Annotated in this window: 233 protein-coding genes, 1 other RNA gene, 7 pseudogenes and 5 riboswitches (1 of these 246 only partly in view); of the genes and pseudogenes, 72 read left to right on the top strand and 169 right to left on the bottom strand. The window is 47.7% G+C overall.

All coding sequences use genetic code 11. The features are described from left to right. Nucleotides 1-613: 613 nt before the first annotated feature. The 4 genes from NST20_RS07235 to NST20_RS07250 all read left to right on the top strand — a co-directional run bounded on the left by NST20_RS07235 (nt 614) and on the right by NST20_RS07250 (nt 2,879). The gene (locus NST20_RS07235) at nt 614-1,075 is read left to right on the top strand and encodes a GNAT family N-acetyltransferase (protein ID WP_013859342.1); all 462 of its coding nucleotides are present in this window, start codon (nt 614-616) and stop codon (nt 1,073-1,075) included. A 41-nt stretch (nt 1,076-1,116) separates the two neighbouring features. After that, nucleotides 1,117-1,368, top strand: coding sequence for a hypothetical protein (locus tag NST20_RS07240; RefSeq protein ID WP_013859343.1), 252 nt, complete (start codon nt 1,117-1,119; stop codon nt 1,366-1,368). Nucleotides 1,369-1,387: 19 nt separating this feature from the next. Next, nucleotides 1,388-1,855 (top strand): DUF6688 family protein, encoded by a 468-nt coding sequence (locus NST20_RS07245; protein ID WP_041819053.1) that lies wholly within the window; start codon nt 1,388-1,390, stop codon nt 1,853-1,855. A gap of 199 nt (nt 1,856-2,054) precedes the next feature. After that, complete coding sequence (locus NST20_RS07250; RefSeq protein ID WP_013859344.1) at nt 2,055-2,879, top strand: DUF6688 family protein; 825 nt, start codon at nt 2,055-2,057, stop codon at nt 2,877-2,879. A 36-nt stretch (nt 2,880-2,915) separates the two neighbouring features. On the opposite strand, the gene NST20_RS07255 is transcribed toward NST20_RS07250, so the two are convergent. From NST20_RS07255 to NST20_RS07270, 4 genes are all read right to left on the bottom strand, one after another. Then, nucleotides 2,916-3,563 (bottom strand): TetR/AcrR family transcriptional regulator, encoded by a 648-nt coding sequence (locus NST20_RS07255; protein WP_013859345.1) that lies wholly within the window; start codon nt 3,561-3,563, stop codon nt 2,916-2,918. Continuing rightward, nucleotides 3,532-3,987, bottom strand: a complete 456-nt coding sequence (locus NST20_RS07260) for a hypothetical protein (protein WP_342400332.1) — start codon at nt 3,985-3,987, stop codon at nt 3,532-3,534. Before NST20_RS07260 ends, NST20_RS07255 begins: the two co-directional genes overlap by 32 nt. Before the next feature lie 292 nt (nt 3,988-4,279). After that, a complete protein-coding gene (locus NST20_RS07265; RefSeq protein ID WP_342400333.1) occupies nt 4,280-4,699 on the bottom strand; it encodes an MFS transporter in 420 nt (139 codons plus the stop codon). Further along, nucleotides 4,597-5,019 (bottom strand): MFS transporter, encoded by a 423-nt coding sequence (locus NST20_RS07270; RefSeq protein WP_265115317.1) that lies wholly within the window; start codon nt 5,017-5,019, stop codon nt 4,597-4,599. The genes NST20_RS07265 and NST20_RS07270 overlap by 103 nt, the downstream gene beginning before the upstream one ends. A 409-nt stretch (nt 5,020-5,428) precedes the next feature. Next, a riboswitch (TPP riboswitch) is annotated at nt 5,429-5,540 on the top strand. Between the two features lie 246 nt (nt 5,541-5,786). On the opposite strand from NST20_RS07270, the gene NST20_RS07275 reads away from it, so the two are divergent. Both NST20_RS07275 and NST20_RS07280 read left to right on the top strand, forming a co-directional pair. Further along, a complete protein-coding gene (locus NST20_RS07275; protein ID WP_013859347.1) occupies nt 5,787-6,551 on the top strand; it encodes an ABC transporter permease in 765 nt (254 codons plus the stop codon). An 11-nt stretch (nt 6,552-6,562) separates the two neighbouring features. Beyond that, nucleotides 6,563-7,552 carry an ABC transporter substrate-binding protein gene (locus NST20_RS07280; RefSeq protein WP_342400334.1) on the top strand — a complete coding sequence of 330 codons (990 nt, stop codon included), beginning with the start codon at nt 6,563-6,565 and terminating at the stop codon, nt 7,550-7,552. Between the two features lie 322 nt (nt 7,553-7,874). Here the strand turns inward: NST20_RS07280 and NST20_RS07285 are convergent, their stop codons facing one another. From NST20_RS07285 to NST20_RS07295, 3 genes and pseudogenes are all read right to left on the bottom strand, one after another. Then, nucleotides 7,875-8,273 (bottom strand): VOC family protein, encoded by a 399-nt coding sequence (locus tag NST20_RS07285; protein WP_013859349.1) that lies wholly within the window; start codon nt 8,271-8,273, stop codon nt 7,875-7,877. Then, nucleotides 8,257-9,040 (bottom strand): annotated as a pseudogene (locus NST20_RS07290) (phosphosulfolactate synthase). Before NST20_RS07290 ends, NST20_RS07285 begins: the two are co-directional and overlap by 17 nt. Continuing rightward, a complete protein-coding gene (locus NST20_RS07295; protein WP_013859351.1) occupies nt 9,033-9,728 on the bottom strand; it encodes a 2-phosphosulfolactate phosphatase in 696 nt (231 codons plus the stop codon). Before NST20_RS07295 ends, NST20_RS07290 begins: the two are co-directional and overlap by 8 nt. Nucleotides 9,729-9,901: 173 nt before the next feature. Next, nucleotides 9,902-10,002, top strand: a riboswitch (SAM riboswitch). Between the two features lie 120 nt (nt 10,003-10,122). On the opposite strand from NST20_RS07295, the gene NST20_RS07300 reads away from it, so the two are divergent. The 13 genes and pseudogenes from NST20_RS07300 to NST20_RS07360 all read left to right on the top strand — a co-directional run bounded on the left by NST20_RS07300 (nt 10,123) and on the right by NST20_RS07360 (nt 26,806). Beyond that, nucleotides 10,123-11,979: an assimilatory sulfite reductase (NADPH) flavoprotein subunit gene (locus NST20_RS07300; RefSeq protein WP_342400335.1), complete on the top strand. Its 1,857-nt coding sequence runs from the start codon at nt 10,123-10,125 to the stop codon at nt 11,977-11,979. 17 nt (nt 11,980-11,996) lie between these two features. Continuing rightward, on the top strand, nt 11,997-13,709 hold the full coding sequence (gene cysI / locus NST20_RS07305) for an assimilatory sulfite reductase (NADPH) hemoprotein subunit (RefSeq protein WP_342400336.1): 1,713 nt from the start codon (nt 11,997-11,999) through the stop codon (nt 13,707-13,709). A 197-nt stretch (nt 13,710-13,906) separates the two neighbouring features. Then, entirely contained in the window at nt 13,907-14,425 is a 519-nt protein-coding gene (locus NST20_RS07310) for a hypothetical protein (protein WP_342400337.1), read from the top strand. A 50-nt stretch (nt 14,426-14,475) separates the two neighbouring features. Next, nucleotides 14,476-15,219 carry a MerR family transcriptional regulator gene (locus NST20_RS07315; protein WP_342400338.1) on the top strand — a complete coding sequence of 248 codons (744 nt, stop codon included), beginning with the start codon at nt 14,476-14,478 and terminating at the stop codon, nt 15,217-15,219. 127 nt (nt 15,220-15,346) lie between these two features. Further along, a complete protein-coding gene (locus NST20_RS07320; protein WP_342400339.1) occupies nt 15,347-16,726 on the top strand; it encodes a dipeptidase in 1,380 nt (459 codons plus the stop codon). A 63-nt stretch (nt 16,727-16,789) separates the two neighbouring features. Continuing rightward, nucleotides 16,790-17,776 (top strand): multidrug resistance efflux transporter family protein, encoded by a 987-nt coding sequence (locus NST20_RS07325; RefSeq protein WP_017550379.1) that lies wholly within the window; start codon nt 16,790-16,792, stop codon nt 17,774-17,776. Between the two features lie 159 nt (nt 17,777-17,935). Beyond that, nucleotides 17,936-18,928, top strand: coding sequence for a thiamine pyrophosphate-dependent dehydrogenase E1 component subunit alpha (locus tag NST20_RS07330; protein WP_014098305.1), 993 nt, complete (start codon nt 17,936-17,938; stop codon nt 18,926-18,928). A gap of 25 nt (nt 18,929-18,953) precedes the next feature. Next, nucleotides 18,954-19,982, top strand: a complete 1,029-nt coding sequence (locus tag NST20_RS07335; protein ID WP_342400340.1) for an alpha-ketoacid dehydrogenase subunit beta — start codon at nt 18,954-18,956, stop codon at nt 19,980-19,982. A gap of 26 nt (nt 19,983-20,008) precedes the next feature. Next, nucleotides 20,009-21,220 carry a dihydrolipoamide acetyltransferase family protein gene (locus NST20_RS07340; RefSeq protein ID WP_014098303.1) on the top strand — a complete coding sequence of 404 codons (1,212 nt, stop codon included), beginning with the start codon at nt 20,009-20,011 and terminating at the stop codon, nt 21,218-21,220. Between the two features lie 16 nt (nt 21,221-21,236). Next, nucleotides 21,237-22,616, top strand: a complete 1,380-nt coding sequence (gene lpdA / locus NST20_RS07345; protein WP_342400341.1) for a dihydrolipoyl dehydrogenase — start codon at nt 21,237-21,239, stop codon at nt 22,614-22,616. A 138-nt stretch (nt 22,617-22,754) separates the two neighbouring features. Then, nucleotides 22,755-24,586: pseudogene (locus tag NST20_RS07350) on the top strand (sigma-54-dependent Fis family transcriptional regulator). 60 nt (nt 24,587-24,646) lie between these two features. Beyond that, nucleotides 24,647-25,702: a mechanosensitive ion channel domain-containing protein gene (locus NST20_RS07355; RefSeq protein WP_133537208.1), complete on the top strand. Its 1,056-nt coding sequence runs from the start codon at nt 24,647-24,649 to the stop codon at nt 25,700-25,702. Nucleotides 25,703-25,828: 126 nt separating this feature from the next. Then, nucleotides 25,829-26,806: an MBL fold metallo-hydrolase gene (locus tag NST20_RS07360; RefSeq protein ID WP_235962321.1), complete on the top strand. Its 978-nt coding sequence runs from the start codon at nt 25,829-25,831 to the stop codon at nt 26,804-26,806. 390 nt (nt 26,807-27,196) lie between these two features. Here NST20_RS07360 and NST20_RS07365 read toward each other — a convergent pair whose 3' ends face one another. Next, a complete protein-coding gene (locus NST20_RS07365; protein WP_237349286.1) occupies nt 27,197-28,420 on the bottom strand; it encodes an IS110 family transposase in 1,224 nt (407 codons plus the stop codon). Between the two features lie 232 nt (nt 28,421-28,652). Here NST20_RS07365 and NST20_RS07370 point away from each other — a divergent pair, with 232 nt between their 5' ends. Beyond that, nucleotides 28,653-28,844, top strand: a complete 192-nt coding sequence (locus tag NST20_RS07370) for a hypothetical protein (protein ID WP_340703571.1) — start codon at nt 28,653-28,655, stop codon at nt 28,842-28,844. After that, nucleotides 28,831-29,169 (top strand): SCP2 sterol-binding domain-containing protein, encoded by a 339-nt coding sequence (locus tag NST20_RS07375; protein ID WP_013859365.1) that lies wholly within the window; start codon nt 28,831-28,833, stop codon nt 29,167-29,169. Before NST20_RS07370 ends, NST20_RS07375 begins: the two co-directional genes overlap by 14 nt. 153 nt (nt 29,170-29,322) lie before the next feature. Here the strand turns inward: NST20_RS07375 and NST20_RS07380 are convergent, their stop codons facing one another. Both NST20_RS07380 and NST20_RS07385 read right to left on the bottom strand, forming a co-directional pair. Next, nucleotides 29,323-29,889, bottom strand: a complete 567-nt coding sequence (locus tag NST20_RS07380; protein WP_029142635.1) for an O-acetyl-ADP-ribose deacetylase — start codon at nt 29,887-29,889, stop codon at nt 29,323-29,325. A 373-nt stretch (nt 29,890-30,262) separates the two neighbouring features. Beyond that, entirely contained in the window at nt 30,263-31,678 is a 1,416-nt protein-coding gene (locus tag NST20_RS07385; RefSeq protein ID WP_342399659.1) for an ISLre2 family transposase, read from the bottom strand. A 168-nt stretch (nt 31,679-31,846) separates the two neighbouring features. Here NST20_RS07385 and NST20_RS07390 point away from each other — a divergent pair, with 168 nt between their 5' ends. The 5 genes from NST20_RS07390 (at nt 31,847) to NST20_RS07410 (ending at nt 36,670) form a co-directional block, all read left to right on the top strand. Then, a complete protein-coding gene (locus NST20_RS07390) occupies nt 31,847-32,026 on the top strand; it encodes an H-type small acid-soluble spore protein (RefSeq protein ID WP_013859367.1) in 180 nt (59 codons plus the stop codon). A 97-nt stretch (nt 32,027-32,123) separates the two neighbouring features. After that, nucleotides 32,124-32,879, top strand: a complete 756-nt coding sequence (locus NST20_RS07395) for a 3-hydroxyacyl-CoA dehydrogenase (protein WP_017550389.1) — start codon at nt 32,124-32,126, stop codon at nt 32,877-32,879. Nucleotides 32,880-33,132: 253 nt separating this feature from the next. After that, nucleotides 33,133-34,284, top strand: coding sequence for a thiolase family protein (locus NST20_RS07400; RefSeq protein ID WP_342400342.1), 1,152 nt, complete (start codon nt 33,133-33,135; stop codon nt 34,282-34,284). Nucleotides 34,285-34,384: 100 nt separating this feature from the next. Next, a complete protein-coding gene (locus tag NST20_RS07405; RefSeq protein WP_328014322.1) occupies nt 34,385-35,893 on the top strand; it encodes a long-chain-fatty-acid--CoA ligase in 1,509 nt (502 codons plus the stop codon). A gap of 399 nt (nt 35,894-36,292) precedes the next feature. Beyond that, entirely contained in the window at nt 36,293-36,670 is a 378-nt protein-coding gene (locus NST20_RS07410; RefSeq protein WP_017550391.1) for a helix-turn-helix transcriptional regulator, read from the top strand. Between the two features lie 51 nt (nt 36,671-36,721). Here the strand turns inward: NST20_RS07410 and NST20_RS07415 are convergent. After that, nucleotides 36,722-37,515, bottom strand: a pseudogene (locus NST20_RS07415) (HAD family hydrolase). 156 nt (nt 37,516-37,671) lie between these two features. Here NST20_RS07415 and NST20_RS07420 point away from each other — a divergent pair. From NST20_RS07420 to NST20_RS07435, 4 genes are all read left to right on the top strand, one after another. Continuing rightward, nucleotides 37,672-38,232 (top strand): DUF420 domain-containing protein, encoded by a 561-nt coding sequence (locus NST20_RS07420; RefSeq protein ID WP_026104506.1) that lies wholly within the window; start codon nt 37,672-37,674, stop codon nt 38,230-38,232. A gap of 147 nt (nt 38,233-38,379) precedes the next feature. After that, the gene (locus NST20_RS07425; protein ID WP_013859374.1) at nt 38,380-38,763 is read left to right on the top strand and encodes a hypothetical protein; all 384 of its coding nucleotides are present in this window, start codon (nt 38,380-38,382) and stop codon (nt 38,761-38,763) included. After that, complete coding sequence (locus tag NST20_RS07430) at nt 38,756-39,223, top strand: aminodeoxychorismate lyase (RefSeq protein ID WP_342400343.1); 468 nt, start codon at nt 38,756-38,758, stop codon at nt 39,221-39,223. Before NST20_RS07425 ends, NST20_RS07430 begins: the two co-directional genes overlap by 8 nt. Nucleotides 39,224-39,358: 135 nt before the next feature. Beyond that, nucleotides 39,359-40,342: an L-lactate dehydrogenase gene (locus NST20_RS07435; protein WP_342400344.1), complete on the top strand. Its 984-nt coding sequence runs from the start codon at nt 39,359-39,361 to the stop codon at nt 40,340-40,342. Nucleotides 40,343-41,032: 690 nt separating this feature from the next. On the opposite strand, the gene NST20_RS07440 is transcribed toward NST20_RS07435, so the two are convergent. After that, the gene (locus NST20_RS07440) at nt 41,033-42,256 is read right to left on the bottom strand and encodes an IS110 family transposase (RefSeq protein ID WP_237349286.1); all 1,224 of its coding nucleotides are present in this window, start codon (nt 42,254-42,256) and stop codon (nt 41,033-41,035) included. Between the two features lie 232 nt (nt 42,257-42,488). Between NST20_RS07440 and NST20_RS07445 the strand changes: the two genes are divergently transcribed. Next, nucleotides 42,489-42,665, top strand: a complete 177-nt coding sequence (locus NST20_RS07445) for a hypothetical protein (RefSeq protein WP_342400345.1) — start codon at nt 42,489-42,491, stop codon at nt 42,663-42,665. Nucleotides 42,666-42,667: 2 nt separating this feature from the next. Continuing rightward, the gene (locus NST20_RS07450) at nt 42,668-43,018 is read left to right on the top strand and encodes a zinc ribbon domain-containing protein (RefSeq protein ID WP_025726851.1); all 351 of its coding nucleotides are present in this window, start codon (nt 42,668-42,670) and stop codon (nt 43,016-43,018) included. Between the two features lie 214 nt (nt 43,019-43,232). Here the strand turns inward: NST20_RS07450 and NST20_RS07455 are convergent, their stop codons facing one another. The 4 genes from NST20_RS07455 to NST20_RS07470 all read right to left on the bottom strand — a co-directional run bounded on the left by NST20_RS07455 (nt 43,233) and on the right by NST20_RS07470 (nt 46,619). Beyond that, entirely contained in the window at nt 43,233-44,204 is a 972-nt protein-coding gene (locus tag NST20_RS07455; protein ID WP_025726852.1) for an FTR1 family protein, read from the bottom strand. 206 nt (nt 44,205-44,410) lie between these two features. Further along, entirely contained in the window at nt 44,411-44,740 is a 330-nt protein-coding gene (locus tag NST20_RS07460) for a metalloregulator ArsR/SmtB family transcription factor (RefSeq protein ID WP_342400417.1), read from the bottom strand. A 174-nt stretch (nt 44,741-44,914) separates the two neighbouring features. After that, nucleotides 44,915-45,175 (bottom strand): transposase, encoded by a 261-nt coding sequence (locus tag NST20_RS07465; RefSeq protein ID WP_342400346.1) that lies wholly within the window; start codon nt 45,173-45,175, stop codon nt 44,915-44,917. 175 nt (nt 45,176-45,350) lie between these two features. After that, nucleotides 45,351-46,619: a transposase gene (locus tag NST20_RS07470; RefSeq protein ID WP_342400347.1), complete on the bottom strand. Its 1,269-nt coding sequence runs from the start codon at nt 46,617-46,619 to the stop codon at nt 45,351-45,353. Between the two features lie 591 nt (nt 46,620-47,210). Between NST20_RS07470 and NST20_RS07475 the strand changes: the two genes are divergently transcribed. After that, complete coding sequence (locus NST20_RS07475; RefSeq protein WP_342400418.1) at nt 47,211-47,819, top strand: DUF6431 domain-containing protein; 609 nt, start codon at nt 47,211-47,213, stop codon at nt 47,817-47,819. On the opposite strand, the gene NST20_RS07480 is transcribed toward NST20_RS07475, so the two are convergent. Next, nucleotides 47,714-49,267 (bottom strand): IS5 family transposase, encoded by a 1,554-nt coding sequence (locus NST20_RS07480; protein ID WP_342399807.1) that lies wholly within the window; start codon nt 49,265-49,267, stop codon nt 47,714-47,716. The two genes, NST20_RS07475 and NST20_RS07480, sit on opposite strands and share 106 nt — an antisense overlap. Nucleotides 49,268-49,478: 211 nt before the next feature. On the opposite strand from NST20_RS07480, the gene NST20_RS07485 reads away from it, so the two are divergent. The 6 genes and pseudogenes from NST20_RS07485 (at nt 49,479) to NST20_RS07510 (ending at nt 57,886) form a co-directional block, all read left to right on the top strand. Next, the gene (locus NST20_RS07485; protein ID WP_014096191.1) at nt 49,479-50,831 is read left to right on the top strand and encodes a DDE-type integrase/transposase/recombinase; all 1,353 of its coding nucleotides are present in this window, start codon (nt 49,479-49,481) and stop codon (nt 50,829-50,831) included. Next, complete coding sequence (locus tag NST20_RS07490; RefSeq protein WP_342400348.1) at nt 50,824-51,624, top strand: AAA family ATPase; 801 nt, start codon at nt 50,824-50,826, stop codon at nt 51,622-51,624. The genes NST20_RS07485 and NST20_RS07490 overlap by 8 nt, the downstream gene beginning before the upstream one ends. A 770-nt stretch (nt 51,625-52,394) precedes the next feature. Beyond that, nucleotides 52,395-53,282: a cation diffusion facilitator family transporter gene (locus NST20_RS07495; RefSeq protein ID WP_342400349.1), complete on the top strand. Its 888-nt coding sequence runs from the start codon at nt 52,395-52,397 to the stop codon at nt 53,280-53,282. Between the two features lie 559 nt (nt 53,283-53,841). Continuing rightward, on the top strand, nt 53,842-54,234 hold the full coding sequence (locus NST20_RS07500) for a metalloregulator ArsR/SmtB family transcription factor (RefSeq protein WP_025726855.1): 393 nt from the start codon (nt 53,842-53,844) through the stop codon (nt 54,232-54,234). Nucleotides 54,235-54,257: 23 nt separating this feature from the next. Further along, the gene (locus tag NST20_RS07505; protein ID WP_342400350.1) at nt 54,258-56,639 is read left to right on the top strand and encodes a heavy metal translocating P-type ATPase; all 2,382 of its coding nucleotides are present in this window, start codon (nt 54,258-54,260) and stop codon (nt 56,637-56,639) included. A 133-nt stretch (nt 56,640-56,772) separates the two neighbouring features. After that, nucleotides 56,773-57,886, top strand: a pseudogene (locus tag NST20_RS07510) (IS3 family transposase). A gap of 226 nt (nt 57,887-58,112) precedes the next feature. On the opposite strand, the gene NST20_RS07515 reads toward NST20_RS07510, so the two are convergent. Beyond that, complete coding sequence (locus NST20_RS07515; protein WP_342400351.1) at nt 58,113-58,280, bottom strand: site-specific integrase; 168 nt, start codon at nt 58,278-58,280, stop codon at nt 58,113-58,115. Nucleotides 58,281-59,052: 772 nt separating this feature from the next. Here NST20_RS07515 and NST20_RS07520 point away from each other — a divergent pair. Beyond that, nucleotides 59,053-59,799 (top strand): annotated as a pseudogene (locus NST20_RS07520) (SDR family oxidoreductase). Nucleotides 59,800-60,111: 312 nt separating this feature from the next. Beyond that, nucleotides 60,112-61,302 (top strand): MFS transporter, encoded by a 1,191-nt coding sequence (locus NST20_RS07525; protein ID WP_019721323.1) that lies wholly within the window; start codon nt 60,112-60,114, stop codon nt 61,300-61,302. Here NST20_RS07525 and NST20_RS07530 read toward each other — a convergent pair. The 8 genes from NST20_RS07530 to NST20_RS07565 form a co-directional block, all read right to left on the bottom strand. Continuing rightward, nucleotides 61,299-61,727 (bottom strand): cell wall hydrolase, encoded by a 429-nt coding sequence (locus NST20_RS07530; RefSeq protein WP_237349297.1) that lies wholly within the window; start codon nt 61,725-61,727, stop codon nt 61,299-61,301. The genes NST20_RS07525 and NST20_RS07530 overlap by 4 nt on opposite strands. Nucleotides 61,728-61,942: 215 nt before the next feature. After that, entirely contained in the window at nt 61,943-62,698 is a 756-nt protein-coding gene (locus NST20_RS07535) for an exodeoxyribonuclease III (RefSeq protein ID WP_019721325.1), read from the bottom strand. Between the two features lie 23 nt (nt 62,699-62,721). Beyond that, nucleotides 62,722-62,937, bottom strand: a complete 216-nt coding sequence (locus NST20_RS07540) for an NAD(P)-binding domain-containing protein (RefSeq protein ID WP_019721326.1) — start codon at nt 62,935-62,937, stop codon at nt 62,722-62,724. Between the two features lie 362 nt (nt 62,938-63,299). After that, nucleotides 63,300-64,727: a glycogen synthase GlgA gene (gene glgA / locus NST20_RS07545; protein ID WP_342400352.1), complete on the bottom strand. Its 1,428-nt coding sequence runs from the start codon at nt 64,725-64,727 to the stop codon at nt 63,300-63,302. Between the two features lie 13 nt (nt 64,728-64,740). Next, complete coding sequence (glgD, locus tag NST20_RS07550) at nt 64,741-65,850, bottom strand: glucose-1-phosphate adenylyltransferase subunit GlgD (protein WP_340702628.1); 1,110 nt, start codon at nt 65,848-65,850, stop codon at nt 64,741-64,743. A gap of 16 nt (nt 65,851-65,866) precedes the next feature. Further along, nucleotides 65,867-67,024 carry a glucose-1-phosphate adenylyltransferase gene (locus NST20_RS07555; RefSeq protein ID WP_342400353.1) on the bottom strand — a complete coding sequence of 386 codons (1,158 nt, stop codon included), beginning with the start codon at nt 67,022-67,024 and terminating at the stop codon, nt 65,867-65,869. Then, complete coding sequence (gene glgB / locus NST20_RS07560) at nt 67,024-68,964, bottom strand: 1,4-alpha-glucan branching protein GlgB (protein ID WP_342400354.1); 1,941 nt, start codon at nt 68,962-68,964, stop codon at nt 67,024-67,026. Before glgB ends, NST20_RS07555 begins: the two co-directional genes overlap by 1 nt. A gap of 233 nt (nt 68,965-69,197) precedes the next feature. Beyond that, complete coding sequence (locus tag NST20_RS07565) at nt 69,198-70,193, bottom strand: glycoside hydrolase family 15 protein (protein ID WP_328014265.1); 996 nt, start codon at nt 70,191-70,193, stop codon at nt 69,198-69,200. Nucleotides 70,194-70,919: 726 nt separating this feature from the next. Here NST20_RS07565 and NST20_RS07570 point away from each other — a divergent pair. Next, nucleotides 70,920-71,072 (top strand): YpzG family protein, encoded by a 153-nt coding sequence (locus NST20_RS07570; protein ID WP_017554300.1) that lies wholly within the window; start codon nt 70,920-70,922, stop codon nt 71,070-71,072. Between the two features lie 233 nt (nt 71,073-71,305). On the opposite strand, the gene NST20_RS07575 is transcribed toward NST20_RS07570, so the two are convergent. From NST20_RS07575 to NST20_RS07585, 3 genes are all read right to left on the bottom strand, one after another. Next, nucleotides 71,306-71,812, bottom strand: coding sequence for a DsbA family protein (locus tag NST20_RS07575; protein ID WP_265115297.1), 507 nt, complete (start codon nt 71,810-71,812; stop codon nt 71,306-71,308). Between the two features lie 33 nt (nt 71,813-71,845). After that, nucleotides 71,846-72,346 carry a GNAT family N-acetyltransferase gene (locus NST20_RS07580; protein ID WP_081110485.1) on the bottom strand — a complete coding sequence of 167 codons (501 nt, stop codon included), beginning with the start codon at nt 72,344-72,346 and terminating at the stop codon, nt 71,846-71,848. Between the two features lie 220 nt (nt 72,347-72,566). After that, the gene (locus tag NST20_RS07585; protein WP_061575454.1) at nt 72,567-73,193 is read right to left on the bottom strand and encodes a CoA pyrophosphatase; all 627 of its coding nucleotides are present in this window, start codon (nt 73,191-73,193) and stop codon (nt 72,567-72,569) included. A 314-nt stretch (nt 73,194-73,507) separates the two neighbouring features. On the opposite strand from NST20_RS07585, the gene NST20_RS07590 reads away from it, so the two are divergent. Beyond that, the gene (locus tag NST20_RS07590; RefSeq protein ID WP_342400355.1) at nt 73,508-74,800 is read left to right on the top strand and encodes an Nramp family divalent metal transporter; all 1,293 of its coding nucleotides are present in this window, start codon (nt 73,508-73,510) and stop codon (nt 74,798-74,800) included. A gap of 79 nt (nt 74,801-74,879) precedes the next feature. On the opposite strand, the pseudogene NST20_RS07595 reads toward NST20_RS07590, so the two are convergent. From NST20_RS07595 to NST20_RS07610, 4 genes and pseudogenes are all read right to left on the bottom strand, one after another. Beyond that, nucleotides 74,880-75,330: pseudogene (locus tag NST20_RS07595) on the bottom strand (DNA starvation/stationary phase protection protein). A gap of 83 nt (nt 75,331-75,413) precedes the next feature. Then, on the bottom strand, nt 75,414-75,878 hold the full coding sequence (locus tag NST20_RS07600; protein ID WP_013859392.1) for a VanZ family protein: 465 nt from the start codon (nt 75,876-75,878) through the stop codon (nt 75,414-75,416). Between the two features lie 183 nt (nt 75,879-76,061). Then, entirely contained in the window at nt 76,062-77,009 is a 948-nt protein-coding gene (locus NST20_RS07605; protein ID WP_195850262.1) for an ABC transporter permease subunit, read from the bottom strand. Beyond that, nucleotides 77,006-77,944 (bottom strand): ABC transporter ATP-binding protein, encoded by a 939-nt coding sequence (locus NST20_RS07610; RefSeq protein WP_342400356.1) that lies wholly within the window; start codon nt 77,942-77,944, stop codon nt 77,006-77,008. The genes NST20_RS07605 and NST20_RS07610 overlap by 4 nt, the downstream gene beginning before the upstream one ends. Nucleotides 77,945-78,112: 168 nt before the next feature. On the opposite strand from NST20_RS07610, the gene NST20_RS07615 reads away from it, so the two are divergent. Then, nucleotides 78,113-78,451 (top strand): hypothetical protein, encoded by a 339-nt coding sequence (locus NST20_RS07615; RefSeq protein ID WP_013859395.1) that lies wholly within the window; start codon nt 78,113-78,115, stop codon nt 78,449-78,451. 44 nt (nt 78,452-78,495) lie between these two features. On the opposite strand, the gene murB is transcribed toward NST20_RS07615, so the two are convergent. The 3 genes from murB to NST20_RS07630 all read right to left on the bottom strand — a co-directional run bounded on the left by murB (nt 78,496) and on the right by NST20_RS07630 (nt 80,233). Continuing rightward, nucleotides 78,496-79,407, bottom strand: a complete 912-nt coding sequence (gene murB / locus NST20_RS07620; protein ID WP_342400357.1) for a UDP-N-acetylmuramate dehydrogenase — start codon at nt 79,405-79,407, stop codon at nt 78,496-78,498. After that, the gene (locus NST20_RS07625) at nt 79,400-79,915 is read right to left on the bottom strand and encodes a DUF1189 family protein (RefSeq protein WP_017554293.1); all 516 of its coding nucleotides are present in this window, start codon (nt 79,913-79,915) and stop codon (nt 79,400-79,402) included. The genes murB and NST20_RS07625 overlap by 8 nt, the downstream gene beginning before the upstream one ends. Nucleotides 79,916-79,987: 72 nt before the next feature. Next, nucleotides 79,988-80,233, bottom strand: a complete 246-nt coding sequence (locus NST20_RS07630; protein WP_013859398.1) for a DUF1450 domain-containing protein — start codon at nt 80,231-80,233, stop codon at nt 79,988-79,990. 288 nt (nt 80,234-80,521) lie between these two features. On the opposite strand from NST20_RS07630, the gene gndA reads away from it, so the two are divergent. Next, complete coding sequence (gene gndA / locus NST20_RS07635; protein ID WP_342400358.1) at nt 80,522-81,934, top strand: NADP-dependent phosphogluconate dehydrogenase; 1,413 nt, start codon at nt 80,522-80,524, stop codon at nt 81,932-81,934. Nucleotides 81,935-81,969: 35 nt separating this feature from the next. Here the strand turns inward: gndA and NST20_RS07640 are convergent, their stop codons facing one another. After that, nucleotides 81,970-82,326, bottom strand: coding sequence for a MaoC/PaaZ C-terminal domain-containing protein (locus NST20_RS07640; RefSeq protein ID WP_342400359.1), 357 nt, complete (start codon nt 82,324-82,326; stop codon nt 81,970-81,972). Between NST20_RS07640 and NST20_RS07645 the strand changes: the two are divergent. Further along, a pseudogene (locus NST20_RS07645) lies at nt 82,319-82,593 on the top strand (FAD-linked oxidase C-terminal domain-containing protein); the annotation flags it as partial. The gene NST20_RS07640 and the pseudogene NST20_RS07645 overlap by 8 nt on opposite strands. Nucleotides 82,594-82,695: 102 nt before the next feature. Beyond that, on the top strand, nt 82,696-83,106 hold the full coding sequence (locus NST20_RS07650) for a hypothetical protein (RefSeq protein ID WP_342400360.1): 411 nt from the start codon (nt 82,696-82,698) through the stop codon (nt 83,104-83,106). 83 nt (nt 83,107-83,189) lie between these two features. Here NST20_RS07650 and mnmH read toward each other — a convergent pair whose 3' ends face one another. Together mnmH and selD are read right to left on the bottom strand one after the other, a co-directional pair. Next, the gene (gene mnmH / locus NST20_RS07655; protein WP_342400361.1) at nt 83,190-84,236 is read right to left on the bottom strand and encodes a tRNA 2-selenouridine(34) synthase MnmH; all 1,047 of its coding nucleotides are present in this window, start codon (nt 84,234-84,236) and stop codon (nt 83,190-83,192) included. A gap of 34 nt (nt 84,237-84,270) precedes the next feature. Continuing rightward, nucleotides 84,271-85,320, bottom strand: coding sequence for a selenide, water dikinase SelD (gene selD, locus NST20_RS07660; RefSeq protein WP_342400362.1), 1,050 nt, complete (start codon nt 85,318-85,320; stop codon nt 84,271-84,273). A gap of 202 nt (nt 85,321-85,522) precedes the next feature. Between selD and NST20_RS07665 the strand changes: the two genes are divergently transcribed. The 3 genes from NST20_RS07665 to NST20_RS07675 are packed head-to-tail and all read left to right on the top strand — an operon-like array spanning nt 85,523 to nt 87,511. After that, nucleotides 85,523-86,242, top strand: coding sequence for a YfcE family phosphodiesterase (locus NST20_RS07665; RefSeq protein ID WP_342400363.1), 720 nt, complete (start codon nt 85,523-85,525; stop codon nt 86,240-86,242). Next, complete coding sequence (locus tag NST20_RS07670) at nt 86,235-86,459, top strand: hypothetical protein (RefSeq protein WP_265115288.1); 225 nt, start codon at nt 86,235-86,237, stop codon at nt 86,457-86,459. Before NST20_RS07665 ends, NST20_RS07670 begins: the two co-directional genes overlap by 8 nt. Continuing rightward, nucleotides 86,447-87,511 carry a permease gene (locus tag NST20_RS07675; RefSeq protein ID WP_017550431.1) on the top strand — a complete coding sequence of 355 codons (1,065 nt, stop codon included), beginning with the start codon at nt 86,447-86,449 and terminating at the stop codon, nt 87,509-87,511. Before NST20_RS07670 ends, NST20_RS07675 begins: the two co-directional genes overlap by 13 nt. Nucleotides 87,512-87,574: 63 nt before the next feature. Here the strand turns inward: NST20_RS07675 and NST20_RS07680 are convergent, their stop codons facing one another. Both NST20_RS07680 and proB read right to left on the bottom strand, forming a co-directional pair. After that, complete coding sequence (locus tag NST20_RS07680; RefSeq protein WP_342400364.1) at nt 87,575-88,822, bottom strand: glutamate-5-semialdehyde dehydrogenase; 1,248 nt, start codon at nt 88,820-88,822, stop codon at nt 87,575-87,577. Then, nucleotides 88,823-89,917, bottom strand: a complete 1,095-nt coding sequence (gene proB, locus NST20_RS07685) for a glutamate 5-kinase (protein ID WP_029142589.1) — start codon at nt 89,915-89,917, stop codon at nt 88,823-88,825. A 578-nt stretch (nt 89,918-90,495) separates the two neighbouring features. Between proB and NST20_RS07690 the strand changes: the two genes are divergently transcribed. After that, nucleotides 90,496-90,945 carry a DUF1641 domain-containing protein gene (locus NST20_RS07690; protein WP_013859411.1) on the top strand — a complete coding sequence of 150 codons (450 nt, stop codon included), beginning with the start codon at nt 90,496-90,498 and terminating at the stop codon, nt 90,943-90,945. A gap of 34 nt (nt 90,946-90,979) precedes the next feature. Continuing rightward, nucleotides 90,980-92,161 carry an NAD(P)/FAD-dependent oxidoreductase gene (locus NST20_RS07695; protein WP_237349313.1) on the top strand — a complete coding sequence of 394 codons (1,182 nt, stop codon included), beginning with the start codon at nt 90,980-90,982 and terminating at the stop codon, nt 92,159-92,161. 157 nt (nt 92,162-92,318) lie between these two features. Here NST20_RS07695 and NST20_RS07700 read toward each other — a convergent pair whose 3' ends face one another. The 3 genes from NST20_RS07700 to NST20_RS07710 all read right to left on the bottom strand — a co-directional run bounded on the left by NST20_RS07700 (nt 92,319) and on the right by NST20_RS07710 (nt 95,201). Further along, nucleotides 92,319-93,506 carry a DHHA1 domain-containing protein gene (locus NST20_RS07700; RefSeq protein ID WP_340702638.1) on the bottom strand — a complete coding sequence of 396 codons (1,188 nt, stop codon included), beginning with the start codon at nt 93,504-93,506 and terminating at the stop codon, nt 92,319-92,321. 52 nt (nt 93,507-93,558) lie between these two features. After that, complete coding sequence (gene rpiA / locus NST20_RS07705; protein ID WP_019721356.1) at nt 93,559-94,245, bottom strand: ribose-5-phosphate isomerase RpiA; 687 nt, start codon at nt 94,243-94,245, stop codon at nt 93,559-93,561. A 260-nt stretch (nt 94,246-94,505) separates the two neighbouring features. Continuing rightward, on the bottom strand, nt 94,506-95,201 hold the full coding sequence (locus NST20_RS07710) for a C39 family peptidase (protein ID WP_342400365.1): 696 nt from the start codon (nt 95,199-95,201) through the stop codon (nt 94,506-94,508). Between the two features lie 362 nt (nt 95,202-95,563). On the opposite strand from NST20_RS07710, the gene NST20_RS07715 reads away from it, so the two are divergent. Then, a complete protein-coding gene (locus tag NST20_RS07715) occupies nt 95,564-95,884 on the top strand; it encodes a MerR family transcriptional regulator (protein WP_019721358.1) in 321 nt (106 codons plus the stop codon). Nucleotides 95,885-95,928: 44 nt separating this feature from the next. Here the strand turns inward: NST20_RS07715 and def are convergent, their stop codons facing one another. The 16 genes from def to NST20_RS07795 form a co-directional block, all read right to left on the bottom strand. After that, entirely contained in the window at nt 95,929-96,510 is a 582-nt protein-coding gene (gene def, locus NST20_RS07720; protein ID WP_013859417.1) for a peptide deformylase, read from the bottom strand. A gap of 218 nt (nt 96,511-96,728) precedes the next feature. Then, complete coding sequence (locus NST20_RS07725) at nt 96,729-96,908, bottom strand: FeoB-associated Cys-rich membrane protein (RefSeq protein WP_013859419.1); 180 nt, start codon at nt 96,906-96,908, stop codon at nt 96,729-96,731. A 17-nt stretch (nt 96,909-96,925) separates the two neighbouring features. Continuing rightward, nucleotides 96,926-98,920 carry a ferrous iron transport protein B gene (gene feoB, locus NST20_RS07730; protein ID WP_061566791.1) on the bottom strand — a complete coding sequence of 665 codons (1,995 nt, stop codon included), beginning with the start codon at nt 98,918-98,920 and terminating at the stop codon, nt 96,926-96,928. Then, nucleotides 98,920-99,147, bottom strand: coding sequence for a FeoA family protein (locus tag NST20_RS07735; protein WP_026104754.1), 228 nt, complete (start codon nt 99,145-99,147; stop codon nt 98,920-98,922). Before NST20_RS07735 ends, feoB begins: the two co-directional genes overlap by 1 nt. 207 nt (nt 99,148-99,354) lie before the next feature. Continuing rightward, the gene (locus NST20_RS07740; RefSeq protein WP_342400366.1) at nt 99,355-100,539 is read right to left on the bottom strand and encodes an LL-diaminopimelate aminotransferase; all 1,185 of its coding nucleotides are present in this window, start codon (nt 100,537-100,539) and stop codon (nt 99,355-99,357) included. 248 nt (nt 100,540-100,787) lie between these two features. Continuing rightward, entirely contained in the window at nt 100,788-102,170 is a 1,383-nt protein-coding gene (gene argH / locus NST20_RS07745) for an argininosuccinate lyase (RefSeq protein WP_342400367.1), read from the bottom strand. A 186-nt stretch (nt 102,171-102,356) separates the two neighbouring features. Next, a complete protein-coding gene (locus NST20_RS07750; protein WP_342400368.1) occupies nt 102,357-103,571 on the bottom strand; it encodes an argininosuccinate synthase in 1,215 nt (404 codons plus the stop codon). 73 nt (nt 103,572-103,644) lie between these two features. Further along, on the bottom strand, nt 103,645-104,595 hold the full coding sequence (gene argF / locus NST20_RS07755; protein ID WP_342400369.1) for an ornithine carbamoyltransferase: 951 nt from the start codon (nt 104,593-104,595) through the stop codon (nt 103,645-103,647). A 17-nt stretch (nt 104,596-104,612) separates the two neighbouring features. Beyond that, on the bottom strand, nt 104,613-107,816 hold the full coding sequence (gene carB / locus NST20_RS07760; protein ID WP_342400370.1) for a carbamoyl-phosphate synthase (glutamine-hydrolyzing) large subunit: 3,204 nt from the start codon (nt 107,814-107,816) through the stop codon (nt 104,613-104,615). Further along, the gene (locus tag NST20_RS07765; protein ID WP_029141474.1) at nt 107,803-108,879 is read right to left on the bottom strand and encodes a carbamoyl phosphate synthase small subunit; all 1,077 of its coding nucleotides are present in this window, start codon (nt 108,877-108,879) and stop codon (nt 107,803-107,805) included. Before NST20_RS07765 ends, carB begins: the two co-directional genes overlap by 14 nt. Before the next feature lie 30 nt (nt 108,880-108,909). Then, the gene (locus NST20_RS07770; RefSeq protein ID WP_237349319.1) at nt 108,910-110,106 is read right to left on the bottom strand and encodes an acetylornithine transaminase; all 1,197 of its coding nucleotides are present in this window, start codon (nt 110,104-110,106) and stop codon (nt 108,910-108,912) included. Then, nucleotides 110,099-110,887, bottom strand: coding sequence for an acetylglutamate kinase (gene argB / locus NST20_RS07775; RefSeq protein WP_285958143.1), 789 nt, complete (start codon nt 110,885-110,887; stop codon nt 110,099-110,101). Before argB ends, NST20_RS07770 begins: the two co-directional genes overlap by 8 nt. 64 nt (nt 110,888-110,951) lie before the next feature. Further along, the gene (gene argJ / locus NST20_RS07780; RefSeq protein WP_328014345.1) at nt 110,952-112,193 is read right to left on the bottom strand and encodes a bifunctional glutamate N-acetyltransferase/amino-acid acetyltransferase ArgJ; all 1,242 of its coding nucleotides are present in this window, start codon (nt 112,191-112,193) and stop codon (nt 110,952-110,954) included. A 39-nt stretch (nt 112,194-112,232) separates the two neighbouring features. After that, the gene (gene argC, locus NST20_RS07785; protein ID WP_342400371.1) at nt 112,233-113,270 is read right to left on the bottom strand and encodes an N-acetyl-gamma-glutamyl-phosphate reductase; all 1,038 of its coding nucleotides are present in this window, start codon (nt 113,268-113,270) and stop codon (nt 112,233-112,235) included. A 390-nt stretch (nt 113,271-113,660) separates the two neighbouring features. Further along, complete coding sequence (locus tag NST20_RS07790; protein ID WP_019721368.1) at nt 113,661-113,987, bottom strand: hypothetical protein; 327 nt, start codon at nt 113,985-113,987, stop codon at nt 113,661-113,663. 15 nt (nt 113,988-114,002) lie between these two features. After that, on the bottom strand, nt 114,003-114,464 hold the full coding sequence (locus NST20_RS07795) for a hypothetical protein (RefSeq protein WP_133536348.1): 462 nt from the start codon (nt 114,462-114,464) through the stop codon (nt 114,003-114,005). Between the two features lie 145 nt (nt 114,465-114,609). On the opposite strand from NST20_RS07795, the gene NST20_RS07800 reads away from it, so the two are divergent. Further along, on the top strand, nt 114,610-114,867 hold the full coding sequence (locus NST20_RS07800; protein ID WP_019721370.1) for a manganese catalase family protein: 258 nt from the start codon (nt 114,610-114,612) through the stop codon (nt 114,865-114,867). Nucleotides 114,868-114,956: 89 nt separating this feature from the next. Here NST20_RS07800 and NST20_RS07805 read toward each other — a convergent pair whose 3' ends face one another. From NST20_RS07805 to NST20_RS07815, 3 genes are all read right to left on the bottom strand, one after another. Continuing rightward, nucleotides 114,957-116,075: an RNA-guided endonuclease TnpB family protein gene (locus NST20_RS07805; protein WP_071452103.1), complete on the bottom strand. Its 1,119-nt coding sequence runs from the start codon at nt 116,073-116,075 to the stop codon at nt 114,957-114,959. Between the two features lie 11 nt (nt 116,076-116,086). After that, nucleotides 116,087-116,485, bottom strand: a complete 399-nt coding sequence (gene tnpA / locus NST20_RS07810) for an IS200/IS605 family transposase (protein ID WP_041818598.1) — start codon at nt 116,483-116,485, stop codon at nt 116,087-116,089. Between the two features lie 202 nt (nt 116,486-116,687). Further along, nucleotides 116,688-117,074 carry a hypothetical protein gene (locus NST20_RS07815; RefSeq protein WP_342400372.1) on the bottom strand — a complete coding sequence of 129 codons (387 nt, stop codon included), beginning with the start codon at nt 117,072-117,074 and terminating at the stop codon, nt 116,688-116,690. Nucleotides 117,075-117,249: 175 nt separating this feature from the next. On the opposite strand from NST20_RS07815, the gene NST20_RS07820 reads away from it, so the two are divergent. Continuing rightward, entirely contained in the window at nt 117,250-118,665 is a 1,416-nt protein-coding gene (locus NST20_RS07820; protein ID WP_342400373.1) for an ISLre2 family transposase, read from the top strand. A gap of 491 nt (nt 118,666-119,156) precedes the next feature. Here the strand turns inward: NST20_RS07820 and NST20_RS07825 are convergent, their stop codons facing one another. From NST20_RS07825 to dacB, 4 genes are all read right to left on the bottom strand, one after another. Continuing rightward, a complete protein-coding gene (locus NST20_RS07825) occupies nt 119,157-119,357 on the bottom strand; it encodes a cold-shock protein (RefSeq protein ID WP_013859436.1) in 201 nt (66 codons plus the stop codon). A 313-nt stretch (nt 119,358-119,670) separates the two neighbouring features. Then, complete coding sequence (locus tag NST20_RS07830; RefSeq protein ID WP_328014104.1) at nt 119,671-119,877, bottom strand: hypothetical protein; 207 nt, start codon at nt 119,875-119,877, stop codon at nt 119,671-119,673. A 207-nt stretch (nt 119,878-120,084) separates the two neighbouring features. Continuing rightward, a complete protein-coding gene (locus NST20_RS07835) occupies nt 120,085-120,999 on the bottom strand; it encodes an LD-carboxypeptidase (protein WP_328014105.1) in 915 nt (304 codons plus the stop codon). Beyond that, complete coding sequence (gene dacB / locus NST20_RS07840) at nt 120,996-122,483, bottom strand: D-alanyl-D-alanine carboxypeptidase/D-alanyl-D-alanine-endopeptidase (RefSeq protein ID WP_328014106.1); 1,488 nt, start codon at nt 122,481-122,483, stop codon at nt 120,996-120,998. Before dacB ends, NST20_RS07835 begins: the two co-directional genes overlap by 4 nt. A gap of 190 nt (nt 122,484-122,673) precedes the next feature. Between dacB and NST20_RS07845 the strand changes: the two genes are divergently transcribed. Further along, nucleotides 122,674-123,258, top strand: a complete 585-nt coding sequence (locus NST20_RS07845; protein WP_013859441.1) for a lysophospholipid acyltransferase family protein — start codon at nt 122,674-122,676, stop codon at nt 123,256-123,258. A 234-nt stretch (nt 123,259-123,492) separates the two neighbouring features. Further along, entirely contained in the window at nt 123,493-123,945 is a 453-nt protein-coding gene (locus NST20_RS07850; protein WP_061575229.1) for a DUF2621 domain-containing protein, read from the top strand. Between the two features lie 38 nt (nt 123,946-123,983). Here NST20_RS07850 and NST20_RS07855 read toward each other — a convergent pair whose 3' ends face one another. From NST20_RS07855 to NST20_RS07905, 11 genes are all read right to left on the bottom strand, one after another. Next, the gene (locus NST20_RS07855; protein WP_013859443.1) at nt 123,984-124,463 is read right to left on the bottom strand and encodes a cytochrome c biogenesis protein CcdC; all 480 of its coding nucleotides are present in this window, start codon (nt 124,461-124,463) and stop codon (nt 123,984-123,986) included. Nucleotides 124,464-124,604: 141 nt separating this feature from the next. Next, nucleotides 124,605-124,964 carry a response regulator gene (locus tag NST20_RS07860; protein ID WP_013859444.1) on the bottom strand — a complete coding sequence of 120 codons (360 nt, stop codon included), beginning with the start codon at nt 124,962-124,964 and terminating at the stop codon, nt 124,605-124,607. Between the two features lie 46 nt (nt 124,965-125,010). Next, nucleotides 125,011-125,718, bottom strand: a complete 708-nt coding sequence (locus tag NST20_RS07865; RefSeq protein ID WP_017553010.1) for a cytochrome c biogenesis protein CcdA — start codon at nt 125,716-125,718, stop codon at nt 125,011-125,013. 199 nt (nt 125,719-125,917) lie between these two features. After that, nucleotides 125,918-126,139 carry a YneF family protein gene (locus NST20_RS07870; RefSeq protein ID WP_161655518.1) on the bottom strand — a complete coding sequence of 74 codons (222 nt, stop codon included), beginning with the start codon at nt 126,137-126,139 and terminating at the stop codon, nt 125,918-125,920. Nucleotides 126,140-126,203: 64 nt separating this feature from the next. Then, nucleotides 126,204-126,641 (bottom strand): sporulation inhibitor of replication protein SirA, encoded by a 438-nt coding sequence (gene sirA, locus NST20_RS07875; RefSeq protein ID WP_195850205.1) that lies wholly within the window; start codon nt 126,639-126,641, stop codon nt 126,204-126,206. A 285-nt stretch (nt 126,642-126,926) separates the two neighbouring features. Then, entirely contained in the window at nt 126,927-128,933 is a 2,007-nt protein-coding gene (gene tkt / locus NST20_RS07880) for a transketolase (protein ID WP_342400374.1), read from the bottom strand. 375 nt (nt 128,934-129,308) lie between these two features. Continuing rightward, nucleotides 129,309-130,724 carry an ISLre2 family transposase gene (locus NST20_RS07885; protein WP_342400375.1) on the bottom strand — a complete coding sequence of 472 codons (1,416 nt, stop codon included), beginning with the start codon at nt 130,722-130,724 and terminating at the stop codon, nt 129,309-129,311. A gap of 156 nt (nt 130,725-130,880) precedes the next feature. Continuing rightward, a complete protein-coding gene (locus tag NST20_RS07890; RefSeq protein WP_342400376.1) occupies nt 130,881-131,114 on the bottom strand; it encodes a DUF896 domain-containing protein in 234 nt (77 codons plus the stop codon). A gap of 91 nt (nt 131,115-131,205) precedes the next feature. Further along, a complete protein-coding gene (locus NST20_RS07895; RefSeq protein WP_328192327.1) occupies nt 131,206-131,859 on the bottom strand; it encodes a recombinase family protein in 654 nt (217 codons plus the stop codon). Further along, nucleotides 131,856-132,194: a LysM peptidoglycan-binding domain-containing protein gene (locus NST20_RS07900; RefSeq protein WP_017553014.1), complete on the bottom strand. Its 339-nt coding sequence runs from the start codon at nt 132,192-132,194 to the stop codon at nt 131,856-131,858. Before NST20_RS07900 ends, NST20_RS07895 begins: the two co-directional genes overlap by 4 nt. Continuing rightward, nucleotides 132,169-132,327, bottom strand: coding sequence for a hypothetical protein (locus tag NST20_RS07905; protein WP_328004619.1), 159 nt, complete (start codon nt 132,325-132,327; stop codon nt 132,169-132,171). The genes NST20_RS07900 and NST20_RS07905 overlap by 26 nt, the downstream gene beginning before the upstream one ends. 74 nt (nt 132,328-132,401) lie before the next feature. Here NST20_RS07905 and lexA point away from each other — a divergent pair, with 74 nt between their 5' ends. After that, a complete protein-coding gene (gene lexA, locus NST20_RS07910) occupies nt 132,402-133,022 on the top strand; it encodes a transcriptional repressor LexA (RefSeq protein ID WP_017553015.1) in 621 nt (206 codons plus the stop codon). Nucleotides 133,023-133,240: 218 nt separating this feature from the next. Here lexA and glnA read toward each other — a convergent pair whose 3' ends face one another. The 3 genes from glnA to NST20_RS07925 all read right to left on the bottom strand — a co-directional run bounded on the left by glnA (nt 133,241) and on the right by NST20_RS07925 (nt 138,731). Beyond that, nucleotides 133,241-134,578 carry a type I glutamate--ammonia ligase gene (gene glnA, locus NST20_RS07915; RefSeq protein WP_013859453.1) on the bottom strand — a complete coding sequence of 446 codons (1,338 nt, stop codon included), beginning with the start codon at nt 134,576-134,578 and terminating at the stop codon, nt 133,241-133,243. A gap of 69 nt (nt 134,579-134,647) precedes the next feature. Beyond that, a complete protein-coding gene (locus NST20_RS07920; RefSeq protein WP_258921527.1) occupies nt 134,648-135,037 on the bottom strand; it encodes a MerR family transcriptional regulator in 390 nt (129 codons plus the stop codon). A 94-nt stretch (nt 135,038-135,131) separates the two neighbouring features. Beyond that, nucleotides 135,132-138,731, bottom strand: a complete 3,600-nt coding sequence (locus NST20_RS07925; protein ID WP_342400377.1) for a dynamin family protein — start codon at nt 138,729-138,731, stop codon at nt 135,132-135,134. 165 nt (nt 138,732-138,896) lie between these two features. On the opposite strand from NST20_RS07925, the gene NST20_RS07930 reads away from it, so the two are divergent. Together NST20_RS07930 and NST20_RS07935 are read left to right on the top strand one after the other, a co-directional pair. After that, entirely contained in the window at nt 138,897-139,100 is a 204-nt protein-coding gene (locus NST20_RS07930; RefSeq protein WP_029141487.1) for a hypothetical protein, read from the top strand. Between the two features lie 121 nt (nt 139,101-139,221). Further along, entirely contained in the window at nt 139,222-140,061 is an 840-nt protein-coding gene (locus NST20_RS07935; protein WP_342400378.1) for an SPFH domain-containing protein, read from the top strand. Nucleotides 140,062-140,107: 46 nt separating this feature from the next. Here the strand turns inward: NST20_RS07935 and NST20_RS07940 are convergent, their stop codons facing one another. The 10 genes from NST20_RS07940 to NST20_RS07985 form a co-directional block, all read right to left on the bottom strand. Further along, nucleotides 140,108-141,421 carry a solute carrier family 23 protein gene (locus tag NST20_RS07940; RefSeq protein WP_013859458.1) on the bottom strand — a complete coding sequence of 438 codons (1,314 nt, stop codon included), beginning with the start codon at nt 141,419-141,421 and terminating at the stop codon, nt 140,108-140,110. Next, entirely contained in the window at nt 141,418-142,005 is a 588-nt protein-coding gene (locus NST20_RS07945; RefSeq protein WP_013859459.1) for a xanthine phosphoribosyltransferase, read from the bottom strand. Before NST20_RS07945 ends, NST20_RS07940 begins: the two co-directional genes overlap by 4 nt. Nucleotides 142,006-142,158: 153 nt before the next feature. Beyond that, nucleotides 142,159-142,260, bottom strand: a riboswitch (purine riboswitch). A gap of 296 nt (nt 142,261-142,556) precedes the next feature. Next, the gene (locus NST20_RS07950; protein ID WP_342400379.1) at nt 142,557-144,077 is read right to left on the bottom strand and encodes a carboxypeptidase M32; all 1,521 of its coding nucleotides are present in this window, start codon (nt 144,075-144,077) and stop codon (nt 142,557-142,559) included. An 81-nt stretch (nt 144,078-144,158) separates the two neighbouring features. Further along, a complete protein-coding gene (locus NST20_RS07955) occupies nt 144,159-145,304 on the bottom strand; it encodes a class I SAM-dependent RNA methyltransferase (RefSeq protein WP_013859461.1) in 1,146 nt (381 codons plus the stop codon). Between the two features lie 155 nt (nt 145,305-145,459). Then, nucleotides 145,460-145,850, bottom strand: an RNA gene (gene rnpB / locus NST20_RS07960) — RNase P RNA component class B. A gap of 183 nt (nt 145,851-146,033) precedes the next feature. Beyond that, on the bottom strand, nt 146,034-146,336 hold the full coding sequence (gene gpsB, locus NST20_RS07965; RefSeq protein ID WP_013859462.1) for a cell division regulator GpsB: 303 nt from the start codon (nt 146,334-146,336) through the stop codon (nt 146,034-146,036). Nucleotides 146,337-146,415: 79 nt separating this feature from the next. Continuing rightward, on the bottom strand, nt 146,416-146,967 hold the full coding sequence (locus NST20_RS07970; RefSeq protein ID WP_013859463.1) for a DUF1273 domain-containing protein: 552 nt from the start codon (nt 146,965-146,967) through the stop codon (nt 146,416-146,418). Between the two features lie 64 nt (nt 146,968-147,031). After that, nucleotides 147,032-147,283 (bottom strand): CotD family spore coat protein, encoded by a 252-nt coding sequence (locus NST20_RS07975; protein ID WP_017553027.1) that lies wholly within the window; start codon nt 147,281-147,283, stop codon nt 147,032-147,034. Nucleotides 147,284-147,631: 348 nt separating this feature from the next. After that, a complete protein-coding gene (locus tag NST20_RS07980) occupies nt 147,632-148,930 on the bottom strand; it encodes a ribonuclease H-like domain-containing protein (RefSeq protein ID WP_342400380.1) in 1,299 nt (432 codons plus the stop codon). Next, a complete protein-coding gene (locus tag NST20_RS07985; RefSeq protein WP_342400381.1) occupies nt 148,911-151,211 on the bottom strand; it encodes a DEAD/DEAH box helicase in 2,301 nt (766 codons plus the stop codon). The genes NST20_RS07980 and NST20_RS07985 overlap by 20 nt, the downstream gene beginning before the upstream one ends. Before the next feature lie 150 nt (nt 151,212-151,361). On the opposite strand from NST20_RS07985, the gene NST20_RS07990 reads away from it, so the two are divergent. Next, on the top strand, nt 151,362-151,805 hold the full coding sequence (locus tag NST20_RS07990; RefSeq protein ID WP_315958403.1) for an Hsp20/alpha crystallin family protein: 444 nt from the start codon (nt 151,362-151,364) through the stop codon (nt 151,803-151,805). Nucleotides 151,806-151,868: 63 nt separating this feature from the next. Here NST20_RS07990 and NST20_RS07995 read toward each other — a convergent pair whose 3' ends face one another. From NST20_RS07995 to NST20_RS08005, 3 genes are all read right to left on the bottom strand, one after another. Next, nucleotides 151,869-152,363, bottom strand: a complete 495-nt coding sequence (locus NST20_RS07995; RefSeq protein WP_342400382.1) for a YppG family protein — start codon at nt 152,361-152,363, stop codon at nt 151,869-151,871. Nucleotides 152,364-152,434: 71 nt separating this feature from the next. Then, nucleotides 152,435-152,797: a YppE family protein gene (locus NST20_RS08000; RefSeq protein WP_013859469.1), complete on the bottom strand. Its 363-nt coding sequence runs from the start codon at nt 152,795-152,797 to the stop codon at nt 152,435-152,437. Between the two features lie 66 nt (nt 152,798-152,863). Continuing rightward, nucleotides 152,864-153,103 (bottom strand): hypothetical protein, encoded by a 240-nt coding sequence (locus tag NST20_RS08005; RefSeq protein ID WP_019720925.1) that lies wholly within the window; start codon nt 153,101-153,103, stop codon nt 152,864-152,866. A gap of 263 nt (nt 153,104-153,366) precedes the next feature. On the opposite strand from NST20_RS08005, the gene NST20_RS08010 reads away from it, so the two are divergent. From NST20_RS08010 to NST20_RS08020, 3 genes are all read left to right on the top strand, one after another. Then, a complete protein-coding gene (locus NST20_RS08010) occupies nt 153,367-153,477 on the top strand; it encodes a hypothetical protein (protein WP_017553035.1) in 111 nt (36 codons plus the stop codon). 181 nt (nt 153,478-153,658) lie between these two features. After that, the gene (gene recU, locus NST20_RS08015; protein WP_342400383.1) at nt 153,659-154,264 is read left to right on the top strand and encodes a Holliday junction resolvase RecU; all 606 of its coding nucleotides are present in this window, start codon (nt 153,659-153,661) and stop codon (nt 154,262-154,264) included. A gap of 92 nt (nt 154,265-154,356) precedes the next feature. Continuing rightward, complete coding sequence (locus NST20_RS08020; RefSeq protein ID WP_342400384.1) at nt 154,357-157,122, top strand: PBP1A family penicillin-binding protein; 2,766 nt, start codon at nt 154,357-154,359, stop codon at nt 157,120-157,122. A gap of 88 nt (nt 157,123-157,210) precedes the next feature. Here the strand turns inward: NST20_RS08020 and nth are convergent, their stop codons facing one another. The 15 genes from nth to NST20_RS08095 form a co-directional block, all read right to left on the bottom strand. Continuing rightward, entirely contained in the window at nt 157,211-157,870 is a 660-nt protein-coding gene (nth, locus tag NST20_RS08025; RefSeq protein WP_340702661.1) for an endonuclease III, read from the bottom strand. Nucleotides 157,871-157,918: 48 nt separating this feature from the next. Next, a complete protein-coding gene (locus NST20_RS08030) occupies nt 157,919-158,614 on the bottom strand; it encodes a DnaD domain-containing protein (protein WP_013859475.1) in 696 nt (231 codons plus the stop codon). Between the two features lie 107 nt (nt 158,615-158,721). Next, nucleotides 158,722-160,014, bottom strand: coding sequence for an asparagine--tRNA ligase (gene asnS / locus NST20_RS08035; RefSeq protein ID WP_342400385.1), 1,293 nt, complete (start codon nt 160,012-160,014; stop codon nt 158,722-158,724). Nucleotides 160,015-160,109: 95 nt separating this feature from the next. Further along, nucleotides 160,110-161,297 (bottom strand): pyridoxal phosphate-dependent aminotransferase, encoded by a 1,188-nt coding sequence (locus NST20_RS08040; RefSeq protein WP_342400386.1) that lies wholly within the window; start codon nt 161,295-161,297, stop codon nt 160,110-160,112. Between the two features lie 22 nt (nt 161,298-161,319). Then, entirely contained in the window at nt 161,320-161,772 is a 453-nt protein-coding gene (locus NST20_RS08045; RefSeq protein ID WP_342400387.1) for a DUF5590 domain-containing protein, read from the bottom strand. A gap of 192 nt (nt 161,773-161,964) precedes the next feature. Next, entirely contained in the window at nt 161,965-164,757 is a 2,793-nt protein-coding gene (gene dinG, locus NST20_RS08050; protein WP_342400388.1) for an ATP-dependent DNA helicase DinG, read from the bottom strand. A 136-nt stretch (nt 164,758-164,893) separates the two neighbouring features. Continuing rightward, on the bottom strand, nt 164,894-165,277 hold the full coding sequence (panD, locus tag NST20_RS08055) for an aspartate 1-decarboxylase (protein ID WP_041819100.1): 384 nt from the start codon (nt 165,275-165,277) through the stop codon (nt 164,894-164,896). Nucleotides 165,278-165,304: 27 nt separating this feature from the next. Continuing rightward, the gene (gene panC / locus NST20_RS08060) at nt 165,305-166,150 is read right to left on the bottom strand and encodes a pantoate--beta-alanine ligase (RefSeq protein ID WP_237349379.1); all 846 of its coding nucleotides are present in this window, start codon (nt 166,148-166,150) and stop codon (nt 165,305-165,307) included. A 14-nt stretch (nt 166,151-166,164) separates the two neighbouring features. Continuing rightward, on the bottom strand, nt 166,165-167,004 hold the full coding sequence (gene panB, locus NST20_RS08065) for a 3-methyl-2-oxobutanoate hydroxymethyltransferase (protein ID WP_017553045.1): 840 nt from the start codon (nt 167,002-167,004) through the stop codon (nt 166,165-166,167). Nucleotides 167,005-167,269: 265 nt separating this feature from the next. Further along, nucleotides 167,270-168,247, bottom strand: a complete 978-nt coding sequence (locus NST20_RS08070) for a biotin--[acetyl-CoA-carboxylase] ligase (protein ID WP_041819103.1) — start codon at nt 168,245-168,247, stop codon at nt 167,270-167,272. Next, the gene (locus NST20_RS08075) at nt 168,220-169,422 is read right to left on the bottom strand and encodes a CCA tRNA nucleotidyltransferase (protein WP_342399260.1); all 1,203 of its coding nucleotides are present in this window, start codon (nt 169,420-169,422) and stop codon (nt 168,220-168,222) included. The genes NST20_RS08070 and NST20_RS08075 overlap by 28 nt, the downstream gene beginning before the upstream one ends. Then, nucleotides 169,376-170,560 (bottom strand): N-acetyl-alpha-D-glucosaminyl L-malate synthase BshA, encoded by a 1,185-nt coding sequence (gene bshA / locus NST20_RS08080; RefSeq protein ID WP_342399261.1) that lies wholly within the window; start codon nt 170,558-170,560, stop codon nt 169,376-169,378. Before bshA ends, NST20_RS08075 begins: the two co-directional genes overlap by 47 nt. Next, nucleotides 170,557-171,264 carry a bacillithiol biosynthesis deacetylase BshB1 gene (bshB1, locus tag NST20_RS08085; protein ID WP_013859486.1) on the bottom strand — a complete coding sequence of 236 codons (708 nt, stop codon included), beginning with the start codon at nt 171,262-171,264 and terminating at the stop codon, nt 170,557-170,559. The genes bshA and bshB1 overlap by 4 nt, the downstream gene beginning before the upstream one ends. An 18-nt stretch (nt 171,265-171,282) precedes the next feature. After that, nucleotides 171,283-172,083: a 4-hydroxy-tetrahydrodipicolinate reductase gene (gene dapB / locus NST20_RS08090; protein ID WP_342399262.1), complete on the bottom strand. Its 801-nt coding sequence runs from the start codon at nt 172,081-172,083 to the stop codon at nt 171,283-171,285. Nucleotides 172,084-172,089: 6 nt separating this feature from the next. Continuing rightward, complete coding sequence (locus NST20_RS08095) at nt 172,090-172,434, bottom strand: nucleotide pyrophosphohydrolase (protein WP_017553048.1); 345 nt, start codon at nt 172,432-172,434, stop codon at nt 172,090-172,092. A 151-nt stretch (nt 172,435-172,585) separates the two neighbouring features. Between NST20_RS08095 and NST20_RS08100 the strand changes: the two genes are divergently transcribed. Next, entirely contained in the window at nt 172,586-173,449 is an 864-nt protein-coding gene (locus tag NST20_RS08100) for a YitT family protein (RefSeq protein WP_013859489.1), read from the top strand. A gap of 26 nt (nt 173,450-173,475) precedes the next feature. Here the strand turns inward: NST20_RS08100 and NST20_RS08105 are convergent, their stop codons facing one another. The 30 genes from NST20_RS08105 to NST20_RS08250 all read right to left on the bottom strand — a co-directional run bounded on the left by NST20_RS08105 (nt 173,476) and on the right by NST20_RS08250 (nt 199,127). Beyond that, the gene (locus NST20_RS08105; protein WP_342399263.1) at nt 173,476-173,958 is read right to left on the bottom strand and encodes a QueT transporter family protein; all 483 of its coding nucleotides are present in this window, start codon (nt 173,956-173,958) and stop codon (nt 173,476-173,478) included. A 6-nt stretch (nt 173,959-173,964) separates the two neighbouring features. Beyond that, nucleotides 173,965-174,009: riboswitch (PreQ1 riboswitch) on the bottom strand. Between the two features lie 102 nt (nt 174,010-174,111). After that, nucleotides 174,112-174,798: a zinc metallopeptidase gene (locus NST20_RS08110; RefSeq protein ID WP_013859491.1), complete on the bottom strand. Its 687-nt coding sequence runs from the start codon at nt 174,796-174,798 to the stop codon at nt 174,112-174,114. A gap of 63 nt (nt 174,799-174,861) precedes the next feature. Next, nucleotides 174,862-175,653: a sporulation protein YpjB gene (gene ypjB, locus NST20_RS08115; RefSeq protein ID WP_342399264.1), complete on the bottom strand. Its 792-nt coding sequence runs from the start codon at nt 175,651-175,653 to the stop codon at nt 174,862-174,864. Nucleotides 175,654-175,768: 115 nt separating this feature from the next. Next, entirely contained in the window at nt 175,769-176,365 is a 597-nt protein-coding gene (locus NST20_RS08120; protein ID WP_017553052.1) for a DUF1405 domain-containing protein, read from the bottom strand. 87 nt (nt 176,366-176,452) lie between these two features. Then, on the bottom strand, nt 176,453-177,217 hold the full coding sequence (locus NST20_RS08125; protein ID WP_013859494.1) for a menaquinol-cytochrome c reductase cytochrome b/c subunit: 765 nt from the start codon (nt 177,215-177,217) through the stop codon (nt 176,453-176,455). Between the two features lie 38 nt (nt 177,218-177,255). Next, nucleotides 177,256-177,930, bottom strand: a complete 675-nt coding sequence (locus NST20_RS08130) for a cytochrome b6 (RefSeq protein WP_342399265.1) — start codon at nt 177,928-177,930, stop codon at nt 177,256-177,258. A 10-nt stretch (nt 177,931-177,940) separates the two neighbouring features. Next, nucleotides 177,941-178,453, bottom strand: coding sequence for a ubiquinol-cytochrome c reductase iron-sulfur subunit (locus tag NST20_RS08135; RefSeq protein WP_013859496.1), 513 nt, complete (start codon nt 178,451-178,453; stop codon nt 177,941-177,943). A gap of 162 nt (nt 178,454-178,615) precedes the next feature. After that, nucleotides 178,616-179,077, bottom strand: a complete 462-nt coding sequence (locus NST20_RS08140; protein WP_041819108.1) for a YpiF family protein — start codon at nt 179,075-179,077, stop codon at nt 178,616-178,618. Nucleotides 179,078-179,122: 45 nt separating this feature from the next. Continuing rightward, nucleotides 179,123-179,668: a ReoY family proteolytic degradation factor gene (locus NST20_RS08145; RefSeq protein ID WP_019720942.1), complete on the bottom strand. Its 546-nt coding sequence runs from the start codon at nt 179,666-179,668 to the stop codon at nt 179,123-179,125. 135 nt (nt 179,669-179,803) lie between these two features. Then, complete coding sequence (locus NST20_RS08150) at nt 179,804-181,069, bottom strand: tetratricopeptide repeat protein (RefSeq protein WP_013859499.1); 1,266 nt, start codon at nt 181,067-181,069, stop codon at nt 179,804-179,806. Between the two features lie 433 nt (nt 181,070-181,502). After that, complete coding sequence (gene aroA, locus NST20_RS08155; RefSeq protein ID WP_211062114.1) at nt 181,503-182,786, bottom strand: 3-phosphoshikimate 1-carboxyvinyltransferase; 1,284 nt, start codon at nt 182,784-182,786, stop codon at nt 181,503-181,505. 15 nt (nt 182,787-182,801) lie between these two features. Continuing rightward, nucleotides 182,802-183,902 carry a prephenate dehydrogenase gene (locus tag NST20_RS08160; protein ID WP_013859502.1) on the bottom strand — a complete coding sequence of 367 codons (1,101 nt, stop codon included), beginning with the start codon at nt 183,900-183,902 and terminating at the stop codon, nt 182,802-182,804. Nucleotides 183,903-183,966: 64 nt separating this feature from the next. Further along, nucleotides 183,967-185,061 (bottom strand): histidinol-phosphate transaminase, encoded by a 1,095-nt coding sequence (gene hisC / locus NST20_RS08165; RefSeq protein ID WP_133536075.1) that lies wholly within the window; start codon nt 185,059-185,061, stop codon nt 183,967-183,969. A gap of 93 nt (nt 185,062-185,154) precedes the next feature. Further along, entirely contained in the window at nt 185,155-185,517 is a 363-nt protein-coding gene (aroH, locus tag NST20_RS08170; protein ID WP_061566822.1) for a chorismate mutase, read from the bottom strand. Beyond that, the gene (gene aroB, locus NST20_RS08175; protein ID WP_342399266.1) at nt 185,514-186,596 is read right to left on the bottom strand and encodes a 3-dehydroquinate synthase; all 1,083 of its coding nucleotides are present in this window, start codon (nt 186,594-186,596) and stop codon (nt 185,514-185,516) included. The genes aroH and aroB overlap by 4 nt, the downstream gene beginning before the upstream one ends. Next, nucleotides 186,597-187,766, bottom strand: coding sequence for a chorismate synthase (gene aroC, locus NST20_RS08180; protein WP_061566824.1), 1,170 nt, complete (start codon nt 187,764-187,766; stop codon nt 186,597-186,599). A 29-nt stretch (nt 187,767-187,795) separates the two neighbouring features. Further along, the gene (locus NST20_RS08185) at nt 187,796-188,638 is read right to left on the bottom strand and encodes a protein-glutamate O-methyltransferase CheR (protein ID WP_342399267.1); all 843 of its coding nucleotides are present in this window, start codon (nt 188,636-188,638) and stop codon (nt 187,796-187,798) included. 104 nt (nt 188,639-188,742) lie between these two features. Further along, nucleotides 188,743-189,189, bottom strand: a complete 447-nt coding sequence (ndk, locus tag NST20_RS08190) for a nucleoside-diphosphate kinase (protein ID WP_342399268.1) — start codon at nt 189,187-189,189, stop codon at nt 188,743-188,745. Between the two features lie 151 nt (nt 189,190-189,340). After that, nucleotides 189,341-190,303 carry a heptaprenyl diphosphate synthase component II gene (gene hepT, locus NST20_RS08195; protein WP_340702673.1) on the bottom strand — a complete coding sequence of 321 codons (963 nt, stop codon included), beginning with the start codon at nt 190,301-190,303 and terminating at the stop codon, nt 189,341-189,343. Between the two features lie 18 nt (nt 190,304-190,321). Continuing rightward, the gene (locus NST20_RS08200) at nt 190,322-191,026 is read right to left on the bottom strand and encodes a demethylmenaquinone methyltransferase (protein WP_013859510.1); all 705 of its coding nucleotides are present in this window, start codon (nt 191,024-191,026) and stop codon (nt 190,322-190,324) included. 2 nt (nt 191,027-191,028) lie between these two features. After that, nucleotides 191,029-191,838, bottom strand: coding sequence for a heptaprenyl diphosphate synthase component 1 (locus tag NST20_RS08205; protein WP_342399269.1), 810 nt, complete (start codon nt 191,836-191,838; stop codon nt 191,029-191,031). A gap of 96 nt (nt 191,839-191,934) precedes the next feature. Further along, nucleotides 191,935-192,165, bottom strand: a complete 231-nt coding sequence (gene mtrB / locus NST20_RS08210; protein WP_013859512.1) for a trp RNA-binding attenuation protein MtrB — start codon at nt 192,163-192,165, stop codon at nt 191,935-191,937. A gap of 255 nt (nt 192,166-192,420) precedes the next feature. Continuing rightward, a complete protein-coding gene (locus NST20_RS08215) occupies nt 192,421-192,693 on the bottom strand; it encodes an HU family DNA-binding protein (protein WP_013859513.1) in 273 nt (90 codons plus the stop codon). A gap of 293 nt (nt 192,694-192,986) precedes the next feature. Beyond that, nucleotides 192,987-194,465: a stage IV sporulation protein A gene (gene spoIVA / locus NST20_RS08220; protein WP_026683325.1), complete on the bottom strand. Its 1,479-nt coding sequence runs from the start codon at nt 194,463-194,465 to the stop codon at nt 192,987-192,989. A gap of 243 nt (nt 194,466-194,708) precedes the next feature. Then, entirely contained in the window at nt 194,709-195,425 is a 717-nt protein-coding gene (locus tag NST20_RS08225) for a hypothetical protein (RefSeq protein WP_342399270.1), read from the bottom strand. A gap of 18 nt (nt 195,426-195,443) precedes the next feature. Next, nucleotides 195,444-195,632 carry a DUF2768 domain-containing protein gene (locus NST20_RS08230; RefSeq protein WP_235920050.1) on the bottom strand — a complete coding sequence of 63 codons (189 nt, stop codon included), beginning with the start codon at nt 195,630-195,632 and terminating at the stop codon, nt 195,444-195,446. A 259-nt stretch (nt 195,633-195,891) separates the two neighbouring features. Beyond that, nucleotides 195,892-196,932: an NAD(P)H-dependent glycerol-3-phosphate dehydrogenase gene (locus NST20_RS08235; protein WP_013859517.1), complete on the bottom strand. Its 1,041-nt coding sequence runs from the start codon at nt 196,930-196,932 to the stop codon at nt 195,892-195,894. Between the two features lie 20 nt (nt 196,933-196,952). Then, on the bottom strand, nt 196,953-198,263 hold the full coding sequence (gene der, locus NST20_RS08240; RefSeq protein WP_013859518.1) for a ribosome biogenesis GTPase Der: 1,311 nt from the start codon (nt 198,261-198,263) through the stop codon (nt 196,953-196,955). Nucleotides 198,264-198,351: 88 nt separating this feature from the next. Then, a complete protein-coding gene (locus NST20_RS08245; RefSeq protein WP_342399271.1) occupies nt 198,352-198,948 on the bottom strand; it encodes a hypothetical protein in 597 nt (198 codons plus the stop codon). Beyond that, a complete protein-coding gene (locus NST20_RS08250) occupies nt 198,921-199,127 on the bottom strand; it encodes a hypothetical protein (RefSeq protein WP_342399272.1) in 207 nt (68 codons plus the stop codon). Before NST20_RS08250 ends, NST20_RS08245 begins: the two co-directional genes overlap by 28 nt. A gap of 232 nt (nt 199,128-199,359) precedes the next feature. On the opposite strand from NST20_RS08250, the gene NST20_RS08255 reads away from it, so the two are divergent. Together NST20_RS08255 and NST20_RS08260 are read left to right on the top strand one after the other, a co-directional pair. Then, nucleotides 199,360-200,583 carry an IS110 family transposase gene (locus tag NST20_RS08255; RefSeq protein WP_237349286.1) on the top strand — a complete coding sequence of 408 codons (1,224 nt, stop codon included), beginning with the start codon at nt 199,360-199,362 and terminating at the stop codon, nt 200,581-200,583. A 244-nt stretch (nt 200,584-200,827) separates the two neighbouring features. Beyond that, nucleotides 200,828-200,956, top strand: a complete 129-nt coding sequence (locus tag NST20_RS08260) for a YpzI family protein (protein WP_013859520.1) — start codon at nt 200,828-200,830, stop codon at nt 200,954-200,956. Nucleotides 200,957-201,054: 98 nt separating this feature from the next. Here the strand turns inward: NST20_RS08260 and rpsA are convergent, their stop codons facing one another. The 10 genes from rpsA to NST20_RS08310 all read right to left on the bottom strand — a co-directional run bounded on the left by rpsA (nt 201,055) and on the right by NST20_RS08310 (nt 210,856). Then, nucleotides 201,055-202,191 (bottom strand): 30S ribosomal protein S1, encoded by a 1,137-nt coding sequence (gene rpsA / locus NST20_RS08265; protein ID WP_328013284.1) that lies wholly within the window; start codon nt 202,189-202,191, stop codon nt 201,055-201,057. Between the two features lie 112 nt (nt 202,192-202,303). Continuing rightward, nucleotides 202,304-203,008, bottom strand: coding sequence for a (d)CMP kinase (gene cmk / locus NST20_RS08270; protein ID WP_342399273.1), 705 nt, complete (start codon nt 203,006-203,008; stop codon nt 202,304-202,306). A gap of 121 nt (nt 203,009-203,129) precedes the next feature. Next, on the bottom strand, nt 203,130-203,774 hold the full coding sequence (locus NST20_RS08275) for a flagellar brake domain-containing protein (protein WP_342399274.1): 645 nt from the start codon (nt 203,772-203,774) through the stop codon (nt 203,130-203,132). A 122-nt stretch (nt 203,775-203,896) separates the two neighbouring features. Continuing rightward, the gene (ypeB, locus tag NST20_RS08280) at nt 203,897-205,246 is read right to left on the bottom strand and encodes a germination protein YpeB (RefSeq protein ID WP_342399275.1); all 1,350 of its coding nucleotides are present in this window, start codon (nt 205,244-205,246) and stop codon (nt 203,897-203,899) included. Between the two features lie 15 nt (nt 205,247-205,261). Further along, the gene (gene sleB, locus NST20_RS08285) at nt 205,262-206,056 is read right to left on the bottom strand and encodes a spore cortex-lytic enzyme (protein ID WP_014098143.1); all 795 of its coding nucleotides are present in this window, start codon (nt 206,054-206,056) and stop codon (nt 205,262-205,264) included. A gap of 111 nt (nt 206,057-206,167) precedes the next feature. Continuing rightward, complete coding sequence (gene prsW / locus NST20_RS08290) at nt 206,168-206,848, bottom strand: glutamic-type intramembrane protease PrsW (protein WP_061566830.1); 681 nt, start codon at nt 206,846-206,848, stop codon at nt 206,168-206,170. A 107-nt stretch (nt 206,849-206,955) separates the two neighbouring features. Next, a complete protein-coding gene (locus NST20_RS08295; protein WP_061566835.1) occupies nt 206,956-207,939 on the bottom strand; it encodes a YpdA family putative bacillithiol disulfide reductase in 984 nt (327 codons plus the stop codon). Nucleotides 207,940-208,096: 157 nt separating this feature from the next. Then, complete coding sequence (locus NST20_RS08300) at nt 208,097-209,374, bottom strand: Glu/Leu/Phe/Val dehydrogenase (RefSeq protein WP_035184678.1); 1,278 nt, start codon at nt 209,372-209,374, stop codon at nt 208,097-208,099. Nucleotides 209,375-209,471: 97 nt separating this feature from the next. Then, on the bottom strand, nt 209,472-210,017 hold the full coding sequence (locus tag NST20_RS08305) for an adaptor protein MecA (protein WP_342399276.1): 546 nt from the start codon (nt 210,015-210,017) through the stop codon (nt 209,472-209,474). 59 nt (nt 210,018-210,076) lie between these two features. Beyond that, nucleotides 210,077-210,856 carry a metallophosphoesterase gene (locus NST20_RS08310; protein WP_013859530.1) on the bottom strand — a complete coding sequence of 260 codons (780 nt, stop codon included), beginning with the start codon at nt 210,854-210,856 and terminating at the stop codon, nt 210,077-210,079. Between the two features lie 176 nt (nt 210,857-211,032). Here NST20_RS08310 and NST20_RS08315 point away from each other — a divergent pair, with 176 nt between their 5' ends. The 3 genes from NST20_RS08315 to NST20_RS08325 are packed head-to-tail and all read left to right on the top strand — an operon-like array spanning nt 211,033 to nt 212,110. Then, nucleotides 211,033-211,260 (top strand): spore coat associated protein CotJA, encoded by a 228-nt coding sequence (locus NST20_RS08315; protein WP_019720962.1) that lies wholly within the window; start codon nt 211,033-211,035, stop codon nt 211,258-211,260. Continuing rightward, the gene (locus NST20_RS08320; protein ID WP_017553600.1) at nt 211,257-211,517 is read left to right on the top strand and encodes a spore coat protein CotJB; all 261 of its coding nucleotides are present in this window, start codon (nt 211,257-211,259) and stop codon (nt 211,515-211,517) included. The genes NST20_RS08315 and NST20_RS08320 overlap by 4 nt, the downstream gene beginning before the upstream one ends. Nucleotides 211,518-211,540: 23 nt before the next feature. Continuing rightward, a complete protein-coding gene (locus tag NST20_RS08325; protein WP_133536043.1) occupies nt 211,541-212,110 on the top strand; it encodes a manganese catalase family protein in 570 nt (189 codons plus the stop codon). 63 nt (nt 212,111-212,173) lie between these two features. On the opposite strand, the gene NST20_RS08330 is transcribed toward NST20_RS08325, so the two are convergent. From NST20_RS08330 to NST20_RS08350, 5 genes are all read right to left on the bottom strand, one after another. Continuing rightward, the gene (locus NST20_RS08330) at nt 212,174-212,620 is read right to left on the bottom strand and encodes a YpbF family protein (protein WP_013859532.1); all 447 of its coding nucleotides are present in this window, start codon (nt 212,618-212,620) and stop codon (nt 212,174-212,176) included. 133 nt (nt 212,621-212,753) lie between these two features. Continuing rightward, the gene (locus tag NST20_RS08335; RefSeq protein ID WP_014098133.1) at nt 212,754-212,993 is read right to left on the bottom strand and encodes a hypothetical protein; all 240 of its coding nucleotides are present in this window, start codon (nt 212,991-212,993) and stop codon (nt 212,754-212,756) included. A 24-nt stretch (nt 212,994-213,017) separates the two neighbouring features. Beyond that, nucleotides 213,018-213,596 (bottom strand): CPBP family intramembrane glutamic endopeptidase, encoded by a 579-nt coding sequence (locus NST20_RS08340; protein ID WP_017553602.1) that lies wholly within the window; start codon nt 213,594-213,596, stop codon nt 213,018-213,020. Beyond that, nucleotides 213,569-215,053 carry an ATP-dependent DNA helicase RecQ gene (locus tag NST20_RS08345; protein WP_207368214.1) on the bottom strand — a complete coding sequence of 495 codons (1,485 nt, stop codon included), beginning with the start codon at nt 215,051-215,053 and terminating at the stop codon, nt 213,569-213,571. The genes NST20_RS08340 and NST20_RS08345 overlap by 28 nt, the downstream gene beginning before the upstream one ends. After that, entirely contained in the window at nt 215,025-216,101 is a 1,077-nt protein-coding gene (locus NST20_RS08350) for a helix-turn-helix domain-containing protein (protein WP_342399277.1), read from the bottom strand. Before NST20_RS08350 ends, NST20_RS08345 begins: the two co-directional genes overlap by 29 nt. Before the next feature lie 266 nt (nt 216,102-216,367). On the opposite strand from NST20_RS08350, the gene NST20_RS08355 reads away from it, so the two are divergent. Then, the gene (locus NST20_RS08355) at nt 216,368-216,616 is read left to right on the top strand and encodes a ferredoxin (protein WP_013859537.1); all 249 of its coding nucleotides are present in this window, start codon (nt 216,368-216,370) and stop codon (nt 216,614-216,616) included. A 31-nt stretch (nt 216,617-216,647) separates the two neighbouring features. On the opposite strand, the gene NST20_RS08360 is transcribed toward NST20_RS08355, so the two are convergent. The 13 genes from NST20_RS08360 to NST20_RS08420 all read right to left on the bottom strand — a co-directional run bounded on the left by NST20_RS08360 (nt 216,648) and on the right by NST20_RS08420 (nt 229,164). Continuing rightward, nucleotides 216,648-217,226 carry an ECF transporter S component gene (locus NST20_RS08360; protein WP_328194303.1) on the bottom strand — a complete coding sequence of 193 codons (579 nt, stop codon included), beginning with the start codon at nt 217,224-217,226 and terminating at the stop codon, nt 216,648-216,650. Between the two features lie 147 nt (nt 217,227-217,373). Then, nucleotides 217,374-217,509: riboswitch (FMN riboswitch) on the bottom strand. A 70-nt stretch (nt 217,510-217,579) separates the two neighbouring features. After that, on the bottom strand, nt 217,580-218,296 hold the full coding sequence (locus tag NST20_RS08365; RefSeq protein WP_342399278.1) for a peptidoglycan DD-metalloendopeptidase family protein: 717 nt from the start codon (nt 218,294-218,296) through the stop codon (nt 217,580-217,582). Nucleotides 218,297-218,405: 109 nt separating this feature from the next. Then, a complete protein-coding gene (locus tag NST20_RS08370) occupies nt 218,406-220,175 on the bottom strand; it encodes an ATP-binding protein (RefSeq protein ID WP_342399279.1) in 1,770 nt (589 codons plus the stop codon). Beyond that, the gene (locus NST20_RS08375; protein ID WP_013859541.1) at nt 220,172-220,888 is read right to left on the bottom strand and encodes a response regulator transcription factor; all 717 of its coding nucleotides are present in this window, start codon (nt 220,886-220,888) and stop codon (nt 220,172-220,174) included. The genes NST20_RS08370 and NST20_RS08375 overlap by 4 nt, the downstream gene beginning before the upstream one ends. Nucleotides 220,889-221,027: 139 nt before the next feature. Continuing rightward, a complete protein-coding gene (ccsB, locus tag NST20_RS08380) occupies nt 221,028-222,230 on the bottom strand; it encodes a c-type cytochrome biogenesis protein CcsB (RefSeq protein WP_026104801.1) in 1,203 nt (400 codons plus the stop codon). A gap of 43 nt (nt 222,231-222,273) precedes the next feature. Then, a complete protein-coding gene (locus NST20_RS08385; protein ID WP_013859543.1) occupies nt 222,274-223,914 on the bottom strand; it encodes a cytochrome c biogenesis protein ResB in 1,641 nt (546 codons plus the stop codon). A gap of 15 nt (nt 223,915-223,929) precedes the next feature. Further along, nucleotides 223,930-224,469 (bottom strand): thiol-disulfide oxidoreductase ResA, encoded by a 540-nt coding sequence (gene resA / locus NST20_RS08390; protein WP_017553609.1) that lies wholly within the window; start codon nt 224,467-224,469, stop codon nt 223,930-223,932. A 117-nt stretch (nt 224,470-224,586) separates the two neighbouring features. After that, the gene (locus NST20_RS08395; protein ID WP_019720474.1) at nt 224,587-225,324 is read right to left on the bottom strand and encodes a pseudouridine synthase; all 738 of its coding nucleotides are present in this window, start codon (nt 225,322-225,324) and stop codon (nt 224,587-224,589) included. 135 nt (nt 225,325-225,459) lie between these two features. Then, nucleotides 225,460-225,993, bottom strand: a complete 534-nt coding sequence (locus NST20_RS08400; protein WP_019720473.1) for a spore maturation protein — start codon at nt 225,991-225,993, stop codon at nt 225,460-225,462. Further along, a complete protein-coding gene (locus NST20_RS08405) occupies nt 225,993-226,583 on the bottom strand; it encodes a nucleoside recognition domain-containing protein (protein WP_207368211.1) in 591 nt (196 codons plus the stop codon). Before NST20_RS08405 ends, NST20_RS08400 begins: the two co-directional genes overlap by 1 nt. Then, nucleotides 226,576-227,691 carry a D-alanyl-D-alanine carboxypeptidase family protein gene (locus NST20_RS08410; protein WP_029142091.1) on the bottom strand — a complete coding sequence of 372 codons (1,116 nt, stop codon included), beginning with the start codon at nt 227,689-227,691 and terminating at the stop codon, nt 226,576-226,578. Before NST20_RS08410 ends, NST20_RS08405 begins: the two co-directional genes overlap by 8 nt. A gap of 125 nt (nt 227,692-227,816) precedes the next feature. Next, nucleotides 227,817-228,419, bottom strand: a complete 603-nt coding sequence (gene scpB / locus NST20_RS08415) for an SMC-Scp complex subunit ScpB (RefSeq protein ID WP_013859549.1) — start codon at nt 228,417-228,419, stop codon at nt 227,817-227,819. 1 nt (nt 228,420) lies between these two features. After that, nucleotides 228,421-229,164 (bottom strand): segregation/condensation protein A, encoded by a 744-nt coding sequence (locus NST20_RS08420; protein WP_013859550.1) that lies wholly within the window; start codon nt 229,162-229,164, stop codon nt 228,421-228,423. 156 nt (nt 229,165-229,320) lie between these two features. Here NST20_RS08420 and NST20_RS08425 point away from each other — a divergent pair, with 156 nt between their 5' ends. Beyond that, nucleotides 229,321-229,413 carry a YjcZ family sporulation protein gene (locus tag NST20_RS08425; RefSeq protein WP_014098115.1) on the top strand — a complete coding sequence of 31 codons (93 nt, stop codon included), beginning with the start codon at nt 229,321-229,323 and terminating at the stop codon, nt 229,411-229,413. A 72-nt stretch (nt 229,414-229,485) separates the two neighbouring features. Here the strand turns inward: NST20_RS08425 and NST20_RS08430 are convergent, their stop codons facing one another. Together NST20_RS08430 and lysA are read right to left on the bottom strand one after the other, a co-directional pair. Next, nucleotides 229,486-229,845 carry a GNAT family N-acetyltransferase gene (locus NST20_RS08430; RefSeq protein WP_017553614.1) on the bottom strand — a complete coding sequence of 120 codons (360 nt, stop codon included), beginning with the start codon at nt 229,843-229,845 and terminating at the stop codon, nt 229,486-229,488. A 148-nt stretch (nt 229,846-229,993) separates the two neighbouring features. Continuing rightward, on the bottom strand, nt 229,994-230,686 hold the 3' portion of the coding sequence (gene lysA / locus NST20_RS08435) for a diaminopimelate decarboxylase (protein WP_029141276.1). The gene runs 624 nt beyond the window's last position; only the last 693 of its 1,317 coding nucleotides appear in the window; its start codon lies beyond the right edge, outside the window; it ends in the stop codon at nt 229,994-229,996.

The raw sequence follows: 230,686 nt of genomic DNA on the forward strand, positions 1-230,686 counted from the left end.
GGCTGGATTATTTGTTTTTCGCCTTTTTAATTTTATGATCAATGACGGAAATTCCGGTAAACTCTATCAATAAAAGAAGAGGAATGAAAAGACTGTTTACGGTTTTAAAATATAAAACTACGATAAGAAACAGGAATAAAATGGCAGCACTAAAAATATATCTCAATTTCAGGAAACGAACGATCTGTTTATTGGGTATGTTATTCATATGATGGGATTCTTTTATAAAAAAGGAATCGATTTTAGACAGTTTCTTCGTTTTCATAAGAACGAGATACCGGTAAAGCAAAAAAAGTATAAGAATGATCATAGCAAAACCTAACACAGTATTTATCACTGTATCAAACATTTCGGAGCCCCCATTTCCGCATCCTTTACAGTCTCAACATAACATATTGCTTCAAAAATGACTATCCATAATTGACCGTTGATTCACGCTGAAAAAGTAAACGGACAATGTAAAAGAAGGAAATCCGCAGTTCTTGTGCTACAATAGATGACGATAAGAAAATAGAGAATTGTGCCAACCGATTGATAAATGGATTTCAGCTGCCGGGGCGAAAAGAAATGATAAAGGGCTGGCAAAGGAGGAAGCAAGAGAGGAGGTTAATAAATGGATTTCATTCCCATTCAAGTCAGGCAGCATCTCCAGTATATTCTCCCGTTCCGAAGGGATTCTTTTATCGTAAGCTTCGGAACGGATGCAAATTTCAATGCAAGAGAGTACCTTGAATGGCTTGAAATGCAGCAAGTACGATTTCCGGAAGGTTTTATGCTTGCGATTGAAAATGGTGTTCCAATTGGACAGCTTGAGGTGACACGTAAAGATTTTGAAGGTAAACCGATTGGCTATGTCAACTTGTACTATCTTATTCCGGAAAAACGTGGCTCGGGTCTTGGCGCTGAACTACATGCGTATGCGATGAGCGTTTTCAAAAAACATCAATTGGAGGAATACCATCTCAGAGTATCCCCGACAAATAAGCAAGCCATTTCGTTCTATGAGAAAATGGGAATGAAATGGCTAAAGCCCGAAATGGACGGGAAAGTGTTCCGGATGGCAGGAAAGGTTTAGAACATTAACGATAAAAGAAAAAGCGGACAGGAGAGGAGCAAATGCATATCCGTATTTTAAAGGAGTCTGATGCTGACGCATATCAGAAACATCGATTTATAAAGGCCATGTTTACGGCATGTTTGTCGCATGAACTTCGAGAGGAAAGGGAGTGGGGAGACACTTTAAAAAAACGCATAAGCATAGCGAAAGAAACCAAAGGCCTGGAAAAACAAATCAATTTAACTGTTGTTTTCGGAAATCCAATCGCAAAGAAACGCTACAAGGGCGCATTTTCAAAAGCATTCATTTAGCGTAGTAGGGGGGACTGCATTGAAAAACAACAGAGCGCCAATTGTGATCATAAGTTTAATTGCAGTTGTGCTTTTGTTCCTGGCAGCGGCATACATCCTAGGATTTGGCTATCATATTCTATCCGTATTTTTTGTGTTTTTAGCCCTATTTGTTCTCTGTATTCCTGTGTATGTGATTGCCAGATTCCTATCCAGTTTTAAAAAGGGAACACAAGCAGCCCCATCCATCAAAGTCAAAACAATGGATACGGTGAATGCAGTCGTGCTTATTTGCCTGTTTATCGTGGGGTGTTATCTGAACGCTTATGGTGCAAGGGCAGGCGAACAGCTGCACGTTTATGAAATTGGAGGGCGGGCGGACGGCTATGCTTCATTGGCTCCTAATCATATCTTTTCAGCGATTGTGTTGGTTGTACTGGGCATGGCTGTTTTTTGCAAGAAAAAAGTGCAGAGTATTGCAGTATATAAATTCGTTTATACCGCATAAAAATTCAATCTGAATTCTCGCTATTAAGGGCTTGACATGGAGCCTCTGCAGCCATGATTCTTTTGCCAAGCGGCCAGCTGTAACAGATTTGGCAAACCCAAACAGGTTATCATGGCTACCCCTCCATGTAAAGCCCCTCTGCATAACCATTTGCATAGAAATTTTGCACATCTCTGCACTTTAATTTTTCAATAAACACATGGCTGGGTTCCTGATATTGAATTTTTATGCCGGCCGGGTTTCACCGGTTATCTATGTCGTGAGCAGTACGATACTGGTTTTAAATATTGGGTTTGCTACTGTTTATTTTACACATACGCTATTCTCAAAACTGGGGGATATGTATTCCGTCCGAGCATTTCAATATAGCTTATTTTGCCTTGCTTTACTGTATATCACCAAGTTAAAAGATTCACTGAATGAGTTTTCAATAAAAATGAGGAAAGAGACTGTACAGTATAAGGGATTTCTTCTTTTACTCTTTAAAATTTCCGTACGGTATAGTAAAATGCCTCGATTGTGGGCGATTTGTTTTTTTCCTGTTTTGCTTATTGTCCAAATGGTCCTCATATTATTTGGTCAGCGGCCGGACAGCTTTATCCGTTTGTTTTTAGATACAAGTTCTTTCACCTATTCCAGGATACCCAATCCCCCTCCGGAAATGTTAAAGGGAGACGAACACTATTTATGTTCTGTGGCAGCGAGGGGTCACACAAAAGTCGTTAAGCCGGTAAGGGCAGGGCTCCGGCACGGCAAAAGAATTCCTGTGAACCGCCAGCTGCTTGTTGCGAACGCTTTCGAACATCTACTTGAAGAATACATGCCGCGTATGCATCACTTCATCCGCTATATTTATGATAAATACGGTTATCCTCTCAGCAGGCATATCCGTACAAAGTGGTCAGCTGACCTTGTCTATCTTTTCATGAAACCTTTGGAATGGTTTTTTCTGTTTATCTTATATACAGTGGATCAAAAACCGGAAAACAGGATTCAGATTCAATATAGCGAACTGCGTAAATAACGATCATCATCGTTTTATATCTGAACCCGGTTCGTATCAGCCGGGTTCAATCTTGGTGTCCAAATGCCAGTCTGCATTTTCATCGGGGCGCAAAGCCTGAATTAAGTATAAATTTAACGCCTCAAGCTGTCCGCCTACTGCCACTCTTTCCGGTTCCTCTACATGAGCCATTAAAATCAGTCCGTCCCATATGTTCACCATAAAATTGACAATCGTTTCAAGCGGCTGTACCGGGTGAAATTCACCCTGTTTTACGCCCTCTTCTAGAAGCGCTAAAAAGCTTTTCATGGCCCGGGTATACCTTTTTTGGAAAAATGCCTTTCTTTCCGGATTGCGCCACCTGGTGACAGAGTATTCATACATCACGATCCCGTAAGGATTTGGCAAACTTTGGAAAACCACTTTCTGATAGGCTTGAATGGCATCCCATACTTTTTCATGGCTGCTTGCCAGGTCTTGAATGTACGTATAAAATGAATCGTCATTTTTTTCAATAACCGCCTGCATGATTTCCTCTGTGTTAGAAAAATACTGATACAGATTTCCTCTGCTAATGCCGGCTTCTTTTACGATATCCTGCATGGTAACAGGTTCATAGCCTTTTCGTTCAAACACCCGCTTCGCAGCATCCAATATATGATTTTTTCTTTCTTCAAGATGTTGTTTTGATACCCTCGGCGACATGAATTTCCTTCCTTTCTGCTTTTTTCATTGCGATTGCGGAAACGGCAGCAAGCAGGCAAGTGGTTCCGCCAGAGATCAGGAATGCGAGACGGACGCCAAACCACTCTGAAAGCGAGCCTCCAAGTAATATGCCAACAAGCACAGCGAGTGTAGAAAGGCTGTTGATGGTACCGAACACTCTTCCGGTATGCGTTTCAGGCGATTTCTTTTGGACGAGCACATCGAAAGGAATGACAGCCATTGTAAAAGAAAAACCCATCAGAAAAAAGACGCAAGGGTAAACGGCTTCAATGATGCCGATCGGCCAGCCGGTACCCGTACTTACCATGATACAACCCAAACCAAGTATGGCGGGGCTGATTTTTAAAGTGATTAATTTCTCCCCTAACTTTATTTTCGTAAACAGCACGGAAGCAGTAAGCATGCCAAAACCGCTTGCCGCAATACACCAGCTCGCAAAATGGACCGTTGCGTTCTTGATATCCCTTATTAGGGCTTGCTGAATAAGCAAAAGTCCTAGACTTGGTAAGGATACTGACAGCTTTGGCCGAACTTTAAATGCAAGGGTTTTATAAAAAATGCAGGAAAAACTTTGCACTCTAAAGCTGATTCAACATACAGAGAGGACAGAATAAAGCATTTTCGCAGATGCATTCTCCTATGATATTGAGGTAGAGCTTGCTGACAAATCAGATACAAGCCATAATCGGATTCGTTCAGCAAGCCCTTATTAATATCATGGCCTGGGAATCAGAAATTTGCAAGGCCAGTATCATGGTACAAAAAACGATCAGACCTATTTTTAACACGGGAAAACCGGAGAGAAAGCGAAATCCTTCAGTTAGCGAGACCTTTTCCCGATGTTCTAGATCACTTTTTACCGGGCTCTGTAATGTTGGCGCCTTGATTCCAAACAGCAGGAGGGCGGAGAGGAAGAAAGAAATGGCATCAAGATAAAAAGCGCCTTTGATTCCGGTCAGGCTGATCAATGCGCCGCCTGCTACCGGCCCGATGATTTTGGCACTGTTATTGATCATCTCGCTTGTGCCGATTGCCGCCTGTATTTGGTTTTCACCAACAACTTGGCGAAGCAGGCCGCTTTCTGCAGGGGTGAAGACGGCTGAGAAAAAGCCCAAAAAAATAGAAAGATATAAACTTGCCAAAGCGAAACGGAAAAAGCAATCCCGAGCACACAACCGCAGCGGGCGAAATCCGAGAAGCTCATCAGCACTTTACGGTTAAACCGGTCTGCCAGCCAGCCGGCAGGGGATCCAAATAAAATTGACGGCAGCACCATGCATAATGTAATGCCTGCCATTGCAATCGGGTCGGCGTGCCACTTAAATGCCACTAATGCAAACAATGCAACAAGATGCAGCCAGTCGCCAAGATTTGAAACGGTTTGCGCACTGATTAAGAATAGAAAGGAATGATTTTTAAAAAGCGAATGCTTCATTATGCTCCTCCTTAAATGACACATGTGTCGTTTTTATAATTATAAGCGACATTCGTGTCATTTAACAGACTATTTTCGTCTTTTTCATAAAATTGGTTTTTTTGTGAGCATACAAGCACGAGAAGAGGGGGCGATGTGGTTGTTTCCGTCAGCACTTGCAACCGCAGCCGCTGTCGTATAAATATCTGAATGGCTGTCTATTCAGTTTACGATGACGGAATGAAGCGTTAAATGAGCTTATATATCGTGAGTATCATCATGATTGAAAATTTTTGCAGTTTTTTTCGGGATTTTTGGAAAAACAGGAGCCCTGACTGGGAGCCGATAATTGAACCAATCACCATAGAAAAAAGCCTGCACCACTTTACACAGGCAAATAGAAAGCCTATAATGGAAGAAAGTGAATATTTCAGACTACTAGGGGTGCCCGGATTGGCGGGCTGAGAGAAAAACATTTGGTTTTTCAACCCTTTGGACCTGATCCGGATCATGCCGGCGTAGGAAAGTAGGGATTTTGGGAAATTTTCTTGCTTATTAAAGTCAGGTCTTTTACAGGCCTGGCTTTTTTCTGTTGGAAGGGAGGGAAAATAGCTGCTTTTAGGGCGGTAACCGGAAAAACCTCGTCAATGACGACGGGCAGGAAGAAATAAAAACAAAAAGTAGGTGGAAGATTGCTATAGCAGGAAAAAATTCAAATGGTTGAACGGGCTTTGGAACGGTTTGCAGCTTGTACATATTGGAAGTTCGGATGAAAGGAGGTTTCCTAAATGAAGTGGCGAAAATGGCTGGGGGATTACGGACTTTTTTGCGTTACGATGCTGGTCTTGATAGCCGGCTGGCAGTGGGTCATACAGAAAGGGGTGATCCCGTCTTTCATTTTGCCGTCCCCTACCCAAATCTATGCATCTTTCATAGAAAATCACAGGCAACTAATAAATGTGCATTTGCCTGCGACAGTGGAGGAAGTCGGCATCGGTTTTCTTTTATCTGTTGCGGGTGGAGTGATGATCGGTGTCATCATGTATGTCTCCAAAACGGCTGAAAAAATCTTTTATCCGTTTCTTGTTATTTCGCAAACGATCCCGCTTGTCGCCGTATCACCTGTTTTTATGATGTGGTTCGGCTATTCAGTTTGGAGCAAGGTAGCGATTATTGTGTTAACGGCTATCTTTCCGATTGTAATCAGCACTTTTGACGGATTAAAAACCGTCGATCCCGCCTATCTGAATTTGTTTCGGACAATGGGCGCCAGCCGTTGGGATATTTTCCGAAAACTTTCTGTCCCGATGGCCCTTCCCCAATTTTTATCCGGCTTGAAATTATCGGTTGTATATTGTGTCAGCGGGGCAGCGATCGGAGAGTGGCTTGGCGCAACTGCGGGGCTTGGCTTTTTTAGCAAGCGAATGTCTGGGTATTTGCAGTCGGGCGCTGTTTTTTCGGCCGTTTTTCTTTTGGCTGCACTCGGCATGGGATTATTTTTGCTTATTTATGGGATGGAAAAAAGCTTATTGAAAAACAGAACAAAAATTTAGGGGGATTTTCAATGAAGAAACGATGGGTAATGGTCGCTGTACTGGCGTGTATGCTAGGTGCCTGCAGCAATCATTCGCAGCAAGCAACGAAACATGCGCAAAAAGTAACGATTATGCTGGATTGGTATCCAAATGCGGTTCATTCTTTTCTTTATGTAGCCAAGGAAAAAGGCTATTTTAAAGCGCAGGGTCTTGATGTCAGCATCAAAATGCCTTCTGACACAAATGACCCGTTAAAACTTGCGGCTGCGAATCGAATTGATATTGCATTAAGTTATCAACCCCAAGTGTTAATCGCGCGCGATGAGAATATTCCGGTCCAATCTTTTGGCACCGTCGTCCGCCATACGCTGAACCGTGTGATGGTGCCAGCTTCAAGCGGCATCCGCTCACCGAAAGACCTGGCGGGCAAAACGGTCGGCTATTCTTCCATTCCGCTGGAAGAAGCAGCCGTGCGGACAATGGTCAAAGCAGACGGGGGCGATCCGGACAAGGTGAAAACAGTGGATGTTGGCTATGATTTAATCCCTGCTCTGACAGCCCGTAAAACTGATGCGATCGTCGGCGGTTTTGTTAATCATGAACAGCTGCTGCTGGAAAAGGAAGGCGTACCCGTTAGAGCATTCAATCCGGCAAAATACGGTGTTCCGGATTATGCCGAACTCGTTTTCATCGCAAACGAAAATAAGCTGAAACAGCAGCCAGACATTTTTAAAAAATTTCTTGCTGCCGCCGAAAAAGGCCAGCAATATGTCAAAAAACATCCGGAAAAGGCGCTTGCCATTTTGTTAAAACATGAAGATGCCTCTTCACCGCTGGATAAAAATGTGGAAACGAAGAGCCTGCACATTTTGCTGCCGCTGATGAGCGAAAAAAATAAAACGATTGCCGATCAGGACCTGAAAAAATGGCAAGACGTTTCGGATTGGCTGTACCAGACAAAGATCACAAAAACACATGTCAATGCCGCAAAAGCTTTTGTCCATTTAGAAAATAAATAAGGAGCATTCTGGAAGCCAAATCGCTTTGGCTTCCGCCAGCATGGGATCACAAAACCGGGTGGCGGAACATGCAGAGTATGTTATTCGCTTCAAGCGCTGCATGTTCCTGCGGGAAGCCGCAAAAAAACCGCAGCTGTATGCCTGCGGTTTGCATGTTAAGCCTAAAAAGGGCCTCCGGGGCTTTGCCATCCTGCTGAACATAACGATCAAACGTCTCGGGCCAGGAAAAAACGCTTATCGCCTGGCCCAAATGGCAAAGCATGCGATGCGGCTCTTTCCGGAAAAAGCCGCATCGCATGCTTTGAGCAATGAATGGGACTGGTTAATACACCATGCTTTCATCGTGGTAATATTTAAATTCGAGCAAGTTGTTGGAGGGATCTTGGAGGAAAAATGTCCAATGTTCCTCTTGCCTGCCCCCAAACCGGACCATTTTCTCCTGGAAAAATGCCAAGCGGTTTTTCTTTGCGGATTGGAGGGTTTCCTCAAATGCTGCTTTATCCAAAAAAGTAATGCCGAAATGGCGGGGATACATTTTCGGGTTGGGGTCTATTTTTTCAGGGCTCAGATGGCAGACAACCTGGTCCCCGAAAAAATTGAAAGTGACCCGGTCATCATACCGGCGCGCCACCTTACAGCCTAATTTCTGATAGAAATCGGCTGTTTCATCAAGATCTTTGCACGGGATCGCCAAATGAAAAATTTTATCCGTTTTTCTCATGGGAATCTCCTCCAATAAAAAAAGTATCTGATCGCAAACCGAGCCTTAATGTTTCAAGCGCAAGGGCATCCGAAAAAGGGATGTTGGCCAGATTGGCATCCGGGCCGAGCTGTTGGATAAAAAAGCCTGGAGCTGCTTGTTGGGCGCTTCGAAAATGAAAGCATCGCGGGAATCCCGGAGTCCAGGATGGCCGCAAACATCTCCTCCCGTATTTCCCCGTCCCCGTTGCAAATGCCGCTCGTGCCGCTTTCCCTTGCCTCTGTCATCACTTTATATGCGCCTGCTTCTAAATCTTGACTAATCGATTCCAGCCATAACGCCGGCGTGTCGGCTATTGATTTGGCAGTATCTTTTGAGCCAACTTCACTTAACACTTTAAACTCCTTTGAAAATTCCGCAATATAATGGCACTTTTCCGGATTGGACAGCGGCAGGGTGCCATTTGAGATTTCAACATATTCGCATGCAAACCGCCGGCAGTATTGAACGTACCGATCCGTCTTTCCCTGGCTGGCAAACTTTTCAAATAAAGTGCCGCCGAAAAAGAAGGCAATGCCGTTTTGCCTCAGGTGATCTATTTTTTCTTCCAAATGGCGCGAAACCACCGATGTTCCCCAGCCGAATTTGACGAAATCAATATAAGGGGCTGCACTGTTCATGGTATCTTTAAAAAAGTTCAGCGGAATGCCATTGTCAATTAAGATGGTGATTCCGCAATCCCGCGGTTTCTCATTGCGTAAAGGCAGTGTCAAACCATGGTCATTCATCTTCAACCCTCACGATCGTTGGAAATTCTCCTGTTGGATCAATTTTCATAACAAACCCGCAGTCTGTTTCGTTGCTGCAAAATTCCAGGTCAGCCGGGTTAAATGCAGGCTGGCCGGGATCAAGAAATTTCTTTGCAACACTGGCATTTACAATCTCCTTGATCACTGATTCCGGCTTTATCGTGCCGGAGCCGGTAAGGATGCTTTCCATGTATAATGCGCATGCCAGGTCATCTTCCCCCGTCGGATGGGAAGCGATAATATTGATGCGGGCGTTGTCTTTGCCTTTCCATTTGCGCAGGACCCATTTTGCCGTCATTTTTGCATTCGAAAAGCCGGTAACATAGACTTCCTTTGCACAAAGGGCGCGGAAGGCTGCTTTTACCCCGTTTGTGGATGTTTGCACCAACGTTTTGCCGGCTAACGGCTGTTTGGCGATGGCGGCCGGTGAATGGCCCAAATCAAATCCCGGTATCGGAAGGCCGTTCCTTTCGCCCGTGAGCAAGACATGCGGGTATTTGTCTTTGATACAAAAAGCCGCTTCTTTTGAGTCTGCCAGCCATATCTCTTTTACGCCGCCCAAAAAGGCATGGTGGGCAACCGTAAACGCGCGGATCACATCGATCACAATATTGGCATCCCCGGCTTCCGGCGTGATCTCATTCCCCTGGTAAATGCGGATGTTCATCCATTCCCCCCTCATTCTGTGCAAAAAATACATAAAGTATATTGGAGGGACGCTTGATGCGGAATTTGCCACCCTTTTCTTTTTTTATCGCCCCCGTCTGTTCAAAAAAGAATTGACTGCCACCGCATTTGATTGTATAATGTTTTCAATGATTTCTAAATAATGATTCGTGCTTCTTATCCAGAGAGGTGGAGGGAAAGGCCCTTTGAAGCCTCGGCAACAGGTTGAAAAACACTGTGCCAATTCCTGCAGACAATCGTCTGAAAGATAAGAGAAGTTGACCATTGTGCGCCGGCTCTTCTTATCTTTGTAAGGAGAGCTTTTTTCGAAGGTGCTTCTCATGGAAAGAAGCGGATTAAAATCCAAGTAAACTTCTATGTCTATTTGGATTAGGATGTCATACATAAATAAACAAATGAAAAGTGCATGCAAACATTGCGAGGTGGAAGATTTGCCGTTAAGTGTACAAAACAGCCCGTTTAGTAAAGAACAGGCGGAAAAGTTAAATGAACTGCTGCAAATGTTAACGGATCAGCAAAAATTATGGCTGAGCGGATATTTAACCTATCCGTTTGCCGAACAAGGAACGAATCCCCCGGGAAGTACAGCTGTTGCCGAAAAGCCGGTACAGACGGCAACCAAAACGGTTACGCTGCTGTTTGGTTCCGAGACAGGCAATGCCCAGGCGCTTGCCGAAGCATTCGCCGCCAGATTAAAAGAAATGCAGTTTGCCGTATCTTTTTCGGCACTCGATGCGGCCAAGCCGAAAGATTTAAAAAATGCAGGGTATCTGCTCATCATTACAAGCACACAAGGGGAAGGGGACCCGCCCGACAACGCATTGTCTTTCTATGAGCTGATCCACAGCAGAAAAGCCCCAAAACTGGACGGGGTCCAATTTTCCGTTTTGGCGCTTGGGGACCAGACATATGAGTTTTTTTGCAAGGTCGGAAAAGAGATCGACAAGAGGCTGGAAGAGTTGGGCGGGGAACGGCTCTATCCGCGAGTGGATTGCGATGTGGATTATGAAGAAGACGCCCAGGAATGGTTTGAAGGGGTTACAGGCGTGCTCCAGTCATCTGCCTTGCCGCCTTCAACCGCTGCCGATGCCACCCGGCCTGCAAACACCGATTATTCCAAATCCAACCCGTTCCAGGCGGAAGTGCTGGAAAATATCAATTTGAACTGGGAAGGGTCCAATAAAGAAACGCACCATATCGAATTATCCCTTGAAGGTTCCGGTTTTACATTTGAACCGGGGGACAGCATCGGGATTTACCCGGAAAATGACCCGGAACTCGTGGAACGGCTGATCGAAAAGCTCGGCTGGGATCCAAAAGAACCGGTTCCGATCAATAAAAAAGGGGAAGTACTGCCGGCCAGGGAAGCATTGCTCAGACATTATGAAATTACGAGATTAACAAAACCACTGCTTCAGCAGGCAGCCGTGCTTTTCGGAAACAAAGGGCTTACGGCTTTGCTTGAAAATGAAGCGGAGGCAAAGGCATACCTTGAAGGACGGGGCCTGATCGATCTTGTCGAGGAATATCCGCCGGAAAAAGTGGAAGTGCAAGCTTTTGTACAAATGCTCCGGAAAATGCCGCCGCGGCTTTATTCGATCGCAAGCAGTTGGAAAGCGAACCCCGATGAAGTCCATCTTGTCATTGCACTGGACTGCTATACAGCAAACGGAAGGGTGCGCGAAGGAGTTTGCTCCGGGCAAGTCGCAGGCAGGATAAAACCGGGAGACAAGCTGCCGGTTTATGTCCACCGCAATCCGAATTTCAAACTTCCGGCTGACCCGGATGTGCCGGTGATCATGATCGGGCCGGGAACAGGCGTGGCGCCGTTCCGTTCTTTCCTGGAAGAAAGGGAAGCGGAAGGGATCACCGGCCGAACATGGCTGTTTTACGGGGACCAGCATTTTGCGACGGATTTTCTGTATCAGCTTGACTGGCAAAACTGGCTGAAAAATGGCGTGCTCGAACGGATGGATGTGGCTTTTTCGCGCGACCAGGCAGAAAAAATATACGTCCAGCACCGGATGCTTGAAAAAAGCAAAGATTTTTATGCATGGCTTGAAAAAGGCGCCTGTGTGTATGTGTGCGGTGATGAGAAGCACATGGCCCGCGACGTCCAGGAAACGTTGCTTCAAATTCTTGAAACAGAAGGCAATATGGCGAGGGAAGAGGCAGAGGATTATTTACAGGAAATGCGACGGGCAAAACGATACCAGCGTGATGTGTATTAACAGAGAGGGGCAGGAAGATGGCTGATAAAAAACTTGATCCGCTTGAAACGATAAAAGAAAAAAGCCGATTTTTAAGAGGAACGATTGCGGAAGGACTCAAAGATCCGCTGACCGGTGCGATATCCGAGGACGATAATAAACTGTTGAAATTTCATGGCAGCTACCAGCAGGACGACCGGGATATCCGCAACGAGCGGCGCAAAAAGAAACTGGAGCCGGCTTACCAGTTTATGGTGCGTGTCCGCATTCCGGGCGGCGTTGCGACCCCGGAACAGTGGCTTGTGATGGATGAACTGGCGCAAAAATACGGGAACGGAACGCTGCGTATGACGACCCGGCAGACATTCCAGATGCATGGCATTTTAAAATGGAATTTAAAGCAGGCCATCCGCGAAATGAACGATGCGCTCATGACGACGCTTGCCGCGTGCGGGGATGTGAACCGGAATGTGATGTGCAACCCGAACCCGTACCAGTCGGATGTGCATGCCGAGGTGTATGAATGGGCGAAAAAAACGAGCGACCACTTGTTGCCGCGGACTTCCGCGTATCATGAAATTTGGCTGGAAGATGAAAAAATCATTGATACAAAAGAGCAGGAAGATTCCGAACCGCTGTACGGCCCGAAGTATTTGCCGCGGAAGTTTAAAATCGGGTTTGCTGTGCCGCCTTCCAATGATGTCGATATTTTTTCACAGGATTTAGGGTTTATCGCCATTTTGAATGAAGGGAAGCTTGAAGGGTTTAATGTCGCGGTTGGCGGCGGGATGGGCATGACCCACGGCGATCCGAAAACATATCCGCAGCTTGCCCGGCTCATCGGTTTTTGCACGCCGAACCAGGTGATTGAAGTGGCGGAAAAAGTGGTGTCGATCCAGCGCGACTACGGCAACCGCGCGAACCGGAAAAATGCGCGTTTCAAGTACACCATTGACGCGCGGGGGCTTGAATGGATCAAGGCGGAACTGAATGAACGGCTCGGCTGGGATCTCGGGGAGGCCCGCCCGTTCCATTTTGACCATAACGGCGACCGTTACGGCTGGATCAAAGGCGATGGCAAATGGCATTTGACGTTATTTGTCCAAAGCGGCAGGATCAAAGATTTTGACGGCTATCCTTTGATGACCGGGCTGCGCGAAATTGCAAAAATCCATCAGGGCGAGTTCCGCCTGACCCCGAATCAGAATGTTATTATTTCCAATGTCACCGACGAAATGAAAGGAAAGATCGGCGAGCTGGTTGAAAAATACCATCTGACGGACGGCAAGCATGCTTCCGCCCTCAGAAGAAACTCGATGTCCTGTGTCGCATTCCCGACTTGCGGCCTTGCGATGGCGGAAGCAGAACGGTACTTGCCGGAACTGCTCGGAAAAATCGAGGAGATTTTGGACGAAGCGGGGCTGCGCGAAGAAGAAATCGTCATCCGGATGTCGGGCTGCCCGAACGGATGTTCAAGGCCGGCGCTTGCGGAAATGGCTTTTATCGGAAAGGGCCCCGGAAAATACAATTTGTATTTGGGTGGCAGCTTCACCGGCGACAGGCTTGCTTGCCTTTATAAGGAAAATATCGGGGAAGAAGAGATCCTCGCTTCCCTGCGCCCGATTCTTTTGCAATATGCAAAAGAACGGCAGGAAGGCGAACATTTCGGGGATTTCGTCATCCGCGCCGGAATTGTAGAAGCGATCCGTGACGGACGTGATTTTCATAAACCGGCAGCGGTGAATAAATAATTTTACAAACTGTGCCTAGAAGGATTTTATTCTCCGGGCACAGTTTTTTGTTTCTTTACAAAAGCTTCCAATTGGGACATACTGTTTAGCAGAATACCTCATAAAGGATGGTTGCCATGCTGGGAAAAAATTTAAAAACATATATCGAAAACCAAAAGGATACTATAATAATATTATGTAAACAAGAAATAGCGTATTTGGAGCGCTATAAGGATTTTTTCAAAGATGCTGTCAGGGAAAAAGAAATTGTTGAAAAAGAGGGTACCGCCCGTTTTGCCGATGCATCTATTGAACGGTGCAGCAAGGAAACCGATGAGACGCTTGCAGTGGAAACGGCGGTGTTTTTAAATGAACCTGTCCTCTATTTGAAAAAGCATAGGAAAGAATATGTTTACATCGCGTCACACTGGTTTGGCATCATCGGCGTCGACGGGATTGCCCTTGAGCTGGATGATGTCTTCGGCCATTACAATTGCATGCTCGGGCTCAAAGTGCAGAAGAAATACGGGCCGGCGATTCAAACGGGGTTGTCTGAACTGCTCGAAGGAGACGGGAAAGGGGAAATCGTTTTTGATGGCAATGAAGGCATCTGGGATGTGAACTTTCCGTTGAACGATGTGCCCGGTTTCAAGGAAGAAATGCCGCTCATGGAAGCTTTCGTAAAAATTTACGAAGTGCTGTTTGCCCTCCAGGAAAAACTTGAAAAAATGTCTTGACCCTCACGCTGCGTCACCCCTTACAGTAAAAAAGGAAGGGGGGCTGCACGATGAGAATTAAAGAAGTTGCAGAGCTGGCCGGCGTCAGCATCCGGACATTGCGCCATTATGACGACATCGGGCTGCTAAAACCGGCTGAAGTTTCACCGTCCGGTTACCGGCACTATTCGGAAGAAAACCTAAAAACGCTCCAGCAAATCTTATTTTTCAAGGAATTGGGCTTCCCTTTGCAAAAGATCAAGGAAATCATTGAAAGCCCTTCGTTTGACAGGCTCGGGGCGCTCGAGCTCCAGCGCCATTTGCTGATTGAAAAACAGAATCGGCTCGGGAACATGATTGCCTTGATCGAAAAAACAATCCAATCGGAGAAAGAGGGAATGAAAATGTCCAGTGAAGAAAAATTTGCCGGTTTCCGCTTTGACAGCAATCCGTATGCGCGTGAGGCACGCGAAAAATGGGGGGATCAGGCAGTAGATGCAGCGGAAGCGAAAATGGCGAGACTTGACGGAGATGAAAAATTGGCTTTGGCTGATGAGATGAACGAAATTTACCGTGAACTTGCTGCCATCCGCCACAAGGACCCGCGCGCACAAGAAGCGCAAACAGCGATCCGGAAATGGTTTGATTTTTTAAACCGCCATTTCGGGGATTATACGCCGGAAGCCTTTAAAGGGCTTGGCCAAATGTATATAGAAGACAGCCGGTTTACAAAAAACATTGATCAATTTGGCCCAGGGCTTGCGGCGTTCATGGCCGCAGCCATGGCGGAATTTGCGAATCAAACGCATCAATAAAAAATGCGGGGAGCTGCCAAAAGGGGGCTCCTGCTTTCTTTTTTTCATTTGCCACCTTGCAAATGAATTGGAAAAATAATGAAACTTGTCTTACAATAAAGAGAAAGCATGACGAGGAGGTATAGGCATGTCACAAACGTATCAGCAATATTTAAAGGAACACCATGAACAGCACTTAGAAGAACTGTTTGATTTTCTCCAAATCCCGAGTATCAGTTCCCTATCCGAACATCAACCAGATGTCAGAAAAGCAGCGGAATGGCTGAAAGCAGAGCTTGGGAAAACAGGCCTCGAACATACCGCAGTGATGGAAACGAAAGGCAACCCGGTTGTATACGGTGACTGGCTTCACGCAGACGGGAAGCCGACCGTCCTGATTTACGGGCATTACGACGTCCAGCCGGTTGATCCGCTGAACCTCTGGAAAAGCGATCCGTTTAAACCGGAGATCCGCGATGGCAAAATTTTTGCCCGCGGCGTGAGTGATGATAAAGGACAGGTGTTTATGCATATCAAAGCGATCGAAGCATTGATGGAAACGGAAGGGGAACTGCCTGTCAATATCAAAGTGCTGTTTGAAGGAGAAGAGGAAATCGGCAGCCCGCATCTCGCACCATTTGTAGAAGCACATCAGGAACTTTTAAAAGCGGATTTGATCGTCGTTTCCGATACCGGCATGCCGGAGTTGGGAAAACCGACGATCTGCTACGGGCTGCGCGGCTTATGCGGCCTTGAAATCCATGTAAAAGGCGCATCAAGCGACCTTCATTCCGGCGAATATGGCGGCGGGGTGCAAAATGCTGCCACTGCGCTGGTTGAATTGCTGGCGTCCTTCCACGACCAGGACGGCAGGGTTTTGGTGGAAGGCTTCTATGACAAAGTGGAAGCAAGCACGCCGGAAGAAAAAGAAGCGTTCGCAAAACAGGCGGCAGATGAAGGCCAAATACAGGCGCAGCTTGGCGTACCGGCATTGTTCGGGGAAAAAGGCTACTCGTACGCGGAAAGAACATCCGTCCGGCCGACGCTTGAGATCAACGGCTTACAAAGCGGTTTCACCGGAGAAGGCCTGAAAACCGTTTTGCCGTCTGAAGCCTTTGCGAAAGTGACCTGCCGCCTTGTGCCAAACCAGGACCCGTACGAAATTCTGTCGTTACTGAAAAAACATATTGAAGCCCATGCCCCAAAAGGCGTAACCGTTTCTGTAACCGAATTTGACAAAGGTTACCCGTATGTCACGCCGCGCAAGCATCCTGCCATCCAGCTTTGCGGAAAAGCGTATGAAAAAGTGTACGGCGTGCCGGTTACCTATACAAGGGGCGGCGGGTCGATTCCGATTGTTGCAGAATTTGACCGCATTTTAAACATACCGGTCGTGCTGATGGGGTTTGCCCTTTCGTCGGAAAATGCCCATGCGCCGAACGAGCATTTCCATCTTGAAAATTTTGATAAAGGTATCCAGACCATTTGCACGTATTGGAACGAGCTCAAAACATGGCCGCTTTCATAAGATAAGGAGGAATGCCCCGTATGCGGGGTTTCATTCCAAAACGCTATAAAAAGGATGTGGGAGATGTTGCGTCCGGTCTTATTAGGGGTATGTGCCGCCTTCTTTTTCGCGGTGACATTTGTTTTAAACCGGTCGATGGAACTGTCGGGCGGCAGCTGGATTTGGAGCGCCTCCCTCCGGTACATTTTGATGGTTCCGTTTTTGCTTGTGATCGTGCTTGTCAGGAAAAATTTTCAAGCCTTATGGGCGGAAATGAAAAAGCATCCAGCCGGGTGGTTATTGTGGAGCTTTACCGGTTTTGTTCTTTTTTATGCGCCGTTATGTTTTTCGGCAGCCTATGCGCCCGGATGGCTCGTGGCCGGCACTTGGCAGATCACGATTTTATCCGGTTCACTGCTTGCCCCGTTCTTTTTTAAAACGGTGGAGACGCCGAAGGGCCTGCTGAAAATCCGGGAACCCATCCCGTTCCGCGGCTTGCGCTGGTCGCTTGTGATTTTGCTCGGCGTTTTGATGATGCAGCTTGAGCAGGCCGGCCGGATCAGCTTCCGGGAAATGATGCTGGGTGTCCTTCCCGTCATTGTGGCGACTTTTGCTTATCCTTTGGGCAACCGGAAAATGATGGAATTGTGCGAAGGCCGGCTCGATACATTTCAGCGTGTGCTCGGCATGACACTTGCCAGCCTGCCCTTTTGGTTTATTCTGTCATTGTACGGTTTAAAAGCGTCCGGCCCGCCGTCCGGAAACCAAATCGTGCAATCAGGCGTGGTTGCGGTCTTTTCCGGGGTGATTGCCACGGTATTGTTTTTCCGGGCAACCGATCTTGTCCGCGGCGACATGCAAAAATTATCGCTTGTGGAAGCGACCCAGTCATTGGAAGTGCTGTTTGCGCTGTTCGGGGAGATGGCCATTTTACCGGTTGCGGCGCCATCGCTGTTGTCCTGGTTCGGCATCATCACAGTTGCAGCCGGTATGGTGCTGCACAGCCTGATGTCACGAAAACCCGTTGCACCGGCTGCATGGAAAATGAAAAAGTCAGAAATCAGCGGATAAGAAAATATGGGAAAAAATGAGACAAAATGAGACAGCTGTCCCGGTTTGTCTCATTTTTTTATGTGCCGGGCAGACGAAGCAGGATGAAAGCGGGGTTTTCAGTTGGCACGCTTTTTGCTTGTTTACCAAGTGAAAGACGACGATAAGGAGGATGGATAAATGGAGACAGTAAAAGCGGGCGAACTGCAGTTAACGAAGGAAAAAGCGCAGTGGATGTTGCAAAAAATGTTTGAAATCCGCAAGTTTGAAGACAAAGTGCATGAAGTGTTTGCGACCGGCATTTTACCGGGCTTCGTCCACTTATATGCCGGTGAGGAAGCGGTTGCAGTCGGCGTTTGCGCCCATCTGAACGATCAGGATATGATCACAAGCACACACCGCGGCCACGGCCACTGTATCGCGAAAGGCTGCGATTTAAAAGGGATGATGGCGGAAATCTACGGGAAAGCGACAGGTCTGTGCAAAGGAAAAGGCGGTTCCATGCATATTGCCGACCTCGACAAAGGCATGCTCGGTGCAAACGGGATTGTCGGCGGCGGGTTCCCGCTGGCATGCGGCGCAGCATTGACGGCGAAAGTTAAAAAGACGAGTAATGTAAGCGTTTGCTTCTTTGGGGACGGCGCGAATAACCACGGTACGTTTCACGAAGGCATCAACTTGGCAGCCGTATGGAAGCTTCCGGTCATTTTTGTGGCGGAAAATAACGGCTATGGGGAAGCGACGCCATTCCATTATGCGTCAAGCTGTAAAACGATTGCCGACCGTGCCGTTGCCTACGACATTCCGGGTGTTCGTGTCGACGGGAAAGATATCGTCGCCGTGTACCAGGCGGCAAAAGAAGCGGTGGAACGCGCCCGCAACGGGGAAGGCCCGTCGCTGATTGAATGCGTGACGTACCGAAACTACGGGCATTTTGAAGGGGATGCCCAAACTTATAAAGCAGAAGCAGAAAAGGCGAAACAGCTGAATGAAAAAGATGCGATCGTCCAATTTAAAAAATTTGTGCTTGAACAAAACCTGTTCAGCGAAGCAGACATCAACAGCCTGGAACAAAAAGTGGAACAGGAGATCGAAGAAGCTGTGAAATTCAGCGAAGAAAGCCCGTATCCGGACCCTTCCGAACTTTTGAAAGATGTCTATGTATCCTACTAATCTATGAAAAAAGGAGGCCTTTCCAATGGGAAGACAAATTTCTTTTTCGCAGGCCATTAACGAAGCGATGAAACTGGCGATGAGAAGAGATGAAAATGTAATTTTGATGGGGGAAGATGTTGCCGGCGGTGCGGAAGTTGATCACCTGCAGGATGAAGAAGCATGGGGTGGCGTGCTTGGCGTGACGAAAGGCCTTGTCCAGGAATTCGGCCGCGGGCGGATTTTGGATACGCCGATTACGGAAGCGGGCTATATGGGGGCTGCGATGGCTGCTGCTTCAACAGGATTGCGGCCGATTGCAGAGCTCATGTTCAACGATTTTATCGGCAGCTGTCTGGACGAAGTGCTCAACCAGGGTGCGAAATTCCGGTACATGTTCGGCGGCAAGGCGCAAGTGCCGGTGACGGTCCGGACGATGCACGGCGCCGGTTTCCGGGCGGCGGCCCAGCACTCGCAAAGCCTGTATGCGCTGTTTACGTCGATACCGGGCTTAAAAGTCGTCGTGCCGTCAACGCCATATGATGCGAAAGGGCTGCTTTTTGCTGCGATCGAAGACAATGACCCGGTTATCTTTTTTGAAGATAAAACGCTTTACAACATAAAAGGGGAAGTGCCCGAAGATTACTATACGATTCCGCTCGGTAAGGCGGACAGGAAACGTGAAGGAAGCGACATCACCATTGTTGCAATTGGCAAACAGGTGCAGACGGCGCTTGAAGCGGCAGAACGGCTTGCCAAAGACGGCATCGAAGCGGAAGTGATTGATCCGCGCAGTTTATCGCCGCTCGATGAAGGGGCGATTCTCCAGTCGGTCGCAAAAACAAACCGGCTCATTGTGGTCGATGAAGCGAACCCGCGGTGCAATGTGGCAACCGATATTGCGGCACTTGTTGCCGATAAAGGGTTTGATGATCTGGATGCCCCGATCAAACGGATCACGGCACCGCACACGCCGGTTCCGTTCTCGCCGCCGCTTGAAGATTTGTATTTGCCGTCCGCCGGGAAAATTGTGCAGGCGGTATCAGAGCTGTTGGGGGAACCGGTCGGGCAATAACAGACAGATAGAAAGGAGTGGTTGGCATGCCGGTTGAAGTTATTATGCCCAAACTTGGGATGGCGATGAAAGAAGGAACCGTTTCACAGTGGAATAAAACAGAAGGAGAAGCCGTTAAAAAAGGCGACCCGATCGCTAGCATCAGTTCGGAAAAAATAGAGATGGAAATCGAGTCCCCTGCGGACGGCAATGTATTAAAAATCAATGTGCCGGAAGGAAAGGGCGTACCGCCGGGAACGGTGATTTGCTATATTGGAAACCCGGATGAAGAAGTGGCGGCAACAGCAGCCCCGGTGCAGGAAGAAAAAGGACAAAAAGAAGAAATAAAGGCGGCCCGTCCCGCACCGCTCCCGAAAAAACCGGGGAAAGTGCGCGTGAAAATTTCCCCGGTCGCGCGGAAAATGGCGGAAGCAGCAGGCATCAAACCGGAAGATATAAAAGGGACCGGGCCAGGGGGCAGGATTACAAAAGAAGATGTGGAACAGGCAATTGCGTCAAAGAAAGAAAGCCGCAAACAGGACAGCCTCATCCAGGCGCCGGCAGGAAAAGAACCGAAGCACACACCGGTATCCGGCATGCGCAAAGTGATCGCAGAACGCATGCATGCCAGCCTGCAATCGGCTGCACAGCTGACGATCACGATGAAAGCGGATGTCACGGAACTATTGGCGCTAAAAACGCAAGTGAAAGAGACAATCACAAAACGGTACGACAGCAAACTGACGATCACGGATTTTATAGCAAGAGCTGCCATCCTTGCCCTCGAAAACCATCCGGAAATGAACAGTGCGTTTATGGATAACACAATTGTCACTTACCCGGAAATCCATTTGGGCATCGCAACGGCGGTTGAAAAAGGGCTGATTGTCCCGGTCATCCGCAACGCCGACAGCAAATCGCTGATCGACTTGGCAAAAGAAATCAAAGAAAAAACAGCGGCAGCAAGATCCGGGAAACTGCCGGCAGATGAGATGCAAGGGTCCACTTTTACCATTTCAAGCCTGGGTGCAAGCGGCGTCGAATTTTTTACGCCTATTTTGAACCCGCCGGAAGCCGGAATATTGGGTGTCGGTGTCGTTTCGGATGAAGCTGTTTTTATCGGGGACAAAATTGAAAAAAGGAGCCGGCTGCCGCTCAGCCTGACGTTTGACCACCGCGTGCTCGACGGGGCGCCGGCAGCGGCCTTCCTGCAAACGGTCAAGCAATATTTGGAAGAACCGGTTACGATGCTTTTGTAGGAAAGAAGGGATCAGGATGGAAACCATCGGGATTTTAGGCGGCGGGCCTGCGGGCTACGTCGCTGCCATTACAGCAGCACAGCAGGGTGCGGATGTCATTTTATTTGAACAGGCTAACTTAGGCGGCACATGCTTAAATGAAGGGTGCATGCCGACCAAGACGCTTTTGGAAAGTGCAGGGCGCTACCGGGACATCCGGGAAGCGGACAAATTCGGGATCCGGGTGAACAAGGAAGCGGTGTCCATTGACTGGTCCTCCCTGCTTGAAAGGAAAAATGCGATCGTTTCCCGGCTTGTACAGGGCATTCAATACTTAATGAAGAAAAACAAAATCAAAATCGTGCAGGGAAAAGCGGCATTCCAGTCACCCCATGTTGTTCTTGCAGAAACAGCAAACGGCACGGTTGAAATAAAAGCGGACCAGTTCATCATCGCAACAGGGTCTGAACCGAGCTCCCTCCCGTTTGCGCCGTTTGATGGCAACTGGATCATCGACAGCACGCAGGCCATGTCTCTTCCCGGCCTGCCTCCATCGCTCGTGATCATTGGCGGTGGGGTAATCGGATGTGAGTTTGCGAGCATTTACAGCCGACTTGGGGCAAGAGTATCGATCATAGAGATGGCCGCACATATTTTGCCGGGGGAAGATGCAGATATCGCGAATATTTTAAAAGAGCAGCTTGAAAAAGACGGGGTGGATATTTATACATCGGCTGCCGTTAAAAAACTGGACCGTGACAAGAAATGTGCGCTGATTGAGCAGGGAGGGAACACGCGCGAGATTTACGGGGCGCATGTGCTGGTTGCAATCGGCCGGAAACCGTCTGTCAACGGGATCGGACTCGAAAATGCCGAGGTGGCGTATGAAAAATCGGGCATTAAAGTCAATGAAAAGATGCAGACGAACATCCCCCATATTTATGCCTGCGGGGATTGTATTGGCGGCATCCAGCTTGCGCATGTCGCTTTCCATGAAGGAAAAGTGGCTGCGCTCAATGCATCGGGAATCGAGGCAAGTGCGGATTATAAGGCCGTTCCCCGCTGCATTTATACGTTTCCGGAAATTGCCGCAACCGGCCTCACCGAAAAGCAGGCGAAAGAAGTGTACGGTGCTGTCCGGATCGGCGAATATCCGTTTTCGGCAAACGGAAAGGCGATGATCAGCGGGGAACAGGTCGGGAAAGTGAAAGTTATCATTGAACCGGAATACGAAGAGGTAGTCGGCCTGTCCATTTGCGGCCCGCATGCAACCGAACTGGTCGGGCAGGGGGTATTGATGTTGAATGGGGAAATGACGGCTGATCTGCTTGAACGCTTGATTGCCGCCCATCCGACCGTCTCGGAAGCCATCCACGAAGCTGTTTTAAACGCACAGGGCCATCCGGTGCACGTATAATCATGCCCGGCAGTCTCAGACTGTCGGGCAAATTCATTCTATATTGAAAACGCTTTCCACATTCGATTATAATAGAAAAGAACATCACGACTTTCTTCCTGATGCGCAATTTTCTATGATGAGTCGGAGGGATGAAAGATGGCTGTATGTTATTGGAATACGTGGAAAAAGTTTGTCCAGGAAGGGATATTGGATTCTGGGAGAATCAACAACCGGATCGCTGAATCGTGGTACCGCTGTAAAAAACGGGATGTGAACCCCTATTTGCGGAAAGGGCAGCATATCCTGCCGGTTGAAAAACTATTGGCACACCGGGAAAGGCATAAAGATTTTTTAAATATTGCCGAACGCCATGTGAAAAAGATGGAGCCTGTGTTTCAGGAAGCCGGCATGATGGCGCTCCTGATTGATCCTTGCGGGCATGTGCTGTCCGTATCAGGAAACCGGAAAACCATTTTTGAAGCGCAAAAAATTAATTTTGTCGAAGGGGTTTGCTGGACAGAAGAGCGGGTCGGCACGAATGCGATCGGCACTGCGCTTGAGACGGGGGAAGCTGTGATGGTGAACGGCCCTGAGCATTTTTCGGTTGCCTCCCACAGTGGAGCTGTGCGGCTGCGCCGGTTTACGACAGCCAAAGGAATCTTGTTGGCGTCATGGACTTAACATGCCCGTATACCGAATCCCACCCTTTCATGCTCGCCATGGTTTCATCGCTCGCTTATACAGCAGAGCAGGAAATGGTACGCCTGGCAAAAAGCCGGCATGAACGTTTCATCCAAAAGGCTGTTGAACTTTCGGACCAGTACGGGGACCGGTTACTCGCCATTATGGATGAAGAAGGAAAAACCGTGGCGGCAAGCCGGCCGCTCCGGAAGAAATTGCCGGATTATTTTGGCAGAACGATTGAAGAATTGACCTCCCAAACGGATACCATTGTAAACCAATCCATTCCATTGCCTTCCAGCCGGGAAAAAATCGGCACTTGTTTCCTTTTATCTGAAAATAAAAATCTTTCTGGTACCCTTCTTCCAAAAGAAAGGTTCGTCTTCCGCGGCGTCACCGGCATAAGCAAAAGTTTTCAGGAAACGTTGCGCAAAGCCCGGATTGCCTCCCTTTCTGATACCACTTGTTTTATCACGGGTGAGACTGGGACAGGAAAGGAGCTGGTCGCACGTGCCATCCATGAAAACAGTAGCCGGAAAAACGGCCCGTTTATTGCCGTCAATTGCGGGGCTGTGCCGAAAGAATTAATGGAAAGCGAGTTTTTCGGTTATGCCGACGGGGCGTTTACCGGCGCAAAACGGGGCGGCCATAAAGGAAAATTCGAGCAGGCCCATGGCGGCACCTTATTTCTTGACGAAGTGGCCGAGCTGCCGCCTGCCATGCAAACGGCGTTGCTCCGCGTCCTGCAGGATAGAAAAGTTGTGCCGGTCGGTGCCACAAAAGAAGTGGCTGTGGACGTCCGGATCATTGCCGCGACCCACAAGGATTTGCCGAAGCTCGTCAAAGAAGGGAAGTTCCGTGAAGATTTGTTTTACCGCCTGTATGTTTTTCCCGTCCGCCTTCCTGCCTTGCGCGAAAGAAAAGAAGACTTGCCTGCTTTGATTCAGTATATCGGCAGGAAAAAAAATCAAGACTTCGAAATCCCGCCGGCGGTTTTGAAAAAAATGCAGGATTATCATTGGCCCGGCAATATCCGCGAACTGATGAATGTGATCGAAAATGTGCGGCTGCTTGCACTGGCCGGTGAAGAAGAAGTGGAACGGTATGTGGACGAATATGTTTCCAGAGAGACCGGGCTTAACGGCAAAGAAAAACAGGACGCGCCGCTGACCCCGCGGGAAGCGATTGAGCGCGATATGATCCTGGAAGCTTTGAAACATACGAAAGGAAATGCGGCGGCAGCGGCGAAAATGCTGGATATTCCGCGCAGCACATTTTACAGGAAACTGCGGAAATACGGCTTGTAACGATTGAATGCTAGGTTTCAGGGTATAGAAAAAATATCATCTTGGAACCGGGTGGTTATGTTGTTGGATACCGTATGGAAAGCATTCTCGGACATTCATCTTTTTCGTTTTGCGCTGGGTACGGCAGTGCTGCTTGTTGCCGGCAAGCTGCTGAAGTGGACGGTATCGGTTGCAGCCAAAAGGAACCGCCGGCTGCAAAAAACGGTAGTGCCGGCGGTTTATTCGATTACAAACTGGGCTTGTTTATACGGTGTGCTGATGATTTTCCTGTTTGATTTCTCCAATAACAGGTGGTTGTTTTACCCGCTTTATTCCAAAGGCGGGCTTGATGTCACGCCGTTTTTGCTGATTGTCGCTTTAATGATTGTCACACTCGCGCACCGGCTTGTGAAGCTTCTGACAAAATATGTGCTTTCAACCGTTTATGACCATTACCACGTTGACCGCGGGCTCGGGTATACATTTAACCGCCTCATTTATTATACCGTCATGATTGCTGCACTTTGTATCAGCTTTACAACGGTCGGCCTTGACCTGTCCGCACTCGGGGCGGTTTTAGGCGTAATCGGGATCGGGCTCGGCTTCGGCATGCGCAACATCGCGGCAAACTTCGTATCCGGGATCATCATTTTATTTGAACGTCCGATTGAAGTCGGGGAAACGGTTGAAATCAATGAGGAAACCGGCAGAGTGGAAAAAATCAATCTCCGTGCCACGACGGTCCGGCTCGATAAAAGCGGCACGCTGATTGTCCCGAATCAATATTTTATTGAACAGGTCATTAAAAACCGGACGACGGAAAAGCCTTCTGCCTCCATCCAGGTCAGCGTCAGTTCCGGAATGGATACAAAAAAGGTGGAAAAGCTGCTGCACCAGGCTTTTGAAATAGTGAAAGAAGCAGATCACAGTCTGGCGCCGGATACGACTGCGTCTGTAAAGCTGATCCGGCTGCGGAGCCATAGCTTTGATTTTCTTGTAGAGATCCCGCTTTTGCCGGGCAGCCAGAAAGACGGGATTGAAAATGAAATGCGCCATGTGATCGTCCGGCTGTTCCGCGAAAACGGCATTGAATTTGCAAAAGAACCGATCGAACAGGTGATTTTGCGTGACAGTTGAGGCCAACCCAAAAAAGCAGGCACTTTTTGCGCCATCTGCCTTATTGGCGGCATTATGCGTATGATTAAAAAAAGTGAAAAAATTTGCCCCCGCCCCTCCGAAAAGTTATCCTTATAGAAGGAGGGGATGGATTTGGCAAGTTTTACGGAAAAAAAGGATTCGTGCGACTTCACGAAAGTGGCGGAAAATGTGTGGAAACTGGTCGTCCGTTTTCCGTTTGGCATGCGGGAGGTCAATTGCTATCTTTTTAAAGGGGAAAAAGGGTACACCATTGTGGACACAGGGGACTGCCATGAAACGGCGAAGGAAACATGGAACAAAGTGCTGGCATCGGTTTTTCCCATTGAAAAAATTGTGCTGACACATTCGCATCCCGACCATCTCGGGCTTGCGAAATGGCTGAAAGAAAAATACAGCGTGCCTGTTTTCATGTCCGATTTAAGCTTTCAGGCCATGCAGGAAACAAAGGCCCGTTTTGCCGCTTCACATGATAAATACGAAGCGGTTTTGCAAAAACATGGCGGGCCGGCTTTGCCGAAACGGAATTTTGCTCGGGAGATCCCGAAATATGATTTTGAACCGGACGGGCTTTTTAAAAATGGCGAACAGGTCCTGCTCGGGGATGATCCTTACGAAGCGATCCGGACGCCGGGCCATGCGCCGGACCATTTTTGTTTTTACAATCGCAAAGAGCAAATACTGGTGCTCGGAGACCATGTGTTAAAAGACTTGTCCCCCATTGTTGCCGCCTGGTCTGAAAACGACAAAAACCCGCTTGGGGATTATTTTGATTCGCTCGACCGGATTAAAGACCTCCCTGCCAAAGTGGCGCTTCCGGGGCACGGCGGGCTGATCGGCAATGTAAAGGCGCGGGCGGAAAGCATCCGGATGCGCCATGAGCACAGGCTCAAGCAAATGACCATGTCGCTTCAGGAAGGGGAGAAAACAGCGGCGCAAATCTGCCGGGATACTTACGGCGATGTCGCATTAAAGCAATTTTTTGCGCCGTTTATGGCAACGATTACAAGATGCCTTTATCTGGAATCCGCCGGGAAAATTTCGAGCCGGCTGGAGAATGGTAAAATTTTATATTTTTTGCCCTGATATGCCCGCATCTGCTTCAGTTTAAGAAGCAGATGATTTTTTTGCGACGAAGGAACAGGCGTGCAGCAGGCAAACCGAAACCGGATGCGCGGATTTGCGTATCGGCAAGGCTTTAGGCGGGCGATAAATATAGGGCAAGCGGCAAACCGGGCTGACGTTTTCCCTACATATATAGGAATTGGCCTTGGAAGGTTCGGAATATATAATCAGTTGTGAAAGCTATCTTTACAAAAAGTCCTACGGTGTGATGTCAAGGGTTAAAAACAAGTGAATTGGAAATTTTGTTGGCTCTATGTCATAAAAATGGCAATACTGAACTAAGCCTCCAGATAATTGGAATAATCTGGAAGTTTTCAAGTTCAGGCTATCGATGATGGTTACCTGGTTACCTCATCGCGTCACCTTCTTTTTCGGCGCATAAATTTGATCGTTGCGGAGCAGCGCATCGATCAGGCGCACCAGTTTTCTTGCCGTTAAGACGAGGGCGCGTTTGTGTGAGTGCTTATGCACCTCACGATATTTCTTTTGGTAAAAGGCGCGGTACTCAGGTTCGTGTCGCCGGACCAGATTGGCAGCCTCAACCAGGTAATACCGGAGATAACGATTGCCTGTACGCGCAAGCATTTTGTCATCAGCCTCAAAATCACCCGATTGGTGGCGGGGCCAGAACAATCCGGCAAATTTTGCGATCGCGGCTTGGTCGTCAAAGCGCTCAATGTCGCCGATTTCAGCGAGAATCCCAGCACAGCTCACCGGGCCTATTCCCGGAATGGTCTGGAGGGTATTCGGGATTCCATCAAGAACGCGGGCAATCGCCTTATCCAAATCCTTGATTTGGCGTTTAAGATGCCGGATGATCTCAATAGAACTGCCCAGGACCAAGTCAATCGAATCCTCCACACATTTAGAAAGCCGGTAAGAGGACCGGGCAGCTTTTTGGATGGATGCGGCCAAATCCTCGGGATCGCTAAAGCGGCCATGGCCTTTGGTCTGGAGATACATCGCTAAGTCCTCCAGAGGCATTTGGGCAATTTCATCGAGGCTATAGGCCTCAAGCAAAAATTCCGTTATGGCATGGCCGAAGACCGATGTATCCACTTCAAGGTTAAAGGCACTGAATTTGAAAAACAGATGATTCAAAAATACCTGTTGTTCCCGGGTTAAACTTTGAATCAGGTGATAGCGCATCCGTGTTAACCGTTGAAGGGCAAGGTATTGTTCTGACTGAATCACGGATTTCGGCAATCTCCCGAAACGCAAGCGGTCCGCAATTACCCAGGCATCTTTGGGATCGGTCTTGTCCATCTCGGCATAAGCCTTTTTGAAATTTCTCACCAGCTTCGGATTCAGGGTAAACACCTTTGTACGACGCTGTTTCAGCTCGGGATCTTCATGGAAAAACATTGCCGGGTGCCAACTATACACAGATGTGGCCTCCATGGCGATCTGGATGGTGTCATCCGCCTCCGCATGTTGGAGGATGGTGTCTCTTAACTCAGAGGCACCGGGAAGATTGTTTGTCACCGTTTGGGTGGCTAACGTTTCCCCCATTCCATCCATCAGGCAGGCATCGAGGTTTTTGGAGCTCACGTCAATACCGACAAATAAGGGCATATGATTTCCTCCTCTCTGTATTGGGATCGATGGAATCGGACGCTTCGGGATATCCCCAGATGGCTTGCCGATCTGTCAGCCTCGCGTATGAGAACTCATCCGGGCCGTGGGCTGCCTGGAACTGCTCATTTCCAGCACGGAGATCCGGAGGAACGGCCTACGGGTTAGACGTTCAAGCAAGAACCTGGGGATGCAGACTTTTCGAGTAGTCAGGCTACAAGGAGGGGAAGCATTGACCCAAACGATCCTAAGACCATTATCCGGGAACATCGCGAAGCGTCCAAGTCCGAACTTGTATTCCGGGCTCGCCCGGAATACAAAATCTTATATTCACTTGTCAATGAGCAGCAGAATGAACTGGAAATTGACATCCACTTTGGATTTAAACTTATTATACGAGGAGGAACCGCATGGAAACCGTTGACGAAATTTTTCAAACCATTGATGCTGCCTTGAAGAAAGATCCTTCCCGGTCACAAGGAATGAACGCGGTATACCAGTTTAACTTAAGCGGGGAAGAAGAAGGGGCTTACCATGTCGTTATGCGCCCGGAAGGCAGTTACGCCGGGGCGGGAGAAGCGGAGGATCCGAATTGTACGCTCTCTCTGTCATCCGCTGACTTTAAAAAACTGGTGCAAGGCAAAATGAACGGCACGACGGCTTTTTTAACCGGCAAACTCCGGCTGAAAGGGGATATGGGGCTGGCTTTGCGGCTGCAGGACGTTTTGTTGGCATATAACGCTTCGTGATGGAAGCAAAAGAAGCGAAAGGAGGGCAAAATGATTTCATACAAACGGCGGAAGCTGCGAAACACCTGTGAAAATGTCTTCTTTCCCGCTTTTCCGGCACGTGCCGGCCCGGGCAAAAAAAGCTGGCATGCTGGCAAAAGCAAATTGATTGACTCAATTCACCAGGATCGCCACAGTTTTGCCGGATTTTTCGCCATTATGTGAAATTCTTTCCCATTCTGTTGCTGCTTTTTCATACGCTTGTTTTGTCCGTTCGTCAAAGCAAACCATCCAAACTTCCTGGACGGAGCCGGAAGTTTCAAGGAATGTGCAAATGGTGCGGACAGCGATCCGGGCAGCCGCATCCACCGGGTAATGGTAAACGCCGGTGCTGATGGAAGGAAAGGCAACCGTCCGCAGCCCTTTCGATTCAGCGAGGCGCAGGCTGTTTTGGTAACTGTTTTCCAATAATTCGGCTTCATGATGGCCGCCTCCCTGCCAGACGGGGCCGGGCGTATGAATGACGTATTTTGCCGGGAGCCGGTATCCTTTCGTTATCTTTGCTTCGCCGGTCGGGCATCCGTTCAATTTCCGGCATTCCTCCAGGAGCCCGGGCCCTGCTGCCTTGTGGATGGCCCCGTCCACGCCGCCGCCGCCAAGCAGTGTTGTATTCGCCGCATTCACGATGGCGTCCGTTTTGGCTTTTGTAATATCGCCAAGCACGATTTTAAAAGACTTCATCCCCATCATCTCCGTTTCTGTTCTTTGTTTTATTTTAGCACAGGAAGAGGCTGATGTTTAAATGCCGGTATAGTTTGTATGTGTCAAGTTTTTCTCGACAAGGTTTAAATATCGGGTATTCCAAGACACTCTTTTTGTACACTTTCGGCTACCGTGCTTTACTTGCTCGGTGTAATTTTCGGAAAAGATGTAATATTTCCGTATAAAGATGGATAACGGGGATGTTGAGGCGCGCGAAATTCACTCGCTTTCCGCGGGCGGCCGGCGAGCCTCCTCGCTCGTACCTCGCTGCGGGGTCTCTCCTGGCTCGCTTTTCCCGCAGGAGTCTCGTAAATTTCGCGCGCCTCAACGATCAGTCCCCACTGAGCCAAGCTTAAAACGAAAGCTCTAATATTTTGCTTAAATGTCCCATTGCCGATGAACTGCTTGAATGCAGGGCAACTGATCCGTGCTTTACGCCCACTGACGGGCGTACAGGCTGCTTGAGTAGTTGAGACATCCTGATTAATTGTTTCAAGTTCCGTTGCTTTCTCTCGCTTCTTGAACGGTGTTTCAGATAGACTTCTCTCAATGTCCCATTGAGTATGCCTTGTTTGATTTTCACCATGGCTTCTGCGCCAAGTTCACTCCAATGCATGCCCCTTTTTTTCATCCTGAAGGAGATATGCCTTTGATTCGATTCCATCGCTCCTAGGCCTCTCGCACCTTCCGGCACGTTTTTCACCCTGTCTCTCCAGTCAAAAATGCGGTCCCAGTTTTTCAAGATATACGAACGGAATTCCTTGATTTTCTTGAGAGCCTTTTTATCCGTCAAGGTGCTTTCGTGCGTATCCAAATATAACGTGAATTGGTCCAGGTCATGCGTTCTAATCGCTTTTCTAATTTGCTCTTTGATCTCGCTCTTTCCGCCCCCGAATGTCCTTACGATGGCTTGTGCAACGTGGTAGGTATCCAGCTGGTTGAGCACCGGAAATTCCGACTGTGAGAATGCTGTTTGAAACCGTTCAGCTGTATACCCTGCACCTCCATCGCTGTTTGTAATGACATGCGCTTTTTCAAGAGAGTAGGTGTTGGCAGCTTTGGCTTGCACTTCATCCCAAAATGTCTGGATGGCTTCCGTTGTCATGATGACTGTGGGCTGACGCAGGGAGACCCTTTTACCATTGGTTTGCCATCCCTCATAGAGAATGGCGTGGTGGACTTCCATACTCTGTTTCTTTTTTAGTCCCCGAACGAATACACCATCTGCTTCAGAAAACAGGTAGTCTACCTTCTTCCCCTCAGGCAGGGAAACAGCTATTTCTAGCTCTTCTACAAGTGCCTTATCGGCTTCCGCCTGAGTTTTCCCTACGTGTTTTACCATGTTCCCTACAGTTGTGTGACTAAGGCTCACTGCTGTCCATTCTTTTAAAATATCAGCTACCTCCCGATAGGTGTTCTCACTTGCCAACTCTGCCACCTTTAATTCCACTAACGGGCTGTATCGTTGGTATGGTAAAAGCCCTAACCATTCATCCAGAGGATAATGTGAATTCCCTTTCTGGTCATGCATTAGTGAACGTTTAAAGGTCACATTTCCAAATAAAAACTGAATGCTTCTGTTATCACTCCGGCAGTACTCCCAACCATCCTCCAGCTTTTTCTGCTTAATTGTTTTATCTAACGTCTCAAATATTTCCCCAACCCATTGCGTAAAGGCATTCTGAATCAGAATTTTAACTTGTTCTTCAAATTCAATAAGACTTTTTGTATCCTTTAATAATCTAGCAATTATTGATATAATATCCATAGGAAGACCTCTTTCTAAATGTATTCGCCCACAAGCGTACATTTAAATGATAGAGCGTCTTCCCATTTTTTTCCACTCATCTGCCCTTCGAGTAAAATTTTACACATACGTATAGTTTCATACCCCCCTATCCATACTTTAATTATAAAAAGAAACGGAGGTTGTGATATGGATGCAAGACGTGCGCAGGAAATTATGAACGTGCCGGAAATGGTGACGGTCACCTTGAATGGGGAAAGGATTTACATCGAGCACGTTGACCGGCAGGAAGAAACGGCAACGGTGCATACCCTTGACCATCCGGATAAAAAAATGAGCGTTCCCGTCAACTTTTTGCTGGAACATTAAAACCGCTTTTGAGCGGTTTTTTTCGGTTGACAGCGAAAATACAAACATTTAGAATTTTAGATATGAACGGATTTTCACGGGAGAGGGGTTTGGCCAAATGAATCTGGAAAACAGCACAGCCATTGTAACCGGCGGGGCATCAGGACTCGGGGAAGCAACGGTGAGAAAATTGGTGGAAAGCGGCGCGGAGGCGGTTGTTTTTGACCTTCAGCAGGAAAAAGGGGCAAAATTGGAGCAGGAACTAAAAGGCCGTGTCCGCTTTTTCCAAACGGATGTAACCGACGAGAAAAGTGTCCAATATGCCCTGGAACAAATTGAAAGCGTTAACATTCTGGTGAATTGTGCCGGCATCGGAGCGGCGAAAAAAACATACGGCAAAAGCGGCGCCCATGATCTTGCCTCTTTCCGGAAAGTGATTGAGGTGAACCTGATTGGCACTTTTAATGTGATCCGGCTTGCCGCTGAAAAAATGGCACAGAACAGCCCGAACGAGGAAGGGGAAAGAGGGCTGATCATCAATACAGCCTCGGTTGCCGCTTTTGAAGGGCAGATCGGGCAGGCGGCGTACAGCGCGTCAAAAGGCGGCATTGTCGGGATGACACTTCCGGTTGCCAGGGATCTTGCCGGGCTTGGCATCCGTGTTGTCACGATTGCACCGGGTGTATTTGAAACGCCGCTTTTTGCTTCTTTGCCGGAAAAAGCAAGGGATGCGCTTGGCAAAATGACGCCGTTTCCTCCCCGTCTCGGACGGCCGGCGGAGTATGCGCAGCTTGTCCAAAGCATTGTCCTGAACCCGATGCTGAACGGGGAAACGATCCGCCTTGACGGTGCGATCCGGATGCAGCCGAAGTAATGGGTGTGAGCTGGCGCTGGAAAAATCCGCCGGTAGGCAGATGCGGGAAACATATCTGAAACCGCACGTGCCCGGCGGATTGGGCCGGTTGCTTAACGGGTCGATAAAAACAGTCCGGGCCGGGCACCATTTTCAAAAGAGTCCCGTGCAAATGCGAGACTAAGACAGGAAATACGGGTTTACAAGCGGAATCGCAGTTTAAAAACGCAGGGTATAAGATGAATGGAAAATTTTTATGGTGAGGGGAATGCGGATGCGGGAAGCGGTCATTATAGAAGCGGTTCGGACACCCGTTGGAAAGCGGAACGGATTATTAAGCGGGATCCGGGCAGAAGAGCTGGCGGCGAAAGTTTTACAGGAAGTGGTCGAACGGGCGGGGATATCTCCGGATATGGTGGAAGATGTGATCATGGGCTGTGTTTCCCAGGTCGGGGAACAGGCGTCTGATATTGCGCGGCAGGCAACGTTGATCGCAGGATTTCCGATTGAAGTGCCCGGCGTTACCATTGACCGCCAGTGCGGATCCAGTCAGCAGGCGGTGCATTTTGCAGCTCAGGCGGTTCTCTCCGGCGATATGGATGTGGTGATTGCAGGCGGGGTTGAGAGCATGTCACGCGTTCCGATCGGGTCCAACAGGAGCGGCGTACAATTTAGCAAGGTACTCACAGCAAAATACAACATGATCCATCAAGGGCTGTCCGCGGATTTGATTGCGGAAAAGTGGGGCATCAGCCGTGAAAAGATGGACCATTATGCGTTGGAAAGCCATAGGCGTGCATTGCAAGCGCAAAAAGAAGGGCGTTTTGACAGGGAGATCATGCCGGTTGAAGCGGAACAGCCGGATGGCATAGCCGTATCGGTTGTGAAAGACGAAGGCCCGCGTGCAGATACATCGGTTCAAAAATTGGCCGCGCTGAAACCGGCTTTTCAGGAAGACGGGCGTATCACGGCAGGTAATGCGAGCCAGATTAGCGACGGGGCAGCTGCCGTTTTAATCATGTCCCGCACAAAAGCAGAGTCATTCGGCCTGAAGCCGCGATTCCGTATTCTCGCCCGGGCCGTTGTCGGGTCCGATCCGACACTGATGCTGACGGGGGTGATCCCGGCTACGGAAAAAGTGCTGCACCAGGCGGGCCTTTCGATTGATGATATAGATGTATTTGAAGTGAACGAGGCATTTGCTTCCGTACCGCTTGCCTGGCTTTTAGAAACCGGCGCCAGTCCGGAAAAACTGAACCCGAACGGCGGTGCGATTGCGCTTGGCCATCCGCTTGGCGCAAGCGGGGCGCGGCTTATGACAACGATGGTGCACGAACTGGAACGAACAAACGATCGTTACGGCTTGCAAACCATGTGCGAAGGTTATGGGATGGCAAACGCGACGATTATTGAGCGATTGGATTAAAAACATGTTGTCTCCGGCTGCAGGCAGGAAAGGACCGCCGCAGCCGGCGCTTTACTGCGGCAAACGGAAAAACCGGGTTTTTCGAACAGGAGGAGTAAAAATGTTTGTAGGGCAACAGCTTAAATGGCATGCCATTCATCAACCGGACCATATCATCACGTCTTACCGGGGAAAGAAAACGACTTATGCCCAATTTTACCGGCAGTCGGTAAATGTCGCCGCTTTTTTCCAAAAAAAGGGATACAACAAAGGGGACATGATTGCCCTTTTTCTCCATAATTCCGATGCGCTGCTCATTGCCTATTATGCCTGCCAACTGGGTGGTTTTACAGCCATGCCTGTCAATACAAAATTGGCGCCGCCCGAAGTGCAGTATATTTTTCAGCACTCAGAAGCAAAAGCCCTCATCTATGATTCCCACTTGCTTCATATACTGCATGAAATTCCGCGCGAGTTCCATCAGTTCCAAGACCGCCTGGTGGTTGGCGGGGAAGACACATTCCGGGCTGTTGCCGGAGAAAATACTGATGCTTTTATGACTCCCCAAATAGAGGCAGATGATACTGCTGTCGTTTTTTATACATCCGGCACAACCGGCAGGCCAAAAGGCGTCATGCTGTCTGCCGCAAATGTCCGGGCAGCGGCGCAAATCTGGTCTGAGGCAATGGATTTAAACAGGGAAGACCGCGTGCATATTGTAACTCCGTTATTCCATTGCGCGGCATGCCATGTCTTTAGCATTCCATCCATCTACCGTGGCGGCACCATGATCATAGAAGAACAATTTTCCCCTGAGAAAACGCTTGAAACAATGGAAAAAGAAAAAGTTACTGTTTTCTTCGGGGTGCCGGCAATGTACAGTATCCTTCTCAATACGCCGAAAATGGCTCAAGTTGACCTTTCTTATTTGCGATTGTTCTGTTATGGCGCGTCTCCGATGCCGTATGAACGTGTGCGCCAGTTAAAAACGCGTTTTCCGAAAGTAAAAGTGCAAAATTTATACGGGCAGACCGAAAATGCACCGGCCGCTTCAACATTAATTGACCGTTTTGCTTTGGAAAAGGCCGGTTCGGTTGGCAAAGCATTGCCGCAAACGGAAATTCAAGTGGTAGATGCGGGCGGTTCACCTGTTCCCGCCGGGGAAGTAGGCGAAATCATTGTTAAAGGGCCGCAAGTCATGAAAGGATATTTGAAAAATGAAGAAGAAACGCGGAGGGTATTGCAAAACGGCTGGCTTTACAGCGGGGATTTGGGCCGTTTCGATGAAGCCGGTTTTCTCTATTTAGTTGACCGTAAAAAAGATATGTTAATCCGCGGGGGAGAAAATGTTTATCCGGTGGAAGTGGAGGAAGTGCTATATGAAATGCCGGAAATTTTGGAAGCGGCAGTGGTCGGCATTCCGCATGAAATATACGGGGAAGTGCCAAAAGCCTATATTGTCGTGAAAAAAGGCGAAACACTGACAGAAGAAAAAGTGCTCGCCCATTGTTCGGGGAAACTTGCAAAATATAAATGGCCGGCCGAAATGGAATTTTTACAAGCACTTCCACGAAATGCGAGCGGAAAAGTTTTAAAACACGTTTTGCGAAAACAAATCTCCGGGGTATAAGGCAAACAGTACGGCAGCAAAAAATCCCCATTTTGAGAAAAGGCGCCCATGCCGTTTGGGAAAAGCGGAATGCTGGCAATTCGCCGGTATTTTTTTGCGTAATTTGTTTCAATAACACTATGTGCTAAAAGATAAATAAATTTTTCATTTCAACCAATTGTTTAAATGTTCACCATTCTATTGCCAGCTGTAAAAAAAATAGCCGGATACGCGGATGGATATAAAACGCATTTCCATTTTATGGAAAAATGAAAGTGTTTTGGAACAAATCAAAATACACAGTGTGCTAAAAACACAATAAAACAAAAAACCTGCAATTAAAATAACATACGTTCGAGCGTTATTTTTTGTGTGCTGCCGGCACATTTTACTATAATGGAAGAAAAAGGGGTGAGCAGCATGGCGGAAAAGCGGCAGAGGGAGAGTACCGGCTTTTTAATCAAACAGCGCGCCTTTTTGAAACTTTATATGATCACCAATATTGAAAACGGGCGCTGGTACGGGCTGCAGCTTTTGGATGAACTGAAAAAAGAATTTAAGCCGCTCGGTTTCGAACCGCAGCATTCCGAAATCTACCGGGCGCTTCATGAACTGGAAGATGAGGAGCAAATTTTAACCAAAATAAAAGTAAAACCGGACGGAGCAAAAAGAAAAGAGGTTGTTGTATACAAAATTAAAGACATGGAAAAAGCAAAAGCGTACAAAAAACTTGTCAAGGCTGATTTGGAACGGTGCGAGCAGCTTTTGCAAAAAGCGCTCCGGGATAATTTTTCATAAAAAAAGCCGGGTGTTCCGGCTTTTTTAATTCACTGTTAAAACGGACGCCCCTTATACTTGATCGATCACCCCGAGCATTTCCAAACCATGGTAAATGCCGGATTCGGTAACGCTTGTCGTCCGGTGTTTTGCATAAGCAAACAGTCCGGGGTTGCTGTTTGCCATCGCAAAACTTTCGCCGACCACCTGCAGCATTTCTTTATCGTTCATGCCGTCCCCGAATGCAACGGCTTTTTCTTTTGGAATGCCAAGGATATCAAGAGTTTTGGCTACAGCCATTCCTTTATTCACTTTATCAAGAATGACGTCGTAACAATGCCTGAATCCGTCAATGTTGACCTGGGATAAATGCAGGCCGGGCAAATCCGCATACAATGCCGCGCCGTTTCCCCGGACATTTACAAGCGTAATGCCCAATATTTGATCATGTGCTTCCGGTGTAAAAGGGGCGTTTTGGCGAAGGTGGATTTTTTTATAAAACTTTCCACTTCAGGCACATCAAAAGAAGTGATAAAGTTTTGCCGGTCCGTATACAAAACGACTTCATGGCCGTGCTTTTCAGCAATGGCAATAAATTTGTCCACAATTTTTGGGTCCATTACCGTTTTAAAAAGGTTTTTTCCTTTATAAACAGCAAGCGTGCCATTATAGCCGATTGCGGATTGAATATCCAGTTCGTCCATCAGCCATGAAATTTCATGAAGCGGCCTCCCGGTTGCCAGAAAGACTTCCATTCCGTACCTTTTTGCCTTGGCCACAGCCTGCTTTGTTGAAGGCTGGATCGTATCTTCCGGTGTCAAAATCGTTCCGTCCACATCTAAAAAAAGTGCTTCATAGTGTCCCATCATTTCGCTCCAGTATGTATGATTTTTCACTTTTACTTTACCACAAATAAAAATGAATGTGAAAAAAACTTCGCTATTGTTGTTTGTCTGCCAATCTTCATGCTATCATGGAAGCATATGGTTACAGAATATAAAAATGACGGGGTGCTTGAAAACATGAATAAAGGGAACAGTCCATCTTACCAACCGAAAAGTGATAAGAATTTTACGGCGCTGATTATCACCGTTTCCCTTATAGCAAATATCATCATTTTACTGCTCTTTTTTACGAACATCGGTTACAAGGGAAAAGTAGGATTTGATATTTATATTTTGCCGAGGCTGAACGCCGTTTTTAATAGCTTTACGTTTATTTTTCTGGTCTGCGCGCTCATTGCCATTAAACGGAAAAATATCAATGTGCACAGAGGATTTGTTCTGGCTGCTTTCGCGTCAACGTTTTTGTTTTTGCTTTCTTACTTGACGTTCCATTATCTTTCGCCTGAAACGGCAAGATACGGCGGGGAAGGGGCAATCCGGGCCATCTATTTCTTTATCCTCATTACCCACAGTTTTCTCGCGGCCATCATTGTTCCGCTTGCCTTGTTCGCGCTTGTGTGGGGATGGACGATGCAGGTGAAAAAGCATAAAAAAATTGTCCGCTGGGCGATGCCAATCTGGCTTTATGTCAGCCTCACCGGCGTTATCGTTTACTTGATGATGGCGCCGTATTATTAAACAACACTGCACCAACCGCCGGCCCGGTTGGTGTTTTTCAATGTAACTTTTGTCATAAATTCTTGTTTTTTATCGAAAATAGAGGGCCGGACATGTATAATAATAGAGAACAGGAAGAAGAGTTTTTGAAGGAGGGATACATATTTGATGGTCTGGACATTAGCAATTTTATTTGCGGTATCCGTTGTGTTGCTGATCATTTCCATCTTTAAAACGCGGAACCGTGCGAAAGAGGAACAGCAGGAATTGGAAACGGTGCATTTGGCACTTATGGATGAAATCAATCATCTGAAAGACGGCATCCAGACGCTTGAACTGGAAATGGAAATTCTTGAAAAAGAAGCCGGCATCCAGCTTTCTGCCTTTGATAAACAGTTCAGGCTTGAAGTGCTGGATTTATATAAACGCAACTACTCTATTGAAAGCATTGCAGGAAAAAAACAAGTGACGCAAGCCGAAATTGAGGAAATCTTGGCCCCGTTTATGGCGGCGAAAAACGAAAGGAGCAAGGTTGCCGGTGGGAATGAATAAATTGAGCAGCTTTGCCGCAGGGATTTTGCTCGCCACGGCTGTAACAGGCGCCGTTTATTTTTCCGGAACAGGCAAAGCAGCGGACAATACGGCGAAAAAAAACAATACGGCTGAAACTGCAAAGCTCTCCAACAGCCAGATGAAGGACAAACTGGAGCAAGCAGGATATGTCGTTCAAACCAAGGCTGCATATGACAAAGATCTGGCCGATGCGAAGTCATCCGCCGGAAAATCTGCAAATACCAAAACCGTCAACCGGGTTGTATTCCAGGTAACGGATGGGATGACCAGCATTGATGTCGGCAGATTGCTTGAGAAAGCAAATATCGTGGATGATGCATTTAAATTCAGTAAAGACGTCGAAAAGAAGGGCATTGAGAACCATCTCCGCCCGGGCACTTATGTCGTGGACAGCACGATGAGTTACGATAAAGTGATTTCAACCATTTTTAAAAAATAATCATGCATCTTAAGCTGCCTACCGTACTGCGGATCGGGCAGCTTTTTTTATGCAGTATTTCCGGTTTACGAAATTTTCTCTGCAATAGTATGACTTTAAATGTTAAAATAAAGAAAACAAGGAGGGGAGACAACAGTGAGAAAGACGAAATTGGTGGTTGCAGGCGTCGGGCATGTCGGTTCGTATGTGCTTGCAAATGCGATGAAACTGGGCCTTTTTTCGGAAATTGCTGTACTGGATAAAAAGGAAGGGGTCGCATTCGGGGAAGCGCTCGATTGGAGGCATGCCACAGCACTTACATATATGCCAAACACAAGCGTGAAAGCAGGGGATTACTCGGAATGCGCCGATGCGGACGTCATTATTTGTGCAGCAGGGCCAAGCGTAATTCCATCGGAAAAAGACGAAATGCCGGACCGGTCAGGGCTTGCCAGGACGAATGCCGCCGTGGTGCGGGAAGTCATGGCAGGGATTACGAAATATACAAAAGAAGCTGTCATCATTTTTATTACAAATCCGCTTGATACGATTGTCTATATTGCTGAAAATGAATTTGGCTATCCGAAAGGGCGGATATTCGGAACAGGCACCATGCTTGACTCGGCCCGCCTCCGCCAGATTGTTGCCGAAAATTACGGCATTGATCCGAAAAGTGTAACGGGGTATATGATGGGCGAGCATGGGTTTACCGCATTTCCGGTTTTCAGCCGTTTAAATGTACAGGGATTCCGCGAAAAAGAACTGGATAGCGTGTTTAAAGGAAAAGAACCGTTGGACAGAGAAACGTTCAGACAAAAGGTGGTGAAAACCGCTTTTGATGTCCTGAATGGGAAAGGATGGACCAACGCCGGTGTCGCTGAGGCTGCAGTCACATTGGCAAAAGCAGTAATGCTGGATGAAAAAAGCATTTATCCGGTTTCCGCCACTTTGCACGGTCAGTACGGATATAACGGTGATGTCGCTTTAAGCATACCAAGTGTCATCGGCCGGGACGGGATCGAACAACAACTTGAAATTGAACTCGACGAACAGGAAACATCCTGGCTGCACGAATCGGCAAAATCGATTCAGCATACAATGGCATCGGTAAAAACCGGAAAATCGTATATTCGGTCTTGACCTGAAAGGTGTAAAAGGGCATGAAGAAAAGAAGGGTGTTGAGCATCGTCTCCGCCCGGGCACTTACGTCGCGGACAGCATAAGAGGATTGTATCGAGGTAGAATGTTTTAATTAGATGAATGCCGGATAGTGAACCTCTCATCACTATTCGGCATTTGTTAACATAAGAGGGGGATAAAGCCCCATACGAAAAAATAAGTTAGTTAACATAATATATAGTGAAGGGCTTAAAAATAGAATTATAGGAAGTTCTCATAATTTATCGTCTGAAATTTGATAAAACGAATAAAAAATGATAATTATCGTTCAATAAATACTTTAATAAATTTTAGCATAGTTTTTCTGGGATGTCTATTTTAAGAATGCCAGTTGTAAATAATAGTAAGTTTAACGTATTTCCTTGATGTATTGACACATTAAATGTAAAATTCATATAATGGAACCAATACATGATTATTTGATTAATTATTCATATATAATAGGAGTATATAAAAGTTCTGGTAGATTGTACACCAAGAACTTTGATGGATAAAGTCCTACGGTGTGATGTCAAGGGTTAAAAACAAGTGAATTGGAAATTTTGTTGGCTCTATGTCGTAAAAATGGCAATACTGAACTAAGCCTCCAGACAATTGGAATAATCTGGAAGTTTTCAAGTTCAGGCTATCGATGATGGTTACCTGGTTACCTCATCGCGTCACCTTCTTTTTCGGCGCATAAATTTGATCGTTGCGGAGCAGCGCATCGATCAGGCGCACCAGTTTTCTTGCCGTTAAGACGAGGGCGCGTTTGTGTGAGTGCTTATGCACCTCACGATATTTCTTTTGGTAAAAGGCGCGGTACTCAGGTTCGTGTCGCCGGACCAGATTGGCAGCCTCAACCAGGTAATACCGGAGATAACGATTGCCTGTACGCGCAAGCATTTTGTCATCAGCCTCAAAATCACCCGATTGGTGGCGGGGCCAGAACAATCCGGCAAATTTTGCGATCGCGGCTTGGTCGTCAAAGCGCTCAATGTCGCCGATTTCAGCGAGAATCCCAGCACAGCTCACCGGGCCTATTCCCGGAATGGTCTGGAGGGTATTCGGGATTCCATCAAGAACGCGGGCAATCGCCTTATCCAAATCCTTGATTTGGCGTTTAAGATGCCGGATGATCTCAATAGAACTGCCCAGGACCAAGTCAATCGAATCCTCCACACATTTAGAAAGCCGGTAAGAGGACCGGGCAGCTTTTTGGATGGATGCGGCCAAATCCTCGGGATCGCTAAAGCGGCCATGGCCTTTGGTCTGGAGATACATCGCTAAGTCCTCCAGAGGCATTTGGGCAATTTCATCGAGGCTATAGGCCTCAAGCAAAAATTCCGTTATGGCATGGCCGAAGACCGATGTATCCACTTCAAGGTTAAAGGCACTGAATTTGAAAAACAGATGATTCAAAAATACCTGTTGTTCCCGGGTTAAACTTTGAATCAGGTGATAGCGCATCCGTGTTAACCGTTGAAGGGCAAGGTATTGTTCTGACTGAATCACGGATTTCGGCAATCTCCCGAAACGCAAGCGGTCCGCAATTACCCAGGCATCTTTGGGATCGGTCTTGTCCATCTCGGCATAAGCCTTTTTGAAATTTCTCACCAGCTTCGGATTCAGGGTAAACACCTTTGTACGACGCTGTTTCAGCTCGGGATCTTCATGGAAAAACATTGCCGGGTGCCAACTATACACAGATGTGGCCTCCATGGCGATCTGGATGGTGTCATCCGCCTCCGCATGTTGGAGGATGGTGTCTCTTAACTCAGAGGCACCGGGAAGATTGTTTGTCACCGTTTGGGTGGCTAACGTTTCCCCCATTCCATCCATCAGGCAGGCATCGAGGTTTTTGGAGCTCACGTCAATACCGACAAATAAGGGCATATGATTTCCTCCTCTCTGTATTGGGATCGATGGAATCGGACGCTTCGGGATATCCCCAGATGGCTTGCCGATCTGTCAGCCTCGCGTATGAGAACTCATCCGGGCCGTGGGCTGCCTGGAACTGCTCATTTCCAGCACGGAGATCCGGAGGAACGGCCTACGGGTTAGACGTTCAAGCAAGAACCTGGGGATGCAGACTTTTCGAGTAGTCAGGCTACAAGGAGGGGAAGCATTGACCCAAACGATCCTAAGACCATTATCCGGGAACATCGCGAAGCGTCCAAGTCCGAACTTGTATTCCGGGCTCGCCCGGAATACAAAATCTTATATTCACTTGTCAATGAGCAGCAGAATGAACTGGAAATTGACATCCACTTTGGATTTAAACTTATTATACGAGGAGGAATAGGTATGTCAGACTTTCTCAAATATATATTAGGTGGCTATCATGATGATGAACATGATCATGATCATGTTCATCATCATCGCTATGGGCATGGTCATCACGATCACCATCATGATCATCATCATGAGTACTATGAAGACCCCAGACCATATCGCTATGAGGAACCAAGAGTTTCTCCAACTAATTCACGCGTGATTATTTGTGAGCGCTGTGGTGTTTCTAACGATATAAGTCATAAATTCTGTTATGAATGCGGAAATAAGTTACAGAAAACTCCTATTGCTTGTCCAAAATGCAATACTCCTGTCATGGAAAACGTCAAATTTTGTCCTCAATGTGGAACACAAATCCGATGAACAAAACCTTCTCTTCCTGTACTGTGAAGAGAAGGTTTTTTGTAAAGATATACATCACTATTAACATAAAAAACCCAAGATTCCAATCATTATCTAGACTACAGATTTCTTTACTCCTTATTTGAATTTTCGAACTGATTTGAAACTAATGGCTTAAAAGTCTATAATTTTAACCTTTAAGTAAGCTCTTTTTTGTATAGCAAAAGATAGAAGCTCATGCTGTTTTTATTGCATTTGATTTTTTCATTGCTTTTCGTTTGGTTAGGTAACGTTGTAGGAAATAAGAACCTAATACATAAACAACCGCAACAGCTTGCGAAGATAATCCTTCTACATTTGGGAACACACAGAACCAAACGCCTAACCAATTTGGGAAATGTACATTGATAGACGTTGTACTTATCCATCCAGCAAGTTGCATTTCTTGTACGGTTTCACCCACCATCACCGCAAGCACCATGACTAAAAGGGCACCTGTAAATACCAACATTTTCTTATGAGGAAGTTTCTTCTGAAATAAAAATGTAAGGACTCCCACAATCATGGTTAACGATAATCCAATCAATGTTCCTTGAAGTATAATGTCAGATCCAACTTTTAATCGTAAATTTTGAAGGAATAGAACTACTTCAAAACCTTCGCGATATACAGATGTTAGACCAACTAAAAACAAGGACCAAAAGGCACTTGTTGATACTTCAGTATCTTTTTTCCCTATTAATTCTTGTTTTTTTCGATTATGAAGACTGATCCAGCCCGTCCAGTAAATTTTATGAAAAAACCAATTAAGAATAATTAATAAAACCACTACAGCCAAGACACCAGTAAATGCTTGGATATTAAGCTGTGACGCATTGACAGAAGAAATGATTGCTACAACTACAAACCACGTAACAAGAGTTGCTAAAAATGAAACACCTGCTCCAAGAGAAATGGGTTTCCAATAATTATCCTGTTTCTTACGAATTAATCCTGATATGATTGCTGCTAAAACAAGAATAGCCTCTAATCCTTCCCGAAAGACTAAGATTGCTGTATTTATAATAGCTGCCCCTGGTGTAATATTTCTAGCGGTAGGGTCAGGATTTCCTTTGAAGTATATCCCTTGCCATACAAGAACTCCAATTAAAACAAGAATGGAAATGGTAATCAAGATAGTTTTTAAGTTAAAAACTTTTTGGAACAATTTTCTGTCCTCCTATGTATAAACAATAATGATAATCGTTATCATTGTATACTCAAATTTTAACTTGGCGCTATTTAGACGTCAAGATAATTTTGGCAACCATATTTAAAACAAAAAATTCAACATAATTTTAGCATCAATCGAAAAAGGAATATCCATGTGTTGGATGAGACTGAAACGTCAACTGATGTCATTACAGCTGACGTTTATCCCTCACAATGATTAGAATGTTCAATGGTTTGTCTTAGGATGCTCATTACATGTTCATCATCATGGGAATAATAAATAGTGGTACCTTCACGGCGAAATTTCACTAAACGTAAGTTTTTTAGTATTCGTAATTGATGTGATACAGCAGATTGTTGCAAAGAGAGAATTTCAGAAATTTCTGTAACAGAATGTTCTCCTTGAAAGAGAAGGTTAAGAATACGAATTCTAGTTGGGTCAGATAAAGCTTTGAATATTTGGGATACATTAGTTAAGAGCCTCTGCCAAAATAAAAAATATACCCTTGAGCGAGGCTCTGGAAAATTTATTATCCCGTTTTTTTGGCTTTTCTTCCATATTTTCAAATTCAATAGAAATAATATGGGCATTTTTATCCTAAAAGGGCATACGTATCCTGCCTTCACAAAATGGTTTTTTTTCACTGCCCTTTGTGGAAAGGAGACGCTACATTGGACTTATTCACATATCCCCCTGTGAATAACTTAATTCGCTCTTTGTAGTCGATGGCGTGTCCATCCACAATTGGCCTTTCCTGTCTGATGGTACGCCATATTTGCCATGATATGCATAGATATCATGCATCGATCTACATGCGCTTCAACTGCCTGTTTTCCACGCTTGTGAACACGACGGAGACTGTATCCGTCTTTTAGAATGCCAAAGATTCGTTCGATGATCGTTCTGGCACTATATAGGGCTTGCTGAACGAATCCGATTATGGCTTGTATCTGATTTGTCAGCAAGCTCTACCTCAATATCATAGGAGAATGCATCTGCGAAAATGCTTTATTCTGTCCTCTCTGTATGTTGAATCAGCTTTAGAGTGCAAAGTTTTTCCTGCATTTTTTATAAAACCCTTGCATTTAAAGTTCGGCCAAAGCTGTCAGTATCCTTACCAAGTCTAGGACTTTTGCTTATTCAGCAAGCCCTATATAACACTTCAAATGTGCGCCCATGTTGGGGCAACTCGACGTCTACTTGAGGCGCTTGATCAAAGTCCATCCGAAATACTCTTCCTTGTGCTGCTCCATTACAACATTCCACGTGATTCGCCAGCGGACAGGTAAGTCCTTCTTGCCTGGCATTTGGATGAAATACAGGACAATTGTAAATATATTGCCCCTTTTCCCTATCAGATCCCCTAAGTTCCATTTTATGTTCACTGATACAGATGGGGGCGCCGTACCGATTGATTTTTTCAATTCCTCGGGCGGTAGTTGGTTTATCTTTACGGTTCCGTGGGTTGATGGGTGCCACCAATTTCGCCTGTAATACGTCCTTTGTCACTTTTTGATTTTCCGGCGTTTGGTAGATTCCATCTGCCAAGATAAAGCCCAACTGCTCTGCCATCTCGGGGTGCTCCGCCTTAAACGTCTCCAATGTCGGTTCTAATGTTTTCCCATCGGGTGTATTTCCTTTGAATACTTCCCGCGTCAAAGGCAAGCCGGATTTCACCCCACATACCATTGATAATTTATGCGCAATATAGGAGACTGCATTACTTTTACGCATCACCCCTGCGTTATCATCCGTAAGGATTCTGGGGCAATCGCAATCACCTTCGCAAGAACACGTTTTCCTTGTTTTATTCAACGTTGCTTCTGCTTCTATATGTGATGTATCCACGGCGACTGCTTCCTCAACCGTTTCAACCACGCCTTCCCCTTTATTATATTCAACCACCAATAGCCGGGCTTTTTCCCAAAGACCATTTGTTGTCATGATTTGATCAAAGCGAGCAAAGGAACGGTAACTCGGAATTTTCTCCGTAAATCCACACATGGCGGCAAATAGCGGGTTTGATTTCACTTGTAAATAGACACTCTCAACCATCACTTCAATATATTGTGAAGAGGCCAGTTCAAAAGCACGAAAAAAGGGCATGAAAGGATGCGGTTTTCTCCCGGCGGGAGAGGGATGAAATAATGAAGACGCAGACTTATCTTCTTCCTCCGGTATTGAAAATAGTGCTGGTTGTATTTCATTAGAATGATCATGTGCTCTTTCATTTTTTAGGTGCAAATATAAAAGGGTGTAGTATTCTCGTTCAACCGGCTTAAAAATCTTCCATGGGAAACACATGGCTGGAATGACAAAGGGTATATCGGCATAGTCTTGCCAATTGTGGGAAATCAAATTTTGTTGTATTGAAAAGTCTCTGGTTTGTGTTAAACTAGAAATAGTCATGAAATCACTCCTTGGATACTTGGATATTGGGTCGTACTTATATCTTAGCAAAGGAGTGGCTTTCATGGCTCTTTTTTTTTTCAAAAATAATCATTCTTTTCCGTTTTACAATATTTACCACAGGAATGAGTAGCTTAATCTATTGAAACTCGCCTAAAATGGAAAAATTTAGACACTTATAATAAATAAATTTACCCCATTAAAATCAAAAACTCACAATTTCTTTTTACATTTGTCATAATGTTCCTACAAACGTCTTTTTTCTTTAGTGGAATAAATCAACGACCTTTAATTGTCTGACTGCTTACAGTTTCAGGGGATATAGCATTTTGGCAAGGGCTCTAATGTATCACTATCTAAATGTTCGTCTAAAAATTTGCTGTTTCTGACATCCAAAAATAACCGAAAGTTGACGGTATTGCCTGTCCGGAATTTGACGAGTATAATGTCCTCGTATTTATTCTTGAGAAAGGAAAAGGACATCCCCCATGATGTATAACTGTACCATCAGCTATACGGGGAATGTCCCACCAAAAATAACGATTATGGTTATTGTATCAGATTATAAGCTAATTGAAAATACTCAACTTGGTGTTTTTGGTTAGGGGTGCGGAAAAAGTACCTTCCCCTTGTTGTGGTAAACATATGAAGGTTATTGGGACAAGAGATCGAAAAGCCATTGATAGATCTGGAAAGAAGCATATTTATAATATCAGACGTTTACAATGTGAACAATGCGGAAAGATTCATCACGAACTTCCAGAATTTCTGGTGCCTTATAAAAGATATAAATCGGAATGTATTGAAACGGTTTTGACTAATCGTTCCAATCATGATATTCCGGCAGATGAATCAACACTTTATCGTTGGAAAGACTGGTTTTATTTTTATGTAGAATACTGGATCCATTGCCTTGTTTCCATTAAACATCAGACCAAACAAGATGGGGACGACCTGAAAGTTTTGCCCGAAACTTCGGGGACCGCACTCCAAAGATTAGGGCGATTGGTGGGCAATGCCTCCGGATGGCTGGCGCGTGTTGTCCGACCCGTTGTAAATTTTTATTTAGGGCTTGCTGAACGAATCAAATTTGGTCAGATACAAGCCAAATTCCGATTATCAAAATATAAAATAGTGTTGTGTAAAAATTTCAAAAAAAGAACCCTGAGCTTGCGCTCCAGATTCAGTATGAGGAATTGAAGGGCTACTACTGTTTCGCTGGTCTCCTGAAGGCGTGCTCGAATAAGGCCCAGCCCATACTTGCGCTTGCCTTCGCCAAATTTGCCTTCAACGGCATTACGTTCAGAGGCATCCTGCCTTGCGACGCGTTCCAAGGTTTTGTCTTCCGTTCTGGATGGGCGTCCTAACCTTGGCCCACTCAGACGAATGCCAAGAGATTTGCAGTATGCCAGATTATTACGGTTTCGGTAAATTTTATCTGCCAAGATCGCTTCCGGATAAAATCCGAACCGGTTGTAGTAGTTTTCAACAGATTCCTTGAGAGTGGTCCCTTCATTGTAATTTTCCCAGTCGAGGTGCTCAATCAAGGCATAACCATCTACGACACTGATGGCGACTTTTGAACCGAACTCCACGTTCGCTTTTGCCTTGCCGCGCACAATTGGACGGACATGTGGCTGGGAAATGCTTACAATCCGGTGGTCAACCCGGTGTGTTTTCTTTTTGTACATTTCTGCCTGTTGGCGGTAAAGTTCATGAATCACGAGAAGTTGCCTGTATTCATCTTTGCTTAAAAGAGACAGAGAGCTTTGGGAAACAAGATTTTTAATGATCTCCAGATCTCGTTTCACATATCCGAGCTGTTTGCCTACAGCTTTCCGGATTTTCCGGGCGCCAGCTTTACGTTGCTTAGCGACAGAAAGATAGTCCTTGCGGGCTCTTTTTCTGTAGGTCCGTGGCTTACGTAATTTCCCTTTGTGTGGTTCATGCAGGACATCAATGATATGTTCCAATTTCTCACGGGCTTCGTTCAACAACCCGAGGTCTGTAGGGTAAGCAATATCAGCCGGTGCACAGGTTGCGTCCAAAATGAGCTTTCCTCTGTTCTTCGTTTTGGGAGAAGCCGATTCAGTTGAATGCTTTTCTGAATCGGAACCGGAAGGCTGAAGATCGCCACGATCATGATCATGATCATTACGATCTTCATCATCATGATCTTCATCGTCGTGATCCTGATCATCATTGTTGTCGTTTTCCTTAGATGCTTCTTCCAATTGGCGTTTTTGTTCTTCCAGAACGATCCATTCATTCAGTTCGTTGATGATATTTGCGCCCAAACGTTTTCTAAAACGAGTCATCAGAGAATGGTCGAATGGGGCTTTTTCCTGGAATTCAGGCAAGCCGATAAAATACTGAAGATACGGGTTTTCTGTGATCTGTTCGACTGTTTCCCGGTCAGACAGCCCAAGCCGTTCTTTGATATAAAGAGCCCCAAGAGCGATTCTGACAGAATAAGCCTTTTCGCCTTTGAATTTCTTCTTGAAGGACTTGGCATACTTTTCTTCGGCCATCCACCAAGGAATCATTTCAGCAAGACGGACCCAGCGATTTTCTTTATTTAATTTCCCACCGAATGGTAGAAAAAAATCATCTACAAAAGTTAATTGATGTTCGGTCTTTTTGTACATCGTAACAGCCTCCAAGTGCAAGGTTTTTTACGTGTTTCCTTTGAAATCCTTACACTTTATATTCGACAAAAGTAGCCAAAATCCTTGTCAAATCTGGAATTTTTGCTTATTCAGCAAGCCCTATTTATGGGTACATACCCGTTCTGCATTCTTGTCCGGCGGGGGTTGATTTACACTCATGGTAGATAAATAGGAAAGGAGTCTATCATGAATGGATCACAAGAAAGCAGATGAAATGGCAGCCCAAAGGTTTCAACTCATTTCTCCATTATTGGCGGATGGATTGGATGCCGGAAAAGCGAAGGAATTAAAGGAACAAATTTGTAAGGCCTCCGGCCTTTCTGAAAGGACTATCAGGCGTTATTTAACGCAGTTTCGAAAAGAAGGATTTTCAGGATTGAAGCCCAAAGGAAAGCAGTCCCAAACCAAGCCTGAGGCAGTCCCGCCGCATATCATAGAACAGGCCATTCTACTTAGAAGAGAGGCCCCCAGCCGAAGTGTTTCACAAATCATACAGATACTTGAATGGGAAGGTCTTGCAGAACCCGGGCAAATCAAACGTTCAACCCTTCAGGAAAAGCTATCAGAGAGAGGATACAGTTCCAGGCAGATGAGGCTTTATTCGCAATCAGGAGTGGCCGCCAGAAGGTTTCAAAAAAGACATCGGAATCAGCTTTGGCAGTCTGATATCAAATATGGCCCGTATTTACCGATTGGCCCAAATGGTGCCAAGAAGCAGGTATACTTGGTCGCCATTATTGATGATGCGACGAGGTATGTTTTACACGGTGAATTTTATCCGACACTTGATTCCCGGATTGTGGAGGATGCTTTTCGACAAGCAGTGCAAAAATATGGTGCTCCCGAAGCCGTTTACTTTGATAATGGCAAACAATACAGGACGAAATGGATGGGGAGAACCTGTTCAAAACTTGGAACCCGGCTGGTTTACGCGAAGCCATTTTCGCCAGAAAGCAAAGGCAAGGTTGAAAAATTCAACCGGCTCATTGATTCTTTTCTGGGGGAAGTCTCACTAGAAAAGCCGAAGACATTAGAACGGTTAAATGAACTGTTTCAAGTCTGGCTGACAGAGTGTTATCAGGAGAAGCCGCATTCTGCGCTTGGGGAAAAAATAAGCCCAAGATCGGCATTTAGAAGTGACAGAAAAGCACTTCGTTTCATTGAGCCAGATACATTGGCGGATGCATTCCTGCATTGCGAAACACGCAAGGTGGATAAATCCGGCTGTATCAGTTTCATGGATCAAAAATACGAGGTAGGCCTGGCATTTATTGGGCAGAAAGTCGAAGTTATCTATGATCCTGCGGATCTAGAGGAACTCACCATTGAGTTTGAAGGGTATTCGCCATGGAAAGCTCATAAACTTGAAATTGGTGAAAGGTCAGGGAAAAGGCCACCCCTTCCTGATCATCTTCAGCCACAGGAAGCCGATTCATCAAGATTATTAAAAGCTGCGGAACAAAAGTATCAGGAACGACAGATGGAACAAACACCAGCCGTCTCCTTCCGGGCTGTATGGAAGGAGGACGGTGAGAATGTTTGAAGCCTTCTACGGTATGACTCATACGCCTTTTTCACGGGATATTCCGACTGAAAAGCTTTATGATTCTCCTATGATGCAGGAAATACTGGGGCGGTTAAAATATACGGCTGAAAGGCAGTTATTTGCGGTTTTAACAGGCGATTGTGGGACTGGGAAAACGACGACTATTCGTAAATTTGTTGACCGGCTTGATGATGGACAATATAAAGTACTGTACTTGTCTGATTCCAAATTAACGCCTCGACATTTTTACAAAGGGTTGTTGGAACAACTCGGGTGCGAGTCTAAATTTTATAGAGGCGATGCAAAACGGCAGCTTCATCGGGAAATTGAGCTTATGAGAGGAATTCATGGTGTTCAGCCGGTAGTGATCGTGGACGAGGCCCATCTTCTTGATCGGGAAATGTTGGAGGAAGTCAGATTCCTGCTGAACTTCAAAATGGATGCCCAAAGCCCTATGAGCCTGATTCTTGTCGGACAAAGTGAATTATGGGACCGCCTGCGCCTCCAATCCTTCACAGCAATCCGCCAAAGGATTGATATTCAATTCAAACTGGGGCATTACGACAGAGCTCAATCTGCAGAATATATTGCCATGCATTTACAATATTCAGGAGTAACTGAGCAAATTTTCACAGATGTAGCTTTAGATGAAATCCATCGTTTTTCCGGGGGAGCCGCAAGGATCATCAACAAGATTTGTACCCACTGTCTACTTTACGGAGCACAAAACAGGCATCGAATCATTGACGATCATATGGTAAAACGTGTGATTGAAGGGGAACTTTCGTGAAATGACAATGATTTAAATTTAAGTATTAAACTCATAGGGGAAGCCACAATAAAGCGCAAACTGGCTTCCCCCTTAATTGACAACAATTCCGTCAATTTCTGGACAAATAACACCGTCAATTTCCTGCCATTTTGGGTCGTCAGTAACAATTTGCTATTCTCCATATTGTAACTCCTTAGAATTTATTATTGGGGTATTATTTATTATAGGACAAAATGAGAAAGTAATCGAATTGTGCAAACTGGTTAACTGATATAATAATCCTACCTCAAATTTTTCCATTAATTATTAAGAAGGACGGGTTAAATACTTAAAAATGTAAAGAATAAATAAATATTAATATTTGAACATATACTCATATATGTGTATTATGTATATGTAGTTACTCAAAACTTTATGAAAGTTATACTATGGAAAAAAATGTCAGATTTAATTAAGCATCTATTCCCGTCATCATTGGCACTTTATGAAATCATCAACTTCGACAGCACGATGATGATAATTATCGTCATAATCGTAGACGTGATCGTAGCTATTACAACTAATACACGTAAATATGATGTGTTACGAAAATAAGGAATTGATTAATAAAGAAGACCCCAGAAGGCACTTTAGCTTTGTATATAAATATATTGCTCAATATGAAATCATTATAAAAGAGGAGGAGCCATAATGGCGCATACAAATTCCCATAATCATTCTCATGATCATAGTAATATTTTTCATAGCCACGCACCATCAGGGAAAATGAAACAAGCATTTTTTTAGCTATGATTATTTTAGTTGCTGAAATTGTGTTTGGTATTATTTCAAACAGCCTGGCTTTGTTGGCCGATGCTTGGCACATGGCGACAGACGTAGCCGCAATTGGTCTATCTTGGTTTGCCTTAGAACAGTCAAAAAAATCGCCAAACAAGAAAATGACATTTGGTTATGAGCGTGCAGGTATTATAGCCGCAGCTATCAATGGTTTAACACTTGTTTTAGTCACTTTTTGGATTTTTTATTCCGCCATTGGTAGGGTGATTAATCCCGAACCCGTTGGAAGCTGGGGGATGTTTATAGGAGCTGGAATAGGCTTAGTGGTCAATATTTTCATTATCTTTCGATTAAAAGGAGATGAAGAAAACTTAAATGTCAAAGCGGCTCTTCTACATGTTATAGGAGATGTTGGAGCATCGGCAGGTGTTATCATTGCAGGGGTTATTATTTATTTTACTAATTGGCAAATTGTCGATCCGATTCTAAGTGTATTCATTGCAATATTAGTTGCATTTAGTGCATGGAACATTATCAAGCAAAGTTTCCGTATTTTAATGCAAGCTACACCACAAAATATTGACTTAAACGCACTCTCAGAAAAAATAAGATCAGTAAATGGGGTAAAAAGTGTCCATGATTTACATGTTTGGGCGCAAACAACCGGCCAAAATTTTCTAACTTGTCATGCTGTGTTAAATGAAAATATAAAGTTAAGCGAAAGTCGATCAATATTAGAAAAGATTAATGAGCAGCTCAAAATGCAAGGTATTCAACATTCCACCATACAAATTGAAGACCCAAACATACCTCATGAGGATACGCTTATCTGCGCTGAAATTCAGCATTCTCATGATCATGAACACGATCATAGTCGTGAGCATCACCATAACCATTAATTCTTTTATCCAGAGCAAACGGAGATTCCTAAATTGTAGGCATCTCCGTTATTTTTCACCTTAAATAAAACATTTAGACATTTTTATTTCTTGGCAGATTGAAAATAAAAGTAATTTGTAAAGTACTTGGTTATTTTGTTATAACTGCTCCCAAATCTTATTCAGTATGGAATATGACATACATCTTTTAGCATTTTCCCCCCATGGGATGAAGAACCTTTCATTAATTTATTGACTTTTTATCCAAAAATCAATTTGCCTTCAGCAACTAAATATGAATGTAAATCAGTTATATCTTGTTCAACACGAACGTGATCCTGATCATGGTGATGATTGTGATTGTGATGAGATTCGTCTGAATGAGCAAATTGTTGATTTGTTCCAAATGTTTCCTCATCATATCTTCCTTACAAGTTGATAAGAGTGTTTTATATATTATCCTTTGTAATGGCGAATTTTTATTGACACATCATAGATATGCTTCATATAATAAAAGCAAACATATGAACACATGAATTTTTGTTCATATATAAAAGGGGGTGAGTAAATGAAAAATAAAATGATAACAGAAGAACGACCTGAGACAGTAGAAGTATGTGAAGAAACTTGTGACAGAACGGTTATTCATGCAGAAGTCGTATCAAAGGTTAAAGAAAAGATCCCAAGTCTAGAAGTCTTAACTGAGATGGCGGAACTATTTAAAATACTTGGTGATCGAACAAGAACACGTATTTTATACGCTTTATTTGAATCGGAAATGTGTGTATGTGATTTAGCGTATTTACTCGGTATGTCGCAATCTTCTATTTCTCATCAGTTGCGGGTATTAAAGCAAGCCAAGCTAGTAAAAAATCGAAAAGAAGGAAAAGTAGTGTATTATTCACTTGCTGATAGTCATATCATTCAGATTTTTGATCAAGTATTGCAACACGTTAATGAAGATAAAATATAAAGGGGAAGAGAGACGAGAAACGGATGGAAGAGCAAAAACAGAAGATAAAGCGAGAATTTGCGTTAGAAGGATTGGATTGTGCGAATTGTGCCATGAAAATTGAAAATGGTGTAAAAGGGATAGCAGGTGTTTCAGATTGTTCGGTTAATTTTGTAACCAAGACACTCACGTTAGAAACAGAACAGACACAAGAGGAAACAGTTGTGTCAGAGGTAAGGAAAAAAGTAAAAGTGCTAGAACCGCATATTAACGTACAAGAAAAAGGATCCTTTACTCGTACTTTATACTTAAAAGGATTAGATTGTGCGAATTGTGCTGCAAAAATTGAACAAGGCGTAGGACGTCTAGAGGGAGTTACATCATCTACCGTCGATTTTGTCTCCAAAAAATTGATTATGAAAACTGCTAATCCGGATGACATAGATCGATTAGAAGCAGAAGCGACAAAGATTATTAAACGACTAGAACCAGAGGTGGAAGTCGTGCCAGAATCGCACGATCATGATCATGACCACGACCATGACCACGGCCATAGCCATGATCACGGAAGTGAAAATACGAGAAAAATGTTGGTTCGATTAGGGATTGGTGCCATTTTAGCTGGTATTGGGATGTTTGCACCTGTTTCTGGCATGGGAGAGCTCGGGTTATTTCTTATTGCTTATCTTATTGTAGGGGGAGACATTGTTCTACGAGCTGCCAAAAATATTCTGAGAGGACAAGTATTTGATGAACACTTTTTGATGGCCCTTGCGACTATCGGAGCATTTGCCGTAAAACAGTATCCTGAAGGGGTAGCTGTTATGCTGTTCTACCAAGTAGGCGAACTATTCCAAGGGATTGCAGTCAATCGTTCTCGTAAGTCCATTAGTGCATTGATGGACATTCGCCCGGACTATGCTAATGTAAAAGTCGGAAGCGATATACAACGAGTGTCGCCAGAAAAAGTAAAAATTGGCGATCTCATCGTAGTAAAACCTGGTGAAAAAATACCACTAGACGGGAAAATCGTAGAAGGTAATTCTATGGTTGATACCTCTGCATTAACTGGAGAATCAGTACCACGGGAAGTAGAAGTTGGAAGTGCTGTGTTAAGTGGGTTCATTAACAAAAATGGAGTTTTAACTGTAGAGGTTACAAAAGGATTTGGAGAATCAACTGTATCTAAGATTTTAGACCTTGTCCAAAATGCAAGTAGCCGAAAAGCACCGACAGAAAACTTTATTACTAAATTTGCTCGTTATTATACACCTGTAGTTGTGATCATTGCAGCGGCATTAGCATTAATCCCACCACTTGTAGTAAGTGGAGCGACGTTTTCAGATTGGGTGTATCGTGCATTGGTATTCTTGGTTATTTCGTGTCCATGTGCGCTTGTGGTTTCCATCCCACTCGGATTCTTCGGGGGAATTGGTGCTGCATCCAAAGCGGGTATCCTTGTAAAGGGTAGTAACTATTTAGAAGCTTTAAATGATGTGAAATATGTTGTATTCGATAAAACGGGTACGTTAACCAAAGGTGTATTTAACGTAACAAGTATCCATCCAACGGGTGCAATGTCTAAAGAACAATTGTTGGAATATGCAGCGTTTGCAGAAGTTCATTCCAACCATCCTATTGCCCAATCTATTCGCAGTGCATATGGGCAAGTGATTAAAAAAGAGGCTATCCAAGGTTATAATGAAATCTCTGGACATGGGATTCAAGTAACAGTCAATGGAAAAGAAATCTTAGTTGGGAATGCAAAGCTCATGACAAAAGAACAAATCTCTTTCAAAGAGCCAAGTGAAATTGGAACCATTGTTCATGTCGCAGTAGATAAACAATATGCGGGATACATTGTTATTTCAGATGAAGTAAAAGAAGATTCAGCACAAGCTATCCGTTCATTAAAGAAACTAGGTATTAAAAAGACAGTCATGTTGACGGGAGATGCCAAAACAGTCGGAGATGCAGTAGGCAAAAAGTTAGGACTTGATGAAGTACATGCCGAATTGTTGCCGCAACATAAAGTAGCAGAAATTGAGAAGTTAGATGCACAAAAATCTCCAAAGGAAAAACTCGTGTTTGTCGGTGATGGTATTAATGACACACCTGTTCTGGCACGAGCAGACGTAGGCATAGCAATGGGGGGATTAGGTTCTGATGCAGCCATTGAGGCGGCAGACATCGTCATTATGACAGATGAACCTTCTAAAATCCCAATGTCCATTGGTATCGCAAGACATACTCGTAGAATTGTATGGCAAAATATTATGTTTGCTTTAGGAGTGAAGGGAATTTTCCTTCTATTAGGTGCTTTTGGGATTGCAACAATGTGGGAAGCTGTTTTCTCAGATGTAGGTGTCACAGTACTAGCCGTTCTAAATGCCATGAGGGTGTTACGAGTGAATCAAACATTATAATAACAAAGCCAACCAGTTTATGGTTGGCTTTGTTTGTGTATTTGAGCACTTTGCGTAAGAAAAGTATGGTGCACTCAAAGTATAATGGACCCATAAAACTAGACACAAAATGAGGAGCTGTTAAAGTAGGTTTATGAGAAAAAGTTATACGCCTGAATTTAAAACTCAAGTCGTGCTAGAGGTCTTAAAAGAAGAAAAAACGATGAACGAAATTGCTTCTGCTCATGGAATCCATGTGAATCAAATTCGCCAATGGAGAAATGCTTTTCTTGAACAGATGCCAAAAGTCTTTGAAAAAGGCAACAAAAAAGTTGAAAAAATGAAAGCCGAGTATGAACAGACCATTGAAAGTCTCTATGCGGAAGTCGGCCGCCTAACCACGCAGTTGTCGTGGCTTAAAAAAAAATCTGGAATTAAGGAGTAGAGCAGAACGAGTTGAAATGGTCGACTGGGATGACGAAGCAAAACTGCCAATTTCCATCCAGGCCGATCTTTTGAGCCTGAACCGTTCAAGCCTGTACTACAAGCCAGTCGGGCCGTCTCCTGAAGAATTGTTTATCAAACATCGGATTGATGAAATCTACACCAAACATCCCTATTACGGCTCCAGGCGCATTGCTGCTTTACTGAATGCCGAAGGTTTGGTCATCAACCGAAAGGCTGTACAGCGCCACATGAGGGAAATGGGAATCGCCGGGATCACACCTGGTCCAAACCTGAGTAAGCGCAGTCTTGAACACCGAATATACCCGTACCTTCTTAGAAACTTGAAGATTACACACCCTAATCACGTGTGGGGTATTGACATTACTTATATCCGGCTTCAAAAAAGTTGGATGTACCTGGTGGCGCTCATTGACTGGTATTCCCGCTATGTCGTTAGCTGGGAGATAGACCAAACCCTTGAGATCGACTTTGTGCTGGAAGCAGTGAAACGGGCATTCTTAGTCGCCAGGCCAGAGATCTTAAACAGTGATCAGGGCAGCCATTTTACCAGTCCCAAATACACGGATCTGGTGCTTGAGAACACGATTAAAATCAGCATGGACGGCAAAAAAAGAGCCCTTGACAATATCATTACCGAAAGGCTTTGGCGAACCATCAAGTATGAGGAAGTATATTTAAAAGAATACAACTCCCCTAGAGAAGCAAGGAAATAGATTGGTAACTTTATACAATTCTATAATCACGAAAGACTCCATCAGGCCCTGGGCTATAAGACTCCTGCCTCCGTTTATGGCCTTTGAGTGATTCATCCTTCGGGTAGAGGATACTTCTCCGGGGGTGTTGTGTCAAGGGTTCGGCAAAGCCCTCGCTACACTCGCCCTTGACACAACACCCCCGGAGAAGGAAAAATAAAGCAGGATGAATCACTCCAAAAAATGTGAACTGTCCACTAACTGCCTCCAATGAGCATCCTCACGCTCTATTAGTCAGTATCTGTTTTTCAGATTCTGACCCACCTTAAAAATTTTAAATTTGTGTCTTGACGATGGGGTCCACCTTAGAACGATGATGCTTTACCAAAAAATCTTCAAAGGTCTTAAGATCAAAAGAATAACCAGCAACAGTGTTTTTCGAATAGTTTTTTTCAATTTCTAGATACAGTAAAAATTCATCAATAGCTTCTTGCAGCAACATCTAAATAACACCTCCAGTGATAATAAACGATTATTGAAAACAAGTTCAAAAGATGATCATGATCGTCTAAAAAATAGATAATTCGTTTAACAAAAAACTGACGAAAAATTATGAGGAACTTAGAAGAGGAAGTGCCTAATAATTGTTTTTATAGGAACTTGAAGGGAAGAACCCCTCAAATTTCGAGGAATTTGATTAGTTTACATAATATATATTATAACTAGTTGAGGAGTAAAATGAAATTTTATCTCAAAAAAGAAGATTACTTTAAACATTGAGACAGAAACGATTTTTTGTGAAATACAATCCTTTATTGCATCTTTTCATCTCATCAGGACGGGATTTCGGTTTATCCGTATGCGGTCGCGGTCATTGATCGTTCCGGGTTTATTCTATCACTCAGCGTTATTGCATTTTCATCTACATTTTCGCACATTCTTTCATTGAATCGCCCTAAATTTTGGCTTATTCTTTTACTTACAATACAGCACACTCTTTTTGCTTTAAAATTTTTCTTCTGGCTGATTTCCCTGTTTTTGTGCTTTAATGAGCATTCCGCATCGGTTTGATTTTACGCCTGCTTTTTCTTCAAAGTAACTGCAAACGTTTATACTTTTTTGATGGTTTTAAAACTGTCTATTGAGGTAAGTCAATTTTTCGAACTGTTCTTTCCCTTTATTGTAAACCTTTTCTTGCGGTGATACACTAAAAATTGTAAAGAAAAGTAAACGCTTACTTTTTCTATAAATATATCCATCAGGAGGCATGCATCATGTCAGGCAGAGTTGCAGTGATTACAGGGGCCGGCAGCGGGATTGGCCGGGAAACAAGTTTAACTTTTGCGCGTAAAGGCGATTCCGTTGTGGTTGCCGATATTGATGAAGAAAAAGGGCTTGAAACGGTGGAATTGATCAAACAAGAAGGCGGAGATGCTGTTTTTGCCAAGACGGATGTTTCCAAATTTGAAGAAGTCGAATCACTTGTCAATCAGGCAGTTGAAATATACGGGACGATTGACGTGATGTTCAACAACGCCGGAATCGGAACGCTCGGGCATATCCTGAGTATGAAAATAGAAGATTACTTGCGTGTCATTGATGTCAATTAGCACGGCGTGGCATACGGGATCATTGCTGCAGGCAGAAAAATGCGCGAGCTGGATGTAAAAGGCGTCATTATCAACACGGCTTCCGTATTCGGTTATTTGGCAAATTTCGGTACTTTCCCATATCAGGCTGCAAAAGGCGCTGTCCGGATGATGACGCAAAATGCCGCGCTCGAACTGGCACAATACGGCATTCGCGTCGTCGGCATTGCGCCGGGTTGTGTGGATACCCCGATTATACAAGCTTATAAAGATGCCGGAATGACGCAAAAAATGACAGAACAGCAAATGCGCAAAAAACTGATCCGCCCGGAAGCGATCGCAAATGCGGTTTATCTGTTAACGCTTGAAGAAGCAGATGCTATTAACGGAAGCGTTGTCATGCTTGATGACGGCTATGCTTCTTTCAAATAACTTTCTTGGATGCTCAAACTTGCTGCTCTTGAAGTGTTGGAAAAATTTCCGTACACCCTTTCTCCCCCCCTTTCCGGTTCAAAAGGGCCTCCTCCCTTTTGAACCGGAGTATTCTTGTTCATTTCATCTCTGCCCGCACGAAAAAAGTGGCAATCCAAAACGCTATGCAAATAGACTTTACACAAGAGGTTCATTTTGTCATTTTTGTGGAAAATTATGTTACAATATTCATACAGCTCTCGTTTTTGATCCGGCTGTCTTCGTCCCTGTCCGGGGCGGTTTGAAAGAAATTACGAGAAAGTGGGAGTATGTATGGGAAGTCAATCATTTACATCAGCGCCGTTAGAGGCAGAAAACCCTTTTTTTCGCCGTGCGCTGTTTACGTTCAGCGGTGCGCATTTTTTAAATGACCTGGTGACAACCGGCATGGTTCCTGCCCTTGTTGTCATGTACAAGCATGCGCTCCATTTGAATTATACGCAATCCACTTTAATTGTACTGGTTTCTTATTTTACTTCATCGGTAACACAGCCGGTTTTTGGCATGCTGACGGACCGGAAACCGCGGGTCTGGCTTTTTTCGCTCGGTGTCTTCTTATCGATTGCCGGCCTGAGCCTAACCGCCATTGCGCCATCTCTCCCATGGCTTTTGGTTTTTATTGCGCTTTCCGGATTCGGGTCGGGCGTCTTTCATCCGGAAGCATCACGCGGCACCCATTTTGCGTCCGGGTATAAAAAAGGATTGGCACAGGCAATATTCCAGGTTGGCGGAAATGCCGGGCAGGCTTTCGGGCCGCTTATGATCCCGCTCTTTTTGGTGCATACCGGCATACACGGCCTGATCTGGCTGCTGCCGGTTGCTCTTTTATCCCTTATTTTAACAGCCCCCCTGCTTGGCTGGATGAACAGCAAAGTGCAAAATATCCAGCGCCGGAAAAAAGAAATCGCCGGAAAAAACCATATTCCCGGCGTCATCCTGCTTGTTCTGGTCATTATTTTGCGTTCCTGGTGCCAGGTCGGGGTTGTTATTTTTCTTCCGTTTTACATGAAACATGCAAGTTTGGAAACAAGCGAACTGTTGAACTTTGTCTTTGTCGGCGCCGGGGCACTGGGCACGCTTTTTGGCGGCATTATTTCAGACCGGGCCGGCATGAAACGGCTGCTTGTCGTGTCCATGTTCCTTGCCACGCCTTTTGCGCTTGTGTTGCCGCATTTAAGCGGCTGGCTGGCCGTACTCGATCTGCTCTGTTTCGGTTTCAGCGTCCTTTCAAGCTTTTCTGTCGGCGTCATCTATATGCAAAAGCTGTTGCCCAAAAATATCGCGCTTGCTTCCGGCCTGTCAATTGGTTTCGGGGTCGGCGCCGGCGGAATCGGTTCCGTTTTCATGGGCGGCGTTTCCGATATGTTCGGGGTTGCTACAGTATTTACCATTTTATCTTTCTTGCCCATGATCGGCGCTGTCATATCCTGCTTTTTGCCAAATGAAAAAAGGCTCGCAAATTAAAAAGTGGTGTATACATTTTCGCATGTTTCAGCTGTCGGTTCGTAAAAACAATGCAATTTATACCGGGCAACGAACGGCTGGTCATACCATGTGGGCGGGCAGTCCCCTTGCGGCCTGAAATACCATAAACTGTATTTGGCAGGCCAATGCCTTTCGCCGTTAATCACACGTCTGGCCAACCGCCGTTCGCTTTCCCGTGCCCGCTGGTAAAAATACCCGTGTATCACTGCTTCAAAAGCATGCGGCTGATAAACCATTTGCGGAATGGTCCGGATCCCGATAAAATCCGAACAATTCGCCCTGATCCGGTTTATGCCTACATTGCCGACAAGCAGCATGCCAAGCTGCCCCTCCCCTTCTGCTTCCGCCCTTAAAAGCCGTGCCAGTAAATCGATGTCTGCACTTGATGCCCTTACGACTGCCATTTTAAGCCTCCCTGGATTTGCAAATTGCGCACAAGTTCCGCTTTTTATCTTATGCTGCAAAACACCAAAAGAGAACCCCACCTGTGCCTGAAATAAATCAAGCACCCGGGCGGAAAAAACCGGATGCTTGATGTTTGTTAAATCCGAAAGAGTACCGGGCTTTAAGTTTCGGCGCACAGCACAAAAGGGCAATCGGCAGAAACGGATCCTGCCAATTAAAAATTGGTTTCTAAAAATACCGGACAGTGGTCACTGCCCATTATTTCCGGATACATGCCGGCACCTTTTAAACGGCCGGCAAGTCTTTTGGATACGAGAAAATAGTCAATCCGCCAGCCGATATTCCTTTCCCTTACTTTATTCATATAAGACCACCATGTATATGCGCCTTCCCGCTCAGGATAAAAATATCGGAACGAATCAATAAATCCGCTGTTCAGCAGCCCGGTCATTTTATCGCGCTCTTCCGCTGTAAACCCTGAATTGCCGATGTTGCTTTTTGCATTTTTTAAATCAATTTCCTGATGGGCAACGTTCATATCGCCGCATACAATGACCGGCTTCTTTTTATCAAGATCCGTTAAATAGGCCCGCATCCGGTTTTCCCATTCGAGGCGGTAACCGAGGCGGGCAAGATCGCGCTGGGAATTCGGCGTATAAACATTGACCAAATAAAAATCTTCATATTCGAGTGTCAAAATCCGGCCTTCCGGTTCTGTCCGATTTTCCCCGACGCCGTAGCGCACGGAAAGCGGTTCTTTTTTTGTAAAAACGGCCGTGCCCGAATACCCTTTCCGCTCGGCATAGTTCCAATATTGATAATAGCCGTCCAAATCAAGGGCGATCTGGCCTTCCTGCAGTTTCGTCTCCTGCACGCAAAAAATGTCGGCGCCGGTTTCTGCAAAAAATGCAAGAAACCCTTTTTTTACACAGGCGCGGAGCCCGTTCACATTCCAAGAAACAAATTTCATCCCCGGTTTCTCCTCCATTGCATTTAAAAGTTCAGGTGTTTTAATGCTTTATAAACCGCAGCGACGTCCGCATTTTCAGCGATTTCTTTCGGCGTTTTGCAAACGGCGGCGCCGGCTTCAGCCAGTTTTTCCGTTTTCTTAATTGTGCGATTATACACAAACAAATCGAAATGCGCATCTAAAAGGCGGCAGGCCATCGGAGATCCCATATGCCCTAAACCAATCCAACCTATCTTCATGACAAAAGCCTCCATATTTAGACAAATTCACCTAAAAGCCATCAGCTTTAAAGGGATATTCTGTTCTTATTCTAATGTTAAAGAAAAAATGCGGCAAGAAATACGCAATTTTTGTATAAATATTTGGCGTTTGTATTGAAGAAAAAAGCGGTATTATACAAGTATAATTGATGTTCGCCAATCCTTATGCGGGGGGGTGGGAAAAGTGAAAATCAAAGTCGGAAGTTGGAATATGTTAACGCTCCAAGACAAGTTATCGATTTTAAAAGCCATCAGCCGGCGAAACAAACGTGGGCATCAGTAAAAAGGCGCCGGTACGAAGTAGGCGCCTTTTTCCACTCTGTATAAGTGCTCCCTATTCTTTACGGCCATATCCCTTCATACAGTCGGATATATGCTTTTGCAGAATTCTCCCAGCTGAAATCAAGCCCCATCACCCGTTCAGACAACGACTGCCATGTTTTCGGCTGGTAGCGGAAAAACCAAACGGCCCTTTCAACTGTGTAAAGCATATCGTGCGCGTTATAGTTTGCGAACGAAAAACCGTTGCCTTCGCCTGTGAATTCATTGTATGGCTTTACGGTATCTTTCAGCCCGCCGGTTTCACGCACAAGCGGCAATGTGCCATACCGCATGGCGATCAGTTGCCCGATGCCGCACGGTTCAAATTTGGATGGCATTAAAAACAAGTCACTGCCCGCATAAATTTTATGGGAAAGGGCTTCATCGAAATAAATATGTACGGATACCCGGCCCGGATACTGGTTTTCAAGATGCCGGAATGCTTCCTCGTACTGATGCTCGCCTGTGCCAAGAAGGACAAACTGGACATTTAAACTTAACATCTCATGTATTACATGTAGCACCAGATCGATGCCTTTTTGTTCCACCAGCCTTGTCACCATCGATATAACGGGAATGCCGGAATCCGGCTGCAAATGGAAAGCTTCCTGCAAGGCTTTTTTATTCTTTAATTTTCCCGGATAGTCCTCATATGTAAAAAACAGCGCGTCGTCTGTTTTGGGATTATAAGCATCCGTATCAATCCCGTTGACAATGCCTTCGAAACGGTTGCTTTTCATCCGCAAAAAGCCGTCAAGATTTTCCCCGTAATACGGCGTCTGGATTTCCCGGGCGTATGTCGGGCTGACGGTTGTAATGGCATCTGCATAAGCAATCCCCGCCTTTAAGTAGCTGACATTCCCGTAAAACTCAAGGCTATCCACATGGAAATACAATTCGCTTAAATCGAGAAGATCAGACAGAACACTTTTTGGAAATACGCCCTGGTAGCGCAAATTATGAATCGTAAACATCGTTTTGATGCCCTGGTAGAAAGGATGGCTGGAAAAATGCGCTTTTAACAGCACGGGAATCGGCCCGGTTTGCCAGTCATGGCAATGGATGACATCCGGTTTCTCGTTCAAATAAGGAAGAGCTTCAAGCACTGCACGCGAAAAAAAGGAGAACCGTTCGCCATCATCGAAATAGCCGTAACTCCCGTGCCGTTTAAAATAATACTCGTTGTCCAAAAAATAATAGCGGATCCCCCCTTCCTCCAATGTTTCAATCCCGCAATACTGCTTCCGCCACCCAACCGGCACGGTCAGGCTTCCCATAAAGGAGAGGCGCGCTTTTACTTCGGGTTTTAAATCTTCATATTTCGGCAGGATGACTGCCGGATGGATCCCCGCTTTTTTCAAAGCTTTGGGCAATGCCTGGATAACATCGCCCAGCCCCCCTGTTTTAATAAATGGCGCGCATTCTGAAGCAGCGAATAATACGTTCATCTTGTCCCCTCCATCAAATGATCTCTTTTTTGCATAATACTTTTGGATGCGACGGAGTCCCGACAACCACCTTATGCTGGGTAACGACCACCTGCTTGTCTGCGATGACATTTTCCAATACCGCATCTTCTTCCACTTCTGTTTTTTGCATGATGATGCTGTTTTTCACGACTGCCCCTTTTTTGATTTTCACGCCGCGGAAAATAATACTGTTTTCCACTGTCCCTTCAATTAAACAGCCGTTTGCAATAAATGAATTTTTTACGTCCGCTGTTTGTCCGTATTTTGCCGGCGGCTCATGTTTGATCTTGGTCAGAATTTCCCAGTCGCTGTAAAAGAAAGCGCGGATCGTATCCGGGTCGAGCATGGCCATGTTTGCCGCGTGGTAACTGTCCATGGAGTGGATAAAGATCATATTGCCGCGGTGGTGATACCCCTTAACTTTAAATTTATGGACATTCGCTTTGATCGCATCCCGCAAAAAGTCATATTCTCCGTTTTCAGAACAGGTTTGGATGAGATCCATCAGCAACAGTTTTGACAGCACATAGGTTTCCAGGCAGACGAAGTCGCCCTTTTGCGGAGTGGTAAACAATTCGATGTCCCGCACGTTGTCCTCTTTATCTACCACCACTTGATGATAGTTCGGTTTTTGGATCGGCTCCCCGTCATATTTCCTGTATACAACCGTGATATCTGCCTGGCTTTTCTCATGGAATGCGACCAGCTCGCAAATATCGAGTTTGCTGACGTTGCTTCCCGGCGAGATGATGACAAGGTCTGCCGAGGCGCGTTCAAAGAATTCGCGATGATCATAAAAGCCCTGGATATCCCCCTTCAATTTTGCATTATCGGCAACCGGCGGCAGAATAAACAGCCCGCCGTCGTACCGGTCCAAATCCCATTCCTTTCCTGAACCAATATGGTCTATGATCGATCTGCCGTTGTCTTTCGTAAAAACGGCAACCTGGGTAATTTCAGCATGAATGAGATTGGAAAGCGCAAAATCAATGAAGCGGTATCTGGCGCCGAACGGAACGGAAGCAAGGCAGCGGTGTTTCGTTAGCTCCTTTAAAATCGGCTTTTCGTTGATCAAATTGATAACTCCTAATACGTTCGTCATGTTTCACCCGTCCCTTTTATAAAACTTCTTTTATTTCCGCTTCTTCTCCGTTTTGCGGACAGCTGTACAACTGAATATCATTTGGCTTTGAAGGCGTGATTTTTTTGCCGTTTTCAATGACGGTGCCGCTCGCAATAATGGCGCGTTCGATCGTCACATTGCTGCCGATCGTGACACTCGGCATGATGACGGAATCCCGGATCGTGCTGTTTTTGCCAATATAGACATGATCCGAGATGACGGAATGGAAAACATCCCCATAAATCCAGCTGCCTTCGTTGATGAGCGCGTTTTTAATATTGGATTGGGGCGCAATGTATTGCGGAGGATGGTTCGCATCTCCGGTGAAAATGCGCCAGTCCGGGTCATCCAGATCAAATGCCGGTTTTTCTTCCAGCAGGTCCATATGTGCTTCCCAGAAGCTTTGGACCGTGCCGACATCTTTCCAATAACCTTGGAATTTATAAGCATACATTTTCTTTTTATCCTTCAGCATTTTCGGAATAATGTCTTTCCCGAAGTCATGCGAGGAAGCGCTGTTTTTCTCGTCCTGTATTAAATATTCGCGCAAAAGCTTCCAATTAAACAGATATACGCCCATGGAGGCAAGATTGCTCTTTGGGAATTTCGGTTTTTCTTCAAATTCAACAATGCTTCCTTCCGCGTTTGTTACCATAATGCCGAAGCGCCCTGCTTCCTGCCACGGGACTTCCATGACGGCAATGCTCGCCTGCGCCCCTGCTTCCACATGCGATTTTAACAGTTTCCGGTAATCCATTTTATAAATATGATCGCCTGAAAGAATCACAACATATTCCGGATTGTAGTGGTCAATATACTGGATATTTTGGTAAACCGCATTGGCCGTCCCCTTATACCATTCGCCGCCGTCTTTCCCTACATACGGCGGCAGTACGGTTGTACCGCCGAAATTTTTATCCAGGTCCCACGCTTTCCCGTTTCCGACATACGAATTTAAGAGATGGGGTTCATATTGCGTCAGCACGCCGACGGTATCAATGCCCGAGTGCATGCAGTTGCTTAGCGAGAAATCAATAATTCTGTACTTGCCGCCAAAAGGCACTGCCGGTTTTGCCAGCTGGGATGTCAAATCCCCGAGCCTTGTTCCCTGTCCGCCTGCTAAGAGCATTGCCATCCATTTCTTTTTTGCCATTATTTTTTGCCACCCCTTTGCCGTTTTGTTGATTGCTTTTTAAAGATCAATGCACTGAGTGGGGGAATGCTGATTTCCATACTGTATGACTGGTTATGAAAAGGCTCCTTATCCACTTGGATTGCTTTTTTGTTCAACAAACCGCTGCCGCCGAACTGTTCATCATCCGTATTGAAAATTTCAATATATTTTCCGAATGAAGGCACGCCAATTCTGAATTTGTCATATTTGTTTTTTGAAAAATTGCAGAGGACGATGCAATAATCCCCTTTCCGCTTTCCTCTTCTCATAAAAATTATGATGCTCTGCCTGCGATTATTCGGATCAATCCATTCAAAGCCTTCAGGGTCATGGTCCTGCCGCCACAAGCTTCTTGTGTTTTGATAGAATGTGTTCATGGCTTTTGTAAACTGAAAGAAGGTCCGGTGCGTTTCAAAATCCAGCAGCATCCAATCCAGCTGCGTCAGGTCTTTCCACTCGTCAAACTGTCCGAATTCGCTTCCCATGAATAATAATTTTTTACCCGGATGGGTCATAAAATAAGCATAAAGAAGGCGTAAATTTGCAAACTTTTGTGGAAAATCCCCGGGCATTTTATTGAGCAGCGATTTTTTTCCGTAAACCAGTTCATCATGCGAAAAAGGAAGTACATAGTTTTCCGAAAAAGCATAGTGCATGGAAAAGGTGAGGAGATCGTGGGCATCAGGCCTTTTTTCCTCCGGTGTCTGCATATAGGTGAGCACATCATGCACCCAGCCCATGTTCCATTTATAATTAAAGCCGAGCCCGCCCGCGTAAACCGGCGCTGTCACGAGCGGCCACGATGTTGCTTCTTCTGCAATCATTAAGGCATGCGGAAACTTTTTAAAAACGGCTTCATTTAGCTTTTTGATAAACTCGACAGCTTCCAAATTGACGTCACCGCCATATTGGTTTGCCAATTTCTTTTCGTCTCCCCTGTCATGGTTCAAATAAATAAGAGAAGAAACTGCATCAACCCGGAAGCCGTCAATATGATAAACGTCCATCCAAAAAAGGGCATTGGAAATAAGAAAACTGAAAATTTCAGGTTTCTGAAAGTCAAAATTGTATGTACCCCAAATCGGCCGTTCCGCCATGTCAGGATCTGCAGGCTCGAACAGCGGTGTTCCGTCAAACCGGCCAAGGCCGTGGGCGTCTTTGCAGAAATGGACGGGAACCCAGTCTAAAATCACCCCAAGGCCGTTCTGATGGCATTTGTCGATAAAATACATGAAATCTTCCGGCTTCCCGTACCGGCTCGTCGGTGCATAGAAACCGGTAATCTGGTAGCCCCATGACCGGTCAAACGGATGTTCCATCATCGGCATAAGCTCGATATGCGTATAGCCATGGCCGGCAACGTATGGGACCAGTTCGTCTGCCATTTCACGGTAGGTGTAAAAATCACCATTGGCTTTTTTCTTCCATGAACCGAAATGCATTTCATAAATCAGCATCGGCTCGTGGTATGGGTCGGATTTTGCTTTATGGCTCATCCACTTTCTATCATGCCACTGATACATGCCGGGATCATAAATGACAGATGCCGTTTTCGGGCGTACTTCCGAATAGAACGCATATGGATCCGCTTTAAAAAAAGTATTGCCTGAAGGCCCTGTAATTTCATATTTATACAGTTCACCAGGCGCGAGATCCGGAATAAATAATACCCAGATGCCTGAATCTTTGAGCCGTTTCATTTGGTGTTTGCTGCCATCCCAGCCGTTAAAATCGCCGGCTACGGCAACGGCTTGCGCATTCGGCGCCCAAACTGCAAACCGCACGCCCTTTTTTCCTTCATACTCCATGGCATGTGCCCCGAACAAAGTATAGCTCTCGTAAAGGGTGCCTTCGTGGAATAAATAAAGCTCGAAATCAGTGGGCAGGACTTGTTGCGAATTTTTTACTGAATTTTCCAATGTCGCACCTCCGCTATTTCAGCATACTTTTACTATTCGTTATGAATTTTACGAATCCTGCAAAAAAAAGCCGTCTAATTTTGTCGAAATGGAGACAAAATGATTTTATTTTCAAATCCGCCATTCCGTTTACCAATAGAAAAAAGCTGTTTTAAATGTGCCGCATTGGTTTGACATGCAATGAATATGCGGGCTGCGGATTTAAAACAGCTTAAAATTGACTGTTCAATTGTTTAACGGACGTCCATTGTTTTGAAAAACTGGTATGCCAAAGAAACAGACCAGGCAAGCGGCTTATTTCCATTTGGCACGTACTTGCCGCCGATATAAAGTTCCGGGATTTCCCAATTTCCCGTAATAATGCGCTTGGTTTTTTCCACATATCCATTTGCCTTATCATACATACCCAGTTCATAGAAACATAAACCAAGCCACGGAAAACCAAAGCACCATTCGGCTTCTGCGCCTTCGTTATAGTATTGGTCGTTGACATAGCGGATCACGCCATATTTCCGTTCAAGCGTAGTGGTGACATCTTCCAGTATTTGAAGCGCCATGCCGCGGCTGACAATCCGGTAAGGGTAAATGAGCGACAGTAAGGCAAGGTCGGTCGGTTTGCCTGCGCTCTCCCGCGGCAGCAGTTTATAAAGTGTTTCTTCCCCTTTTTCAATCAGCCCATCCTTCACATGCACGAGCATCCTGACTGCTTTTAAGCCGGCAACGCATGCCCCGACACTTGAAGCATGCACCTCCATATTCTCTTCCCACATGCCGTTATCTTCGGCCTGCCAATACTCCAGGCACTCGAGATAGTCAACCAGTTTTTGGATAATCTCCAAATCTTTTTGGCTGCGGATGATTTTCTGGCCGTGGTGGATGCCTTCCCCTACTCCCCAAAGAAAAGCCCCAATAGCATCATTTTGGGCATGGCCCCATTCTTGCGGGAGTTCCTTGAGGTCAGTGGAATAGCGGGCGTGGATATATTCGTATAAATACCGAGGCCTTTTCTTCGTATGAATGTCAATTTTCCACTCATAACGGATAAACAGATCAAGCAATGCGTGGTATGCTTTTTCATAGTACGGGGACGGCGTGGCTAAAAAGGGCAGAACGGTATATACGACATCTCTGATCCAAACATAATGGTAGTCGGAAGACAAACTGGCGGTATAAGCACCGTTTGGCAGGCGCATCCGGTCAATGACCTCAACAGCTTTCTCGATGTTCATCATTCTTCACCTCCAAAAAGTTGATCCATACCATTAGTGTTGGCAAGACGCTGATCCTTTTATAACCATTCCAACATAACTCCCCTGTTTTAAAGCGCTTTCATGAAGATCTTTGCTTTCTGCAGATGCATTCAAGCGGGAAAAGCCCTGGTTTGGCAAACGGCGATGCTGCCATTTGCCGGCCGTTTCTTTTCCTAGACGGTTGTTTTTTATATATTATGTCTGCATTTGTTGGATGATTATTTAGAAAGCCTAATCAAGCCCGATTTTTTTGCCCGTTTCTGCCCGCTTAAATTCTGGCATCCCGGAGTTTTTTCCGTTCCTTTCCCTTAAATGTTTGTTTTGGTTTTATTTTTATTGTGTTATCAGCACATAGTGTAATTTGATTATTTAGATGCGGCATGTTCCCCGGTTTGGCGTTGCAGTGCCCTTGATTCTTATTTATTTTTTGTTATTAGCACAATGTACAACAGGATCATTTAAATTATGGGGTGATTGAAAAATAGGCTAATGATTATGTGTTTTTAGCACATTGTGTCTTTAATTTTTATTCGTTCTGCTTTTCAGCCGGATTTTCTTGTTCAACTTCCATTTCTTACAGATACTGGTTTTTATTTGAGACGATGCAAATATGCAGGATGTGTAATTTTGCCCTTTCTGCACAAGCTAGAATTGATATTCGGTATGAATATCAGCGGTATCCAAATCCTTCCAAGAGGTGATCGTATGAGCTACAAAGACCAGCTGGATCCGCATTCGGGGTTGTTCCATCACAACTGGACGCGGCGGAAACATACAAATTCCCAGGTCAATGGCGAGACGGAAGTCACACAAAACACCATCATCTTGAGGAGCAATGCAAAAGCGCATCGCTGGTGAGGATACTAAAAAGGCCGGGATAATTACCGGCCTTTTTTGGGTGTGGCAATAAACGGAAATTCGCTGAAACGCTTGTTTTTCGTTTAAAATCATGCTATATTGATATAGCGATGAGCTGAATTGCGTAAGCCGGCAAGGCAACCTTTTTGGAATGCACAATGTGGAGTGCAAGCCTTAGCCGCCGCAACACAAGATCGGAAAAAAGCGCCCCGGACCGGGCGCTTTTTTCATGTTTATATGGCCGCCACATAGGTTTCTTCCCGCCATGCTTCATGCATGGACCGGACAATGAAATCGACCGGGCGGGCTCCCGAAATCGCATATTTCCGGTTGATGACCATAAAGGGGGCAAAATCCGCACCCAACAGATCTGCCTCTGCCTGGTCTTTTTTGATATGCTCCAAGTAAACATCCGTTACAATGGCCTGTTCAGCCTTGCCTTTATCCAGCCCGGCCATTTGGGCAGCCTGTAATAAATCTCCTTTGCCTGGTGAGGGCTGCCTGGCATACGTTTCAAACAGGGCCTTGGCAATAAACGACTGCTTCCCGTGTTGTTTTGCAAAGTGCAGCAGTTTATGGCTCCCTTCAATATGTACTTCTTTTTCGGGGTTTTTCATGAAACTGCGAAATTCCAGTTGAATGCTTTCCCTGTGGCCAAATTGTTCCAGTGCCTCGCCAAGCCTAACAAAGGCAAGATAAGAATCCGCCGATGAAAAATCCGACCATAATTCTATTTTCATAACTTTATAGCTCCTTAAGCCTTTCAAAATCCTTTAAATTTTTTTGCCGGTGATCATTAAATCGTGCATGCGCCCGTCAAGCACAGCCACTTCTTTCAAATGCCCCCAGGTTTCAAACCCGAAGGATGCAAATAACTTTAAACTGGCCTTGTTTTCGCTGAAAATAAAGCCGAGCAGTGTTTCCACCCCAAGCTTCGGGCAGGCTTCCAACATTTTCCTGAGCAGGTACTTCCCGGCCCCTTTTCCTCTCCATTTTCCGCTGACATAAATGCTTACCTCGGCTGTAGGCTGGTAAGCAGGCCTTCCGTAAAAATCGCTTAAACTGATCCAGGCAGCAATCTCCCCGTCTGCTTCCAACACCCAAAGCGGCCGGCTTTCCGGCTGATGGGCTTTAAACCACGGCAGCCTTTCTTCTACGGTGACCGGAACCGTGTCAGCCGTTATAATCCCGTTGCCAATGCAGGCATTATAAATGTCCAGGATCTCCTGCAGATCTTCTTCTGTGGCATCTCTGACCAGACCATGCTGTATCATCGCTCATTTTCCCTCGATTGTAAAAATGACCTCCGTTTCCGCAACGGAAGCTTTGTATTATAAACAACATTTTATAATAATTTCCCGCAATTGAACAGCTTTTTATGCCTTACACACCAGGCCATGATGGAAACACCCGGTATTCAGGCGCCCGGCTTCCGGATCCTGTCGGCATTTCCGGTTTCCAAAAGAGCAGCAGGACAGCCGCCGCGGGCACCGTTCAAGCCTTGTCTGCGCCCAAAATATCCATAAAATTTTTCAAAATACCGGCGGTTAATCCCCAAATGACATACTCCCCGTAGTAATAAAAATACTCGTCCATTTGCTGGCTATTCCATTTATATGATTTGCCGCCCTGAATTAAATGGAAAGGAAAATCCTGGTCAGGCTCCACCTTAAATTCGATCCGGTAACATTCCGGCGCTATTTTGGCGAAATGTGAAAGCGGGACCGTAAAGACTTCTTCCACTTCGCCCGGATTCGGATGAAAAGGCGCATCCGGCAAAAAACCTGCAAACGGAAAGATCGCACGCCTTCCGTATGATGAAACGACATAGTCAAGCGGGAACACGTCCCGGATGACAGACGCGTCAATGCCCAATTCCTCGGTTGTTTCCCGAATCGCGGCTTCCATCGGGTTTTTATCCGTCGTCTCAATTCTGCCGCCCGGAAAACAAATTTCCCCCGGCTGTTTTCTTAACTGCCGGGACCGGACTTCAAATAAAACGTGAAGGCCATCGCCTTTTTGAACGAGCGGCAACAGGACCGCAAACTGGGACAAACGGTCCATCCCAAAAACGGACGGTTCCCGCTTTTTTAACTTTTCGATAATGAATGTCTCGTTCAATCGATTCCCCCCCCTTTTTTATTAGCGTTTCCATGATGTGAAAACAGTTTTCCCTATACCTAATATATACCACAGTTTTCAAGAAAAGGATGCATTTTTCTCCCCTCCTGCTTTCTCTCCCGGAGCAGAAGCCATAACCGCACATAAATCGGGCATAATGATCAAAAAGCATGTTTTCCACAAAAAATACAGGGGAAAATGCATGCAAAAGGTTTACTTTTTCGCAAACATTGAATATAATAGTACCAGATAAATTTTTCCCTAAGGAAACTTTTTTGTTTCGGGGTTAAAGTTAAAGAAGGGGGAAACATCTAATGAGTGAAAAAATGATGAGCCAAAAAATGCCAGTCCGCACGTCCCATAATACAACGAGCGCACAAGCCGTGCTCCGAGGGGATGTAAAAGGGTTAAAACGGATTTTACCTTTCCTTGGCCCGGCCTTCATTGCAGGCGTTGCTTATATCGATCCCGGCAATTTTGCCACCAATATTACGGCAGGATCGAAATACGGCTATATGCTGCTTTGGGTCATTGCCTTTTCAAACTTAATGGCCGTTTTAATCCAGTCCCTTTCCGCAAAGCTCGGCATTGCAACCGGGAAAAATCTGCCGGAAGTTGCGCATGACCATTTTTCAAAACCGGTGTCGATATTTTTATGGATCCAAAGCGAGCTTGTCATTATTGCAACAGATTTGGCAGAATTTATCGGCGCGTCTTTGGGCCTGTATTTAATTTTCGGCCTTCCGCTTCTGCCGGCCGCATTGATTACAGCAGTCGGATCGTTTGCCATCCTCGAATTGCAGCGCCGCGGCTACCGGCCGTTTGAGGCAGTGATTACCGCCCTTGTGATGATTGTCGTGCTCGCTTTTGCTTTGCAAACATTTCTGGCAAAACCGGAATGGGTAAAAGTGTTCGGCGGGATTGTCACGCCAAAATTCGATGGCATCCAAAGCGTTGTCCTGGCTGCCGGCATTCTCGGCGCCACTGTCATGCCCCATGCTATTTATTTGCACTCTTCATTGACGCAAAATAGAATCGTCGGGAAGAATGAGCTGGAAAAAAGAAAAATTTTCAAATTTGAGTTGATCGACATCATCATCGCCATGGTGATTGCCGGGGCCATCAATATGAGCATGCTTGTGATTGCGTCCAGTGTATTTTATAAACACGGCCTTGTCGTGGAAGATCTGGATGTCGCGTTTCGTGAGTTCTACACCCATATCGGTCCTGTAGCTGCGATCTCTTTCGGCCTCGGCCTTTTGATTGCAGGGCTTTCCAGCTCCTCTGTCGGCACATTATCCGGTGATGTCGTGATGCAAGGGTTTATCAACAAACGGATCAATCTTTATTTGCGCCGTGCGATCACCATGATCCCGCCGCTTCTCATTATCATGCTGGGCACCAACCCGACAAGCGCGCTTGTCATAAGCCAGGTCATTCTCTCATTCGGGATCATCTTTGCCCTTGTCCCGCTGATTCTGTTCACGAGTAACAGACAGATCATGGGTGAACTGGTGAACCACCGGATAACGAGCATCATCTCCTGGATCGTGGCAGGATTCGTCGTATGCCTGAACCTGTTCCTTTTGATTGATACGTTTAGATAAAGTGAAACAGCCCTTCCATCAAATGGAAAGGCTGTTTTTTTATTTGCCGCTGCTTCCCGGTTGAGGAAAACAAGGGCATTTACCGTTTGTCCGCCATCGCATCCAGCATCCAGATATCCTTGTCAAACCGGGCCAAAAACCGGGTGAGCAGATTGACGGTGGCGTCGTCCTTTCTTTCTTCCGCCAGCGGAATCCCCGTTTCCCGGATCTCCTTTGCCAGCTGTGCCAAATCCTCCCTTAATTGCTGCAGCAGTTCGCCTTCTTCATTATCCGCGCTCGCTTCAACAAGCGTCTTCCGGTCCAGGAATTTCGACATGGTTGCAAGCGGCCGTCCCCCGATTGCCAAAATCCTTTCGGCAAGCACATCCATTTGTTTTGAAAACGCCTGGTACAAATCTTCAAAATAAGCATGGAGCGTAAAAAAAGTTTTTCCCCTGAATATACCAGTGGTAACGGTGCAGTTTGATATAAAGCACTGTAAAATTTGAAAGTTCCTGGTTTAAAAACCGGACCAGTTTTTCTTCATCCAATCCACACTTCCCCCCCTTTTTTTTAGGCCGGCCATTGATGGGTCCCCGTTAGATTATCTCCGCAGGGCTTTTCTTATGCATATTTAACGCCAAATCTCAATTTTTATTTTTTTCACAAGCTTGCGGACCAGTAAAAATATGCCGTAACCGCACAATCCGCCCGTTGTATTCAGCAAAATGTCATCCACATCAAAACCCCCGACATGGAAATATCCTTGAATGATTTCCGCCAAAGCCGATGCCAGGCAAGACAGCAATCCCATTATCCAGGCCTTTCTCAGCCGCCTAAAAAGAATAGGCAGGAAAAACCCGAACGGCATAAACATGAAAATATTCCCAAACAGATTGGAAAACCAGACTTCAAATTGAAAGTAACGGTAATAAAGGATATACATCCGGATCGTTTTAAACGGGATAACATTTTGGCTGGCAGAATTGGGCGCATGGCGGTACGGGATAAAAAACAAAAGTTCCATTAAATAAGCAGCATACACAATGAAAACGAACAAAACGGCCGCATTGATTTTTTTTCGGTTGTTTTTTCCCATATCATCCTCCAGCGGTCCGGGCAAGCCCCCATTATTATCCTATTCGGCGGGTGCGCACGCTATGCGCCGCCTGTACAGCCTGATGCGTGCGCCGTCCCAAAAAAGCAAAGAAGAGACCTGCTCTGGCAGATCCCTCCTTCACCCGGCCCTTTGCCGCCATTTTACCCGAATTTGCCCGCTGTATCAAAACGCAATATCGCGTTTTTGAAAATACCAAAAGGTCAAGGCCATAAAAACGGCATAATAAACAGCCAGCGTGATTAATGAAAACGGCAAGGTGACGCCATCTGTAAGTTTATCCTGATACGCATAGACGGACAAGTCCAAATGCGGGAAGATCAGGAATTTGAGCCAATGGTACCGGTCCATCAGAAACAGAAAAATCCCGCCCAGTGTGTTTGTGATAAACAGGGCAAAAATGCCGATCCCGACAGCCAGCGCCTGGCTCTTGAACAAGGTCGAAAGCATGAACGCAATCGCGCTTACCATGACAAGGCTCGGCAGATAAAGGGCAAATTTCAGGAAAAACTGCGGACCGATTTCTTTAATTTTATATTGGCTGGAATCCAAGGTATTTTCGACCATTTTCATATGGAAACTGCCGGATCCCTGAAAAATGATGCCGATCAAATAGCCGGCTAAAAGCAGGACAGCAAGCAGTAATACCGCGTAGGCTGTTACAGCAATGTATTTGGACAGCAAAATTTTCCATCTCTCATGCGGGCGGATCATCAGTTGCTTAATCGTTCCGGATGCAAATTCCGATGAGACATTGGCGCTCCCGACGATTACACTGAACAAGGTGACAAATGAACCAAGCGGAATGACAATATTGTTCATGAAATGCCAGTTTGAATGGGCATCCGGATTGATATTGTATTTCAAATAATCTTGCTTTCTTTGGATGGTTGGCGCAAGGTCCGCGTATTGTTCAGGATCCTTTTTCATGAGTGCCTCATCCGCTTTGATTTCTTTCTCGATTTTCGTGCGCCAGTTTGGATCGTCTTTGCCGTAAACCTTATTGTAAAACAGTGCAGCAATCAGCACGAACGCTACAATCAGGAGCATATAGACCCATGCGCTTTTCCGGGCAAATATTTTCATCCATTCATTTCGAATTAAAGCGGTCATTGATTTTCCTCCCCTGCTGTATGATTCGTGAGTTCAAGGAAACGGTCTTCCAGCGTTTTCTTTTCAAAATGAATTTCATAGACGTTGCAGCCGTTTCCTACCAATGTTGCGTTGATAACGGCTGCGTCTTTGTAAGCTGCCGAAACCAAAATGTGCGTATCATCGACAATGGAAACCGGAAAATGGAGCTGTTTTTCTACCGCCTGCTTCGCGCTTTCGCTGTCATCCGTTGCAAACAGGATATCGCGGCGGTCATCCTGTTTCACCGTTGTCGTTTCTGCCATCGTTTCAATATGGATCAGTTTTCCTTTTTCGATAATGGCATACCGGTCGCACATCAATTCCATTTCCGTAAGAAGGTGTGAGGAAACGAGGACAGATACCCCGCTTCCCGCCAGATCCCGCAAATAGCCCCTGAATTCGCGGATGCCTTGCGGGTCAAGGCCGTTTGTCGGCTCATCAAGGATCAATAACGAAGGCCGGTGCAAAATCGCCTGGGCGACCCCGAGCCGCTGCCGCATTCCCAACGAATACGTTTTGACTTTTTGTTTAAGGGCATCTTCCAGTTTGACAAGCTTTGCGACTTCCCATAATCTCTCTTCAGAAATGGGTTTCCTTGACATTCTCTTATAGTGGACGAGATTTTGATAGCCGGTCATATAGGGATAAAACTCCGGATTTTCAACGATCGCGCCGATTTCGTTCAAAGCGCCTTTGTAATCTTCATCAAGGCTTTTGCCGTTAATATAGATTTCTCCGCTTGTGCGTTTCATCAATGAAACAATCATCCGGATAATCGTTGTTTTACCGGCGCCGTTCGGACCGAGAAGGCCGAAAACCTCGCCTTTTTTCACTTCAAAACTGACCTGGTCCACAATTTTGCGCGAGCGGATTTGTTTTGTAATCCCTTTGACCGAGAGCGCAATTTCACTCATAACATCCCTGCTTTCTGCTAGACTAGTCTAATCAATATACGAAACCGGCCTTAAAAAGTTTCAAGAAAGATTCGGTTAAAAAAGCATTTGGTTGTGGTATATACATATTTTAATGAATGGCCCCATAAATATATTCATAGAGACGTTTTGGGAGTAGAGGGATGACAAATGGAAAAACTGAAATGGAAACTGGTTTTATTCATTATCTGCCTGGCCGTGCTTGTAGGGTTGCTCTTTTTTCAGCGCCCGGTAAGCTATCAGCGCGTAAAGATTACTGATAAATTTTATACGCCCAACCGGAAAGAAGTGCCGGTTGCAACCGGTGTGAAAACGAAGCGGAAAATAAAAGTGGCACCAACAACAACGAAACCGTATTGCGCGATCGCCTTTAATAACGGCAAAACGCTGACGGCTGACTGCGATACGTATTTAAATTTTAACATTGGCGACCAAGTGTACATCAAATACCGCGGGAACCGGTTAACCGATATCCGCCGGAAGGGCTGAAAAACATCCCGGTTCTTTTATACGCAAAAGAACCGGGATGTTTTTTAATCTTCCCCAATAATTTTCACTTCTGTCTCGAGGTCCACCCCGAATTTTTCCTTTACCGTTTTTTGGACAAACTTGATCAAATTCATATAATCCGTTGCCGTTCCGCCGCCAACATTCACCATAAATCCTGCATGCTTGGTCGAAACCTCGACGCCGCCGATGCGTTTCCCCTGGAGCCCGCTGTCCTGGATCAGTTTCCCTGCAAAATAGCCGGGCGGCCTTTTAAACACGCTACCGCACGACGGATATTCAAGCGGCTGCTTGGATTCCCTGAGATAAGTCAGCTCATCCATTTTGGCTTTGATCTCCTGTGCGTCGCCCGGCTTCAGGCTGAACGTCCCTTCAAGCGCAATCTCCCCGTTCTCCGCAATGGAACTTTTCCTGTACTGGAAGGACAAATCGCTTTTTTCAAGCCTTTTCATCTTGCCTGTTTTGGTCAGGACAAGCGCGCTTTTCAGAACGTCTTTGATCTCCCCGCCATACGCCCCCGCATTCATATACAGCGCACCGCCGACAGATCCCGGTATCCCGCAGGCGAACTCAAGCCCTGTCAGATTTTGCTTTAAAGCATAGCGCGATACATCGATAATGGCTGCACCACACTGGGCTGTAATGTCATTGCCTGCATGTGATATTTTCGCTAATTTGGTCAGAATCAGCACAATCCCCCTGATGCCGCCGTCTTTGATGATCAGGTTGGAGCCGTTGCCGAGGATCGTATACGGCACGCCGTTCAGAGAAGCAAAACGGACCGTCTTCTGCACTTCCTCATATGTCTCGGGAAAAATCAAAATATCCGCTTTCCCCCCCGTTTTTGTAAACGTATATTTGCTTAACGGTTCATCTTCCAGAATTTCACGCGGGTAAATGAGTGAACGCAAGTCTTGTAAAATTGTCTTTTCAGCCATGTTCTTCTCCTTCTTTGCTGCTTACATGCCGACTCTTTGTTTCCGGATAGTGGAGGATCATCGCCGCCAAACAAATAAGCGGATACCCGATCAGCAATACAGCCGAAACAAAGCCGTTTTTCGTAACCCATTCATGAATGATTGTATGTAAAATAAACGGGACCGTCATGGCAAAGCATGACATTTTCCATAAATGCTGGTAGGCCAGTTTTCTTTTCCACAGCTTCCTGAGCCCGTATCCGGCGCAAGCGAGCAGGGAAATGCCCGCCAATACGCCGCACAGGACAATGAGCACATAAGCGAACAGAAAATAAAAAACAAATTGGATGGCATTCAGGGCGCTAACGGATCCACCGGTTAAAAGCGCAGGGATATGCAGACAGGAAACCGCAAGAACAAGCAGAACCACATACAAAACCGCCTTGTCCATCGGAAGCCTGTTCAAGCGGAAAGCAGCCCTTTTTCCCGGCAATAAACAGCTGTATTTGAACGCAGTCCAAATTTCCATCCTGCTATCCCCCCTATCCCGAATGCTCCATCCCACATTATAATATAAAATACAATTTGAAACGAGAACCATTTACGGCAGATTCTTTAATTCCGTTTCAATTGCTGCTTTGATTTTTTCAAGGCAAGCCGCAGGCGTTTTGGCAAAGATCCTTTTTCCGTTCACCATCGCAAACGGGCTGTAGGTGCATAAGCCGCACGCCATTAAGCATTCATTTGAAATCACCGCAACTTCAGGATACCGGGATTCAAGTTCTGCTTCCACATCAATCGTGTTGATCAGGCTGCCTTCACATATTTCGACTAAAATAATGCCCAATCCCGTTTCCTCCTTTTGCATAAAAACCGCCAAACGGCATCTTTATCCATTATACTGTACGCTTTAAAAAATCCCAACAGGCGCGCTTTCCCGGAGGTCCCCGTTCATCGGAAATCGTATACACGGACACTTCTTTCCCGGAAAATATAAATATTTTCCGGCCAGGCTGTCTTTTTCTTTATAATAACAGGAGATATTTGGTACAATAATGTAAGACTTCCATTTTGCTTGCAGCCACCTGCGCGCAAAGGAAAGACTTTACAATCTAATCATGTTGAGGTGTCTACATTGGAAAAACAGCAAATCGGCGTCATCGGTTTGGCCGTCATGGGGAAAAACCTTGCGTGGAACATTGAAAGCAAAGGTTACACCGTTTCGGTTTTCAACCGTTCCCGTTCAAAAACCGATCAAATGTTAAAAGAATCAGAAGGAAAAAATATTTTCGGATATTTTACAATGGAAGAATTCGTCAATTCGCTTGAAAAACCGCGGAAAATCCTGCTGATGGTAAAAGCGGGCGAAGCAACCGACGCCACGATCGAGCAGTTAAAACCGTTTCTCGACAAAGGCGATATCCTGATTGACGGCGGCAACACCTTCTTTAAAGATACACAGCGCCGCAATAAGGAATTAAGCGCACTCGGCATCCATTTTATCGGCACCGGCGTCTCGGGCGGCGAAGAAGGCGCGCTGAAAGGCCCTTCGATCATGCCTGGCGGGCAAAAAGAAGCATACGACCTTGTTGCACCGATTTTGAAGGACATTGCTGCTAAAGTAAACGGTGAACCGTGCACAACCTATATCGGTCCGGATGGTGCCGGCCATTATGTGAAAATGGTTCATAACGGCATTGAATACGGCGATATGGAGCTCATCTCAGAGTCCTACAATCTGCTCAAAAATATCCTCGGCCTTGGCGCGAATGAACTGCATGAAGTTTTTGCCGACTGGAACAAAGGCGAGCTCGACAGTTATTTAATCGAAATTACCGCTGATATTTTTACAAAAAAAGACCCGGAAACCGGCAAACCGCTTGTCGACGTCATTTTGGACACGGCCGGCCAAAAAGGGACAGGCAAATGGACGAGCCAGAGCGCGCTTGACCTCGGCGTTCCGCTGCCATTGATTACGGAGTCCGTATTCGCCCGCTTTATCTCGGCCATGAAAGAAGAACGGAAAGCGGCAAGCAAATTGCTAAAAGGGCCTGAAAAACCCGCTTTTTCAGGAGACAAAAAAGCGTTCATTGAAGCGGTCAGAAAAGCATTGTACATGAGCAAGATTTGTTCTTACGCCCAGGGCTTTGCGCAAATGCGGGCCGCTTCGGAAGAATATAACTGGGATTTGAATTACGGTGAAATTGCGATGATTTTCCGCGGGGGCTGCATCATCCGCGCGCAATTTTTGCAAAAAATCAAAGATGCGTACGACCGCGATCGCAATCTGAAAAACCTGCTCCTTGACCCGTATTTCAAGGAAATCGTGGAAAGCTACCAGGATGCGTTGCGCGAAGTCATCGCGACAGCTGTCCGCTTCGGCGTACCTGTGCCGGCTTTGTCCGCAGCGCTTGCCTATTACGATTCGTACCGTTCGGAAGTGCTGCCTGCCAATCTCTTACAGGCCCAGCGTGACTATTTCGGTGCCCATACGTACCAGCGCGTTGACAAAGAAGGCATCTTCCATACGGAATGGCTTGAGTTATAATTCAGAAAAATCCCGCCGCACCTGGCGGGATTTTTTTACTCTCCGTACATTTTGAACACGATTTCGCCTTTGATCACTTTTCCCCCGTCTTGATTGGCCACCACTGCTTCATACGTTTGCCGGGCGCCTTGCGCTTCTTTCAGCGTTGCCGACAGTGTCAAGCGATCGTCTAGAAAAACCATGCCCGCAAAACGCACGCTAAATTTTTCGATGAATCCTTCGCCAACATACGGTGTAAACAGCTTTCCGAGATTTCCCATTGTCCACATCCCGTGGGCAATAATGCCGGGCAGACCGGCTTTTTCTGCTGCTTCATCGATCGTATGGACCGGGTTAAAGTCGCCGGAAGCACCGGCGTACTTGATGAAGTCCAGCCTTGAAACCGGCGGCATTGTCGGCCATGTCGGCGACGGCAATTATCATGTCATTTTAATGATCGATATGGGAAAGATGAAATCCGGCAGGCCCGGGCGTTAAATGAACATATTGTGTCATTTGTGCTTTCAAAGGGCGGTACTTGCACAGGCGAACACGGCGTCGGGATTGGAAAGGCAAAATATCAGCGTGAAGAACACGGACCCGCTTATGGCACAATGAAGAAAATCAAGGACCTGTTTGACCCAAACCATATTTTAAACCCCGGTAAAATCTTTATTTGAGGCTTCTGCCCGCATTTTTTTCACCTTTTGGGGCAAATGTCTATAACCATGCGCCCTGATCTACATACTCTAATGTTGAACACCGAAAAGGAGTGGGTTGAGATGGAACAAACATATGGAAATTATCCGCAATCTCAGGGGTTAGGGCATTTTGGAAGCTTTACAGGGGGAAGCCAGCCTTATTATGATGATGATATGGATATGATGCATTACGGTTCAATGGGGCAAATGGGCCAGATGGGAGCATCAGGCGGTTTGGCAAGGCAATATCCGACGGCTGGGCAAATGTATCCGGGGCAGCATCCCGCAACTTCGATGTATCCGGGCATGTACGGCATGCCGGGGTACGGCCAGCACATGGGGATGCCGATGGGGCCGGGTTACCCAGGCACCGGTTACGGATATGGACAAATGCCGGGTTATCCCGGGTATGCGGGTACGGGAATGGGCATGGCCCCGGGAATGATGCACGGCTATTATCCGGGCATGGCAGGCAGAGATTGTCATTGCTGACCGGGGCATGCCCGCGAGCCAAAACCAAAAGGCTATCCAAATAAATCCGCCGCGATACATGTAAACAGCCGGCCTGCCATTGCTCAGTGCAACGGAAGGTCGGCTGTTTTTAACATTTCTTTTAATTGGCCGAGCGCTTCATCGGTATGTCCGGCGCGGATCGTTTTCACCCTTTCTGTCTCCTCTATTCCGAGCGAATGGTCATATCTTGGATCATAATAATATTCGAGCAGCCATTTTACGGCCTCATGGTACCGTTCCGTCTGTAAATCTTTCTCGATTTCTTTTGCAACCGGCGTGTGAATCCGTTCTTTGATGCTTTGAAAGGCACGGATGCATGCTTCTTTGTTCTCCCACGGCCGGTAATCATCCAAAATATTGCGGACCCGTTCTTCCACCGGCAGTTCAATCATAATCTTCGTTCCGCGCGCTTTGTTCTCCATCAAAAATTCCGGCACCACGATTTTTCCGATTCTTTTGCTTTCCGCTTCCATCAGCACATACGGCGCATTTTTCAATTGTAAAATGCGCTCTGCCAGCAAAGCATCGAACGTTTTCTGGTTATGGGCGCTGAGACCGATATCCCCGAAAATACTGCCGCGATGATTGGCCATGCCTTCCAGGTCAAGGACCGGATAGCCTTCCGAAGCAAGCGCCTGGAGCATATACGTTTTGCCGGTGCCTGTATAGCCGCCCAGCACATACGTAACCGGATGAAAGTCCATATTTTCAAGCAGGCCTGTCACCCATTTCCGGTAGGCGCGGTAGCCCCCCTGGAGCCGGTAGGCATGAATATCCATCAGATCCAAAACGGTTGCTGCTGTTTTGCTCCGCATTCCGCCGCGCCAGCAAAATACCGCTTTTTCCCCTTCTATTTCACGGAAAGCCTGGATAAAACCGGGCAACTTTTTCGAAAAAATTTCAAGCCCGCGTTCTTTCGCAGCACGGTTGCCAGCTTGAGCATAAATCGTCCCCACTTCCGCCCGTTCTTCATCATTAAATAGAGGGATATTCACGCTCCCCGGAATCGTTGCGTTCCGGTATTCGGAAGGGGAACGGACATCCACCCATGTGAGCTGCTTTTTCTCCATCCGTTTTCTTGCTTCTTCAATGGTAATGTCTTGAAACAAATATTTCCCGCCTTTCTAATGGTTCCTGATGGGACTATTGCACTTTGATACGGCCGGGATGTTCCGGGACAACCTCGCCGATCAGGCTGGCTTCCACCCCTGATTTTACAAGTTCTTCAAGCAGCTGTTCCGCTTCATCGCCGGCAACGGAAAGCAAAAGGCCGCCTGATGTGACCGCATCACTTAAAATCCATTTATCTATTTGGTCCATACCTTCAGGGAAGTCGACGACATTTTCAATATGGGCAAAATTATTTTTTGTGCCGCCCGGAACAGCGCCCGCTTCCGCCAGTTCACGCACGCGCGGCAGCACCGGCACTTTGTCTTTGTAAATACGGAGCCCTGCCTTGCTTCCCTGCGCCATTTCGGATGCATGGCCCAAAAGCCCGAACCCGGTCACATCGGTCGAAGCATGGATGGTGTAATCCCGGGAAATTTCAGCCGCTTTCTTATTTAAGGTAGCCATGACATTGGTCACGCGTGTTATTTCTTCTTCTGTTAACAAATCCCGTTTAATGGAAGTGGTCAAAATCCCGACCCCGATCGGTTTCGTCAAAATTAGCTTGTCCTCCGGCTTTGCCCCTGCATTTGTGCGGATATTTGCCGGGTGTATCGTGCCGGTCACCGCCATCCCGAATTTGGGCTCCTGGTCATCAATCGAATGCCCGCCGGCTAAAGTTACCCCCGCTTCTTTGCACTTGTCACCGGCGCCTTTTAATATATCGGCAAGAATGGCTTTGTCGAGGGTATGGATCGGAAAAGCAACGATATTCAGCGCAGTCAGCGGCGTGCCGCCCATTGCATAAATATCGCTGACCGCGTTTGCCGCCGCCACCTGGCCGAATGCATAAGGGTCATCGACAATCGGTGTAAAGAAGTCGACTGTCTGCACGATCGCCAAATCATCCGTCAGCTTGTAAACGCCAGCATCATCGTTCGTATCGAGCCCGACCAGCAAATTCGGATCCTGGACTCTCGGTGGCAGTGTCCGCATCACCTGCTGCAAATCCGCCGGGCCGATTTTGCATCCGCATCCGCCCTTTGTCGTCAGTGAAGTCAATTTTATTTTTTCTGATTGTGCCATATTGCATCAACCTGACCTTTCTTAAAGCATGTCTGATCCTTGTACCATTATAGACCACTTCGCGGCAAATTGCATTTTCTTCCGCTCCGCCCGCTTGCAGAGGGCGCTGAAAACGGGCCTCAGTGGTGAAACCAGGCAGGCCGGGATAAACCCGCAACCCGTTATGGTATAATAAAGGAAACCAATTTTTGAGGTGATCGCATTGAAACTGGCATTTATATCCGATATCCACGGCAATGCGCATGCGCTTGAAGCCGTGCTGGAAGATATTGAACAAAAGCGGGCCGATAAAATTTTTGTCCTTGGTGATCTTTGCTTTCGCGGTCCTGAACCGCAACGGGCATATGAGATGGTGATGGCTTTAAAAACGAAAGTGATTAAAGGGAATGCCGATGAATGGGTGTACAGGGGCGTCAGCATGAACGAAGTGCCGGAAAAGGCTTATGAAATGATGAACCGGGAGCGGGACTGGACGGTTTCCCGGATGGAACAAAATGCAGTGGAGTCGCTGCACCAGCTTCCCGAAGAGGTAAAATACGAATACGGCGGCATTAAAATTCACGGATTTCACGCCACCCCGTACAGTTTGTTTGAAAATGTGCCACCGGATAGCGAAAACAGCAAGTTGAATGAGAAGTTAATGCAGGAAGACGCGGATATTTATTTATATGCGCACATCCACCTGCCGTTTATCCGCACGTTTGATGGCAAAACGTTTGTCAATCTCGGCAGTGTCGGCCTGCCGTTTGACGGGATCGCCAAAGCCTCTTATGCGATGGTGGAAATTGGCGATCACGATTACCAGGTTTCCAATGTCCGCGTTTCCTACGATGTGCGAAAGACGATCGGGCTATTTGAAGCTTCTGATTACCCGAACAAAGACAAGCTGATCGACATTTTAACCCGGGCAAAAAATGATTGAACCCGCCCCCGGTTTTAACCGGGGGTTTTTTTCGGCAGAAGTTTTTGTGAAATTTTTCACGGGAGAGCATAAAAAAGCGCAGCAGCCCCATGCCAAAAAAGAGACAGCCATTGGCATCACTCGCCATTTATTTTTTCACCTTATTATGTTATCATTAACAATTGGTATAAATTTTACTGTCATAGAAATGGAGATATTGTTGCTGTGGCTGTTGTAAATCATACAGCAAAACCTGAACAGCAATCCGGGAAAAAGGCGGCCTGGCTTGCCGTTTTGTTTCTCGTTATTGCCGGATTAGGTCTTTTTTATGTAAAATGGTGGCCGTACTATGAGAAATCTTTGCTTGCCGCCCATACGCACTCCATCGGTACATCGATTCTCGGGGATCCGGGCAAATCGGCATCATTTTCATGGGATGGCACTTTCCAATATGTGACCGCGTATTTTCAGGCTGTTTGGAAAGCGGCCGTGCTCGGCATTTTGCTCGGTTCGCTCGTGCAGGTGCTCCTGCCTTCTGCGTGGCTACTTAAAGTGCTCGGCAAAACGTCATTTGGAAGTACGGTTATTGCCGGTGCGAGCGCCATTCCCGGCATGATGTGCACATGCTGTGCTGCGCCGATTGCAGTCGGGCTGCGCAAAAAACAAGCGTCCACACCTGCGGCACTCGCCTTTTGGATTGGCAACCCGATGTTGAATCCGGCAACGCTGATTTTCATGGCTTTTGTCTTGTCATGGAAATTTACCCTTCTCCGCATCGTGGCGGGGCTTATCATGACGTTCGGGGTCAGCTGGCTGGCGGGCCGGCTCGTGAAAAATGAACAACCGGTGGACATCCGCCAGTTCGGGCCGGATGCCGGAGAAAACAACGGGTCCTTTTTCCTGAGATGGGGAAAGGCCGCCGGAAATATGATCCTGTATCTTGTTCCGGCTTATTTGCTCTCGGTTGTTGTGTTAAGCGCGGCCCGTTTCTGGCTGTTTCCGGCATTCGGCCAGCATGCCGGAAACAGCATCACGGCGGTGATCCTGCTTGCATTTGCCGGCATGCTGTTTGTCATCCCGACAGCGGCTGAAATTCCGATTGTCCAGACGATGATGGCTTTCGGGCTCGGGACAGGCCCGGCCAGCGCACTGCTTGTGACGCTTCCGGCCGTCAGCCTTCCTTCCTTAATCATGGTTGGCCGGTCGTTTTCAAAACAAATCCTTCTGTTTGTTGCCGCCTCCTGTGTTGTGGTCGGCATTGCGGCAGGGTTATGTGGAATGTTTTTTTAACCAAACGATTGCCCGGAGCATTTGAACAAAACGGCGCGGCCAGATGGCCGCGCCGTTTTGTATTCATTCCCTGATTTGCCCGCTCCCGTATATCCAATATTTTGTGGAGGTTAAGGCATCCAGCCCCATCGGACCGCGGGCATGCAGTTTCTGGGTGCTGATGCCGATTTCCGCCCCGTATCCAAACTCAAAACCGTCTGTAAAACGGGTGGACGCATTATGGTACACACAGGCGGCATCCACCATGGACATGAAATGTTCCGCCCGGGCCCCGTCTTCTGTTACAATCGCCTCTGAATGTTTTGTGCCGTAATGGTTGATGTGCCGGATCGCTTCATCTGTATCTTCGACCGTTTTGATGCTGATTTTAAGCGCGAGGTATTCGCAATACCAATCCTCTTCCGCCACCTTTTTTGCAGCCGGAAAAATTTTCTGCACCGGCTCATCCCCGTAAATCTCCACCCCTTTTTCCGCCAGTGCGCTAAGCAGCTTTTCGCCGTGTCGGGCGAGCCACTGCGCATGGATTAAAAGCGTTTCGATGGCATTGCAGACGGATGGGCGCTGCGTTTTTGCATTGACTGCAATCCGGACGGCCATTTCCGGCTGTGCTGTTTCGTCTATATATAAATGGCAATTGCCTGCCCCGGTTTCAATCACCGGCACGGAAGCTTCGCGGACAACGGTATCAATCAGCTTTTTCCCTCCTCTCGGGATCAGCACATCGAGATAATCGCGCAGGTGGAACATTTCTGTTGCCGCCTCCCTGCCTGTATCTTCGATGAGCTGAACGGCATCTTCAGGAAAGCCTGTCTCCGCCAATGCGCGGTGAATGGAAGAGACGAGCGCCTGATTTGAGCAGATGGAAGACGAGCTGCCCCTTAAAATGACTGCATTGCCCGTTTTGATCGCAAGCGTGGCAGCATCGGCCGTAACATTCGGGCGCGCTTCGTAAATCATGCCGATGACACCGACCGGCACTTTCTTTTTGAGGATCAGCAACCCGTTTTCTTTCTTGATTTCTTCGACTGTTTCCCCGACCGGATCTTTTAACTTCACAAGCAGCCGGACCGCTTCTGACATATCATGGATCCGCTTCTCGTTAAGCATCATCCTGTCAAGTATATTTTCCGGAAGGCCCGCCCGGCTCCCGCTCCTGAGGTCTTTTTTGTTTTCGGAAATGATCGTTTCCCGGTCCTCAAGCAAAACACGGGCAACCGCCAAAAGCGCTTTGTTTTTTTCTTCCGTTGTCTTTTTGGCAAGCGCCATGCTGATATTCTTCGCTTTTTTTCCTTTTTCTGCGGCTTCAGACATTTAACCCAGCCCCTTTCTGTTTAAAGGCACCCAGTGATCGCGGTGGATGACTTCTTCTGCTGCCCGCCCGCCAGGCTTCATGAGCACGTGCAACAACTCATCCGCACCGTAAAGCACTTCCCCTTTTCCAAGCAGCCCTTTTGCGCCGTAGACGTCCACGACATCGCCTTTTTGGAATGTTCCGGAAATTTTTTGAATGCCTGCCGGAAGCAGGCTGCTCCCTTTTTGCAGCAAAGCCTGTTCCGCGCCGCGGTCAATGTATATTTTTCCGGCACTTTCCGAAAACAGCGCGATCCATTGTTTCCGGCTCTTTACAGCCGGGCGGGCGGCTCCGATATACGTGCCGTCCCCTTTTCCTTCGAGTATCTTGACGAGTTTACCGCGCCCTTTTCCCGTACCGATAAACACCCGGACGCCGAGGGATACCGCTGTATTTGCGGCTTTCAACTTTGACAGCATGCCGCCGGTTCCCGCTTTCGAACCGGCGCCTCCAGCCATTTTCATCATCTCGGGCGTGATGTTATCGATAAAATCAATGCGCCGTGCACAACGGTCGTATTTTGGATTTGTACTGTACAGCCCGTTTACATCCGTTAAAATAATGAGGTACCCAGCGTGGACAAGCCCGCTGACGAGCGCAGACAGCATGTCATTGTCGCCGAAAGTGAGTTCTGAGACCGATACGGAATCATTTTCATTGATAACCGGGATGACGCCGCGGCGCAAAAGCTCTGTTATCGTTGAATAAGCGTTATGGTACCGGTCTTTTGTGGAAAAGTCTTTCCGGGTTAACAAAATTTGCGCCGGTATTAAGCCGTAACCACCAAGCGCTTCCCTGTACCGCTGGATGAGCACACTCTGGCCGATGGCAGCAGCAGCCTGCTTCCCTTTTAACGTGACGGGCCGCGCCGGGTAACCGAGCAGCCGGAACCCGCACGCGACAGCGCCGGATGAAACGACGACCACCTCATGCCCGGCTCTGCGCAATGCCGCAAGGGCGCCGATATGGTCGGCAAACTTCTGTTCATCAATTTCCCCCGCGTCATTTGTTAAAGAACTGCTTCCGATTTTTACTACGACTCTGTTTTTCTCCATGGCATTTCTCTCCTTCTAAAAGGGTAAACAAAAAGGCCTTCCCGTCCCTGTAAAAAGGACGAAAAGGCCTTGCTTTTCGCGGTACCACCTTTTTTGGGCGACACACTTGCGCCCCGCTCTTTTTTGATAACGCAAAGCTTTGCGCCCGGTTTTCCGGGACCCGGAAGGCAGGTTTGGCAGGCCGCCTGCTGCAGCACCTTTCAGCCTGTGGGCGCCGCTCTCTTGCGCAGGGGTAATCCGCCTACTATTCCTTCGTTCACGTTCAGTATTTTTAATTATCTTACAACAGCACCGGAAGAAATGCAAGCAAAATATTTTGCTATGCATAACCCGAGAAGCCGGGACAAAAAATAAGCTTGCATGCGGATTTTCCCCGAAATTGGAAAGAAAATTACTTCCTATACAGTGAAAATTTGATATACTAATCATATATGAGGTTTCATCACCTTTCTTTGTGAATCTTAGTATGCGTAATTATGGGAGGAAATTCACAAACAGGAGGGGGGGAATCAGGGAACCTGTATATTTTTTGTATCTACATATGTGTGGGAATTCCATCAGAAAAGGAGAAATAGGAGATGGCAGAAACTTCAGCTCAAAAAGGCAATCCTGAAGAAAAACCAGAAGTAACCCCGGAAACGGCAGTCGCACAGAAAGATTTGCTGGATCAATTATTGGATCCGGAAATCCAGCAATCTTTGACGGTGTTGGTTGAAAGCCTGCCGAAAATGGCCGAACTGGTCACAATTTTAAACAAAACCTATGATTTTGCGCAATCCATAATGACAGATAAAGTGCTGATCAATGATTTTAAAGGCGGATTTCAAGGTTTTCTGGATCCCGTTGCCGAGAAAGCAAAGGGGCTTGCCCAAACCGCGATTGAAGCAAAGGACCGTGCCGAGACGTCCACAGACACGATCGGATTGTTCGGCCTGTTAAGATTGCTGAAAGATCCACAAGCCCAGAAGCTGTTCCGTTTTCTGCAGTCTTATCTTGCAGTCGCGGAAGAACGCAGCAAACAGCAGTAAGGTGAATGAGAACTAATGAAAACGGGGGATCCATATGAGTAAAAAAATTGTCATTTTAGGGGCCGGTTACGGCGGCCTGTTATCTGCGTTATCAGCGCGTGAATATTTGTCAAAAGACGATGCAGCAATCACAGTCGTAAACCGTGTGCCGGACCATCAAATTATTACGGAACTGCACCGTCTGGCGGCGGGCGGCGTTTCTGAAAAACGGGTATCGCTTCCGCTCAGAAAACTGTTTAAAGGTAAAGATGTCGACGTTCAGGTGGATGAAGTCACAAAAATCTCGCCTGATTCGAAAGAAGTATCGCTCGGAAGCGGCTTTAAGCTGAATTACGATGTGCTCGTTGTCGCACTCGGCAGCGAAACAGCTTTCTTCGGCATTCCGGGCCTTGAAGAAAACAGCTTTCTGTTAAAATCAGTGGACGATGCGAAACGCATTCATGCCCATATCGAGTCCTGCCTTGAGCAGTATGCCAAAACGAAAAACAAAGCGGATGCCACATTTGTTGTCGGCGGCGGCGGCCTGACCGGGATTGAACTGGTTGGCGAGCTGGCGGACAAGGTTCCGGGGTGGTCGAAAAAATTTGCGATCGACCCTTCCGAAATCTCGCTTATTTGTGTCGAAGCGGCGCCTTCCATTTTGCCGAACTTCGCGCCAAATCTGATTGAACGGGCAACGAAGAGCTTGGAAGCGCGCGGCGTGCAATTTTTCACAGGCATCCCTGTTACGAAATTCCAGGACAATGTGGTGGAATTAAAAGACGGCCAGAAAATCGAAACGAAGACGCTTATCTGGACGGGCGGCGTGCAAGGAAACCGTGTCGTTGCAAATTCCGGGATTGAAGTAAACCGCGGGCGTGCAACGGTAAACGCCTATTTGCAATCCACTTCCCACCCGGATGTGTTTGTTGCAGGCGACAGCGCGGTTGTCTTTCCATCAGAAGGCGCACGCCCTTATCCGCCAACAGCACAAATGTCATGGCAAATGGGCGAATTGATCGGCTATAATCTTTATGCTTATTTAAAAGGCGGGAAAATGCAAACATTCCAGCCGGTCAACTCCGGTACGCTTGCAAGCCTCGGCAGAAAAGATGCCATTGCGTTTATCGGGGAAAACCAAACGCAATTAAAAGGCTTCCCGGCTTCCGTCATGAAGGAAGCAAGCAATATCCGTTACCTGGCCCATATCAACGGGTTGTTCTCACTTGTATATTAAGGAAAAAGGCGCATCCAAACGCGGATGTGCCTTTTTTAAGCCCCTTTCTTCCCCGGCAAACTTGCTAAGTGCAGGACGCGCTTCATCCTGCGTGCAAATTTGCATGCAACCGGCTCTCCCAGCACGAAAAAAAAAGCCCGGCATCACCCGGGCAGCTTTACAAACCGCTTTCGCTTCTTTTTTTCTTTTTGTCCATATATTCCAAATACGCATCATCGTGGGCAAGCCACGCCTGGAACTGGCGCTTTACAAATTTTTCCGCTTCTTCAAAGGCGGAAAAAGAAGGAGACTGCTTTAAGCCTCTTGCTTCGATCTCCCAGCCTTTTTGGGCGTCTTTATAAATAAAGATAGGTTCCCCACTGCGGTTTTGGTATAAACATCCCGCTTCCTGCCCTTTGATATTGGACTGATTATGGGCAAAATCGCGTTTAAGCGGTTCCGTTTTAAACGTTTCGATGACAAACTGCCGGAACGCCTCTTCCGTCAGCACAGCCCCCGATGCTTTTTTATGCCCGCCCCCGTCGTATTTTTTGGCAATTTCCGATACGTCAATATGGTCATGAATCGTCCTGAAACTGATCCGTTTCTTTCCGACCATGCAAATGGCGATATAATCGAGATGCGGGTATTCTTTTGCAATGGCATTCCCCAATTCGGAATGGTGCGACTCGGCATGGATAACACCTGCATAATAACCGTCAATCACGGCCTGGTAGACTTCCCGCTTCTTTCCATTGATATACCTTTCGATTTTTTTCTCTTCCAGATCGAGGATCTTTTCTTCCAGATCATCAAATGAAAAAGTTTCACTGCCGCTAAGTTTATGTAGCAAAATCTCTTCAAACTCTTCGATCGGATACAGGTAAAAAAGATCATTTAATTTTTTGGCCTGCATATTCCCGTTGCGTTCCCATTCCCATGTATCCATTTGCCGGACAAGTTCGACAAACGCGTCAATGGCGCCGGTCGGGCTGATTTTTCCTTCCGCTTGCAGATACCGGTAAAACAAAGAAGTAGCGCTTGTCTGTTTGCCGTCTTCCTCCACCTGGACAGAAGCCCATTCATGCTCATTTAAGTGAAGCGCGCTTTTATGGTGGTCAATCAGTTTCACTTTTCCGCCCTGTGCGGCATAGGCATCGAGGAGCTCCGCATTTTTTTCATTGACCGATAAATCGGTAATCCACAGCATGTCTTCTTTATGTTCTTTTTTTAAAAAAGCTTCCACCTGGGGATTTAAACCGGATATGGAATTATACTGGATTTCAATGTCTTTGCCGAATGCAAGCCTGGCAAGAATCCCGCAGCCAAGCCCGTCCAGGTCATTATGCGTTAATAAACGATACATCAATCTTCCTCCGAAATTCAATTTTCTGTATGGTCTCCCATACGGATGTTTTTCACAAAGTAACGTTCTTTGCCTCCGCCCGGTTCCGGGTATATACCTTGCCTCCTTTCCCGATGACAACAAGATCGCAAATGCCGAGAAAAAGCCCGTGCTCTACAACGCCTGTTATGCTGTCCAGCCAGGCTCCAAACGCGCCGATATCAGGCGTTTGGAGACGGATATCCACGATATAGTGGCCGCCGTCTGTTACATACGGCCGGCCTTCTTTCATCCGGAGGACAGGGTTTAATCCTTCCCGCTCAAACGTTTTCACCAAATGCTTGTATCCGAACGGGACCACTTCCACCGGCAGCGGAAAAGCGCCAAGTTTTTGAACCATTTTCCGGGAATCCACCACCCAGATATTTCTTTTTGACGCCTTTGCCACCAGCTTTTCAAACAACAACGCCCCGCCGCCGCCTTTAATGCCGTCTAAGGAAGGGTCCACCTCGTCGGCACCGTCAATGGTCACATCCATTTGCGCCGTGTCGTTCAAGTCTGCTATTGGAATGCCGCATTCGCGCGCAAGTTTTGCCGTCGCATGCGAGGTGGGCACCCCGGTGATGTGCAGGCCGCTTTGCACCCGTTCCCCTAATTTTTTTATCGTGTAATAAACGGTTGAGCCGGTCCCAAGCCCGACAATCATTCCATCTTCTATGAGTTCTGCCGCTTTCTCCCCGGCCATCTTTTTCCCGTCCATACTCTGCACCTGCCTTTACTTTGATTTTATTACAGTCTTAAAGAATTATAAAGGAAAGCGCAGACAGCCATGGAATTAAAATAAAGAAAATCGCCTTTCCTTCCAATGTTTGAAGGCAACACGCACGTACAAAGGCCATTTTTGGATAATATAACCGGAAATGCCAGGCCCTATACGAACATGCATTCACGGGCGGCATGCTGCAGCGCTTTACAGGGCAATCCAACAACTTGAAGCTCGTTTTCCGTCAGGATTTTTGTTCACCGGATCACAATGGCCTGGCTGCCCATCTGCTTCCACGCTTTCTCAAATGCTTCACGGCCAAGCTGCTTATTTTTTGTTCCATACGGGTCATTCACATAAATATGGCCTAGATCATACCCCGTGATGACAACACTGTGTTCGCTGTATGTGATGTTAATGCTTCCCTGGGGCGTGTCCCATGTTTTGAAATCAGAAACCGGCTGAAACCGGGCTGTCGTAATCACCCAGACAGCATGCCCTTCCTCGACATTTTCCAGGATTTTTGAAAAGGGCTGTCCCGTTAAATCCGCCGCTCTTGTGCCGGCATATTTTTTGGCCAATTCAAAAACAGGGCCGTGGTACACGCCATACCCGGGACCATCCTCCATGTTGCCGACAAAACCCGCATTTGGATTGCCGTGCTGCCCGTTTTTATAGGTAAACGGCACATATTTGATTTCTTCCGCCAGTTGATTTTTGGTCACATGAAAGCCGTTATCGGCAAGCAGCATCGCGAGGCTTGTCACTTCGCAGCCGTTGTAAAGGCGGGGCGCATCCATTTGCCTGATAAGCGGCACATCGAGCAGTTTTTTGGCAGCAGCGTTGTTTTGCGCGGATTTTTTTGCCAATTCTTTATGGGTCAGATACTCATTTAAGGCGAGCAACATAACAATCAATACGATTGCTGCAAAAATGAGCCGGGATGATTTCATCTGTGCTACTCCCCTTTCGGTTACAGCGGCATCATTCACCGCCTTCCGTTCTTTCCTGTATGCATTTTAACCCCGGCCGGCCGGGGAAGCGCACGGACAAATGCCGGTCCCGCTTTTAAGCCGGCCGCGGGCAGCCGCTATTCCTGCAGAGAAACCAGTCTTGAATTATTATATGGTTAAATTGGAAAGAACTCAACTCCGCTTTGGGACAACCCAATGGACATCAAAGGACTGCTGTTATGTAATCTCACGTGCCGGCGAAAAATGCGCAAATACTTGTCAGGATTTCTTACAGAAAGATGGTCTTAACGGCTTTTTTGGTATATATTAATAAAAACACCTTACAAAGGGAGGATGCACAGGTGGCAGCGAATGAATCATACTTGGAAAAGAAAGTCATCTCGATCGGAACGGTATGTGAATTAACCGGCTTAAGTGAAAGAAGAATCCGCTACTATGAAGAAAGAAAATTGATTTTCCCGGAACGGACAAACAGAGGCATCCGGAAATATTCGTTTACCGATGTCGAACGCCTGATGGACATCGCCAACAAACGCGAAGAAGGCATCCAGACTGCGGAAATCCGCAAAGAATATATTAAAGAGAAAAAATACAATGAACGTACGATGCGCGAACAAGTCATTCGCGGCCAGCTGAATGCTTATTTCCGCACAAGAGAATAATGCATCAAACGGCAGCCGTGCAGGCTGCCGTTTGCGCAAGCTGTTTATTCATACAAGCTCCGGATATCCGTGTTTGCAGGAAGCACGAACGGATTGTCCTTGTTAATATGGTCATAGAACATAATCCCGTTCAAGTGGTCCATCTCATGCTGAAACACAATCGCGGGATAGCCCTTTAATTTAATGAGCACTTCATTCCCGTCCAAATCGTATGCCCTGACTTTAATCCGTTCATAACGCGGCACAAAACCGTCCACTTTCCGGTCAACCGACAGGCAGCCTTCCCCTTGCGGAAGGTAGATCATCGATACCGAATGGCTGACCAGTTTTGGATTAAAAACCGTGTACGCCTTTTCCCCGTCTTCATCCGCAATATAAACGGCAAACATCCTTTTATTGAGGCCGATCTGATTTGCGGACAATCCGACGCCTGCACGCAAATTGCATTTGCTGGCAATCTCCGGATCCTGGCTGTTTTTTAAAAACTGGAGCATGCAGCGCAGTTCTGCTTTGTCTTCCTCAGTTGGCGGCATGTTCACTTCATCCAGCACTTTTCTTAAAATCGGGTCGCCTTCCCTGACGATATCATCCATTGTAATCATATAATCATCATTAAATTTGCTCATCGCTTGAACCCTCATCTGCCTTTTTCCTGAAATTCTTTTTACCCGGCACGGGACGGCCCCGGAGCCGGCTGCCATTATACCTGTTTGGACATTGTTAATCTTACCATACCGGAGCAAAAAAATCTAAACAGACGGAACGCCGGGCCGGATTTCCGCCAAAACGAAACCCCTGCCTATAAATAAACCGGGCACACCTTTTAAAGAGCGGCCCGGTATTTTCAGCTTTTTGCCGCCTTGGCCCGGGATGGGGCATCCGGCGCACAACAGCTGGCTGTATTGCAGTGGTCTTTCAGTGCACAGGAAGCGCACTGCCCTTCCCTGCTTTTTTTGACAAAACGGATGAGCGTAAACGCCGCATAAGCAAAAATCACAACGCCAATCAAAATACTGAATAACATCGGAACATTCCCCCGTTTTAAAAAGCGATGAACCGCCCAATATTGTAAATCAGAAAAGCAATCAAATAAGCAATCACAAGCGCATAAACGATCGAAAAAAGCGTCACTTTCCCCGAGCCGGTTTCTTTATGGATAATGGCCACGGTCGAAAGGCATGGAATGTATAAAAGAATGAATACCATAAAACTATAGGCCGAAAGCGGCGTAAAGGCATGGGAAATAACGCCTGCCAGGGATGCGCCGTCCGGAACAAAATAGAGGACGTTCATCGTTGAAACGACCACTTCCTTTGCCATAAAACCGGTCAGAAGTGCAGCCGCCGCCTGCCATGTTCCAAAACCGAGCGGCTTGAAGACGGGCGCAATCCATCCGCACAGGATCGCCATAAAACTTTTATCGACAGGCACATTGAATCCGCCCGGCCCCGCATTCGAAAGGAGCCAAATTGCAACCGTGCCGCCGAAAATCAAGGTCCCTGCTTTCCGGACGAAACCTTTCCCTTTATCCCATGTGCTTCTGTACAAGCTCCGCACATTCGGCACGCGGTACGGCGGCAGTTCAATGACAAAAACAGAGCCTTCCGTTTTCACCACCATCGAAAATACTTTCGCAAGCAAAAGCGCAACGACAATGCCGAGCACATACAGCGACAGGACAATAAGTGCCTGATGGTGGCGGAAAAAAGCCGCGACAAACAAACTGTAGACCGAAAGCCGGGCAGAACAGGACATGAGCGGGGTCAACAGCGTCGTTAACAGCCGCTCTTTCGGCTGTTCAATCGTCCTTGCCGCCATGACGCCGGGCACATTGCAGCCGAAACCGATAATCAGCGGAATAAACGCTTTTCCGTTCAGGCCGACTGATTCCATCACCCTGTCCATGACCATGGCTACCCGCGCCATATACCCGGAATCTTCAATCACCGAGATAAAGAAAAACAAAACAAAAATTTGCGGCACAAAAACGAGAACGCCGCCAACCCCTGCCACAATCCCGTTTAACACCAGATCACGGATAAACGGCGTTGCCCCCGCTTCTTTCAGCCCCGCTTCAATCCAGGCTGTCAGCGGGCCTGAAAAAAACTTGTCAAGCCAATCCGACAAAGGGGTGCCGAGCCAGTTGAATGTAATGCAAAATACCAAATACATCATCACGAGAAAGATCGGCACGCCAAGGTATTTATTCGTGACGACCGCATCTATTTTCTCCGTCAGCGTTTTCTTTTCTGCCGCCGTTTTTTCAACAGCGGTTTCAATCAGCCGGTCAATAAATTGCTGCCGCTTTTTAAACATTTCCTGTTTAATGGAGGTATGCGGGTTGGCGGCACGGAGCCTGCGCTCCACGCCCGCGCAAAAATCTTCGAGTTCCGCCCTTACATTGGCAAACGCCGGAATTTGGCGGATCACTTCATTTCCTTCCAAAAACTGGAGCGCTAGCCAGCGTTTGTCCAATGACCGGAAATCCGGCAACCGGTCCATAAGATAGGCCGCCGCATGCTCCAAATCATCGCCGTAATCAATACGGAAATCCGGTGCAACCGCCTTTTCCTGCATCTGTTCCGATATGGCCCTGCATCCTTTTCCTGTCCTTGCAATAATCGGCACGACCGGAATGCCCAGGCCTTCTGCAAGCGAATGGTCGTTCACTTTCATGCCGCGCGATTTTGCAACATCTATCATATTCAGCCCGATCAGAACCGGCTTTCCGTACTCCATCAATTGGATGGTCAAATGCAGGTTCCGTGCGAGCTGGGAAGCATCCACGATATTCAAAACAGATGTGAAGTCTTCCTCAATTAAGAATCTCGATGCCACCGCTTCATCTTTGGAAAGCGGGTTCAAAGCATAAATACCGGGCAAATCAATCAGCATCCCGGCATTTTCCTTCAGCTGGCCCACCTTTTTTTCAACGGTGACACCTGTCCAGTTTCCAACATATTCATAAGATCCGGTAAGCTCATTAAAGAGTGATGTTTTTCCTGTATTGGGGTTTCCAAATAAAGCGACCTGCATTATAAACACTCCACGTGGATCCGCATCGCTTCTTTTTTGCGGATGCCGATGCACTGCCCGCTGACTTCAAGCATGCAAGGCCCGCCGAAAGGCAATCCGCATTTATAACAAACTTCCCGGCCTTCAAGCACACCCAAATCAAGAAGGCGCCTTTGAATACTTTGATCAATGCTTGATAAATCTGTAATAATGCCTTTGCTTCCGGGTTTCAGTTCGGTCAAGACCATGGTATGCCCCTCCTAGACAGATCGAGAAATAGAGTCTGTTCATTGATAATGATTATCATTCTATATTCCTATCATACCGCATTTATTCGCGGGCGTCTACCTCATTTTCAGGGAACCCGGAAAATTTTCATACATTTATGTGAAACTTTTCACATAATATTCATTGACAGCCGGCTTGTCCGCCACCACATGCAAAAAGCGGGCCCCTTAAAGGAGTCCCGCTTTTTGCGGCATATGCACGCCGCTTTTTTCAATGCGGCGGACAGCTTCCATGAGCCTTTCTTCATCCTGTACAAGCGCGATTCTGACATATCCTTCGCCGTGGGGGCCAAAGGCGTTGCCTGGCGTGACCACAACGCCGGCTTTGTCCATCAGTTCATATGTAAAAGCGAGGGACTTTTTGCCTTCCGGGATTTTGGCCCACAAAAACATCGTGGCATCAGACGGGCGGATTTCCCAGCCGATCCGGGATAATCCGGAAACAAACAAATCCCTTCTTTTCTCATACAGCGCAGCATTCCGGCGTGCGAATTCCCTGCCGTTTGCCAAAGCAGCGGCAGCCGCCCTTTGGACCGGTTCAAAAATGCCGTAATCCATATGCGATTTCATTTGGGCAAACAGCCGGATCACTTCCCGGTTCCCTGCCAGAAAACCGATCCGTGCCCCAGCCAAGTTAAAGCTTTTCGATAAGGAATTAAATTCAACCCCCACATCTTTTGCCCCGGCGACGGACAGGAAACTGACCGGCTTTTTCCCGTTAAAGACGAGTTCGCAATAGGCAAAATCGTGGACGACCACGAGATCATATTGTTTTGCGAACCGGACGGCCTCTTCAAAAAATTTTTTCTCAGCAAGCACCGGAATCGGGTTGCCCGGAAAATTCAGCATCATCATTTTCGCTTTTTTCGCGACCTCTTCCGGAATTTTTGACAAATCCGGCATAAAACCGTTCTCTTCCAGAAGCGGCATCGGGTAAGGCACGGCTTCCGCCAGTTTCACCCCTGATTCATAGGCTGTATAACCGGGATCCGGAACAAGAATGATATCACCGGGGTTGCAAAATACGAGCGGAAGATGGATAATGCCGTCCTGAGAACCCGCAAGCTGAATGATCTCGTGTTCAGGATCCAGTTTCACCCCGAACTGTTCGTAATAACGGGCCGCCGCCTGGTAGAAAGCCCCGATCCCGGAAATTGTATACCCGTATTGGCGCGGGTCGGCTGCATTTTGGGCCATTTCTTCCATTACAAAAGCAGGCGGCGCCTGATCGGGACTCCCGATGCTTAAGTCAATCATCCGGCTGCCTTCTTTTATTTTTTTCTTTTTGTACGCCAAAAGCTCATTGAAAATCAACGTCGGTAACTGGTTCATGCGTCTTGCAGTGTCAACCAAAAGCTTTTCCTCCCAATTTCCCGGCCTCAAGGCTTTGTGTGCCTGTTCCAGGATGCATCAGCATAAGATTCGTTTATAATCATTTATTATACCACAATTTCCGGCATCCCGGGAGCTGTTATCATACAGTTACAGGTTGGAAGCGAAGGATCCGGCCCGGTTAAAAAGCCGGGCGATTGTTTAAGAACGCCCGCTTCTTGTGCTTTTGATCCCGCAGCCACGCTTGCATGTATCAAAGAGCCGCTTGTTCAATCCGGTGTGCGGAGTTGTTTTTCCGCCATCTGAAGCTGTGCCGCCACTTGTGCATGGCCTGTTCCCCCGGCGCTGTTCCGCATTTTGACAACATGTTCCGGTTTCAGCACTTCAAAAATATCGGCTTCAAAAAGCGAGCTGAACGACTGATATTCATCCAGTGTCAAGTCAAGCAAATATTTGCCGTGCTGAATGCCATAGAGGACAATCTGCCCGATCACCGCATGCGCCTCACGGAACGGCAGCCCTTTTTTCGCCAAATAATCGGCAATATCGGTTGCATTCGCGTAATCGTTCGAGACAGCCCGGAACATCTTCTCCCGGTTCACTTTCATCGTTTCAATCATCGGCGCAAGCAGCTTAAGCGCTCCTTCAAGCGTATCAGCCGTATCAAAAATACCTTCTTTATCTTCCTGCATGTCTTTATTGTAGGCAAGCGGCAACCCTTTCAGGACGGTTAAAAGCCCGATGAGGTTCCCGAACACCCTTCCCGTTTTCCCGCGCAAAAGTTCGGGCACGTCGGGATTTTTCTTTTGCGGCATGATGCTCGACCCGGTGCAAAAAGAATCATCGAGCTCGATAAACTGGAATTCCTGGCTTGACCAGAGCACCAGTTCCTCCGACAAACGGGAAATATGGACCATCAAAATGGCGGCATTCGCCAAAAATTCAAGCACAAAGTCGCGGTCGCTGACAGCATCTAGGCTGTTCGGGTAAATGCGGGAAAATCCGAGCAGTTCGCGCGTCCGTTCCCTGTCAATCGGAAAAGTCGTCCCGGCGAGCGCCCCGGCACCGAGCGGCAGCCAGTCCGTCCGCTTCAAGCTGTCTGAAAATCTCTCTTTATCGCGCTCCAGCATCCAAAAATAAGCGAGAAGATGATGGGCAAACAACACCGGCTGCGCCCGTTGCAGATGGGTGTAACCGGGCATCATCGTTTCTTTGTTTTCTTTTGCTTTCGTTACAATTGCTTCCTGGACGAGTGAAATCAGGCGAATCATTTCTTTTGTCGTTTTCCGGACATACAGGTGCATATCGGTCGCCACCTGGTCATTCCGGCTCCGCCCTGTATGCAGCTTCCCGCCGGCAGGGCCGATTTCATCCATCAGCATTTTTTCGATATTCATATGGATATCTTCATTCTCAACTGTAAATGCCGCTTCTCCGTTTTTGATTTTTTCGGCAATTTTATGAAGCCCTGCTTTGATTTGTTCCACATCTTTTTCAGGCAAAATGCCGCATTCGCCGAGCATTTGGACATGGGCAAGGCTCCCTTCAATATCTTCAAAAGCAAGCCTTCGGTCATATCCGATCGACGCTGTATAGGTTTCAACAAGCTGATTCGTTTCCTTTGTAAAACGTCCGCCCCATAGCTTTGACAATGTCATTTCCTCCTGCTGCAATAGAATTAAAAAATGAAGGCTGCACGGCGAACCGCCACAGCCTTCCGGATATTTTTCTGACTTCTCCCGCCTCGGCAAACAAGCGAAAAATACTTGAACGGGCCGGTTCCAACCTTGAAATTTGCCGTGCTGCTGATTTAGCATCAGAGACAGCGGCCAAATTGCTTATTGATTTAACACTTTCCCGTTTTCCTGGATTTCGGCAAATACTTTTGTCGGCAGCCCCCACAGTTTGATGAAGCCGACTGCGGCATTATGGTCAAACGAATCGCCTTTCAAATAGGTTGCCAGTTCTTCATTATACAGGCTGTACGGGGATTTTCTTGCCACTACCGTATGGGTGCCTTTAAACAGTTTCACGCGGACCGTGCCGGTTACAGTTTTCTGTGTTTCCTCCACAAACGCATCGAGCGCGGCCTTGAGCGGCGAATACCAGAGCCCTTCATAAATGATTTTGGTCAACTGTTGTTCCACCGTTGTTTTAAATTGTGTCACTTCACGCGGCAGTGTTAAAAATTCCAGTTCTTTATGGGCATTGATCAGCACGACTGCAGCCGGGTTTTCGTATACTTCACGCGATTTGATCCCGACAAGGCGGTTTTCAATATGGTCGATTCTGCCGATGCCGTGCTTGCCGGCTGTCAAGTTCAGCTCTTCGATCATTTGGACGAGGCCCATCACTTTGCCGTTTAAGGCAACCGGGACACCTTTTTCAAACGTAATTTCAATATATTCCGGCTCATCCGGCGCCATTTCGACCGGCGCAGTCCAGTCAAATGCCGCTTCCGGCGCTTCGTTCCAAGGATTTTCAAGGACGCCGGCTTCGCACGCTCTTCCCCATATATTGGCATCAATCGAAAACGGGTTATCTAAGTCTACCGGAATCGGAATATTGTTTTTCTCCGCATAGGCAATTTCTTCATCGCGGGTCATGCCCCATTCACGGACAGGCGCAACGACTTTCAAGTTCGGGTTGAGCGCCTGGACGGACACTTCAAAACGGACCTGGTCGTTCCCTTTTCCGGTACAGCCGTGTGCCACGGCAACGGCGCCTTCCTGTTCCGCGACATCCACCAAAAGCTTCGAAATAAGCGGGCGGCTGATCGCCGAAGACAGCGGGTATTTTCCTTCATAGAGCGCATTTGCCTTTAATGCCGGCAATATATAATCTTTTGCAAGCATTTCTTTCCCGTCTATGATCACCGCTTTGATTGCGCCGACATTCAGCGCTTTCTGGCGGATCGCATTTAAATCTTTGCCTTCGCCGATGTCAATGCCAAGGGCAATGACATCATAGCCGTATTTTTCCTGAATCCATTTAATCGATACGGATGTATCCAAACCGCCTGAGTAGGCCAATACAATTTTTTCCTTTGCCATTTTTCTCTCTCCCTGCCTCTTTGTATAAATAATATTGAATTTGAATTTTTATACACCCATTATATCGGATTCATTAAAAATTTTCCAGTAGTTTTTTTAAAATGGCTTTATGGGCATGGAGCCGGTTCTCCGCCTCGTCAAAAACCACGGAATGCGGGCCGTCAATGACCGCCTCCGTGACTTCTTCGCCGCGGTGGGCTGGCAGGCAGTGGAGGAAAAGAAAATCTTTTTTTGCCAGTTTGCATAATGATTCATTTACCTGATAATCTTGCAAATCTTCGAGCCGTTTCTTCGTTTCGCCTTCCTGCCCCATGCTGGCCCACACATCGGTGATGACCACATCGGCATTTCGGATCATTTCTTCCGGGTTTTGGCCCATTTCAATACAAACCCCTTTTCGGGCAGCTTCTTTTTGAGCCCCAGCAAGAATGCCGGCATTCGGCAAATATCCTTCCGGGGCAGCGACGGACATATGCATGCCCGCCTTTGCCGCCCCCTCAAGCAATGAGTGGCACATATTGTTATTGCCGTCCCCGAGGTAGCAGATTTTAAGCCCGGCAAGCTTCCCTTTATATTCCTGAATGGTCAGCAAATCGGCCAAAACCTGGGTCGGATGGTGCAGATCGGTCAGCCCGTTGATCACGGGGACATCTGCGTGCCGCGCAAAAGATTCGATGGTTTCGTGCGCGAATGTGCGGATCATCAGGCAGTCGACATAACGGGACAACACTTTTGCCGTGTCATGGATTGTCTCGCCGCGCCCGAGCTGGATGTCTCTCGAGCTCAGAAAAAGGGCGTGGCCGCCGAGCTGGAACATGCCGGCTTCAAAAGAAACCCGGGTGCGCGTGGATGATTTTTCAAAAATCATCCCGAGCACTTTCCCTTTTAAATACGGGGTCTCCTTCCCTTCTTTATGCGCTTTTTTTAAGACGGCCGCTTCCTGGAGCAGATCGTACAGCTCCTCTTCCTGCAGCGCGCCGATTGTTAAAAAATCTTTCTTTTTCGTACGGGCCATTGTCGCCATCTGTATCTTCCTTTCTGCTAAACTTCTGCTTTTATGCGGTTAAAATCGTGAAGCGGAGCCACTTTTGGCGTTGTCCCTGTAGCGTGGCGGGTGATGGCTTCCAATGTATCCAGACAGGTAAACAGCGGAATATGGAAACGCATCGCTGCTTCACGCAGCTTGCTGCCGCCCCTTCTTTGGTCCCGCCCTTTTGTCGGGATGACCACCGCAGCGGTTACGGGTTGCTGTTCGAAAAAGGCGGTGGCACCCTCAAGGGCCACTGTTTCCGCAGCCACGCCGTTTTTGGCCAGGAACCGTGCCGTATGTTCCGTTGCGGCAATCCGGTAGCCTCTGTCCGCCAGTGTTTTCATTACCGGCAGAGCGGCTGCTTTTTCGCGATCCGTCACCGAGCAAAATACAAATTGTTCATCAAGCGGCGGCTCAAACACCGGGCCATGGACGGACAGAAGCGTTTTTTCGAGTGCCTCCCCGAATGTCCGGGCAAGGCCGAGCACCTCGCCGGTTGATTTCATTTCAGGCCCTAAAACAGGGTCGACATCTTTCAGTTTTGTATAGGAAAATACCGGTGCCTTCACGGCAACAAGTTCCGGCGGTACAGGGAGCCCCTTTTCCGCAAGCGTTTTTCCGAGTTGTACGGCAATGGCGAGATCAATCATCGGAATGCCGGTAACTTTGCTTAAAATCGGAACGGTTCTAGAAGCACGCGGATTGACTTCCAGCACATAAACGGTCCCTTCATAAATTAAAAACTGGATATTGGCAATGCCTTTGATTTGGCCCTTTAAACAGATTTTTTCAGCATACCGGATAAGCGTTTCCTGTACAGACGGGCCTAAGTGCCGGGGCGGGTAAACGGCCATGCTGTCGCCGGAGTGGACGCCCGCCTTTTCAATATGTTCAAAAATGCCCGGGATGAGCACCTTCTCCCCATCACAAATGCAGTCGAGTTCGCATTCCGTACCCGGCAAATACTGGTCAATCATAAGCGGCCAGCTTTTTTCGCTTGCGTACTTCAACGCATCGGCGTAAGCGTTGAGTTCGTCTTCATGGTAAAAAATGAACATCGACTGCCCGCCAATAACATAGGACGGGCGGACAAGTACCGGAAACGAAAGGTCTTTTGCCGCCCGTTTCAGTTCTTCTGCATCATAGGCGGTGTGCCCTTTAATATGCGGAATGCCGAGCTCATCCAGCAGCTTGTAAAAAAGATTGCGATCCTCAAGCTGGTCGATTTGTTCCACAGTGGTCCCGAACAGTTTCACGCCTTCCGCTTCAAGGCTCGATGCGACATTGATCGCGGTCTGGCCGCCGAATTGCGTGAAGACGCCGGCCACCTGCTCTTTTTCAATAATATGCAGCAAATCTTCCGGGCGCAGCGGGTCAAAATACAATTTATCCGCCATTGAAAAATCAGTGCTGACCGTCTCCGGATTGTTGTTTACGACAATCGTTTCATAGCCAAGTTGTTTGAGCGCCATAACGGCATGGACCGAGCAGTAATCAAATTCAATCCCCTGCCCGATGCGGATCGGGCCGGAACCGATGATCAGCACTTTCGGGAGGTTTGACACTTCCACTTCATCCCGGCCGCCCCAGGTGGAATAGTAGTACGGCGTTTGCGCCTCAAACTCGGCGGCACAGGTGTCGACAAGTTTATAAACCGGCACAAGCCCGAGTTGTTTTCTTTTTTCGCGCACCGCTTTTTCGCTGCATCCGCATAATGCCGAAAGACACTCATCACTGATGTTCATTTTTTTAGCTGCGCGCAGCAAAGCATCCGGTATGGCATCGATCGTATATTGTTTACATGTTTCTTCCATATCCACAATATTTTTTATTTTTTCAAGAAACCAGCGGTCGATTTCCGTGTATTTTTCAATGTCAGAAAGCGCCATGCCTTTGCGCATCGCTTCCGCCACCGCAAACAGGCGGATATCGGTCGCTTCCGTCAAAAGCGGGACCAAATCATCCGGCTGTTTTTCGGCAAGCGCCGGATAGAAAAGGCCTGAAAGCCCGAGTTCAAGCGAACGGATCCCTTTGTTAAGCGCCCCTTCAAATGTGCGGTCGATCGCCATCGCTTCGCCGGTCGCCTTCATTTGCGTGCCAAGTTTCCGGTCCGCTTCCGTAAATTTGTCAAACGGAAAGCGCGGAATTTTTACGACAACATAATCAAGGGCCGGTTCGAAGGAGGCAAACGTGTTGCCGGTTACCGGGTTTAAAATTTCATCCAGATGATAGCCGATTGCGCATTTCGTCGCAATGCGGGCGATCGGGTAACCGGTTGCTTTCGAAGCCAGGGCGGATGACCGGCTGACGCGCGGATTGACTTCAATAATATTGTACTGGTCGGAACACGGATCGAGCGCGAACTGGATGTTGCACCCGCCGATCACCCCGAGCGCGCGGATCACTTTTAAAGAAGCGTCCCGGAGCAGCTGGTACTGCACATCCGATAAAGTCTGCGATGGCGCGACCACAATCGAGTCGCCCGTGTGCACCCCGACGGGATCGATATTTTCCATATTGCAGACAATGATGCACGTGTCGTTTGCATCGCGCACGACTTCGTATTCAATTTCTTTCCAGCCTTTGATGCTTTTTTCAAGCAGCACCTGGTGGATCGGGCTCAGGTCAAGGCCGCGCTGCAGCACTTCCCGCAGTTCCTTGTCATTGGCCGCAAATCCCCCGCCGGAGCCGCCAAGCGTATAGGCGGGGCGGATAATGACGGGATAGCCGATTTTTTTCGCAAACGCCAGCCCGTCCTCCATATTTTCCACAATTTTTGACTGCGGGATCGGTTCCCCGATATCAAGCATCAACTGGCGGAATTTTTCGCGGTCTTCCCCCTTCTGGATCGATTCCACCGGCGTCCCGAGCAATTGTACCCCGTACTTATCGAGAATCCCCGCTTCATAGAGCTGGACGGCGAGATTCAGACCGGTCTGCCCGCCCAATGTCCCGATAATGCCGTCCGGACGCTCTTTTTGTAAAATCTGTTCTATCGACTCCACCGTCAGCGGGTCAAAATAAATCCGGTCGGCCATTTCTTCATCTGTCATGATCGTTGCCGGATTGCTGTTGACAAGCACGACCTCAATCCCTTCTTCTTTCAAGGCGAGGCAGCTCTGCGTCCCCGCATAATCAAATTCGGCGGCCTGGCCGATGACAATCGGGCCGGAGCCGATCACAAGCACTTTTTTGATCGATTTATTGAATGGCATAAGACAAAACTCCCGCTCTTTGTTGTACTCGTTGTAAAAACTGGTCAAAAATGTATTCGGAATCACGCGGCCCCGGATGCGCTTCCGGGTGGAACTGGACGGAGAAGACCGGCAAGTCCGGATGGATGCAGCCTTCAACCGTGCCGTCATTCACATTCTTAAAGGAAAGTTCCAGTTCCGTCCCTGCAAGTGATGCTTCATCGACAACATAGCCATGGTTTTGGGCCGTCATCAACACTTTGCCTGTCTTTAAATCTTTAACCGGGTGGTTGCCGCCCCTGTGGCCGAACGGCAGCTTTTTCGTCTTTGCCCCGTAAGCGAGTGCCAATAGCTGGTGTCCGAGGCAAATGCCAAGCACCGGGTAAGCGGCGCTCACTTTTTTGATTTCCGGCAGCCACTCGGCCAGTTTAGCAGGATCCCCGGGGCCGTTTGAAATGACAATGCCGTCAGGTGCAAGTTCCGCCATTTGTTTTGCCGTAAAATCAAAGGGTACGACGGTCACTTTGCAGTTGCGGTCAAGCAAGTATTGCAGAATGGATTTTTTGTAGCCGAAATCCATCAAAGCAATGTGCAAAGGGCCGTCTCCATAGGTTTCCGGTTGTTTTATGGCAACTTCGGCTACGAAAAATTCATCGCCGCCGCATGGCACTTTTTGATCGCGGGACGTTGAAACAAGGCCGCGCACAGTGCCGCGTTTGCGGATCGTTTTTACAAGCGCACGCGTGTCCACCCCTGAAAGGCAAGGGACATCCGACTTTTCCAAAAAGGAAAGGGCCGTTTTTTCCACTTTATAAAAACTCGGGCTTGCGCATATTTCGCCGGTCACAACCGCGCGCGCCGAGATGCTTTTGCTTTCGTGATCATCGCCGTTTACGCCGTAATTGCCGATTAAAGGGTAACAAAACACCAGGATCTGCCCGGTGTACGACGGGTCGGTCATCATTTCCTGATATCCCGTCATGCCGGTGTTAAATACCACTTCTCCCGTTGTTTCAGCGGGATTTCCCGCAAAAAAGCCTTCAAAAATTTCTCCCGTTTCAAGAATGAGATATCCTCTTGCCACGTTTTCTGTCCTCCCTTGTCTCTTTGCCGGTTAAAGATCGTTTTGGTTTGCCTTGGCAAAAACCGTTTGCATTTTTTGGGCAAAAAGCGCCGTTTCCTTTTCCGTAATCACAAGCGGCGGCAACAGGCGGACCACATGCGGCCCTGCTGTTAATACAAGCAAATGCTCGGTCAATGCCACCCGGGTGATTTTCGCAGCTTCCATTTCCGTTTCAAGGCCGGCCATCAGCCCTTTTCCGCGGATTTCTTTAATAAAAGGAAATTGTGCTTTCAACTCTTCCAGTTTTGCCCAAAAATCGATGCTCTGTTTTTGGACATGTTCGATGATATCCTCTTCCGCAAACGTTTCAAGTGTCGCCAGGCCGGCTGTCGCGGATAGCGGGTTGCCGCCAAAAGTGCTGCCGTGCGTGCCGGGCGTAAAGCTTTGCGCAATTTTTTCTTTCGCGAGCATGGCGCCAATCGGAATGCCAGACCCCAGCCCTTTTGCAAGCGTCATGATATCCGGTTCGAAGCCGTACTGTTCATAGGCAAACAGTGTACCGGTCCGGCCCATGCCCGTCTGCACTTCATCCACAATGATTGCACAATCGTTCTCCCTGCACGCGCGGACAAGGGCATCCACCCATTCCTGTTCTGCAGGAATGACGCCGCCTTCCCCCTGAATCAGTTCAAACATGACGGCAATGGGCTTTATTTTTGCGAGATCGCGGAGTGCCGCAATGTCGTTAAACGGCAAATAGATGAATCCCGGCACAAGCGGTTCAAAGCCATGCTGGATTTTTTCCTGTGCCGTTGCCGATAATGTTCCGAGTGTCCGGCCGTGGAACGAATGCTTAAAGGTGACGATAGGCCCCGATTTTCCGCGTTTTTTTGCATCAAGGCGGGCCAGTTTGATCGCCGCTTCATTGGCTTCTGCGCCGCTGTTTGCAAAAAACACCCGGTCAAATGCGCTTAAAGCTGCCAGTTTTTCAGCCAGCTCTTCCTGCGGCCCGATTTCAAACAGATTGGAAGTATGCCAGATTCGGTCCAGCTGACCGGCCACTTTGTTTTTTACTTTTTCGGGGACATGGCCGAGATTGCAAACGGCAATGCCCGAAGTAAAATCCAAATATTTTTCTCCGTTTTCATCCCATACATAACTGCCTTTTCCTTTTACAAACTTTACCGGCGTCCGGCTGTACGTCTGCATAAGCGCCTGTTTCTGTACCATTTGCCCCATCTTATCCATCGATCAAAACCCCGTTCCCTGTAAATTTCGTCCCGGTTTTTCCGCCGCCTGCCAAAAACAGGAGGCTGTCTTCTTCTGTCCCGTCCACAATCACCACTTCTTTTACGCCGGACCGGATGCATTCCGCTGCTGCCCGGACTTTCGGAATCATGCCGCCGGTAATGACTTGTTTTTGGATGAGACCGTCAACCTGCCCGGGGGTAAGATAAGGGAGCACTTTCCCTTCCATCATGACCCCGGGAACATCCGTCACCATCCAAACACGCGCGTTCATTTTCCGGGCAACCGCGGCTGCCGCCAAATCAGCATTGACATTCAGGCGCTGGCCGTTTTTATCCGCCGCAACCGGGGAAATGACCGGAATAAACTGCTGCCGCAATAAAGCATGCAGCACCTGTTCATTTACCGATTCGATTTCCCCGACATACCCGAGATTGGGTGCCTCAATCTTTCTGGCTGTTAAAAGCCCTGAGTCGGTTCCGCTGATGCCGACCGCTTTGGCCCCTGCCTGTGAGAGCCGGCGCGTAATCCATTTGTTGATGGAACCGGAAAGCACCATCTCAACGACGTTTAACACCGGCTCGGTCGTAACGCGCATCCCGTTTTGGAATTGCGACTTGATCTGCATTTTTTCCAGCATGGCTGAGATCGCCGGCCCCCCGCCGTGGACGATAACAGGATCAAGCCCGAATCGCGCTTTGATTTGCACCAGATTTTCAAAAAATGCATCCGGCAGCTGATGGAGGATGCTGCCGCCGCACTTGATGACAACGTATGCCAATTTGGCCAACCCCTTATAAATAGTTATTATCTTGTATAATTATGCAACGATGTGTGCACCAACATTATGAACGGTAAGTGGCATTGATTTTCACATAATCATAGGTCAGGTCGCATCCCCACGCCGTACCCTGGCAAGTTCCGGCCCCGAGGTCGATGGCCATACAGATTTTGTCATTTTCCTTTAAATAGGCATGTGCCTCGTCTTCGGAATAGGAAGCCGGCATGCCTTTTTCGACTACGGAAATCCCGCCGATACGGACAGAAAGCGCCTGTTCATCCACTTGGACGCCGCTGTATCCGATCGCATTGATAATCCTTCCCCAGTTCGCATCGGCGCCAAAGACAGCGGCTTTTACCAAATTTGAGCCGATAACGGTTTTTGCGGCTGCTTGCGCCTCTTTTTCCGTTTCAGCCCCGGTTACACAGACTTCAACCAGTTTCGTCGCGCCTTCCCCGTCCCTTGCAATTTGTTTGGCAAGTTCTCGGGCAATATAGGCAAAGCTTTCTGCAAATTTTTTCCAATCCGGGTGTGCGTATGAAAGCGTATCATTTCCGGCCAGCCCGTTTGCCATCACAATCACCATGTCATTTGTGCTTGTGTCGCCGTCCACCGTGATCATATTGAACGTTTCATCGACCGTTTGTTTCAGCAGGTTTTGCAATGCAGCCGCTTCCACTTTGGCATCTGTCGTCATAAAAGCGAGCATCGTTGCCATGTTTGGATGGATCATCCCCGATCCTTTGGCGCAGCCGGCAACGGTGACCGTTTTCCCGCCAATTTCAAGTGTTGCGCAGGCGCGTTTTTGAAAGGTGTCCGTCGTGAGTATCGCTTTTTCAAAAAGGTCTGGATGGGACGCCCCCTCTCCTATATCGATACGGCGGATGCCGGTTTCAATTTTTTCAACCGGCAAAAACTCGCCAATGACACCTGTTGAGGCAACGCCGACCTGGTTTTCGTTTACGCCGATTTGGGCGGCGAACCATTTCCGCATCAGGCGGGCGTGGCGGAGGCCTTCACTGCCTGTAAAGGAGTTTGCATTTCCCGAATTCACAATGATGCCGGACAGCTTCCCGCTTTCCACAATGCTTTCCTTTGTGACCTGGATGGGCGCTGCCTGAAACTGATTCGTCGTATAGACCGCAGCCGCTTGTGCCGGGACAGCGGAGTAAAGCCACCCAAGGTCCGGGCGTTTTCTTTTAATGCCGCAATGGAGCCCGCCGGCAAAAAATCCAGCCGGGCTCGAGATGTTTCCGTCCGTTTTGGTAAAAAATGCAGTACTTTCTTTCTCATATAATTGATTCATTGCCATCCTCCATATATAAACGGTATGTTTAAGATTGCCTTATGGATAAACCGGAATAGACTTGAGCCCTGTATCTTCTTCCAGCCCGAAAAGCAGATTCATATTTTGGACTGCCTGCCCGCTTGCACCTTTTACAAGATTGTCAATGGCAGAAATGACCACGAGCCTTCCCGTCCGTTCATCCGCATGGACGCCTATATCACAGTAATTTGAGGCGTATACTTCCTTTGTAGATGGAAAAGAACCGGCCGGCCTGATCCGGATAAATTCCCGGCCTTTATACACTTTCCTATAATATTGGCGGACATCTTCAGTGGTGACTTTTTTTGTTAAAGGCGCGTATATCGTGCAAAGAATCCCCCTTGTCATCGGAATGAGATGGGGCGTAAACGAAATTTTCGCTTCCCTTCCGGCAAACTCCTTGATGAACCGCTCGATTTCCGGTGTATGCTGGTGGCTGCCGACTTTGTACGCGCCGGTATTTTCATTTACTTCAGTAAATAAGTTGCTGAGGGAAGGGTTTCTTCCCGCGCCGGAAACACCGGTTTTGCCGTCAATCACAATAAAGGAAGTGTCAATAAGCTCCTCTTGAACAGCCGGGAGAAGCCCTAAAAGCGCTGCGGTCGGAAAGCAGCCGGGATTGGCGATCAATTGCGCTTCTTTTATCCTGTCCGCATTCATTTCAGCAAGGCCGTAGATTGCTTTGTCCAGCTCTTTTTGCGGGGCGGGTTCGCGTTTATACCATTGCCTGTACGCTTCCCCGCCCAGTCTGAAATCCCCGGACAGGTCGATGCACTTTAAACCTTTTTCAACAAAGCGCGGTACCCAGTTTTTTGCTACCCCGGACGGCGTTGCGAAAAACAATAGTTCCACCCTGCCTGCGATTTCATCCGGAACCATGTCTTCCAGTTCGGCTTCGGTGATGTGCTGGAAATGCGGGTAGTGTGCGGTCAGCATCGTGCCTTTTGTGCGATGCGATATCAACATTTCCAGTTGTGCGCGGGGATGGCGGGCAAGAAGTCTGACAAGTTCCGCGCCGCTGTATCCGTTTGCCCCGACAATCCCTATTTTCAACATTTTCATCTCCCTATTGTTATGTAGGCCTTGCTGAACCAATCCGATTCTGAGTTTGTACCCAATTTGCCTGCAGGCTCTAGAAGAATCCATCTTTGAAAATGCGATTCTGTCTTCTCTATGCATTGAATCAGCTTTCAAGTGCAAGCTTTTCCCTGCATTTTTTATAAAACACTTGCAGTAAATTTATGCCAAAGCTGTCAGCATCCTTGCCAAATCTAGGAATTTTGCTTTTTCAGCAAGCCCTATGTATGTGCATTATTATAATTCAATCTGCATGATTATACAAGGCTAAAAATATAAAAAAATAGAAACTTTTCATTTTCGCGAATAACAAAAAAGATCAAGGCCTGCATTTGGCAGGGCTTGATCTTTTTTGTCCGCAAGGAAAGATTATTCGTTTGCCAATACGACGATTTTTCCGTTTGCCGCCGCACCGACATACCGGGTGGCAATTTCAAGCGGAATTCCGAGTTCAAGGATCTTTTCCAATATTTTTTCCGGATATGTTTCTCTTTTGACCAGTGCTTTCAGTTCGTCCATGAGATCCACATCCGTATGAAGGCATATTCCGTTTACGCCTTTTCCGGCTTCACGGCCGACTTCACGGATGGCCGCATCATTGTTGGCAATGACAGTAATGCGCCCATTTTCTCTATGATGCTGTAAAACGGCTTCTGCTGCTTCCCCGGGTCCGGCAAAAATTCCAATTAAATGCATACGCGTGTCCCCATGTCAATTTCCGAAAGAAATGACGAGTTTTTCCAGTTCCGCCGGGCCGGGTTCCGTCATCGTAAAGCCGAGCTTTTCCATTTCTTCAGCCAATGCCGCTGCATGGCTTTGATCTGTGACAATAAAGGTGCGGTCGCGCTGAATGGTGTCTTTTACTTTCGCCAAAAAGGAAAACAAAGCAGCGGTTTTCGGTTCTTGAATTTCCCGCATAAAATTGGAGGATTTTTCGGTTACCGGCAAAATCCAAATCTCACATGCAAACGGCATTTTTAAGATTTCATAGAAAGCATCTGTTTTTTCGAGCGGTGTACGCAGCGTATAATCGAAAAATTCATACACTTTCCGGCTGGAAAAAGGGAAGTTTGCAAACGGGCGGGAGCCTTCCTTGTCGAACACGTGAATGTCCACTTTCGATTTATTTTTTTCAAAATAATTGTCTTCTGTTTTCGCAACGGTATTTTGCATCGTAAGTTCCCCTTTGTATGTAAATCAGATTTCTTTTTATATTGCCTTTTTGCCCCGTTCTTAAACACTGAAGCCGGAATGTTTAACCTGTTAACCCGCGGGTAGACAAAATTGCAAGGCAAAACTGGTACGGGAGTAGGAGCAGATGTTTGTCGTACCGAGCACATACCCGCCTGATCAGGAACCCGAAGAATTTTGCCATCTTTTTATCAATCATTCGGAAGGCAAAGAAAGTGCCAAAGGGAGATGGGCGAGTAGCGAAAGCATGGATGGAAAAGGCGAATTTAAATTCGTCGAACCTTTTGCATCCAGTGACCGTGTCGGGCAACAACCGCACCGCCCTATGTGCAAGGGACACTGCCAACCGGTGAACTACCCACCACTTATTGACCTTGCGGTCTAATTGAAGTGGGGGCTTCTCGACTTATCGTTGCTTTTACTAGCCAACGAAAACTGACCGAGCTAACCCTCTTGTTCCAAGAGTTTTGTTACTTATGATAACGCTAATAAGCGTATACCTTCATTTTTGATATTGATTGCTGAATTATAGTCGCGATCTGCCACATAACCGCACGAACAACGGTAGGTGCGTTCAGATAGTTTCACAGGTTTTTCTGCACCACAACAAGAACACTTCTTAGTGGAGGGAAACCACTTATCAATTTTCACAAGTTGTTTCCCCTGTTCTTTTAGCTTATACGCTAAGAAAGTAGTGAACATCCCCCAGCCGTTATCATGAACGCTTTTCCCAAAGTGAAGGGCTTGAGACATCCCTTTCATGTTCAAGTCCTCAATCACGACAGCATCAAAGTTAGAAGCTAATTCTTTTGACTTATGATGAAGAAAATTCATGCGTTGGTTCGCCACTTTCTCATGTAACTTAGCCACTACTAGTCGTTGCTTGTTCCAACGTGCAGAACCTTTCTTTCTTCGAGAAAGAATTCGTTGTGCTTTTGCTAATTTATCTAAGGCTTGCCGATAGTAACGTGGGTAATTGGCTTTCTTACCCTGTTCACTCTCGACATATAGACCATCCATAGCAAAATCCAAACCAACAACTTTCTGTATTTTAACTGGACGAATATCTTTCTCATATTCTGTCAAAATTGAAATGTAGTACTTGCCTGTCTTTGTTTTAGAAATAGTGCAAGATTTGATTTTATAATCAGCAGGTATCTCTCTATGCTGTTTCATTTTTATTGGCTTTTTGATTTTTGGCAGTTTGATATGACCATTTTCTAGCTTAATATTTCCGTTGACCATATTAGTTGTATAGGATTGTTTTGCTTTACGATTTTTGAACTTTGGAAAATCCGCATTTCCTTCAAAGAAATTCTTATAAGCAGTCTGTAAGTTCATTTGTGCATTTGCCAAAGCTAAAGAATCCACTTCTTTTAGGAATGGAAATTCACTTTTATATTTTGCAGGGGTCGGAAACTTTTGCTTTTTAAGCAATTCTTTATCATCCTTGAACTTTTCATACGTTTCTTTGCGTTCAGCTAACATCTTATTGTAGACAAAGCGAACACAACCAAATGTCTTAGCTAATAATGCGGATTGTTCTTTGTTTGGTAACAAACGAAACTTGAAAGCTTTGTTTTGCTTGGCCATATCAATTCACCTCACTTTTGACCTTGATTTTCAATATATTTTTTGATGGTATCTATTGGAGCGTCGCCTGTTGTAAGTAGGCAGAAACTTCTTGACCAAAACATTTCTTTCCATAGTTTTTTTCTTATATGTGGAAAGTCTCTTTTTATCAGTCGAGAACTTGCACTCTTATAGGCGTTGATGAACTTTGATAGTTCAGAGTTAGGATTTGCTTTGAATAAGATGTGGATATGGTCTTTATCATGATTCCATTCCACTAAAGAAATATTGTATTTACTTCCAATCTCAGCGAACATATCTTTTGCAAAATCAGATATTTCACTATCGAACACTTGTCTACGGTATTTTACAACCAATACAAGGTGATAATGCAGTAAGAATACTGAATGATTATTACTATCTAATTTCATTGATATATCAAACCTCTATTCCATCTAAGACTGATTATATCAAAACCTTTGGCTAAAGCCAACCGAAATTCATCTCCCACCTACTCATTGGTGCTATTCGCACCTTCACATTCCTTGAGGATGGGAGACTTCTTTCGGAAAGCCGTTAAATAAAGCAAAAAACCGGGAGAAGGCAAGCCTTCTCCCGGTTTTTTGCTTTTTCTTAATGCGCACCCGCCATCACCGGCTGGCGGTAAGCAGATAGCGACTCATCCATGATTTTTTGAAAAAGCGGCCTAAGATGCGCGGGAACCAGCCGGCCGGCAAAATCCCACGCATTTTGTTCAATCGTAAGCGCCAGTGCTTGCTTTTCCGGCAAACGCCCGGACTCTTCAAAGGCGGCGGACAATGCAGGCAGATTTTCATCCATCGCATGGCCGATTTCATGTGCAAGCACAATCGTGGCGTAAGGCATAAACCATTTGCAGCTCCCAAACAATAGCTCGCATTGCCGCCGGATTGTCTCTGTATACAGCGTAATCGTATGGGTGTGCGGATGATATTTGCCGCCAACGAGACGCCCGCCTGGGAACTGTTTCTTTATTTTCAAATGGGCGGTGCACCCGGCGTTTTTTAGTAATTCCGTTGCCATTTCTCTGATTTGCAAAATTCCCTGTATGTGTAAAATTTTACTCGACGGGGCATATGAGTGGAAAAAAATGGGAAGACGCTCTATCATCTAATTGTACACTTCAAGATGAACATCTAGAGAGAGAGGTCTTCCCATGGATATTATATCAATAATTGCTGGATTATTAAAGGATACAAAGAGTCTTATCGAATTTGAAGAACAGCTTAAACTTCTGATGCAGAAGGTTTTTACACAATGGGTTGGGGATGTATTTGAGGAGTTAGATAAAACAATAAAACAGAAGAAGTTGGAGGAAGGCTGGGAGTACTGCCGGAGTGATAACAGAAGCGTTCAGTTTCTATTTGGAAGTGTGACTTTTAAACGATCATTAATGCGTGATAAGAGAGGGAACTCACATTATCCTTTGGATGAATGCTTGGGGCTGTTACCCCACCAGAGATATAGCCCGTTAGTGGAATTAAAGGTGGCAGAGTTGGCAAGTGAGAACACCTATCGGGAGGCGGCTAATATTTTAAAAGAATGGACAGCCGTGAGTCTTAGTCATACAACTGTAGGGGAAATGGTGAAACGCGTAGGGAAAACGCAGGCGGAAGCCGACAAGGCCCTTGTAGAAGAGATGGAAATAGCTGCTTCACTGCCTGATGGGAAGAAGGTAGACTACCTGTTTTCCGAAGCAGATGGCGTATTCATCCGGGGACTGGAAAAGAAACAGGGTATGGAAGTCCACCATGCCATTCTCTATGAAGGTTGGGAAACCAATGGAAAAAGGGTCTCCCTGCGTCAGCCCACAGTCATCATGACGACGGAAGCCATCCAGACATTTTGGGATGAAGTCCAAGCCACAGCTGCCAACACCTATTCCCTCGAAAAAGCGCATGTCATTACAAACAGTGATGGAGGTGCTGGGTACACAGCTGAACGGTTTCAAACAGCATTCTCACAGTCGGAATTCCCGGTGCTCAACCAGCTGGATACCTACCACGTTGCACAAGCCATTGTAAGGACATTTGGGGGCGGAAAGAGCGAGATCAAGGAGCAGATTAGAAAAGCGATTAGAAAGCATGACCTAGACCAATTCACGTTATATTTGGATACGCACGAAAGCACCTTGACGGATAAAAAGGCCCTCAAGAAAATCAAGGAATTCCGTTCGTATATCTTGAAAAACTGGGACCGCATTTTTGACTGGAGAGACAGGGTGAAAAACGTGCCGGAAGGTGCGAGAGGCCTAGGAGCGATGGAATCGAATCAAAGGCATATCTCCTTCAGGATGAAAAAAAGGGGCATGCATTGGAGTGAACTTGGCGCAGAAGCCATGGTGAAAATCAAACAAGGCATACTCAATGGGACATTGAGAGAAGTCTATCTGAAACACCGTTCAAGAAGCGAGAGAAAGCAACGGAACTTGAAACAATCCATCAGGATGTCTCAACTACTCAAGCAGCCTGTACGCCCGTCAGTGGGCGTAAAGCACGGATCAGTTGCCCTGCATTCAAGCAGTTCATCGGCAATGGGACATTTAAGCAAAATATTAGAGCTTTCGTTTTAAGCTTGGCTCAGTGGGGACTGATCGTTGAGGCGCGCGAAATTTACGAGACTCCTGCGGGAAAAGCGAGCCAGGAGAGACCCCGCAGCGAGGTACGAGCGAGGAGGCTCGCCGGCCGCCCGCGGAAAGCGAGTGAATTTCGCGCGCCTCAACATCCCCGTTATCCATCTTTATACGGAAATATTACATCTTTTCCGAAAATTACACCGAGCAAGTGAAGCACGGTAGCCGAAAGTGTACAAAAAGAGTGTCTTGGAATACCCGATATTTAAACCTTGTCGAGAAAAACTTGACACATACAAATTCCCTTGTCTCCTTTATCCATATTGGCATTGCTCTTATCATATATTATGAAAGATCGCGATTGCAATATGTATCTATTTTTTCCGGCATCCGAAGTGGCCGGATGAAAGGGCTTTTTATCCGTTCCGGGCAAAGGGATGCCTGAACCTGGATCCCCAGGACAAAAAAAACAGGCCATAAAGGCCTGTTTTTTATAATTTCGAAACGTTCGCAGCTTGTGGTCCGCGGTTGCCTTCTTCAATATCAAAAGATACGGATTGGCCTTCTTCCAAAGTTTTAAAACCTTCGCCCTGAATCGCTGAGAAGTGAACAAATACATCGCTTCCGCCTTCGCGTTCGATAAATCCGTAGCCTTTTTCCGAATTAAACCATTTTACTTTACCTTGTTCCATTTTGTTTCCTCCTAATGTGTTTGAACACAAAATTACTATCCTTGCTCAAGTGATTTCAGGGGGTCAGTTTTAAAACTTTTTCCTTCCTTACCATACCGAACAAAAATAATTCTTTATTATAATAGCAGATTATGTATGGGGAGTCAAGACGAATTGATTATTTTTTTCTTCATTTTATTTTTTCTCCACTAAATGCCATGATTTTTTCCGGATTGAAACCTTCATGGCTGCCGGATCCATCCGCCTGAAAAAATTACGCTGCAAAAATGGGGAAAAGATGCCTGCTTGCAGGCATCTTTTCCGGTCAAGCATTTTATTTTTCTTCCCTGTATCCGTGGCCCGGAAAATTCCCGTAGCCGCCGTGGCCGTAATGCCCTGAATGGTAATGGTGGTGATGTCCGTATGGGTAACCGTGCGAATGGCCGTACGAATAACCGCCGTATCCGCCATAATGGTGATGATGCCCATACGGCATATAATGGCCCGGATAGCCGCCATAATACTGTCTGGAATCTGCCAAATTTGTCACTCCTTTATCCATTGCTGCTTTTACAATATGGCAGTTGGAAGCGCATCGTTTGTGCATCCGCCTGCAAGCGGGAAAACAGGCGCCGGTTTAAACGGCCCAGATGTGCGTCTGCATTGTAAACCCCTTGCCAGGCCGGCCTGCTTCCGGGCATACCGTAAGGGCAATAAACATGCGGTTATATGGGAAATACATGCAAGCTTATTCAGCGACAATGGTTTCGCAAAAATGCAAGCGTTGGCCGGCCGTATCCAGTGTGGCCGAGATGCCGAGCGGAAGCGCCAGATTCGGAGTGCCGTGCCCGGATTGTATGCCGGCAAGCACCGGCTTGCCGATCCCGCAAAAAAATTTTTCCAGGACTTCCTGTGCCGTAAAGCCATCCGCATATGCTTCCGGCTCACAGTCCGTCCATTGGCCGAGCACAAACCCGGAGGCGTCATCCAGTTTTCCGGAAAGCTGAAGCTGGGTCAGCATCCGGTCGATCGCATAAGGTTCTTCATGCACTTCTTCAAGAAAAAGAATTTTCCCGCTTGTATCGATTTCAAACGGCGTTCCCATCAGCGCGCAAATCAATGACAGATTCCCGCCTGTAAGCGGCGCTGTCACGGCCCCTTCACTCCACGCTTCCCCCGTATAGCTGCCGGCAGGAACACCTGTTGACGCCAGCTGCAGCAATGATTGTACCGAAAGATCATCTTCTTTGATAAATTCGACAGCCGCCATCGGGCCATGGATCGTGGCGAGGCCGCATTTTTGCTGGAAAGCGATATGCAAGGCTGTAATATCGCTGTAACCGATAAATAATTTCGGATTCTCCCGGATCCATTCAAAGTCCAGATACGGCAAAATTTGCGGCGCCCCGTATCCGCCGCGCAAACAAAGAATCGCCCGCACGTCATCGTCTGCAAACATCGCATGAAGATCGGCCGCCCGTTCAAGCGGCGTGCCGGCCATATACCCGCCATAAACTTTTCCCGCATTTTCTCCGGTTTTTACCCGGAAACCGAGCCGCCGCAATATGGCAATTGCAGTCTGAATCCTTTCGATTGAAACCGGGCTTGCAGGCGCGACCAGCCCGATCGTATCCCCGGCCTGCAGCCGTTTTCCTTTTCTCATCCTTCTCCCCCCTGGTTGATGAATTGCAGTACGATTTGCTCTTCCGCTTGATGTACTGCTTCTTCATCCAGTACATTATTGATCAAAATAGAAAAAATCAGCTTTTTCCCGGATGTTGCCTGCATATAGCCGGAAAGTGTGCTGACGCCTGTAATCGACCCTGTTTTGGCAAAAACCCGTCCTGCAGCGGCCGTCCCCTTAAACCGGTTTCTGAGGGTTCCGCCTTCCAGCCTGTTTTCAGCCCCTGCAACGGGCAGCGCATCGAAAAAGCACGGAAACCAGTCTTTTTCCTGTATCCGGTATAAAAGCGCCGTCAAATCATTTGCCCGGACCAAATCGGCGTGGGATATGCCCGAACCGTCGCGGAGCATCATCAGGTTAGGATCCGCGCCAAAGTTTCTTGCAACGCCGCGGATTACTTCAAGCCCTTTTTCCCAGCTTCCTTCCCCTTTTTCCGTTTTCCCCATTTCTTTTACAAGCATTTCGGCGATGGTGTTATTGCTGAATTTTAAAAACGGCGCCATGATGCTTGATAAAGGTGGCGATTGGGAAAAAAGAACCGGAACTGCCGCATCCTTCACCCTGCCCGTTTTGATCGTACCTTGCACGGTGATCCCGTTTTCTTCTAAAGTTTTTTTGAAAACAGACAGCACCCATGTCGCCGGGTCCCAGACCGCTTTCCATTGCCGGACTGCGGCTGAATCGGCAGTAATCGTCCCGCTTGCCGTAAACGTATTCCCGCCGTGTGCCCGGCTGATTACGATATCGTCCTCTTCCTGCTTGCCATCCGGCACGGTTCGGACATGGTTGTCCAGTTTAACCATCCCGCTTTCCGGAACCATTTTGATCCGCGCTTTCATGCCGGGTTTTTTTGCCGGGGCGACTTCAAAAATGGCCGTCCCTGCATCATAATCGCGGTCAGGCGATAACGTTAAAGCCGAAATTTGTGCCCCGTAATATTCCTGCTCATCGCTCCACGGCAAGTCAAGTGAATACCGAATATCGTCATAGCGCGAATCATCCCCGACCAGGTCCCCCTGAATACGCCGGATCCCCTGTTTCTTTAATTCAGCCGCCCAGTCCGCTAAATCGGATTTTAATAAAGCAGGATCTCCTCCCCCTTGTATGTATATATCACCGTAAAGCGTACCGTTTTCGATCGCGCCCGTGCGGTACACGCCCGTTTTAAAACGGGCATTTCCCCCGAGTGTTTCAAGCGCGGCGGCCGCGGTCAGCAGTTTCATATTGGACGCAGGGCGCAATAGCGTGCTGCCATTTTGTTCGTAGAGCAGTTCCCCGGTATCAGCCGAACGGACGCTGATCGCAACAATCCCGCCTTTTAAAGGGGCGGCCTGCAAAATGTCGGCAATTTTTGCGTCTGTTTCTTTTTTTCCGCGGCCTTCCCTGTCCCCTGCTGCACAGGGCCCGGTTCCCTGAATAAATAGGAATGCCATCGTCCATATCACAACCCATCTTTTATGCAATACATTTCCCTCCGTATGAAATTCTGCCTTGCTTTATCATATTCCTTCTTCTTTTTAATCTTTCCGTAAACGCTGTTTTGGCTGCGATCTTCTTTTTTCCAATGATTCATTTCGCGTTTTTAAATATTTTTTTCCAAATTAGTAGAACAAGCATGCCTGTATAGTATAAAATGCTTGTGGGGGTGTAATCATGTACCGGTTTGGCTATTACGTTGTTGCCGTCATTTTGTGGCTGCTTGGCGGCAAAATCAAAAAAGAAAACAAAGAGAAAATCCCTGCGGCTCCGTTTGTGGTCGTTTGTACCCACCAAACATGGCTGGACATTATTTACCTGGCGATTGCCATCTGGCCTGTCCAAATTCATTATATGGCGAAACAGGAACTTTTTTCTAAAAAATGGCTAAAATGGCTGTTCACGAAGTTGCACGCTTTTCCAGTCAATCGTGAAAATCCGGGCCCGAGCTCGATTAAAATTCCAATGAAACTTTTAAAAGAAGGGAAGGTCGTCGGCATTTTCCCTTCCGGAACACGCAAAAGCGAACATGTTTCTTTAAAACGCGGTGCCGTGACGATAGCTTTAAAAGCAAATGTTCCGCTTGTCCCGGCTATTTACGAAGGGCCGAAAACATTGAAAGAAGTCATTGCGAGAAAGCCAAAACGCGTGCGCTTTGGCGACCCGATCAGGCTGGCAGACGGAAAAAAAGGAACAAAAGAAGAAATCGAAAAAACGATTGTTCTGCTGCAAGACACTTTTGAAACGCTGAAAAAACAGTAAAAATCTTTTCCACTTTCCGGAGGCAGATGAAAAAGTCCAAAAGAAAACAAAAAACGGCGAGGCACCACATTCAAAGTGTCTCACCGTTTTTTTGCATCCGATCTCTCGTAAAAATAAAACATCACTTTTTCAGTGCCCCTGCCCGCCGGCGGAAGGGTTTTTCCTTTTTTAATTGAAAAAACAGTCCATCTTTTCTTATAATAAAAGGAAGTACTTGCCAAGGAGGAGAGCGTCATGCTAAGCGGTTGGTTTTCTGCTTTTATTTTAATATGGATCCTCTGTCTGGTTTTTCTCTTTTCAGTTGGCGGCTATTTTATGTTCCGAAAATTTTTGAAAAGGCTTCCGAAAGAAGACGGAAAATCGATACTTGACCAGCAGGAAGAGACAATCCTTAAAACGCGGCACCTCTGGACGCCGGAGTACAGAGAACTGCTTGAAGAACTAGTAAGCCCTGTCCCGGAATTGTTCCGCGATGTGGCCAGGAAAAAAATCGCGGCAAAAATCGGGGATGTGGCGCTTTCCAAAAATGCAAAGAAAATGACACTGGACAATATCATTCAGGGCTATATCCTCGCCACGCCAAGAAGGGACCATAAATTCCTCCGAAAAAAATTAAAGCAGCTGGACATCGATGACAGCCGCTACGAGCATTTGTTTGCGCAGGAAAAAACAAGATCGGCCCGGTAAATGAAAAAACATCATTCGGCAAAAGCGAATGATGTTTTTCAAGCACGGACCCCTTCATCCAGTTCCTGTATGAGCCGCCTGTACTGAATATACATGGCGACGCGCCACGGCAGAATCATGCCGAATGCGAGCAGAAAAAACATGCCGCTGAGCTGCCCGATTTGAATCGAGGAGCTGAGTACCACCTTCATCAGCAACCGGATGAGAAGGAGCCCGATCAGAATAAACGGAAAAGCTTTCGACCGTTTTAAATATACATTTCCGTCACGGACTTCGAAACGGGAAGTTTTAATTAAAAATATGGAAAAGAACATTCCGACCACAAAGGCTTCCAATACTTCGGCAGGCGTCACGCGAAAATACGGGACGACAAACATCAATGCCCCGGTACTCATAAAGACCGGCGGCAACAATATTTTTTTTGTGGAAACGGGCTTGTTCTGCCCTTTTAAACGGACAAAAATGACCAAAGACCCCATCAAAATCGCAACAATGAACGAGATGACAATGCCTTCCATGTCTCAACCCTCTTTAGTAACAGATTTTTAACAAAATAAATATAGCTACGGTAAATATAAGTTTCCTATGCTAATATTCAACCATAAAAGCGGGGTTGATGTCCAGCCGGAATGCCTGCCTCTCTTTTTTTGCGGCGCCTGTCAGTTCAAAACGCGTTCAACCGCTTCTAAAACACGTGTTTCATCAAAAGGCTTGACGATAAAATCCTTTGCGCCGGATTCTATTGCTTCGACGACCAGTTTTTGCTGGCCAAGCGCGGAGCAAATAATAATTTTTGCGTCCGGGAATTCGCGCACGATCTTTTTCACAGCTTCAATGCCGGTCATCTCCGGCATGGTAATGTCCATCGTAACGACATCCGGCCTGACTTCACGGTATAATTCAATCGCCCGCTGCCCGTTCTCCGCTTCGCCCACAACGGTATGGCCGCCGTTTTCCAGCATTTTCGCCAAAGTCATCCTCATAAATTTTGCATCATCCACAATCAACACATTTGCCATCGATCGAATTTCTCCTCCTCATTGATCCGTTAAAATGCAACCCGAATTAAAATCCCTGGAATCCCCCGAACAGCGCACTCATATAACCGGAAATGACAGGCATCCAGTCAAAAAAGAACAGGATTCCGGCGAATATCATCACAACACCGCTCCATTTTAATAGTTTCACGCTATATTTTTGCATCCACCCCAATCGTCCGATAAAAAAAGCAAGGACAAAAAAAGGGATGGAGAAGCCGAACACATATGCAGCCATATAGACGGACGCAGAAGCCGGATGGGCCACTGCCATCGCCAATACCGAGGCAAGAATCGGCCCGGTGCAAGGCGTCCAGCCGGCAGCAAACACAAGCCCGACGAGAAAAGAACCCAAGAATCCGGCCGGCTGCTTTTTTACATCGATTCGGTACACTTTCATAAAGATCCCCGGCTGAAAAATGCCCGCAGCAAGCAGCCCAAAAAAAATGAGCGCGACTGCACCGAGCTGCCGGATGGCATCCTGGTAACGGATAAAAAAACTCCCGATCCAGGAAGCACCAAACCCCAATGCAATAAAAACTGTGGAAAATCCTGCGAGGAACCAAACGGTATGCAGGATACTTTTCCACTCCCGCATGCCGCCCCCGCTTTTTAACCGGCTAACAGAAGCGCCTGTTATATAAGAAACAAAAGCAGGGTAAAGCGGCAGACAGCAAGGCGATATAAAGCTCATGAAACCTGCCCCGAAAGACAGCCATACTGTTACATCAGCCATCGGTTCACTCCCCATCCCGGCTCATTTTCATTTTAACATAAACTGATTGAAAGAGAAAAAACATCACGAAAGCATAAAAATGGAACATGAAATCAAAAACCACCTTTTCTGTGCAGGAAATTGGCAGAAAAAGTGGTTTACAGAATCGTGAGAAGCTTAACAATGGTGATGGATATACCACAAAAGCCGGGTATCCAGCTTAAGATTTCATTTGTTTGTTCATGGCATTCATCATTTGATTAATTTTCTTCTGAGACGGCTTCATACCCATTTGCATCATCATCATTCTCAGCATTTGTTCATTAATCGGCGGATTTTTCTTCAGGTAATTCATCATATATTTACGGGCGATGAAAAACCCGATTGCTGCGCCTGCCAAAAGAGCAATAAGGGCTACAAGAACGAACACCCAAATCATAATATACCTCCTTCACTCACATACAGTGTACTAAATCCATTTGAATTATACAATACTTGTTTTCTTCTCACACGAATTTTCTTTCTTTAACCGGTTTTATCCAGCCGTATCGTTTATGGTCGTAATCGATTGCAAGCAGATTTCCTTTGAAGTTCCTCAGAATTTCAAAAACGGCGGTTTCTGTATCATAACTACCGGATACGTTCAGGCGGAGCATTCTTTCTTCTATGGTCACTTCCAGCACCTGCCCCTCTTTTATTGAAAGAAGTTGGCAAGCGCCGGTTTTCGTCATGTTAATGGTGTCAGAAAATAACGGCTGCAAGACATGATGGACAGGCAAGAGCGGAATCTGCTTTGTAATATAATGGATCTGTCTGCTGAGGACATTTTTCAAACTTCCGGAAACGTGCGCATACTGGTGAAAAAGGTTAAAAAACATTCGTTCCCTGCCGTAATAATATTGTGCAAACTCCTCTTTTATCAGGTAGATAGAATAGGATCGCATATGATCTCACTCCCGCAACTTTGTTACCTTCACTATAATGGACGGGCCCCAAAAAAGTTGTCGTTTGTTGTAACAAAATTTAAAAAATTACTGTGGAACATTCGATTACACGTACATACAGGAAAATAAGCGTAAATGTATCAAAGCGTTGCTGCAAAATCGGTTGCGTCCAAGGGAGAAGCTAATTCAACTCAGCTCCGGTACTTCAAGCCCCCTATTCTTATACCCTTCCTTCATAAAAATGAGCCTGCTTTTGCGAATACCGCAAAAGCAGGCCCGGAACGATTACATGCCCAATAATTTTTTTACACGTGCCACAACATTTTCAACGGTAAATCCGTATTTTTCCACAACGGTATTGCCGTTTCCGCTTGCGCCAAACGTATCAACCGACAAAATATCGCCTTCATCGCCGGTATACCTTTCCCAGCCGAATGGTGAAGCCATTTCAATGGCAAGGCGTTTTTTCACCTGTGCCGGCAATACGGATTCTTTGTATTCTTTGCTTTGCTGTTCAAAACGGTCCCATGACGGCATGCTGACAACAGCAGCATCAATCTTTTGTTCCGCCAATTGCTGCTGCGCGAGCACAGCCAGGTGGACTTCCGACCCGCTGGCAAGAAGGAGAACGTCAGCCATTTCCTTTTGTGCAGGGGATATGACATAGGCGCCTTTTGAAACGCCTTCCAGCGCTTTTTCAGCCGTCCCTTTCAAGGTTGGCAGCCCTTGGCGCGTCAAAACAAGCGCAGTCGGATGGTTTTCAGATGACAGGGCCAGCCGCCAGGCAGCCGCCGTTTCATTGCCGTCCGCGGGGCGGATGACCGACAAGCCCGGCATCGCTCTTAAAGAAGGAAGCTGTTCAACCGGTTCATGCGTCGGCCCGTCTTCCCCGACTGCGATACTGTCATGCGTAAAGACGTATGTTACCGGGAGGCCCATAAGCGCGGCCAGGCGGATGGCAGGACGCAAATAATCCGAGAAAACAAAGAACGTGCCGCCGTATACATGCACACCGCCATGAAGCGCCATGCCGTTCATGGCTGCGCCCATCGCAAATTCGCGGACACCAAACCAGATATTGCGCCCTTCATAGGCATCCGGCATATAGTCCTTGTCTTCTTTCAACCGCGTATTGTTGGATCCGGCAAGGTCGGCAGATCCACCGAACAAAGACGGCAAATGTTTGGATATGGCATTTAGCACTTCCCCGCTTGCCGCACGGCTGGCAAGGATTTTGCCTTCTTCATAGACCGGAATGTCCTTGTCCCATCCATCCGGAAGCTCGCCTTTTATCGCCTGTTTTAGTTCAGCCGCAAGCTGCGGGTATTGTTTTTCATAAGCCTCAAACAGGGACGCCCACTCTTGTTCCTTTTTCACGCCGTTTTCTACAACCAATTCACGGAACCGGGCGTAAACTTCATCCGGAACATAGAAGTCTTCTTCAAACGTCCATTTATACGCTTCTTTCGTCAGTTTCAGTTCATCTTCTCCGAGCGGAGCGCCGTGGGCAGCCGATTTCCCGGATTTGTTCGGGGAACCGTAACCGATGATCGTTTTCACTTCGATGAGTGTCGGCCGGCTTGTATCCGCCTTTGCTTCCTCGATCGCTTTTGCGACCTGTGCCATATCATTCCCGTCTTCAACCCGCAAATACTGCCAGCCGTATGCTTTAAACCGGTCGGCAACACTTTCGGAAAAGGCCTTGTTTAACTCGCCGTCAAGGGAAATGTCATTGGAATCGTACAATACAATGAGGCGTCCCAATTTTAAATGTCCCGCCAAGGAAGCAGCTTCGGCAGATACACCTTCCATTAAGTCGCCGTCTCCGCATAAAGCATATGTATAATGGTCAATGACGGGGAAATTTTCTTTGTTGTATACAGCCGCCAGATGCCGTTCTGCCATCGCCATCCCGACTGACATGGCAATCCCCTGCCCGAGCGGACCGGTCGTTGCTTCCACGCCTTCCGTATGCCCGTATTCCGGATGTCCCGGGGTTTTGCTGCCGTATTGCCGGAAATTTTTAATATCATCCATGCTTAATGCATAGCCGGATAAATGGAGCAGGCTATAAAGCAGCATGGAACCATGCCCTGCGGATAATACGAAACGGTCCCGGTTAAACCAGTGCGGGTTTTTCGGGTTTTGGTTCATAAACCTTGTCCAGAGGGTGTATGCCATTGGCGCAGCCCCCATCGGAAGCCCCGGATGGCCGGATTTTGCTTTTTCAATGGCGTCAATGGACAAAGTCCGGATTGTTGTGACTGCCAGTTCGTCCGTTTTATCAAACATCTGCTAACATCCTTTCTTCATGGGTTACAATTTTATATTAAGGCAAGTGAAACCCATAACACAACTCTTTTACCATTTGTATGTGTCAAGTTTTTCTCGACAAGGTTTAAATATCGGGTATTCCAAGACACTCTTTTTGTACACTTTCGGCTACCGTGCTTTACTTGCTCGGTGTAATTTTCGGAAAAGATGTAATATTTCCGTATAAAGATGGATAACGGGGATGTTGAGGCGCGCGAAATTCACTCGCTTTCCGCGGGCGGCCGGCGAGCCTCCTCGCTCGTACCTCGCTGCGGGGTCTCTCCTGGCTCGCTTTTCCCGCAGGAGTCTCGTAAATTTCGCGCGCCTCAACGATCAGTCCCCACTGAGCCAAGCTTAAAACGAAAGCTCTAATATTTTGCTTAAATGTCCCATTGCCGATGAACGGCTTGAATGCAGGGAAACTGATCCGTGCTTTACGCCGATTGACGGGCGTACAGGCTGCTTGAATCGTTGAGACATCCTGATGGATTGTTGCAAGCTCCGTTGCTTTCTCGCGCTTCTTGAACGGTGTTTCAGATAGACTTCTCTCAATGTCCCATTGAGTATGCCTTGTTTGATTTTCACCATGGCTTCTGCGCCAAGTTCACTCCAATGCATGCCCCTTTTTTTCATCCTGAAGGAGATATGCCTTTGATTCGATTCCATCGCTCCTAGGCCTCTCGCACCTTCCGGCACGTTTTTCACCCTGTCTCTCCAGTCAAAAATGCGGTCCCAGTTTTTCAAGATATACGAACGGAATTCCTTGATTTTCTTGAGAGCCTTTTTATCCGTCAAGGTGCTTTCGTGCGTATCCAAATATAACGTGAATTGGTCCAGGTCATGCGTTCTAATCGCTTTTCTAATTTGCTCTTTGATCTCGCTCTTTCCGCCCCCGAATGTCCTTACGATGGCTTGTGCAACGTGGTAGGTATCCAGCTGGTTGAGCACCGGAAATTCCGACTGTGAGAATGCTGTTTGAAACCGTTCAGCTGTATACCCTGCACCTCCATCGCTGTTTGTAATGACATGCGCTTTTTCAAGAGAGTAGGTGTTGGCAGCTTTGGCTTGCACTTCATCCCAAAATGTCTGGATTGCTTCCGTCGTCATGATAACTGTTGGCTGACGCAGGGAGACCCTTTTGCCATTGGCTTCCCATCCCTCATAGAGAATGGCGTGGTGAACTTCCATACTCTGTTTCTTTTTCAGTCCCCGTACAAATACACCATCTGCCTCGGAAAACAGATAGTCTACCTTCTTCCCGCCAGGCAGTGAGACAGCTACTTCCAGCTCTTCTAAAAGTGCCCTGTCAGCTTCCGCCTGTGTTTTTCCTACGCGTTTCACCATTTTCCCTACAGTTGTGTGACTAAGGCTCACTGCTGTCCATTCTTTTAAAATATCAGCTACCTCCCGATAGGTGTTCTCACTTGCCAACTCTGCCACCTTTAACTCCACTAACGGGCTGTATCGTTGGTATGGTAAAAGCCCTAACCATTCATCCAGAGGATAATGTGAATTCCCTTTCTGGTCATGCATTAGTGAACGTTTAAAGGTCACATTTCCAAATAAAAACTGAATGCTTCTGTTATCACTCCGGCAGTACTCCCAGCCATCCTCCAGCTTTTTTTGCTTAATTGTTTTATCTAACGTCTCAAATATTTCCCCAACCCATTGCGTAAAGGCATTCTGGATCAGAATTTTAACTTGTTCTTCAAATTCAATAAGACTTTTTGTATCCTTTAATAATCTAGCAATTATTGATATAATATCCATAGGAAGACCTCTTTCTAAATGTATTCGCCCACAAGCGTACATTTAAATGATAGAGCGTCTTCCCATTTTTTTCCACTCATCTGCCCTTCGAGTAAAATTTTACACATACTACCATTTTGTATGGATTTTGTAAGAAAGAAGCAGGATGGCGCCCCTTTAGTGCAGCTTTCTTTTTGTTTGGATTTGCTTTATTTTTTCCGGGGTAACGTCCTGGCCTTCGGGGTCAAGCACACGGACATTTTCAATCGTTTTTCTGAATGAAGAGCGGAACGCCTGCAAATACTCGCTTCGCAACTTTGACTGTTCCTTTGCTTCCTCACCTGTCAGGCCGCCGATTTTCGCTTTTTTCGCCAATTCGTTTATTCTTGCCATTTTTTCCTTTGAAAGCATATTTTCTCTCCTTTAATCCGTGATTGATGCCATCTTACTAAAATATAGGCCCGCCTGCAAAGAAAGCGCACCGGCGAAACCGGTTTTGGTACTATTGATCATGCACCGTTTCCTCCATATATTCCCTGTAACGCCGGTGGACGGTTGCTTTTGAAACTTGATAGCCAAAACCGCGCATTGTCGCAGCAATCTCCTGAAAAGTCAGGCCGTTGTCCCGCAGGCGGATAATTTCTTCAACCGGCACTTCCTTCCTCTCCCTGCCGTCCGGATTCCGCTTTCCTTTTAAATTTTTTTCCGGGCGGTAGCCGTTTCTGACTGCGCGTTCCATCCCCCTTTTGATTTTTAAGTTATGCAGCTTTCGCTGGTACTCTTCAACCATGCTGACAATTTTCAACACCATTGAATCGGATTCCGAAAGTTCGAGTTCACCGTTTTGTGCATAACAATATACTTTGACCCCTTTTTTATATAAAAAATGGAGCAGTGCAATTTTTGCATTTCCTCTTCCAATCCGTGTTTCATCCTGCACCAGTACGGCGTCAACCTTTTCATTTCCAATGATATCAAGAAGTTCAAGGATACCGGGCCTGTCCAGGTCGTAGCCGCTTGCCCGGTCGCAGATCACCCCGGCCACTTGAAAACCGCGGGAATCCGAAAGCTTCTCCAGCTCTTCCCGCTGCCTCGCCAAAGAAGTTTCCTGGCTTTCTTTTTCCGTGCTTACTCTGCAATATAAAACAACTTTCATTTTTTCGTCTCCCATTGTGATTTCATCGCAAGTTCCCTTTTATCATCCCTGATTTCATTTTTTTCTACCGGAATGACAATTTTTTCGCCGGCTTTGATCATGTTGCCGTTAATCCCATTATGGCGCTCAACCCAGCTGATAAATGCTTCCCTCGACATTTTGCCCTGTTCTGCATACTGACCGGCGATATTCCAAAGCGTCTCGCCCTCTGTAACGCTGATTTTGATATAGTGTGGGGATGGATCCCGCAGACTTCCAATCATGAAAAATCCGAAAACAAGCGCAAGCCCTGCTAAAATCATAACATAATTATACTTTTTCCATAATCGTGACATCTCCATCTTCCTCCCGCGAATATTCGTTCGTCCAATCACCAGTTCTATTATAAAACGAACGCCTGTTTTTCGTCAACATTTTTTTCGAACTTACGTTTGTTTTATCTTCTGCAATGTGATATAATAATAGCAAATAATGGCATTCCTCCCGTTTGCGTCCCCGTACGCAGCGCGGGTGCCAAACAAAACTGCGACGAGGTGGATATAATGGCAAAACTATCAAAACGGCAACAGGCGATACTTGATTTCATCAAGCATGAAGTCAAAACAAAAGGCTATCCCCCTTCCGTGCGGGAAATTGGCCAGGCAGTCGGGCTTGCTTCCAGTTCAACTGTCCATGGCCATCTCGCAAGGCTTGAAAGCAAAGGGCTGATCAGGCGCGACCCTACAAAGCCGAGAGCGATTGAAATTTTGGACCATGATGAAGAAATACCGGCCCAAAATGTTGTCAATGTGCCTATCGTCGGAAAGGTAACAGCAGGCATACCGATTACGGCTGTAGAAAATATTGAAGAGTATTTTCCGCTTCCGGAACATCTTGTCCCGTCTGACGAGTCCGTCTATATGCTGGAAATCGAAGGGGACAGCATGGTGGATGCAGGGATTTTAAACGGCGATTATGTGATTGTCCGCTCCCAGCAGACGGCAAGCAACGGGGATATCGTGGTCGCCATGACAGATGAAAATGAAGCGACAGTAAAAAGATTTTTCAAGGAAAAAGACTACTTCCGGCTGCAGCCTGAAAACCAGACAATGGAACCGATCATATTGAAAAACGTCACCATTCTCGGCGTTGTCATCGGGCTGTACAGGCAAATGGTGCACTGATCAAAAAGAGGCAGTTTCGGCTGCTTCTTTTTTAATAGAGCATATGCGAGTTTGATGGCAAAAATGCCTGTGGCACTTGAGGTTTTCCGGGCTTCCAATCTATTTTTGAAGGAAAAAACGGGGCAATTATCGGGCATTTTGTTTTTCTGAGCGTGAGATGGGAAACTGCCCATTAAACAAAAACCCCTCAAAGCCTTACGCTTCAAGGGGTTTCTTGCTTAATACATTTCGATATACTGGTCGCGTTCCCATTGGTGGACTTGTGTGCGGAACATATCCCATTCAATTTCCTTTGCTTCAAGGAAGTGTTCGATGATGTGATCGCCAAGGGCGTCTACCATTACTTCATCCGATTTTAAGTTTTCCAGCGCCTGCAGCAGCGTGCCCGGGAGGTCGACAATGCCGGCTTCTTCTCTTTCTTCTTTCGTCATGACATAGATGTTGCGGTCGACTGGTTCCGGCGCCTGCAATTTGTTCGCGATGCCGTCAAGCCCTGCTTTTAACAGGACGGCGAGCGCGAGGTACGGGTTCGCAGACGGGTCAACACTGCGCACTTCAACGCGCGTGCTTAAGCCGCGGGAAGCCGGAATACGCATGAGCGGGCTGCGGTTGCGGGCGGACCAAGCAACATAACAAGGCGCTTCATAACCCGGCACAAGCCGTTTATAGGAGTTCACCGTCGGATTCGTTACGGCCGTAAAGTTCGGCGCATGCTTTATGATGCCGGCGATGAACTGGTATGCCGTATCGCTCAGCTGCAGTTCTGCATCGTTCGGATCATAGAATGCATTTTCTTTTCCTTTAAAGAGCGAAAGATTGGAGTGCATCCCGGAGCCGTTCACGCCAAACAACGGTTTCGGCATAAACGTCGCATGCAGGCCGTGTTTGCGTGCAATTGTCTTGACCACCAGTTTAAAGGTCTGGATATTGTCGCATGCCCTGACAGCATCCGCATATTTAAAATCAATTTCGTGCTGGCCAGGCGCAACTTCATGGTGGGATGCTTCAATTTCAAAGCCCATTTCCTCGAGTTCCAATACGATGTCGCGCCGGCAGTTTTCGCCAAGATCCGTCGGCGCCAGGTCAAAATAGCCACCGTTGTCATTCAGCTCAAGGGTCGGTTCATTTTTTTCATTCAGCTTAAAGAGGAAGAATTCCGGTTCAGGCCCAAGATTAAAACTCGTGAAGCCAAGTTCTTCCATTTCTTTCAATACTCGCTTCAGGTTATTCCGCGGATCTCCTTCAAACGGGGTGCCGTCCGGATTATAAATATCGCAAATCAGGCGGGCAACTTTCCCTTTCTCAGCCGTCCACGGGAAAATAACCCATGTATCATAGTCCGGATACAGATACATATCCGATTCTTCAATCCGGACAAATCCTTCAATCGAAGAGCCGTCGAACATGATTTTATTGTCGAGCGCTTTTTCAAGCTGGCTGAGCGGGATTTCGACGTTTTTAATCGTCCCTAAAATATCCGTGAACTGCAAGCGGATGAATTTCACATTTTGTTCTTCGGCATTCTTCAAAATATCTTCGCGTGTAAACTTAGGCATGAACAGTATTCCTCCCTTTAGGCAATAAAAAGTATATATCTAAGCTATAAAACTAGCTTTTCAACAACGTTAATGGAAAAAACGGGGCGCATCGCTCAACCGCTGGCTCGGGCTTTGAAAACGGCCGGCCTGCAGCAGTTCCTGGCGAAGCCGTTTGCGGATTTCTTCATCCGTTACATGATTTTTGACGAGTACCGGCCCGGTTCCGCGGTGGTCGTTCATCAATAAGATTTTTTTGATACCCGCAATATTGATCCCCTGATCCAGCAAATCTTTAATATCAAGAAGCCGGTCGACATCATTTAAGGAATAAAGGCGGCGGTTGCCTTCCGTCCTTGCCGGTGTAATCAGCTCATGTTCTTCATAATAACGGATCTGCCGGGCCGATAAATCTGTCAGTTTCATAACAGTCCCGATCGGCAAAAGCGGCATCGAACGGCGGATTTCTTTTCGACCCATGTTATACGCTCCTTTTCTTTATATTTTTACTATATTCGATGTGAGTTTTTTTGTCAACAAAATGTTAAGTTTTCTCACATCATTTTTATTGCCCTTAGGAAGGCAAAACGAGTTTTTCGCGGATTTCCATCCATTCTGCCACGTCCACGCTCTTTCTAAGGGCTTCAAGGCGGGCATCGAACTGTTCGGCAATATCGAGCAAAGCTTCCGATTGCATTTTTGCAAACTCTTCCTCCAGCCATGATCGGAACGAACCGGCAAGCTTTTCTCCCTGCACGTCAAGATACTGCTGTGCAAGCGGTTCGAACACGTCCTGCAGTTCTTCCTGCATGCCGGCTTTTCCTCCTTTTTCAAAAAAGGTGCGTGCATTTTTAAAATGGCGGAATGCCTTTTCAAAAGGCTTCAAATCCGTCTCCAAAAAAGCCGCAGGAAAATCAGGCGTAGCGTGTGCGCCCGCTTCAAACGTACTGACGGACAAATCAGGAAGCAAACGTTTTATCTCCCTGTTCCATTCCGCGCTTTGGGAGGCGAATAAATTCCGGCAATGGGCTTCAAGCCTTACATTTGTCGCCCGCATCTCCTGCGCAAAATCATAACCGACGAGTTCTGCAAGCTCCTGAAGGGCGCCCGGCAAATCTTTCGCTGCCTTTACCGTTGCCGGATTAAAAGCTTCCTTGAAAAAGTCGGCGAAGCGGTAAAAAACACGCTGTTTCACGTAATAGAGCAGCTCCTTCTGCTCCTGCATAACGCTGTCTGTGAAGAACGCCAGCTTTGTATTTTTCAAAATGGCTTCTGCCTCTTCCCGCCGTTTCCGGAGGAGTTCCCGTTTCGCTTTCTTTGTTTCAATTGATTCATTGGCATCGCGGATCACGGCATCCACCATTTCGAGGCCGCGTTCCAGCTCGTTTTGTGCGGACTGAAGCACCATATTCAGCAAATCATGGTCGAGAAATTGGCGGAACCCGGCTTCAAATTCGGCCATTTTCGCTTCCTTCCGCCTGCCTGAAAGCGCAAGCAGGCTTGATACACCATACAGGCGCGGGTTGCGGATGCCAAAATGGAGCAGCTGCCCCCTGACATAGTCCATCACTTCTTTATATTCTTCACCGGACGAGGCAAGATCAATCGCATTGACAATAAAAAACATCTTATCCAGTTCAAATGCTTCTTTTACCCGCCCGAGCTGGATGAGAAATTCCCTGTCTGCGCGCGCGAAGGCATGGTTATAGTATGTGACGAAGAAAACCGCATCCGAGTCTTTAATATATTCAAATGCCACGCCGGTATGACGGGCATTGATCGAGTCGGCTCCGGGCGTATCGACCAGCGTAATGCCAAGCCTTGTGAACGGGCAATCATAAAACAAATCAATGGACTCAACAAAACAAGACTGGGTTTCATCGGCAACAAACCGGCGGAACGCTTCCATTCCGGCATTCAAGTTCTGCCCGGCCCGCCCGTTGAAATCAGGGAAGCCTTTCGCAAAGGCACGCAAAAAAGAGAGATGGACTTTTTCGTTTGCTTTGCTCGTTTCTTTTGCGTGCAAAGTTTCAATTTTTTCAAGCGCTTCCCCGAAAGAACGGCAGCCGAGCCCGAAAACAGCGAGCGACTTGTTGACATCTTCCAGCATCTGTGCCTCCGTTTTCAGCTGGACGGCTGCCGTTTTATGCGGATGTGCCGCATCAGGCGGGCAGATCCGGCAAATGGCTGCTGTTGTCGGATTCGGTGAAACTGGCAGCACTTTTTCGCCGGCAAGCGCGTTTGCAAAAGACGATTTTCCCGCGCTGAACGCGCCGAACAGCGCAACGGTATAGCGGCGGTTTTTCAGGCGCCTGCTTTTTGTACTGAGCGTTTCGGTATACCGTTTAAAACCGTGCTGATCTTTTAGCAGCGTAATCGCCTGCTCCATTTTGGCAAGCGCGGTTTCAAGTGGCAATGTGCCGGCTTGTTTTTCTGCCGGGGCGGAGGTTTCTGTAGCCTTGCCGGTTTCTTCCGGCTGTTTTGCATCCTTTTCCCCGCGGTACACCCGGTAATGCGCCTTTTCATCCGCCCATTCTTTCTCTATTTCAGCCAGCAGCTGTTCCGGATGTGCGGCAGGTGCTTTCAGTTCAGCCCGTTTTTCGACAAGCTGCCTTTCTATTTTTTCAAGATGCCTGTAAGCCTCTGCCAGTTCTTTTGCCTGCCCGGCCTTTTTCCGGGCCATTTTAAGCTGTTCCTCTGTTTCCAAGGCAGCCTGCTTCAGGACGGGCGCTTTCCAATCGTCCCAAGCCTGGCGGGCGGAACGTTTTATTTCGTCCGAGACATTTTCGCAATAATGGAGGATGTAGTCGCCTGTCAGCCGGGCGCCCTCTTTTACCTGGGCGGCAAGCATTGCTTCGCTGAAATCTGCTTTAAGCATGCCGGCCTGTTGTTCCAGCATTTGCGCGCCAGCGAGATGGAGCGTTTTTAAAGCTTCTTGCGCCAGCGGGCGGAGATGCCAGTCGATTTGTGCCTCAACATTGGCTTTCAGGGCGGCATAGAAATCATGGAGCCGCTGTTTTCTTGCTTCTTCGGTTTTTTTCTTCTTCGCAAAAAAACCGCCGGCCTGGAAATCTTTTTGCATGCTTTCAAGATACGCTTTTGCTTTCTCTCTCGTTTCAAACGGCATTAAATAGGCGCCGTCCAGAAGTGTTTGAAGCTTTTGCCGCGTTTCTTCCTCCCAATTTTCAATGCGGGCAAGAAGCACCCGTTCTTTTTCAAACCACTCTTGTTCCTCTTCATATGCTTCCGCTTTCCCGGTTCCTGGGTATTTTGCAAGTACTTCCCCATATGCTGCTTTTTGCGGCGCGTACTGTGCTTCAAGCCAGTCGGCATGTTCTTTTTCCAGCACGCTTAAGGATGCTTCAACAGACCGTTCCAGCCGGGCGGATTTTTCGGAAACGGCGCGGTCAATGAGCGCTTTCAGCCGGCCGAATTCATTATCGGGATGATCCGGGTCTTTTAAAGAGGTGTAAAAAATGCCACCCGGCCGGACATGCCAGGATGCAAATGCATTTTCAACCCCCCGCCGGAATGCGGAAAACGGCAGCTCTTCATTCCGGTGCTTGTCAATCTGGTTAATAATTAAATAAAGTTCAAGCCCGTGATCGAGCAGTTCTTTTGTAAAGGTAAAATTCAGTTCCGACTGGACATGGTTGTAATCCATTACATAAAAGACAAGGTCCGCCATATAAATCGCCGATTCCGTGGCAATCCGGTGCGCATCGTCGGTTGAATCGACACCCGGCGTATCCATCACCGTCAATCCCGCCGGCAAATTGGAATCAGGCTTTGTGATTTCAATTTCCTGGACATGCCCCTTTTTACAATAATCTTTGACAACTTCAAAATCATACGGCGCGTGAAAAATCAAAGGGGCTTCCCCTTTTTCATAAACAATGGCGCAGTCTTCCGTCCCCTTTTCAATTTTGACGAGATTGGCGCTCGTCGGAATCGGGCTTGACGGAAGGACACGGCTGCCTAGAAGTGCGTTAATCATGGTGGACTTGCCGGCTGAAAAATGCCCGCAAAACGCGATATGGAAATCTTCGCGGCGGACTTTTTTCAGCAGGTTTTTCGCTTTTTCCACCCTTTGTTCATCCCCGTTTTGCCGGAAATGTTCAATTAAGCTTAAAATCTGTGTTGTGTTTTTGCTTTTTTCCTGTAGTTTGGCCATCACTTTACTCCCCATTGTGTGTTGATAGCTCTATTTTAACGAATTTTTCATCGTATTCATACTATATTAAACTCATTTTTCTCCTTGCCCGGGCGAATACCGCGGGCCGCGGATAATTTTCCGGAAAGAAACCCATCATATGGCTGTATCAGGAGGTGAAAGCAGATGGGATTATTCCGTTCCCTTTCTGCCTGGCAGTCCGCACGACGCGAAAAATACTTGTCCGCGATGCAGGAACAAAACAAATGCCCGGATTGCGCCGTGCGCGGTTTTATCATGCCGGCCGCATACGAATACGCTTATCCGTTTGACTGTTCCGGGTGCAACGGAACGGGCTCCTTTCAGGAATGGCAGTCAAACCGGCAGTAGCCGCTACACTTTGGCGGCTTTTGCTTTGCTAAAATGCACGGGATTTCTCTCCCTCAGCGTGACAGCAATATGCCGGCATGTTATGATGAAGTGAAGAGAAAATAAAAGAGGTGGGGAAGAGATGTCCGAAAAGAAAGCCTGGCACATAAACGGTTTTCTCGGTATTTTAGCGATTGCCGTTTTCGCTGTTCTAGGTTTGTTTTTCCTTTTTGCCGTCAATTTTTTTGCCGGTATTGTCCTGCTTGCCATAAGCGTCCTGCTTGTCTCGGGAATTTGTGTAATCCAGCCGAACCAGGCGTTGGTTGTCACTTTTTTCGGCCGCTATATAGGCGCCATCCGGGAAAGCGGCTTTTACGTAACGGTTCCGCTCAGTGTAAGGCGGCGCGTTTCGTTGCGGGTAAGGAATTTTAACAGCGCCAAATTAAAAGTGAATGACGTGGACGGAAATCCGATTGAAATTGCCGCAGTGATCGTATTCCGTGTGGTCGATGCTGCGAAAGCCGTGTTTAATGTGGAGGACTACGAAGAATTTGTTGAGATCCAAAGCGAAACGGAGCTCCGCCATGTCGCCACAAAATACCCTTATGACAGCGCGGAGGCAGAAGGGATTTCGCTGCGCGGAAACGGGGAGGAAGTTTCCAAGCATTTAAAAGAGGAACTCCAGCCGCGCCTTGATGTTGCCGGCGTGGAAATTATGGAAGCGCGCCTCACGCACCTTGCCTACTCTACAGAAATTGCCAGCGTCATGCTGCAGCGCCAGCAGGCTTCCGCCATTCTTGCCGCCCGGAAAAAAATCGTGGAGGGGGCAGTCGGCATGGCACAGATGGCGATTGCGCAATTGGAAAAAGACGGCTTTGAACTGGATGAAGAGCGGAAGATGGTTATGATCAACAATCTGATGGTTTCGATTGTATCCGACCGGGCCGCACAGCCGGTCATCAATACCGGCAATTTAAATTAATCCGAAAAAAGCTGGACCGGAATCCGGCCCAGCTTTTTTCATCCGGTCAGGATGCCTGTGTCCCGACTTTTTTTACTTTTGCTTTTGCCTCCTGTTTATTCGGAAGGATATGGAAAAAAAGATTGAGCACAATGGCCGTCACACTGCCTGCGACAATGCCGCTTTGCGTAAGAAGCTGGATATTCAGCGGCAAACCCTTGAAAATATCCGGCACCACCGTGACGCCAAGGCCGATGCCGATTGAACAGGCAATGATAAACAAGTTTTCGTTATTGGCAAAATCGACTTTGCTCAGCATTTTTATGCCTGACGCAATGACCATCCCGAACATCGCAATCATCGCCCCGCCGAGTACGGAAGACGGAATGATTGTCGTCAGGGCGCCTAATTTCGGAATCAGCCCGAAAAGGAGCAAAAAGGTTCCGGCAAGCGCCATCACGTTTTTCGATTTCACGCCAGACAGCTGGATAAGGCCGACGTTTTGAGAAAAAGCGGTGTACGGGAAAGCATTAAATAATCCGCCAAGCATGACGGCAAGGCCTTCAGCCCGGTAGCCCCTCGCAAGGTCATCTTCATGGAGCGGCTGTTTGGTGATCCCGCTTAAAGCGAAGTAGACGCCGGAAGATTCCACAAGACTGACGAGCGCCACAAGGATCATCGTGATACAAGCGCTCCACTCAAAAGTCGGCGCGCCGAAATAAAACGGCTGCACGATATGCACCCATGAGGCTTCCGCAACCGGGGCAAAGCTGACCTTTCCGAGCAGTGCAGCCGCCACGGTGCCGAGTGCCAGCCCGATTAAAATCGAGATCGAACGGATAAACCCTTTTGCAAACCGCTGCAAGAGGACAATGATGAGCAAAGTGCCGAATGAAAGGGCGATATTGGCCAGGGAGCCGAAATCTTTGCTCCCGTCTCCGCCCGCCATATCTTTCATGGCAACCGGGATGAGCGTCACGCCGATAATCGTGACAACCGACCCGGTCACAACCGGCGGGAAAAAGCGAGCCAGCTTGCTGAAAAATTTGCTGATCAAAATGACAAACAGCCCTGATACGAGAATGGCGCCGTACACAGCTGAAACGCCGTACTGCTTGCCGATTGCGATCATCGGCCCGACCGCGGTAAATGTGCAGCCGAGCATAATTGGAAGCCCGATGCCGAAAAACCGGTTTTTCCAAATTTGCAGCAGTGTCGCAAGGCCGGACATGAAAATATCAATGGAAACGAGGTACGTCAGCTGCCTGCTGTTCATCCCCAGGGAACTGCCGGTAATAATCGGCACAATGACTGCGCCCGCATACATCGCCAAAACGTGCTGGATCGCCAGTACGGTCATTTTGGTTTTTTCCGGTTTCATTTCGTATACGCCTCCTCTTGAAAGCTGACCGTGCCGTTTTCAAGCGACCGGATCGATGCGAGCGACTCCACGCGGATTCCGCGTCCGCGCAGCCTTTTTCCGCCCGGCTGGAATGCTTTTTCAATCACAATGCCGATACCGCAAAGTTCCGCCCCTGCCTGGTCGATAATATCAATCAGGCCTTCAGCCGCCTGGCCGTTTGCGAGAAAATCATCAATGACAAGCACCCGGTCACCCTGATTTAAAAAAGCGCGCGAAACGGAAATGGTATGGGTTGTTTGTTTTGTAAATGAATGGACGGAAGCTTCATATACGTCCGCGTCCTGCGTGAATGGTTTTCTTTTCCGGGCAAAAATCATCGGAACGTTTAATTCCAGTGCTGCCATTAATGCGGGCGAAATGCCGGAAGATTCGAGCGTCAAAATTTTGGTTACGCCATCCTGCTTAAACAGCCCGGCAAATGTTTCCCCGATCTGTTTCATGAGGACAGGGTCGACCTGGTGATTTAAAAAAGCGTCCACTTTCAGCACCTGGTCTGAAAGCACGATGCCGTCTTTTCTGATTTTTTCTTGTAAAGCTTTCAATGTTTTTCCTCCTCTTTGCCTTCGCTGCATTTGTCTTGATTGAAACATGCGGCCTTTAGAAAAAAAGCCCAAAGGCCGCTGCACCCACAAAAAATGGAGTAAGCAACGCCTTTGAGCTTTTTCATGTGCAAAAAGGAAAAGGAACCATCTGCCACGTTCCCATTGCCCACCCATAGTCAGGCCGTTTACGGCAGCCTGGTAGAAACTTGCGGGCCATATTCCCGCGATTATATGAGTGAATGCGTTCAGTTTTATAATAAAAGTATAATGGTATCTTTCCGTCATGTAAAGACGAAATTTCCGAACGGCGGATTTTCCATCTTTCTTTTTATTCGCGTTTTGGCAAAACGCAAGTCACATCCTACGGAATTTTTAACAGGCAATCCGGAGGACAACATGGAAAGAAAAACCGGAATATCCGCCGTTTTTTTCATCGTTCAATCAATTGCCTGTTAGGGTACGAACACCGGATAAGCGGCATACGCAAGTTTCCGGTGTTCTGTCTGAAACCGGCGGCTTGCGCACTTTATTTGTTAGCCGGAAGTTTTGTCTTAATCTTTGATCCGGTAAACATCGGTATATTTTTCGGTTAAGTAATCAATCAAGTATTTCGGGTTGAGCGCTTCGCCGGTGGCATCGCGCAAAATATCGGCAGGTTTTTTTAATTTGCCGAACCGGTGGACATGCGCTGAGAGCCATTTCCGGATTGGCTCCAGATTGACCGATTCCACAAGCTTGTCAAAATCCGGGAGCGATTTTAACATCGCATGTTTGAACTGGGCGGCGTACATCAGGCCGAGCGCATAAGACGGAAAATAGCCAAAATCCCCGCCGGCCCAATGCACATCCTGGAGTACGCCTTCCCCGTCATGTTCCGGCCGGATGCCAAGATAGTCCTCATATTTCGCATTCCAGATTTCCGGGAGCTCCCCGACTTCGATTTCATCATTCAAGAGCGCTTTTTCAATTTCATACCGCACCATAATATGAAGCGGGTACGTCAGCATATCGGCTTCAATCCGGATCAGGGACGGCTTCGCCTCGTTCACTGCACGGTAAAATGCTTCAAGCGGCACATCATCAAACTGCCCGGATGCAAATTGTTTCAAAAGCGGATAATTTTTCTTCCAGAACGGAAAAGAACGGCCGATGATGTTTTCAAAAAACAGGGACTGTGATTCGTGTATCCCCATTGACGCGCCTTCTGCAAGCGGCGTACCCGACAGGTCTTTTGAAATATGCTGCTCATACAAAGCGTGCCCGCCTTCATGCATGACGCCGAACACATCGACGCGCCAGTCGTTTTCATTATAACGTGTCGTTATCCGCACATCCCCCTGGTTGATGCCGGTTGCAAACGGATGCACCGTTTCATCCAGCCGCCCCGCCTCAAAGTCAAAGCCCATCTGCTTGAGTATTTCAAGCGTAAACGCTTTTTGCTTTTCTTTCGGGAACGGGTGAAAAAGGAATGCCGTATCCGGTTTTTCTTCCGACATACTGATTTTCTGGACAAGCGGCACAATCGCATCCTTCACTTGTTTGAACACACGGTCGAGCACATCAACTGTCATGCCCGGTTCATACAGATCGAGCAGGGGATTATACGGATGGCCTTCGTACCCCCAGTAGCGGACAAATTTCTTTTTAAATTCCACGATTTGTTCGAGATATGGCTGGAACAAGGAAAAGTCTGCCTTTTCCTTTGCTTCTTCCCAAACATTCTCCGCTTTCGAGACGAGCACCGTATAAGCCTGGTATTCGTTAGGCGGGATTTTTTTGCTGCGTTCGTATGTTTTCCGGCATTCTTCCAATGTACCAGCTGTCCGTTCCGACAATTGCTGCTGATGCGGCAAAAGCTTCTCCAAAAATTCAGCCATTTCTTTTGAAGTTTGCATGTCAAAGACTTTGCCCGATAAAATGCCGATCACTTCCGCACGCTGCCCGACGCCTTTTTTCGGCGCGCCGGTCCGCAAATCCCAGTATATAAGGGCAAGTGCTTCTTCATAAGCTTTGATTTTTTTGACATACGCCAAAAAGTCCTGCTCCAGTTTTTCAATCGGCTCTGTTCCCATCACTATACCTCCCGTCAAATCACTTGCACGTCCATCTTACCATGTTTCACGCAGCGCACAAACGATAACCATTCCGTTTGCTTACGTTTCCGTTTTCCGCGGCGGGCGCGGCCCCCAAAACTGATACAGATCGGTTTTGATCGGCCCGTTGTAAAGCTTTCTTTTTTTCGTCGCTTTTTTGCCGTATGCGCGTTCAAACTGTTCGTCCGCAGTCAAAATATAAACCGACCACGTGTCAAGCCTGGCAAATGCACGGCCCATCTCCCGGTACATGTTTTCCACTTCCGCCCGTTCGCCGATTCTCTCGCCGTACGGCGGATTGCCCACAATCGTGCCGTATGCTTCCTGCGCTGTAAAATCGGCCACCTGCATCTGTTTAAACGTGACGATGCCGCCAAGCCCTGCCTCATTGGCGTTTTGCCGGGCGATTTCAACCATCCCGGGGTCGATATCCGAACCGGCGATGTCAAGCGGCTGGTCGTACCGGGCGAGATCTTCCGCTTCTTCGCGCGCTTTTTCAAAGACGGCTTCACTCATCCACGGCCATGTTTCGCATAGAAAATCGCGGTTAAAACCCGGTGCAATATTTTGCCCGATGAGCGCAGCTTCGATCGGAATTGTGCCGGAACCGGAAAACGGATCGCGAAACGGCCGGTCCGGATGCCAGTTTGTCAGCCGGATAAGCGCAGCGGCAAGCGTTTCTTTGATCGGCGCCGGCCCTTGCGCCGCGCGGTAGCCGCGTTTATGCAGCCCGGCCCCGCTTGTATCGATCGTAATGGTGGCCACGTCTTTCAATAACGCCACTTCTATTTTAAAAAGCGGGCCGTTTTCCTCAAACCAGCTCGTTCCTTTATAACGGGACTTCAGCCGTTCAACGATTGCTTTTTTGACAATTCCCTGGCAGTCCGGGACGCTGAACAGCTTTGACTTGACCGATTTTCCGGTGACGGGAAACTCGGCATCGCTCGGCAGATAATCCTCCCAGGGAACCGCTTTTGTCCCTTCAAACAGTTCGTCGAAAGTTTCCGCCTTAAATTCGGCAGCTTTGATTTTCACGCGGTCCGCGCATCTCAGCCAGAGATTGGCACGGGCAATCGCCGATTCATCCCCGGCAAATTCAATTTTCCCGTTTTCCACCGTACAGTCGTAGCCGAGTGCACGCACTTCTTTTGCAACAAGCGCCTCAATCCCCATTGCGCTTGTCGCGATCAATTGAAAGCCAGACATTTTCCCACCATCTCTCATCTTATATTTCTTATTGTGCGGCATTCAGTACCGGATAACCCCGTTTTAAAAAATTATGTATAAAAAAGGCCGGGCGCCTGCTGTATATCTAAATACCGCAGCGCCGGCCCGATTCTTTCGATTCAGCCAGAATAACGTTCTGTAAGCCATGTTCTGTACCTTTGTACTGCAAACGATGTGGCGCCATCTCGTACGAAGGCGGTAATCATCTATCTACAAGCAATACGCTTGTCTCTTTCCTCGTTCATTTCCTCAGAAAGAGTGCCTCTACCATGATTTGAGTTGCTCGCTTGCGGGGTTTACCTCGTTCCACCTTTACGGTTTCCCGTAAAGCTCCGTCACTGTGGCACTTTCAAGGGTACTCCGCCATTGCCTGAAGGTTTAGGCGTTTTCCCTGCCGTCAGCCTTGAACCAAGGCTGCCCTGGCTTATGAATTCGCCAGGCACAAACACTACGGGCATCTCAGCACCGTGCGAGCATGGACTTTCCTCAACAGCCGTTTCCAGGCTGCAGCGATTACCCGAACGTTATTCACAACGTTTATCTATTATATAAAAAGAAACCGGGACTTGCAAGCTGTAATTTTTAACGGTTGTGCCAATTTCTTCCCCCTGTATTGCCATACCGGGTTCGGGCAAGCGATGGTCTGTTTATTTATGCCGCTTCCCCGGGCCCTTTCCGCAGAAAAATTTCACACATTTTTTGAGCTGGCTATTCATTTAATTTGTTGCCGAAAACATGTTTTTCAAGATTGGACAGCCGTTTTAAAATATCGAAATTCGTTGTCCCGGTCATTTGCTGTACAGGCTGCCGCTTTGCCAGTTCTTCCGCCTGCTTTTTGAGCCGGAGGTTTTCCTGCTGGAGCTCCTCAATCGTCTGATTAAACGTTTCATAATCTTTTATGATCAGATCCAGAAATTTGTCTACTTCTTCCTGCCGGTAGCCTCTGACAGCCGTTTTAAACTCTTTTTCCAAAATGTCTTTCGCCGTCAATTTAATTTGATCCGATAACATGTTTGCACCACCTTACATCTCCCAGACATAATTTCATTTTTTCAAAAACCTTTTTATTTGTCAACTGTACCACAGCTGCCTAAAAATCTGTCTGTTCTTCTTCTATTATTGCCTGTAAATCGTAAAAGTCAATGATGCGGATGTCATACGAATGCGATTCGCTGAACTTTTTTGCAGCTTCGAACAAATATTTCGGGGACCCTTCGCGTTCTTCATCATACACAATCATCAGGCAGTCGCTTTTATGTAAGAAAATCCGGTTTTTATTGCGGAACTGCTGCGGGCTTTCGTACGGCCTTTTCGAGATGGCGGCAACAAAATCGGCTTGGGAAAGCACCATTTCGTAGTATTCTTTTTGTTCGTCTTTCCACTTTTCTTCCTGCCCTTCAAAAGGCATTAACACAGCGAGTTTCAGTTCCGGATATTCCGCTTGCAGATCAAAAACGGTTTCAGCGGCCCAAAGTTCGGTGCCCTGCTGCCCGGAAATAAGGACCCATTCGTACCCTTCATCGAGCAATTCCAGCAACCGTCTTCTGATTGCCGTTTGAATATAGCGAATACCCGGGTGGTCCGTCCCGAATATCCCCAGTTCATACGGTTTATAGCCTGTAATGGCGACAACTTTTCCCAATGGATTACGCTCCTTTTGTTTTCCTAAAAGCAGGACGGCAAGGATTGCCCTTGCCGTCCATTTGTCAGCAGCACTTCGGCCCGTGCGGTCTGACTGGATCAAAAAAGTTGCAGACCGTTCCCGGATCGGTTTGATTGACATACGATTCCGTGTGCGGAAAGTAGTTTTGCTGATGAAATACATGGTGATTCACATGGGTTGTATGCGTCGGGAAAACATGCGGCACGATGACATCCTGGACGGTGTGCGTAACGCAGCATTTTGTCGGATGCACAACAGCCGGCATGATCCGCGGCGGGCAATGGTGGTGAAACATGTTCCGATCTCCTTTCATCATCAGACGTCTTTTTTCTTACACTACTAACCTATGACCCGGAAAGGAAACATGTACTAATGAAAAAACCCAATTTGCCAATAATTCACGCCCTTATCCCCATTTCGGGAGCAGCCGAAGCCCGGTGCATCGTTTTCTCGGCCTCTTTACATTTCTTTTTAATCAAAACCATTTTAACGGGACTTTTGGTGGGCTGCAATCACAACATACGGAAATCGACAAAGGGCGCGCATTTTTCTCTGATCCAAAAGAAACCGACAAATCCCAACAAAGGGCGTTTCAAAATTCCGGATTCCCCGTCGAATCATGCGCTTGCCCAGGAAATAGCGGTTAAAAACCGGTTCTTTTCCCGGGCATTTCCTTGCTGAAAGAGGATCTCGCCGGGATTTGGGCTTTCCGGTACAGCCGTAAAAGGCGTTTTTCCGTTTCCAAACAGCATTTTTTCCATTTCCCATAACCGAATCTGCCGTACTTTTGATAAATTTCCAGGCCTTTTTCGGCATAGCGGACGGCTTGCAAAAGGTCTTTTTCCTTGTGTTCATATAGTTTGGAGAGCTCAATGCATGCTTCGGCTCTTATCGTATCCGGCGCATTTTCGGCTAATTCCGCCCACAGCATTCCGGCTTTTCTGTATGCTTTTTGTTTTTTATACTGGAAGGCCAGGCGGTGTTTGGCAGTCAGATCATTTTCGCCGGCGGCCGCTTCAAAACGTTTCACCGCAGCATCATCTTCGCCGATATATTCAAACCATTTCCCGACAAGCCGTTTTTCCTTTGCCGTCTGGTCCGGGTCGGCCTCTAGAATTTGAAACGTAAGGTGGGTGTACAAAGAAATGAGCGATAAAATGTCCTCTTCGTTATGGCGGATGACGCCAAGCAGGCCTTCCGGATTTTTGCGCTCAACGAAATCAAAATAAATCATCGGCGCCAGGTATCCCGGGATATCCTCTTTGCGTTCCACCCCCAGAATTTCGCGCTCCACATTCGCTAATTTCACGGACCCGAGTTCATCTTTCCACAGCCTTTTTGCCGCGTGGTACAAATCAAAATGGCCAAATTCAGGCAGACGCGGCACATGGTCGCGGATCAGCGTATGGCGCGTCTTCACCTGGGGCCAGTCAAACGCCTTCCCGTTATAAGTAACGAGCGCAGTGTAATCGATATTTTCCAGGAAGCTGTAGTAAAGCGGCACTTCAAGCCCCGGCTCCGGAAGAATATGCTGTTTTAAAATAACATTTTCTTCGGTAAAGGAAGCATATCCGAGCAAAAAAATCGTGTTGCCCGTCCCTCCCCCGAGGCCGGTCGTTTCGGTATCGAAAAAAAATAAATCAGACGGGCTGTACCCTTTGGCGGATAAAGGGTGGCGGACCGGCTTTTGCTGCCACAGTTTGATGGCATCAAAATAGTCGCGAAAAGCATATTTGCCGTGCTTTGTTTCAAGCGGGTAGCGGACTTCACGGATGAGGCAGTAATCGCCATCCAAATCATACAGCGAAACGCCCGCTTTTTCCCACATTTCAAAGAAAGGGACAGAATCGGCCCCGAGTGCTTCCGCCCGTCCAGCAGGCTCCGGCTGGTCCCTCACGATATGGTTTTTCATCCGGTTTAATTTATCTTTTAATCCCGGCATGATGCTCGCCTCCTTTGATCGCCCCGAGCCAGAAATCAAACAGCCGGACGGCGGCCTGCTTTGCGCCCGCGGCAGCCGTTTCTGCGCCCGTACAGGAAGGGCACCCGTCTTCGCAAGGGCAGTTTACAACCATCGCTCTTGCAGATTCCAAAATTTTCCTTGCCCCGCCATAGATTTTTTCGCTCAGGCCGATGCCGCCCGGATACCGGTCATATAAAAAGATTGTCGGCTTTTCGTCATGGATTGCTTTCACCTGGGGCACGGCCTGGATATCATGGGCGTCACACATGGCAAAAAGCGGCGCAATCGACTGGAGTGCGTGCGCAGCGCCGGTAAGCGCGCCTTCCAGCAAATGTTTTGGCACCGCATCTTCCCCCATGGAAAACCAAACGGCATTCGTGTGCAGTTCCATTTCCGGAAGATGGATCGGCCCCGAGCCAATGTTTTCATGCGTGTTAAATTTAATTTTTTTGAAAATCGTCGGCATCGCCCGGACCATCACATCCCCATAGCCGATTTTTGCATCTTGCAAAACGGTCTCTCTGTCCTGTTCCAGCACTTTCAGCTCCACCGCCAGATTGGCATCCGTGTAATAATCAACAGCGACTTCACGGACAAAGGCTTTTTTCTCTTCCCAGTCCAGCTTTTCAACCTGATACTGCACCGCCTGATGCAAATAAATCGCCTCTTCATGGAGCAATGTCATCGCGCTGAACTGGTCCATTTCACCGATCACGCGCACATCCGGCGAATTGGTCATATCGATAATGACGACATTTTCCTGCGATGCGGAACGAAGGCTGATATTATGGGCCGGAAAAGCATCATTCATCCAGTACCACGCATCCCCGCGCCGGTGGAGGATCCGTTCATCCGCTAAAAACTCGAGCACGTCCTCGATTTCAACGTCGCCAAACGTTTCCCCTTTTTTAAACGGCAGCTCATATGCCGCACATTTAACATGGTCCACTAAAATGACAAGATTATCGGGGTTGATGCGCGCCGTCTCCGGGGACCGGTTGAAAAAGAAGCCCGGATTGCGGATGATGTACTGGTCAAGCGGGCTTGAGCCGGCAACAAGGATGACAAGTGATTCCCCCTGCCTTCTTCCTGCGCGCCCGGCCTGCTGCCAGGCGCTCGCAATTGTGCCCGGATAGCCGGTCATAATACAGACCTGGAGCTGGCCGATATCGACACCGAGCTCGAGGGCGTTCGTGCTGACAATCCCGTATATGTCCCCGTTTCTTAACCCCTGCTCGATTTTCCGCCGCTCGGTTGGAAGGTATCCTCCCCTGTAGCCCATGATCGACTTTTCCCCGAGTTCGTCTTTAACGATTTCCTGCAAGTATTTTAAGATGATTTCGACGCGCACACGGCTTCTTGCAAAAACAATCGTCTGAATTTTGTTTTTCAAAAGTTCCCCTGCAATTTTCCGGACTTCAAGTGTGGCGCTTCTCCGGATGTTCAGCGGCTTGTTCACAAGCGGCGGGTTGTAAAAAAGAAAATGCTTCGTTCCGCTCGGCGCGCCGTTTTGGTCAATCAGTTCCATTTTTTTGCCGGTTAGCTTTTCCGCCAGCTCTTTCGGGTTTTGAATCGTCGCGGACGTGCAAATAAAAACCGGATCGCTCCCGTAATAACGGCAAATCCGCTTTAATCTGCGCAACACATTGGCAACATGGCTGCCGAACACGCCGCGGTATATATGCAGTTCGTCGATCACCACGAATCTTAGATTTTCAAAAAACGACACCCATTTTGTATGGTGGGGCAAAATGGCGGAATGCAGCATATCCGGATTGGTGATGACGATATGGCCGGCTTTGCGCACGCGCTGCCGGATATTTGAAGGCGTATCCCCGTCATATGTATAACTGTTTACAGGCACGCCGGCTTCTTCAATGATTTCGTTTATTTCACTTTTCTGGTCCTGCGCGAGCGCTTTTGTCGGGAACATATAAAGCGCGCGTGCATCCGGGTTTTGAAGGATGGTCTCGAGCACGGGCAGATTATAGCAAAGCGTTTTGCCTGATGCAGTCGGGGTAACGGCCGTAAAATCTTTTCCTGCCATGGCAAGCTGATATGCCTCTGCCTGGTGGGTATACAATGACGAAATCCCTCTTTTTTCCAGCGCCGAAAGTACAGCCGGTGTGATGCTGCCAGGAAAAGGCACCGTTACAGCCGGCTTTCCTTCAATCGTATGCCAATGGACGATCCGCTCCTGGAAAGAACGGTCCATCTGCAACTGCTCCAATATTTCCTGCAAATTCTTTTTTTTGAACAACTTTCCTCACCCCGCTATCTATTATAGCGAATAGACGTTCGTTTTCAAAGCATTCTTTCACATTTCCCGCTTGGTTTTCATATTATACAGTGAAAGAGTGCTGTGCAACCATTTCATTTTCTTCATCATCAACAAGAAAGGAGCCTGCCGATGTCCAATTTATCCGGCCCGGAAGAAAAGTATCCTTTTTACGGGCTGATGCAAGCGATGGACCAATTTTTTCAGGAAAAGCCGGTCAAACATTTTTTTGAGAATCTGGATGAATTTTTTTCTTTTGATACGATTCCGGTACGCCTCGAAGAAAAAGATGAGGCCTATGTATTGACAGCCAAACTGCCCGGCTATGAAAAAGGCCAGATTGAGATTGAAGTTTATGATCAATATCTCACCATTAGCGCCAGGCATGAGGAAGCCGTTTCAAGTTTGGATGAAACGAAAAAAGCTTACGAAAAGAAAAGCGCATTCCACCGGATAAGCCGGACGGTGCCCCTGCCGCCCGCGGTGGACGGGGATCAGATTCAGGCAAAATTTGAAAACGGGCTGCTTGTGATTTTAATGCCGAAAGGAAAGAAAAAAAAGCTGAGGATTGAATAGTATGCCGGGAGCGTCCCGGTTTTTTCCGTTTTTCGCCCTTTTTAAGCAAAACGGCCCGGAAGCCTATTTTGTAAACAGGCCCCCGAGCCCTTTGACCATCGATGAGACTTGATTAATCGCATTGATCATCTGTCCGGCAGTATTGACCATTTTATTAAAATCAATGGAGCCATCCTGGAATTTGAAGGAATTCAAAAAAGATCCCCCCATTTGCGGCGGCTTTAGCGGAACAGGCTGATGCGGGTACGGATGGGCGAACCCTGCCGCACCGTGCTGGGTGTTTGGCTTTTCAGCGGCCTCCAGCGGGTTCCCGAACAAATGCATGGCAGCTTCTTCCCCGGCATGCTGGCCACTTTGTCCGTGCATATGCCAGGCATGGCCGTACCCGCCCGGTTGCTGGCCGTATGGATACGGCGCCGGGGGGTATCCGAACACATGCGGGGAATGCTGCCCGGGATATGGAAACTGCGGGTAATACGGACCGGCCCCCGGCATTGCAGGATACCGGCCTGTGCTTCTTGTGCGCCTGCTTGCGTAAGGGTCTTGCATAACGCGCATTGCCATCGCCTCCTGCCTGCTTCACCAATAATGTATGTGGCATCCGGCAATTGGTGATATGTCCATATCGATTACGATTTCTCCAATGCTTCCTGCAAGCATTGGAGAATATATTTTACTGACTGGAAATGATCGAGCATCATTTTGCGGCTGGATGACGGGTAAAAAGCACGCACCGCAACCATTTGCAAATTTTCGGCCGTATGTTCAAGCTGGGATGGAAAAAGATGCGCCGGCCTCCGGGCTTCCACCCATGCTTTTGCAGCCGGGAGCCACCTGTCAATGGCATCCTGCAACGTATCACAAAAAGGCTTGACTTCACTGAAAAAATCCTTTTCCACCCCTGTTGCCTTTACTTCCTGGTACAGGTCATAAAGCTCATGCGTGTACGAAATCAGCTGCCGGTTTAACGCTTGTAATTGTCCGTCTTCCATTTCTCTTCACCCTTCTAAACGGATATTCTCCCTTCGCCGGGTTCTTCACGGGAGACTTCTTTCATTTTAGGAAGTTTTTTTGTTTTCATCAATCCGCAAGCTTTCCGCCCTGTATGTTTTTCTGAATGCTTCCGCCCTTTTTTCCAAATGGTCCAGCCTCATTTCTGTTTTTTTTAAACGGTACCACTGCTTTATCGACTGCTTTCTTGCTTCCTTCTCCGCCTTATGCCGGATCCCTGTCCCGATGTTTTCCAGCGCCTGTTCCATTTTTTCCAGCCCGTTTAAAAATGCGGCTTTCGGTATCATTTGTTTTCCCCCCTGAATTTCAACATGCCTATTCATTCTCTGCCAGGCGGCCCGGTCCCTTCATGTCTGACAAAACTAGAAGCAATTCGGCAAAGAAAACGGGTTTCTTCATTTTGTGTTTCCTTTCGACAGCATGTCTCCATTTCGGGCACATTTTTTCTGGCTGCGTCAACTTTCGTGCCGGCATGTATGCAAAAGGCGGAACTGCAAACAATAAATGTGCCGGAAAATCCGGTGACACCAATTTCAGGAGGCGGATTTCCATGAAAACGAATGATAACAAAGCGCAACAACAAAAAAAAGCACAGGAACAAAAAGGGTCTTTGGCGAAAGGAGATAAGAAGCTGAACGGCCCTGACCGCCCTTCCACCTAATGAAAGCAAAAAGCAAGGAAACATTTCCTTGCTTTTTGTTTTGCCTGTTTTTAGCGAAAAAAGCCGGGCAGGCCGGTTCCTTGTCCCCCGCCGGTGCAAAGGGGCCGAAAGACTGTTTTTTTTATTACATATTCTTTGTCTGTTCTGCTATGATATAATTTAGCTTATGAGGTGAGGGAACATGGAATTGCGTTATCCAAACGGAAAAAGGTATAAAGAGGCAAAAAACAAAGCCGGACGGAAAAATGCGAACCAAATTTTATACGGCAACCGGGGGATGACACTGGAAGAGGATCTGAATGAAACCAATGCTTATTATTTGCAGGAAGGCATTGCCGTTATCCATAAAAAACCGACCCCGATCCAGATTGTCCAGGTCGATTACCAGTCACGGAGCACAGCCGTCATTAAAGAAGCCTATTTTAAACAGCCGTCCACAACCGATTACAATGGGGTGATGAACGGTAAATATATAGACTTTGAAGCAAAGGAAACGCAAAACCATACTTCTTTTCCGCTTCATAACTTCCATGAGCATCAAATCACCCATATGAAACAGGTGGTAGCGCAAGGCGGGATTTGCTTTGTCATTCTCCGTTTTGCGAAGGGAGAAGAAATTTTTTTGCTGGAATCCCGCCATTTATTTTTTTATTGGGATAGAATGCTTGCCGGAGGGAGAAAATCGATAAAAAAAGAAGAAATTGAAGCAAACGGGCATCCTATACCGGTCGGATACCGGCCGAGAATTGATTACATCGCCATTTTAAAGCAATTGTATGCTTTATAGTTGTTGCCCGGCCGGATGATTGACGGATCCGGCAACAATATGTTTTGAATCTAAATCGGCTTTTTCAGGTTTAGAAGAAAGGAATGCTGAGCATGGCAGAAAAATACCAATCCCGCGAAGAACGCCGGAAACAAATGCAGGCAAATCAACATAAAAAGAAAAGGAAAAAACCGAAAAACAAATTTTTAACATTTATAAAGCGGCTCATTCTCGTCTGCTTTATTCTCGGGCTAGCCGGGGTCATTGCGGGCATCAGCACTTTTGCGTATTACGCAAGCAGCTCCCCGAAACTGACGAAGAAGCAGTTATCCGACCCGATTCCATCGGTGATCAAGGATAAAAACAACAAAACAGTCACAACGCTCGGGGCACAGAACCGGAAATATATCGATTATGAAGAGCTTCCAAAGCAGATGGAAAACGCGATTCTTTCGACGGAAGATACACGGTTCTACCAGCATCACGGGATCGACCCGATACGGCTCGGGGGCGCGGTGGTCGCAAACTTTACCAAAGGTTTCGGGTCCGAGGGGGCCAGCACCCTGACGCAGCAGGTCGTTTCCATGGCGCTGAACAATAAAAACGAAAAAACATTAAAGCGGAAAGCCCAGGAAGCATGGCTTGCGATTCAGCTTGAGCGGAAATACACAAAACATGAGATCCTTGAAATGTATGTCAATAAAGTCTATATGTCAGACGGTGTTTTCGGCTTTGAGACAGCTGCTGAACATTATTATGGCAAATCTTTAAGCAAATTATCACTGCCGGAAATTGCCGTGCTGGCCGGCATGCCGCAAAGCCCGAATAATTATAATCCGTTTGACCATCCGGATCTGACAAAGAAAAGAAGAGATATTGTCCTTTATATGATGTACAAAAACCACAAAATAACAAAGGATGAAATGGAAAAAGCGCAGGCCGCCCCGGTTTCGGCCGGGCTGGTGAAAGAAAAAGAGCGGAATACAAACGCGAACAAATATCCTGCTTTTGTCAATGAAGTGATTAAGGAAGTGCAGAGACTCGGGAACTATAATGTATATGCCGACGGTTTAACCATTTATACAACCCTGGATTCTTCCGCACAGCAATATACGGAAAAGATCTTAAACACCAATTCGATCATCAATTATCCGGATAAAAAAATGCAGGCCGGCATTGCCCTGGTCGATACGAAAACAGGCGAAATCCGCGCGCTTGGCGGCGGGCGCAATATGAAACTTGACCGCGGCTTCAACTATGCCGTTGATACGAAGCGTTCGCCGGGATCAACAATCAAACCGATTCTTGACTACGGGCCGGCGATTGAGTACTTGCACTGGTCAACCGGGCACCGATTGAACGATGTGGCAACCACTTATTCGGACGGAACGCCGATTAATGACTGGGATAACCGGTTCCTTGGCAAGATGAGCATGCGCAAGGCACTGTATTTATCACGGAATATTCCTGCCTATGAAACATATAAAGAAGTCGGCAAGGAAAGGGCCATCCGTTTTGCAAAAAAACTCGGCCTTGATTTAAACCGCAAAGAAATCGTTGAATCTTCATCCATCGGCGGAGGGGTGCAAGTTTCACCGCTGCAGATGGCTTCCGCTTACGCCGCATTCGGCAATGAAGGCATATACAACAAGCCGCATGCCATCCGGAAAATTGTCCTGCGTGACGGGGTCACGGAAATCAAACCGCATGTCCAGTCCAAAATCGCCATGAGCGACTATACGGCTTATATGATTACGGACGTGCTGAAAGATGTGCTGACAAAAGGCACCGGGACAACCGCCCATATTCCAGGATTGCCTGCCGCCGGTAAAACGGGCACCACGAATTTTGATAAAAACGATCTGGCAAAATACGGGATTCTAAGTTCGTCCGTACAGGATTCCTGGTTTGCAGGCTACACGACAAGATATTCGTTAGCAGTATGGACCGGCTACGAAAGCGAGAAAGGCAAAAAATACGGCGTCACAAGGCCGTATCAAACGGTTGCGCAGCAAATTTACCGCCACTTGATGCGTTATGTATCGGAAGGAAAAGAGACCCCTGACTTTACGATGCCGAAAAGTGTCGTCAGAATGGGCAGCGAATTGTATATCCGCGGCTATATCGATACGGCGATTGATAAAAAATCCGTCACCCAGGATGCGCCGGCAAATGTTCACGCAGCGTATGATGCAGACAGCAATAAAATTACGGTAACCTGGGATTATAAAGGGTCAGGTGCGACCTTTAACGTATCCGGTACAATAAACGGCAGCGCGGCGTCATTCGGTTCGACTTCAGGAAAATCGATCACCGTCGCAAATCCGAAAGCGGGCGCAACGTATGTCTTCAATGTCACCGCCACGGTAAATGGCGTGAAAAGCAAAGCGGCATCCACGAGTGTAACGGTTCCGGGGGGCAGCACGGACACGAAGGCGGATGATAACCAAAACAAGCAACCGGAAGACAATGCCCAAAAACAACCGGATGCAAACAATTCAAATACGAATAGCAATACCGACACTGACACAAATCAGTCCGGCGAAAACAAAGACAACACCGGCTCAGACAAGAGAACAAACAGCGGAAATTCAAACGGAAACGGCTCGGAAAACAGCGGAAACGGCAGCAAAGATAACAACAACAGTCCGGGAAACAGTTCAGGCACTGGCACTTCAAGCGGAAACGGCAGCTCGGCAAACAATGGAGCAGGCACGAATGGAAACGGAAGCAGCGGTTCAAACGGAACCAACGGAACCAACGGAACCAACGGAACCAAGGGAACCAAGGGAACCAATACGAACGGCGGGAACAGTCCCAATAAAGGCGAAAACAGTTCGGGCAACGCGTCCGCAAATAATAATACCGGTTCTGAATAAAAAAGCACATGATGGATGGCTTTCTGCGCCCCCGCCGGTCTGATCAAAAAAAGCATGGAGAAACGATTCTCCATGCTTTTTCGTATTCTCATTTCTTGTTCTCTTTCTGCTTCATCCGTTTCTCCCCTTCCCTGCACAGGTCAAGAAGCGGGCAGATTTCACATTGCGGGCGCTGGGCCTTACAATGGTAGCGGCCGAAGAAGATCATCCGGTGGTGCGTGATCGACCATTCTTCTTTCGGCACTTTTTTCATTAAGGTTTGTTCCACTTCCAATACACTGTCTTTGTAGCGGCAAAAGCCGAGCCGTTTGCTAACTCTCTCTACATGGGTATCGACAGCAATGGCCGGAATGCCAAAAGCAACCGACAGGACAACGTTTGCCGTTTTTCTGCCGACGCCGGGCAGTTTCATCAGTTCTTCCCGCGTTTGCGGCACTTCCCGCCCGTATTCCTCGATGAGCATCCGGCAAAGTTTTTGGATGTTTTTTGCTTTGTTGCGGTAAAGCCCGATCGACCGGATGTCCTGCTGCAGTTCTTCAAGCGGCACGGCAATATAGTCATCCGGGGATTTATACTTTTGAAACAGATTTTTTGTCACTTTATTGACGAGCGCATCGGTGCACTGGGCGGATAATGTTACCGCGATCAGCAGCTCAAAAGGATTTGAATGATTCAATTCACAGCGGGCATCCGGAAACATTTCCCCCATTGTCTCAAGGCAATGCCGGATTTGTTGTTTTGTCAGCATCTCTCAAACTCCCGTAACTAGTTTACATAAAATTATTATCGTCACCTTTTATTGTTCGAGCCAGTTATAAAACGGCACCGGATTGGTCGTTTTCGGTTTTTCTGCTTGCGGTTTTGACGATTTGCGGAAATTCCTTCCATATTCGCGTGCTTCATCCACCGTCCGGATGCCGTTCTTTTTCCATTCAAACAAAATGCGGTCTATGTAGCGGAAATTCAGTTTGCCGGAGATAACGGCTTCACGCAGGGCGGCTTTAATCAAATCAGGGGATTGCCCGTCCTGGTCAATCCACATCGCCAATGTTTCGCATTCGAGCGGCGACAGCGGCCTGCCAAACTCCTGTTCAAACGTGGTGTATAAATCGGTTTCTTCGTTTACGCTTTTCTCAAGCTCGTCCTGTTTTTTCTCGTAGACAAATTCATCGGCGAGTTTCGCCCACAGCGGCATGATCGAATATTTTTCATACAGGATGCCGCCTTCCCCTTCCCCTTCTTCAATGGACAAAAACTGATGCTGGATTAGACGCCGCAAAATCGAAACGCACATACTTTCCGGAATGGTAAGCCTGCCTGCCAGATCTTCAGGCGTCGGAAACGCATTTCCCTCTTTTAAAAAAGAATAAACTTGCAGCAAAAGCACAAGTTCCGTTTCATTCAGGCCAAGCTGTTTGTATTTTTTCAATAAGAGCTGGGGGACGGTCAATACCCCTTCTTCCCACCAGGCAAGCAAAAGATCTTTATCCATGTCGGACACCTCAATGTAAGTATAGCAGTTTAAAAACGGCAAGGGAATTGAAAAAAACATCTGAAAAGAAAAACGGCTGCACACCGTCAATGCAGCCGTTTTTTCAATTACGGATAGATCCGGTTTAAAAGCCTCGGGAATGGAATCGTTTCGCGCACATGCTCAACGCCCGAAATCCAGGCAACCGTCCGCTCAAGGCCCAGCCCGAAGCCGGAATGCGGAACAGAACCGTATTTACGTAAATCAAGATACCATTTGTAAGCTTCTTCCGACAGATTGAAATCCTTGATCCGTTTCAGCAACAAATCATAGTCATTGATCCGCTCGCTGCCGCCGATGATTTCTCCGTACCCTTCTGGCGCAATCAAATCGGCGCACAGCACGACTTCCGGGCGCTTAGCATCCGGCTGCATGTAAAACGGTTTAATTGCAGCCGGATAATGCGTAATGAACACCGGCTTGTCGAAACTTTCGGCAATTGCGGTTTCATGCGGCGCGCCAAAATCTTCGCCCCACTTGATTTCCTCAAATCCTTTTTCATGGAGCAATTCAATGGCGGCATCATACGTAATCCGCGGAAACGGCGCCGAGACTTGCTCAAGCTTTGAAGTATCGCGGCCAAGCCGGTGCAGGTCGAGTTTGCAGTTTTCCAAAACGGACCGGACGATATAGGAAACATACTGTTCCTGCACTTTCAGGCTATCTTCATGTTCATAAAAAGCCATTTCCGGCTCGATCATCCAAAACTCGATCAAATGGCGGCGCGTTTTCGATTTTTCAGCGCGGAACGTCGGGCCGAAAGAGAATACTTTTCCGAATGCCATCGCTGCCGCTTCCATGTAAAGCTGCCCGCTTTGCGAAAGATAGGCTTCTTCATCAAAGTACTTCGTGTGGAACAGCTCGGTCGTCCCTTCCGGCGCACTGCCGGTTAAAATCGGCGGGTCGATTTTCGTAAACCCGTTCATATTGAAAAATTCATACGTCGCCCGGATGATTTCGTTCCGGATTTTCATGACAGCGTGCTGGCGGCGGGAACGGAGCCATAAATGCCTGTGGTCCATTAAAAATTCGGTCCCGTGCGCTTTTGGTGTGATCGGGTAATCTACGGCTTCATGGATGATCTGAATACCGGCCACCTGGAGCTCGTAGCCGAACGGGGAGCGGGCATCTTCCCGGACTGTTCCGGTAACGTAAAAAGAAGTTTCCTGGCTCATCGATTTTGCCGTTTGAAAGACCTCTTCCCCGGCTTCGTTCTTTACGACCACGCCTTGTATAAAGCCTGTCCCGTCACGCAGCTCGAGAAAGGCAATTTTGCCGCTTGAACGTTTATTGTTCAGCCAGACCCCGATCGTCACTTCCTCCCCGATATGCTGGTGTACTTCTGAGATGGTGATTTTCACGGTATTTCCCTCCAAAACAATTTCCGGCTTGTCTCCCATATGTACCGGAATCCATTATACTAAACAAAGGCGGAAAAAGGAAACAAGCCAAAGGTTCATGCTTTTTTCCGTGTTTCCACGAACTGTTTGATCCGCTTAAGCGCTTCTTCAAGATTTTCCAAAGAAGTGGCATAAGAAAGCCGGATATTGTTTTCCGCGCCGAAACCGGAACCCGGGACAACGGCAACGCGCGCTTCCTCGAGCAAAGCCTCCACAAATGCGTCAACCGATTGAAAACCGGTCAGCTTTGCGGCTTCCTTCACATTCGGAAATAAATAAAAAGCGCCTTGCGGTTTGATGCAGGTAATCCCGTCAATTTCAACCAGCCGGTTAAAAACTGCATTGAGCCGTGCCTCGAAAGCCTGGCGCATCTCTTCCACGGCACGCTGGTCCCCGCTGTATGCGGCGAGTGCCGCGAACTGGGAAGGCGTTGCCGGATTGGAAGTCGAATGGCTGGCAAGATTTGTCATCGCTTTAATGATTTCCCTGTTCCCGGCCGCATAGCCGATCCGCCAGCCGGTCATGGAATGGGATTTTGAGACGCCGTTAATGATCACCGTCTGTGCTTTCAGTTCCGGTGAAATGGTGGCGATCGAGACATGCCGGTTGCCGCCGTACACCAATTTTTCGTAAATTTCGTCCGACACGATCAAAATATCGTGTTTCAGGCAGACTTCGCCGAGTTTTTCAAGTTCTTCCCTTGTATACATCATGCCGGTCGGATTGCCGGGAGAGTTGAGTACAAACGCTTTTGTCCGTGGTGATACGGCTTTTTCCAGCTGCTCCGGCGTTATTTTATACTGGTTTTCTTCTTTGCCTTCTACAAAGACCGGGACGCCTTCCGCAAGCTTTACCTGCTCGGGATAGCTTACCCAGTAAGGAGACGGGATGATCACTTCATCGCCCTGGTCGAGCAGCACCTGAAACAATGTATACAAGGCGTGTTTTGCCCCGTTGGTGATGATGATTTCATTTGCTTTAAAGCCAAGCCCCTGGTCTTTTTGGAATTTTTCAATGACGGCCTCTTTCAGCGATGCCATTCCGCCAGCCGGGGTATACTTCGTCTGGCCGTCCAGCATCGACTGATACGCGGCTTCGATAATCTCCCTCGGTGTATTAAAATCGGGTTCACCTGCGCCAAGGCCGATCACATCGATGCCTTGCGCCTTCATTGCTTTTGCCTTTGCCGTAATCGCCAACGTGGATGACGGCGTTAATGCACTTACCCTTGATGCCAGTTTCATACGATTCACCTCTCCAAACGGATCAATTGGATTTTTTTAAAAAAGGAACCTCATCATAGCCGAGGCTGTTTCCTTTTATATAAGCAACTTCCCAAATGGGAACCTGGCTTTCCATGCCGAGCCGCACAGATAAAATTTTATCCGGCTGCCTTTTTTGCACCACTTGTTTCACTGCATCCTGTTTTGAAATGCCGGTATTCAAGTCTAGGACGGTCACACGCTTCGGTTTCTTTTCAGGGATCCAAACCGCTTTTTTCTTCCCGCCTTTGCCTTTCCCCACGACAACATAATAGGTGCTTTTGCCATTGTAAAGATAAAATGCATCGGCAGCCCGGATGCCGGCTTTGCTTTTGGCAACAGCGGCCGCTTTGTTGTATGCTTCATGATACGGTTTCCGTGCTTTCCAATAAGTCTCTGCCGCAAATCCGGCTATCACGATGACCAAAATGCAAATTGAGATCAGTGCTTTTTTCATTCCGAACCCTCATTTTCCATGGCGTAAATCCTTTTAAGCAGATATTGTCATTCATATCAGTTCCCATGCAGGCCATCCTAAGCTTAGAATCATTTCCTTCATCATTATACAGCAAAAATGAATGAAAAAATGATGCATTTGATCATTTTTCCGGTCCACCCTGTTTTGTGCTGCATTGTCGCAGCACTTTTTTTACAGCCAGCTTTCAATGGCCTCAAGCGTCCCGTTCAGATCCAGGTGCCTGATGCGGACCGGCGGCAGCGATTTTATGAACGCCGGCCCGTATGTGGCCGTTTCAATCCTCCGGTCCAGGACAAGAAAAATGCCGCGGTCATGGCGCGTCCGGATAAGCCTGCCAAACCCTTGTTTGAACCTGAGCACGGCTTCGGGCAACGCATAAGCGGAAAACGGATTTTTCCCTTTTGCCCTGAAATAATCGGACTTTGCTTCTATAACCGGCTCATCCGGGGGCAAAAACGGGAGGCGGGCCATCACGAGGCAGGAAAGGTCATCGCCAGGGATGTCAACCCCTTCCCAAAAACTGCTTAAACCGAGAAGGATCGCTTTGTCAAATTTTTGAAAGCTTTTCGTTAACCTCGACCGGCTGCCGCTTGATATGCCCTGGGCGATGAGCATATAATCTTCAAGCATTCCGCTTTCTTTCATCAGGTGGTACACCTTTTTCAACAAATCAAAGGATGTAAATAAAATCATCATCCTGCCCTTTGTGGCCTCCGCAACGGCAAGCAGATAACCTGCCATTTTTTCCGCAAAGTCTTCCATACTGGCGGATCCGATATCAGGAAGGTCGTTCGGGATAATAAACTGCACCTGCCTGTCAAAGCGGAAAGGCGACGGAATGCGGACCGTTTTTGTGGTGTGCGAAAGCCCCGTCTCGCCGAGAAAATAGCGGAAGCTTCCGCCAACGGTCAATGTCGCGGAAGTAAGCACGACACTCTTTTTTTGCGAAAAAAAAGCTTTTTGCAACGTTTCTCCGGCATGCACCGGCTGGCAATAGATGACAAGGCTGTTCGGGAGGGCACGCAAATCTCCTTCCACCCAGACGACATTTTCATCCCCGCCGTTTTGGCCGGCGAAAACGGCCAGGTTGTCGCGCAAAAGGCGCCAATCTTCCAAAAAGCTGTACATTTCTTCAATAAAAGCGAGTGTCTGTTCTTTCATCTGTTTTTCGGAAAGCAACTGCAAAAGCCTTTCTTCCAATGCCTGCGAAATCTCTTTCATGGACGCCCTGACCCGTTCCGTACAGAGCAGGACCGCCCACCATGCTTTTTGTTTCCAGTTTTCTTTTTTAATTCTTAATTTGATTTTCTGGTAACCGTTTGTTTCCCGCTTCGCGCGCATCACTTTTTGGGCGAGCATGCCGAATAAATCATCGAGCTCGGCATCAAGCCCCTGAAGGATTGCATCGCATTCAAACGCATGCAGCCCGGCTTTTAGCCCGTATTTTTCCATCATTTTTTCCAATTTGTAAAACAGCTGTTTTTGCTCATACAGGCCGAGCCTTGCCATCATATATTTCATTTGGTTGTAACTTGCGCGTTTCCCGATCGTTTCCCGGGCCGCTTGTTCAAGGCGGTGGGCTTCATCAATGATGACGTATTGAAATCCGTCAAACACCGACTGGTCCCTTTCAAGTTCCGCGCACAGCATCGCATGGTTCGTGATGGCGATGTCAGCAGAGGCTGCGCAGGCTTTGGCGTAAAGATAAAAATCCCGCGATTTCCACGGATCTTTTTTATCCGTATGCCAGCCGTCCTGTTTAATCCGCTGCCAAAAATGTTTTCCGCCACCGGATAAATGAAGCTCGTCAAGATCGCCGCTTTCTGTTCCGGTAAGCCAGACCAGGATTTGCATTTTGGCAAATACGGCGTCGTACTGCCGGTCCGGTTCTTTTAACGACTGTTCAAACTTAAACAAATGCAGGTAATGGCTTCTCCCCTTTAGCAACACGGTCCTGACCGGGGTTTTCAGCATCTGTTCAAGCCTTTTGATTTCCTTATTTAAAAGCTGGTGCTCAAGCGCAACCGTATACGTGCTGATTAACACCGGTTTTTGTTCCGAAATCGCTTGGAAAGCGGCCGGCACAAGATAGGCAAGGGATTTGCCGATGCCCGTGCCTGCTTCCAATGCGACATGCTCCTCAGCAGAAAAAGCTTCCCGGACATGGTCCATCATTTCAAATTGGGCGGGGCGCGCTTCCATCCCGGCGCCTGAAGCCGCAAACCAGGATTCTTTTTCAGCCGCATCCTGCGGATAACGGCCAATCTCGCGCGGGCCGTCATCCGCAGGCAGGCTTTTCCGTTTTAATGCGATGCCCCGGTATACTTCCATATCCGGCGGCAAATGCTCGATATACCGCCGTTTCTCTTCCAGTATATCCTCAAAAATGCCGGCAAGGTCGCTTTTCAAGGAATAAGAAAGCGGCACGAGTTGTTCAAGTGTGACGACAGGAAGGGACGCACACTTTTCCATGCAGGCAAGAAGCAGCTTTGCCGTAACAAAAGCATCACTGTCCGCCCGGTGCGGCCGTTCATGATAAAGGGACAAAGAATCGGCCAGATCCCCCAGTTTATAACTGTTTAAAGTTGGAAATGCAATTCTCGAAAATTCAACGGTGTCAAGGCTCGGCCCGCGAAACGGCGGAAACCCCGCAGCCTTTAATTCCTGCTGCAAAAACGGTAGGTCAAACAGCACATTGTGGGCGACAAATATGCTGCCTTCCAAAATTTCCATGATGCGCGGGGCGATCTCCGAAAATACCGGTGCTTCTTCAAGCATGCCGTTATCGATCCCGGTCAATTCCGAAATAAACGGCGGTACCGGCTTTTCGGGATTGACGAAGCTTGTAAATTGCGTTTTGATCTCCCGGCCTTCAACCACAACAGCGGAAAACTGGATGATGCGATCGCCTTTTTTTGCTGAATTTCCTGTTGTTTCAAGATCTACGACTACATAGCGCTGCATAACATCACCTGACTAAAAATAATTGCCCCGTTTCTTCCATATTGTACTATTTTAACATAAAATCGATCATTCGCCACAACCAGGCTGCAGAAATTGAAAAACCGCCCTGCCCGAAAAAGCAGGTGCGGTTTTCCCCCTACAGAATCGTGGAAGCCGGTTCTTCCGATAACATTTTTTCAATCCGGTTTTTTGCATCAAGCAGAACAATTTTCGGATGGTGGTTTTTCATTTCTTCTTCCGTCAAAAGGGCGTACGAAATGATAATCACAATGTCACCGGGTTGTGCAAGCCGGGCTGCCGCGCCGTTCAGGCAGATGACGCCGGATCCCCTTTCACCCGGGATGATATACGTTTCAAATCGCGCCCCGTTGGAATTGTTCACAATTTGCACTTTCTCATTGGGCGCCATCCCCGCCGCATCCAGCAAATCCGCATCAATCGTGATGCTTCCGACATAGTTTAAATTCGCTTCCGTCACGGTTGCCCGGTGGATTTTCCCGTTCATCATAGTCCGCAGCAAAGCAATCCCTCCCTATTCTCTTGTTGTTTATCCTGCAAAAATGATATTGTCGATGAGCCGCGCTTTTTCAAATTGGACGGCGACTGCGAGGATACAGCGCCCGTTTATGGCATGGACCGGTTCGAGTTCCGGATAGGAATACAATTCCACGTAATCAATTTTCCCGGACAGATGCGCAGAAAGATGCGCTTCTACAAGGGAAATCACTTTTTCCGGGTTTCTCTCCCCCTGTTCAACCGCTTTGTTTGCCAATTGCAAACTTTTGTATATTTCGGGCGCTTCTTTCCGCTCCGCCTCCGATAAATAGACGTTTCTCGAACTTTTTGCAAGGCCGTCCGGTTCGCGCACAATCGGGCACGGGACAATGTCAACCGGAAAATCCAGATCGCGGACAAGATTTTCAACAACGGCTACCTGCTGGGCATCTTTCAGCCCGAAATAAGCGCGGTCCGGCTGGACGAGGTGAAACAGTTTTGAAAGGACTACCGCCACACCGTCAAAATGGCCCGGCCGCTTTCTTCCGCAAAGGACATCCGTCCCCTTTGTCACTTTTATTTGAACCGATAAAGCGCGCGGATACATTTCTTTAACAGACGGGATAAACAATACATCAACGCCGGCTGCTTCCGCTTTATGCCGGTCCCCTTCCGCATCGCGCGGATACCGGTCGAAATCTTCATTTGGCCCGAACTGGAGCGGGTTTACAAAAATGCTCATGATGACAATATCGTTTTCTTTTCTTGCCTGCTTTGCCAAGGCGAGATGGCCTTCATGCAAATAGCCCATCGTCGGGACAAACCCGATCGACTTGCCTTCTTTTTTATACCGGGATACAAGCGTCCGGATTTCCCGCTTCGTTTTTGCAACGCTCATCGCCTGTGCGGTTTTCATTTTGCACGCCCCCCGTACAGTGTTGCCAGCTCTTCTTCTTTCATCGTGTACGTATGCTTTTCTTCAGGGAACGCCCGGTTTTTTACTTCCTGTACATATTGGCGGAGCCCGCTGTGCATCACGGCATCCGCATCGGCAAATTGCTTCACAAATTTTGCCACTTTTTCGCTTCCGTATTTCACCAGGTCATGGAATACAAGCACCTGCCCGTCTACGCCAAGCCCGGCCCCGATTCCGATGGTTGGAATGGAAAGGGCGGATGTCACTTCTTCCGAAAGCTGCCGCGGGACGCATTCCAGGACGACGGCGAAAGCGCCGGCCTCCTCGCACGCTTTCGCATCTTCCAGCAGCTTTTTGGCGGCTTCCGCTGTTTTTCCCTGGACTTTATAGCCGCCGAAAATCCCGACCTTTTGCGGCGTCAGCCCGATATGAGCCATCACCGGGATGCCCGATTCCGTAAGCGCTTCAATGTGAGCCGCAACTTCTTTCCCGCCTTCCAGTTTTACGGCATGGGCGCCGCCGTCCTGAATAATGCGGGCGCCGTTTTTTAATGTTTCTTCACGGCTCAAATGGTACGACATAAACGGCAAGTCGGTGACGACAAAGGTGTTTTTCGCCCCGCGCTTGACCGCTTTCGTATGGTGGACCATATCCGCCACGGTCACCGGAATGGTCGAATCATAGCCGAGCACGACCATGCCGAGCGAATCGCCGACAAGAATCATGTCGACGCCCGCTTCTTCTGCAAGCTTTGCAGAAGGGTAATCGTAGGCGGTCACCATTGCAATTTTTTCTTCTTGCGCCTTCATCTTCACAAAATCCGTCGTTTGTTTCATTTTCCAACACTCCTCACCTGTCATGGATTGACCGGTGCAGAGGAAACAAACAATTGGAAAAAGGAGCCCATCACTGGACAGACGGGCTCCCTGTTTTTTCAATTGTTCATTTTGACCCTCTGTCCCCGTCCGTTTAAGGATCAAGGCAGAATCTATTTTGTATAAAAATCTGAAATGGTATAGTTCCGAAATAGATACTACCCAAGTTGATTATAACAGGAATGGCCGGATTGCGCTATATCCGGCCAAAAATTTTGTCAATTTTTTAACGTTCGATTTCAATATCTGCGGAATAAATGGCATGCATCTGCCCGTCTTCCCCTTCAAGCTGGAGCACGCCGTCATCCGTGATGCCGACCGCACGCCCTGAAATATCCCCTTTAAACGTATGCGCCGTGATTTTTTTCCCTACCACATTGGCATAGCTTTCCCATAAAATTTTAAGCGGCGCAAAGCCGTTCCTGAGATAAATTTCCTCGTATTTTTCCAATTTTTCAAGGATGCGCTGGACGAGCAGCGCGCGTTTTACCTTTTTGCCCGAGGCAAGGGAAAGGGATGTTGCGATCGGTTTTAAGGCTTCCGGGAAATCGGTTTCGTTTACATTGATCCCGATCCCTGTAATCACGGCCTGGATCCGGTCTGTGTCCGCTTCAAGCTCTGTCAGGATCCCTGCGCATTTTTTTTCGCCGATTAACAGGTCATTCGGCCACTTGATCTCCGGCACAATCCCTGCCGTTTCTTCGATTGCCTGCGCAACAGCAACGGCGGCAATGAGCGTAAACGGTGGCGCCATTTGCGGCGGAAGATCCGGCCGCAGGACAATGCTCATCCAGATACCGGTATATTTAGGGGAGTACCAGGACCGCCTGAGCCTGCCCCTTCCCCCCGTTTGCTGCTCAGCGATAACAAGCGTGCCGTCGGGGCAGCCTCTTTGTACGAGCTGGTGCGCGAGCCGCTGGGTCGAATCGATCGTTTCCCGGTAATGGATGTTTCTTGCAAGCCGTTTTGTCCCGAGCCCGTACCGGATTTCATTTTCCGTCACTTTATCGCCCGTTGCTTTAATCCGGTAGCCTTTTTTCCGGACCGCTTCCAATTCAAAACCTTCTTTGCGCAGCTCCTCCATATGCTTCCAAACCGCTGCCCGCGAGCAGTTCAGTTTTTTCGCCAGCGTTTCTCCCGATACAAAGCCGTCCCCTGCTTCCGTCAGCAGTTCTATTATTTTTTCTCTTGTGGATATTTGCACAAAACCCACCTCCGGATTGCCTCATATTGGTTTTCGATTTCGCCGTTTATCAGCGCTTTTTCAATCTCACGAAGCATTTCTTTCAGCCACGGGCCGCCTTTTTTCGAAAAAAGCGCCATCAGCTTTTTCCCGTCGATTGCCAGCTCGCTGCGGTTTTTCACCGGCAATTTCCGGAACGCCTGCCGGAGGGCGGCAATGCGGGGCGACGGGTTTTCACGGCGAAAAGCGCAGAAAACCGCTTCAGCATCCAATGCCATTTGTTCGCCGGCATCGTAGAGCATAAGTGGATCCCACTTTCGCCCGGCGCGCATCCTGAAAAAGCCGAGCGTACGCACGATGGCTTTCCGTTTTTCATTCGGCAGTTTCCATTTTCGCAAAAAAGCGTTGGCATCTTCCGGGTTTGCGGCGGCAACAAGGTACACCCAAAGCTGTTGTTCTGACAATTCGTTTAACACCGGGTGCAGGGCAGAAAAAAGCTGCGCTTCCCTGCCGCAAAGACCGGGCAGAAACCCGAGCAGCCCGGTTTCTTGAAGCAGTTGCAGCGCTTCATACGGATGCTCTCCTTCCAGCAATTTGATAAATTCCTGGGTAATCCGCTCAACGGCAATATGCCGGATAAGCGGTGCATGGCGCTTGATGGCCTGTTTCGTCCCGTCTTCAATCCAAAAACCGAGCTGGCTCGTAAACCGGGCGGCCCGCATCATCCGAAGCGCGTCTTCCCGGAATCTTTCTTCAGGGGATCCGACCGTTTCAATCCGCTTCATCCGGATGGCTTCACTGCCTGCAAACGGATCAATCAGTTTCCCGTTTTTATCCATCGCCATCGCATTCATCGTGAAGTCGCGCCGTTTTAAATCTTCAAGCAATGAGTCCACATATTCAACCGATTCCGGGCGCCGGTAATCTTTATATACCGACTCGGTCCGGAACGTCGTGATCTCATACTGGTTTCCTTTATACAATACAAGCACTGTTCCATGTTCAATGCCGATGTCGACAGTATGTGTAAAAAGTGCCTTTACCTCTTCCGGTTTCGCCGAGGTGGCAATATCGACATCGTGCACCGGCCGCCCAAGCAGGCTGTCGCGGATCGATCCCCCGACAAAAAAAGCTTTGAACCCTGCATCTTCAAGCGTCCGGATAATGGGAAGCGCCGTCTGAAATGGCGGGAGCATGTCCATCAACCTCATTTACCGTTTGTTCATATATTTGTTCATATTGTTTCAAAATGTTGCGGGAATAAAATTTATCTTTTACCGTCTTTTCGCACGCTTTCGAAAACGCAGCATAAAGGCCCGGATCCTCAAGCAGCCGGATGGCTTTTCCGGCAACGGCTTCAACATCGCCCAGCCCGCACAAATAGCCGTTCATCCCGTCTGTTATCACTTCCGGAATCCCGCCGACCCGGGTGCCAATGCACGGGACGCCGCACGCCATCGCTTCAAGCGCAACAAGGCCGAAACTTTCCTTTTCCGATAAAAGCAACATCAAATCGCTGATTGCGTACAGCTCCTCGAGCCGGTCCTGCTTTCCTAAAAACAAGACATCTTTTTCAATACCGCATTGGGCAACGAGCCGGGAGACGACGGTCATTTCCGGCCCGTCGCCGACAAGGAGCAGTTTTGCCGGCATTTGTGCCCGCACTTTCGCAAAAGCCTTGACGACATCGGGCACGCGCTTTACCGCCCGGAAATTGGAAACGTGAATCAGCACTTTTTCCTTTTCCGAAATGCCGTAATCCTGTTTTAAATGGCCTGCCTCCATTTTCTGGTATACGCGTTCATCGACAAAATTATAAACCGTCGAAATGTTTTTCTGCGGCCGGATCAAATCATACGTTTGCCGGACAAGTGCATCGGAAACCGCCGTCACTGCATCCGACTGTTCAATCCCGAACCGGATGGCGGAGACAAGCGACGGGTCATACCCGAGCACGGTGATGTCTGTGCCGTGCAGGGTGGTCACGATTTTCATCCGGGTACCGGCCATCATTTTGCCGAGAATGGCGCAGATGGCGTGTGGAATCGCATAATGGGCATGGAGCACATCCAGCTTTTCCCTTTCCGCCACTTCTGCGATTTTAGAGGCAAGTGCAATATCATAAGGCGGATATTGAAAGACGGCGTACTGGTTCACTTCTACCTGATGGGTATAAATATTCGGATACATTTTATTGAGCCGAAACGGGACACTCGAGGTAATAAAATGGATCTCATGGCCGTTTTCGGCAAGCAGCTGGCCAAGTTCCGTTGCAATGACGCCGGATCCGCCTACGGTCGGATAGCACGTAATCCCGATTTTTAACTTTTTCATAAGTCGAGCACATCCAAATTCACAAGAACCGGTTTTTTGCTTAAAAACCCTTCTGCATATTTCACCCCGAGCTCTTTCCCGAACATCCTCTCGCGCGCAGTGACCGCTTCAATATAGCCATCCGTAAGCGGGGTATGGACACTTCTTTCCCGAATCGAAAACTGGCTTTCATAGGCATGGAGACTCTCAAGTTTTTTGTCCATAAAGTTGGTGACATCGACGACAAAATCGGGCGGATGAAAACCGTTTACCATATAAAAATAAAGATGTTTCGGTTTATGGGAAGGAAGATCCGGTTCAGAACGGTATTTCCTGATGCCGGCCGAAAAAAAGGCTTCCTCTGTAAGCCTGCCGCAGTTACCGTGATCGGGATGGCGGTCTTCATGAAAAGGCGCAAACACGACATCCGGCTGAAACTTCCGGATGACACCGGTAATCGCGCGGATAGCGTCCGCTTGCATAAAAAGGCCGCGGTCCGGCAATTTCAGCGTTACTCTTTCTCTAACCCCGAGGCAAGCTGCCGATTTTTGTGCCTCTTTTTTGCGGTTTTCAACCGTCCCGTTCGAAGACAGCTCCGCTTCTGTCAAATCGCATATCGCAATTTTTTTCCCCATCGATGCCCATTTGGCAATGGATGCCGCCATGCCGATTTCGACATCGTCGGCATGGGCCCCGAAAGCGAGAATATCCACCTTGCCGGCCATTTCCTTTCCTCCTTCCGGTTAATCCAAAATATTTTCGAGCCCGTAAACAAATGTATTGAGGTTCATCACCGCTTCAACGGCTACTTTCACCCCTGACATGAAAGATGCGCGATCCATCGAGTCATGACGGATCGTAAGCAGCTGGCCGTCCCCGCCGAACAGCACTTCCTGGTGGGCGACAAGGCCGGGCAGGCGGACGCTGTGGATATGCATGCCTTCAAAATCCGCGCCCCTTGCACCTTGTAATGTTTCTTTTTCATCCGGATGCCCCTGCGTTTTTTTTCTTCTTGCTTCCGAGATCATTTGCGCCGTTTTTACGCTCGTACCGGATGGGGCATCTTTTTTCCGGTCATGGTGCAGCTCGATGATTTCCACATCCGGGAAATATTTCGCCGCCATTTGCGCAAATTTCATCATCAGCACTGCCCCGATAGCAAAATTCGGTGCAATGATACAGCCGATTCCTTTTTGTGCGGAAACAGCCTTTAGTTCTTCCAGTTCCGCATCGGTAAACCCGGTCGTCCCGACAACCGGACGGACACCATGTGCGAGAGCCGTTTTCGCATGGAGGAACCCTGCTTTCGGCACCGTCAAATCAATCCATACATCCGCCGGGCAGTTTTCAAGGCATGCTTCCGGGTCGGTATACACCCGGACCGGTTCGCCGTTATAATCGGATACATCATTGAACAGTTTGCCGTCAAAAGTCCTGTCCACTACGCCAACGAGTTTAAAATGTTCCGTCCGCTCGATCAGCCGCACCGCCTCGCTCCCCATTTTCCCGCGGGCCCCGGCAACAATAATCCGAATATCATCCATGTTTCATTACTCCTCCTGCTCTTTTCGCGTCCATCTGTCTTTATCACGCGTGTTAAATTTCTGCAAAACCATTGTATGGGCTTCCTGTAAATCAATATGTAAAGCATTTGCCATGCAAATGACGACAAACAGCAAATCGCCGAGCTCTTCTGCTACGGTTTTCGGCTTCTCATCCGGTTTTTTCGGTTTTTCCCCGTAATAATGATTGATTTCGCGCGCCAGCTCCCCAAGTTCTTCCGTCAGCCTTGCTGTAAGCGCAAGCGGACTGAAGTACCCTTCTTTAAACTGGCTGATATAATCATCGACTTCTTTTTGCATTTGCCGGATCGATTTGTTTTCTGCCATTTTCATCCCCCAATCCTGTAATCCTCTTCCATGTTAGCCAAAAACGGCAGATTTTACAAATCATATATTTGCTTTTCTCTCTGCCTGATTGCCCTTTTGTACCGCTTTCGCTATAATGGGAACGCCGGATATATACCGGGGAAGGAGGATACGGATTATGCTGAAAATGAAAAACATCTTTTTTATCCTGCTCGGCTCTTGCATCTTTGCCTTTGGCATTGTCCATTTTAATATCCAGAACCATCTGGCGGAAGGCGGTTTTACCGGAATTACGCTGCTGCTTTACTATTTATTTCACATCAACCCCTCTTACTCCAATCTGATTTTGAATATCCCCGTATTTTTTGTCGGATGGAAGCTGCTTGGAAAAAAATCGTTTTACTATACACTGGTCGGGACGGTCGGCTCCTCTCTTTTTTTATGGATATTTGAAAAGAAACATTTCCATATTCCGCTTCGCGATGATATGTTTCTTGCGGCGCTGTTTGCCGGGGTATTTATCGGCATCGGGCTCGGGATTATTTTCCGCTACGGGGGGACATCGGGAGGCGTCGATATCATTGCCAGGCTCGTATTTAAATATAAAGGCGTGGCAATGGGCAGGACCATGTTCATGTTCGACGCATGCGTGATTACGCTGTCGCTTATCACCTACCTGCATTACCGGGAAGCGATGTACACGCTCGTTGCCGTTTTTGTCGGCTCGCGAGTTGTCGATTTTCTGCAGGAAGGGGCCTATACGGCTAGAGGCGCTTTTATCATTTCGGACAAGCATGATGAAATTGCCGAGAAAGTCATGAAGCAGATGGACCGCGGCGTTACCGTTTTTCGCGGGCACGGCATGTTCACGAAACAGGACCGGGATGTGCTGTACTGTGTCGTCGGAAAACATGAGGTGTCCCGTTTAAAAGGCATTATCCATTCCGTTGACCCCCATGCTTTCGTGTCGATGATGGTGGTCCATGATGTGCTCGGGGAAGGCTTTACGCTTGATGAGAATAAACAGCCGATTGAAGATTAAAAAAGAGCTGCCGCGGCAGCTCTTTTTTAAACCTGTTTTTCAAAATGCAGGCGTTTGTTGATCAGGTAGATAACCGGCATTCCAATCAGCATCACGGCTAGCTCGCCGGCACCTGCCGTCAGCCAGCCGAAAAAGAAAGGCACGCCGTTAAACCATTGCATTTCCCATGCGATAATAAACATGGAGGCCGTAAAAGCAATGGAATTAAGGATCATCTGTTCCCAGACGCCCTTTATAAACCGTGCGGATAAAATGGTAATCGCAAGCGCAAGGACGGACTGGGCTGTACCGATGAACATATCATACTTGATCGGCGAGAAAAATAAGTTTGAGAGAAAAACGCCTGCCACAATACCGATCATATACTTCTTGTTAAACACAACGAGATGGTTAAAAATTTCAGAAACACGGAACTGGACGTTCATAAACGCAAGCGGCTGGATAAAAAATGTCACCGCAATATACAGTGCCGCGACAACCCCGTTGACGACGAGTGTTTTCAGTTTCATATGCATCTCTCCTTAGTTTTTTTACGTGGGATGGTTTCGAACCACGGGTTGGAAACAACCAAACTTCTTCATTATAATGCAAACCGGCACATGCAGCAAGACGAAAAAAAGCTTTCCGGGTTGCCGATACACCCCGGAAAGCTTTTCGTACTGTCAATTATTGTTGTTATTGCCGTTTAAGTTGGTAAAGATGAGGATTAAACGCAGCAATTCAATGACCGCAACCGCCGCGGCAGCTACATATGTCAGCGCGGCAGCCGATAATACTTTGCGCGCTTCCCTTTCTTCCCCGCCGCGGACGATGCCGAGCGACGTGACCTGGGCAAGCGCACGTGACGACGCATTGAATTCAACCGGCAATGTCACAAGCTGGAACAACACGGCAAGCCCCATCAGAATAATCCCAAGCAGGAACATGCCTGTCGCATGCGTGAACATCCCGATCAAAATAAAAATCCAAGAGGCGTTGCTGCCGATATTCGCCACAGGCACAAGGCGGTGGCGGAAACGGAGCGGCCCGTAGTTGACTTTATCCTGAATGGCGTGTCCGCATTCGTGCGCCGCAACAGCAGCCCCCGCAATCGAACGCCCGTGGTAATTGGCAGTCGACAAATTGACGGTTTTGTTAATCGGATTGTAATGGTCGCTAAGAAAGCCGCTATGTTCTAGCACTTTCACATGGTATAAGCCATTTTCGTCCAAGATCATCCTTGCCACCTCAGCGCCTGTCATGCCGGATGCATTTGCGACCTTTTCATACTTACTGTATGTGTTTTTTACCTTCAGCTGAGCCCAGATCGGAATGATCGCCAAAATGAGATAGTAAATCAAAAACGACATTTGCCACCCTCCATACCCTCCATGGTAATCTTACTTTTATTGTATCCGAATAAGGTCAAAAGGTCAATCCATATGATCGGTCTCGTGACGCTCTTCTTTTTGCCCTTTGTATTTTCTCCATCCGACATACGATAAAGTAAGAATAATGATGCTGCCGGTGGAAATCATAATCCACCAGAGGGAGGGGTCGGCTTCATCTTCCTTCATGGCTTCAAACAGCTGCTTTAAATCTGTCCGGAGCGCCTCCAGCTCCTTTTTTCCGGACCCGCTGCCTGCCACCTTGTCCCGATAACGGTCAATATAAGCGATTTTCGAATCGAGCCGCTGTATTTTTTCAACCGGCAGATCCACTCTTAAACTCGGCTCGATCACTGCATATTGTTTGAGGAACAGGTTTAATTTTTCGTTGTACGTTTCACGCTTCCCTGTTGCGGCTGCTTTTTGCACCTCTGTAAATGAAGACATCACCGGCCCTTCCATCTGCGTCCAGAGCGGTTGATACTTCGATTGGATCGCATCCACCACGAGCCGGAATGACGTGCAGGCATCCACTTTCTCCTCAGGCTCTGCGCTTACTTTCGTCAACGCCTTTACCGCTTCATCATGAGTGACGGTCAAAACTCTCAATTCATCCATCGTTAAACGTTTATTTTTAAACGATTGCCTGGAAAATGTTTTCGAAAATTCATTCAGCACATTTTTTGCTTCTGCATATTGCCCGTTTTTCACCAGCTGCAATGCCTCGTCGCTTAGGTCATTTAAATGTGCCAAAACATCATCCGAACCTTTTGCAAAACTTTTTCCGGCAAAACTTAACATGAACACACAAAGAAGGATCACTACTTTTCTCCTCATCCTTGTCCCCCCTCATACTGTTACTAACTTATGAAGGGAAGGACAAGAGTAGACCATAAAAACAGCCTGGCGTCCATTTCGGGAATTCCTGTTTTCTGCCGGCGGAAAAAGCGATTTAAAGTTCGAGGCGGAGCCGCCTTTTGTGCACGGCAAACCGGTATGCAAGCAAAACAGACAGGATGCTCAGCCAAAAGGTAAAATAGCCGATTTCACGGATGTACCGGTATACATCTTCGTACCGGGGAAACTGCATAAAAACGTAGTCAATGATATCATTGTGCAAAGCCCATACCGCCGCAACCAAAAGATGCTTCCATTTGAATTGGTAAAACGGCGCATACAATATTCCCTCTATCGCCATTGCCAAATGGGAAGCCATCAGCATATATCCCTGCCATGGCAATGAGCCGTTTACGATCAGCACGAGAAGGTTCATCGCAACCGCCCAAATCCCGTATTTAAAAAGCGTCACCATTGCAAGCGCCTCCACATACGGCCAGTGTTTCCGCCATAAAAAGGCAAGCAGCACAAACAGAAAGAACAGGCTTGCGGTCGGGCTGTCCGGGACAAACAGCCAAAACGCGGGCGGCGTATCGCGAAGCTGCCACCCGTACCAAATGTAACCATAAATGGTCCCTGCAGCATTGGCTAAAAAAAGCAGCCAAAGGACACGCCTGTCTGCCAGCGCCGCATACAATGCCGGTACATTCATCGTCTTCCCCCATTTCAAAAAAGATAGATTCATTTTAACAAAACAGACAGCACGAAAAAAGCCGGCTTCTGCCGGCTTTTTTTGCTTTTATTTCGATTTTAGCCCGGCGATATAATCCGCCAGTTTTTTCAAATCCTGATCCGAGCCTTTAAATTGGTTAGGCGGCATTTTCCCTTTGCCTTTTTTGGCAATCTTTGCAATTTCATCCGCACTTAAGCCTGTGCCGACCAAAGAAGGAGCTGCCGCACTGCCCTGGAGATTTTCCCCGTGGCACGTTACACACGTCTGCTTGGCAAATACTTTATAGCCTTCAGCATTTTTGTCAATGGAAACCTGTTTCACGATTTTCCCCTGCTCTTTCGCTTTTTTCCAATCGTGGTGGGCTGCCGCTTCCCATGTCAGGTAGAATATCGCACAAACCGCGAGCAGCATAAACCCGGTTGCAAGAGGCCTGTCAAGCGGCCGCCGCTTAGGGCCGCGGTCAATAAACGGCGCCAACAGCAGCGCGAGAAAAGCAACGCCCGGGATCGCGAGCCCGATCACCTGGTATGGGCCGGAAGAATAAGTATACTTTAATAGTTCATACAGGAATAGAAAATACCAGTCCGGCATCGGAATATAACTTGTGTCCGTCGGGTCCGCAATCCGTTCAAGCGGCGACGGGTGCGCGGCTGTGAGGCATAAAAAGCCGACAAGAAAAACAGCGCCGACGAGCCACTCTTTCAGCAAAAAGTTCGGCCAAAAAGCTTCCGTTTTACCGGGATACTCCGAGTAATCCTTTGGAATATTCGGTTTGCGGTCCGCATTAATTCTGGAATCGCCAACAAATCTCATTCCTTTTCCGCGATGCATCCTTCCCCCTCCTTTTGCCCGTTATGGATACTTATACATTACAGCGGTCCGGAAATTCCCTGCTTGCGGATCATCAAAAAATGGGCTGCCAAAAGCAGCATCAGCACCGCCGGCAGGAAAAAGACATGGATGGCAAAAAACCGCGTCAGCGTCTGGGCGCCGACAATATCCGGATGGCCGGCCAAAAGCGTTTTAATATACGGCCCGATAAACGGTACCGAATCCGCAATCTGCAGGCTGACTTTTGTCGCAAAAAGCGCTTTCATATCCCACGGAAGCAAATAACCGGTGAGGCCGAGCCCGAGCATGACGAAAAAGATAAGCACGCCGACAATCCAGTTCAGCTCGCGCGGTTTTTTGTATGCGCCCTGGAAAAACACCCGCAGCGTATGTAAAAACATCATGACGATAACGAGGCTTGCCCCCCAGTGGTGCATTCCTCTCACAATCTGGCCGTATGCCACATCATGCTGCAAATAATAGACAGAGTGCCAGGCATTTTTAATATCCGGGACATAGTACATCGTTAAAAACATACCCGACAGAATCTGGATGGCTGTTATAAAGAAAGTGAGCCCCCCAAAACAATAGACAAAAGCGGAAAAATGGTACGCCGGGTTGACATGCTCCGGCACTTCATGGTCGGCAATATCCCGCCAAAGCGGCGTAATATCAAGGCGCTCGTCGACCCAGTCATACAATTTGCTAAGCATCTCTTCCCCCTCACTTCACATATGGATTTTTCTGCGGTTTGCCCAGATACAGATAGCCGCCCTTTGTTTTGACAGGGTATGCATCCAAAGGCGCGGAAGGTGGTGTTCCCGGTATGTTTTTCCCGTTTTTCTCATACCGTCCGCCGTGGCAGGGGCAAAAAAACTGATTCGGATGCGCTTTGTTCGTATTCCAGTTCACGGTACAGCCGAGATGTTTGCAAACCGGTGAAAGTGCCACAATATCGCCTTTGCTGTCTTTATACACCCAGGCCGTCTGGGTGACATCCGATTTATACCAGCCGTCTGTCTGTTCGTATTTAAAATCGACACGCACCGGTTCGCTCTTAATATCGGAAACTTTCAATTTGGTTGGATGAAAGTCGCCGGCTGCTTCCGCCTCGAGCACCGGGTCGACGGCAAAACGGAGCATTGGCATCAGCGCACCCGCAGCCATAAATCCGCCTACGCCCATCAGCGTGTAATTTAAAAACTGCCTCCTTGACACCGGATCTTTTTTGCTCAACCTGTTCCCCCCCTTACAGAACGCTCGGTTTCATACTATTTTCAAGATGCAGCAAATACACTCTTATGATAAAGCAAAGATATTTGCCGGTCAATGAATATTGTCTATTTTATGTCAAGTATCTTTCTACTCGAAATAAACTGATATTTTAATATAACTTTTTCAGTTTTCCCCCCATGACCGGACAATGGTGGAGATAAGCTGTTTCACCTGTTCATCCACAATGGCATCCCGCTGTTTCTGTTCCATATGTTCAAGCGGGACAGCCGGCATCCAGAGCACATTTCCGTTCAGTTCGGTCTGGAGCCTTTGCCAGCCGGGATCGCTGGTCAAATAAAAAATATGCCGGAACCCGCTTTCAGCCAATTCGGCTTCCCATGACTTGATGGCAGGCCCCGCGCTATCCGGGATCGCCTGCTGCAAATATGGGAAAGCGGGCAGCAAAACAATCCGGCCTTTAAATTGTGACTCAAGGCAGCCTGCGATCATCTGGATCCATTCATATCCGGAAGCGAGCTGCCGGATACGGTCCCCGAATGAAACCGGGACAAGCGGCAGGACTGCCGTGTCAATAAAGTAACGTTCCTGTTGGTACAATTCCATGTCATTTGTACGCCAGAGCACGAATGATACCCCTTTCATTTTCCCCACGGGCAGAAACCGGAATGATTAATCGTCCAGTTCTTTCATCTCCCCGCTTAATTCGACAAAACGGCTGTAATCTTTCTCATCGAGCGCTTTGTCGATTTCTTCCCGCAGTTTATTCCGTTTAAAATCTTTCATGCTTTTCTCCAATAATTTTTCCGCCATTTGCCGGTCTGTCTCGTTTATATGGAGATCTTTCGGCATATACGGGTTTTCTTCAAGCACAGCCGCATACTGGTACGATAATTGGGATTTTTTGAAATTGAGCTGGATATAAATGTCTTCTTCACGGTTCAGCCGGATATCATGGAAAGACTTTTCCGCATCCGTTGTCATAATATTATCTTTATAAAAGCGGAACGGCACATTGTCCACGCAGTGCGTCGACATGATGATGCCGCGCGGGCAAAGATGCGCTTCCTCGACGAAATGGACTTTTTCCATCAGCTGGTCGTGGCTCATTAAATAATTCAAGATCCAGACTGACTCCCGTCTTTTTAATTGGTAATGATTTAAAAACCAACGGATAAACTCCTTTTTCTCGTTGATTGAAACAGGGGTGAGAGCCATCGTAATCCCTCCTCTGCAAATTGAATGGCCGTGTTTACAGCGGGCAGCTTTTTTGATAAAACATTGGTTTACACCTTCATTATACCTTTTCCCGTCTAAACCGCCTACGAAAAAGTCCGGCAACGATGGCCGCAATTAATTTCCGTCTTCAAGCCTTTCAAGAAGTGCAATCCATTCATCATTTGCCGGATCTTCGCGCAAAAGCTTTTGGAAAATGCCGTAAGCCTCTTTCCTTCTCCCTTCTTCAATCAGAAAATAACCGTAATCCTCCAGAAACACCGTGTCGTTTTGTAAATCATTATATGCATATCCATAATACTTTAATGCCTGAGAATATTCTTCCAAATGCTTAAGCGATATGGCCAGATCCCAGTAAAGCCGAGGGTCGGTATCCCCTTCTTTTTCCATGCTGAGGACCCGGTCACGGACTTCTTCGTACCGCTCCTTTTGAAGCAGCAGCTCGTTGTAGGAAAGGGCCGCATCCAAATAGCCGGGATCCAGTTCCAGCGCTTTTTTAAAATAATTTTCCGCTTTTTCCTCATCGCCTGCTTTTGTAGCCATTTTTCCAGCAAAATGATAAAGTTCTTTATCATACTCGTCTTCTTTTATGCCCTTTTCAGCAGCAGCAAGCGCTTCTTCCGGCATTTGTTCGTGCTCATATGCACGGCCAAGATACAGGTAAAGCGGATGGTAGCCGGGATCCGTTTCCCGCAATTCTTCAAACAGCTCTATCGCTTTTTCATAAAATCCTGCCTGGTATGCGGTTAAGGCATATCCAAATAATGTGTTCGCCTCAAAGCGGCCTTCCATGGCATGCTCATATTGGTGCAAGGCCTCTTCAAACGCGCCCGCTGCGCTCAGCACTTCTGCAAGGCGCCCGTGGATGTTTGTATCCGCAAATGTATCGATCCCTTTGCCCAAAAGCCACTCATATTCACGGGAAGCTTCCGCATATCGGGCACAGGAAGTGTAGAACTCGGCAAGCGCAAAATGGATGACAGGTTCTTCCGGCAAAAGCGATGCAGCTTCCATCAGTTTGTTTTCGCTGACCTCATACAGGCCCTGCATTTGATACAAATCCGCAAGCAAAAGCAGTGCACGCGGGTAATCGGGGTCCGTCTCCGGAATGCGGTCGAGGTATAATATGGCTTCTTCTTCCTTGTCCATATCAATAAGCGTTTCCGCCATTAAGATCACAAGCTCGCCGTCATCCGGATAAGACGCAAGCAAATCTTTATATAATTGCTGTGCTTCATTCAGAAAACCGAGGCCTTCAAGCTGCCCGGCAAGCGCATATTTCTCTTCGTCCGTGCCGAGCGCGAGAAAATCTTCAAATGTTTTTTTCGCCTCCTCGAGCCTGCCTTCTTCCAAATGATCCAACAATTGTTCCATTAAGCTCATGAAAATCTTCCTTTAATCTTTGATGTGTTTCCTTTTGCTGAACCTCTTGCAACGGGAGCCGCGGGATTTTTGCAAAGCCAAAATCCCGGTTGCCGCTAAAAGCGCTCCCCCGGTCCCCTGGTGAAATGGCAATCGGCCCTTTTCCCGGAGCCCGCTTGCCTGCAGGAAAAGCCGTGGGTGTCCTTGGCTAAATCATAAAGAATTTTGAAGGCCAGGGCAAATCATTTGCCTTTCCGGGTTTCCTGTTTAAGTATTTCTCCGCCGTGCATGAAAATCCCTTTTTTTCACAGCAAAAATAAAGCGGGGCACGGGATTTTGAATTTCCGCACCCCGCTTTTCCACGGACATCATGATCAGGCGCCTGTTCTCTGTTATCCTGAAAACAGGCACCGGCTGATTGCTGGTGTCTGTTTTCAATAGGCGTCTAAAGCCGTTACAGAACGGATTTCAGATCATCAAAAAACTGCGGGTATGATACGGCGATTGCTTCCGCCCCTTTCAGGCAGACAGCATCCTTTGCCACAAGTGATGCAACGGCAAGCATCATCCCGATTCTGTGATCCCCGTGGCTTTCCACCGTCCCGCCTGAAAGCCGACAAGGGCCTTCAATGATCATGCCATCCGCTGTCGCCTCAATTTGGGCGCCCAGTTTCTTTAATTCCCGGACAACCGTGTCAATCCGGTTTGTCTCTTTCACTTTCAGTTCTGCGGCATCTTTTATAACCATCCTGCCTTCCGCCTGTGTAGCAAGAAGGGCAATGATTGGAATTTCATCAATGAGGCGCGGAATCAGCCCGCCGCCGATTTCCACCCCTTGTAAAGCAGCCGGGCGGATCACCAACGTGCCTGTTTGCTCGCCGTCAGATGGGGCATGTGTTTCGACCACTTCCATATCCGCGCCCATTTGCTTTAAAACGTCAAGGATCCCGGCACGGGTCGGATTGAGCCCGACATCCGGCAAGACGATTTCACTCCCAGGCACGAGCGAAGCAGCAGCCATAAAAAAGGCGGCGGATGAGATATCGCCGGGCACATCGATCTCCGTGCCATGGAAAACCGCGCCACCCCGGACGGAAATCGTTCTCCCTTCCGTCCTGACCTCGCCGCCAAATGCCCGGATCATTCGTTCAGTATGGTCGCGGGTGGGCTGCGGCTCATGCACAATGGTAGAGCCGTCTGCCTGAAGGCCGGCTAAGAGGAGCGCGGATTTTACCTGCGCGCTTGCTACAGGCAGCTGGTATTCGATTCCCCGAAGCGCCCCGCCCCTTATAGAAAGAGGGGTGAAATTGCCGCCCCTTCTTCCGTCAATGTGCGCGCCCATTTCGCAAAGCGGTTTTGTGACGCGTTGCATCGGGCGCTTTGCAATCGATTCGTCGCCGGCAATGACCGAATGGAAGGGCCGGCCGGCAAGAAGACCGAGCATCAGGCGGGTCGTCGTGCCGGAGTTTCCGGTATCGAGCACCGTTTCCGGCTCCGACAAACCGTCCCATCCTTTTCCATCAATCACCACCCGGGTGCCATCCCGTTCGATCGGCACGCCCATTTGCTGAAAACAATGAATGGTGCTCAAACAGTCGGCGCCGGGGAGAAAATTTTTTACAATCGTTTTTCCCCTGGCGACAGCGGCAAACATAACCGACCGGTGGGAAATCGATTTATCCCCCGGAACTTTAATCGTACCTTTTAACCCTGTTTGCGCGGGTGCCAATTTTTCCATTGCAGCCACCACCTTCTATTGGATATAGACTTCATGCGGGGTTTCTTTTTTTAAAAGATTCATGGCTAGATCACGGTCGTTTTCCGAGCGAAAACTGATCCGGAGCACGCCGTATATATCTTCCCGCGCCTCAAGAATGCGTATATTCGTAATAGAAATTCCTTTTTCCGCCAGTTTATTGGTAATTTGAGAAACAACCCCCGGGACATCCGGAATATCGACAAATAAATCGTAAAAAGACGGGATTGCGCCCGATCCACTGATTGGAAGGCAGTCGCGGTATTGTTTCGCTTCCGCATAAAAGCGGTGCAGAAGCTCATACTTGTTGTCTGCAAGCGCCTTTTTCACTTCCTGAAGATTTTCCGCCCATCTGTCCAAAAGCCTGATCAGGTTTTCCCTGTTGCCGCAAGAGATGTCCGCCCACATTTGCGGGTTTGAGGAGGCAATCCGTGTAATATCACGGAACCCCCCGGCAGCAAGCCTTTTTAAAAGGGGATATTCCGCATCAGCGTCTTTCACAAGATGGACAAGTGACGCTGCGATAACATGCGGAAAATGGCTGATGACTGCAACCATTTCATCATGCATTTCCGGAGAAACGGTGATGAAATTTGCCTTTGTTCCTTTCAGCCACTGTTTCAATTCTTCCGTCCGCTGATCTTGTTCATGGAAAGGCGTAAGCAAATAAAAGGCATTTTCAAACAGGGACAGGCTGGCGGCCGTAACGCCGCTTTTATGGGAACCGGCCATCGGATGCCCGCCGATAAAAACGGTGTTGTTGCCGGCGAGCCGCTGCGCCTTTGCCATGATGCTTTCTTTCGTGCTGCCCGTATCGGTGATGATCACATTTTCCTTCAATTCCATTTGCCCGAGCTGCCCGATCAATTTTTCCGTTACAAGCACCGGCGTGGCCAATATAATTAAATCCGCGCCACGCACGCCGTCTTGGATCGTTTCCACGTAATCATCCACGACCATCAGGGCTTTTGCCATTTTCATCTCTTCCAATTTGGCATCATACCCTGTGACCCTTGCTTCCGGATGTTCCTTTTTAATGGTCAGGGCAATGGACCCCCCGATTAACCCGAGCCCGATCACAAACACATTTCCTTTCAAAGGTGCCACCTCTTTTTTGTAAAAAGGCGGCCTTTTGCTGTCAAAAGGCCCGCCGTTGTCAAGTTCATTTGCGGCTTTCCAGAAAAGCCCCGATCGCCTCGAGTACGCCCCGGTTCTGTTCTTCCGACCCGATGGTAACCCGGACCGTCCCCGGCATCCCGAGTGCTTCCCCGGAGCGGACGATATATCCCCTGCCAAGCAAAAACCGGCAAACTTCCTCACTATCGCATTGAAAATCGATTAAAATAAAATTTGCCTGTGACGGGTAAAATGCAAGGCTGTTGCGGCGGCAAAACGCATAAAAGCGTTCGAGCCCCTGCCGGTTTTTGTCGCGGCAGCTCTGGATAAACGTCTGGTCCTCCAACGCCGCCTGTGCAGCCAGCTGGCCAAGGACATTGGTATTAAATGGCGGGCGCACTGGCTCGAGCTTTTGGATGATCGTTCGATCGGCAATCCCGTAGCCAACGCGTAAACCGGCCAGTCCGTAAATTTTCGAAAAGGTCCGGCTGACAATCAAATGATGATACCGGCGGAATAAGACAAGCGCCTGTTCGTAATCTTTTGCGACCACGTATTCGCTGTACGCTTCATCGATAAAAACGAGCACGTCTTCTGGCACGCGGTCAAGAAAAGCGGTCAACTCCTGTTCGGTCGTATACGTCCCCGTCGGATTGTTCGGGCTGCAAATCCAGACAACCGCCGTGTTTTCATCAATTTGCCCGAGCATCGCCTCCAGGTCATGCCGCCCGTCTTTTAAGGGTACTTCACGGACTTCGGCGCCCTCGATGATGGCATTATGTTTGTATTGGGAAAATGTCGGTGCGGCCATCACCGTATTTTTGCCCGGTTCGAGGAGTGACCTGGAAACGATTTGGATCAGTTCGTCCGTCCCGTTTGTAAAAATCAGTTCGGTTGGATCAACGCCGAGATGTGCGGCCATTTTCTGTCTCAGTTGTGCGGCGTGCCCGTCCGGATAACGGGTAAAAGCAGGCTGAAAGTTTTTCAAAGCCTCATCCACTTTCGGGGAATAGCCGAACGGATTTTCATTGGATGCCAGTTTCACGATTGAATCGAGCCTGTATTGTTTTTTCACTTCATCAATGGTCTTTCCGGGCACATATGCATGCAAATCCGTAATTTTTGTTCTCCATTTCATCATCTTTAGCGAGAGTCCCCTGCTTCCATGCAAGAGCGCAAGCCGGGGGGGGTGATCGCATTCTCTCCTTTCGGTTCGTGGCGCGTTAAAATTCTCTTATTTTGTTAAATCCGGCCGGAGCGCAGCTGCACGGCGCAAATACACGTGCTTTACGTCCTCCTGCCCAAGGTCCGTGTCAACATGGATCAGGATGCGGATGCAGCGGGCAAGGCTCCCTTCAACCGGAATTTCTTGCATATTCATAATCGGGACATACTTCCAGCCGCTGAATTGGCGCATGACTTTCGAAGGAAAAGCCGAACGGATATCGGCTGTTGCCGAGAACAAAAGGGAAGCGACCCGGTCCGGCTTGATCCCGTTTTTTTCGATCAAGGCATTCATCAGCTCAGTAGTAGCAGCAAGGACTTCGCTTTCGTGATCGCGCTCGACCGTAGTCGCTCCGCGTATTCCGCGTATCATGTATGCAAATCCCCCTTTTGCTGCACCAGAAACAGACGGCTCAGCCGTTCTTTGTCCACTTCAGCCAGCACCGGTTTGCCGACAGACTCAAGCAGGACGAAGTGAATATTGCCGGCAATTGTTTTTTTATCGCGTTTCATATAAGCATAGATTTCGTCAAATGCTGCGCCAGCCGGAATTTTCCAATCATAGCCGAGCGTTTCGATCCAGCTGAGAAATTGCGGCAAATCAAATTGAAGGCCGGTCTGTTCCCTGCTGATCAAAAGAGCGTAAACGATGCCGGTCATGACCGCTTCGCCATGGGTGATTTTCCCGAACCCGCCGTGCGCCTCAAGGGCATGCCCAAGCGTATGCCCGAAATTCAAAAAGGCACGCACACCCGTTTCTTTTTCATCTTTGCGGACAATATCTGCCTTTACTTTGATCCCTTTTTTCAACAAGTCCGGAAGATGCGGGGATAAAAGATGCCCGCCGTCCGGAATCTTTGTTTGTAATTCTTTAAGGAACTCCCCATCCGAAAGAAACGCATGCTTTACAAGTTCGGCAAATCCGCTTAACAGCTGCTTTTTGGGGAGCGTGCGCAGGAAATCCGTGTCATACAATACAAATTCCGGCTGGTAAAAAGCGCCGACAAGGTTTTTTCCAAGCGGGTGATTGATCGCCACTTTGCCGCCGACCGCGCTGTCATGGGCCAAAATGGTTGTCGGGATTTGAATAAACGCAATGCCGCGCATATAGGTTGCCGCCACAAAACCGGCAAGATCGCCGACCGCGCCCCCGCCAAAGGCAAGAATGCATGATTTCCGGTCTAAATGATGTTCCACGGCAAACGTCAAAGCTTCCTGGTAGACTTCAAACGTTTTGGCATCTTCCCCCCCTGGCACGGTCAGTACACACTGTTCCGCGCTTTCCGGAAGCTGCGAAAGCAGTTTGTCCAAGTGAAGCGGCCGGACGTTTTGATCCGTTATAACCATGCAGCGCGTATATTTGCGGACGAGCGGGCCCAGCTCCTGCAGCGCGCCGCTTGCTATGTATACCGGGTACTGTTTTGTTTCTGTATCAATGATGATCGTTTCCATTTAAAACAACCTTCCGTATTCTCTTTGCTCCGCAACCGTTTTTTTCAGCACATCCATCCTGTCGCTGTAAAACTGGTCGGTGATCGCTTCCGCCAACTCCCAGGCGACAACGGCCTCACAGACGACGCTTGCTGCCGGCACCGCACAGCTGTCGGAACGTTCGATGCTCGCTGCAAAAGGTTCCTTCGTTTCGATATCAACGCTTTGAAGCGGCTTATACAATGTCGGGATCGGCTTCATTACGCCTCTTACGACAATCGGCATGCCGGTTGTCATACCGCCTTCAAAGCCGCCGAGCCGGTTTGTTTTGCGCGTATAGCCCGTTTCTTCCGACCAGGCGATTTCATCATGGACTTCGCTCCCGGGCCGGTGTGCCATTTCAAAGCCAAGCCCGAATTCCACCCCTTTAAACGCATTGATGCTGATGATGGCGCGCGCGAGCCTGGCATCCAGCTTCCGGTCGTAATGAACATAACTGCCAACACCGGCCGGCATCCCGGTTGCGATCACTTCGACAATGCCGCCGATCGAGTCGCCGTTTTTCTTTGCCGTGTCGATGGCTTCCATCATTTTTTGCGCCGCCCCGTCATCCAAACAGCGTACCGGTGAACCGTCCGCTTTTTCCTGCAAGGAAGCAAGGGAATCATATGGCACCTTTTCCGCGCGGACACCCCCGATTTCAAGCACGTGCGAGGCCACTTCGATGCCGAGCTCTTTCAGCAATTTTTTCGCGACAGCCCCGGCAGCCACACGAACGGTGGTCTCGCGTGCGGAAGAGCGTTCGAGCACATTGCGCAAATCCCTGTGCCCGTATTTGATCCCGCCGGCAAGATCGGCATGCCCCGGGCGCGGGCGGGTCACACGCCGTTTCACGTCGTCCGCATCTTCAGGAAGGGGCTCAATGCCCATGATCTTATTCCAGTGCACCCAGTCCCTGTTTTCAACCGTGAGCGCAACCGGCGAACCGAGCGTCAATCCGTGGCGGACGCCGGCAGAAATCATTGCCCTATCTTTTTCTATCTGCATTCTCCGCCCCCGCCCGTAACCTTTCTGCCTTCTGGCAAGGTCAGTGTTAATTTCTTCAGCTGTCAGCGGCATGCCCGCCGGAAGGCCTTCAATAATGGTGGTCAGCGCCGGTCCGTGTGACTCGCCTGCCGTCAAATATCTCATTCTGCATCCCCCTTCATCACTTTAAAGCATTACATATCTATCACTATACCACAATCGCTGTAAATCGAATAGATGGAGCGCTTTATATTTTTTTTATAGAAAAAGGTATCTTCAATTTCAAATCCATACGCGGCCGGATTGAAAATCTGTTCCGTGCTACCGACAAATAATATGCCGTTTGCCGACAGCGTTTTGCTGAAATTCCGGTAAACAGACACTTTGGCTTCTTCTGTAAAGTAAATCAGCACGTTCCGGCAAATAATCAGATCCGCTGCTGGATAAGGGTCGTGCAGCAGATTATGTTGTTTGAATATCACCGCCCGCCTGATTTCGTCCGCAATTTGATAGAACGGGCCCCCGCCGCTTTTTTGAAAATATTTTTGTTTCATTTCGCGCGGCACCTCAAGGATCGAACGTTCGGAATAAACGCCGGCTTCTGCTTTCTGCAGGGCTTTTTGATCAATATCGGTCGCCAGGATCTGAATCTTATTAAGCGGCAAATACTTTGACAGGATCATGGCCATCGTATACGGTTCTTCGCCCGTAGAGGAAGCGGCACTCCAGATTTTCAGTTTTTCTCCTTTTTCTTTCAGCAGCCCGGGCAAAATGTTCCGTTCGAGCACATCCCATCTTGACTTATTTCTATAAAATTCTGAAACATTAATCGTCATTCTGTCCAAAAATTCTTCCAGCAAATGTTCGTTTTTGTCCAATCCGTGAAAAAATTCACTGAAAGATGAAAAACCTCTTTTTTCATATAATGTCGTCAGCCTTCTTTTCATTTGCGCTTCTTTATACAAAGATAAATCGATCCCCGTTTTCTTTTTGACTTGCGCAATGAACCGGCCGTAATCATCCAGTTCTGTTTTCATTATGCAATCCCCGTATTTTTATTCAGATTTGTTGGTTCATACCGTTTATTTTAACATAAAAAAAGATTGGCGCGGAGAGGATCGCCAATCTTTTTTTGCATGATTTAATAAATCGAAGCATCCGCCGGCCGGCTGTATGAGATCAGCTCGTCTTCCCGGAAAAACAGGGAAATTTCACGTTTCGCGCTTTCTGCCGAGTCGGAACCGTGAATAATGTTTTTGCTGACAATCACGCCGTAATCGCCGCGGATCGTCCCCGGGGCGGCTTCGGCCGGATTCGTTTTGCCCATCATTTGCCGTGCGGTGGCGATGACGTTTTCGCCTTCCCAAACCATGGCAAAGACCGGCCCGGAAGTAATAAATGCCACAAGATCATTGAAAAAAGGGCGTTCTTTATGCTCAGCGTAATGCTTTTTTGCAAGTTCATCTGAAATTTGCATCAATTTTGCCCCCGCAAGCCGAAACCCTTTCTTTTCAAAGCGGGAAACGATTTCGCCGATCAGCTGGCGGCTGACCCCATCCGGTTTTACCATTAAAAAAGTCCTTTCCATCTTCATCCACTCCATTCGCATTTCTACTATGTAAGGCATCTTGGCCATAGAAAATCGTACCATGATGGCGGGAAAATCTCAATATGTTTGAAGTAAGCGCTTCAAAACCGGGCCGCCAATGCAGGGCACTGCCCGACAGCCCTGCTTTCTTTTAAAACTTTCTTTTTCCCATATAACGTGCCAAATCTGCCAGCATTTTTTTAAAACGGGTATCCGGAAGCTGCTCAAGCGAACTGAGCGCTTTCTCTAGATAGCAGTTGCTCACTGCATAGGACCGTTCGATCGCGCCGGACTGTTTGACCAGTCTGACAACGTCTTCAAGCTCCGCTTTTGGCATGTGCTCATGGACATATTCCAGCTTTTTTCTGATTTTTGGGTCTTCCCTTGCAAAAAGCACCGGAAGCGTTACATTGCCCTGGCGCAAATCTTCGCCTGCCGGTTTTCCAAGCTGCTTCTCCGTGCCGGTAAAATCCAGGATATCATCAATAATTTGATAGCTCATCCCGACATTGTAGCCAAACCGGTATAATTGGCGGTGAGTTTTTTCGTCAGCGCCCGCTGCAATCGCCCCGAGCTGGCAGCTGACAGCAATCAGCAAAGCCGTTTTCCGCTTGATCCGCCTTAAGTAACAGCGCAAATTCTGATTAAACCGGTATTTATCCTTGATTTGCTCGATTTCGCCGACGCACACTTCAACAAGTGTATCCGCCAGAATCTGATGGGCGGAGAGATCCTCCACTTTTGTAATGTATTCAAGCGCGGTTGCGAGAATATAATCGCCTGTATACATGGCAATCCGGTTGTCCCACTTGGCTTTTACGGTCGGCTGTCCCCTGCGCAGTTCGGCATCATCAATGACATCATCGTGCACGAGCGATGCCATATGGATCAATTCCAGTGCAACAGCGACATTTTTGACACGTTCGATTTCGTAATCCCCGAATTTCGCGCCGAGCAGCACAAATACAGGGCGAATCCTTTTCCCTCCCGCTTTCAGCAAACTTTCAGATGCCTGCTGTATCAAAGCAGCGTTTGATGCGACAGCGTTGTCCAGCTCTTGTTCAATAAGCTCAATATCCGTTTTTAAAAACGAGTACAGCATTTGTACCTTCATTCCGTCTCCATCCGATCATCATTTCTCTTTCAAGGCAATATGTGCAGCTGCGGCCCCGCCGGCAAACGGCTTGTACAAAATCCGGCCAAAACCCGCATCGGAAAATGCAGCCGCCAGTTCTTCCATTCCCGGAAACTGCAGTGCCGATTCCTGAAGCCAGGAATATTCCCGGTAGCTTTTTGCCAACCATTGTCCGAGAAGCGGCATGATCCGGCGGAAATAAAAGTAATAAAGCTGCCTGTACCCGGGAATGACCGGCTGGGAGGTTTCCAGGCAGGCCGCCATGCCGCCGGGCTTCAGCACCCTGTACATTTCCTGCAAAACCTGTTTGTAGTCCGGGACATTCCTGAGCCCGAACCCGACCGTCACATAATCAAACGTTCCATCTTCAAACGGCAGTTCCATTGCATTTCCGTAACGGAGCGAGACATTTTTCAAGCCGAGCGCGTCCACTTTCCGCTTCCCGACTTCAAGCATGCTTTCACTGAAATCGAGCCCTGTCACACTGCCGGATTCGCCGACTGCCTCTGCGAGGGCAATTGTCCAGTCCGCCGTCCCGCAGCACAGATCGAGTGCGCTGCTCCCTTCTCTTACCGCCATTTTCCGCATCAGGTCTTTCCGCCACCGCTTATGCTGGCTGAAGCTGATCACCGAGTTCATCCTATCGTAGTTTTGCGAAATTTTTTCGAAAATGGCGTGTACCCGTTCTTCTTTTGGCATCATGGTTACCCTTCCTCCGCATATAATCTCGTTGTATCACCATACCGCCCCATCAGCAGGCGGATCCGCTCTGAAAGCATTTCGTTTCCGCAAGACATGGCCGCAGCCTGCAACGCACGGATGCTTTCTTTCAAATACTTCTCACAAATATAAAACAGTTTTCGCTTTTTCTCATGCGGCAGCTGCTCAAAAGGGTGCCCGTCACCCGGGTAGGCCATTTTGTTCAGGGCTTCAAACAGGATGGAGCGCTTCCCGTTTTCGGCCTGCTCCTTTTCCCTTAACAGCCGGTTAAACAAAAGCAGTTCCTCGCTTAAGCGGATGAGCGGCTGTGAACCGAAAAACTGCATAAATTTTGTAATAATCGCGGATTCGGTTTTTTTCAAATGCCCGACGAACGTCTCCGCGTCGGAATTGTCAAATTGGTAAAGCATCACTTTATATTCATTTACGGATTTGATTCCTTCCGCCAGTATGCCGACAAGCCGGACGTTGTGCACGCCCGCAAGCAGTTTGTAGTAAAGGCTGCTGAAATAATCCCCCGCCAGAACGGTAAGCTGGCGGCTTTTTTGATTTTCATTTGCATTGGTTACTTTTTCATGGGTGTCAAGGGCAATCTGGATCAGCATGGCAGTCGCAACAAACTGCTTCACTTCATGTTCCGTATAAGGCTGCCCCGCAAGGCTGCTTATCAAAAGCAGAATCCGGTCTTCATCTATGTATGGGGCATCAATAAACTGATTTAGATAGTCGTGTGCCACTTCTTCTTCAATCGCCTGTTTGATTGCGGCAATTTGCTGCTCCCTCTGGTATAACATAACCCTTTCCCCGTTTCTTCGTTGATCTGGCCTAAAAATAAGCTGTAGTTTATTATATCACATATGTAAAATGGCCGTTAACAAATTGATTCCGGTTTATTTTTTCGCTTCGCTGCGCAAATTCCCGATGCCGGTCAGGATTTGCGCTTCGCCGCGAATCTTGATCATGGAAGTATGTTCGGTAAACTGTGCGACCAGCACTTCGCCATCATCCAGCATTTCCGTATGGTTCAGCTTCGTATCGGTACCCCTTGACAGCCCAATGACGCTCACCCCGTCCTGCAACGCTTTCACGACGATATAATCCGCCTGCGCCTCTGCTTTCATTTTCGGGCCTCCTTTTTATTCGTTTAAAAAGCTTTTCATATATTCATCTTACCACAGCGCCGTTTGCAGTCAAAGCGCCGGAAACGCCGCGCTCAGGCGCTCCCCCCGGCTGTGCCGGGATTTCGCAGGCTTTTGCACCGGGAAAACGGGCGCCAAACGTATGCACGTTTCCCTTTTTCCGTTTTTTGGACCCTGCTGTATTAAAAAAAGGCTGCCCAGGCAGCCTTTTTTCCGCTCAAAGCCAACCATATGTAATTACTTCACTGCGTCTTTAAGCGCTTTCCCCGGCTTGAATGCAGGCACTTTGCTTGCCGCAATATCGATTTCCTCACCGGTTTGCGGGTTTCTTCCTTTACGGGCAGCGCGTTCGCGCACTTCGAAATTACCAAACCCGATCAGTTGGACTTTATCTCCGTTTGCCAATGCATTTTGAATTGTATCAAAAATAGCGTCAACTGCTTTTGTCGTATCCTTTTTGGAAAGTTCGGTAGCTTCTGCCACTGCATTGATTAAATCCGTTTTATTCATTCCATTCACCTCCTCCAAAAGAAACATAGAAGTCATTTCCAGCTTCTTCTCTTCAGTGTATACGGTTTTCCCTCATCATAAACGTTTAAAACCGGATAGAATCAGGCTTTTCAGCACCAATTCTGTTAAAAGATTATCATAATCGCAAGAGAGGTGCAAGAACTATTCGCTAACAAAGGAAAACTTTTCAACTTTTTTTCGGATTTAAAGTACTTTTCCCGAAAAATTCAAACTTGCGGAAAACATATTTTGCGGGTGCACGGATACAAAAAAGGGATACCGCGGTATCCCTCTTACAAAATAATGGCGATCAGGCCGCCTGACCCTTCGTTAATGATCCGTTCGAGCGTTTCTTTTAACTTATAGCGGGCATTTTCCGGCATGAGCGATAATTTTGCCTGGATGCCTTCCCTGACAATGGAACTTAAGTTACGCCCGAATATATCCGAATTCCAGATGGACAGCGGGTCATCTTCAAAATCCTGCATTAGGTACCGCACAAGCTCCTCGCTCTGCTTCTCCGTCCCGATGATCGGGGCAAATTCCGACTCGACATCGACTTTGATCATATGGATGGACGGCGCCACCGCCTTCAGCCGGACGCCGAAACGGGATCCCTGGCGGATGATTTCCGGCTCATCTAGGCTCATATCCTGCAGGGAAGGCGAGGCAATCCCGTAGCCGGTTTGTTTCACCATTTTCAGGGCATCGGAAATTTGGTCGTATTCCGATTTTGCATGGGCGAAATCCTGCATCAGCTCGAGCAGATGATCCTTGCCGCGGATTTCGACGCCGACGATTTCCTTTAAAACCTGGTCGTACAGTTCATCCGGCGCCTCGAGGTCGATTTCCGCCACCCCTTGCCCCATTTCAATGCCGGCAAGGCTTGCAGATTCAATAAATTCATATTCGTTAAAAGCCTGGACAACGCGGTCCACATCGCGCAGCCGCTTAATGTCTTTTACCGACTCTTTCACGGCGTCCTGATAATTTTCACGCAGCCAGTGGTTTTCTTTTAACACCATGACCCAGCTCGGCAGGTTCACATTGACTTCCAGTACCGGAAATTCGTACAGCGCTTCCCGCAGCACATTCAGCACATCGGCTTCACGCATGCTTTCCACTGACATGGCGAGCACCGGAAGATCATACTTTTCCTGCAATTCCGCCCTCAGCATTTCCGTCTCCGAATGATGCGGCTTTGCCGAATTGACAACAATGATAAACGGTTTGCCGACTTCTTTTAACTCGGCAACAACCCTTTCTTCCGCTTCCACGTAATCCTCACGCGGAATTTCGCCGATCGTGCCGTCTGTCGTGATCACAACCCCGATGCTTGAATGTTCCTGAATGACCTTTCTCGTGCCGATTTCCGCCGCTTCGTGGAAAGAAATCGGTTCTTCATACCACGGCGTATGGATCATGCGCGGGCCGTTTTCATCTTCATAACCTTTCGCGCCCGGAACCGTGTAGCCGACACAGTCGACAAGCCGGATGTTCACATCAAGTCCTTCGTCGACATGGACAGCAACCGCCTGGTTCGGCACAAATTTCGGTTCTGTCGTCATAATCGTTTTCCCAGCCGCACTTTGCGGGAGTTCATCCTGCGCCCGGTTTCTGTCCGCTTCGTTTGTAATGTTCGGAAGCACAACGAGTTCCATGAATTTTTTAATAAAAGTGGATTTCCCCGTTCTGACGGCGCCCACGACCCCCAAATAAATATCGCCGCCCGTACGTTCTGCAATATCTTTAAAAATATCAACTTTTTCCAATTTGTTTCCCTCCCCACATTCGTTCCCGGGACACCATCATTCGCGCTGATGATAGGACATTATATGTGTATGATGTTGTCCGACCGCCTTATGTCTATAAAATGATTTTTTATAGATTTTCAAAAAGTTGCTGTACAGGATTTGCCCCTGTTTATTTTTTCAAAATTTTTCCTTACGAAGAGACGCAGGACCAAAAAATAAACCCTTTCTCTAACAATATATTGGGATGAGAAAGGGTTATGACTATTTTGCCATAAATACCGGTTCATTTTTTTGATTTACGGTGCAGGGAAGGGAATAAGCCGGTACAAACGGGGAGCCTTCAGTTAACAGCACGCGGATATCTTCCCCGGGTTTAAACGCCCGCTTGCCCGTTTTGAGCGCTTTTGCCAGATCAGCCCGGTAATCGACATAAATGCCGCCTCTGCCGGTAATGACAAACGGCAGTTTCCGGCCGGTATACGGAGACACCACGTACGGATCTGTTTTGTAACCGAGCTTTTTAAAATCTAAAGCGTATACATTTCTTGCAATCTCTTTTTTAAATGGCGGATAGCCCTGGGACGCAATCCGGATTTGCAAGTCTCTTATTTTCTCGGGTATTCTCGTATCAAACACTTTGACCGTCGGATGATGTTCCGGATCAAGGAGCACATATTGCAACGTGCCGCCGTTGTCATACGCATTTGCCGGCGGATCGGGCAGGTAGTTTTTCGGGCTTTTCAGTTTATTGAAATCAATCGGGTATTTTACGTAAACCGGCGTATTTTGCGGCTTTGTCTTGATCGGGAGCAGGCCGCCGTTGTCTTTCCGGTATGCATCTACCGCTTTTTGCACCATTTGAAGCTGCATGTCATCCGGCAGCCTGCTTTCTTTTTCCTGTGCCCCCGGATAAAGGCAGCCGCCTAAACTGATGCAGGAGAAAACGGTCAGAAGCAGCAGCATATTTTTGAAGCGCAAAATGATCTCCCCCTCCGGTTAATTTGCTGGCCCGCTCAGCACGATATAAGCCATAATCAGGCCGCCCAGCGCCAGGCAGGCATACGCAATCACAGCAGCCGCCCATTTGAACAGTTTTTGTTTCAGCCTATATCTGCTGGCAAGAATCAATACCATCGCCAAACAGAGCAGGCCCATGCCGAAAAGCGAAATCCACATATTCGCCATCCCCCGGGACAAAACAATCTCCCCTTTCTCCCTTGTAAAATTCGTAAACCTTTCGGACTTCGGACATTATATCATAAGCTTTTGAAATGTTTCAATTTACGGCATAAAAAAAGGCCGGGGCGAACGTCTGCCCCGGAGAAAAGGTTAACTATACCCAGCCTGCGCAGTTTAAAGCGAATTCTTTTTCCTTGCAGTTTATGCAGCATGCCTCCGTCCGGTATCATCCGAAAGCCTACCGGGACTTTTTTGCCAAGGAAAGCTAGTACTGTTCCCCCAGCACATCCATCAAACCTTCCATTTCATGTTTTTTCAGCCGGCCCATTAAATTGTCGACTGCTTCTTTCGGGTCAAGTCCTTCAAATAAGACATGGTAAAGGGCATCGGTAATCGGCATTTTGACTTCGTACCGGCTGGAGAGCTGGTACGCCGCCTTTGTTGTCCGGACGCCTTCCACGACCATTCCCATCTGTTCCAGCACATCATCGAGCTTTTTGCCTTTGCCGAGCATATTGCCGGCCCGCCAGTTCCGCGAGTGAACGCTCGTGCAAGTCACGATCAGGTCGCCAATCCCGGCAAGCCCTAAAAATGTCAGCGGATTTGCGCCCATTTTCGTGCCGAGCCGGGCGATTTCCGCAAGCCCTCTCGTCATTAAAGCGGCTTTCGCATTGTCCCCATAGCCGAGGCCGTCCGAAATGCCGGCTGCAAGTGCAATAATATTTTTCAGGGAACCGCCCAATTCGACGCCAATGATGTCGGGATTCGTATAGACGCGGAAATTCGAGTTCATAAAAATGTCCTGTGCTTTTTTGGCAGCTGCCATTTTTTTCGATGAAACGGTTACGGTTGTCGGGTGGCGCAGGCTGACTTCTTCAGCATGGCTCGGCCCCGATAAAACCGTCAGATCCCGCAGCAACGATTCCGGAATTTCTTCTTCAATCATTTCCGAAATGCGCATCAGGGAACCCGGTTCAATCCCTTTGGTGACATGGATGATGGAAAGCGGGCTTTTCCGCACCGCTTTCACTTGCCTGCATACATCGCGCACCGCTTTTGTAGGGACCGCCAGTACAGCGGTATCAATGCCGTTTAACGCTTCTTCAAGTGAAAAGGTGCCGGTAATTGCGGGTTGCAGCTTGATGCCCGGCAAATAAAACGCGTTTGTATGGGATGTATTGATTTCATCGATCTGGCCTTTTTTGTTTCCCCACAGCCTGACCTTAAAGCCGTTATCAGCCAAAACAATCGACAAGGCAGTGCCCCAGCTCCCCGCGCCGAGCACTGCGATCGTTTTTTTGGACAAATAAAACACCCTCTTTATATTTATTTACGCGCACGGGCGATGATATGGATCGGCGTTCCGGTAAAACCAAACGCATCACGGATCCGGTTTTCCAAAAACCGTTCGTACGAAAAATGCATCAATTCGGGATCATTGACAAACACAACGATCGTCGGCGGTTTGACGGAGACTTGCGTCGCATAAAAGATTTTCAGCCGCCGCCCTTTGTCTGTCGGCGTCGGATTCATCGCAACCGCATCTGTTATGACTTCATTCAGCACGCTGGACTTCACGCGCATCGCATGGTTCTCGCTGACCGTCTTAAGCAGCGGGAACAGCTGGTCCAGCCTCTTTTTTGTTTTTGCCGACACGTAAATGACCGGCGCATAATCAAGAAACTGGAAATGGTCCCGGATTTTCTGCGTAAACTGATCCATTGTTTTTTCATCTTTTTGAACGGCATCCCATTTGTTTACCACAATGATCACGCCGCGGCCCGCTTCATGGGCGTAGCCGGCAATCCGCTTATCCTGTTCCCGGATCCCTTCCTCGCCGTTTAAAACAACACAGACGACATCGGAACGCTCAATGGCCCTCAATGCGCGCAGCACACTGTATTTTTCCGTGTTTTCATACACTTTTCCTTTTTTGCGCATCCCTGCTGTATCAATCATAACATAAGTTTGGCCTTCATAAGTATAGACGGTATCCACCGCGTCTCTCGTCGTTCCCTCTATTTCACTGACAATGACGCGCTCTTCACCGAGAATCGCATTGAACAGGGAAGATTTTCCGACGTTCGGCCTCCCGATAAAACAAAATTTAATGACATCTTCCCCGTACTCCTCGTCCGCTTTCTCAGGAAAATGTTTGACAACTGCATCGAGCAGGTCGCCAAGGCCGAGGCCGTGCGCGCCGGATATCGGGAAAGGATCGCCAAAACCGAGGGCGTAAAAATCATAAATCTGGGTGCGCATCTCGGGATTGTCAACCTTGTTCACTGCCAGAACGACCGGCTTTTTTGACCGGTACAATATTTTGGCGACCATTTCATCCGCAGAAGTCACGCCTTCTCTACCGCTTGTAATAAAAATGATCACATCCGCTTCCTGGATGGCGATTTCAGCCTGCTGCCGGATCTGCTCGAGAAACGGTTCATCCCCGATATCAATGCCGCCTGTATCAATCACGTTAAATTCGTGTGTCAGCCATTCTGCCGGACTGTATATACGGTCTCTTGTCACTCCCGGAACATCTTCCACAATAGAAACCCGCTCTCCTACAATTCGGTTAAAAATGGTAGATTTGCCTACATTCGGGCGTCCGACAATTGCCACAACCGGTTTTGCCATACGATTCACCCTTTCTGTTCCGTTTTCGCAAAACAAATCAACTTTAGTAGTTTATCAATATTTTCTTGTTCAGGCAATATCCCACAAATCATCCCGGCCTTTCCTTTTTTGCTGCTTTTTCTGATATGAGATTCAAGGCGGCATCCATGATATGCCAGCCGTACGCATAGAGGAGAAAAAGCCCGGCGATATCGAGATATGCCGCAGAGCCTGCCGTAACATGGAAATCCCATTTTGCAAGCACCAGTGCATACAGAATTTCCCCTTGTGCCGTACCGGTCAGTGCGGCGGCAACGGCATCCATTTTTGAACGAAAAAGCAAATGGACAAGGATAAACAAAAACAGGCTGTAGCAAATGGTACGCCAGGCAAACATCCAGACCGGATCGTACAGTTCAAATAACAACAGGCCTGCATAGCCTGTCATCACGATAAAGACGCCGGCGATCCGGGCCAAAAGCGCCCATTTCGAAAATTTGCCGAAGTACCCATAACCGGCAGCCATGATGACGATGAGCGCCCAGCTGATATCGAGACGGCCCACCGCCGCTTGATGCGGAAAGCTGATCACGAGCAGCAAAGCAACCAGTGCTGCCGGAAACCGTAAACGGTGATGCCTGTCCAGCAAAAATGTCGCCCAAATCCATACCGCCCACATCACCCCCAAAAAAAATGCTCCTTCCACGGTGCACCCTCCTCGTATAATAAGTTTAAATCCAAAGTGGATGTCAATTTCCAGTTCATTCTGCTGCTCATTGACAAGTGAATATAAGATTTTGTATTCCGGGCGAGCCCGGAATACAAGTTCGGACTTGGACGCTTCGCGATGTTCCCGGATAATGGTCTTAGGATCGTTTGGGTCAATGCTTCCCCTCCTTGTAGCCTGACTACTCGAAAAGTCTGCATCCCCAGGTTCTTGCTTGAACGTCTAACCCGTAGGCCGTTCCTCCGGATCTCCGTGCTGGAAATGAGCAGTTCCAGGCAGCCCACGGCCCGGATGAGTTCTCATACGCGAGGCTGACAGATCGGCAAGCCATCTGGGGATATCCCGAAGCGTCCGATTCCATCGATCCCAATACAGAGAGGAGGAAATCATATGCCCTTATTTGTCGGTATTGACGTGAGCTCCAAAAACCTCGATGCCTGCCTGATGGATGGAATGGGGGAAACGTTAGCCACCCAAACGGTGACAAACAATCTTCCCGGTGCCTCTGAGTTAAGAGACACCATCCTCCAACATGCGGAGGCGGATGACACCATCCAGATCGCCATGGAGGCCACATCTGTGTATAGTTGGCACCCGGCAATGTTTTTCCATGAAGATCCCGAGCTGAAACAGCGTCGTACAAAGGTGTTTACCCTGAATCCGAAGCTGGTGAGAAATTTCAAAAAGGCTTATGCCGAGATGGACAAGACCGATCCCAAAGATGCCTGGGTAATTGCGGACCGCTTGCGTTTCGGGAGATTGCCGAAATCCGTGATTCAGTCAGAACAATACCTTGCCCTTCAACGGTTAACACGGATGCGCTATCACCTGATTCAAAGTTTAACCCGGGAACAACAGGTATTTTTGAATCATCTGTTTTTCAAATTCAGTGCCTTTAACCTTGAAGTGGATACATCGGTCTTCGGCCATGCCATAACGGAATTTTTGCTTGAGGCCTATAGCCTCGATGAAATTGCCCAAATGCCTCTGGAGGACTTAGCGATGTATCTCCAGACCAAAGGCCATGGCCGCTTTAGCGATCCCGAGGATTTGGCCGCATCCATCCAAAAAGCTGCCCGGTCCTCTTACCGGCTTTCTAAATGTGTGGAGGATTCGATTGACTTGGTCCTGGGCAGTTCTATTGAGATCATCCGGCATCTTAAACGCCAAATCAAGGATTTGGATAAGGCGATTGCCCGCGTTCTTGATGGAATCCCGAATACCCTCCAGACCATTCCGGGAATAGGCCCGGTGAGCTGTGCTGGGATTCTCGCTGAAATCGGCGACATTGAGCGCTTTGACGACCAAGCCGCGATCGCAAAATTTGCCGGATTGTTCTGGCCCCGCCACCAATCGGGTGATTTTGAGGCTGATGACAAAATGCTTGCGCGTACAGGCAATCGTTATCTCCGGTATTACCTGGTTGAGGCTGCCAATCTGGTCCGGCGACACGAACCTGAGTACCGCGCCTTTTACCAAAAGAAATATCGTGAGGTGCATAAGCACTCACACAAACGCGCCCTCGTCTTAACGGCAAGAAAACTGGTGCGCCTGATCGATGCGCTGCTCCGCAACGATCAAATTTATGCGCCGAAAAAGAAGGTGACGCGATGAGGTAACCAGGTAACCATCATCGATAGCCTGAACTTGAAAACTTCCAGATTATTCCAATTATCTGGAGGCTTAGTTCAGTATTGCCATTTTTATGACATAGAGCCAACAAAATTTCCAATTCACTTGTTTTTAACCCTTGACATCACACCGTAGGACTTTATCTCCATTATGGGAAAGATTGCACCGGGTTAACCGCAAGTTTTTCGCTTTTTTCAGGCATACTACAAACGGGGGTGAATGGGCAATGGGAAAAGACCGCCAGGAGAAAAAACTGCGCCAAAGCGGGCGTGTGGAAAGCGACCGTGACCAGGCGCTCCACTACGGAGGGGCAACCCGCCTTGAAAGCGCTGATGAAGCACGCAAACGGCAGTAAAAGCAGCGGTTAATAGGCAAGACAAAGCGCAAAAAAGCTGAGCGGCACCGGCTACACGGGCGCCTCTCAGCTTTTTCATTCCAACCGGACGGGCTTTTTTACTGCTTAAATTTCTTCAACTGGTCCCCGATCATATCCCCAAGCTGGAACCCGGTATTTTCTTCTGGAAGGTCATAATCAGAAGCTGCTGTATCAGCCTGTTCCAGTTCTTTCATGCTTAAGGACAAGCGGTGCGCCTGTTCGTTGACATCGAGCACTTTCACCTGCACTTCCTGACCTTCCCTTAACACTTCATGAGGGGTGGACACATGCTTATGGGAAATTTGTGAAATATGGACAAGCCCTTCAACGCCCGGGAATACTTCCACAAATGCCCCGAACGAAACCAAGCGTTTTACCGTCCCGGTAAGGACAGTCCCCTTCTGTGCTTTCTGTTCAATGCCTTCCCAGGGGCCCGGAAGTGTATCCTTGATGGACAAGGAAATCCGCCCGTTGTCCCGGTCCACCGACAACACTTTCACTTTGACCTTTTCCCCTTCTTTGACGACATCGGACGGCGTTTCCACCCGTTCATGCGCAAGCTGGGAAATATGGACAAGGCCGTCAATTCCGCCGATATCGACAAAAGCGCCGAAATTCGTCAGCCTTTGCACGGTCCCTTCCAGCACCTGGCCTGCTTCGAGATGGTCAAGAATATCCTGGCGTTTTTCTTCTTTTTCTTTTTCCACCACAGCCCGGTGTGATAAAATCAACCGGTTTTTGTCCTCGTCCAGTTCAACGATCAAAAAGGGCAATGTTTTCCCTTTATAGTCGGAGAAGTCTTCAACAAAGTGGTCCTCGACAAGCGATGCAGGGACAAAGCCGCGGACGCCCAAATCGACAACAAGGCCGCCTTTTACCACTTCATTAACTTCCGCTTCGATGATTTCCTGGTTTTCAAATTTTTCCTTCATCTCATCCCATGCTTTTTCAGCATCATATTTCCGTTTGGAAAGAATGACGGCGTCTTCTTCCACTTTCGTAACGACGAGATTCAGCTCGTCCCCTTCTTTCACGGCATCTGATGCGGTTTCAATATGGAGATTGGAAAGCTCGCTGATCGGAATAATCCCGTCCACTTTGCTGCCTTCAATGGAAACGAGCACTTGCTTTTCCTCCACTTTGACAACCGATGCTTTCACTTTATCCCCTACAGAAAGGGACCGTACTTCTATTTCATTCATTTCGTCTGGCATATGTACTTCCTCCTTATCCGGCGCTTCAACTACCATTGAATATACCCGTTCTTTTCAAATTAATTCGTATAATTCAAAAAGAAACGCTTTCCTATCAAATTTCTAACATCTTTTACTTTTTGTCAAGTAAAGAAGCCGATTGCTGCTGGGTGATTTTTTCTTTTGCCATCGCAAGAATCTTTCCGGCAACTTCATCAATGTCCATGCTTGTCGTGTCCAGTTCTACGGCGTCCGCCGCTTTAGAGAGCGGTGAAACTTCCCGTTCGGAATCCAGCCTGTCCCTTTCCTCAATCTCCTGTTTTAAACGGCTGAGGTCTGAAGGGATCCCTTTTGCAACATTTTCGGCATGGCGCCGCTTTGCGCGCTCATCGGCGCTGGCCAGCAAAAAAATCTTCAATTCGGCATCCGGCAATACTTTTGTCCCGATATCCCGGCCGTCCATGACAACGCCGCCGCCACGGGCGAGCATCCGCTGCCGCTTGACCATTTCTTCACGGACAACGGCATGCTTTGAAACAGCTGAAACTGCTCTCGTCACTTCCCTTTCCCTGATCTTGTCGGTTACGTCTTCACCGTCGACAAAAACAATCTGGCCGTTTTCCCCCGGCTCCAGGCGGATATTTGTCTTGTACAAAAGTTTGGCAAGCGCATTGCCGTCTTCAAGGTCCGTTCCGTACTGCAGCGCTTTATAAGTAAGCGACCGGTACATTGCGCCTGTATCAATGTAAATATATTGCAACTGCTCGGCAACTTTTTTCGCCGCCGTGCTTTTCCCTGCAGCAGCAGGACCGTCGATGGCAATATTGATTTTTTTCATACAACGATTTCACCCTATTCTCTCTTGTTGCATATACCCGTTTTTTGAGCAGATAAAAGGATACACCCTCTTTATAGTGTACCATAAAATGGTGAATCCTCCTATCCATGAAATGCAAGTTTTATCCGGAAAGGCCCTTTTTACGGAGCAAAAGCTGCTGCTCGAAGCAAAAACGCAGGATATACTGCCTCTCTTTTGCGCTTGTATCTTTAAACTGGAGCGAGGACCCCGTTTTTCCACCGGTTTCAAACAGCCTGACGACGGAAAAAAGCAGCTGCAAGTACTGGTAGCCTTCTTTTAGCGGCAGGACAAGAAGCGCTTTTCCTGTTTCATGCTCCCCCGGGCGGATATTGCGAGGCAAGTAGACGGCGCAGCCGCCCGAACTGATGTCTTTTGTAACTGCCGTTGTTTTCAAATTGGATTCCGGAAAGGTGAGGGCAATATCGAGCGCGACATCTACCCTGACATATTGCCGCCGCTGGATCTTGCGCACATCTTCCGGCTCCGGTGCGGATAAAATAAGCATCGGGATATTGCCGAGTTCCCTGCCGGTGACTTTTGATGAAAACCGGTAAGGAATCTGGCCGTCCGAAACGAAATCAACGAGCAGCCCCTGGCCAATCAGCAAAAATACGGTCCGGTTTGTTTCCAGGTCGATCGGGTAATCAATATAAATTTTATCCTCTTTTATATCCGCAATTTTACATCTGTATCTTTTACTTGTATCTTTATCTTCCAGTGTGAGTTCCAGCCCGACTTTTAACATCTTCCCAAACCCCTTTTATAGATTCCAATCTTATTATGACACAGGCTGGGCAGTTTTGTATTCTTTTTTCGCGTTTCATTTCATTTTTTGCCAAAAGGCCCGGCTTGTATGCCGGGCAATGCTCATATGGACTTGCCGTATGCTCTTTCCGTGTTTTTCAGCTTTTCCACTTTTTCTTCGTTGCCGTTTTCCGCGTTGATATAAATCCGGTACGTTTCATCATGCAACACGCCGAGAAATTCATAACAAAGCACTTCCCGGTTCATGTCGCCGGTCATGATCGCAAGGCGGCTTTCCATAATGTCAAGCTTCGGATTCACACGGGCCCTTGCTTCTTTTTCGCTGATGGTGGGCTTTGGAATATCCCTTTTTTGATGGCTTTTCAGAAAATCATCCGCTACAAACCCGATCACCTGGCCGTTGTCAAGCGCCACTTTTAATTTGACCGTTTCCGGATAAATGCGGACATTCCCCTGTTTCGCAGCGAAAGAAAAAACACCGACGTTGTCATATTGCGTGCTTTCAAACATGTCCATTTTCTCAAAATGATGCCGGTTTAAAAAATTCGCCGCTTTCTTTTGGGCCTCGTTTAAACTGATTTTTTGCCGTCCCACCGGGCGCTTATTGAAAAACCAGACTGGGTATCCCCCTTTCCGCGTAACATCTGCGGTTGTTTCATGGCCGTTTTTGTCTTTTAACCGGACGGTGTAAAAAGAAAAACGGGCACCTTTTTGATTTGGCTTGGCTTCCGCCTGGCGGGCCGTTTTGAGTCCGGCATATTGTTTCACAGTGGCGACAGCCTGTTTTTTGCTGATCATTTTTCCTTCTAAGTGCTCGTAATGGTCATCGCGGTTTTGAAAGCTCGTAAATGACGGGCTGTTCAAATCAGCGTTATCATAGCCTTTGACCGTCCTTTCGACCGTCTTAAAGCCATCGATGATCGTGTTATCCCTCGTTTCTTTTCCTTGGGCAAGGGCGCGTTCCACGTCCATCCAGCGGAGATTGTGCTTTAAAACGTTATTTTGCACGCCACGGAGCTGGTCCTGGATATCCGCGCTCTGTCCGTACAGTTTTTTCAGTGAAGCATACTCTTTATCGGATAGAGGTTCTTTATCCAAATCGCGCACCGCCGTCCGGTAGCTGAAATTCCCGATATCAGTCAGAAATTCTTCCGTTTTATGAAAAGGCAGAAGCGATAACGGAAGCTGGCCGACATCCGCATGCGCTTCTGATGTCAGGCGCCATACTTCAGCCAGTGCCGGTGAAAGGGACTTGCGCGAGTTCATGGCGAGGGTGTTTCCGATTTCATCATGCAAAAGGTCCATTCTGTATGCAAGGTCATGAAATGCCCTTTGATACGTGCTTTCTGCATTTAACAAGACCGCCTCTTTTTCACGGTGCTCTTTATATGCCCAGGCAGCAGTCCCACAAAGCCCGAGGGCAAGCACAACAATCATTGCCCGTTTCAGCATATTCATTTCCCCCTCTTATTTACAAAAAATATGTTTGCCGATTCGTTTGATTTGCGGCCTTGACCAGATCCACTTGCTTGTTGCGGTCGCCGGATTAAAATAATACAGCGCATTACCGGACGGATCCCAGCCGTTGATCGCATCGAGGACAGCTTTTTTTGCCGTATCATTCGGCGCAAGCCAGATCTGCCCGTCGGAAACACAGGTAAACGCACCCGGTTCGAAAATCACCCCCGAGATGGTGTTTGGAAAAGACGGGCTGTCAATACGGTTTAAGATCACAGCCGCCACGGCCACCTGCCCTTCATACGGTTCGCCGCGCGCCTCCCCGTAAACCGCTTGCGACAAAAGGCGGATATCGTTTTGCGAAAATCCGTTCGGCACATTGGTTGCGGTTTGAACGGGTTTTTTGGCTGCCGTTTTCGGTGCCTGCTTTTTTGTGCCGCCGTAATACGTGAATTTTTTCCCGCTTGCAACCATGGACTTTACGTATGCCGCATCGTATTTTGACGCTTTGACGAGTTTCGCTTTGACGCCCGGGCCGGCGAGGCCGTCAACAGGCATTCCGTATGCCTTCTGGAAATTTCTTAAAGCCCAGTAAGTGCTGTAACCAAACACCCCGTCAATCGTTCCTTTATAGTAACCGATGTACTGCAGCCTCGCCTGCAGTTCAATCACATCATCCCCGACCGCTCCTTTTTGAATCACCTGATTCGAAAACGCCCGGGCCGTCCCGCTTGTGCCAAAAGAAAACAAGGCCAATACGGCACAAAGCAGCAACATGTATTTTAAGCGATTTTTTCCAATCATACCGCACCCCCCAAAAACTTTAAGCATTATCCGTAGTTTCTGGAGAAGGCGGCAATTTTATGCAAGACATAAAAAAACAACCGGCGATTGATCCGGTTGTTTTGCCCGTTATCATAATTGTTGTGTCCCTGCCGCATCCTGCGCAAAATGTTTGGCAGAAAGGCTGTGCGCCTGCTTTGCTTTTTTCAGGCCGAGCCACCAAAGCCCGAGCATAAACGGCACCATAAAATACAGCCATTTTTGCTGGGTGAGCATGATCCAGTCGTAAAAACCGTGCAGGATCACCGGCACCATAAAAGAAAAAAGGAACCAGCACTTTTTGCGCGGGGAGAATCTGGATTTTCCCATATAAAAGCCCATCATGACACCGAAAATGGCATGGCTTGATACAGGAAGAAGCGCACGCCCGAACGCCAGGTCAACGCCGCCCGAAAAAAGCGATAAAATATTTTCGAGCGTGGCAAATCCAAGCGAGACGCTGACGCCGTAAACGATGCCGTCAAAAGGTTCATCAAATTCCCGGTTAAAAAACACAATAGCGGCCAAACACAGCCACTTGCAAAGTTCCTCCGGCAAAGCGGAATGGAGGAAAGCATGCCAGATGCTGCCCGAAAAGAGATGCTCCCGTTCGAGGATAAACTGCAAAAACATAACTGGCAGCGTGACAAGCGCACCGTATAAAAACGCTTTTGCAACAACAAGTATTGGCTCTGGCTCAAACTGGTCCCGCAAATAAAAATAGCATAGCAGGGCAAGTCCGGGGGCGATGCCGGCTGACAAAAGGGCAAGCATATCGAAACCTCGCTTTTTGCAAAAATCAAATGATCCGTGCCAAGTCATTTGTTTTCATCGTAACATGAAAAAGCCGGAAAAGAAATACTGCCCCCCGAAAAAACCCTTTAATTTCCTTTTTGCAAGAGAGCCTCCCGGTTTTTGATCGCTGTGGCAATTACACCGCCATGAAAGCGCCCGTTTTCAATAAAAATCTCATTGGCATTGTTTCCGGCAGCAAGCACGCCCGCAATAAAAATCCCTTCAACATTCGTTTCCATTGTCTCTTCGTTGTAATGCGGGCGGCCTGTTTCCGGATCAACGTCCACTCCCATTTTCCGCAAAAACGTATGATCCGGATGATAACCGACCATCGCAAATACAAAATCATTCCGGATCTCTTTCACTTCTCCGCCTGCTTCGTATACAACGCTCTGTTCTTTAATTTCTTTTACGTGCGCCTGAAATTCCATTTTCACTTTCCCGTGGCGGATAAGCGAATCAAATTCCGGCAATATCCACGGTTTAATGCTTTCTGAATAATGATCGCCGCGGTATAGCACGGTCACGCGGGCACCCGCCTTGTGAAGCTCAATGGCAGCGTCCACAGCCGAGTTTTTTCCGCCGATCACGCAAACATCGGTGTCAAAAAACGGATGGGCTTCTTTAAAATAATGGTACACTTTGTTTAAATCTTCCCCCGGGACATCCAGCCTGTTCGGATTGTCGTAATAGCCGGTTGCGATGACCACATAAGGCGTCTCATATTGGCCTTTTGTCGTCGTAACGATAAAGGTTCCGCGTTTCTTTTCGACACGGAGCGCTTCTTCAAACCGGTGGATGCGAAGGGCCTTCAGTTTCGCCACTTCGCGGTAGTATGTAAGCGCCTGGTTGCGTTTCGGCTTTAAATTTTCGGTAATAAACGGCACATCGCCAATTGCAAGCCGGTCGCTTGAACTGAAAAAAGTCTGGTGCGTCGGATAACGGTAAATCGCATTGACGACATTTCCTTTTTCCAGTATAAGCGGATGTTTCCCGATTTCCTGCAGGCTGATTGCAGCAGCCAATCCGCAAGGGCCGCCGCCAATAATGATACAATCTTCTTTTCGCATGTTTGTCCACTCATCCTTTTTTCGTATCTGCCTTTTCGTTTTCATCCATTTATTTAAAAATCTCCCACCGTGAACACGACAGGAGATTTCAGCCTTTCCTTCTTCTGAACCTGTAAAGCCCCGTTTGCTGCCCAGCTGGAGCCGGCTTTCGGAAACTCTAAATCCAGCCTCTGAACCGCGAAGCTTCCGCCACTCTTCTTACACCGATCATATAAGCGGCAAGCCGCATGTTCACCCGGCGTGAGCGGGAAGTATTGTAGACCGTATTAAACGACTGGACAAGCACTTTTTCAAGTTTTTCTTCCACTTCTTCCTCCGTCCAGTAATACCCCTGGTTATTCTGTACCCATTCAAAATACGAAACCGTGACGCCCCCGGCAGATGCAAGCACATCCGGAACGAGCAGAATGCCGCGGTTGGTTAAAATTTCGGTTGCTTCAAGCGTTGTCGGGCCGTTTGCTGCTTCCACCACAATTTTCGCCCGGATATTATGGGCGTTTTCTTCTGTAATTTGGTTTTCAATGGCGGCCGGAACGAGAATATCGCAATCCAGTTCAAGCAATTCCTTGTTCGTAATCGTATTTTTAAACAGGGTTGTAACCGTCCCGAAACTGTCGCGGCGGTCGAGCAAATAGTCAATATCAAGGCCTTCCGGATCATGCAGCGCGCCGTATGCGTCGGATATGCCAATCACTTTTGCGCCCGCATCATGCATAAATTTTGCAAGGAAACTTCCGGCATTGCCGAACCCCTGAATGACAACCCTGGCGCCTTTTAAATCAATCCCTTTTTTTCTGGCCGCCTCGCGAATGCAGATGGTTACCCCTTTGGCCGTAGCGGATTCGCGGCCGTGCGAACCGCCAAGCACAAGCGGTTTTCCTGTGATAAAGCCCGGCGAATTAAATTCGTCGATCCGGCTGTATTCATCCATCATCCAGGCCATTATTTGCGAATTTGTAAACACGTCCGGTGCCGGAATGTCTTTCGTCGGACCGACAATCTGGCTGATCGCCCGGACATAGCCGCGGCTCAAATTCTCGAGCTCGCGGAAAGACATTTTCCGCGGATCGCAGATGATGCCGCCTTTTCCTCCCCCATACGGCAGATTCACAATGCCGCATTTTAGCGTCATCCATATAGACAAGGCTTTCACTTCATTTTCCGTCACATCCGGATGAAACCGGACGCCTCCTTTGGTCGGTCCGACAGCATCATTGTGCTGCGCGCGGTACCCCGTAAAAATCTTAACCGTACCATCATCCATTCTGACGGGAATTTTAACCGTTAACATACGGACCGGCTCTTTTAAAAGTTCGTATACTTCTTCAGGGTATCCAAGCTTTTCAAGAGCTTCGTGAATAATTGTCTGTGTCGATTTCAGCACATCTCGACTTGCTTCCATTGTTTGATGATCTGCGCCCTTTTCGGCTGCCATTATCGCAAACCTCCTAGATACGAAAGAAATATCTGCTATCAAATTTAGTATACAACGTTCCCCAGCAGATGAAAACCTGAAAAAACATGCCGGACGGTTACGGGAAATGCTTCAGGAGTTCCGCAAGTGCATTTTGCTCAAACACCGCGATCCCGTATTCCCGGACCATAAACGGGGAGATTTGCGCGCGCTCGCCGTATTCAAGAATAAGCGACGCATTTTGGGTCTCCGGTTTTTGCAGCAAATAATACTGGTCTTCGAATATATAAAGGCTGCACGCGGAAATCCGGCCGATCTGGTTTAAAAAGCCCGCAAGCGCAACCATTTCCTCAATCGATGGAAAAAAGTAGGCTTCTTCCTGTTCCAAGTTTTCCGGGTCCGCCCATTCGCCCGGATCCGCGTCGTCCGCTTCCCCTACTGTCAGAATAAACACCAATTCCTGGACATTAAAGGAATAGATTTCAATGGTCAGCATGTCGCTTTCGCCGACATGGTAAGCCTGATCCGCCAACTCCAGCATTTCTTCAAATAAATGATTCCAAATGGGCGAGTCGAGATCGTTTTCCATAATACCGCGTTCCGATAACTCTTCAAACGTAATGGAGTATTTAATTTTATTGGATGAAATCCGTTCCAGCTTCATTGATTTCCGCCCCCTGCATACGGATCTTACCTTATCGTATGCGGGAGGGGAAAGATGGTTCATGATGGCCGCCTGTTGCTTTCGATCGTAATCAAATGGGCTTCCGGTTTTGCGCAAAGCCTGAGCGGAACAAGCGTCGTGCCGTAACCGTTGCTTATGAGATGGATAACATTGCGCACTTTTCTCACCCCGCCGCGCCTGTAGCGGCTGAGACCGAGAATGCGGATCTGCCCGCCGTGCGTATGGCCGCTCAGCATCACATCGATATCGTCCCATTCATAAAGCTGGTGGATCATTTTCGGGTTATGGCTGATTAAAATCCGGAGATCGTCCGGTTGCACCGATTGAAGCGCTTCATCAAGATTTTCATTTTCCGTCGTCAAATCATCCACGCCGATCAGCGCAATCCGTTTTTTTCCGTTTACGCATACAAAATCCGCCGCGTTGCGCAGCGTGCGGACGCCGGTTCTGGCAAAAACGGCCGCGAGCGCTTCGCCGTCCGCTTCATAATCATTATTTCCCCACACAAAAAATACCGGGCCAATTCTTTTCAGCAACCGCAAATTTTCTTCTGTTCTGGAAAGCGGAACCCCCTTTTCCAGCAAATCTCCCCCGATTACTGCAAACCGTGCTTTCCCTGTTGCCTCTTCCACCAGTCCGGGATCGATTTTGCGCCGGTGGATATCGGAAATAAAGAAAAAAGTGCACGGCTCCTCTCCGGCCGGATATTCATCAAGCAAAAACCGGTGCCGGACGAGCCGGTTTAACGATGCTTCATAGCGCATATACATCAATAAGACTATGCCAAGCAAAGAGGCAATCCATAAAAATGCAAACATACACGAGAGCTCCTGTTCCGCCGGGTCCTTGCCGGCACAAACGAAATTTTCTGCAATCCCTATTCGTATTATATCTTAATCACGCCAGATAGAAAGCATTCCGGCATTGTTTTTGACATAGCGGGAGAGAACCGCGCATAAAATGAAAAAGACTTTTAAATGTCAGGAGGACTGAGATGAAAAGCCATTATAAAACGTATCATCCCTTTATCGGGCCATTTGACCCCTGTCCGCCGATAACCGAAAAAGTTTATTCCACCCCGCCAAATTTGTATTTAGGGTTCCAGCCCCCGAACCTTCCTCAATTTGCGCCGCAGGAAGCGTTGAGGCGCGGGACGCTTTGGAGGCCGCTTTATGACCCGTATTACAGCCCTTATGAACGGGCAAAGGAGGAAACCGATTGAAGCAGCTGCCAAAAGAGTATTACACAAGGCTTGAAGAACTGCAGGCCCTTGATTTTGCAATTGTGGAGCTGAACCTTTATTTGGATACCCATCCCGATGATCAGGCAGCGATCGAACAGTATAACACTTTTGTCCATGCCAGGAAAAAAGTCAAAAGAGCATTTGAAAAACAGTTCGGGCCGCTGACAAACTTCGGGCACAGCTATTCGCCAACGCCTTTCCAGTGGAAAGAGCCGCCGTGGCCATGGCAGGTATAAGCAAATAAAGGGGGAAAACGTTCATGTGGATCTATGAGAAAAAATTGCAATATCCCGTCCGGGTCTCAAGCTGTAACCCGAGACTTGCGAAACTTTTAATCGAACAATACGGCGGAGCGGACGGAGAGCTTGCGGCAGCGCTCCGGTATTTGAACCAGCGCTACACCATCCCGGATAAAGTGATGGGGCTTTTAAATGATATCGGTACGGAAGAACTGGCCCATCTTGAGATGATTGCGACGATGGTCTTAAAATTAACAAAAGATGCCACGCCGGACCAATTGATTGCTGCCGGCCTTGACGCGCATTATGTGGACCATGATAAGGCACTGCATTACCATAATGCCGCAGGGGCCCCATGGACAGCCACCTATATCCAGGCAAAAGGGGACCCGATTGCCGACATCTATGAAGACATTGCCGCCGAAGAAAAAGCGCGGGCTACGTATCAATGGATCATCAATTTAAGTGACGACCCCGACCTAAATGACGGGCTCCGCTTTTTAAGGGAGCGGGAGATTATCCACTCGCAGCGGTTCCGCGAAGCCGCGCAAATTTTAATGGAAGAAAGAGGCAGGAAAAAAGTTTTTTAGAAGATGCCGGGGCATCTTCTTTTTTTCGGCGGCTTTTAGTCTCCGTACCTGTTCTGTGAATGGCTACTTGTTCTCGTGGTATAAATTAATATCAAACTCTTTTTGCATCATTTCGAATACAAGGTGGCGGTCCTTCCAGCTTTCCCCTTTCCATAAATCCTTGCTTTTATCAATAATTTCACAGCGGAGCGCATGGAATTCTTTTTCAGCCTTTTCCCGCTTGTCAAACAAGATTTTACTCATGCCCCAAAACGCGGCGGCCAAGAGCAAGAAAAACAGCTGAAACGGGCTTTCTGAAATGCCGGAGAAAACGGAGAACATGGAATCGGCATTTTCAAAAGAACGGTAAACATAGTAAGCCCATGCGCATGTGTAGAGCATGCTTGTCCAAAGAAAAACAAGATGCCGCATCCGAAGCCGGTCAAATTTTTTTTTGCGTTTGACGACACCCTGTAACATCTGCTTTGTCGCCGCATCTGTCCCTTTTAGCCCGGTGATGGACGGCTCCATATTGATCCCTCCCTCACTCTACTATATGCTGCAGGAGGCTGATCCATGACAAGCAGGCAGCTTGCCCTGTCCTGAAAATTTGCGCCTGCAGATTTTTCCCTTCTTGCGGCGCCATTTATCGCGGCATGGGCGTCTATCTGAAAAACAAAAAAGTATAACAGATGTAAACGGCAATCGGCACTAAAATAAAAATGACAGCCAACAGGTTCACAAGCGGCAACCTGGAACGGGATTCCTTTTCGGTACTTTTCCGCTTTTCCGCCCGCGAAACGGCCGCTGCCGTTTGTTTCTCCGTTTTTTCCTTTGCTTTGCCGGCCGGTTCAAGCTTTTGCCGCCGTTTTTCCATTTCAATGATATATTTTTCGTCTGACATGGCTTCCCCTTCCCCACATCCGGACTAAATCCTCTGTTTTTTGATGCGGATACCCAGTAAACAATCGATTGTAAAATGCATGATGATGACTGCCGGAAGATTTTCATGAGAAAGCGCATAAACGGCACCAATCCAAAAACTTAAAAGCAGCACATTCGCAATCAAATACCAGTGGCCAAAATACCGGATATGCATGAGTGCAAAAATAAGGCTTGCTGCCGGCAATCCAAAATGCGTCTGGATGACGCCCCGGAACAAGAGCTCTTCCGCCACCGCGATCAGCGCAGTTAAAGCAATAATGTCCGAAATTGAACGGGATTTAAAAATCCGCTCATTCACGCCCCCGTCATCATAATACGCTTTCGGGAGCCATTTCATGAGCAAAGTATCCGCCGCAACGACAGCGGCTCCGTTTAATAAACCATATGTACATTTCGCAAATGACAAGTGAAAGTGCTGAAAAAATGCTTCGCCATCCGGAAATAACAGAAATCCGAGCAAAGCGGCAGCAAACAGGAGAATCAGCTGCGTCAAAATTAAGTGAAAAGTAAGTTCCCGGTCTGTGAGTTCCTTGATCAAATCCGCCTGTTTTCTTCGCGCCATTTCTGTTCCCCTTTTCTGAATAGATCCTGCAAAAGCAATTCCCATGCAGGAACGGTTTCCAGGGTGCCCCCGCTTTTTTGATTGCTTTCATATAAGGCTGTTTCAAGGCCGCAAATGTCACAGCACGCTTCATTGCCTGCAGCGGGCGGTTCACCGAAATACCGTAAAATTTCCGAGCGGCGGCATGACGAAGACCGGACCATCTGCACCATTTCCTTTAACTTCCTTCGCTTGTACGCCATCCGCTCGTCCCGGATGGCTGCAACCTCCCGGATCCATGCTTCTTCCGGCAGGTTAAGCGCTCTGTGGTGCGCTAGAAACCGGAGTTGCGGTTCCGTGCATCCGAGCAGCGCCCCGGCTTCCTTCAAATCTCCTTTCCATCTACTGAAAGCGGCCAATTGTGCATCAGTCGGAAGCTCAGCCTCGATCAGCTGAAGCGGGAGCCGTTCATCCCCTTCCGTATACAAAAGGACGGCAATGCTCGGGAGCCCGTCCCGCCCGGCTCTGCCGATTTCCTGCAGATAGGCTTCCATCTGCAACGGCAGGTGAAAATGGATGACAAAGCGGATATCTGCTTTGTCCACCCCCATGCCAAACGCGCTTGTCGCACAAATGATCCCGATCTGTCCGTAAATAAACTGCTGCTGGATCAAAATTCTTTGCTCCTGGTCAATGCCGCTGTGATAGGCGGCTGCTTCGGCAATCCCCTCCTGCCTTAACCGTGCCGCCATTTCCTCAGCCGCCTTTTTGCTTGAAAAATAGATGATGCCGGGCTTCTGCAAGTTTTTCGCATAGGCAACTAGTTTTTCCTCTTTTTCGCGGTATGAAGGAATCCGGTCTATTTTAATGGCGATATTGGGCCTGTTGACAGAATAAATAAACCGGTTTGGGTCCTTTAAGCCGAGATACTTGCAAATATCGTCCCTCACCTGTTCTGTTGCTGTGGCGGTCAGGGCAAGGGTAAGCGGTGTGCCCAATTGTTTCCGGATTTCGCCAAGGTTTAAGTATTCCGGCCTGAAATCATGGCCCCATTGGGAAATACAATGCGCTTCATCGACTGCAAAGAGCGCAGTCCGGATTTGTTTTAATTTTCCGAGGACATGGCGGTTGTGCAGCATCTCCGGCGAAACAAAGATAAATTTGAAAGCACCCAGATGTGCAAGGGCGGCTTCCCGCTCCGGACCGGTTAAAAATGAATTTAACGCCACCACACTTTTTTCGCCGCGCATTTTCATCTGCTCTGTCTGGTCCTGCATGAGCGATAAAAGCGGGGAAACGATGACGCAGGATCCGTCCAGCAAATAGGCAGGCAACTGGTAGCATAAAGATTTTCCGGTACCGGTCGCAAGCATCGCCAGTGTATCTTTGCCGTCCAGCAGTGAACGGATGACTTCTTCCTGCCCCGCCCGGAATGCGCTGAAGCCGAATTTACTTTTCAAAAAGCTTAAAAGATCCACTGCGGCCCATCCTTTCTGCCAGTACAAGGCGAATATGGAAATACGGGACATCCCCTACTTTTTCTTTAATCGGTTTTAATTTCTTCGTATTTAAATCAGCGGCTGCCCGGATGATCTTTTGTTCTTCATCCTTTGGCACATACCGGTTCAGCGGAAAATCCGGGACCGTTAACGCGATTTCAATCAGATGGTCTTCAATTGTGCTTTGCTTTAACCCTCTCAGCGTGCTGATTTCCGCAATCGTTTTCCCTTGCTTCAAGAAGCCGAATGTCACCAAGGCAGACCGGGTCAGCGGCAGGGCCTTTTGCACATCATGAAGCATTTGGTATAAATACCAGAATGTTTCAGGATCTCCCAGGATGCGCCGGACCATAAAATGAAGCAAATGCAAATATCGATACCAGTACTCCACAGGATCAAGGTGCAGGGCGGAGGCAGCCTGCGTGATTGTATATCCGATCCGGCCCGCACCCGTCAACCGGAGGACAAAAATTTCAGGCTTTTCCGGCGGGCTGCCGGAAAACAGGCTGTAAAATTCACGGTACAGATGCTCCGCTAACGCAATCCTGCTTTTTGTATGCTGTTTCAGCCAGTTTTTTGCCCAAGCCTGCAGAGCCGGGTCCCTTTGAACCGGATAATATACTTTATTTCCATACACTAAGTTGGATACGGCCTGGGTGATGAGATTCAGTCTTTTCCAAAACAGATTTGCCGAATCCTGGTATTTCAAGCCGTCCAGGTAAGGAAACCGTTCTTCCATCCTGCCGGTTGCCAAAAGCAGGGCAGCACCTTTTTCTGTGACCACGCAGGCATCCGGGCCGCTTTTTTGCAGCAACCCGGCCTTTAAAAGGGCTTCTACTTCGCGTGTGAAAGCCTCACGAGAAATAAATGGAAACGTTTGAAAGAGCCTGCCAATCTTGAAAAAATGGGAATCCTGGATCGTCTGTGCTGATTTTTTGCCGTTTAATAGATGAAAAACAGCATAAGGGGTGCGTTCTCCATTCAGGTTGCTGAAGCAATCCAGCAATACAGCCTGTAAAAAAGGCATCTGAATCCTCTCCTGTTCTTTTGCTGAAAAAAGGGGAAAGTGCAAGGAAAAATCGGGGGTTGGTTCTATTTTAACATGGAAACCGGCGATTTGTTTACCATTTTTTTCATTGATTCGACAGGTTTCACGAACCCCGCGGAGCCCGCTATTGAAATAAGAAAAAAAGAGTTTTAAAATGAAGGAGAAACATCGGCATGCCTCCTTGCGCATTACGAGGCTGCCCGTTTTTCTTTTCTGCCGTGATTGAACAGCGAGGAGGAATCAAAATGGCAAAGTTTACAATCGTAGACAAAGATACATGCATCGCTTGCGGCGCTTGTTCCGCCAGCGCTCCTGATATTTTCGACTATGATGATGAAGGGCTCTCTTTCGTCATTTTGGATGATAATAAAGGCATTGCGGAAGTCCCGGAAATATTGGAAGATGACCTGATGGATGCCTTTGAAGGATGCCCGACAGAATCGATTAAAGTTTCCGACAAGCCTTTTGATGGCGATCCGTTAAAATACGAATGAAAAAAAGCAGGCCGTTTGAGCCTGCTTTTTTTCATATTCTTTTTCCCCCAATGGCGGATGCTTTGTCAATCCAATTTTTCATTTTTGTAAACATGAGCATAAACAAAACCGTCACGATGAGGCCTTTCACAAGATTAAAAGGCAGCACGCCCGCCACAATATACGCTTTTACATTCCCGACCGAAAAGTTCATGAAGTACAGGTAAGCCGGTAAAATGACGAAATAATTTAAAATGCTCATACATACCGACATGGATACCGTGCCAGTGACTAGACCTACAGTCATGCCCTTTTTTGTCCGCATCCGTTTGTAAATGAGATATGTCGGCAGGACGAACAGCATCCCTGCAAAAAAGTTTGCCACATTTCCGATCGGTACCCCTGCTTCACTGCCGAGCGATAAATAATTCAGGATATTTTTGACCAGTTCCGCTACAACAGAAGCCATTGGCCCGTAAAGAAGGGCTGCCACCAATACCGGAATGTCGCTGAAATCCACTGTTAAAAACGATGGAAAAGGCGGAACCGGAAATTTAATAAACATCAGCATAAAAGCCAGAGCACTGAGCAACGCGACCGCAACGAATTGCTTTACATCCCATTTCTTCATTTAAACTTCCTCTCTCCTTGTGACCGATTTATCATCAAAGGAAGAAAGGTGCCGCGGACCAAAATGAAAAGCCCCTGACAAAATGCCGGGGGCTTTGTAATAGGCGAGTCCAAATAAGCGTTTAACGCGTCATTAAACACTGGCAACCTTTATCTTCTCCCATCCAGACTATACTGTCGGTTTTGGAATTTCACCAAATCCTGCCGGAAATCCGGCTCGCGGACTGAAAGGCAACTGCCTTATCACCGCCGGTCGGGAATCTCACCCAGCCCCGAAGATAAATCGTATGAAATTTTGATTACAAGCTTATTATACATGCCGGCTGCCATTTTGTGAAGCATTCCGCACCACTTTCATTCATTTATTATTTTCAGCACCTGGCCGGCCATAATCCGGTCCGACCGCAATTTGTTCCAGCTTTTCAGCCTGCCCACGCTCGTATGAAAATGGAGGGCAATGTTCCAGAGCGTGTCGCCTTTTTTCACAGTGTAAGATCCAGGCTGAGGAACGGCGGAAGCATCAAAAACCCCGTAAGGATCATGGGCATTGGCGGAAACCGTCTGGCCCGGCGCGCCTGGTCCGAAGATCAAAAACGGGTCAATGGCGTTTTTCTTATCCGGCGTCCATGGCCCGTTATGCACTTCAAAATGAAGATGGATACCAGTTGAATGGCCGGTCGAACCCATATAGCCGACCACCTTTCCTTTTTCAACATGCTGCCCCGCTCTGACTGCCCTTCCGGCAAGATGGGCGTAAACCGTTTCATAACCGGACGGATGGCGGATAAAAACAACATGGCCGTAGGATGCGGACAAATAGGAACGGGTAACGGTACCTTCTTGGGCGCTGAATATTTTTGCGCGGTATCTTCCGGCAATATCAAGCCCTTTATGTGTGCCGTATCTTGTGTTAAATGTGTCGGAGATCGTCCCTGCCGCCGGAAAAATCCAGTCTTTTGTCGCTTCATGGATATCCGGCCCGGACGCGGACACGCCATTTGCCGAACAGGCAACCCCCAGGCATGCAGCTGCCAATGAAACGAAAAGGCATATTTTGATGTATGCCGGCAATTGATCCACCCCATTTTCGTTTTTTCAATTCCGTTTCAAGCAAAGCCATCTTCTAAGATGCGCAAAAAAACGGGAAAATATACAAAAAAAGGCAGACCCGGCGCAGAGGTCAGCCTTTTTTTGGAAGGAAAAATGAAAAGGTGGTCCCTTCCCCTAATTTGCTTTTGACAAAGATCCGGCCGCCATGCCCTTCGACAATGTTTTTAGCAATCGCAAGGCCCAGCCCTGTTCCCGATTTGCCGCGCGTCCTTGCTTTATCCGCTTTGTAAAAGCGTTCAAATACAAACGGCAAATCCTCGCCCGGAATGCCGGATCCGTTGTCTTCGACGTGTACATATACGCCGCCGGAGGCTTCTTCCTCTTTTACTTTGACGTAACCGTCCGGGGAAGTATGCCGGAGGGCGTTATCAATTAAATTCGTCAGCACCTGTTCAATCCTGTCGGCATCGATTTCAAGGGTAAGATCGCTGTCCGAAGTCTCGCAAACGAGGCCGATTCCTTTTTCTTTCGCGATGCCGTTAAATTTATGGGTAACTCTTTCGATGAAGCTTTTGAATGAGACCGGCTCCATCCTGAACGAAAAATGCCCTGCTTCCATTCTTGCCAGGTCGAGCAGCTCATTGACAAGCCGGCCGATCCTAAGCGTTTCGTCGTAAATGATTTTGGCAAATTCTTTCTTTTCTTCTTCACTTGCCGCAATATCATCAATGATCGCTTCACTGTATCCCTGCAACATGGCAACCGGCGTCCGCAATTCGTGCGAAACGTTTGCGATAAAATCATCGCGCAGCTTATCCAGCTTCCGTTCTTCCGTCATATCGCGGATAATGGTGACAACGCCGCGGATACGGGACAAATTATAAAGTGGGCTTGCAATCATAACATAGTACCGGCCGTTGATTTCAATTTCATCCGTCTGTTCTTTCTCCGTTTCGACCACTTTCGCAAGCAATGCGGACAGCCCTTCAGGAAGCGGGGCGTCTTTTGCAGCCTGGTTATGATACCAGTTTTGAAGAAACATCTCAGCCGGCGGGTTCATGATTAAAATGGCGCCGTCCCGGTTAAAGGTCAAAACACCGTCGGCCATGCTGCTTAAAATATTCCGCAGCTGCTCTTTTTCCTGCTTTAAGGCGTCCATATTAAATTTAAGCTGTCGCCCCATCGTATTAAAAGCGGTCGCCAGTTCCCCGATTTCATCACGGGTTAAAATCGGCACCTTTTTGTCAAAACGCCCTTTTGCCACTTCAAAAGCCGCTTCCCGCATTTTATGCAATGGCCCGCCAATCCTTTTTGAAAGGAAGAAAGCAAAACCGGTCGTTAAAATAATGGCAATGCCCGCACCGAGCAAAATGATTTTTGTCGTTTGCCTCGTCATTTCCTGGAGCACTTCCAATGACTGGTAAACAAATACCGCGCCCGGTTCTTCCCCCTTCACATGAAGCGGGACGGCCGTCACAATCACATGATGGTACTTATTGCGGGAAGACCCGCCGGAAGGGGTTAACTCTTTGATCACTTTCTTCTTTTCGCTAAACACTTTGGACAACTGCTTATCCCTTAAAATCGACGCGTACGGGATCCCTTTATATGATTTGGAACCGGACGGATAAAAGATATCATTTTTGCGGTAAACGATCATCACTTTCTCGTTTTGGTCCAGAACGCCGAGGGCAATTTCTTTCCCGATCTTTCCACTTGGGTGCTCCTCCATAACTCTCGAGATTTTTTGCGCCGTATTGGACAAATCCTGCTCAATCTGATTGATATGGTATTCTTCAAAAAACTTGAGCAACAGTACCGTCAGGATGAGCAAGACGCAGGCAACCATCAGCAGAATGGTCATCCACAGTTTCCCGACAACCGTCCGCCAAATTCTCATTCCGGCGCAACCTCAAATTTATACCCGACGCCCCAGACGGTAACGATCATTTTAGCCGCGTTTTCGCTCACTTTATTCAATTTTTCCCGCAAGCGTTTGACATGCGTATCCACCGTACGGAGATCGCCGAAAAATTCATAATGCCATACTTCTTTTAAAAGCTGTTCGCGGTCAAACACTTTATCCGGAGATTTAGCGAGAAAATAAAGCAGCTCATACTCTTTCGGGGTCAGATTGACTTCTTTTCCGTCCGCTGTGACGCGGTGGGCATCATTGTCGATGGTAATATGTGGGAAAACGACAATGTCTCTTGCTTTCGTATCCGCGTTTAAGAAACCCGTTTGCAGCGACCGGCGGAGCAGGGCTTTCACCCGCAGCACCACTTCGCGCGGGCTGAACGGTTTTACAATATAATCATCCGCGCCGACTTCAAATCCTTCCACCCTGTTGGCTTCTTCGCCTTTGGCCGTCAGCATGATCACGGGCGTCATTTTCTTTTCGTGCAATTCCTGGCACACTTCAATGCCGTCTTTGCCCGGCATCATAATATCGAGCAAAATGCAGCTGTAGTCTTTTTCAAGCGCCATTTTCAAAGCGGTATCGCCGTCTTCCGCTTCATCAATCATGTAATTTTCCCTTTCCAAATACATTCGTAACAGGCGCCGGATCCTTTCTTCATCATCAACCACTAAAATTTTTACATCCTCATCCATGGCTATTCCTCCTCAGTCAATATCAGCCGCCTGCCCGGGCAAGATACATCCGCCGGTAAAATCCTTGCGGGTCCATGCAAGCCCCCGCATTACCGGGTGGGCCCTCCCGGGGGTGCGCAGGATTCAAAAGCTTACAAAATCAGGCATACGAATGCAGCCCGGCAATGACAAGATTTACTGCAATCAGGTTAAACAGAATAATGGCAAAGCCAATGACGGCCAGCCAGGCGGATTTTTCACCTTGCCAGCCTCTTGACATGCGCAAATGGAGAAAGGCGGCATAAAACAGCCACGTAACCAGTGCCCACACTTCTTTCGGGTCCCAGCTCCAAAATTTGCTCCAGGCAATTTGTGCCCAGATCATCGCAAAGATTAACGCGCCGAGTGTGAACACCGGAAATCCGATCAATACCGAGCGGTAGCCGATCTCATCCATTAAATCTAAATTTAGATTTTTGGTGAGCGGTTTTAACAGCGCGCCGATCCGCTTTCTGGCCGCCAACCGGACCAGCGCGTAAAGAATCATGCCGCTGAAAACAGACCAGAGGACCGTGTTCAGTTTGACGGCATTGATAAAGGCCGGCACGTAAAACCACGGCTTCATTCTCCCGGCTGTTAAAATTTCCCCGTCATGCGGCCCGATAACAGCCGGCATATGGTAGACGAGGGCATTTTCCCCCGTGTTTTTTGCCCCGTTGCGGTCAATCCAGCTGAAATCCACTTTGTAATGAAACAAGCCGAAAGCGGATTTTGCAACAATAAAACCGGCGATGCAAATTAAACAAAGCATAACAAATTCCAGCCAAAAAGTCTGCCAGTTTGATTTTTGCTGATCGGTGCTTTTCACAAGGTAAATCAGCCCGGCAGCAAAACTGACAGCAAGAATGGCCTCCCCGGCAGCCGCCGTTGTCACATGAATCTGCAGCCAATAGCTCCTAAGAGACGGCACGAGCGGATTGATGTCTTTCGGGAACATGCTTGCATAGGCAATCAAAAGAAGCGCAACCGGCAAAGCAAACAGTCCGAGCACCGCACTCCTGTAAAGAAAATAAATGACCATAAAGGCTCCAACAAGCATCATACCAAAAAAAGTAGTGAATTCAAATAAATTACTTACAGGGGCATGCCCGGATGCGATCCACCTTGTAATAAAATAACCAGCCTGGCAAATAAACCCTGCAGCCGTTGCGAAGATCGCAAAATTTCCCCACTTCGTTTTTTGCGGCCCGGCGCCGCCTGCCTGTCCCTTTTTCGGCGTGCGGATCGCGCCGCCGAACAGTAAAGTGCCGGTTAAATACAAAAGGAATGCGGCGAACAACAACCGGCTGCTTGTTTCGACCAGATTTTCCAATTTTCCCCCTCCTCATCCGATTGCACCTGTCTGTTTAAGCTGTATGGGCCTGTTGCGGATTCTTCCTTTCTTTTCTGTCAACAAGCGCTGGCATGCCGGATGCGCTGAGCACCCATTCCAGCTCCCTTTTCAGCCCGTACCAGTTTTTATTTGTATGGGCTGCCAAAAGCACGGCGCCTTTCTCCCGCTTCAGCCAAAAACGGCGGTGGTTCCAGTACGCGCCCTGAATGACCCCGATCATAAAGATCGCGCCGCCAACGGCCAGCACCCAGAGCGTCTCGTCTTTTCTTACGGCCAAAGCAGAAACATTCCGTGTTTCAAGCCCAGCAAAAGCCAACTTGTAGTCATTTTTTCCGAGCGGTTCTACGGTCTGGCGGATGGCAACAAAACTTTTTTCCCCTTTCGGATGTTCCGGCGAAATTAAACTGAAAAGAAAAGCAGGATTGTTTGGAATATACGAATCCGTTTGCGGCTCCCCGTTTTTGGCAAACCCCGTAAACGAAGGATAGTAGCCGAGCAGCTTGACTTTATAGCCGTTTCCGAGCGGGTATTCCGCCTTTGGATGGTACAGGTCAATTTTAAGTTTGCCGTATATTTTTTTATCCGACTTCTTCTCAAAAGCAAAAGACATCGCCTGGAATTCATCCAGCTTGTAATCCATTTGATATACGGCGTAATGCCCGAATTTCAAAGGCTTATTGACCTGGATGCGGTAGGATTTCACTTTTTTAAGCGGAGCATCTTCCCCTAAAACGCGCTTTTTCCCCTGCTTGTAAAGCACGGCATCCGTCTCAAAATTTTTCGCAACATTGCCGGCCTTATTCAGTGCCGGTTCAAAATTTTGATTGTCTTTCTTGCTGTAAACTTGCAGCTTGAATTGCTTGTTCAGCAGTACATACTGCCCGTTTGTGCCGGGGAGCACCGCTTTTTCTCCTTCCCTCACCCAGACCAATTCATCGACATACATGCCGGGAATAAAGCGGAGCATAGAGCCGCAAAGAAAGATGATCAATCCGATATGGTTGACGTACGGCCCCCAGCGGGAAAACCGGTTTTTCTCGGCAAATAAGTTCCCGCCTTCTTCACGGATTTTATAATGTTTCTCTTCAAGCCGGCGTTTGACCTGTGCATATGACGCATCATCGATGGCCCCTTCCTTTTTCACGTAAAGGCGCTGCCGCTTCAGAAACCCTTCATGGCGTGCTGCTTTCTGGTTTGAGAGGGCGCGGCGCAGCGGGAGAAAGCGGTCAAGGCTGCAAATGACGAGCGAAACGCCGATCAGGGCAATGAAAAGCAGATACCACCAGGAATTGTACAGGTTATCAAATCCGAGCGTATACCAGAGCTTGCCGAACCAGCCGTACTGATTCTCGTAATACTCGGACGGGTCGACATTGGAAGGGATATAGTCGGCCTGGGGCAGCACAGTGCCGAGTGCTGACGCAATTAACGTCAGGACAATCAGCCAGACGCCGGTTTTTACGGACGAAAAAAAATTCCAGATTTTATCCACCGGCGTTTTTTTATACACTTGCGACCTGCGCGCGCTCCCTTCATACCGCATATCATGGAGAACTGCCGCCTCCGCTTCTGCTGTCAGCGCTTTCCCGCACGACTCGCACAAAACGGTCCCGGGAGGATTCACATGTCCGCACTCACATTTTATATCCTTCATTGTCTCTCTCCTCGGTTATGGTTTGATCATATCCATCATGTCCTGAATGTCTTTTTTGGAGAGGTTTTGGTTTCCAATGATCACTTTTTTGACTTTCCCGTCCGGCCCGATCAAAAAGGTTGTCGGAAGGGGGTCGATGTGATACGCATGCTGGACATCACCGTTTTTATCAATCAGCACCGGGAACGTAAGCCCGTACTGTTTCACGAATTCGTCCACAAGAAAGCGCGTATTTTTTACGTGGACGGCAAGAATTTCCACGCCTTTTGGTTTATAGGACGAATAGAGTTCATTCATATAAGGCATTTCTTTCTTGCACGGCTCGCACCATGTCCCCCAAAAATTCAAAAGGACGCCTTTCCCTTTATAATCGGACAACCGGTACGTTTTCCCATTCAAATCTTTCAGGATAAAATCAGGGGCCTTATCCCCCGCTGCAAGCGCTCCCTGCGACTCCTTCGTCGCATTTGCATACAGTGTGTAACCGACAGCCAATATCAGAACAGCGAGAATCGAGGCGCGGAAAATGAGGCGTTTCTGTTTCGTTTGTGACATTGCTCCTCCCCCTGTCCAAAAGTGTCACACAACTCTCATACATTATAACATTTTTCTGTCCTTTTTCGCTTTTTTTTGAAGTTTTTGTGAACAAAATAAGCCTCTTCACTTGAGCTTTTATTTACGGGAGGCGCCCCCGTTTTCGGCAAGGGATCTTAACGTCTTAACTTCATGCGGGGTGAGTTCCCTTTTTTCGCCCGCGTTTAATCCTTTTAGTGTCAGCATGCCGTATGCTTCGCGCCGCAGTTTTTCAACCGGGTAGCCGAGATATTCGAACATGCGCCTGACCTGCCTGTTTCTGCCTTCATGGATCGTAAGCTGGACGATCGCTTTCTTTTTCCGTTTGTCCATGGACAACAGTTTTGCCCTGGCAGGCGCAGTCATGCCGTCCTTTAGCCGGATCCCTTTTTCCAGCTGCTTTAATTCCTGCCTGGATGGAATGCCGGAAAGCCTTGCGATATACGTTTTGTCGATTTCAAAACGCGGATGCATCAGAAGGTTTGCAAATTCACCGTCATTGGTGACTACCAAAAGGCCCGACGTGTCGTAGTCGAGCCGGCCGACCGGATAAACCCTTGCGCCCGCATCGCGGAAATAGTCGCTTACCGTTTTTCTCCCTTTGTCATCGCTGACAGCGGAAATCACCCCTCTTGGTTTATAAAAAAGGTAATATACTTTTTCTTCACGCTCAAGCGGAATGCCTTCCACTTCAATTTTATCCGCTTGGGACACTTTTGTCCCCAGCGTTCTGACCATCTCCCCGTTCACTTTCACTTTCCCTTCCAGTATCAGCTGCTCCGCTTTTCTCCGGGATGTGACACCGGCCTGTGCGATCACTTTTTGCAAACGTTCCATCCGTTACACCTCAATTTGTTTTGCTTAAACTATCCTTTAAGCATTATGGCATAACGGCAATGAAAAGCAAAGCCTGACGAAGCGCACAAGCACCCTGAAATGGCGGATAAACCGTTGATTTTCCCTTTCGCCGCGTCAGAATAACAAGAGTACCATGAAAATTGCGATCATAATCCCGAACAGATCGGCGAGCAGCCCGACCTTTAAGGCATCCCCCATTTTCCGGATGCCGACCGCCCCGAAATAAACGGTTACGACATAAAGGGTGGTATCCGTGCTGCCCTGGATGACGGATGCCATTCTCCCGATCAGCGAGTCCGGCCCGTATGTTTTGATCAGATCCGCCATAAGGGCTAGGGCGGCATTGCCGGAAACCGGCCGGATCAAAGCAAGCGGCACGACTTCGGAAGGGATACCGAGCAAATGCAGGGCCGGTTTTAAAAATCCGACAAAAAAATCGAGCGCGCCTGATGCCCTGAAAATCGTGATTGAGACAAGCATGCCGACTAAAAAAGGGATAATCGAAAAGGCAATTTTAATGCCTTCCTTGCCGCCTTCCACAAATGTTTCGTAAGCGGGCACCTTTTTCCATGCGCTGTAAAGCAGAATAAATCCGACCATTGCCGGAATCAGCCAAATTGAAATCAGTGAGATCCATTTCAAAAACATCACTTCCTCCGTTTCGTCCGCCGGTGGTAAAAATAGCGGTCAATGCAAATGGCGGCAATGGTCGTTGCAAAAGTGGCGATACAGGTTGGCGCCACAATCTCGGTCGGATGCGCAGAACCTGCATTCAGGCGGATGGCAATCACCGTTGCCGGAATAAGCGTGAGCCCGGATGTGTTTAAGGCAAGGAACGTGATCATCGAGCGGCTTGCTTCCGGTTTCCTTCCGTTCAGTTCGTGCAGCTGCTCCATCGCTTTAATGCCAAGCGGGGTGGCGGCATTTCCGAGCCCGAACATATTGGCAATCATATTGGAGAGGATGTAGCCGATTGCCGGATGGTTGTCCGGCACATCCGGAAACAATTTTTTGATCACCGGCCGGAACAGGCGGGAAAGTTTCGAAAGGAGGCCTGAAACTTCCGCAATCTTCATCATCCCGAGCCAGAAAACAAGGACGCTAATCAGGCCGATGCTGATCGAGACCGCATCACGCGCGGATGTAAAAATCGCCTCGTTCACCGCCTGCATCTTCCCGTTTACCGCCGCAAAAACAAGCCCAATCACGGCCATGCCGATCCAAATATAATTAACCATTGTTTTTCAGCCCCAATTGGATCCAAAATGTCTCCTCGAACAGTTCAAGCCATGTTTCTTTCTCTTTAACCGGCGTTTTCTGATAATAAATAGGCGTGCTTGCGATCACTTTTTCGTTCAAATAAACAATCGCCCTTCCGACGGTCTCCGGCACTCTTTCCGGGTCTTTCCACGAACTTTCAGGCTTTTTGATCCGGTATTCGACTTTTACGGCGTCTTCTTCTCCGGCTTTAAGCGGGTAGACGATATCCCGTTTCACATAAACATGCTGTTTCAAATATTTCGTGCGGACGGCGGCAACCGGCCCCTCTTCCACAATCCGTTTCCTGTCATACTGGCGGAAACCGTACTCATACATCGCAATATGGTCATCCCAGTCATCCGAATCGTTCAGGGTAACGGCGATAAGATTTTCGCCTCCTTTTGTCGCCGTTGTCACAAGTGTCCGCTTGGCCACTTTCGTATAACCGGTTTTCCCACCCGTACAATACCGGTACTTTTCAGTCAGCAGCCGGTTTTTGTTCCGCCAGCCTTTGTAAAATTTCGTGCCGGTGATTTTCCGGAACTGTTTGTTTTGCATCGCGTACTTCATTAACAGCGCCATATCATAAGCGGTCGAATAATGGCGGCCGTTCGGGTCTTCAAGGCCGTTCGGGTTGGCAAAATGGGTGTCATGCATGCCGATCTCTTTCGCTTTTTCGTTCATCATAAAAACAAAACCTTCTATGCTGCCCCCGACATTTTCGGCAATCACATTGGCGGCGTCATTTCCCGACCGGAGCATGAGCCCGTAAACAAGATCCTTTATTTCCCACTTGTCTCCCGGTTTCAAATACAATGATGACCCCTCGGTACGTACGGCACGGTCCGAAACGACAGCCTCCTTGTTCATTTTTCCCGATTCAATGGCCACTAGCGCCGTCATGATTTTCGTAATCGAGGCAATGCTTCTCGGTTCGTATGCATCTTTTTCGTACAAAACCCGCCCTGTATCCTGGTCCATTAATATCGCGCTTTTTGCCTGCACGGACGGCGCAGCAGCCGCTCTTGGCGGAAGGGCCGAAAAAATTAGCACCGCAAGCGCCGCATATAGGAAATACCGTTTCATAAAGAAGCTCCTTTTTTTCAGCTTTTCCAAACCGCGTTTTGTACAAGTTTATGCACGGAACAGGAAGAAATAACCGGAATATGCGGAAGACGAAAAAAGCCTGCACCAGTTTGGGCAAGCTTTCTTCACGGCGAAAATCCGTTTTCGCCTTTTTCTTCATGGAATTTTTCAAAAAACAGATCTGCTTCTTCCTGCGAAAATTCATCTTCCGGCTGTTCGGGAAACGGCGGCAGTTCTTTTAAACTTTTCAGCCCGAAATGGTCAAGAAATTCTTTGGTCGTGCCGTAAAGGATCGCCCGCCCGGCACCTTCCTGCCTGCCGACTTCCTGGATCAGCCCTTTTGCCATCAGCGTCTGCAGCGGCCTTTCTGTTTTTACACCACGGATTTCTTCGATTTCAATTCTTGTAATCGGTTGTTTATAGGAGATGATCGCCAGTGTTTCAAGTGCCGCCTGCGATAATGTATTCGTATTCGGCGATTCGACCAGTTTTTTCAAATACGGCGCATGCTCTTTTTTGGTTGCCAGCTGGTACGTGCCTGCCAGTTCAACGAGCGTGATGCCGCGATCCGGGTCGTTTTCGTACTGTTCTTTTAAATTCTTTAAAATTTCAACTGCTTCAAACTCTTCAATTTCCATTACATGGGAAATTTGTTTCAGGGAAAGCCCCTCGTCCCCTGCTACAAACAACAGGCTTTCAAGGATGCCTCTCCAATGGACGATTTCCATATCAATCCCCCTCTTTCCTTACAACGGTAATGTCGCCGAAATTTTCTTCCTGTACCGCCATAATTTGATGGCGCTTGATCAGTTCCAGAACAGCCAAAAAAGTTACGACAATTTGTTCTTTATCATGAAAAGAGAATAAGTCGTAAAATTGGACGCTTCCCGGCGCCGTTTCCAGCTGTTTTAAAATTTCAGCCATTCTTTCTTCGATCGAGATTTCCTGCCGTGTGATTTTGGTAAACAGCGGTTTTTGCAATTTTTTTCTGCGCAAAAGTTTATTTAACGCGCCGATCATATCATAGATCGTCACATTGGCGCCGATTTTTTTTCCATCTGCGTCCGGCGCAAACGCCGACAAATCGCTCGGCGGCTTGGTGAAGATTTCGTTGCGGCCGGCTTCAAGGCGTTTGAATGTGCCGGCTGCTTCCTTGTATTTTTTGTATTCCAGGAGGCGCTCGACAAGTTGTTCGCGCGGGTCTTCTTCCACCGTATAATCTTCATCCGGTTCGGACGGCTCCTGTTTTGGCAAAAGCATTTTGCTTTTGATCGCCAAAAGTGTGGCCGCCATCACAAGATACTCGCTCGCGACGTCCAGTTCAAGCTCTTTCATTGTATGGATGTAATCCAAATACTGCTCGGTAATTTCAGCCACCGGAATATCGTAAATGTCGATTTCAAGCTGGTGGATCAGATGCAAAAGCAGATCGAGCGGCCCTTCAAACGCGCCGATTTTCACTTTATATTCCATAAAATTGTACACCGTTCCTTTTTCAAAACGTCAAAATAAGTATAGCCTGAAACGTATGCATCTCCAATCAAAAGCGCGCAGATGGGCAGGAGTCCATACATGTTCCGGCACGCCTACATAGTATACCATGTAATGACTGTTGAGGGAGGGGTTATCATGGCTGACGGTTTTGGCTGGGGCAGCGGATTTGCGTTAATTGTCGTGCTTTTTATTTTGTTGATCATTGTCGGCAGTGCGTATATCTGGTAACCGTAAAAAGGGCCTCCGGGATCAAGCCCCGGCAGGTCCTTTTTGCCGTATTCGAAATAAAAGAAGACCCGGTCAAGACGGGTCTTCTTTTTCAGCACACTTATGGAAGAAGTCAACAATGTATTTATTCGGAACCACTTCTTTTCCTTCATACATTTGTTTTAAAGCCTTGACCATGCTTTTCCCGATTCCCTGGTCGCGATAAGAGGGATTGACGGAAATATGCTGGATTTCCACTTTGTCCCCATCCAGCACTACCCCGATCAGGCCGACAATGTCATCATCCTCTTTCCATAAAAAAAGCTGCCAGTTGTCCTCTGTTTCGTACAATTGCTTTGTTTGCTGCAGCTTTTTCAAATCTTTTTCATCTGGCATAAAGGACAACAGGCCCATGGCAATTTTATCGAAAGATTTTTTATACCGAATTAACATACTGAATCCCTCGTAATCATCCAATTTAATTCAAACGCTTTACTTATTAGTATATTCCTATTTCAGAGAAAGTAAACAAGGCACGTACAATATTTTCCAAAAGCAAAGCCGGAAAACAGGCGCCATCCGCTTCCCCGCCGCGGATTTGTCAAGAAAGCGGCACGCGCAGGCGGAGATCATTGCGGATCAGGTCTTCGTACGTCTCCCGCTTTACGACAAGCTCATCTTTGCCGTTTTCGACAAACACAACCGGCGGGCGCGGGATCCGGTTATAGTTATTTGCCATCGAATAGCCGTAAGCGCCGGTGCAGAATACGGCCAAAAGATCATTGCTGCCTGTCTTCGGCAGCGGCAGATCCCAAATCAGCATATCCCCTGATTCGCAGCATTTCCCGGCAACAGATACGGTCTCTTCACACTTATCAAGCGGGCGGTTGGCCAGCACCGCTTCATATTTTGCGTCATAAAGCGCCGGGCGGATATTGTCGCTCATCCCCCCGTCAACCGCAATATACTTTCTGACATGCGGCACTTCCTTGCGGGACCCGACTGAATAAAGCGTCGTCCCGGCTTCGCCGACAAGCGAGCGGCCCGGTTCGATCCAGATCTCGGGGAGCGGCAGGCGGCGGGAACCGGCCTGTTTCTTCACTTCTTTGACGATTTCTTCCACATAATAAGCAGGCGGAAGCGGGTGGTCTTCTTCCGTATAGCGGATGCCGAAACCGCCGCCAAGATTAAGCACTTCCGGAAGATAGCCGTACCTGGCATGCCACTCGTCCAGTTTATCCATAATTTTCCGCACAGCCAGGACAAAGCCGGCTGTTTCAAAAATTTGCGATCC

The sequence above is a fragment of the Weizmannia sp. FSL W8-0676 genome, assembly GCF_038593015.1.
GTDB lineage: Bacteria > Bacillota > Bacilli > Bacillales > Bacillaceae_C > Weizmannia > Weizmannia coagulans.

Excerpts from the sequence above, each read along its gene's own strand:
- NST20_RS08110 (WP_013859491.1), bottom strand. The coding sequence starts at position 174,798 with ATGTCGTTTTTGATTTACTATCTCATTTTGGCGATCATTCCGATCTGG.
- NST20_RS07470 (WP_342400347.1), bottom strand. The coding sequence starts at position 46,619 with ATGACTATTTCTAGTTTAACACAAACCAGAGACTTTTCAATACAACAA.
- NST20_RS07325 (WP_017550379.1), top strand. The coding sequence starts at position 16,790 with ATGTTGCGTCCGGTCTTATTAGGGGTATGTGCCGCCTTCTTTTTCGCG.
- glnA (WP_013859453.1), bottom strand. The coding sequence starts at position 134,578 with ATGCCTAAGTTTACACGCGAAGATATTTTGAAGAATGCCGAAGAACAA.
- NST20_RS07540 (WP_019721326.1), bottom strand. The coding sequence starts at position 62,937 with ATGAAGATAGGTTGGATTGGTTTAGGGCATATGGGATCTCCGATGGCC.
- dinG (WP_342400388.1), bottom strand. The coding sequence starts at position 164,757 with ATGCAGCGCTATGTAGTCGTAGATCTTGAAACAACAGGAAATTCAGCA.
- NST20_RS07440 (WP_237349286.1), bottom strand. The coding sequence starts at position 42,256 with ATGCCCTTATTTGTCGGTATTGACGTGAGCTCCAAAAACCTCGATGCC.
- NST20_RS08330 (WP_013859532.1), bottom strand. The coding sequence starts at position 212,620 with ATGGAGCCGTCCATCACCGGGCTAAAAGGGACAGATGCGGCGACAAAG.
- gpsB (WP_013859462.1), bottom strand. The coding sequence starts at position 146,336 with ATGTTATCGGATCAAATTAAATTGACGGCGAAAGACATTTTGGAAAAA.
- NST20_RS07725 (WP_013859419.1), bottom strand. The coding sequence starts at position 96,908 with ATGTTATTCAGTATTTTGATTGGCGTTGTGATTTTTGCTTATGCGGCG.
- argC (WP_342400371.1), bottom strand. The coding sequence starts at position 113,270 with ATGTTGAAAATAGGGATTGTCGGGGCAAACGGATACAGCGGCGCGGAA.
- NST20_RS07275 (WP_013859347.1), top strand. The coding sequence starts at position 5,787 with ATGAAGTGGCGAAAATGGCTGGGGGATTACGGACTTTTTTGCGTTACG.
- NST20_RS08310 (WP_013859530.1), bottom strand. The coding sequence starts at position 210,856 with ATGTTTGCATTTTTATGGATTGCCTCTTTGCTTGGCATAGTCTTATTG.
- NST20_RS07710 (WP_342400365.1), bottom strand. The coding sequence starts at position 95,201 with ATGAAATCATCCCGGCTCATTTTTGCAGCAATCGTATTGATTGTTATG.
- feoB (WP_061566791.1), bottom strand. The coding sequence starts at position 98,920 with ATGCAGGTCGCTTTATTTGGAAACCCCAATACAGGAAAAACATCACTC.
- NST20_RS07555 (WP_342400353.1), bottom strand. The coding sequence starts at position 67,024 with ATGGCAAAAAAGAAATGGATGGCAATGCTCTTAGCAGGCGGACAGGGA.
- NST20_RS07805 (WP_071452103.1), bottom strand. The coding sequence starts at position 116,075 with ATGGCCAAGCAAAACAAAGCTTTCAAGTTTCGTTTGTTACCAAACAAA.
- carB (WP_342400370.1), bottom strand. The coding sequence starts at position 107,816 with ATGCCATTCAATAAATCGATCAAAAAAGTGCTTGTGATCGGCTCCGGC.
- NST20_RS07895 (WP_328192327.1), bottom strand. The coding sequence starts at position 131,859 with ATGAAAGTTGTTTTATATTGCAGAGTAAGCACGGAAAAAGAAAGCCAG.
- NST20_RS07365 (WP_237349286.1), bottom strand. The coding sequence starts at position 28,420 with ATGCCCTTATTTGTCGGTATTGACGTGAGCTCCAAAAACCTCGATGCC.
- NST20_RS08305 (WP_342399276.1), bottom strand. The coding sequence starts at position 210,017 with ATGAAGCTGGAACGGATTTCATCCAATAAAATTAAATACTCCATTACG.
- hepT (WP_340702673.1), bottom strand. The coding sequence starts at position 190,303 with ATGAAGGTACAAATGCTGTACTCGTTTTTAAAAACGGATATTGAGCTT.
- rpiA (WP_019721356.1), bottom strand. The coding sequence starts at position 94,245 with ATGGACGGGAAAAAGATGGCCGGGGAGAAAGCGGCAGAACTCATAGAA.
- NST20_RS07390 (WP_013859367.1), top strand. The coding sequence starts at position 31,847 with ATGGATGCAAGACGTGCGCAGGAAATTATGAACGTGCCGGAAATGGTG.
- hisC (WP_133536075.1), bottom strand. The coding sequence starts at position 185,061 with ATGATGAAATGGAGAACAAAAATTACGGATTTGCATGCATATGTGCCC.
- NST20_RS07250 (WP_013859344.1), top strand. The coding sequence starts at position 2,055 with ATGGCTGGGTTCCTGATATTGAATTTTTATGCCGGCCGGGTTTCACCG.
- NST20_RS07890 (WP_342400376.1), bottom strand. The coding sequence starts at position 131,114 with ATGCTTTCAAAGGAAAAAATGGCAAGAATAAACGAATTGGCGAAAAAA.
- NST20_RS07255 (WP_013859345.1), bottom strand. The coding sequence starts at position 3,563 with ATGTCGCCGAGGGTATCAAAACAACATCTTGAAGAAAGAAAAAATCAT.
- ndk (WP_342399268.1), bottom strand. The coding sequence starts at position 189,189 with ATGGAAAGGACTTTTTTAATGGTAAAACCGGATGGGGTCAGCCGCCAG.
- NST20_RS07420 (WP_026104506.1), top strand. The coding sequence starts at position 37,672 with ATGAATAAAGGGAACAGTCCATCTTACCAACCGAAAAGTGATAAGAAT.
- nth (WP_340702661.1), bottom strand. The coding sequence starts at position 157,870 with ATGCTGACAAAACAACAAATCCGGCATTGCCTTGAGACAATGGGGGAA.
- dapB (WP_342399262.1), bottom strand. The coding sequence starts at position 172,083 with ATGGATGATATTCGGATTATTGTTGCCGGGGCCCGCGGGAAAATGGGG.
- NST20_RS08335 (WP_014098133.1), bottom strand. The coding sequence starts at position 212,993 with ATGTCAGACGAAAAATATATCATTGAAATGGAAAAACGGCGGCAAAAG.
- bshB1 (WP_013859486.1), bottom strand. The coding sequence starts at position 171,264 with ATGGCCGGCAAGGTGGATATTCTCGCTTTCGGGGCCCATGCCGACGAT.
- NST20_RS07820 (WP_342400373.1), top strand. The coding sequence starts at position 117,250 with ATGGATATTATATCAATAATTGCTGGATTATTAAAGGATACAAAGAGT.
- NST20_RS07795 (WP_133536348.1), bottom strand. The coding sequence starts at position 114,464 with ATGCAAAATACCGTTGCGAAAACAGAAGACAATTATTTTGAAAAAAAT.
- NST20_RS08255 (WP_237349286.1), top strand. The coding sequence starts at position 199,360 with ATGCCCTTATTTGTCGGTATTGACGTGAGCTCCAAAAACCTCGATGCC.
- NST20_RS07515 (WP_342400351.1), bottom strand. The coding sequence starts at position 58,280 with ATGTTGCTGCAAGAAGCTATTGATGAATTTTTACTGTATCTAGAAATT.
- NST20_RS07430 (WP_342400343.1), top strand. The coding sequence starts at position 38,756 with ATGAATAAATTGAGCAGCTTTGCCGCAGGGATTTTGCTCGCCACGGCT.
- NST20_RS07600 (WP_013859392.1), bottom strand. The coding sequence starts at position 75,878 with ATGGGAAAAAACAACCGAAAAAAAATCAATGCGGCCGTTTTGTTCGTT.
- NST20_RS07300 (WP_342400335.1), top strand. The coding sequence starts at position 10,123 with ATGTCATACATAAATAAACAAATGAAAAGTGCATGCAAACATTGCGAG.
- NST20_RS07500 (WP_025726855.1), top strand. The coding sequence starts at position 53,842 with ATGATAACAGAAGAACGACCTGAGACAGTAGAAGTATGTGAAGAAACT.
- NST20_RS08275 (WP_342399274.1), bottom strand. The coding sequence starts at position 203,774 with ATGTTAAAAGTCGGGCTGGAACTCACACTGGAAGATAAAGATACAAGT.
- NST20_RS07735 (WP_026104754.1), bottom strand. The coding sequence starts at position 99,147 with ATGGTCTTGACCGAACTGAAACCCGGAAGCAAAGGCATTATTACAGAT.
- bshA (WP_342399261.1), bottom strand. The coding sequence starts at position 170,560 with ATGAAAAAGTTAAAAATCGGGATTACGTGCTATCCGACCGTAGGCGGA.
- NST20_RS07625 (WP_017554293.1), bottom strand. The coding sequence starts at position 79,915 with ATGGAAATTTGGACTGCGTTCAAATACAGCTGTTTATTGCCGGGAAAA.
- NST20_RS07425 (WP_013859374.1), top strand. The coding sequence starts at position 38,380 with ATGGTCTGGACATTAGCAATTTTATTTGCGGTATCCGTTGTGTTGCTG.
- NST20_RS07920 (WP_258921527.1), bottom strand. The coding sequence starts at position 135,037 with ATGGGTCGAAAAGAAATCCGCCGTTCGATGCCGCTTTTGCCGATCGGG.
- glgA (WP_342400352.1), bottom strand. The coding sequence starts at position 64,727 with ATGAACGTATTATTCGCTGCTTCAGAATGCGCGCCATTTATTAAAACA.
- NST20_RS08400 (WP_019720473.1), bottom strand. The coding sequence starts at position 225,993 with ATGTTTTTGAAATGGATCTCACTGATTTCAATTTGGCTGATTCCGGCA.
- NST20_RS08430 (WP_017553614.1), bottom strand. The coding sequence starts at position 229,845 with ATGTTAATTCGGTATAAAAAATCTTTCGATAAAATTGCCATGGGCCTG.
- NST20_RS08300 (WP_035184678.1), bottom strand. The coding sequence starts at position 209,374 with ATGGCAGCCGAAAAGGGCGCAGATCATCAAACAATGGAAGCAAGTCGA.
- aroB (WP_342399266.1), bottom strand. The coding sequence starts at position 186,596 with ATGGAAACGATCATCATTGATACAGAAACAAAACAGTACCCGGTATAC.
- NST20_RS07525 (WP_019721323.1), top strand. The coding sequence starts at position 60,112 with ATGGGAAGTCAATCATTTACATCAGCGCCGTTAGAGGCAGAAAACCCT.
- resA (WP_017553609.1), bottom strand. The coding sequence starts at position 224,469 with ATGTCACAAACGAAACAGAAACGCCTCATTTTCCGCGCCTCGATTCTC.
- NST20_RS07235 (WP_013859342.1), top strand. The coding sequence starts at position 614 with ATGGATTTCATTCCCATTCAAGTCAGGCAGCATCTCCAGTATATTCTC.
- NST20_RS07940 (WP_013859458.1), bottom strand. The coding sequence starts at position 141,421 with ATGAAACCGGAAAAAACCAAAATGACCGTACTGGCGATCCAGCACGTT.
- NST20_RS08295 (WP_061566835.1), bottom strand. The coding sequence starts at position 207,939 with ATGCGAAAAGAAGATTGTATCATTATTGGCGGCGGCCCTTGCGGATTG.
- NST20_RS07315 (WP_342400338.1), top strand. The coding sequence starts at position 14,476 with ATGAGAATTAAAGAAGTTGCAGAGCTGGCCGGCGTCAGCATCCGGACA.
- NST20_RS07700 (WP_340702638.1), bottom strand. The coding sequence starts at position 93,506 with ATGTATCGTTTATTAACGCATAATGACCTGGACGGGCTTGGCTGCGGG.
- sirA (WP_195850205.1), bottom strand. The coding sequence starts at position 126,641 with ATGCGATCCTATTCTATCTACCTGATAAAAGAGGAGTTTGCACAATAT.
- NST20_RS07495 (WP_342400349.1), top strand. The coding sequence starts at position 52,395 with ATGATTATTTTAGTTGCTGAAATTGTGTTTGGTATTATTTCAAACAGC.
- mtrB (WP_013859512.1), bottom strand. The coding sequence starts at position 192,165 with ATGAAAGCAGAGGCGCAGGCGGATTATATCGTCGTGAAAGCGTTGCAG.
- NST20_RS07395 (WP_017550389.1), top strand. The coding sequence starts at position 32,124 with ATGAATCTGGAAAACAGCACAGCCATTGTAACCGGCGGGGCATCAGGA.
- NST20_RS07375 (WP_013859365.1), top strand. The coding sequence starts at position 28,831 with ATGGAAACCGTTGACGAAATTTTTCAAACCATTGATGCTGCCTTGAAG.
- scpB (WP_013859549.1), bottom strand. The coding sequence starts at position 228,419 with ATGGAAATCGTCCATTGGAGAGGCATCCTTGAAAGCCTGTTGTTTGTA.
- NST20_RS08370 (WP_342399279.1), bottom strand. The coding sequence starts at position 220,175 with ATGAGAATTTGGCGGACGGTTGTCGGGAAACTGTGGATGACCATTCTG.
- NST20_RS08375 (WP_013859541.1), bottom strand. The coding sequence starts at position 220,888 with ATGGATGAGGATGTAAAAATTTTAGTGGTTGATGATGAAGAAAGGATC.
- NST20_RS08200 (WP_013859510.1), bottom strand. The coding sequence starts at position 191,026 with ATGATGCCAAAAGAAGAACGGGTACACGCCATTTTCGAAAAAATTTCG.
- NST20_RS07835 (WP_328014105.1), bottom strand. The coding sequence starts at position 120,999 with ATGAGAAAAGGAAAACGGCTGCAGGCCGGGGATACGATCGGGCTGGTC.
- NST20_RS08425 (WP_014098115.1), top strand. The coding sequence starts at position 229,321 with ATGGCTGACGGTTTTGGCTGGGGCAGCGGATTTGCGTTAATTGTCGTG.
- panB (WP_017553045.1), bottom strand. The coding sequence starts at position 167,004 with ATGAAACAAACGACGGATTTTGTGAAGATGAAGGCGCAAGAAGAAAAA.
- NST20_RS07640 (WP_342400359.1), bottom strand. The coding sequence starts at position 82,326 with ATGCCGCCGGTTTCAAGGCTGGACTTCATCAAGTACGCCGGTGCTTCC.
- NST20_RS07605 (WP_195850262.1), bottom strand. The coding sequence starts at position 77,009 with ATGACCGCTTTAATTCGAAATGAATGGATGAAAATATTTGCCCGGAAA.
- NST20_RS08350 (WP_342399277.1), bottom strand. The coding sequence starts at position 216,101 with ATGCCTTTTTTACAGGCTGTATTGCTGGATTGCTTCAGCAACCTGAAT.
- NST20_RS08315 (WP_019720962.1), top strand. The coding sequence starts at position 211,033 with ATGAAAAGCCATTATAAAACGTATCATCCCTTTATCGGGCCATTTGAC.
- murB (WP_342400357.1), bottom strand. The coding sequence starts at position 79,407 with ATGGCTGAAAAGACAATTTTACAAGACTTGCGTTCACTCATTTACCCG.
- NST20_RS08205 (WP_342399269.1), bottom strand. The coding sequence starts at position 191,838 with ATGTTATACCAGAGGGAGCAGCAAATTGCCGCAATCAAACAGGCGATT.
- NST20_RS07330 (WP_014098305.1), top strand. The coding sequence starts at position 17,936 with ATGGAGACAGTAAAAGCGGGCGAACTGCAGTTAACGAAGGAAAAAGCG.
- NST20_RS07490 (WP_342400348.1), top strand. The coding sequence starts at position 50,824 with ATGTTTGAAGCCTTCTACGGTATGACTCATACGCCTTTTTCACGGGAT.
- NST20_RS08130 (WP_342399265.1), bottom strand. The coding sequence starts at position 177,930 with ATGCTTAGCAAATTGTATGACTGGGTCGACGAGCGCCTTGATATTACG.
- NST20_RS08105 (WP_342399263.1), bottom strand. The coding sequence starts at position 173,958 with ATGAAACTGAAAACACTCGTCGTCAACGGGGTTGTCGCGGCACTGTAT.
- NST20_RS07770 (WP_237349319.1), bottom strand. The coding sequence starts at position 110,106 with ATGGATAAGATGGGGCAAATGGTACAGAAACAGGCGCTTATGCAGACG.
- ypeB (WP_342399275.1), bottom strand. The coding sequence starts at position 205,246 with ATGCTGAAACGGGCAATGATTGTTGTGCTTGCCCTCGGGCTTTGTGGG.
- prsW (WP_061566830.1), bottom strand. The coding sequence starts at position 206,848 with ATGCTTGCCCTTTTGTCAGCCGGCATCGCCCCCGGACTTGCCCTGCTA.
- NST20_RS07975 (WP_017553027.1), bottom strand. The coding sequence starts at position 147,283 with ATGTTTCACCACCATTGCCCGCCGCGGATCATGCCGGCTGTTGTGCAT.
- NST20_RS07950 (WP_342400379.1), bottom strand. The coding sequence starts at position 144,077 with ATGGGAACAGAGCCGATTGAAAAACTGGAGCAGGACTTTTTGGCGTAT.
- NST20_RS07825 (WP_013859436.1), bottom strand. The coding sequence starts at position 119,357 with ATGGAACAAGGTAAAGTAAAATGGTTTAATTCGGAAAAAGGCTACGGA.
- NST20_RS07535 (WP_019721325.1), bottom strand. The coding sequence starts at position 62,698 with ATGAAATTTGTTTCTTGGAATGTGAACGGGCTCCGCGCCTGTGTAAAA.
- NST20_RS07405 (WP_328014322.1), top strand. The coding sequence starts at position 34,385 with ATGTTTGTAGGGCAACAGCTTAAATGGCATGCCATTCATCAACCGGAC.
- NST20_RS08395 (WP_019720474.1), bottom strand. The coding sequence starts at position 225,324 with ATGGAACGTTTGCAAAAAGTGATCGCACAGGCCGGTGTCACATCCCGG.
- lpdA (WP_342400341.1), top strand. The coding sequence starts at position 21,237 with ATGGAAACCATCGGGATTTTAGGCGGCGGGCCTGCGGGCTACGTCGCT.
- NST20_RS08040 (WP_342400386.1), bottom strand. The coding sequence starts at position 161,297 with ATGAAACTGGCATCAAGGGTAAGTGCATTAACGCCGTCATCCACGTTG.
- aroH (WP_061566822.1), bottom strand. The coding sequence starts at position 185,517 with ATGATACGCGGAATACGCGGAGCGACTACGGTCGAGCGCGATCACGAA.
- NST20_RS08145 (WP_019720942.1), bottom strand. The coding sequence starts at position 179,668 with ATGGCTCTCACCCCTGTTTCAATCAACGAGAAAAAGGAGTTTATCCGT.
- NST20_RS07650 (WP_342400360.1), top strand. The coding sequence starts at position 82,696 with ATGGAACAAACATATGGAAATTATCCGCAATCTCAGGGGTTAGGGCAT.
- argF (WP_342400369.1), bottom strand. The coding sequence starts at position 104,595 with ATGGCGACAATGGCCCGTACGAAAAAGAAAGATTTTTTAACAATCGGC.
- glgD (WP_340702628.1), bottom strand. The coding sequence starts at position 65,850 with ATGACGAACGTATTAGGAGTTATCAATTTGATCAACGAAAAGCCGATT.
- panC (WP_237349379.1), bottom strand. The coding sequence starts at position 166,150 with ATGAGCGTTGCAAAAACGAAGCGGGAAATCCGGACGCTTGTATCCCGG.
- ypjB (WP_342399264.1), bottom strand. The coding sequence starts at position 175,653 with ATGAGGAGAAAAGTAGTGATCCTTCTTTGTGTGTTCATGTTAAGTTTT.
- NST20_RS08325 (WP_133536043.1), top strand. The coding sequence starts at position 211,541 with ATGTGGATCTATGAGAAAAAATTGCAATATCCCGTCCGGGTCTCAAGC.
- NST20_RS08360 (WP_328194303.1), bottom strand. The coding sequence starts at position 217,226 with ATGAAGAAATGGGATGTAAAGCAATTCGTTGCGGTCGCGTTGCTCAGT.
- NST20_RS08005 (WP_019720925.1), bottom strand. The coding sequence starts at position 153,103 with ATGATACCGAAAGCCGCATTTTTAAACGGGCTGGAAAAAATGGAACAG.
- NST20_RS07980 (WP_342400380.1), bottom strand. The coding sequence starts at position 148,930 with ATGCCGGGATTAAAAGATAAATTAAACCGGATGAAAAACCATATCGTG.
- NST20_RS07695 (WP_237349313.1), top strand. The coding sequence starts at position 90,980 with ATGAGTAAAAAAATTGTCATTTTAGGGGCCGGTTACGGCGGCCTGTTA.
- NST20_RS07580 (WP_081110485.1), bottom strand. The coding sequence starts at position 72,346 with ATGATACAGCATGGTCTGGTCAGAGATGCCACAGAAGAAGATCTGCAG.
- NST20_RS07590 (WP_342400355.1), top strand. The coding sequence starts at position 73,508 with ATGAGTGAAAAAATGATGAGCCAAAAAATGCCAGTCCGCACGTCCCAT.
- NST20_RS08215 (WP_013859513.1), bottom strand. The coding sequence starts at position 192,693 with ATGAATAAAACGGATTTAATCAATGCAGTGGCAGAAGCTACCGAACTT.
- NST20_RS07670 (WP_265115288.1), top strand. The coding sequence starts at position 86,235 with ATGATTGAACCCGCCCCCGGTTTTAACCGGGGGTTTTTTTCGGCAGAA.
- tkt (WP_342400374.1), bottom strand. The coding sequence starts at position 128,933 with ATGTTTGATAAAACGGACGAACTGGCAGTCACAACAATCCGGACTTTG.
- NST20_RS07565 (WP_328014265.1), bottom strand. The coding sequence starts at position 70,193 with ATGAACATCGAGAAAGCTGTTGAGGTCATTGACCGGATGCGCCTGCCA.
- NST20_RS07750 (WP_342400368.1), bottom strand. The coding sequence starts at position 103,571 with ATGGCAAAGGAAAAAATTGTATTGGCCTACTCAGGCGGTTTGGATACA.
- NST20_RS07845 (WP_013859441.1), top strand. The coding sequence starts at position 122,674 with ATGTACCGGTTTGGCTATTACGTTGTTGCCGTCATTTTGTGGCTGCTT.
- tnpA (WP_041818598.1), bottom strand. The coding sequence starts at position 116,485 with ATGAAATTAGATAGTAATAATCATTCAGTATTCTTACTGCATTATCAC.
- NST20_RS07385 (WP_342399659.1), bottom strand. The coding sequence starts at position 31,678 with ATGGATATTATATCAATAATTGCTAGATTATTAAAGGATACAAAAAGT.
- NST20_RS08045 (WP_342400387.1), bottom strand. The coding sequence starts at position 161,772 with ATGAAAAAAGCACTGATCTCAATTTGCATTTTGGTCATCGTGATAGCC.
- NST20_RS07995 (WP_342400382.1), bottom strand. The coding sequence starts at position 152,363 with ATGCGCGTTATGCAAGACCCTTACGCAAGCAGGCGCACAAGAAGCACA.
- NST20_RS08120 (WP_017553052.1), bottom strand. The coding sequence starts at position 176,365 with ATGAATGTACCGGCATTGTATGCGGCGCTGGCAGACAGGCGTGTCCTT.
- NST20_RS07900 (WP_017553014.1), bottom strand. The coding sequence starts at position 132,194 with ATGTCACGATTATGGAAAAAGTATAATTATGTTATGATTTTAGCAGGG.
- argJ (WP_328014345.1), bottom strand. The coding sequence starts at position 112,193 with ATGAATCAATTATATGAGAAAGAAAGTACTGCATTTTTTACCAAAACG.
- NST20_RS08030 (WP_013859475.1), bottom strand. The coding sequence starts at position 158,614 with ATGGATAAAGATCTTTTGCTTGCCTGGTGGGAAGAAGGGGTATTGACC.
- NST20_RS08385 (WP_013859543.1), bottom strand. The coding sequence starts at position 223,914 with ATGAAGGATATAAAATGTGAGTGCGGACATGTGAATCCTCCCGGGACC.
- rpsA (WP_328013284.1), bottom strand. The coding sequence starts at position 202,191 with ATGCCAGACGAAATGAATGAAATAGAAGTACGGTCCCTTTCTGTAGGG.
- NST20_RS08075 (WP_342399260.1), bottom strand. The coding sequence starts at position 169,422 with ATGCTCCCGCCATTTCAGACGGCGCTTCCCATTATCCGGACGCTTGAA.
- NST20_RS07855 (WP_013859443.1), bottom strand. The coding sequence starts at position 124,463 with ATGGAAGGCATTGTCATCTCGTTCATTGTTGCGATTTTGATGGGGTCT.
- NST20_RS07930 (WP_029141487.1), top strand. The coding sequence starts at position 138,897 with ATGGGATTATTCCGTTCCCTTTCTGCCTGGCAGTCCGCACGACGCGAA.
- NST20_RS08100 (WP_013859489.1), top strand. The coding sequence starts at position 172,586 with ATGCTGAAAATGAAAAACATCTTTTTTATCCTGCTCGGCTCTTGCATC.
- NST20_RS07450 (WP_025726851.1), top strand. The coding sequence starts at position 42,668 with ATGTCAGACTTTCTCAAATATATATTAGGTGGCTATCATGATGATGAA.
- NST20_RS07800 (WP_019721370.1), top strand. The coding sequence starts at position 114,610 with ATGTTTGTCGTACCGAGCACATACCCGCCTGATCAGGAACCCGAAGAA.
- NST20_RS08010 (WP_017553035.1), top strand. The coding sequence starts at position 153,367 with ATGAAAACGAATGATAACAAAGCGCAACAACAAAAAAAAGCACAGGAA.
- NST20_RS07335 (WP_342400340.1), top strand. The coding sequence starts at position 18,954 with ATGGGAAGACAAATTTCTTTTTCGCAGGCCATTAACGAAGCGATGAAA.
- NST20_RS08420 (WP_013859550.1), bottom strand. The coding sequence starts at position 229,164 with ATGGAATATAAAGTGAAAATCGGCGCGTTTGAAGGGCCGCTCGATCTG.
- NST20_RS07240 (WP_013859343.1), top strand. The coding sequence starts at position 1,117 with ATGCATATCCGTATTTTAAAGGAGTCTGATGCTGACGCATATCAGAAA.
- NST20_RS07410 (WP_017550391.1), top strand. The coding sequence starts at position 36,293 with ATGGCGGAAAAGCGGCAGAGGGAGAGTACCGGCTTTTTAATCAAACAG.
- NST20_RS07360 (WP_235962321.1), top strand. The coding sequence starts at position 25,829 with ATGGATTTGGCAAGTTTTACGGAAAAAAAGGATTCGTGCGACTTCACG.
- NST20_RS07935 (WP_342400378.1), top strand. The coding sequence starts at position 139,222 with ATGTCCGAAAAGAAAGCCTGGCACATAAACGGTTTTCTCGGTATTTTA.
- NST20_RS07485 (WP_014096191.1), top strand. The coding sequence starts at position 49,479 with ATGGATCACAAGAAAGCAGATGAAATGGCAGCCCAAAGGTTTCAACTC.
- NST20_RS08095 (WP_017553048.1), bottom strand. The coding sequence starts at position 172,434 with ATGAAAATGGCAGAAAACAAATCGATCCGGCAAATGCAAAAAGAAGTC.
- NST20_RS07790 (WP_019721368.1), bottom strand. The coding sequence starts at position 113,987 with ATGCATTTAATTGGAATTTTTGCCGGACCCGGGGAAGCAGCAGAAGCC.
- NST20_RS08020 (WP_342400384.1), top strand. The coding sequence starts at position 154,357 with ATGGCAGAAAAATACCAATCCCGCGAAGAACGCCGGAAACAAATGCAG.
- NST20_RS08410 (WP_029142091.1), bottom strand. The coding sequence starts at position 227,691 with ATGAAACGGTATTTCCTATATGCGGCGCTTGCGGTGCTAATTTTTTCG.
- NST20_RS07990 (WP_315958403.1), top strand. The coding sequence starts at position 151,362 with ATGTCCAATTTATCCGGCCCGGAAGAAAAGTATCCTTTTTACGGGCTG.
- NST20_RS07260 (WP_342400332.1), bottom strand. The coding sequence starts at position 3,987 with ATGCTTACTGCTTCCGTGCTGTTTACGAAAATAAAGTTAGGGGAGAAA.
- NST20_RS07340 (WP_014098303.1), top strand. The coding sequence starts at position 20,009 with ATGCCGGTTGAAGTTATTATGCCCAAACTTGGGATGGCGATGAAAGAA.
- NST20_RS07615 (WP_013859395.1), top strand. The coding sequence starts at position 78,113 with ATGGAAAAACTGAAATGGAAACTGGTTTTATTCATTATCTGCCTGGCC.
- NST20_RS07480 (WP_342399807.1), bottom strand. The coding sequence starts at position 49,267 with ATGTACAAAAAGACCGAACATCAATTAACTTTTGTAGATGATTTTTTT.
- selD (WP_342400362.1), bottom strand. The coding sequence starts at position 85,320 with ATGGCACAATCAGAAAAAATAAAATTGACTTCACTGACGACAAAGGGC.
- NST20_RS07865 (WP_017553010.1), bottom strand. The coding sequence starts at position 125,718 with ATGGCTGATGTAACAGTATGGCTGTCTTTCGGGGCAGGTTTCATGAGC.
- NST20_RS08260 (WP_013859520.1), top strand. The coding sequence starts at position 200,828 with ATGGGAAAAGACCGCCAGGAGAAAAAACTGCGCCAAAGCGGGCGTGTG.
- NST20_RS07680 (WP_342400364.1), bottom strand. The coding sequence starts at position 88,822 with ATGTCTGAAGCCGCAGAAAAAGGAAAAAAAGCGAAGAATATCAGCATG.
- NST20_RS07575 (WP_265115297.1), bottom strand. The coding sequence starts at position 71,812 with ATGAAAATAGAATTATGGTCGGATTTTTCATCGGCGGATTCTTATCTT.
- NST20_RS08340 (WP_017553602.1), bottom strand. The coding sequence starts at position 213,596 with ATGGCGCGAAGAAAACAGGCGGATTTGATCAAGGAACTCACAGACCGG.
- NST20_RS08230 (WP_235920050.1), bottom strand. The coding sequence starts at position 195,632 with ATGGCGAATATGTGGATTTCGCTTTTCGGCATGGGCCTGCTCTGTTTG.
- NST20_RS07530 (WP_237349297.1), bottom strand. The coding sequence starts at position 61,727 with ATGGCAGTCGTAAGGGCATCAAGTGCAGACATCGATTTACTGGCACGG.
- NST20_RS07295 (WP_013859351.1), bottom strand. The coding sequence starts at position 9,728 with ATGAACATCCGCATTTACCAGGGGAATGAGATCACGCCGGAAGCCGGG.
- NST20_RS07400 (WP_342400342.1), top strand. The coding sequence starts at position 33,133 with ATGCGGGAAGCGGTCATTATAGAAGCGGTTCGGACACCCGTTGGAAAG.
- aroC (WP_061566824.1), bottom strand. The coding sequence starts at position 187,766 with ATGAGATATTTGACGGCAGGCGAGTCACACGGACCGGCGCTGACCACC.
- NST20_RS07380 (WP_029142635.1), bottom strand. The coding sequence starts at position 29,889 with ATGAAGTCTTTTAAAATCGTGCTTGGCGATATTACAAAAGCCAAAACG.
- NST20_RS07270 (WP_265115317.1), bottom strand. The coding sequence starts at position 5,019 with ATGAAGCATTCGCTTTTTAAAAATCATTCCTTTCTATTCTTAATCAGT.
- proB (WP_029142589.1), bottom strand. The coding sequence starts at position 89,917 with ATGGAGAAAAACAGAGTCGTAGTAAAAATCGGAAGCAGTTCTTTAACA.
- def (WP_013859417.1), bottom strand. The coding sequence starts at position 96,510 with ATGAGCAAATTTAATGATGATTATATGATTACAATGGATGATATCGTC.
- cmk (WP_342399273.1), bottom strand. The coding sequence starts at position 203,008 with ATGAAAAAAATCAATATTGCCATCGACGGTCCTGCTGCTGCAGGGAAA.
- recU (WP_342400383.1), top strand. The coding sequence starts at position 153,659 with ATGGAATTGCGTTATCCAAACGGAAAAAGGTATAAAGAGGCAAAAAAC.
- NST20_RS08355 (WP_013859537.1), top strand. The coding sequence starts at position 216,368 with ATGGCAAAGTTTACAATCGTAGACAAAGATACATGCATCGCTTGCGGC.
- NST20_RS08185 (WP_342399267.1), bottom strand. The coding sequence starts at position 188,638 with ATGAAAACAGAACTGGATGATTACGGCCGGTTCATTGCGCAAGTCAAA.
- NST20_RS07280 (WP_342400334.1), top strand. The coding sequence starts at position 6,563 with ATGAAGAAACGATGGGTAATGGTCGCTGTACTGGCGTGTATGCTAGGT.
- NST20_RS07885 (WP_342400375.1), bottom strand. The coding sequence starts at position 130,724 with ATGGATATTATATCAATAATTGCTAGATTATTAAAGGATACAAAAAGT.
- aroA (WP_211062114.1), bottom strand. The coding sequence starts at position 182,786 with ATGGAAAAATTGGCACCCGCGCAAACAGGGTTAAAAGGTACGATTAAA.
- NST20_RS07320 (WP_342400339.1), top strand. The coding sequence starts at position 15,347 with ATGTCACAAACGTATCAGCAATATTTAAAGGAACACCATGAACAGCAC.
- NST20_RS07925 (WP_342400377.1), bottom strand. The coding sequence starts at position 138,731 with ATGGCCAAACTACAGGAAAAAAGCAAAAACACAACACAGATTTTAAGC.
- sleB (WP_014098143.1), bottom strand. The coding sequence starts at position 206,056 with ATGATTGGAAAAAATCGCTTAAAATACATGTTGCTGCTTTGTGCCGTA.
- cysI (WP_342400336.1), top strand. The coding sequence starts at position 11,997 with ATGGCTGATAAAAAACTTGATCCGCTTGAAACGATAAAAGAAAAAAGC.
- NST20_RS07850 (WP_061575229.1), top strand. The coding sequence starts at position 123,493 with ATGCTAAGCGGTTGGTTTTCTGCTTTTATTTTAATATGGATCCTCTGT.
- NST20_RS07690 (WP_013859411.1), top strand. The coding sequence starts at position 90,496 with ATGGCAGAAACTTCAGCTCAAAAAGGCAATCCTGAAGAAAAACCAGAA.
- NST20_RS07570 (WP_017554300.1), top strand. The coding sequence starts at position 70,920 with ATGAGCTACAAAGACCAGCTGGATCCGCATTCGGGGTTGTTCCATCAC.
- NST20_RS08000 (WP_013859469.1), bottom strand. The coding sequence starts at position 152,797 with ATGGAAGACGGACAATTACAAGCGTTAAACCGGCAGCTGATTTCGTAC.
- NST20_RS07860 (WP_013859444.1), bottom strand. The coding sequence starts at position 124,964 with ATGGCAAATGTGTTGATTGTGGATGATGCAAAATTTATGAGGATGACT.
- NST20_RS08125 (WP_013859494.1), bottom strand. The coding sequence starts at position 177,217 with ATGCATCGCGGAAAAGGAATGAGATTTGTTGGCGATTCCAGAATTAAT.
- lexA (WP_017553015.1), top strand. The coding sequence starts at position 132,402 with ATGGCAAAACTATCAAAACGGCAACAGGCGATACTTGATTTCATCAAG.
- der (WP_013859518.1), bottom strand. The coding sequence starts at position 198,263 with ATGGCAAAACCGGTTGTGGCAATTGTCGGACGCCCGAATGTAGGCAAA.
- NST20_RS08150 (WP_013859499.1), bottom strand. The coding sequence starts at position 181,069 with ATGAGCTTAATGGAACAATTGTTGGATCATTTGGAAGAAGGCAGGCTC.
- NST20_RS07955 (WP_013859461.1), bottom strand. The coding sequence starts at position 145,304 with ATGTCTGGCTTTCAATTGATCGCGACAAGCGCAATGGGGATTGAGGCG.
- NST20_RS07285 (WP_013859349.1), bottom strand. The coding sequence starts at position 8,273 with ATGAGAAAAACGGATAAAATTTTTCATTTGGCGATCCCGTGCAAAGAT.
- NST20_RS07505 (WP_342400350.1), top strand. The coding sequence starts at position 54,258 with ATGGAAGAGCAAAAACAGAAGATAAAGCGAGAATTTGCGTTAGAAGGA.
- NST20_RS07610 (WP_342400356.1), bottom strand. The coding sequence starts at position 77,944 with ATGAGTGAAATTGCGCTCTCGGTCAAAGGGATTACAAAACAAATCCGC.
- NST20_RS08405 (WP_207368211.1), bottom strand. The coding sequence starts at position 226,583 with ATGGTTAATTATATTTGGATCGGCATGGCCGTGATTGGGCTTGTTTTT.